Here is a 230,686-nt window from a genome sequence, read left to right on the forward strand (position 1 = left end):
CACGCACGACATGACTGCCGAATGCGCGGCCAAGCATAAGGGCGTCCCTGGCGTTGAGCGTGTCATCAACGATTCCGCGAATATCGTATTCACGCAGGACTGTCGGATGAAAATGATGTGCAGACATGGAATCCCCTTGAAGAACGCGGCATCGCCCGGCCAGCGTCAGTATTCTTTCTATGATGGCAGGAATAAGATGCTTTACCGCATCCGCCAAGAAAGAATGCCGGAAAGGCCGGAAACAGTTGGAAAACAAACTGGGGACAGTCAGTCCTGCGCCAGACTGGTCCGGGGCCGGTACTGATCAAACAGAGCTTCTTGCGCGCCGGAACACTCAAAAGCGCTGAGCGCGGTATCGAAAGTCCGCGCCAGTTCTTCCCGGTCGAAGATCAACCAGTGCGGTGTCGGTTCATAACGGTACAAAACCCTTAGCGGATGACCGGTCGCGGCCTTCATGGACTGATAAAAATGCCCCAGAGACCAGTAATCCCCCACATAGATGTCGATTCGCCCACGCGCCAGCAGCCGTGCCGCACGCTGGGAATTATCGATCACCATCGCTTGGGAAAGCATCCGCCTGTCCACGCCGCCTTCACCGTTCAGGACCTGATCCGCGCCGGGAAACGTACCTATGCGCAGAGTGTCGATCCCGTCCGTCCAGTCGGAGACGGATATGTTCATCTCACCGGACCGGGCGATAACGGCATTGCGCCAGTAGCTGTAAGGCCGTGTCTGATGATAATGACGGCCGCCATCGGCAAGGGTGCTGACATGTGAAAACGATATGAAGCCATCCACAAGACCGTTGTCCAAAAGCAAAGGCAACCGGACCAGAGGCGCGTGGACAAAAACAACCTTGATGTAGGCCCAGTCAAAGACGCCGCGGATAACCTGCACGTCCAGGCCGTCGGAAGGGTTTTCATAGATATAGGGCGGGCTTTCCAGGGGCATGCCGATGCGCACCGGCGGATGTGCCGCATCCCCATCCGACAGGGCACCGTCCACGGGAACACTGGCGGCCACCGCAGCCTGCGCCAGCATCAGCCAGACGCAGAAACAAGCGAGCGAAAGCGGCAAAAAATGCTGAAAACTTTCCAAACGGCCAACGGGCCCACCAAACGCGGGGACAAACAAACCAGATACCTTCAAATGTCCAATAATACGCGCTTTGCCTCATTGACCTTTGCGGCCAGCCAGTCGCTCCCCCCGTGATCAGGGTGCGCTTTGGCAATCATCCGGCGATAGGCTGCGCGAATCTCATCTTCATCAGCGCCGTCCCGCAATCCTAGTATTTCAAGCGCTTCCTGTCTGGTCATTTGTGCCCCGCAAGGCGCTTTTCGGTCACTGTCATTATCATTTTGCGATGCATCGCCATGGTGTCGGCCATACCCATTGCCCAGCCCCGTCCCCTGCAGGAAACGCCACGCGGCAAAACCCATGGGCAGGACGGCGAAAAATCCCCGCCCGGCAGCGAGCAACAGCCCCCCCAGCGCCAGCGCGATGACGATAGCCGCCCAGAACAGGGTCCGCCGTGCCGCTCCCACGCTGGCGTTGGACCACCACCCCAGAACCAGGAGCAGCATGACCGCGAGCAGAAGACCGATAGCAAGCGAGGCAATCACCGCCTTATTCCTGTTCCAGATCGGAAAAAACAGCCTGCGCGGCATGGGACCCTTGCGGTGCGGACCGTTGGCGGACAGGCAGGTTCAGCGCATCCATCAGGGCCCGCAATTCCTGCCGGGCCGCCACATGGGACAGGGTCAGGCCACGGCCGTCCAGACCGCCCGTATCCTTCAGGTCCAGCAGCGTCAAACCGCGCAGGAAAAGCTCGCGGTAAATCACTCTCTCGCCCAGCCCGGATACGAAACGCATACCGATACGCCGTGACAATTCCGCCAGAACACGCTGCACGCGGCCCTTGTTCTTCGCATGCAGGGCACCGACACGGTTGCGCAGAACCACCCAGTCAATATGACCGCCATCGGCGAGCGACCGGCGCTGCCGGGCTTTCCATACCATTTCGGCATACAGGCTTGGCCCGCTGACCGTGTGGGACTTTGCATCGACCCGTGCCAGCAAATCCAGATCGACGAAGCTGTCATTGACAGGGGTCACCAGCGTATCTGCGGCCGTGTGGGCCAGTCGGGACAGAAACGTGTCGCTCCCCGGGCAGTCGACCACAATCACGGCCACATCGCCCGCCAGGCGTTCATAAGCCTCTTCAAAGCGGCGCTTTTCCTCGGCCTCGGCCTGATCGGCATTTCTCAAAGCGGATCGCTGTACGACCTCGACGCTCGGCATGGGCATGTCAAGCCCCTGCCGGGCCATGTAGGCTGTGCGGTTTTCCAGATACCGGGTCAGGCTTTTCTGGCGCGAATCAAGGTCGATCGTACCGACAGGTATCCCTTCCCTCAGCAGTGATACAACAATATGCATGGCGGTCGTGGACTTGCCGGACCCGCCTTTTTCATTGCCCAGCACGATGACATGCGGTCGTGCCCCCACGGTTCGGCCGGCGCTGCTTTTGGCAGAAGTCTGGCTTTCGGCTCCACCGGCATGCACCGGCGGATGAGGGGACGCTGTCACTGACTGTTTACTCCTTCGTCTCCGCACCTTGATAGCATCAAATCAACAGATGATGCGGATTACCGGCGTTTATTGGTGAGACCCGACCACTCCGTCAAGTCGCACCGCAGACCCCATGCGGCATTAACGGCATTCTGCAACCCATAAGACACACCTTGCATACGGGTTGAAATACCGGGCACGGCACCACGCAGCCCCGTGTCCGATTGTGGGGCTGGGCCATTTGCGCGGGAAAAATGATGCCTGAACCGCCCAAGGGATTACCCTGCCTTGTTTTTTACCGGCCTTTCGTCTTCCTTAGAAAGGACCACGGACCGCAGGCAAGGCCTGTATGTCTTTTGCGCCGCCCATTGAAACCGGTATAAATGCGGCACCAAAACCGCTGTAACGTCATCATACGGTGCGGACGGCGGTAAAACAGGGACGGGATATACCATGGCGGCAAACGCGGCACGGATCGCGCTGGTGTTGACTTTGGCCGGATCACTGATTGTGCTGCCGGTGGTACTGGCACGTCATATGCTGGCCACCGCGCGAACAGCCGTTTTGAGCAAAGAGCCCAACTATCTGTCCCATACACGGCCATCGGACGACTCAAAAGACCCGCTGCCAAGCCGGTTGAAACGCCTTCTGCGCGACGATATGCGGTCGACCCAGGCCGTACCGCGCATTTTCATGACGCGCCTTCCCGACATTCTGCCGACCGAACGTGACGTCCAGACGAAAAAACGGCTTTTCACCTCGACCCTGCTGCCGATTATCCTGCGGGCCAATGAAATGCTGCTGACGGACCGCGCACGGCTGCAAAGTTTCAAAACACGGCTTATGGACGGCGGCCGCCTGCTTGCCAGTGAACGGGACTGGCTGGATGGTCTGGCGGCGCGCTACCGGGTCCCTTTGGGCGACACCCCCCTGCCGGCTGTCATTGATCGGCTGCTTGTCCGTGTGGACATCATTCCGCCTTCGCTGGCGCTGGCCCAGGCCGCCATGGAATCAGGCTGGGGAACCAGCTATTTCAGTCAGAAGGGAAATGCGCTTTTCGGGGAATGGGTCTGGAATGACGACACCGGCCTGCTGCCACGAAACCGCGATGAAGGCAAAACCCACCGGATCAAGCGCTTTGACTATCTGCTCGACAGCGTTCTCAGCTATATGACCAACCTGAACCGCCACAGGGTATATCACGACCTGCGTCTGCGCCGGGCGGAACTGCGCACCCACAATCTGCCGGTCACCGGCCGGGCCCTCGCCCCAGCGCTCGGCAGCTATTCCGAACGGGGCAGCGACTATGTCAGCGAAGTGCTGTCCATTATCAATTACAACCAGCTGGACAGGCTGGACTATGCCCAGCTTGCCACAGGATAGGAAATCATGAGCATTCCCGCCGCCATTGTCCGCGACAGAACCGGACTGCAAACCCTTGTGGACTCATGGAAAGCAGACGGCGCCACAGTGGGAATCGTGCCGACAATGGGTGCGCTGCACAAAGGGCACCTGTCCCTCGTCGACACCATGGGCCGGCATGCGGACAAAACACTTGTATCCATTTTCGTAAATCCGACCCAGTTCGGCCCGAATGAAGATTTCGACGCCTATCCGCGCGACGAAGCCGGCGACCTCGCCGCTCTGGCGGACACCCCGGCGGATGCCGTGTATATACCGGACCGTCGGGACATGTATCCGGACGGGTTTGATACCGCCATCCGCGTCGGCGCCATTGCCGACCGACTGGAGGGGGCGTCCCGTCCCGGCCATTTTGACGGGGTGGCCACCATTGTGGCGAAACTGATCCTGACGGCACGCGCCGATTACGCCATTTTCGGCGAAAAGGACTATCAGCAATTGTGCGTCATTCGCCATATGGCGGCGGACCTGAACCTGCCCGTCACGATTCTCGGCGGTACCACAGTGCGGGAAGACGACGGTCTCGCCTCATCGTCCCGCAATCGCTATTTCGACACCGAAAGCCGCCCAAAGGCCGCCGGCCTGAACCGGGCATTGAGAGACCTGACCGTCGATATCCGGAACGGCCTTGATGTGACCGCTGCCTGCGCGAAAGCCGAACAAAGCATCCTGTCCGCAGGGTTCGCATCGGTGGATTATGTCGCTGTGGCGGACGCCGAAACGCTGGCCCCCCTGACGACACCGGGCGCACGGCCCGGCCGGGTGCTGGCGGCCGCCCGGTTGCACGGTGTGAGGCTTATTGACAATCTGCCGCTCTGATCCGGCCTGCACTGCAGGCGGCGGCCCGGCCTTTACAACAGCCCCAGGCCTTCAAGCTCGCGGCGCATGTCATCCGGCAGACTGTCCGCGCCTGCAACCTCTTTGGCATCGGGCGGTGCGTCTTCCGGCCTCAGATAACGCCAGCCTTGAAATGCCCGTTTGGGGCGCGCCTCCACGGCGACCGGGCCCGGCGCCACACAGATATGACAAAATCGTCTGCCGTCCGTCTCGACCGTCCGGATGTCCAGGATGGGCGACCGTCCCGCAACCCGCCCCCGGATAACCCAATACAGGGATCCGCCCTGCAGCAGCTCATCCATGCGTTTGGGCGTCATCCGGGTACGAATGCGAACCATCGGACCGATATCCGGATCCTGTTCCACCCGGCCATGCAATACGGACCTGAGATGGTCCAGCGTGTCCACACCCACGGCAAGTTTGATCAGATGCAGGCTCACAGCACGTCCATTGAATCTTCAAACCAGTCATATGCGGCAAAGGGTTTCAGTGTCTCAACCCCTGCCAGGACAAAACGCTCATCCAGTGCCCATTCGTCAAAACACCGCAGCAAGGGCCAGACATCCTTGGCCCAGGGCCGGTTCAACCCCCTCAGCAGCGCGGTGACATAGTCGGGAAACCGCAGATAATCGCCAACGTGAACACTTGCATCGATCACCAGTTTCGAGATGCGCGCCAATATGAACAGGCGTTCGATCAGACGCTCGCCATACCCGGACGACACCTCTGCCAGTTCACCGGTAATTCGCGATGTCACCATGTCCAGAATATCCTGGCGTATGATCAGCATATCATGGAGACCGCATGTACTGTCCCCTTTCATCCTGTTTGCCTGAACGAGGGCACGGCGGCGCAGATCTTGCGGCAATCCTGAAAAGCCGCTTGCCATCCAGAAAGAAATACGACTTTTGAGGTGTTCGACCCCCGCGCCCTTGATAAGAAAATCATCCCCGCCCGAGCGCAGCCCCCCGCGCAGAATATCCAGATCGTCATATCCGGTGAAATAAAGAAAGGGCTGGGTTTTAAGCCCCGCCTCCCGCAGCCTGACGGCCAGATCAAAACCACCCTGTCCCGGCATCTGCACATCGGAAATGATCAGAGCCGGCGGGGTGCGCCCGGCAAGGGCAACGGCATCGTCCGCCGTGGCGGCCACGGCAGCCTCAAGTCCCAGGCCGTGCACGGCCAGTGCGTTCAGTTTCAACAGAACGGGGTCGTCATCGACCAGCAAAACAGGCCCGGCCTCCATATCCACCTCAAAACAGCCAGAGCGCCGCCAGGCCGAGAAAGGCGAAGAAGCCGATAACGTCGGTTATGGTGGTCACGAACACGCTGGAGGCGATCGCCGGATCGATACCAACACGGGCAAGCCCCATCGGCACCAGAAGGCCGAACATACCGGCAACCAGAAGATTGAAAATCATGGCGGCGGCAAACACGCCGCCCAAACCCGGACTGCCGAACCAGAGCCAGGCCAGCAGGCCTGAAATCACGGCCAGCAAAACGCCGTTGCCAAGGGCGATCATAAGCTCGCGCTTCAGGATTCGGGCGGCGTTGGTGGCACTCAACTCCTTTGTAGCCAGGCCACGGACCGCCACCGTCATGGTCTGTGTGCCGGCATTGCCCCCCATGGAGGCAACAATGGGCATCAGCACGGCAAGGGCGACCATCTGCTCAATGGCGGCATCGAACAGACCGATCACGACAGACGCCAGAACCGCTGTCGCCAGGTTGACCAGAAGCCAGGTAAAACGTCCGCGCGTCACCTCAAACAGGGATTCATTCACACTGGCGGATTCTCCCACCCCGGCAAGGGCAAGAATATCCTCCTGGGCCTCTTCCTCGATCACCTCGACAATATCGTCCACCGTCACGACACCGACAAGCCGTTGGCTCTCGTCGACCACCGCCGCCGAAATCAGGTGATATTTGGTAAAGGCATAGGCCACCTCTTCCTGATCCGCCGTCGCCTCGATGACATGGGGCTTTTTTTCCATGATATGGCCAAGGGCGACACCCCGCTGATTACGCATCACCCGCGACAAGGGTACGGTACCGACCGGTTTGTGTGCCGGATCGACCACGAAAATATCGTAGAAATCGTCAGGAATGTCGGCATCGTCGGACCGCAACAGATCGATTGTCTGACCGACGGTCCAGAATTCCGGCAGGGCGATCAGATCCCGCTGCATCAAACGCCCGGCGGAATCCTCCGGGTAGCTCAGGCTCTCCTCGATAGCGACACGGTCATCCGCCGAGAGGGCGCGCAGCACCTCCTCACGGTCCTCGTCCCGCAGGTCTTCAAGAACATAGACGGCCTCATCCGTTTCCAGTTCGGTAACGGCATCGGCGATCTGGGTATTGGGCGTGATCTCGTAAAGGTCCCCGCGCGCCTCGCCTTCAATCTCATGAAAGAGTTCGGGGTCGATATCGGACTGGATCAGGTTGAGAAGCTTGCGCCGTTCCCGCGCCGGCAACACCTGTAGCAGATCGGCCATGTCGGCCGCATGGAGGTCATCGCAAATCTGGCGGGCGCCGGCTGCGTCCTCTGCGCGCACAGCCTCCAGAAGTTTGTCGACGAATTCCCGACTGAGGTGGACATCCTTGGCCACGGTCGCATCATCGGCTGCGGGGGATGTCATCTGGTCATGCGTTTTTTCGGGGCCGGGCCCATCCGGCCTCAACTGCGTTTCCGACATGCCCCTTCTCCCTTATCCGTATGATGCGGTTTCCCGCATGACCGGACTTTCGTGCCGCCCCGTCACGCTGTAATGTACGTCATGCTGTAATGACAGTCATTTTCACAAGCCGGCAGACCGGTGCCCCGCACAACCTTCCTGCCGCAATACGGCATAGTCTCACACTTTGGCAAGAGGCGGCGAGATGGAAGTGAATAACACGCTGAACAATAAGCGCGACCGCCACGGTGCGGCGCGCTTTTCGGCGTCTTTCCAAATGCTCTCAGGTCCGCTCCAGCAGACCCTGGTCATGGTCGGGGACGGTTCCGTCCGCATCGCAGGACAGGGGACAGGTAATCTTGAAGCAAGTACCGTGACCCGCCGTGCTTTCACAGAGAATACGGCCCTTGAGAAGCTGGACCGTCAGATTGTAAACGATATTCAGGCCAAGGCCGGTTCCACCACTCTCCCGGCTGGTGGTGAAAAAAGGGTCGAAAATCCGGTTGATATTGTCCTCTGGGATACCCTTGCCATCGTCGCGGAACTCGATGGTAAAAACCGCATCGTCGCTTGTTGTGTCAATCGTCATGCATCCGGCCTGACGGTCGCCATAGGCATGGCGGACGGCATTGACAACCAGATTGGTGATAATCTGGGAAATCGCACCGGGATATGAATCGATCTCGATCCCCGGATCTCCGGTCACGGTCACCTCATGCCGCTTTCCGCGCAGCACCGGGGCAAGACTGACAACCAGTTCCGCGATATAATCCTTCAGATTGAAGAGACGCCTTTCCTGATTGGTCCTGTCGACGGCAACCTGTTTGAAACTGCTGATCAGCGCGGAAGCACGGTTGAGATTGTGCAGGATAATTTCACTGGCCTGCATGCTGGTGTCCATATAGGCTTGCAAATCCTCCTTGCCCGCTGTGCCGCCTGCCATGGCTCCGTTGAAATCCGCCGTTTCTTCCTGAAGATACGATGCCGCCGTCAAGCCGACGCCGACGGGGGTGTTGATCTCGTGCGCGACACCGGCAACCAGCCTGCCGAGCGAAGCCAGTTTTTCCTGTTCGATCAACTGGTCACGCGTCTCCCTGAGGGCAGCAATCGTCTTCTTCAGGTGCCGGTTGGCCAGATCCGACTGGTGTGTCCGCGCTGCAACTTTCTTTTCGAGATTTTCATACAGGTCCTTCAGATCACTGGACATTCTGTTCATGACCGAGGCCGTGGTGCCCAATTCGTCCCGCGACAGGATGTCAATCTGATAGCCCAGTTCTCCATGCGCCAGTTTGTTGGCGCCGTCCTTCAGCAAAGTCAGCTGGCGCGTCAGGACCCGCCCGATCAACAGAGCGAAAACAGCGACCAAAGCGAGATTGGCGAGAGCGATAAGGGACATACGTGTCAGGGCATCCGACTGTGCCTTGGCAACCGAGTACCGCGACAGGGAGACATCCACGCGTCCGAAAACGGCCCCGGCCACGACAACCGGTTGCGACACCGCGATGACACCGTCTCTGACAGTATGGTCCAGGAAACCGATGCCCCAGCTTTGCGCCGGGGTCAGTCCAATGGCCGCACCGTTCTCGGTACCTTGCCTCGAACCGGTCTCGCCATCGGCCCCCGCGCTGATGGCCTGTGCCAGCAAATCGCCACGATCATCCACGAAACGGGCGAAAACGATATCCCGGTCCCGGACCGCTTCATCAAGAATAGCCGACAGGGTTGCCAGGTCTTCGGCGATGATCGCTTCGTGTCCGGCCGTGGCCAGCAGGCGCGCGGTGGCACGCGCACGTTTTTCCAGTTGTATACCGGCGGACTCCGTCAGGGCTTCCAGCCCGCTGAACACAAGGGCGCCGAGCAGAAGGACCTCGATAAGTGCAATGCCCAGGAGGATTTTCAGACGAAAAGACATTGTCCCGGTCCTCTCAGGGCTGGTTCAGAATGCGATCAAGGTTGAGGGCGCGCACATCGTCCCAGTCGGCATCCCCGGCCTCCTCGAACCCCGGGAAACGGTTCAGGGCAAGCAGCTGCCGCCCTTCCACGGAAGCATCCAATGCCAGCAGCGCCTGTAGCAATGCCCGTCTGACATCCGAGCCAATGCGGGGATGCGTGGCAATCGCATGGGCCGTATAATCGGGCGTCTCATGCAGAATTCTCAATTGATCGGTGATTTCGTCGGGCATGGCGCGGAATGTCCGGGGTACACCGCCACCCGCCGGCAGTCGACCCACCGCCACCAGTTGGTAAACCGAGTCCTGAAACCCGACAAACTGCGCCGAAATATCGATCCCTCTGCGCCGGAACTCGGCCCTGTTCAACAGTGTTGCCGCAAAGGCACCCCCGGTCGAAAAAGCCACGGTGTGGCCAGCCAAGTCATCCAGCGTTTTGAATGCGCTGTCATGCCGGACGATGATCAGGCCACGGATACGCTTGTTCTTCTGCCGGGCAAGGGCCCGGTATCCGGGATGCTCGTTGGACACCGTAAATGTATACGGGTTCATATAAGCGATATCATATAGACCCTGCCCGAGCCGTTCCTCGAAGATCGCCACGGTCTTTGCCGTTCTCAAACGGATGACGAAGCCGGTCTCGGCTCCCAGCCGTTGGATAAAAGGCACCCATGCCGCCGCCAGACGCGCCGGCGACACCTGCGGCACAACACCAAATGTCAGATCTTTGCGTTCGCCCTCTGCCGCAGCCACGCCCGCTGAATGATACAGCAGGACAAATCCGGCGATAAGACAGGAAGCCCGCCACCACGGACCCGATCGCCCAAAGTATTTATCAATTTTTTTCATACACTTGGCCGGCGGCCAGCAATGCCTGAAAATCCTCGCTGGGCATTGGGCGGCCGAACAAATAGCCCTGACCTTCCTGACACCCCTTTTCAGCGAGAAAAGCGGCCTGGTCGGGCTTTTCGATCCCTTCCGCCACCAGCTTCAAATTCAAGCTGTGACCAAGGGAAATGATCGCATTCGCCACTACGCTTGCATCCTGATTTTCCAGAATGTCCGTCACAAAGGACCTGTCGATTTTGATCTTGGTCAGCGGCAGACGCCGTAAATATGCGAGCGACGAATACCCGGTGCCGAAATCATCGATTGCCACGCCGACACCCAGCTTTTTCAGGGAAGCGAGCATTTCGACAATGATGTCCATCTCCTGCATCACCGTCGTCTCCGTGATCTCCAACTCCAGAATTTCAGGTTCCAGCCCGGTGGATTGCAGAATCCGGTCTATAATGTCGCCCAGATCGCCGTTACGGAACTGGGCCGCCGAGACGTTCACCGCTATATTGTCAAGGCCCAGGCCCGCCTGGCGCCATCTCTGGGCCTGGGCACAGGCGGTCTCCAGCACCCATTCGCCTATGCGGGATATCAGACCGCAACGCTCGGCGATCGGGATAAATTCCATTGGCGGGATCATTCCGCGATCCGGATGGTGCCAGCGGATCAGTGCTTCCGCCCCGACAATCCGGCCACTCTCGAATGAAATTTTCGGCTGGTAGTAAAGATCCAGCTTGTCATTATCCAGGGCATGACGGATTTCATTCTCAAGAAAACGCCGTTCCAGTATCCTTTCATGCATGACGGCATCATAGAAATGGTATGTATTCCGGCCATCGTCCTTGGCCTGATACATGGCCAGATCAGCATTTTTCTGCAATTCCGTCGGATCAAGGGAATCATCGGGAAATGTGGTGATCCCGATCGAACAGCCGACCTGCAACACCGTCTTGTCGTACCGGAAATGCGCGGCCATACAGTCGACAATCCGCTGCGCAAGAATCGCCGCTGAGTCAAGTTCCCCCAGATCCGGCGCGATGACGGCGAATTCATCGCCCCCCAGCCGCACAACGGTATCGCAGGACCGTACCGTTTCCTTCAGCCGCGTGGACACATCTTTCAGCAGCAGATCGCCGACATCGTGGCCGTATACGTCATTGACTTCCTTGAACATGTCCAGGTCGATCTGCAACAGGGCTACTTTCTTGCCGCTGCGTCTGGCCGCTTCAAGCTCACGTGGAAGCCGTTCCTGAAAATAGAAGCGGTTCGGCAGGTGGGTCAGGGCATCGTGATGCGCCATGTATTCGACCCGTTCCTGGGCACGTTTGGACTCCGTGATATCTCGGCCGTAAATATTGACATAATCGGCCTCGACCACGGGTGCCATGGTCAGCTCGAAAATCCTGTCATCACAGGTCACTTCTATTTCCGACTGCCGCCCGCTTTTGAAAACGTATTTCAAACGGTGTCGCCATACGGGGGGAATTTTCTGGCCGACACCAGCACCCCAAACGTCCAACAGGGGACTGGAGCGCCCATTGGCGTAAAGAATGACCCCGTCGGATGAAATCCGCAGCACCGGATTTGGCGCTTCGGCAGGCAGACGCGCAAGGATTTCGGCCGCTTTTTCGGCTTCTTCGCGGACAGTGATTTCGGTCAGAAGATTATCCTGCAAATGCAGGTTTTCGAAGGCGATCGAAACATTCCGGCAAAACAGGTCGAGCAATTCATGCGTCTTGCCCTGCTCCTGCATATCCCCCTTCACACAGAGAATATTTTCCGAGCCGCTTTCCGTGCGGAAATAGGCGATATAGATTTTTCCGGGCTCAAAGCGATGAGACCGGTTCCGGCGCGCATTCTCGATCGCCTCAAGGATATCGGGATCAAGCACATTTTTCCCGTCCCGCCCGACAAAGGGCGCAAACCGCCCTGTCGCGGCAACGATTTCAACCTTCGCATCATTGGGGACAGCCGCCAGCCCGTCAGCATGGCAATATACCGCTTCGGGTTCGAGAAACAGCAGGGAAGTCAATTGCTCCAGAACGCCCTGGGCAAAATTGCTCAGAGCCCGTGTTTTGAAAATAGCGGCAGACGCCTCGATAACGGATTTCAGGCCCATGCGGTTTATATCCAGCGCCCTGATATCGCGATATGCCCTGAGAGCGGCATACATGGCCGTAAACAGTTTCTGGGCCGTCAGCTCGGTTTTTTCCTTGTAGTCATTGATGTCATATTCGGCGATCACACTGCGCTCCGGCGCCTGTCCCGGCTGCCCGGTCCGCAGAATGATCCGGATGTTGCCATTGCCCATTTCATTCCGGATCTGTTCGACCAGGCGCAGGCCCGCATCGTCCGTTTCCATGACGACATCGATGATCGCGACTGCGATATCGGGATTCGCCTCGATCATCGCGGCCGCCTCGGCCGCCGAATAGGCGTTCAGGAAACTCAGCCTTTTTCCGCCGAACTGGAAACGGGCAAGCGCCATCTGGGTGACGGTGTGGATCTCGGGTTCATCGTCGACAATCAGCAGTTTCCACGTATCGGACGCTCTTCCGGTCGCGGTGTTTTCAGACCCGCCCTTCTGCGTGTCACCGGACGATGAGACGCCTGAAAGCCTTAAATTCACCGACTGTCTCCCGTGTGGATAGACACAGGAAAATGGCTGCGGCAAAGGTCGTTACGATATGGTAATGAGATGAACAACCTAAGGAAGCAGTAAATATACTGAATCAAAAGTCCGGTGCTCTCATGCAAGAAGGCGCGTATAAGATGACCATGCCAAATATTTTCTTTATATGTATGCAGCATGTTTTTCACCGAAATCACGTCAATTCATGGGGCTTACATAAACCTTCCACAAATCGCCCCAAAAGCATTCAACTCCCTTGAAATACTTTTTGTTATTACTGAAATATCTCAATTCACGTTAAAGCCGGCGTCAAGGCCGTGACAGTCCGGCATTCGCGAAGCGACCCATTTCGTTCGAAAGTGCAAAAAGCGCCCGGCCGGAAATCAGCCCCAGGTATCATTTTTCAGCCATGAGGGGCGTACCCTCATAAAAGGGCAGAACATGGGATGCGTTCGGGGCATGACGGGGCCGTTTACGGACCCGATCCCTATTTCAGCGCCAGACGGACCTTCGGCATAACCCGGCGGCTCACGGGCACGGATATCCCGCTGGCCAGCATCAGCCGTCCCGTACCGGTCGGTTCCCTTTCAAGAGTTCTGACATAGGCTGTATTGACCAGATGCGATCTGTGAACCCTGAGAAACGTTGCCGGCAGACTTTCTTCCAGTTCTGCAAGACTGGCCGAATGGAGCAGCGACCGTCCGTCCGCCAATCTGATCTCCACATACCCGCCGACACCATGGCAATCGGTGATCTGATCGGCCGGCACCCTGTCGATTTTTCCGGCGCCGTTGATGGTAATTTGCGGGACATCGGTACGCGCCCGTGCCTGCTCCAAAGCCATTTCCAGCTTGTTTGCGCGGGCCTCTCCATGCCTGCGGCGATCTTCTTCCCGTGCGAATGCAAGCGCCTGTTCAGCGAACAGAAACGCCAGAAACGCGGCAACGCTGTAAAAGAATACGGTGTCGAGGAAATGATCGGGAAACGACAGAGTGATCAGGATAAATGCCATGAAAGCCAGAAGATGCCGCAGGGCCCCCTGCCGGCGTTTCAAAGTCCAGAACACCAGTACCGGCACACATGTGAGGATCGGCATCAACATCGCTGCGGCCGCCTTTTGGTCAAAGCCGTCCGGCTGCAAGATGCCGGCAACACTGACAACGGCAAGGCCAAGCCCCAATAGCATGACTGGCGTGTGCTCCCTGGACGGACGCGCCATAAATTTACCGAGGGCATGCCCCGCCACGCAGACACCGAACCCCATCGAAAAGAGTACAATCAAAATCAGGCGGATATCGTGAAAGGGATAAAGATAGGGCACAAGTCCGCGTGAAACTTCCGTCAGCAACTGGCCGGCCGCGAACAGTGACATCAGGCACAGCATCAGGGCATTGCCGCGGTCCCGGCCCCTGATCGCGGTTATACCGAAATACAGCCCGCCGACGACAAAAGCGCCGAAAGTGATCAGCGACGGCCAGTAATGCCTTAGGAAAGGAGCCATCGGCGGCCCCGCCGGCCCGATTGCGACCCTGTGTATCGGATGCGACAATCCGAGATATCCGTGGTGGGAAGACAGCCGCAGGACGATATCATTCCGTCCGGTCCGGAACAGGGACTGCGGCGCATGGAAAACGGCATCCATCACCCCGGGCGCTTCATCCGTCTTGCCATATCCGGGAAGGCCGTTGCGGCCGATATACGTCCCGTTCAGATAGACTTCGCTGGACATCTTGGCGGATATGAAAACTGCAAGCGGTGCGCCCTTCCCGTCTTCTATCCTGTCCAGCATCAACGCCGTCTTGACCCATACCATACGGCCTTGGGGATCTATTTCTGCCATGCTGACCGTCCGGCAGTCCGGCGCGTCAAAATCCGGCACACCGGTATTATCTCCGCCGGCGTCCCCCGGACAGATGGTGACGGCATCGCCGTACCGGAGAAAGGCCTCAGCCATCACGGGGTGCTGCCCGGCCAACACCATCCAGAAAAGGGCATAAAAGCAAAAAACACGGTGTGTCATGGCAGCACCGTATACAGGTTTTGCCGCGACCGGACAGTGCCGTTCATCAGGTATTCGATACCGTTCGGAATTTTACCGGGGATACGGCCGCGACAATTGCCGCATGGTCCTGCCGGATAACACCGAAAACAGGACAGCCCTTCAATGACCATGCATCTTCTGACCGCTTCCATCCTTTTACTCGGTTCCGCCCTCACGGATATGCAGGCGCCCCGCATACAGGCGCGTGATACACAGACGTCCGATACACAGACGTCCGATACACAGGCATTCGGGCATCCGGACAGTCCCGCACATGAAACGGCCTTCACTTTCACGGCGGCCAGTGGGGACAGTGTGGAGGCATATCGCGGTCAGTTTCAGGTTCCGGAAAATCGCGGCAACGACCGCTCACGCCTGTTAAACCTTCAATATGTGCGTTTCCCGGCGATCGGCGATAAGACCGGTGTTCCCATCGTCTATCTGGCGGGCGGGCCGGGCGGTTCAGGCATTGCAACGGCGAAGCGCAACCGCTTTCCCCTCTTTATGGCCATGCGGGCCTACGGCGATGTCATTGCCCTGGATCAGCGGGGTACAGGCGCCTCCAACGACATTCCGGACTGTCGGTCATCGACCGTTCTCCCGGAAAATCAGGCGATTTCAGATGAACGCCACGCGGAACTGCATCGACAGGCCCTGCGTTACTGTCTGACCGTCTGGCATGACAGCGGTATCGATATCACAGGATACACAACACCGGAAAGCGTCGCGGATCTGGAAGCGCTGCGCCGCCATCTCGGCGTGGCCAAAATATCGCTTTGGGGAATTTCCTACGGCAGTCATCTTGCCCTGGCCGCCCTGAAAGAGATGGATGACCGTATCGACCGTGTGATCCTGGCCAGCGCGGAAGGCCTGGATCAAACCATCAAATATCCGGCCAGAACCGATGCCTATTTCAAACGTCTTCAAACGGCGATCAACCGCAATGCAGAAGACAGGGCGGACTTTCCCGATATTCTGACACTGATACGCCGGGTCCATGACCAGCTTGAGAAAACGCCTCTTACACTGTCCCTGCCCCAACAAAATGGCCCGACCGTGGATATGGTGTTCCAGCGGCGGGACATGCAGCGGATCGCATCCGGCATGATTTCCGACCCGGTACGGGCGGTAAGGCTTCTGCATCTCTATGCCGCACTGGATGCGGGCGAGACCGGCCCGCTTGTCCGCCTTCTCCAACGCTGGTACAATTCGGGAGAACCGATTTCCTTTAATGCCATGTCCATTGCCATGGATCTTGCCTCGGGCATTGGCGGCAAACGCCGCGCCCTTGTGGAACATCAGGCTGAAACGGCCCTGCTCGGCCCCTATCTGAATTTCACTCTTCTGTTGACCGATGCGGCCCCCGCGTTCGATCTCGGCGATACATTTCGCCAGGCCCCGGTGTCGGCTGTACCGACACTGCTGTTCAGCGGTACGCTTGATGGACGAACATATCTGGAAAGTCAGCGTGAAGCGGTCTCAGGATTATCGAACCGCACTGAAATCACGGTCAGAAATGCCGGGCACAATCTGTTCATGTCCTCTCCCCGTGTCGGTGAAATCATGGCTCGTTTCATGGCAGGGTCTCCCATCACCGAAACAGAGATCGTCATCCCCCTGCCCCGCTTCGGCCTTCCGGCCCGCTGACGCGGCACTGGGCGCGCTCACCCCGAACGACACGCCCCGACACACACAATTCTCTATGTATTGAGTTCAGCAGACATAAAACCACCGGGATACTCACATCCGGTCTTTGGTATCATCATGCCGTGAAACCAATTTTATTGTGAGATTTCAGCCGACGGTTTTCGTAGGGTTTTCTTTCCTTCATCAATGGAAAAGGTCAATGCGGACATCCCATATACGTCTTTGCCTGGCGGCCCTGCTCGCCACCGGTCTTACGGTCTGCTTCGCGGCCCTGAGCGACGACAGCCACGACGGGAAACCCCCCTTTGATTTCGTCGCCCTGATGACAAGGGTGTCCGAGGGGTGGACGGCCCATGACACCGATCTTGCTCTCAGCGCTTTCGCAGATGACGCGCTTTACACGGAACCGCCGAACTTTCAGATATACCGGGGTATCGACGAACTCCGTATTTTCTTCGACCGCATTACACCCGGTGCCACCATGAAATGGCACAATCTGTGGTTTGACGACGCCACGGGGTTCGGTGCCGGCGAATATTCCTTCAAAAACGGCGGACGGACAACAGCGGTTCACGGTGTGGCCGTCGTAAAGGTGGAAAATGGAAAAATCCGCATCTGGCGCGAATACCAGCGTCGCGGGGACATAGAATTTGATGATTTCCACAATCCGGATGGCAAGGCGTGGGAAACAACGGTTGACGATCTGTGATTGTCTAAGGCCGCAATCGGCTTTACATATATAGAGCGCAAATTATGCTAATCACATATATGCAATAGATAATCATAATTGCGCGTTTTGGGTAGCGTGAGTTTCGATGTTACATATAGAATACAGTTCCTTTTAGCCTTTAAATGATCTAAATTGTGGGCAGTGGTGTATTCGTTAAAAAACATATGAGTGTATCAAATGAAAAGATTTGGAATGTTAAAATATATTCTACCAATTTTTCTGATAATATTTGGATGCTCAACAATTAGCCCATGGCTGCGCGTCACAATCGAACCACAAGGCAATGGTGTTTACATGGCAAACATCATGGTCGATAGAATGAAAAACATTGAGAATCAAAAGAAAGAATTAGAAAGACTGGGTTGGATTCGACAGAGAGTGGAAAAGAACGAAATATGCCCAAAAGGATATGAAATTATAGATCGCGAAGTAATCCCCATCAAAACTGGACCAATACAAGTTTTCAGTAATTATTATATATATTATAAATTATCATGTTTAAAAATTGGATAAATTCAATGTTAAATTTTGAAATAAATTATTAATCGAAAAAATTTATTATCATGGAACAAAGGAATAAATAAATCACAGAAAACTTTGCACATTAGTCTATGATAATTACTCGATTAGAAGATTGAATTCACAAACAGGTGTAGAGGGCAAATATCAATTCGTATTGACGCTAAGGAAATCTCATTCAACCTTGTTCATAGACAATTACCAAGACCCAAGTACAATTGAATTTATATAGATAGACACACCGAGCCAGTGCTTCCCATTCATATAAATATGCTCACAACTTATCCCTCTTGGTGCAAATTTGGTGCACAGAGCATAGAAACATATGGCCACATATGGCAACATTTGAGAATTACGACCGAGAGGAAACCACCAAAATCACGCTTTTAATCAATGATTTAGCCACATATGGCCACATATGACAAAAAGGGTTTTGGTGCGGACGAGAAGACTCGAACTTCCACGGGCTCATCGCCCACAGCGACCTCAACGCTGCGCGTCTACCAATTCCGCCACGTCCGCCTGATCGTGGCGTGGGGATAGCAAATTCGTATTTGCCCTGCAAGGGGATTATGGCGCATTCGGTACAGGGCTGTCGCAAAGATGGAACGGCGCAATAAATACATCCGCCGAAACAGGGGCAGGATCGCCAGGCCTTAAACCTGCAACTGGCTCATCATCCGGGTGATGGACACACCCACTTTGTCACCGACGATCATCACTTCGCCCCGGGCGATCAGTTCGCCGTTTGCATAGACCCAGCATTCGTCCTCATGACGGGCATCCAGGTCAATCACGGCGCCCCGGCCCATCTTCAGCAACTGGCGGATCGGCATATGGGACCGGCCCAGCACAACTGTGATTTCAACGGTAACTCGATTGACGGCTTCCACAATGTCCCTCTTTTCCGGGCTCTTATGGTTTTCCCCACATGTCCCTGCATAGAACAATCGCGGGGGTCTGTCCAAAAAAAGCCTGCGCGGTTCCGGTTTCCTTGATGATTTGCACCGGTTTTTCTTGGGTTTGCGGTCGGACGGCATTATATGCCGTGGCATGACCGTGCATGAAAACAGCCTGGAATGGCGGATCAGCGATAGCCTCGTGTCTTATCCGGATGCGCTGGAAACAATGGAACGCCGCGTCGCGGCCATTCGGGCGGACGAGGCCAGCGAGCTTGTCTGGTTGCTGGAACACCCCCCCCTTTACACCGCAGGCACCAGTGCCCGGCCCTCGGACCTGAAAGACCCGCACCGGTTTCCCGTTTATGACGCCGGTCGCGGCGGACAATATACCTATCACGGCCCCGGTCAGCGTGTCGGGTATTTCATGCTGGATCTGCGCCGACGCGGTAAGGATGTACGCTGTTTCGTTCATCATCTGGAAGAAGTGATGATCAGAACCGTCGGTGCTTTCGGTGTTACGGCGGAACGGCGCGCCGGCCGTGTGGGCGTGTGGGTCACACGCCCCGGCGGTGTGGAAGAGAAAATCGGCGCGATCGGCGTGCGCGTGCGCAAGTGGGTGACCTTTCACGGGCTGGCGCTGAATGTGGACCCGGATCTCAGCCATTTTGGCGGCATTGTCCCATGCGGCATCGCCGACCACGGGGTCACCAGCCTGGCGGCTTTGGGATTGCCCGTCACGATGGATGATGTGGATGTGGTGCTGCGCCAGACTTTTGACGATATTTTCGGTATCGAGGCGCGGCCCATGCCGGAAGTCTGCGCGCAGGATGCCGCCCCGGACCCCTCACCGGAAACAACGCATCCTGTCTTTCAGATCTGACTGTACAGGACTTGCCGGATTGGGCTGTCAGACTGTCGGTTTGATATCGAAACGGGCAGCCGTCAGGCCTTTGGCCGGTTCTGCCGTTACCGTGTCGACCGCGGCCAACGTAGGCCCGTTGTGGCAGGCGGCGATCATCTTATCGACATCATCGCGGGAACCGACGAACAGGGCCTCGACACTGCTGTCCTGCCGATTGCGCACCCATCCGTGCAGATCGCGGGATTTTGCCTGAGACGCCACCCAGGCACGATAACTGACCCCTTGAACCCGCCCGGTGATGCACACCCGTACCGCTGTCCTTTCCCCCATGTCCGCTGTCCTATTCCTTGCCGCCCGACAGGGCCCGACCAACCCGTTTCATAAAGTGGCAGCATGCCGCCAGCTGATCGAGCGTGACATATTCGTCCGGTTTGTGGGCCTGGGCAATATCGCCGGGACCGCAGACAACCGTCGGGCAATCCACAGCCTGAAAATGGCCGGCCTCGGTCCCGAAGGCGACAACGGTGGTCTCATTGCGCTGCGCCAGCCACAATGCAAGTGATTGGCCGTCCGTGCCCGGTTCCGCCATCAATGGCGGTAAATAGGCCCAGCGCTGCGTTTGCACACCCTCGGATATCCCCTGTGCCGCCATCCCCGGCAGCACGGCCGCCGTGACATGGGCGGTAAAAGCGTTCAACACGCGCGATCCGTCCTCACCGGGCAGAACTCTCTGGTCCCAGTCGAACCAGCAGTTTTCGGGAACAATATTGAAGGCGAGCCCCCCTTCGACGCGCCCCACATTGATGGTGGTATATGGTGGGTCGAACATGTCGTTCCGGGGGCCATGATCCGCCTCCCACGTCGCCATATCGGTCAATTTGCCGATCAGGCCGGCGGCAATCGCCACCGCATTGACGCCGTCCGGTGTTCGGCTGGAATGCGCGGCCCGTCCGGTAACAGTGGTCCGGTAGACATGCTGCCCCTTGTGCGCGGCGGCCACCTGCATCGATGTCGGCTCCCCCACGATCACAAGGCGCGGCGCGGCAACATGGTCCTTCAGAACCGGCGCCAGCGACTGAATGCCCAGACACCCCACTTCCTCGTCATGGGTCAGGACCAGATGCACCGGTGCATTCAGGGCCAGTTTGGCAAAATACGGCACAAATGCCAGCGCCACGGCAAGGAATCCTTTCATGTCCGCCGTGCCCCGGCCATAAAGACGGCCGTCCCGTTCGCTCAGAATGAACGGGTCGCTGGACCAGTCCTGCCCGGTCACCGGTACGACATCGGTATGACCGGACAAAACGATGCCGCCGGCCGCATCCGGACCGATTGAAGCCGTCAGGTTGGCTTTCGTGGCCTCGGCATTGAACTGAAGGCGCGCGCTGACGCCGTGGGCGTCCAGATAGGTCTCGACAAAACGGATCAGGTCCAGATTTGACAGATGGCTGGTGGTATCGAAGGCCACCAGCCGGCCCAAGAGACCGCGGGCAGCGGTCATATAACCGGCGATGTCGCCGGCTACGCCGCCTGCATCCCCCTCCAGTGTCACGCGGCCTCGCTCTCAAACTCCAGGATCACCGCATCCACCGCCAGACTGTCACCGGGCGCGGCCCGCACTTCCTTGACCACGGCATCCTTTTCGGCCTTGAGAATATTTTCCATCTTCATCGCCTCGATCACGGCCAGCGCCTGACCGGCCTTGACCTCATCCCCGGCTTTCACCGAGACCGAGACAACAAGCCCCGGCATAGGACACAGCAGATACCGGCTGGTGTCGATGGCGGCCTTTTCAGGCATCATGGCGTTCAATTCCGCCGCGCGCTCACTCAAGACCCTGACGCAGCGGGTCACACCGTCGGTCGACAATGTGAAACCAAGCGTTTCCCGTTCCACCTCGATCGCATGCGATATACCGTCTATCTCCGCCCGTAATATGGGTTCGCCGGGACGCCAGTCCGTCTTGAGGATGTGCCTGACGTCATTCAACATCACGACGGCATGATCCTCATAGGGGAACACTTCGGACCGGGTCGCTTCCTCTCCATCCAGTGACACACACCAGATGCGGGCCTGCGGGCCGCTGCGGTCACTGATTTTGCCTTCAATCTGTGTCGCCCTGGAAACATGCACCGCGTTCACAAAGACGGCTGAGGCCAGCATGGCGGTCCGTACCTCATCGCTGACGGGCCCGCCATTGAAGCCATCCGGATATTCCTCGGCGATAAAGGCGGTGGTCATATCCCCGCTCTGGAAACGGGGGTGCGCCATCAGCGCGGACAGGAACGGAATATTATGGGCGATACCGCGTATAAAATACTCATCCAGCACCTGGCGCTGTGCCGCGATGGCCTCATCCCGGGTGGCGCCCGTGGTCACCAGCTTGGCGATCATGGGATCATAAAACATGGAAATTTCGGCGCCTTCATAAACACCTGTATCCACGCGGACATGCGCATTTTCCTGCGGGGGCCGATACCGGGTCAGTCGCCCGATGGAGGGCAGGAACCCCCGGAACGGATCCTCCGCATAGACGCGGGTCTCGATCGACCATCCGTTTAGGCGCACATCCTTCTGGGCCAGTTCCAGTTTTTCGCCCGCCGCGATCCTCAGCATCTGTTCCACCAGGTCGATACCCGTGACCTGCTCCGTCACGGGATGCTCCACCTGAAGGCGGGTGTTCATTTCCAGAAAGTAGAAATTCTTGTGCTTGTCGACGATGAACTCGACCGTGCCGGCACTGGTATAGCCGACCGCCTTCGACAGGGCGACAGCCTGCTCGCCCATGGCCTTGCGCGTGGCCTCATCCAGAAACGGGCTGGGCGCCTCTTCCACCACCTTCTGGTGACGGCGTTGGATGGAGCATTCGCGTTCTCCCAGATACAGGGCCGTCCCGTGGGCATCCGCCAGGACCTGTATTTCGATGTGGCGCGGCTCCTCGACAAATTTTTCGACGAACACACGGTCATCGGCAAAGGAAGAGCGGGCTTCATTCTGCGCGGACACGAAGCCTTCCTTGGCTTCCTGGACCGTGTAGGCAATCCGCATGCCCTTGCCGCCGCCCCCGGCGGATGCTTTCAGCATCACGGGAAAGCCGATGCTTTCGGCAATTTTCGCCGCTTCCTCCGCGTCTGCGATGATGCCCATATGCCCCGGCACGGTGGAGACACCGGCATCGGCCGCGATCTTCTTGGATGTGATCTTGTCGCCCATGGCCTCGATCGCCTTGGCCGGCGGACCGATAAAGGCGACGCCTTCCTTGGACAGGCGCTCGACAAATTCCGCCTTTTCCGACAGGAAACCATATCCCGGATGGACGGCTTCGGCCCCGGTCTCCTTGCAGGCCGCGACAATCTTGTCGATCACCAGATAACTTTCCGCCGCCGCCGGAGCCCCGATGAAAACAGCCTCGTCCGCCATGTCCACATGCAGGGCATCGGCATCCGCCTCGGAATACACCGCCACGGTCCTGATTCCCATACGCCGTGCCGTCTTGATAACCCGGCAGGCGATTTCCCCCCTATTGGCGATCAGGATTTTCTTGAACATCCTCGTCCTCCTCCCGGTCTCTATACTGATAACTGCGCTGTTCCTGTTTGTGGCGGGCCCGAACCCCGGCAAGAACCCAGACCATCCCCAGAACAAAGACCAGCACCCAGAAAATAATACGATGCACGCCCTCGGCCGCGACAAACATCATCGCCAGTCCCAGCCCGACGGCGGACCCCAGAACGAAGCCGTTCAAAAAAGCGGCCTTGCGGCCCTCGCTCGCGGCGGGGCCGACCTGCTTTTCCAAATCCTTCGGCAGCGGCGGGGCCATTGCTTCCCTTACCGTTTCGTTTTGAAACAATGCGTTAAAGCGGGATATTGTCGTGTTTTTTCCACGGGTTGGAGAGCGTCTTGTTCTCCAGCATCTTCAACCCGCGAATGATGCGCTTGCGCGTATTGTGGGGCAGGATCACCTCATCCAGAAAACCGCGCTGGGCCGCCACAAACGGGTTGGCGAAAAGATCCTCATAGCGCTTGGTATGTTCGGCCAGCTTATCCGGATCGTCCCGGTCCTTGCGATACAGGATCTCCACCGCGCCCTTGGCGCCCATCACGGCGATTTCGGCGCTCGGCCACGCATAGTTCAGATCGCCGCGCAGATGCTTGGACGCCATCACGTCATAGGCCCCGCCGTAAGCCTTGCGGGTGATGACGGTGATTTTGGGCACCGTCGCCTCCCCATAGGCAAACAGCAGCTTTGCGCCATGCTTGATAATGCCGCCATATTCCTGCGCCGTACCGGGCAGAAAGCCGGGCACATCGACCAGCGTGATGATGGGAATGTTGAAACAGTCGCAAAACCGCACGAACCGGGCGGCTTTCTTGGAGCTGTTGATGTCCAGACAGCCGGCCAGAACCATGGGCTGGTTGGCGATGATACCCACCGGCGCACCGTCCATACGTGCCAGACCGGTGATAATGTTCTGGGCGTGATTGGGCTTCAGCTCGAAGAAGTCCCCCTCGTCCACCAGTTTCTCGATGACCTCGTGCATGTCATACGGCTTGTTCGGGTTGGACGGCACGACAGTGTCGAGGGACATTTCCACCCGCTCCGCACTGTCGAAACTGGGACGTTTCGGCGCCTGTTCACGATTGTTCAGCGGCAGGAAATCGAAAAACCGCCGCAGTTCGGCAAGCGCCACGACGTCATTCTCAAAGGATTTGTCGGCCACGCCGGACTTTGTGGTGTGGGTGATGGCGCCGCCCAGCTCTTCCTGCGTCACCACCTCGTTCGTCACGGTTTTCACCACATCCGGCCCGGTGACGAACATGTAGGATGTATCCTCGACCATGAAGATGAAGTCCGTCATCGCAGGCGAATAAACAGCCCCGCCCGCGCACGGTCCCATGATCATGGAAATCTGGGGAATCACGCCGGAGGCCAGAACATTCTGCTGAAACACGTCGGCATAACCGCCCAGGGCCGCCACCCCTTCCTGAATGCGGGCGCCGCCGCTGTCGTTCAGGCCGATGACGGGCGCGCCTGTTTTCATCGCCATATCCATGATCTTCAAAATCTTGTTGGCATGCGTCTCTGACAGGGATCCGCCGAAAACGGTAAAATCCTGGGAAAAGACATAGACCAGACGCCCGTTGATCGTGCCTGAGCCCACCACGACACCGTCGCCGGGAAACTTGGTTTTTCCCATGTCGAAGTCGGTGCAGCGGTGTTCGACGAAGGTGTCGTATTCCTCGAAACTGTCATCGTCGAGCAGAAGGTCGATCCGTTCTCGCGCGGTCAGCTTGCCCCGGGCATGCTGGGCCTCGATACGCTTTTCACCGCCGCCCAGACGCGCCTTCGCGCGTCGGCGTTCCAACTCTTCCAACACTTCTTTCACCTGGGGTCCCTCCCGAAGAGCCATATATGCGTTCGCGAAAGGGCCGGCTGTCACAGCCGGTGAAGTGCTTTGTTGCCCTCACCCCTCTGCGTGCAAACTGTCCCTTCATATCGGGAAATCCCGTCGAGGAAAAGACGTTCGTTCCTAAGGGTTTTGATTGCCTTCGGCGATCACCAGCCGGTCGAAGCGAAAAGCGGCCTCCACATCGGCCCGCCGGTGTGCCTCCACCGTTTCGGACTCGGCATCGCGGCCCCAGCTGTCCGCCTGAAAATCCTCGTCCACGCGGCTGGCGTCCCATATGGCGGCCATATCGCGGAAACCGGCCTGTGCCGCAAGGCCAAGCACCAGGGACCCAAGGCCGGACGTCAACCCGTGCAGCGCGGTCAGACGGAAAGAATCCAGCGCATCCACATGGCCGTATAATGCCGCCAGCGCATCCTCATTCTGGGTGACAGGCATGATCCCGTGCGTGATGACGAGCCGCGCCGACAATGCATCCGCCGCCCATTTCAGATACGGGTCCCACTGCCTGGATTGCAGCGCCACGAGACTGTCGGGTTCTTCCGCGCGGTAACACAGCAGGTCGCTGGCACCGAATGCCGCAACCTCTGCCACCACATCATCGCGGTTGGGCGCCACACGGTCCAGCACCGTATAGGCCAGACTGGTCAGCGGCATGGTGGCGGGTTCTATCCGCTCGCGCTGGGCGGCCCATTCCCCGGCCAGTGCACGTGCCAATGCGGAGGATGGCACACGCAGCGTTTCACCCGCAGGTGTCCGCACCACCCGCCCGTCCAGGGTCAGTTCAAAACCCCTATCCGAGCCCCGGGCCGCCACTTCCTTGTAAAAACGCTTCATGACAGGCTTTCACTTCCCAAGGCAGGTCAGGCCGTTCGGTCACGGTCCTCACTGCTTTTATCCCCGGCTCCCGAATTCGGGAGTGACATGTCCGTGCCTGAAGCACCGCCTTTTTGTTTTTCCGCCTGCATCTGACGGGTCGCCTGCGCCAGTTGGCGGCGTGTGGCACGGGCCTGTTTGCGCCGGCTGTTCTGGCGTTTGGTGTCCGCTGCGGTATCGACCTTGAAACTGCCGGTAAAATGATACCCCTCATTCATATCCCGACCGTCATCCGGTTTCAGAACGACGTCATGTCCCAGAAGGCGATTGCCGAGGCGGGGCACCCGGTAGCACAACAGCAGGGCAAGGGCAATCAGCACCAGGCTGACAATCAAAATGGCAAAAGGGGTCTGAGAGCCCATCGGCGACAGGCCAAGAATGGCATCCTCGTACAGATAGGCGGCCACCGCCAGGGCCGCAACCGCCGATGCCGCCACAAGAAACCCCCTGCGCGGTGTCAGCGCCTGATCGATGGGCCGATCTTTTGGCGTTTTAGAAATCATCCCCTCAATATCTCCGCCACCAGGTCGGGCACTATATCATAGCTGTCCGCCACATGGGACGCCCCGGCCGCGACGAGGTCTCCAGCCGGATGATAGCCCCACGACACACCGAGAGCCTTGCTGCCGGCCGCCTGTGCCATGGCCATATCATAACTCGTATCGCCGACCACCACGGCTTTGCCCGCATCCGTGCCCGCATCCATCAGCGCCTGCTGCACCATGGAGGGGTGCGGCTTTGACGGGTGCGCGTCCGCCGTTTGCAGCGAAATAAAATAATGGTGGATACCGTGACTGTGCAGCACCCGCACCAGCCCGCGCATGGATTTGCCCGTGGCAATGGCAAGTTGGTATCCTGCGTCATCCAAGGCAGCCAGCGCCTCCAGCGTGCCGGGGAAAAGCGGTTCGACCGTATGGTCGTCCGACACTGTCATGGCGCGAAACTGCGACTTGTAGCGCTCGGCAAGATGCACATGCTGCCGTCCGTCGCCGTCCGGCATCAGCGCCGCCATCGCATCGACGAGGGACAGGCCGATGATCGACCGTACCTCTGCCGCCGAGGGCGGGGTCAGCCCTTCCTGTGTGAAGGTATCGACCATCACGCTGACGATATGATGCTGGCTGTCCACCAGCGTACCGTCACAGTCGAAAATTACCAGTCTGTCAGCCTGCATGGCGGTCACATATCCACAAATGGGTCTTCATGATCAGCCGGATTGAAGCCGAGCGCCTCAAAGCTTGCCTTTATGTGCGGCGGCATGGGCGCGGCGATGCGCAGCCGCCCGCCGTCCGGATGGGTAAAAGCGATGCTCTCGGCGTGCAGATGCAGCTTTTTCGAGATGACGCCACCCAGATAGGCATCCTCGCCGCCGTATTTGCCGTCACCGACAATCGGATGACCAATTTCCGCCGTGTGCAGGCGCAGTTGGTGTGTACGTCCGGTGTGCGGCTTCAGCGCGAGCCAGGCGGCGCGCTTGCCCGCCCTGTCCATGATGGCGTAATCGGTCAGTGACGGTTTGCCGTCCGGGCTGACCACCATGCGTTCCGCGCCGCGCACGGCCACCTTGTCCATGGTCAGGCGGATACGGCCCATGGGCTCTTTCGGGACACCGGTGACCAGTGCCCAGTAGCGCTTGTCCGTGTCCTTGGACGCGAAATTTTTGGCGAGCGCGGCGGCCGCATTCGCCGTGCGCCCCAAAAGCAGCACGCCCGAGGTATCCTTGTCCAACCGGTGGACAAGACGCGGCCGCTCCGGTGCGTCATATTTCAGGGCATCCAGCAGGCCGTCCAGATGGCGCTTCTGTCCGGTGCCGCCCTGCGTCGGCAGACCCGGCGGCTTGTTCAGGGCGATGACCTTGTCATCCTTGTAGATGACCCAGCCGCGCACTTCCGCCACCGTGGCGTCGTCCAGTGCGGGGCATGGGGCGGTCTTGTTTTTTTGCAGCCCAGCCTCGCCGGCGAAGGGCGGTACGCGGATATCCTGCCCCGTCTCCAGCCGTTCATTGCCCTTGACCCGCCTGCCGTCGAGCCGCACGGCCCCCTTGCGCATCGCTTTCTGTACCGCGCCGAAACCGGCCTCGGGTACATGGCGGCGAAACCAGCGGTCCAGCCGAAGCCCGGCATCCTCGGGCGTCACCTTCATATGGCGGACGCCACTCATAGTGCGGCCTTGCCCATCTGCATGCCGAGATAGGCGCCGGACACCGTCAGCAGAACCGACCCGACCACATAGGCCAGGACCTGTGCCCATTCACCGCGTTCGATCAGCAACATGGTCTCCATGGAAAAGGCGGAAAATGTGGTGAAACTGCCCAGCAGGCCCACAGTCAAAAAGCCACGCAATGCCATATTCCCCGGAAAGCCGGGCGCCAACAGGCTGATGGCCAGACCGATCGCGAAACTACCGGCAACATTGATCGCCAGCGTACCATAGGGAAAATCCCCTCCGAACAGACGGAAAGCCGCGCTGCCGGCAAAATGCCGCAGGACGGCACCAAGCGCGCCACCAAGCGCTATGGCTGTAACCAAATGCATGAAATGCCCGTTATAACCCTGATACATCTCTGGTTTCATACTTATCTGATACCGAAGACCCAGCCTTCGGTGCGCGCGACTTTAGGCGAAAGACCGGGCGGATTCCAGTAGCCCGGATCGCCTGCTGCCTGCATCATGCCGGCGGCGCTAATCAGTGCGTCTGCCGCATTATCGTTCTTGTCAACCGGTCCCATACCATCCGCCAGCCGGGCACCGTAGGACTCCACCAGCCGGGACAGGGTGCGATGGTCGCGCACTTTGCCCTTGTGACCGTCTGTTTGCACAAAAACCGTGCAGAATATTTCAACAATGGCGATCCGGGCACCGTCCAGAGCGTCAAACGGCCATATGGCGATGTCTTCATGATCCGCAAGCATGTTCAACACTCTCATCAGAGAAAGAGATGCTTTGCCGACCTGACTTGCACCAACAAGGTGAAAAACGGTTTCCGCACCGAATTTTTGCTGTTTGCATAATATCTCCGTCTTACGGAAACGACGGTAATCGGCATTCACACGCCCGATATCACCCTGAAAAAAATTCGACGCATATCTGTCCACGAAACCGCCGCCAAACAGGTCGGCGTCATCCTGACAGACACGCTCCACCTCTTTCCATAAAGCGTGCGGCGTATCGGCCATGGGCAGTTCGGTCAGATACCTGCCGTGATCCAGAAAGGGAAAAGAGAACGCACCGTCAAATCCGATCAGGGCCCGTGCCCCTTTTGGCAGCCAGTCGCCATGAACCATCCAGTCCAGCACACGTTGCCTTGACCATGAACCATTTGGCGGGTCCATGAGTTTGACCTGACGCGTGTGCGCTTCCGCGACAGCCACGGCGATCGCGTTTCGCCCCACTTTCCGGGCACCGGACCAGTCAATGCCGACGAAATGGGTGAAGTCCCCCATCAATCCCGTATCCCGTCGGCTTCGCTGGACTCATCGGCTGTCAGGCTCGCGCGCAATTTGTTGAAATAGGCGAGACGCTTGGCCATTTCCCGCTCGAACCCACGCTCAACCGGGCTGTAATAGCCTTCGCGCGGCATGTCGTCCGGAAAATAATTCTGCCCGGAAAAGCCGTGCGCGGTATCATGGTCATACGCGTAGTTTTTGCCGTAACCCTCATCCTTCATCAATCGGGTCGGCGCGTTCAGGATATGTTTGGGCGGCATCAGGCTGCCGGTGGCTTTGGCGGCTTTTTTCGCCGCCTTTTCGGCCCGGTAAGCAGCGTTCGACTTCGGCGCAAGCGCCAGATAGATCACCCCTTGCGCAATGGCCAGTTCGCCTTCGGGACTGCCAAGGAATTCATAGGCATCGCGCGCGGCGATCAGCTGCGGCAGGGCCTGCGGGTCGGCCAGTCCCACATCTTCGCTGGCAAAACGCACCAGCCGCCGCAACAGATAGAGCGGATCTTCGCCGGCCACCAGCATACGGGCAAGCCAGTACAGCCCGGCATCCACGTCCGAGCCACGCAGGGACTTATGCAGGGCGGAGATGAGATTATAATGCCCGTCCCGATCCTTGTCATAGCATGGCGCGCGCCGCTGCAACAGCCGTGTCATCTCCTCGGTGGTGAGTGTATCGTCAGCCACCAGATCGAAGAGCGTCTCGACACAGTTGAGCAGATAGCGGCCATCCCCGTCCGCCATGGCGATCAGGCTGGCCCGCGCCGGTCCGTCCAGCGGCAGGGGACGTTGCATCAAGGCCTCCGCCCGTTCGATCAGGGTGTTCAGCGCCGCCGTGTCCAGACGGTTCAGCACCAGCACCTGCATGCGCGAGAGCAGCGCGGCATTGATTTCAAATGACGGATTTTCCGTCGTTGCACCGATCAGCGTGACGGTGCCGTCCTCCACCACGGGCAGAAAACTGTCCTGCTGGGCCCGGTTGAAGCGATGGATCTCGTCCACGAACAGCAGGGTGCCCTGCCCCGTTCCGCGACGCCCGCGCGCGGCCTCAAACACTTTTTTCAGTTCGCCCACGCCTGAGAAAATGGCCGAAACCTGCTCAAACGCCAGATCGGCCTTGTCCGCCAGAAGACGGGCGATGGTGGTTTTGCCGCTGCCGGGCGGCCCCCACAGGATGAGGGAGGCACGCTTGCCGCTGTCCACCAGCCGGCGAAGCGGACCGTCAGGCCCCAACAGATGGTCCTGACCGACCACATCGTCCAGCGCGGCGGGGCGCAACCTGTCGGCCAGCGGCCGGGGAGCGTCCGCATCCAGACCGCCAGCGGTAAACAGATCGCTCACCCGCGCTCCTTTCCTGGTGCCAGTGCGCTCAACGCAGCTGATTGCAGCGGAAAGACCGGTTGGGCACGATGACGCATTCCTGCGCACGGCCACGGCGGCGGAATTGATAGACATAACGGTCTTCCGGGTTTTCTAGCGCGAAGACCACGTCCGCCACACTCTCAATACCGATACCGTTGATGCTCAGCACCACATCGCCGGGGTTGAAAAACTGATAGCGCCCGGCGGCCGTGCGTCGCTCCACCTTCAAGACCGCCACACCGGTCAGGAAGGGGTCGACCTGCAATTCTTCGTTAAAGCGGGGGCTGAGATTGGCCACCGTTACCCCTTGAAAGGGATGCGCACCGTCCAGTTTGGTCACCTCGCGCGGCGGATTTTCCGGCGGCAGGGCCAGACCGACCTCGACCTCGGCAAGCGCGCCGTTCTGCAGAACGGCCAGCGTCGCGGCCTCGCCCTCGCGCAGCGTCGCGACGCGGTAGTTCAGCCCCTGCTCGTCAATGATTTCGCGTCCGTTCAGGCTCAAAATCACATCGCCGGGGTTCAGGCCCGCCTGCGCCGCCGGACCGCCGGGGAACAACGCATCCACAAGGACACCGCCGGGGCGGTCCAGTCCCAGCGTACCGGCCACGTCATTGTTGATGTTCTGTCCTTTGATGCCCAGCCAGGGCCGCGCGATCTGCCCTTCGTCCAGCGCCGCGCGCAGGACCGACTGCACCATGTTGGCGGGCACGGCAAAGCCGATACCGTTGGACCCGCCGGACCGGCTGTAGATCGCCGTGTTGATGCCCAGCAGCGCGCCGCGCATGTCCAACAGCGCACCGCCGGAATTGCCCGGATTGACCGCCGCGTCCGTCTGAATGAAAAAGCCGAAATCGGAGATGCCCTGCTGCGTGCGCGCGGTGGCGGAAACGATACCGGAGGTCACCGTCTGGCCGATGCCGAAGGGATTGCCGATGGCCAGCACGATATCCCCCACCAGCACATCGTCCGAATCCGCCATTTCAAGGCTGGTCAGACGCTCGCCGCCGGTATCGATCTGCAAAATCGCCAAATCGGTGCGCGGGTCCGTCAGCACCAGTTCGGCGTCAAATTCGCGCCGGTCGGACAGCACGACACGGATTTCGTCCGCACCTTCGATCACATGGTTGTTGGTGACGATCACACCGCTGGCCCGGACGATTACACCTGAACCCAGCGAGCCGCGCACGCGTTCCCGCGGCATGCCGAAGGAAAAGCTGTCCCCGAAAAAACGCCGGAAGATCGGGTCGTCAAACAGGGCGGAACGGCGGCTGCGCACCACCTTGCGGGTGTAGATATTGACGACGGCCGGCCCTGCCTCGGACACAAGCGGTGCATAGGACAGTTGCACCTCCTGGCGGCTCTCCGGCAAACGTCTGGTATCCAGGGCCACATCCTGCGCGAGCGAGGCATTTTCAACCCCGGCAAGGGGCGCCAGAACGCCCAGTGTCATGACACTGGCAACAACGGTACGGCACAGGGAAAACAAAGCCGGAAACTTGCAGGCCACGGAAGACGCTCCTTACATTTATGATCTTGTTGTCTGTCCCATATGGACAAGGCTGCCCTTAAAGACAAGGTTTGGCCAAAATAAGGTTTATCAGGCAAAGAGTGCGCAAGAATACGGCCATACGGCCCTGACTGTAAATGTACTGACTGTAAATGTACTGGGACACGGGCACGCCGTCGTATCGGGCCACCTGGGCCGCAAAGGAGGTTTATGCACGGATTTTGGGGAGAATGGGCCTTGCTTGCCGCCGTCATGGCAACGGCGGCGGCCTCGCCGGGGCCGGACTTCGTCATCGCGGTGCGCAACAGCGTGCTGCATGCCCGACGTGCGGGGCTGATGACGGCACTTGGCTTCGCGCTCGGCGTCGGGGTGCATGCGGGTTACAGTCTGGCCGGCATCGGTGCGGTGATCGCCGGCTCCGAGATGCTGTTCACCGCCGTCCGTTTCGGCGGGGCGGTCTATCTGGCGTGGCTGGGCCTGCGCGGGCTGATGTCCAAGGGGGCTGGCGCCGACTCCATTCAGGCCGACGGCCTGCTGCAAAGCCGGCTCAGCGACGGCCGTGCGGTGTGGATGGGGTTTCTGACCAACCTGCTCAATCCCAAGGCCGTGCTGTTTTTCATTGCCGTTTTCACACAGGTGGTTCGCCCGGACGTGCCTGTCACCGTGCAAAGTGTCTATGCCCTGACCTGTATGATTATTGTCGGCGGCTGGTTCGCCTTTGTCGCGCTGGTACTGACCAGCCCGGCCGTCCGCGCGCCATTCTTCCGCGCCTCCATCTGGATCGACCGGCTTTGCGGCGCGCTCTTGATCGTCTTCAGTCTGCGGCTGATTATGGCTTGACCTCCCCTTCCGGCAGGTCGAATTTGGCACGCAGACTAGGCGGCAAGGCTGAACGATCCCCCTTGAGGCAGGTTTTCAGCAGGCCTTCAAGTTCATCATCCCATGGAATGCCGTATTCATTGCGAATATCGACAAGCATGCCGTTCGCTTCCGCCAAGTGACTACGCGCAACCCACTCTAGGCAATCGACGCACTCCTGATACGCTTCGTCGCTGAGGGTCGTCAGCGTGCGATAGGCCACCCAGAGCGTCTGCTTGAACACCATCGTCATGCGGATTTTCAAAGCCACCGGATGCTCCACCAGGGCCTGCGCCACCTGTTTCGGGAAATGGCGCACGCGGCATTGGCGGTGAAGTTCATTATAGGGTTTTGCTCTGGGGTCGCCGGTCCAGCGCTGGCCGTAGTAACGGTTATATCGATAAATAGGGATGTCCGCGACGACGATGGTTTCCGCACGCGCAAGGCTCTTGATCAGAAAACTTAAATCCTCGGCAAAACGCATATGCGCAGGAAAACGGATGTCCGCTTCCTTGAGAAAGACGCGTCGATAGAGGTTGGTGTAAAACCCGTGCAGCTTGACGAGTACCGGCTCTAGGGCCAGCGTCGTGCGGCGAGGCATGGGCAATGCGGCCAAACGTGGGGCCACGGTGCGGTCAGCAAACTGGCCATGTACCATATCCACGGGACCGGTTTTCACACCACCTGCCGTCTCGATGGCGTTCAGAAAAGCTACGGGATCGGCTGTGATCACATCGTCACTGTCGAGGAAGAAAATATAGTCACCGGTCGCCGCTTCCAGTCCCAGATTGCGGGCGCCACCGGGGCCCATATTCACGTCTGACAGAATGACCCGCACATCATCGCCCAGTTGGTCGATATAGCTGCGGTCGCGGCTGGCATCGTCCACCACGATCATCTCATAGCTCGGACCGCAGTGGCGGCGTACAGAATCAAGCGCGGCCCCCAGATAGTCATGGCTATTAAAAAAGGGCGTGATGAAGGATATGTCCATACTGCCTGTCCTACCGTGTCACGGGGAAGGATACCAGTGTACGGTTGACCGCGGCGGCACAAAAAATGGCCGGCAAAACCGGCCATTCTTCACATCTCAAGGGAACCGGCTCTGCCGCTTAGGCCGCCGTCTGTTCCTCAACCGCATCAACGGTTTCAGCGGTCGGGCCGCTGTCCTGGCCTTTGGCGCTTTCGTCACGGTCGACCAGTTCGATCACGGCCATCGGTGCATTGTCACCGTGGCGGAAACCGGCTTTCAAAACGCGGGCGTAACCGCCCTGGCGCTCTTTGTAGCGCTCGGCGAGCGTGTCGAACACTTTGGACACAAGGTCCTTGTCCTGTAGGCGGGCAATCGCCAGGCGGCGGTTGGCCAGACCACCCTTTTTCCCAAGGGTGATAAGCTTTTCCACAATCGGGCGCAGCTCTTTCGCCTTGGGCAGGGTGGTGACAATCTGCTCATGCTTGATCAGCGCTTGGGCCAGGTTCATGAACAGGGCCTTGCGGTGGCTTGCCGTCCTGTTCAGCTTGCGGCCGGCTTTTCTATGGCGCATCGGGTGTCTCCTTCACATGTCCAGTGGCCGGGGCTCGCGCGCTTGGCCAACAGACGGGCTTGGTATGGGTCAATAATCCTGTTCGAGCTTTTTCGCCAGCTCTTCGATATTCTCAGGCGGCCATGCGGGCAGTTCCATGCCCAGCTTCAGGCCCATGGAGGACAGAACCTCCTTGATTTCGTTCAGCGACTTGCGGCCGAAGTTCGGCGTGCGCAGCATTTCCGCCTCGGTTTTCTGAACCAGATCGCCGATATAGACGATATTGTCGTTCTTCAGGCAGTTGGCGGAACGGACGGACAGTTCCAGTTCGTCCACCTTGCGCAGCAGTTGACGGTTGACTTCCGGCTCGTCGTCTTCCTCGTGGCGGACATGCTCTTCCGGCTCATCGAAGTTGATGAAGATGGCCAGCTGGTCCTGCAGAATGCGGGCGGCATACGCCACGGCGTCTTCGGGCGTGATGGTGCCGTCCGTCTCGATCTGCATGGTCAGCTTGTCATAGTCGAGAACCTGTCCCTCACGGGTGTTTTCCACCTTGTAGGACACTTTCTTGACCGGGCTGTACAGCGCATCCACGGGGATCAGACCGATGGGGGCATCCTCCGGACGATTGCGTTCAGCCGGGACATAACCCTTGCCGGACGCCACTGTCAGTTCCATGTTCAGCGTGGCGCCGTCATCCAGGTGACACAGCACCAGATCCTTGTCGAGAACGTCGACATCGGCCACTTCGGAAATCTGCCCGGCCGTCACTTCACCTGGACCGGAAGCCGTCAGATGCAGACGCTTGACACCGTCGCTGGTCACCCGGACAGGCAGTTGCTTGATGTTGAGAACGATATCCGTCACATCCTCGCGCACACCCGGCACGCTGGAAAATTCGTGCAGAACGCCTTCGATCTGGATGCTGGTGACAGCGCCACCCTGCAGCGAGGACAAGAGGACACGGCGCAGGCTGTTGCCCAGCGTCATGCCATAGCCACGCTCCAGCGGCTCGACAACCAGCTTGGCACGGCGCAGCGGGTCCGCGCCCGGCTCAATGCTGACGCCGTTCGGTTTGATCAGTTCCTGCCAGTTTTTCTGGATCACGATGAACCCCTCGCTTCTGTGTCGGGAGCGAACCGCCCCCACAAGGCTATTGCCAAAAGCCGAAAATACGAAAGAAACCGGCCCTCAGCCTGGGCCGGGTTACAATCCTTAAACGCGGCGACGTTTCGGAGGACGCACACCATTGTGCGGGATCGGCGTCACATCGCGGATCGACGTGATGGTGAACCCGATGGCCTGCAGGGCCCGCAGCGCGGACTCGCGGCCCGCGCCCGGACCTTTGACCTCAACCTCAAGGGAGGACATGCCATGTTCCTTGGCTTTCTTGCCGGCGTCTTCGGCAGCCACCTGGGCGGCATACGGCGTGGATTTTCGCGAGCCTTTAAAACCCATCATCCCGGCGGACGACCAGGAAATGGCATTGCCCTGGACATCCGTGATGGTGATCATGGTGTTGTTGAACGTCGCGTTCACATGCGCGACACCATTGGTGATGTTCTTCCGTTCGCGCCGCTTCACGCGGCTCGTTTCCTTAGCCATCTCAATCAGACCCTATGTTTAAAGGGAGGCCCTAAACGGCGTGTTCCCAGATTGTCAGTACAAGATTAAGGTATTTGCTTACTTCTTCTTGCCGGCGATCGGCACAGCCTTACCCTTGCGGGTGCGCGCATTGGTATGCGTGCGCTGGCCACGGACCGGCAGTTTGTTACGGTGACGCAGACCGCGATAGGTCTTGAGGTCCATCAGCCGTTTGATGTTCATGGCCACTTCACGGCGAAGGTCGCCCTCAACCGTGAAATCGCTGTCAATCAGTTCGCGGATCTGGATCACTTCCGAATCCGTAAGTTCCGACACGCGACGCTCCGCCGGAAAGCCGAGACGTTCGCAAATTTTGCCTGCGGTGGTCGAACCGATCCCATGAATATAGGTCAGTGCGACTTCCACCCGCTTGTTGGTCGGAATGTTAACGCCTGCAATACGCGCCACAACCGTTTCTCCTGAATACCTAAATTACGTCCAAAAACCGTCATTCAACAGCGGACGCGTCGAAGCCGGGGATTATATGAATAAAGCCCCCAAGGTCAAGCCCAACATCGTCCGTTTTACACGTCTTTTTTGCGTTTATCCTCGCGCATCCAAGATCGCGTCAATTTCCGCAGCGACAGAAGCAATCTCGCTCATGCCATCCACACGTTTCAGCACACCTTTTTCACGGTAGTGCGTGATTGCCGGCCCGGTTTCCGCATAGTAGGAAGCCAGACGTTTGGCGACCGTTTCCTTGTTGTCGTCAGGGCGGCGCTTGAAATCGGTGCTGCCGCAGATATCACAGACACCGGCCACTTTCGGCTTTTTCGCCGTATCGTGGTAGCCCTCGCCGCATTTTGCACAGGCATAACGGCCGGCAATACGATCAACAAGCGCGGCATCGTCAACCGCAATCTCGATGATCTCATCGGGGCAAAGATCATTGGCGTCCAGCATGGTATCCAGCGCCCTGGCCTGGGCAAGGGTGCGCGGAAACCCGTCAAGCAGAAAACCGTTGGCGCAGTCATCCTCGCGGATCCGCTCCCGCACGATGCCGACCACGATATCGTCGGATACCAGCGCACCGGCATCCATCTTTTCCTTGGCCTTCAGGCCCATTTCGGTTCCGGCGGCGACCGCGGCGCGCAACATGTCACCGGTGGACAGCTGTACAAGACCGCGGTCCCGCTCCAGCCTCTGCGCCTGGGTTCCCTTACCCGCACCCGGCGGGCCGAACAGAATGACGATCATCGGCGGCTTCCCTTCAGACGGGCTTTCTTCAACAAGCCCTCATATTGCTGTGCCATCAGATGGCTGTGAATTTGGGATACCGTATCCATCGTCACATTGACAACGATCAACAGGCTGGTGCCGCCAAGATAGAAAGGCAGCGCCGCCTGACCGATCAGAAGCTCCGGAATTGCACAGACCAGCGACAGATAGCCGGAACCGATCACCGTCAGGCGGGTCAACACATAGTCCAGATATTCCGCCGTCCGTTTTCCGGGACGGATACCGGGGATGAAACCGCTGTGCTTTTTCAGGTTTTCCGACGTTTCTTCCGGATTGAAAACAATGGCCGTGTAGAAAAAACAGAAGAAAACGATCAGCCCCACATACAGCGCGATATAAATCGGTCGCCCCGGTGCCAGCGTCGCCGTCACCGTGGTCAGCCATTCCGGCCCGCCGGTGGCATAAAATCCGGCAACCGTGAGCGGCATCAACAGCAGGGAACTGGCGAAAATCGGCGGGATCACCCCGGCCACATTGATTTTCAGCGGCAGATGAGACTTATCGCCCTGATACATCTTGTTACCGACCTGGCGTTTGGGATACTGCACCACCACCCGGCGCTGGGCGCGTTCGCACAGCACGATGAACCAGATCAGTCCCGCCGCGCCGATCAGCAGCGCCAGCAGAACCGTCAGCGACATGGACCCCGCGCGGTTCAGCTCAAACGCCTGCGCCAGCGTGCCCGGCAGTTCGGCGACGATGCCGGCGAAAATAATCAGCGAAATGCCGTTGCCGATACCCCGCTGGGTGATCTGCTCGCCCAGCCACATCAGGAACATGGTCCCGCCAACCAGTGTGACCACAGTGGTAAAGCGGAAGAACCAGCCCGGATCCGTCACCACGCCCGGCTGGCTTTCCAGCCCGACGGAAAGGCCGTAGCCCTGAACCACGGTCAGCAGCACGGTGCCGTAACGGGTATACTGGTTGATTTTCTTGCGGCCCTGCTCGCCCTCTTTCTTCAACTGCGCCAGATGCGAGTTCATCGAGGTCAGCAGCTGCATGATGATGGAGGCCGAGATATACGGCATGATGTTCAGCGAAATGATCGACATCCGCTGCAACGCACCACCGGAAAAGGTGTTCACCATGTCGAGGAAGCCGCCGCGCATATTGGCGAACATGTTGGCCAGTGCCTGGGCATCGATGCCCGGCAAAGGAATATATGTGCAGAGTCGATAGACGATCAGCGCCCCAAGCGCGAACCAGATCCGCTTTTGCAGCTCTTGCGCCTTGCCGAAAGACGACAGGCGCAGATTGGCCGCCATTTGTTCCGCGGCGGATGCCATTGGCTCTCCCTTCTCAGACCGATTGGCATGCCGGACAGGGTGCCGTTGTTATCGCAGGCGCTGGCCCGGCAGAGGCCCGACTTGAAATTCATGAAACGCGCGGGCGTTTCACAACCGGGCCGGGCCGCAGCCCGAACCGGACAGGGTCGCAAAAACCCCGCTTAAGCCAATGTGATCTTGCCGCCGGCTTTTTCAACCGCCTCGACGGCCGCTTTCGACGCGCCGGTGACGGTGATGTCGACCTTGGCCGTCAGATCGCCCTTGGCCAGAAGCCGCACACCGTCGACAATCTTGCCGACGAGACCGGCATCGGTCAGGGTTTCCGCCGTGATCGGCTTGGCTGCGTCAATCTTGCCGGCGTCAATCGCCTTTTGCAGGCGTCCGGTGTTGACCAGCTCATAGTCCTTCTTGTTGCGCGAGGTAAAGCCACGCTTCGGCAGACGCATATGGATCGGCATCTGGCCGCCTTCGAAGCCGTTGATCGCGACGCCGGAACGCGCTTTCTGACCCTTGTGGCCGGACCCTGCGGTCTTGCCCTTGCCGGACCCGATCCCGCGGCCAACGCGCATGCGCTCCTTGCGGGCGCCGGCATTATCCTTCAGTTCGTTGAGTTTCATCTCATCTCTCCGGTCATGGTGTCGAAGGCAATTCAGTCTTCGACACGGACCAAATGGTGCACCTTGTCGATCATGCCGCGCACTGAGGGGGTATCTTCCAGTTCCCGCGTGCGGTGCATCTTGTTCAGGCCAAGGCCGATCAGCGTCTCACGCTGGTCTTTCTGACGGCGGATCGGGCTTCCGATCTGCGTCACCTTGAGGGTTTTTTTCTTTGCAGCAGCCATCAGACCTTACTCCGCAGTTGCCGGCGCGGCGTCGGCGTTTTGCACGGCATCAACCGCCTCAGCCGCCGGAGCCGCTTTCACGTCACCGCGGCGCGCGACAATATCGGCCACCTTCAGCCCACGTTTCGCGGCAATCTGGCGCGGCGAGTTTTGGCGGCTCAGCGCATCCAGCGTCGCCCGGATCATATTATACGGGTTGGACGACCCCTGGCTTTTCGTCACCACATCCTGAACGCCGAGGCACTCGAAGACGGCACGCATCGGGCCGCCCGCGATGATACCGGTTCCGGCCTGGGCCGTGCGGATGAGCACGCGGCCCGCGCCGTGACGGCCGCGGATGTCATGGTGCAGGGTCCGGCCTTCCCGCAGGGGAATCCGGATCATGCTTTTCTTGGCGGCTTCGGTTGCCTTGCGAATCGCTTCCGGAACCTCGCGGGCCTTACCGCTGCCGAAACCGACGCGGCCGCGCTGGTCGCCGACCACGACAAGGGCCGCAAAGCCGAAGCGACGGCCCCCTTTCACCACCTTGGCCACACGGTTGATGTGGACCAGTTTTTCGACCAGTTCGCTTTCCTCGCGGCCCCGTTGCTCACGGCCACGGTCTGATCTGCTGTTACGCTCTGGGCGTGCCATGTTCTTCTCCTCAAGCCTTAGAAGTTCAAGCCGCCATCGCGCGCCGCATCGGCAAGCGCCTTGACCCGGCCGTGGTACAGGAACCCACCGCGATCAAACACCACCGTATCGACGCCCGCGGCTTTCGCCCGCTCGGCAATCAGTGTTCCGACCTTGGCCGCAGCCTCGATGTTCGAGGTCGCGGACCCGCGCAGGCCTTCATCCAGCGTGGACGCGGAGGCAAGCGTCGCCCCCTTCACGTCGTCGATGATCTGCGCATACATATGCTGGTTGGTGCGGTGCACCGAGAGACGGGGCCGAGCCGCGCCACGCTTGCGGAGCTGCGTGCGATTGCGCAGGCGACGCCGCTCAAACAGAGATTTAGACGCCATAATAGCCACCCATCACTTCTTCTTACCTTCCTTGCGGAAGATATATTCACCTTCATACTTGATGCCTTTGCCCTTGTAAGGCTCCGGCTTGCGGAATTCACGGATCTTGGCAGCGGTCTGACCGACCTTCTGCTTGTCGATTCCGGAAATGACGATCGTCGTCTGGTCCGGCGTTTCGATCTTGATGCCTTCCGGCACCGGGAAATCGATGTCATGGCTGTAGCCGAGCTGCAGGTTCAGGGACTTGCCCTTCATCTGTGCGCGGTAGCCGACGCCGTTGATCTCCAGCTTGCGGGAGAAACCGTTCGTCACGCCTTCAATCATGTTGGAAACCAGCGTGCGCTGCATCCCCCACATGGATTTGGCCTGCTTGGTCTCGCCCGACGGCGTGACCGTGATCGCGTTATCCGCATGTTCAACCGTGACGTCCGGAACGAACGACATGGCCAGTTCACCCTTGGGGCCTTTGACCGTCAGGTCCGTGCCGTTCAGGGTGACGGTGACACCTGATGGAATGTCCACAGGTTTTTTACCGATACGAGACATCTGTCTTACCCTTTCCCAACCCGGTTCCTAGAAGACGGTGCACAGAATTTCGCCGCCCACATTCTGTTCGCGCGCTTCCGCGTCGGACAGCACGCCGCGCGGCGTGGAGACGATGGAAATTCCAAGACCGTTGTGAACCCGCGGCAGATCGCGCACGGAGCTGTAAACACGGCGCCCCGGCTTGGATACCCGCGAAATGGTGCGGATCACCGGCGATCCTTCGTGATACTTCAGCTCAATGCTCAGTTCCGCCTTGTTGCTGTCCAGTTCCACCCGGCTATAGCCCTGGATGTAACCTTCACGCTGCAAAACGTCGAGAATACGCTGACGGGCTTTGGACGCAGGCGAACTGACGGAATTCTTGCCGGCCTGCAGGCCATTGCGGATACGGGTCAGCATATCGCCGATCGGATCAGTCATCGACATTGCGTTATCCCCTTACCAGCTTGACTTCACGACGCCCGGAACGCGACCGGCCGAGCCAAGCTCGCGCAGTGCAATCCGGGACATTTTGAACTTGCGATAAAACCCGCGCGGACGGCCGGACACTTCACAGCGGTTGCGCACACGGGACCTGGCGGAATTGCGCGGCAACTGGGCCAATTGCAGGGCCGCCATCCAGCGCTCGTCGTCGCCGAGGCTTTTATCGTAGATTTTCTCTTTCAGCGCGGCCCGCTTGGCGGCGTATTTGGCTACCAGCTTTTCGCGGCGCTTGTTCTTTTCAATGGCGCTTTTCTTAGCCATGATCTCAATCCTCCTGACGGCTGCCGTTACTTTTTGAACGGCATGTCGAAACCGCTGAGAAGCGCGCGCGCCTCATCGTCGGTATCGGCCGTGGTACAGATGATGATGTCCATGCCCCGCACTTCATCAACCTGGTCATAGTTGATTTCCGGGAACACGATTTGCTCTTTCAGGCCCATTGCATAATTGCCGCGACCATCGAAGGACTTGGGGTTCACACCCTGAAAGTCCCGCACACGCGGCAGCGCAATGGTGATCAGACGGTCGAGGAATTCATACATACGCTCGGCACGCAGCGTCACCTTGACGCCGATGGGCATGCCTTCGCGCAGCTTGAAACCGGCGATCGACTTGCGCGCCCGCGTGACCACGGGGCGCTGACCGGCGATCTTGCCGATCTCGGTCGCCACTTTTTCGACCTTCTTCTTGTCCTGAACGGCCTCACCCACACCGACATTGATCACGATCTTGTCGAGCTTGGGCACCTGCATCGGGTTTTGGTAGCCGAACTGCTCGCTCAGCGAGGTACGGACAGCATCCTCATAATGCTTGCGCAGTCGGGGCATTGCATTAGCCATCAATCATCTCCCCGGACTTCTTGGCGAAACGCATCTTCTTACCGTCTTGGATTTTGAACCCGACGCGGCTCGGCGCCCCGTCCTTGGGGTCCTCGATCATCAGGTTCGACAACTGGATCGGCGCTTCCTTGGTCTCAATGCCGCCGGCACCCTGCGCAGAGGGGCGGGTGTGGCGCTTGACCAGGTTGACACCCTGCACGAATGCCCGGCCTTCAGCCGGAACAACGCGCGTGATTTCGCCCCGCTTGCCCTTGTCACGGCCGGCGATAACGACAACCTTGTCGCCTTTTTTCAGCTTAGCGGCCATCAGAGCACCTCCGGAGCAAGCGAGATAATCTTCATGTGCTTTTTCGCGCGCAGTTCGCGGACAACCGGGCCAAAAATCCGCGTGCCGATGGGCTCGTGGCTTTTGTTGACCAGAACGGCCGCATTGCGGTCGAAACGGATCGCGGTGCCGTCCTGACGGCGCACTTCCTTGGCCGTCCGTACGATCACGGCGCGGTGCACATCACCTTTTTTCACACGACCCCGCGGGATCGCTTCCTTGACGGAGACAACGATAATGTCCCCGACTCCGGCTGTTTTGCGTTTCGATCCACCAAGGACCTTAATGCACTGCACCCTCTTGGCCCCGGAGTTATCGGCCACGTCGAGGTTGGTTTGCATTTGAATCATGGGGTTAACCCTTCTTTGTCGTCACACACTGACGGATGGCGTCTTGGCCTGTCAGGCCGCCTCGCCGATCACCCGCCAGGATTTCAGTTTCGAGATGGGACGGCATTCCTCGATACGGACTGTGTCCCCAACCTTGTACTGGTTGACCTCGTCGTGAGCGTGGTACTTCTTGGAGCGACGCACAATCTTGTCAAGCAGCGGGTGCTTGAAACGACGCTCGACACGGACGACAACGGTTTTATCCGTTTTGTCCGATACGACCACACCCTGCAGAATTCGCTTCGGCATGTTCGCTCTCCTTACGCCTCGGCCGTCTGGCCGAGGATGGTCTTGATACGCGCGATATCGCGCCGCACGGCACGCACGCGCGCCGTGTTTTCAAGCTGTCCGCTGGCGGCCTGGAAGCGCAGGTTGAACTGCTCCTTCTTCAGCGATACCAGCTCGTCGCGGAGTTCGTCCGCAGACTTTGCTCTCAGCTCGGCTGCTTTCATCATCTCTACTCCGCTCGTCCTTAATGCATCCGGGTCACGATGCGGGTCGAAATCGGCAGCTTGGCTGCGGCGCGCTCAAACGCGCCCCGTGCGATTTCTTCCGATACACCGTCAACCTCGAACATCACCCGGCCCGGCTTCACGCGGGCAGCCCAGTATTCAGGCGAGCCCTTACCTTTACCCATCCGCACCTCGGTCGGCTTGGACGACACGGGGACGTCCGGGAAAATCCGGATCCATACTTTCCCTGCCCGCTTCATGTGCCGGGTCATGGCACGACGGGCCGCCTCAATCTGACGCGCGGTCACACGGCCGGGACCGGTGGCCTTCAGGCCGAACTGGCCGAAATTCAGCGCCGTGCCGCCCTTGGCATTGCCATGGATACGGCCCTTGTGCGCGCGCCGGAACTTAGTCCGTTTCGGTTGCAACATTGCGTGTCGCTCCTATTGCTTCGCTGCCCGCGCCTTAGCGGCGTGACGGGCCGCCCGACTGCTGGGCCTCATTGGCCCGGCGCTCATGCGCCGTCGGGTCGTGTTCCATGATCTCGCCCTTGAAGACCCATACCTTCATACCGCAAACGCCGTATGCGGTGTGGGCTTCCGACGTGCCGTAATCGATATCGGCGCGCAGGGTGTGCAAGGGCACGCGACCTTCGCGGTACCATTCGGTCCGGGCGATTTCCGCCCCGCCGAGACGACCGGCGCAGTTGATGCGGATACCGAGGGCGCCGAGACGCATGGCGCTTTGCACGGCGCGCTTCATCGCACGGCGGAAAGCCACGCGGCGCTCCAGCTGCTGGGCGATGTTTTCGGCGATAAGCTTGGCATCGACTTCGGGCTTGCGCACCTCGACGATGTTCAGGCTCACCTCCGCATCGGTCATACCGGCCAGCTTGCGGCGCAGTTTTTCGATATCAGCGCCTTTCTTGCCGATGATGACACCCGGACGCGCCGAATAGACGGTCACGCGGCATTTTTTGGCCGGACGCTCGATCACCACCTTGGAAATGCCGGCTTGCGACAGCTCCTTTTCGATGAACTCGCGCAGCTTCAGGTCCTCATGCAACAGAGAGCCATAGGCGTCGCGGTCGGCGTACCAGCGCGAATCCCAGGTGCGGTTGACACCGAGGCGCAGACCGACGGGGCTGACTTTCTGACCCATTACGCAGTCTCCTCAACTTCGCGCACCACAATGCGCAGCCGGCTAAACGGCTTGATAATTTTACCGACACGGCCACGCGCACGCGGACGGTAGCGTTTCATGGTCAGGGCCTTGCCCACGGTGGCCTCGGCCACGACAAGACTGTCGACATCCAGATTGTGATTGTTTTCGGCGTTGGCGACGGCGGATTGCAGAACTTTCCGCACATCCTGCGCCGTCCGACGACGGTTAAAGGTGAGGGAGGTCAGCGCCTTCTCCACCTTCATGCCGCGAATGCTGGCGGCCACCAGATTCAGCTTCTGGGGCGAGCCGCGCAGAAGCGTTGCCGTGGCAACCGCCTCATTATCGCTTAAGCGGCGTTTCGCTGCTTGCTTACCCACGGTTACTTCCTCTTCGCTTTCTTGTCCGCCGCGTGGCCGTAATAGGTCCGCGTCGGCGAAAATTCACCAAGCTTGTGGCCCACCATGTCTTCCGACACATAGACGGGAATGAACTTCTGCCCGTTATAGACATTGAAGGTCAGTCCGACGAACTGCGGCAAAATGGTCGAACGACGGGACCAGGTCTGGATCGTCGCATTGCTTTTGCCGGATTCCAGGGCCGCTTCCACCTTTTTGACAAGGTGCATGTCCACGAAGGGGCCTTTCCAAACAGAACGTGCCATTTCCAGGCCTCCTTATCGCTTCTTGCGGTCGTGGCGGGACCGCAGGATGTACTTGTCGGTCTCTTTGTTGGACCGGGTGCGCTTGCCTTTGGTCGGCTTGCCCCACGGCGTCACCGGGTGGCGACCGCCGGAGGTCCGGCCCTCACCACCGCCATGCGGGTGATCGACCGGGTTCATGGCCACACCGCGGACGCTCGGACGCTTGCCCAGCCAGCGGTTGCGGCCGGCCTTGGCCAGCTTTTCGTTCTGGTTGTCCGGGTTGGACACCGCGCCAACGGTGGCCACACATTCGGCCCGAACGATGCGAACCTCACCGGAAGACAGGCGGATCTGCGCATAGCCGCGGTCACGGCCGATCAGCTGGGCGTATGTGCCAGCGGACCGGGCGATCTGACCGCCCTTGCCCGGCTTCATCTCCACATTGTGGATAATGGTACCGATCGGCATGTTCATCATCGGCATGGTGTTGCCCGGCTTGACGTCAACACGCTCGCCGGCGATCACCGTGTCGCCCGGTGCCAGACGTTGAGGCGCCAGAATATAGGCCTGCTCACCATCCTCATACTTGATGAGGGCGATGAACGCCGTCCGGTTCGGATCGTATTCCAGGCGCTCGACGGTTGCGGGGATATCCCATTTCGTCCGCTTGAAATCGATCTTGCGGTAGGACCGCTTGTGGCCGCCGCCGCGACGACGCGCCGTGATGCGGCCCATATTGTTGCGGCCGCCATTCTTGGTCAGGCCCTCGGTCAGCGCCTTGACGGGCTTGCCCTTGTGCAGACCTTCGCGGTCCACCAGGACGAGGCCGCGGCTTGCCGGGGTTACCGGTTTATATTGCTTCAGTGCCATCGGCCTATACCCCCGTCGTCACGTCGATGCTGTGACCCTCTTCAAGCGTGACCATCGCCTTTTTGTATTCGGCGCGGCGGCCCGTGACACCACGGAAACGCTTGATCTTTCCGGCCTGACGCAGGGTGTTGACCTTTTTGACCTTCACGTCAAACAGGGCTTCCACTGCATCCTTGATGGCCGGCTTGGTGGCGTCGATCGCCACCTTGAAGGTCACCTGGTTGTTTTCGGAGCCGAGCGTCGCCTTCTCGGTGATGACGGGCTCCTTGATCACGTCATAATGCTTGATCGCGGTCATTTGAGCCTCTCCTCGAGTTGGGCGACGGCCGCCTTGGTCAGCACCAGCGTGTCACGACGCAGAATGTCGTACACATTGGCGCCCTGGCTCGGCAGCACATCCACATTCGGCACATTCTGAACGGCCCGCTTGAACTGCGGGTTCACCTCGGCGCCATCGATGAACAGCGCGTTGGTCAGGTTCAGCTTGCCGAGCTTTTCGACCAGTTCCTTGGTCTTGCCCTCTTTCAGTTCAGCCGTATCGACAACGACCAGCTTGCCGTCGGCCTGCTTGGACGACAGCGCCGTTTTCAGGCCCAGCTTGCGGACCTTTTTCGGCAGATCGTGACCGTGATCGCGCGGGATCGGGCCAAAGGCGCGGCCGCCGCCGACAAAGATGTTCGACCGGCGGGAGCCGTGACGGGCACCGCCGCCGCCTTTCTGGCGACCGAACTTCTTGCTGGTGCGCGCGATGTCGGAGCGGAACTTGACCGCATGGGTCCCGGCGCGGCGCTTGGCCAGCTGCCAGTTGACAACCCGGTGCAGAATGTCACTGCGCGGCGTCACACCAAAGATGGTCTCGTCCAGCTCGATATCGCCGGCTTTTTTCGCGTCAAGTGTGAGAATATCGGCTTTCATGGCACTTACTCCTCACCCTTGTCGGCGTCAGTCGCCGGTGCGTCGGCCTGCGCAGCCTCAGCCGGGGCTTCGGCGGCTGCCTCGGCAGCAGCGTCATCAGCGGCCTGCTCAGGCGCGCCGGCTTTTTCCGGCATGCGGAAGGCCGCCGGGCTGGGCACGCTGTCAGGCAGAGCCTTTTTCACAGCGTCGGCGATCAGCACATAGGTCTCTTTCGCACCCGGTACACCGCCCTTGATCAGCAGCAGACCTTCCTCGGTGCGTGCCTCGACCACTTCCAGGCTCTGGATCGTGGTGCGGGCATCGCCCATGTGACCGGCCATTTTCTTGCCCTTGAAGACACGGCCCGGGTCCTGACACTGACCGGTGGAACCATGGCTCCGGTGCGAAATGGACACACCGTGCGAGGCCCGCAGACCGCCGAAATTGTGGCGCTTCATGCCACCGGCGAAGCCTTTACCCTTGCTGGTGCCGACCACGTCGACATACTGGCCGGGCACGAAATGGTCCGCCGTCAGCTCGGCGCCGACATCAACCAGCGCGTCTTCGCTCACACGGAATTCCGCCACCTTGCGCTTCGGCTCAACCTCGGCTTTGGCGAAATGGCCGCGCTCGGCCGCGCTGACCCGCTTGACCTTGGCCGTTCCGGCGCCCAGTTGCAGCGCCGTGTAGCCGTCCTTTTCAACCGTGCGCTGGGCGACAACCTGGCAGTTTTCCAGTTGCAGCACCGTCACGGGGACATGACGCCCGGCGTCGTTGAAGACGCGGGTCATGCCGAGTTTCTTTGCAATCAAACCTGTCCGCATGGCCTTACCCTTGCAGCTTGATCTCGACATCGACACCGGCCGCAAGGTCGAGCTTCATCAGCGCGTCGACGGTTTGCGGGGTCGGGTCAACGATGTCCAGTAGACGCTTGTGCGTCCGCATTTCGAACTGCTCACGGGACTTTTTATCTACGTGCGGCCCGCGCAGTACGGTGAACTTCTCAATCCGGGTCGGCATCGGGATCGGCCCACGCACCAGTGCGCCGGTGCGTTTGGCCGTATCGGCGATTTCACCGGTGGCCTGGTCCAGGACACGGTGATCAAAGGCCTTCAGCCGGATGCGAATATTTTGCGCTTCCATGGTCTTTTACCCAATCAAAAGGTGCCGTCTGAAACAGACGGCACCTGAAATTCCACTATTCGATGATTTTGGAGACGACGCCGGCGCCGACGGTGCGTCCGCCCTCGCGGATAGCGAAGCGCAGGCCCTCGTCCATGGCGATCGGAGCGATCAGCTCCACCTTCAGGTTCACATTGTCACCCGGCATCACCATCTCCGTGCCCGCCGGCAGCTCAACCGTCCCCGTCACGTCCGTCGTCCGGAAGTAAAACTGCGGACGGTAGTTGGCAAAGAACGGCGTGTGACGGCCACCCTCTTCCTTGGTCAGAATGTACGTCTCCGCCTCGAACTTCGTGTGCGGCGTGATCGTCCCAGGATGCGCCAGAACCTGGCCCCGCTCAACGTCCTCACGGCCAACACCGCGCAGCAGGGCGCCGATGTTGTCGCCCGCCTCGCCCTGGTCCAGAAGCTTGCGGAACATCTCGACACCCGTCACCGTCGTCTTCGACGTCTCGCGGATGCCGACAATCTCGACTTCCTCGCCCACCTTGACGATGCCGCGCTCAACACGGCCCGTGACAACCGTACCCCGGCCCGAAATCGAGAACACGTCCTCGACCGGCATCAGGAACGCACCGTCAACAGCCCGCTCCGGCTGCGGAATGTACTCGTCAACCGACGTCATCAGCTCAAGGATCTTCTCCTTGCCGATGGTGTCGTCACGGCCTTCCAGCGCCGCCAGGGCAGACCCCGCAATGATCGGAATGTCGTCGCCCGGGAATTCATACTCGCTCAGCAGCTCGCGCACTTCCAGCTCGACAAGCTCCAGAAGCTCCTCGTCGTCAACCTGGTCAACCTTGTTCAGGAAAACAACAATCGCCGGAACACCGACCTGACGCGCCAGAAGAATGTGCTCGCGCGTCTGCGGCATCGGCCCGTCAGCGGCGTTCACAACCAGAATGGCGCCGTCCATCTGCGCCGCGCCCGTGATCATGTTCTTCACATAATCCGCGTGACCGGGGCAGTCCACATGCGCATAGTGACGGTTGTCCGTCTCATACTCAACGTGCGCCGTCGAGATCGTGATCCCGCGCTCGCGCTCCTCGGGCGCCTTGTCAATGTTCGCATAATCCATGAAATCCGCGCCGCCCTTCTCGGCCAGCACTTTCGTGATCGCCGCCGTCAGCGTCGTCTTCCCATGGTCAACGTGACCAATCGTACCAATGTTGCAGTGCGGCTTCGTCCGCTCAAACTTTTCCTTCGACATCCGTCTTACCTTTCTATCGGCCCCCGGTTTGCGGGGGTGCCATAGCTTTTGATTTTATGGGGGGGGGCGATCCCCCCTCTTGGTTCTTGGCCGCCGGGCCTTGCCGTTTTGGCTTATCCGGCCAGCTTCTCCTTGATCTCAGCCGCCACATTGGCCGGCACTTCGGCATAATGGTCGAACTGCATGGTGAACTGCGCACGCCCCTGGCTGAAGGACCGCAGTTCGTTCACATAGCCGAACATGTTGGCCAGCGGCACAAAGGAGTCGACAACCTGCGCGGGGCCACGGGCTTCCGTGCCCTGAATCTGGCCGCGACGACTGTTCAGGTCACCGATCACATCGCCCATATATTCTTCCGGCGTCACCACCTCGACTTTCATGATCGGCTCCAGCAGTTTGATCCCCGCTTTCGCCGCCGCCTCGCGGGTTGCACCGCGACCGGCAATCTCAAAGGCGAGAACGCTGGAGTCCACATCGTGATAGGCACCGTCGATCAGACGCACCTGGAAGTCGATGATCGGGAAGCCGATCAGCGCGCCGGCCTCGGCCACATCCTTGATGCCCTTTTCGACACCCGGAATGTATTCGCGCGGAATGTTGCCACCCTTGATCTCGTCAAGGAACTCAAAGCCGGAACCACGTTCGCCCGGAGTGACAACCATTTTCACACGGCCGAACTGACCGGAACCGCCGGACTGTTTCTTGTGCGTGTAGTCGATTTCCACTTCGCGGGCGAAGCTCTCACGGTAGGCCACCTGCGGCGCACCCACGTTGCACTCCACCTTGAACTCGCGCTTCATGCGGTCGACAAGAATGTCCAGATGCAATTCACCCATACCGGCGATCACGGTCTGGCCGCTCTCCTCATCGGACGACACGCGGAAGGACGGATCCTCGGCAGCCAGGCGGTTGAGGGCAATGCCCATTTTTTCCTGGTCGGCTTTCGACTTCGGCTCGACAGCCACCTCGATCACCGGATCGGGGAATTCCATGCGCTCCAGAATGACCTGGGCGTTGTTGGCGGTCAGCGTGTCGCCGGTGGTGGTCATTTTCAGACCCGCCAGCGCGACGATATCACCCGCACGGGCCTCTTTCAGGTCTTCCCGGCTGTTGGCGTGCATTTCCAGCATCCGGCCGATTTTTTCTTTCTTGCCCTTCACCGTGTTGGTGACCTGCGTGCCGGTTTCCAGCACACCGGAATAAATCCGGCAGAAGGTCAGCGAACCAACGAACGGATCGTTCATGATCTTGAAGGCCAGCGCGGAAAACGGCTCTTCGTCCGAGGACTTGCGGACGATTTCCGTCTCGCCGTCCATGTCGACACCCTTGATGGCCTCGACGTCGGTCGGCGCGGGCATGAAATCGACAACGGCGTCGAGCAACGGCTGAACACCCTTATTCTTGAAGGCCGTCCCGTTCAGCACCGGCACGAACAGGCCTTCGATGGTGCCCTTGCGGATGGCGGACTTCAGCTCCTCTTCCGAGATGTCCTCGCCCTCAAGATAGCGCTCCATCAGCGCCTCGTCGGCCTCCACAGCCGTTTCGATCATTTCCTGACGCGCCACCTCGGCGGTATCGGCCAGATCGGCGCGAATATCGCGGTATTCGTAGGACGCACCCAGATCTTCCCCGGCCCAGATCACTTCCTTGTTTTTCACAAGGTCGATGACGCCTTCATACTCAGCCTCGGCACCAATGGGCAGCTGGATCACCAGCGACGTGGCACCCAGACGATCCTTGATCATATCGACACAGCGCTCGAAGTTGGCGCCCATGCGGTCCATCTTGTTGACGAAGCACATGCGCGGCACACCGTACTTGTCAGCCTGACGCCATACGGTTTCGGACTGCGGCTCCACACCGGCAACCGAGTCAAACACGGCAACCGCACCGTCAAGAACGCGCAAGGACCGCTCCACCTCAATCGTGAAGTCCACGTGGCCGGGCGTATCGATGATGTTGATGCGATGGTCGTTCCAGAAGCAGGTGGTGGCAGCCGATGTAATCGTGATGCCGCGCTCCTGCTCCTGCTCCATCCAGTCCATGGTGGCCGCGCCCTCATGCACCTCACCGATCTTGTGACTGCGGCCGGTATAATACAGGATGCGTTCCGTCGTGGTGGTCTTGCCGGCATCGATGTGCGCCATGATGCCGATGTTACGGTACCGATCTAGGGGTGTTTTGCGGGCCATGACCTGGATCCTCAAACTACAGCAATTACCAGCGATAATGCGAGAAGGCCTTGTTGGCCTCCGCCATACGGTGCGTGTCTTCACGCTTTTTCACGGCCGCGCCACGGTTGTTGGCAGCGTCCATCAGCTCACCCGACAGGCGGTCAACCATGGTGGTCTCATTCCGTTTGCGGGCAGCGGAAATCAGCCAGCGGATCGCCAGCGCCTGCGCGCGGGCGGAACGAACCTCAACCGGCACCTGATAGGTGGCGCCGCCCACACGGCGGGACCGAACCTCAATGGCCGGCTTCACATTGTCCAGCGCTTCATGGAACATCACCAGCGGGTCGCTCTTGGCACGACCCTGAATACGGTCAAACGCACCGTAAACGATGCGCTCCGCTACCGATTTCTTACCATCCAGCATCAGGCTGTTCATGAACTTGGTCAGCACGATGTCGCCGAATTTCGGATCCGGCAGGACTTCCCGTTTTTCTGCGCGATGACGACGAGACATGGGATTACCCTCTCTTCACACTTACTTCGGACGCTTCGCGCCGTATTTCGAACGACCCTGACGACGGTCGGACACGCCCTGCGTATCCAGAACACCGCGCAGGATGTGATACCGCACACCCGGCAAATCCTTCACACGGCCGCCACGGATCAGCACGACGGAGTGTTCCTGCAGGTTGTGCCCCTCACCGGGGATGTAGCTCGTAACCTCGAAGCCGTTTGACAGACGCACACGGGCAACCTTCCGCAGGGCCGAGTTCGGCTTCTTCGGGGTTGTCGTGTAGACGCGCGTGCAAACACCACGTTTTTGCGGGCAGGCCTCCAGGGCCGGCACCTTGTTGCGTGCGAGCTGCGGCTTGCGCGGCTTGCGAACCAACTGCTGAATGGTAGGCATTCTCTATTCCTTGCCGTTTTTCTCTTCCACCATTACCCGGAAGCACCGTTTTGCCGCGCCGGATGCCCATCCATGGGAATCACCGGCTTTGCATGCAGCAAAACCGCCACGTCCGGGGAAATAGCGCCCCGGCGAGGCTTTTGATACGTCCAAATGTGTTCTCTGTGCCGGTTACCGCGCTGCGTCTAGCTTGAACCCGCTACCACCAGCGCTTCCGGCGAGGTGCGCAATATATGGATGCGCCCCTGCCCCGTCAAGGCGAAAATCCGCCCTTTTCAGCCTGCGCAAGATTCAGTACGCCACAGGCAGCATGGCGCAATATTTCAAGTGTGTGACAGCGACTGATCGTATGAAGGTCAACTGAGACCAGCGTTAATTTCGCTACATATCTCAAAGGACAGTGGTCAAGCGCGGTTCTTGAAGCCTGTGGCCGATACCTGACCATGGACAAAGCAATCCGGGACGGCCACAACTCTACAATCATAACTTTTAGACACTTCAATCACCTAAGCCACTGCAAGGACATTTATGTCACATCGTACCGTTCTACATATCGGGATGCATAAGACCGGAACATCCGCAATCCAAAGGATATGTAACGATAACGCCCGCACACTTCTGGAAGCAGGCCTGTATTGGCCTGAAGAACGCCTGCCGGACAATCCTGATCAGCATAGCGATCTGGCGCGGTGGATACGTACCGGAAGCAGCGACCGGGCCATTGCATATTTTCAGCGCGCCAGAGACGCCGCCATGAATGCGAACGCCGAATGCCTGTTATTGTCCGGCGAGGGGTTCAGCAGGCTCAACAATGCACAAATTGCCCTTATCAAGGAAGCGCTAGAGGGCAGCGCCACTCAAATCGTCCTTTACGTCCGCAATGTCTATGACTTCCTGGCGAGTGTTATGAGCGAGCGGATGAAGCATGGGAATTTTTTCGGAAATGGCCGAAACGGGATGAAGCACATGCTCGGTTTGTTGAATTTTGATCGCATCATTACCGACTGGGAAAGTGTATTCGGCCAAGATAATGTCCGTGTATATCTTTACAAAGGCGGGAAGGAAAATATTGTCAGTCATTTCCTTTCAGAATTACACGTCCCGCCGTCCGTCATTCAGACTTTCAAAGACGTTCGCATCAATCTTTCCCTGCCATTTTCCCTGATCATTTATCTGCATATGACGGGCCTGTGCCCAGACACACAAAGCTTCCGCAAATGGGCACGCACATTTGCACAATCCGGTGCTGCAAAGGGCGGTTGGAGCCAGCAACAGATAAATTTCATCGACACTCTTGTTGATGCCAGTGACCTGTCTTTGGATCACCCGAAACTGGCGTCATTCAAAACGCATCTGCTTGAACTCCCCCAACCCACTTTGACGAATGAGGATATTGCATCACAAATCAATGTCCTATCCAGCATGGTTGGGCGGCAAGACATACCTCAAGAGAAAGACGCCAAATCCCCGGCACATGGCTGGCTGAAAAGAATTGGCGCATTCAATTCAAAATCAAGATGAACGCTGGTTTCGGCTTGCAAGCTCAACCCGGCACATGCTCGATATGCTGCGAGATAACAGCGCCATCCTGGTCATGCTCACAGGCCAGCGAGACGAGACTGCCGTCGGCAAACACCAGATTGGCGGATTGCAGAACCGGCACCCCTTCCTCCATTGAGGTACTGACCCGCGCCAGGTCTTTCAGCAAGTGGTCAACCAGCGCCTGCCGCTCCGGCGTGGCGCCCTCCAGACGCGAGATCAGATGAACGCACAGACGCAGTTCGACACTGGTGCCTTTTTTCACAGTGCTTACACTCATATTATGGAGTTCAAGACAACTTCACCAAGGACCATATATACAGTCTGAACCAGCCAATAAAACCATAAATTAAATAATACTACCTATAAAAATTATATGAAAAAGGCCCGCCTGAGCGGGCCTTTCTATTTCGATTGTCGAAACGTTTATAACTGTCGTTTTCAGGCGCTCGCAGCTGTGCTTTCTTCGCCGCCCTCGGTTGCGGCGGCGAATTCCGCCTCGGCGGTGGAAAGGGCATCGGTTTTGGCATCGGACTGTGCTTCGGCGGCAATGACGTCCCGGCGGTGTGCCTCATGGCGCAGTTTGTCCATGACGGACCCGGTCCCGGCGGGGATCAGGCGACCCACGATCACGTTTTCCTTCAGGCCGACCAGCTTGTCCTTTTTACCGGCAACGGCGGCTTCGGTCAGAACCCGCGTCGTCTCCTGGAAGGATGCCGCCGATATAAAGCTGCGGGTTTGCAGGCTGGCTTTGGTAATCCCCAACAGAACCGGATTACCGCGTGCCGGCTCGCGCCCTTCGGCGATCAGCTTTTCATTGACCTCATCATACTCTTCACGGTCCACCTGTTCACCCATCAGAAGGGTGCTGTCGCCGGAAGCGGTGACCTCAACTTTTTGCAGCATCTGGCGCACGATGACCTCGATGTGCTTGTCGTTGATCTTCACACCCTGCAGGCGGTAAACGTCCTGGATTTCCTGCACCAGATAAGCGGCCAGCGCTTCGACACCCATAACCTGAAGAATATCGTGCGGGGCCGGGTTGCCGTCGATGATGTAATCACCCTGGCGGACGAAATCGCCTTCCTGCACGGTGACGTGCTTGCCCTTGGGCACCAGATATTCAACCGGGTCACGCTCGGACCCGTCCGCGTCATGCTCGGTCGGGCGCAGGATGATGCGGCGTTTGTTCTTGTAGTCGCGGCCAAACTCAACAACACCGTCGATATCCGCGATCACCGCATGGTCCTTGGGACGGCGGGCCTCGAACAGTTCCGCCACCCGCGGCAGACCACCGGTGATGTCCTTGGTCTTGGCGGCTTCGCGCGGGATCCGGGCGATCACATCGCCGGCGGATACCTGATTGCCGTCCTCAACCGACAGAATGGCATCGACCGAAAGGTAATAGCGCGCCTCCGTCCCGTTGGCGAGCTGGACCACCTCGTCGCTGTCATCGCGGAGCGTGATGCGCGGCTTCAGGTCCGTGCCCTTCGGCGCGGCGCGCCAGTCGCTGACCACTTTCGAGGTGATGCCCGTCGCCTCGTCGATCACTTCCTTGACCGAAATGCCTTCGATCATGTCGACAAGACGCACGACACCGGATTGCTCGGTGATGATGGGGATGGTGTAAGGGTCCCATTCCGCCAGCTTCTCGCCCTTGACGACGGAATCGCCTTCATCCTTCATCAGATGCGCGCCGTAAGCCAGACGGTGCTTCGCCCGCTCGCGGCCCTCATCATCGACAACGACGACTTCCATGTTGCGGCTCATCACCACTTTGCGGCCCTTGGAATCTTCCACCACATTGCGGTTTTCGATTTTCACCTGCCCGTCGGCGGACGATTCAATCGCCGATTCCGCGTTCACCGTGGCCGCCCCGCCGATGTGAAAGGTCCGCATGGTCAGCTGCGTGCCCGGCTCACCGATCGACTGGGCGGCGATGACGCCGACAGCCTCACCCATGTTCACGGGCGTGCCGCGCGCAAGATCACGGCCATAGCATTTGCCGCAGACGCCGCCCTTGGTTTCACAGGTCAGCACGGACCGGATTTTCACCTCGGCGACACCCGCCGTCTCAATGGCGTCGGCTTCCACTTCATTGAGAAGCGTGCCGGCCTTGAACAGCACATCGCCGGTGATCGGATCTTTCAGGTCCACGGCAAGACAGCGACCGAGAATACGCTCGCTCAACGGTACCAGAACATCGCCGCCCTCGGACACTTCCGTGATGGTGATGCCCTCTTCCGTACCGCAGTCTTCCTCGATGATGACGCAGTCCTGGCTGACATCGACCAGACGGCGCGTCAGATAGCCGGAGTTTGCGGTTTTCAGCGCCGTGTCGGCCAGACCCTTCCGCGCCCCGTGGGACGAGTTGAAGTATTCAAGAACGCTCAAGCCTTCCTTGAAGTTGGAAATGATCGGCGTCTCGATGATCTCGCCGGACGGCTTGGCCATCAGACCGCGCATGCCCGCAAGCTGCTTCATTTGCGCGGCAGACCCCCGCGCGCCCGAATGCGCCATCATGTAAATGGAATTCAGGTCGGTTTCGCGGCCCGCGTCGTCCTTGGAGGTCGCGGCCATGTCCTTCATCATGGCGTCGGCCACCTTGTCGGTGCACTGGGCCCAGGCATCGACGACCTTGTTGTACTTCTCGCCCTGGGTGATCAGACCGTCCTGATACTGCTCTTCATATTCCTTGACGAGCGTGCGCGTCTCATCCACCAGCGTCACCTTGGCGTCGGGGATGATCATGTCGTCCTTGCCGAAGGAAATACCGGCGCTGCAGGCGCGGCGGAAGCCCTCGCCCATGATGCCGTCGGCGAACAGGACCGTCGTTTTCTGACCGCAGTGGCGATAGACCACGTCAATCACCTCGGTGATTTCCTTCTTGGTCAGCTGACGATTGATCAGGCTGAACGGCACATGCGGATGCTTCGGCAGATGCTGCGCCAGCATCATGCGGCCCGGCGTGGTTTCCACGCGCTGTTCAACCGGACGCCCGCTTTTGTCCACCGTCTCGATCCGCGCGTGGATCTTGCTGTGCAACGTGATCGCCTTGTTGTCCAGGGCGAACTGGATTTCCTCCAGATTGGCGAAGGCCTTGCCCTCGCCCACATCGCCCTCGCGCAGACTGGTCATGTAATACAGGCCAAGGACGATATCCTGGCTGGGCACGATGATCGGCTTGCCGTTCGCCGGGCTGAGGATGTTGTTGGTGGACATCATCAGCACGCGGGCTTCCAGCTGCGCCTCGATCGACAGCGGCACGTGGACGGCCATCTGGTCACCGTCAAAGTCGGCGTTGAAGGCGGCACAGACCAGCGGGTGAAGCTGAATGGCCTTGCCTTCGATCAGAACCGGCTCAAACGCCTGAATGCCGAGACGGTGCAGCGTCGGCGCCCGGTTCAGCATCACCGGATGCTCGCGGATCACCTCGTCCAGAATGTCCCAGACCTCCCGGCGCTCCTTCTCGACCAGTTTTTTCGCCGCCTTGATGGTGGTGGCGATGCCCTTCTTGTCGAGACGCGAATAGATGAACGGCTTGAACAGTTCCAGCGCCATCTTTTTCGGCAGGCCGCACTGATGCAGCTTCAGCTCGGGGCCGACCACGATGACCGAACGGCCGGAATAGTCGACGCGCTTGCCAAGCAGGTTCTGACGGAAGCGGCCCTGCTTGCCCTTCAGCATGTCGCTGAGGGATTTCAGCGGACGCTTGTTGGCGCCGGTGATGGTACGGCCGCGGCGGCCATTGTCGAACAGCGCGTCAACAGCCTCCTGCAGCATGCGCTTCTCGTTCCGGATGATGATGTCCGGCGCGCGCAGCTCGATCAGCCGCTTCAGGCGGTTGTTCCGGTTGATGACCCGGCGGTACAGATCGTTCAGGTCGGATGTGGCGAAACGGCCGCCGTCCAGCGGCACCAGCGGACGCAGATCCGGCGGAATGACAGGGATGACCGTCAGGATCATCCATTCCGGACGGTTGCCGGACTCAAGGAAGCTCTCAATCACCTTCAGGCGCTTGACGATCTTTTTCGGTTTCAGCTCGGACTTGGTCTCGGCCAGTTCCTTCAGCAGCTTCTCGCGCTCGTCCTCAAGGTCGATCTGCTCCATCAGCTTGCGGATCGCCTCGGCGCCGATGCCTGCGGTGAAGCTGTCTTCGCCGTATTCATCCTGGGCGCGGTAGAAATCCTCCTCCGAGAGCAGCTGCATCTGGTTAAGCGGGGTCAGACCCGGCTCGATCACCACATAGTTCTCGAAATAGAGAACGCGTTCCAGATCCTTCAGGGTCATGTCGAGCAGCAGACCGATACGGCTCGGCAGGGATTTCAGGAACCAGATGTGCGCGACCGGCGCGGCCAGATCGATATGGCCCATACGCTCGCGCCGCACCTTGGACAGCGTCACTTCCACACCGCATTTTTCGCAGATGACGCCCTTGTACTTCATCCGCTTGTATTTGCCGCACAGGCACTCATAGTCCTTCACCGGGCCGAAAATACGGGCGCAGAACAGGCCGTCCCGCTCCGGTTTGAAGGTGCGGTAGTTGATGGTCTCAGGCTTCTTGATCTCGCCAAAAGACCATGAGCGGATACGCTCCGGCGACGCGATCGAAATCTGAATCTGGTCGAAGGTCTCCGGCTTCTGGCTCGGGTTGAAATATTTGGCGACTTCCTGGTTCATGTCCGGCGTCTTCCTTGTCGGTGGCGGTCCGGCTCTCCGGCTCCGCCGTCAAAACTGTCTCAACTCAGCACATGCATGCTGTTGCGCGGTGCGCCGGTCTTTCAAGGCCGGCGCGGCGCAAAGGCAGCAGCGACGGTCAGTCGCTGCCCGTAATCAGTTCCACATTCAGGCCCAGCGAGCGCATTTCCTTCACAAGCACGTTGAAGCTTTCCGGAATGCCCGCCTCAAAGGTGTCGTCTCCCTTGACAATGGCTTCATAAACCTTGGTCCGGCCGGCCACATCATCGGATTTGACCGTCAGCATTTCCTGCAGCGTGTAGGCGGCGCCATAGGCTTGCAGGGCCCAGACCTCCATCTCACCGAAGCGCTGGCCGCCAAACTGCGCCTTACCGCCCAGCGGCTGCTGGGTGACAAGGCTATAGGGGCCGATCGACCGGGCGTGGATCTTGTCATCCACAAGGTGGTGCAGCTTCAGCATATAGATATAGCCCACCGTCACCTTGCGGTCGAATTGTTCGCCCGTCCGGCCGTCAAACAGGTTGACCTGGCCGGAACCGTCCAGCCCGGCCTCTTCCAGCATAGCACAGATATCGACTTCGGTCGCGCCGTCGAAAACCGGCGTGCCCATCGGAATACCATTTCGCAGGTTACCGGCCAGTTCGACAATCTGCCTGTCGTCCAGATCGGCCACCTCACGCTCATACTGATCGTCGCCGTAAACGATTTTCAGTTTGGAACGGATGCTGTCCAGCTGATCCTGACCATGGCGGTAGGCGTCCAGCATCTCGTCGATCTGACGGCCCAGGCCGCGCGAGGCCCAGCCCAGATGGGTTTCCAGAATCTGTCCCACATTCATGCGGCTCGGCACACCCAGCGGGTTCAGCACCACGTCAACCGGCGTGCCGTCCTCCAGGTGGGGCATATCCTCGATCGGCATGATGCGGGAGATCACCCCCTTGTTGCCGTGACGGCCGGCCATTTTATCGCCCGGCTGCAGCTTGCGCTTCACCGCGACGAAGACCTTGACCATCTTCAGAACGCCCGGCGGCAATTCATCACCGCGTTGCAGCTTCTCGATCTTTTCGTCGAACCGGCGCTGCAGGGACGCCCGGCTTTCATCGAATTGCTTGCGCAGCGCTTCGATGTCCGCCATGGCGGCATCGTCATCGACCGCCAGGTCCCACCACTGCAGCTTTTTCAGCTCGCCCAGGCCCTCATCGCTGATGACGGTACCTTTTTTCATCTCCTTGGTGCCGGCGGTGACGGTGCGGCCCATAAGCAGGGGCTGCAGGCGGCTGTAGATATTGCGCTCCAGAATGGTACGCTCATCCTCGCGGTCTTTCGTCAGGCGCTCGATTTCCTCGCGCTCGATGGTCAGCGCGCGCTCATCCTTGTCCACACCGTGGCGGTTGAACACACGCACTTCCACCACCGTGCCGACGACGCCCGGCGGCAGGCGCAGGCTGGTGTCACGCACGTCGGAGGCTTTCTCGCCGAAAATGGCGCGCAGAAGTTTTTCTTCCGGCGTCATCGGGCTTTCGCCCTTCGGCGTGATCTTGCCGACAAGGATATCGCCCGGATGCACCTCGGCACCGATATAGACGATCCCGGCTTCATCCAGATTGCGCAGGCCTTCCTCACCCACATTGGGAATGTCGCGGGTGATTTCCTCGGGGCCAAGCTTGGTATCGCGGGCCATCACCTCAAATTCTTCAATGTGGATCGAGGTGAAGACGTCCTCTTTCACGATCCGCTCGGAGATGAGGATGGAGTCCTCGAAATTATAGCCGTTCCAGGGCATGAAGGCGACGAGCGCATTCCGGCCGAGCGCCAGCTCGCCCAGATCGGTCGAGGGTCCGTCACAAATGATGTCCCCTTTCTGAATGGCATCGCCCACTTTCACCAGCGGGCGCTGGTTGATGCAGGTGTTCTGGTTGGAACGCTGGAATTTCTGCAGCGTGTAAATGTCCACACCCGACTTGCCGGGGTCCAGCTCTTCCGTTGCGCGGATCACGATCCGGGTGGCGTCCACCTGCTCCACCACGCCGGTCCGGCGGGCGGCGATGGCGGCACCGCTGTCGCTGGCAACCACTTTCTCCATGCCGGTCCCGACAAAGGGCGCTTCCGCTTTCACGAGCGGCACGGCCTGCCGTTGCATGTTGGAACCCATCAGTGCGCGGTTGGCGTCATCGTTCTCCAGGAAGGGGATCAGCGATGCGGCCACCGAGACAAGCTGTTTCGGCGAAACGTCCATCAGTTCGATATTGTCGCGGGTGGACATGACAAACTCGCCGGCCTGACGGCTGGACACCAGATCGTTCTGGAAAGCGTTTTCCTGCGTCAGCGGCGCATTGGCCTGCGCGACGGTGTATTTGCTTTCCTCCATTGCGGACAGATAAACGACATCGCCGCTTACCGTGCCGTCCAGCACCTTGCGATACGGGCTTTCGATAAAGCCGTATTTGTTGACCTGGGCATATGTGGCGAGCGAGTTGATCAGACCGATATTCGGGCCTTCCGGCGTCTCGATCGGACAGATACGGCCATAGTGGGTCGGGTGGACGTCGCGAACCTCGAAGCCCGCGCGCTCGCGCGTCAGACCGCCGGGGCCAAGCGCCGACAGGCGCCGCTTGTGCGTGATTTCCGACAGCGGGTTCGTCTGATCCATGAACTGGCTGAGCTGGCTGGACCCGAAAAACTCGCGCACGCTGGCCACAACCGGCTTGGCGTTGATCAGGTCATGCGGCATCACCGTATCGATATCGACGGACGACATACGCTCACGGATCGCCCGCTCCATGCGCAGCAGGCCGATGCGATACTGATTTTCCATCAGCTCGCCAACGGACCGCACCCGGCGGTTGCCAAGGTGGTCGATATCGTCGATTTCACCGCGGCCGTCCTTCAACTGGACGAGCGTCTTGACCGTCTGCAGAATGTCCTGCTTGCGCAGCACACCGACGCTGTCGTCGCAGTCCAGGTTCAGACGCATATTCATCTTCACCCGGCCCACGTCGGACAGGTCGTACCGCTCGGAATCAAAGAACAGACCGTAGAACAGGGCTTCCGCCGTTTCCTTCGTCGGCGGCTCACCGGGGCGCATCACCTTGTAGATTTCCGCCAGCGCACCGTCGGTACTTTCCACCTTGTCGGCCTTCAACGTGTCACGAACATAGGACCCGATGGTGACATCGTCGATTTCCAGCACCTTGATCTCGTCAAAGCCGACCTCGGACAGGGCGGTGATGACCTCTTCGGTGATTTCATCGCCGGCTTCCACATAAATGGCGCCGGTGGTCTCATTGATCATGTCCTCGGCGGCATATTTGCCGACCACCATCTCGTCCGGCAGCAACACGGCCTCAACACCGGACTTTTCCAGCTTGTTGGCAAGACGCGGAGTGATCTTTTTGCCCGCTTCCGAGACGACCTCGCCCGTATCGGCGTTGACCAGATCGAAGTCAGGGCGCTGACCGCGCCAGCTTTCCGCGCGGAAAGGCGCACGCCAACCGCCCGTGTCGCCCTGCGTGGCGCGGGTATAGGTCTGCGTATCGTAGAAATACTGCAGAATATCCTCGCCGCTCATCCCCAGCGCATACAGCATGGTGGTAGCGGGCAGTTTGCGGCGGCGGTCGATCCGCACATTGACGATATCCTTGGCGTCGAACTCGAAATCCAGCCAGGAGCCGCGATAGGGAATGACCCGCGCGGCAAAAAGGAACTTGCCCGAGGAATGGGTCTTGCCGCGGTCATGGTCGAAAAACACACCGGGCGAGCGGTGCATCTGGCTGACGATCACGCGCTCGGTCCCGTTGATGACGAAGGTCCCGTTGTCCGTCATCAGCGGCAGGTCGCCCATATAGACATCCTGCTCCTTGATATCGAGGACGGACTTGGCTTCCGTCTCCGGATCGACCTCGAAAACGATCAGGCGCAGCGTCACACGCAGCGGCGCGGCATAGGTCATGTCGCGCTGCTGGCATTCGTCCACGTCGAATTTCGGGTCTTCCAGCTCGTACTTCACATATTCAAGCGACGCGGTGCTGGAAAAGTCCTGGATCGGAAAAACCGATTTCAGCACCTTTTCAAGGCCGGAGTCGAGACGCTCTTCCTCGGTGGCCCCGGGCTTGAAAAACTGGTCATAGGACTGGCGCTGAACCTCGATCAGGTTCGGCATCCGGGTTACCTCCGAAATGCGCCCAAAATCCTTACGCACCCGTTTCCGACCGGTAAATGAAGTCGCCATGCTTCGCCCTCGTTTGTCTGTTGGCAGGCGCCAGCCAGGGTGTTCCCCGCCCCGGCGTCTTCTGCCGCGCTTAAAGACCTTGGGCACCACGCCCGAAAGGTCTGAAAATCTTATGTCCGGCACGCCTCGCGCCGGGGATGAACCGCCTTTTTACCGCCCCGCCGCTCCTAGGACGCCGAAAGGCCGGACGCGTATACACGCGTCCGACCCCACGGATAACGCTGGCTCAAGCAGATTACTTGAGCTCGACTTTCGCGCCGGCCTCTTCGAGCTTTTTCTTCAGCTCTTCGGCTTCGTCTTTCGAGACGGCTTCTTTAACCGGCTTCGGTGCGCCTTCGACCAGGTCCTTGGCTTCCTTCAGGCCCAGGCCGGTGATGGCGCGCACTTCTTTAATCACGTTGATTTTCTTGGCACCGGCTTCGGCGAGAATAACGTCGAATTCGGTTTTCTCTTCAGCCGCACCGGCATCGCCGCCGGCAGCGCCGCCAGCAGCCGCGACCGCAACCGGTGCAGCGGCGGACACGCCCCATTTTTCTTCCAGCAGTTTGGACAGTTCAGCAGCTTCCAGAACGGTCAGGCTGGACAGTTCGTCAACAAGCTTTTCAAGATCAGCCATTGGGTATACTCCAATCATTCAGTCGGTTTCCAAAACCCTGTCGGCGGGACGGCGGCACAGTCTTGTGTCACGCGGCTTGCCCCATATGCCTTCCGGGATCGTTTTCTGCCGGGGCGGCCATGGCCGCCCAAGCCTGCGCGCTTGGCCTTTTCAAAAGGCCTCAGGCTGCGTCCTTGGACCCATAGGCACCAAATACACGGGCCAGCTGACCGGCGGGGGCTTGTGTCACCGACGCCAGTTTCTGGGCCGGGGCCTGAATCAGGCCGACAAGCTTTCCGCGCAGTTCATCGAGCGACGGCAGTTCGGCCAGGGCTTTGACAGCGGCAATGTCCAACACCGTCTCGTCCATACCGCCGCCAAGGATACGAAGCTTCTCGTTTTCCTTGGCAAACTTGGAGAGGGCTTTCGGTGCCGAAATGGCGTCGTCCCCGTAACCGATGGCCGTCGGACCGCTGAACAGGTCCGAAATGCCTTCGTATTTGGTTCCTTTGAGTGCAAGACGAGTCAGCCGGTTCTTGGTCACTTTGAAGCCGGCGCCCGCCTCGCGGACACGCGTGCGCAGGTCGGTAATCTCGGCAACGCTCAAACCGTCATAGTGAACCACCACAACGGACGACGCGCCCGAGAACACCTCATGCAACGACGCAACCAGCTCCTGCTTCTCGGCTCTTTCCAATTCTCGTCTCCATTATGAAACGCGTCCGCCCTTAAGTATCAGGCATGGCGTTTCGCCTTGTTTGAGCCAGACGGCGCGGCGCTCAACACGGTCGAGTATGCTTTGCCGTCTCCCCTGTCCGGGGTCGCAGGACAGGCAGCGCCCATCCCTTGGAAACCGCGAGTTGGCCATACCGCACCATTTTGCGGCAAAACCTTTCCTTACCCCGTCTCATGCAGGCCCGGCGGGTCGCGACTTCCGCCTTCAGCTTAGGCACCGGCCTCTGTGGGGAATATCCCCTGTCATCCGGCACACCTGCAATCTTGGACAGTTCTCTTTACACATCCGGGCAAAACATCCGCCCGGATCCCCGGACCGCACACCGCCTTGCAGGCAACCTGCGGTCCAAAGCCTTCAATCCCTTAGCTGTCGCCCAGGCCCTTAGCTGTCGCCCAGGGTCGATGAGTCGATTTTCAGGCCCGGCCCCATCGACGACGACATGGCGACGCGCTTGACATAGGTGCCCTTGGCCCCGGTCGGCTTCGCCTTGATGATCGCACCGATAAAGGCCTGCGCATTTTCGATGATTTTTGCCTCGTCAAAGCTGGCCTTGCCGACACCGCCATGAACGATCCCGGCCTTTTCAACGCGGAATTCCACCTGGCCGGCCTTGGCTGCCTCGACAGCGCCCTTCACGTCCATCGTCACAGTGCCCAGTTTCGGGTTCGGCATCAGGCCCTTGGGACCCAACACCTTACCCAGACGACCGACAACACCCATCATGTCGGGCGTGGCGATGCAACGCTCAAAATTGATCTCGCCCTTCTGGATCGTCTCCATCAGGTCTTCCGCACCCACGATATCGGCGCCGGCTTCCTTCGCCTCATCGGCTTTCGGCCCCTTGGCAAACACAGCCACACGCACCGACTTGCCGCTACCATGCGGCAGGGCGACCACACCGCGCACCATCTGGTCGGCGTGGCGGGGGTCGACACCCAGGTTCATCGACACCTCAATGGTTTCGTCGAACTTGGTCGCCGAGCGGGTTTTCAGTTCCTTGACCGCCTCTGCAACCGTGTAGAGCTTTTCGCGGTCCAGGCCTTCCCAAGCCTTTTTCATCCGTTTGGTCATGCGTGCCACGGTCAACCCTCCACTGTCAGGCCCATCGAGCGGGCGGATCCTTCAATGATCCGCATGGCCGCTTCGATGTCGTTGGCGTTCAGGTCTTTCATTTTTGCCTCGGCGATCTCCTTGACCTGATCGCGCGTGACGGAACCGGCAACGCTGCGGCCCGGCTCTTTCGAGCCCGACTTCAGCTTGGCGGCCTTTTTGAGATAGAAGCTCGCCGGCGGCGTCTTGATCTCAAAGGTGAAAGACCGGTCGGCATAAACCGTAATAATCGTCGGGCACGGCATGCCCGCTTCCATACCCTGCGTCTTGGCGTTGAACGCCTTGCAGAATTCCATGATATTGATACCGCGCTGACCAAGCGCCGGCCCGATCGGGGGCGACGGGTTTGCCTGACCAGCCGGCACCTGAAGCTTCAGATAACCGTCAATCTTCTTTGCCATTTTCGTCCCTTTCAAACAGTGGCGAACCCTTTAACCCGGTTCGCAAGGGCGCGCGGTGCGGCCAATGGCGGGCCTCCCGCGCGGTTTTTCGGGGCACACCCCCGAAAGTCTCGTCCGCCCCGGACCGAAATCCGTCTGACCCGTGGTCAGCCGACCTTTTCGACCTGAGCGTATTCCAATTCCACCGGTGTGGCGCGGCCAAAGATGGACACGGACACTTTCAACCGCGCCTTGTCTTCGTCTACTTCCTCCACCGTGCCGTTGAAGGACGTGAACGGACCGTCGGTCACGCGCACTTCCTCGCCGATCTCGTACACCACATTGGGGCGCGGGCGCTCGACGCCTTCCTCAACCTGGTTGAGGATGCGGGCGGCTTCCGTCTCCGAGATCGGGCTCGGCTTGCCCTGGGGCCCCAGAAAACCGGTAACCTTCGGGTTGGCATTGACGAGGTGATAGGTATCGTCCGTCAACACCATCTTGATCAGCACATAGCCGGGGAAGAATTTCTTCTCGGCCTTGACTTTCTTGCCCTTGCGGACCTCGACAACCTCTTCTGTCGGCACGATCACCTGATCCACCAGCGCTTCGAGCCCCTGCTGCGTGGCCTGCTCCTCAATGGCGGCCGCAACCTTCTTCTCGAAGCCCGAATAGGCGTGAATGATGTACCAGCGTGGCGTGCTCACAATTCTTACTCTCCAGGCGTCTTATACTCATCGGGCCCGTTTTCGGACGCATTCGGGAGAACGATTTGCCCCTTCCCGCGCATCAACAAAAACCGCCCAGCCATATTCTCTCGGCTCCGGCTGACCCGGACCCGCGACCGATACGATACGTCAGGCCTCCAGGCCCAAAATCCATTGAACCCCTGCATTCAGAACGAAATCGACGCCAAGGAAAAACACAGCCATGATCATCACCATGATGAAAACCATGAGCGCCGTGGTCGATGTTTCCCGCGGTGTCGGCCACGTGACCTTTGCGCCTTCCTGACGCACTTGGCGTACAAATTCGCCCGGTGACACGCGCGATGAGGTCTTAGCCATGGCTGCCGTCCCTTACAGTCGTTCTTTATTATTATGGCCCGGCGCCAAACGCACGGCCCATACCGCCAAAAGCACTGCCGTCAGTGCCGAGTCGTCCCAATGCACCAGCCTGCCGGCCCGCCCCTGTGTCCCCAACACCATTCAGACAGCCCCGGTGGTCGGGGTGTCTCCATCGGGGCCTGCCGGTCCAAGGCACAGCCCTTCAGGTTCAAGACACGTGGCAGGGGTGGAGGGACTCGAACCCCCGGCACCCGGTTTTGGAGACCGGTGCTCTACCAACTGAGCTACACCCCTAGGCCGCTCACGCGCATTCGCTTTCATGGCATCGGCCTGTGGCGAAGGCAGGGGTTTAGCCTCAGCCAGCGATGCTTTCAAGCTTTTTTTGCACCGCAGTCACACACGGCCACCGGCCCTGCGCGTTACGGCACAAAAGGGTGGCGGACCCTAAAGCCCGCCACACAACACCCCGCTTCCGGGATTACTCGATGATTTTGGAGACGACGCCGGCGCCGACGGTGCGTCCGCCCTCGCGGATAGCGAAGCGCAGGCCCTCGTCCATGGCGATCGGAGCGATCAGCTCCACCTTCAGGTTCACATTGTCACCCGGCATCACCATCTCCGTGCCCGCCGGCAGCTCAACCGTCCCCGTCACGTCCGTCGTCCGGAAGTAAAACTGCGGACGGTAGTTGGCAAAGAACGGCGTGTGACGGCCACCCTCTTCCTTGGTCAGAATGTACGTCTCCGCCTCGAACTTCGTGTGCGGCGTGATCGTCCCCGGATGCGCCAGAACCTGGCCCCGCTCAACGTCCTCACGGCCAACACCGCGCAGCAGGGCGCCGATGTTGTCGCCCGCCTCGCCCTGGTCCAGAAGCTTGCGGAACATCTCGACACCCGTCACCGTCGTCTTCGACGTCTCGCGGATGCCGACAATCTCGACTTCCTCGCCCACCTTGACGATGCCGCGCTCAACACGGCCCGTGACAACCGTACCCCGGCCCGAAATCGAGAACACGTCCTCGACCGGCATCAGGAACGCACCGTCAACAGCCCGCTCCGGCTGCGGAATGTACTCGTCAACCGACGTCATCAGCTCAAGGATCTTCTCCTTGCCGATGGTGTCGTCACGGCCTTCCAGCGCCGCCAGGGCAGACCCCGCAATGATCGGAATGTCGTCGCCCGGGAATTCATACTCGCTCAGCAGCTCGCGCACTTCCAGCTCGACAAGCTCCAGAAGCTCCTCGTCGTCAACCTGGTCAACCTTGTTCAGGAAAACAACAATCGCCGGAACACCGACCTGACGCGCCAGAAGAATGTGCTCGCGCGTCTGCGGCATCGGCCCGTCAGCGGCGTTCACAACCAGAATGGCGCCGTCCATCTGCGCCGCGCCCGTGATCATGTTCTTCACATAATCCGCGTGACCGGGGCAGTCCACATGCGCATAGTGACGGTTGTCCGTCTCATACTCAACGTGCGCCGTCGAGATCGTGATCCCGCGCTCGCGCTCCTCGGGCGCCTTGTCAATGTTCGCATAATCCATGAAATCCGCGCCGCCCTTCTCGGCCAGCACTTTCGTGATCGCCGCCGTCAGCGTCGTCTTCCCATGGTCAACGTGACCAATCGTACCAATGTTGCAGTGCGGCTTCGTCCGCTCAAACTTTTCCTTCGACATCCGTCTTACCTTTGCAAAGCAACCACGCCCCGCCCTGAAGTCGACACGCCAGGGACAGGCGCCTTAAATGTGTTAAACCACCGGCGGCCGGAAACGGAATTCCGGACCCCCATGATGACGACGCCCGACGGGACGCGTATTTGGAGCGGGTGAAGGGAATCGAACCCTCATCTTAAGCTTGGAAGGCTTCTGCTCTACCATTGAGCTACACCCGCAGCACACTCAAACTCAACACCAAGCCGTTCCAACCGGACAGGCAATTTCACCGAGGCAAAGCTGCCCGGACAAAACCCCGAACATACATCAGCGAAGTATCAAGGTGGTGGAGGGGGCAGGATTCGAACCTGCGAAGCCGAAGGCGTCAGATTTACAGTCTGATGGGTTTGACCGCTCCCCAACCCCTCCACCTATGTAACCGTGCGGCTTCCAGCGACCGGGACGGCATCATGGCCCCAACATGAAAGCGACCGAGAGATACCTCCCGGTCCGCGCGGTGAAGCCGGAATATGCGCATATCATCGGACTTGTCAACAGTCCCGTCACACGGGTACAGCCTTTTTTACAGCGGCCCCGAACCGCGCAAAATCGGAAAGAGACGGACAGCCTGCGTATGAACATGACAGGCCTGGAGCAATAGTATGGAGAAGCCGGCATGAAGAAGCCTGGTGCAAAAGCGTCGTCACGCACCGGCAAGCCCCCTCAGCGCCGCGGCAAACGTCGTACCGCCGGCGGCGGCGGAGCAGGCGGAAAAAGGCACGGCCTGTCCCCAGCGGCGCTGTCCCCGGGCGCGCCGGGCGCCTTTTTCCTCTACGGCCGCCATGCGGTCACGGCGGCACTCGGCAATATGACCCGTCCGTGCCGGCGGTTGATCGCCCGGGACGCCGCAGCCCTACAGGATACACTGGTCCGCAACCGGCCCGGCCTGACGGTCGATATCATCAGCGATATGTCTGTGTTCGAGGCCACGGTCGGACCCGGCACCCCCCATCAGGGCCTGATGCTGGAAGTGCAGCCGCTTCCCCAAATGGACCTGGCCGACGGGGCGCCGTCCCCGGGCGGTGTCCGGGGTGGAGATACGGCATATCCTCCGCGTCTGTTGATACTGGATCAGGTAACGGACCCGCAAAATGTCGGCGCGGCCCTGCGGGTGGCCGCCGGCCTGGGGGCGGCGGCGCTGATCACACAGGACCGGCACAGCCCGAAGGAAAGCGGGGCATTGGCAAGGGCGGCCGCCGGCGCCCTGGACACCCTGCCCTGGATCCGCGTGACCAATGTGGCCGACAGCCTGAAAACACTGGGCGACATGGGCTATTGGTCCGTCGGCCTGACCGGCGCCGCCGATGCCGATATAGACACGCTGGACACCGGGCGACCGCTGGCCATTGTCATGGGCGCGGAAGGAACGGGACTGCGTCCCCGTGTCGCCGCATCCTGCGATTTTCTGGCCCGCATACCGATGAGCGGCAGGGTGGAAAGCCTGAATGTCAGCACCGCGGCAGCCATTGCCCTTTATGCCCTGCGCGCCGGCGACACGGCTTGATCATTTTTCATAAGAAGCTGTTGAAGACCGTGCTTTCATATGCCGCCTTTTCCTCGGCGATACCCGCTTGCAGGCTGCTTTCAAAGTCGGTCATTTTCAGATCCAGGCCAGACCGGTCCAACTTGAATGACGTAACCGTTCCCCCATGCCCGAAAAACTGACACGCATAATCCAGCATCTTCAAATCGGGGCAGGCCTCTTCAAGGAAGAGAAACTGCCCGGCTTCGTTGATTTCCAGAAACATATGCTCACCGGCGGGCGTCACGATAAAGTCGAAGCAGCCGAAGACCAGCGCCATACGCTCCAAGAAAGCAAGGCATTTTTTTGCGACATCTGCGGGCAGTTCATAAGGACTGACGGTAATGCCGTCATTCTGCACTGACCTCCAGTCAAGAACGGCAGAATTATGCCGCTCGATACGAGCGGAGACCAGGTTTCGACCGAAAGCAACGGTGCGAACATCGAAAGCATTCGGCACGCGCGTCTGAATGATCGCCGGGCTTGCCTTCATTGCGTCTTCATCCTCAAAGTCTTTGGCGGAAAAAGACGCCGTGTAAAACATTTTATGGTGATTTTCGTCAGTTTTCCAACGAAGCGGATAGAAACTCTTCATGATGAGGCCGCTGCTATGACGCGCCTCAAACGCCCTGATGGCGTCAATGTCGTTACTGATGATTGTTTCAGGGAAGGCAAGCCCAACCGCTCTCGCCTGCTGCAATTGCACGAGCTTGCTCAACGCGCGATAACGCGCGGCAGGTGGATTGACCCATTCGGAGGCACACTCACCAGCCAGACATAAAGCTTCGTAGAAACTACCCTGTTCTTTTTCGAACAGCTCTCGGCTGCGCGCGTCCGCAAAAGGAAGGTTGGGCGAAAACCTCGACCGGCGATACCAGATACGATCAAAGTCACCGATTTTGAAAGCAGAATCCTTGTTTGAAAGCGTCAGCGAAAGGTCCACAGAAGGGCCGATTTCAGCACTGGCCGGATGGGCAATAAACAATTCACTGGTCATCCAGCTTGTTACACTGTGGCCCAAGGTACGCATGGCCTGAGCCGTCATGATGGCATGTCCATCCTGCGGCGCTGTCAAAACAAGAAATTTTACCATATGGGTCGTTCAAATTGGGAAGCTGTGCCCGGTTAGGGCACAGCTCCAATCACTTGATTATTGATGAAGACAAATCAGACGTCATCCTGAAGGCAGCCGGGAAGGGTTGCCCCCGTCCCCATTCCACCTTGATTCTGTGAACAGCCACCCGTTACTTTTTCCTGCTCTTCAACCTTGAGCTCACGCGCCAGTTCGAACTGAGGCGGCTTTTTTTGCTGCTTTTTCATAATGGAATCTCCCAATTGAACAATGCCAACAACCATGGCAGGTTGATAATAAACCGTGGCCTTAATAAAGCAATCAGAAATATAAAAAATCTCTTTTAAATTGATAATTTGTTGTAACCGTCTTTACGGTTAAAGCCGTCTGGAGCGTGCCGGCCTTGGCTAGCGACCGGCACAGCCGCCCAGCGCAAAAACACCCTTTTGCAAGCCTGTCACGGCCATGCATTGACGGTAACCCTCAAAGTCGGGGGCCTCATGCTGCCCGGCGATAAACGGTTTTTAAAATGCTTTAGAAGGACGGTTCCAAGGCAATGTCCATGACGGCCGATGAAATCATCAGGAAACTGGACCTGACGCCCGACCCCGAGGGCGGCTATTATCGCCGGACCTTCTGCCACGGGGACACCCGGCCGGACGGACGGGGACTGGCGTCGTCCATTTATTATCTCCTGGCGGACGGCCAGCAGTCCCACTGGCATCTTCTGAAAGACTCGACGGAGCTGTGGCACTGGCATAGCGGCAGTCCGTTGCAACACCGTATCTCGGCAGACGGGAGAACCGTGGAAACATCCATTCTCGGCCCCGATATCCTGTTGGGCCAGATGCCGCAGATCATTGTTGCCCCCGGCATCTGGCAACAGGCGACCTCAACCGGCGCCTGGACATTGGTCAGCTGTACGGTCGTGCCGGAGTTCCGCTTTGACAGTTATATACTGGCACCACAGGACTGGCAGCCGGGCAAACCGTTGTAAGAACACTGCATCACAAAAAACGGGCCGCCAGCATGGCAGCCCGTCAAATCTTCGGATAGATCGCGATGCCTGTCAGACGGGCGGCGCGACCTCCTGTGTCGGGCGCGAACCGCCGTGACAGGCATAAGGGCTTTTCCGGGCCTGTCCGGCGTGGCGTAACAGTCCCACAGGGATATCGGAGGCACGGTCCAGACGGGCAAGCTGTTCCAGAATATCGGCCTTTTTCATCGTATTCATCGTCACACCCCTTATCTTATACGGACCGCTTGCGCAGTTCGACCGCACCGGCAAGGAACAGCGCGCCGATCAAAAGACCGACCCAGAAATCCATGTTAGTTAAGGCACCACCAAAGGCTCGGAAATAGCCACCTCCAAACAACAACGTGATAAGATCCCGTGGGCTATCAATATGGATATTTGCAAAAAAGTCGCCCATCCATCCGCCCAGGTGCCTTCCCAGAAAAGACAGAAGATTGCCGGTCTCGAAAAACACTGCCTCCACCACAACCACAACGGTAGGCGGCAGCATTGCATACACAAAAGGCATGCGCGGAGCGTAAGCCGACACCAGCAAAATCCATGCAAATACCGGCAATGCCCATAAGGTGTACAACAGGATAACAACAGCGGCGGTCACCCAACTGGTAACCATCAAGCCCAGCGGCCATAAGGCGCTTATCGGCCCCCCTTGAAGCAATACGATCAATGAAAGCAGGATCGCTGTCAAAAGCTGCATTGCTATCACTGCTCCGAGGAAAAGGAACAATGTCCCCAAAACCGGCACCAACAGCTTCGCCAGAACCTCCTGCCAGTCGCTGACCGGCATGGATTTCCAGAACAGAACAGACCGATCTCGCCGCTCTTCATAAAGAGCACCCAACAGTGAGAAAAACACTACAAAGGGAATAGTTACTGCGGCTGGTCCGGCCATAAGCCAGTACATAGCCGTGATGGCGGCCGGCAATTCGACAGGGTCTCGTTCCTGAGCACGCTCAAGAGCAGACCCCAGATTGTAGATATTTTTCACTTCCATCGAGCCGATCTCGATCACCGAGCCAAACCCGATGGCCATCAGGAAAAACAAGGTCAGCACGCCCCCCAGCAATATGACGGGAAGCCAGAAGTAATAGTTCTTTCCCTCCAGAAATTCGCGCTTCAGGAGGGCGGTGAAGGGACCGGAGAACCGGCCGGTCATAACGGCGGTGTTGTTCATTATTCTTCTCCCGCTTTTCCATGATCGTCTTCGGCAGTAACGCGTGACGCGGCCGGCCCGGCGGTGCCGTACCCCCCTCCGGCTTCCTCGACGGTCGCCACGAAAATATCGGCCAGCCCAAGCCGCCGCACCTCGCCAAGACCGGCCAGCACCTGCCGGTCGGCATCGCGGTAAACACAGACGGTCCGGCCCAGCGAGGACGTGCGGCGGATCGGATTACAGGCCAGGGCTTCGGCTTCCTTTCCGGGCGCGACCTGCAGTTCGGTAAAGCGTTCCGACAAGACGTCCATATCGTCCATCAGGACCACGCGGCCATCCTTGATGAACAGCACGTCGCTCAGGATATGTTCCACTTCCTCCACCTGGTGGGTGGTGATCAAAATGGTGCGCTCTTCGTCGAAATATTCTTCCAGAAGGGATTGGTAAAACTGTTTGCGGAACAGGATATCCAGACCCAGTGTCGGCTCGTCCAGCACCAGGAGACGGGCGTCGATCGCCATGACCACCGCCAGATGAACCTGAACGGTCATCCCCTTGGACAGGGCACGCACCTTCTTGTCCAGGGGTACGCTGGTGCGCCTCAGGAAGTCGAGTGCGATATCACGGTTGAAACGCGGATGGACACCGGCGACATAGTCCAGAACCTCGGACACCCGCATCCACTTCGGCAGGGTCGCCACATCGGCAATAAAGCAGACATCGCGCATCAGCGCGGCACGCTGGCGCAGCGGGTGGCACCCCATGACCGTCAGATCCCCGTCATAGGTACCAAGTCCCAGAATGGCATTCAGCATCGTCGTCTTACCGGCCCCGTTTGCACCGATAACACCGACAATGCGCCCACGCGGGATTGTGATGTCCGTGGGATAAAGCGCGGTAAAACCGCCATAATGCCTGGACAGGCCCTTCGCCTCGATCACCGGTGTGTCGTCGGCAGGCGCATACCCTGACGCTGCAGTATCCGTTCCATAAGCCCTTGCGGCTGTTTCAGGCCCGTTATTCATTGCCCCCTCCCTGATGTATCGCCGTTTTTATGGCCGTTGGCACCCTTTGCGGGTGTCTCAATGTCCGCCACCAGATCGGATGGCGCAAGCCCCAGACGACGAATGGTGTCGACGATACGGGGCCATTCCTCATTCAGGAAGCGGCGGCGTTCCGCCTCCAGCAGATTTTCACGGGCACCGTCGATCACGAACATGCCGAGACCCCGGCGCTTTTCTACCAAACCGTCCATTACCAGCTCCTGATAGGCTTTTGAGGCAGTCAAGGGGTTGATCTGCATGTCGACGGCGACTGAACGAACGGACGGCAGGGCCTGCCCTTCTCCCAGCGTTCCGTCCATAATGGCGGCCACCACCTTGTCCCTCAATTGCCGGTAGATCGGCTGATCGTCCGTCCATTCCGGCGTCATGGCATTTTCCTCTTTCTCAAGCGCGTTCTTTGCGCGGAATGTTCGGGGTCTCTTAGGCGGCCGCCTTCATGGATGCTGCGGCAAAATCGGTCAGGGTCTCGGCATGCAGCATATCTGCGGTCTGGCGGGCCAGGTCACCGGCCCGGCGACGGGCCCGGCGGTAGGCTTGCTTGGCATGGTATTTGGCGCGTTGGCTGCGGGTGGTCATCGGTCTTCTCCTCGGTCTGTCGCTGTCTGGTTTGTTTTTATCTTGGATCTATATGTGCGGCTCAGGCGGCCAGGGCGATGATCCCTGCGGCAAAGCCGGTCTGATCGTTCTGGCCATCCTGGCGGGCCAAGTCACCTGTCCGGCGGCGCGCCCGGCGATGGGCCTGTTTGGCATGGTATTTGGCGCGTTGGCTGCTCATGATCTTTATCCTTCTCTTCGCTGTCTTGTCTGTTTTGTCGTTATCGCGGGAAATAAAAAGGGCCGGCTGCCTCAGGCTGTTCTTGAATTATCACCGGCCCCTGTTCGTTTCCCCATTCACTCGCTGTCCGTTTTCAGGTCGGGTCTCCGGGTGATCGGTCACCTCTTCTCGACCCTGCTCGCTGTCATGACCCGGTTCGCTGTTTCTTTTTTTTGAGGGCGTTTCCGGTCTTGCCGCCGGCTGTTTGTCCTCGCTGTCGTCACCCGGGTCGGGCTTACCGGCGCTGTGTTTGTCTGTGTTATTGCGCCGGTGTATTAGTTATGTAGTACACTAGATGAGCAGACGCAAGCGCTTTCTTGTAATTCCGCGCAAGAAAAATCACAACCAATTGATTTTAAAGGGTTTTAATTTTAGAACCTGATCATATTCAGACTGCGTAGGTGTGTTAGGCAGTGTATTACACCCGGTAAAACACTATTATGCGGCCCGATCTCCAACAGGGATTCGCGCCTGCGCCTGTAATTCACCACACTGAAGAAGCATTACCATCGCGCTGAGCGCATGGCCGCATTCCCTGCAAAACCTTTGCGGTCGAGCGGCAGGGCATCTTTTCGGGTAAAAGGGCTGAACACGTTGGCGGTGCCTGCGGCGTACTTCTGGAAGCCGCACACACTGTCCCGGCAGGACAGGCTATAAATACCCGACCAGCACCACAGGCTTCGGCAAAAGGTCATGCATGGCCAGACACGGTCAATATTCGTAGATGATGTTCATCAGAAGACGGAAATCATCGGCCTCGCCCTGCACACCGATGGCCGCACCGACACCGATTTCCCAGCCGGATCCGAAGATATGTGTCAGGCCGGGGGTCAGAAACTGTTCTTCCTCGCTCCAGTTCCACTCAACCGACATGACGGTCCCGCCAAGCGGCATGATCATGCCGAGATTGAGAAACGGCTCGGTCTCGGCATTGCTCAGTTCAACGCCGCCATTGGCGGTCAGGTGCAGCCCGCCCAGTTCCTTAAAATCGGCGGCCAGGGTGGCATAGGGCGCGAAGCTGGCGCGGCTTTCCCCTTCATCGCCGCTGCCTGCGCCATCTTCGCCCTCCCCCGGAAGTATCAGCTGATCGCGGTGCACGGCGACCTCGAACTCACCGCCCAGGGCCGCGTGCATGTCACGGCCGCCGATATTCATCAGGGTATATTGCAGGCCGGCGCCAAACACCCCTTCCGCACCGTCCGGCACCCGGTCCAGCCGGTCGAAGGCGCGCCCTTCCTCCCATGCCAGTTCCACCTGCAGCCTGTCACTGATGCCATATTCAAATGACACGGGCAGCCCAAGCCCCCGCGCGTCGGGGTTTTGCGCGAAACTGGGCGCGAAGGTCCACTGGATTTCGCCCTTGGCCTGCGGATAGATGACGGTGGACTGAAACAGCTCGTTCAGCAACTGTCCGCTGTCCTCATCCGTGTCATCGTCATCCGCGCGAACCTGTGACGGCAAAGCGGCCTGAAAAGCCAGGACAACAGACAGTATCCATATTTTTCTGATCATGATCGGCATTCCGCTATGGTCCCGAAACCTGTGTGCAACAGAACACTTACTGGCGTTTGGGGTCGGCCCATTTTTTGTAAAGGGTTTCCATGTCGACAAAACTGATCGGCTTGGAGATATAGTCATCCATTCCGCTGTCGAGGCATCGCTTCCTGTCTTCCGCCATGGCATAGGCCGTCATGCCGATGATGACCGGACTGGATGTTTTGGTTTTCAGATCCCGGATCGCTTTGGTCGCGTCGAACCCGTTCATCACCGGCATACTGACGTCCATCAGAATAATGTCGGGCTTTTTGGCCTTGAAAAAATTGAGCGCCTCGAGGCCGTTGATCGCGACAATATGTTTCTGTCCGAGCAGGGACAGCATTTCGCTGGCCACCATGCGGTTCACTTCATTGTCGTCAACCAGCAGGGTCAACGGCCCGTCGTCAGCCGCTGTGGACGTGGGCGGCCCGGCAGGTGTGCCGTTGAGCGCAGGAGAAACCGCCGGGTCCGCCTGCCGGTCGGGACCGTCCGGTTTTTCCGTAGACAGGGCGGCCGCATCCTGTATGGCGTTAAACAATGACGTGCGCGAAATCGGGCGGTGCAGAACCTCGACCCGCTTCATGGACTGCCAGAAATGGCCTTCTCCCTGTAAATCGGGCGCTTTCAGGATGATAATATGACAGCCGTTCTCCTGTAGCGTCTCGATTTCCTTGACAAAAGCCTGGCCGGCAATTTTCAGAACGGCCTCGGATGCGACGAGAAACCTGCGACCTGTTCCGCCCGGTTTCCAGTCCAGAAGCGTGCCCAGACAGTCATCCACGTCCAAATGCGCGGTAACGGACAGGCCCCAGTTTTTCAAATAGTCCACGATCACACCGCAGGCGACCGCGCTGTTATCGATGACAAGACAGTGTGCGCCCCGCAGTTCGGCCGGCAGCCGACAGTTCACAGTGTCAGGGCTTGTGACAGGCAGGTCCAAATGCACCGAAAAGCGGGCTCCCATGCCGACCTCGCTGTCCACCTCTATGCTGCCGCCCATAAGCTCGACCAGGTGCTTGCATATGGACAGGCCAAGGCCCGCGCCTTCTTTCACGCTCCTGTCGCCGTCATCAATCTGGGTAAACCGGTCGAACAGGGTGGGCAGCGCGGCACTCGGAATACCCCGGCCGGTATCGCTCACCGAAATGGTTGCCGCCAGAAGACCGTCGCGCGCGTCGCCGGACAGTTCCACAAGAACATGGCCATAGTCGGTAAATTTCAGGGCATTGCCCACAAGATTGGTGATGATCTGACGCAACCGGCCGGGGTCGACCGCAACCCCCTTGGGCAGTCCGGGCTGTATTTTCGTCACAAGTTCGACGATGTTGGCGTTATCCCGCTGAAACGACAATACGGTCACGGTCTCTTCCAGCAGATCGGCGATATCCGCTTCCTCGGGGTGGAGGTCTATTTTCCGCGCCTCTATCCGGGAAAAGTCCAGAATATCATTGATGATCTGCAGCAGGGACGTCCCTGAATTGGACAGCATGCGAATCAGGTGCCGCTGTCCAGACGTCAGCTTGCTGCGGTCCAGCAACTGGGCCACGCCGAGAATGCCGTTGATCGGCGTCCTGATCTCATGGCTCATATTGGCGAGAAAGTTCGACTTGGCGCGGTCGGCGCTTTGGGCCTTGACCACCTGATCTTCCAGGTCGACTTGCGCGCGCACCAGTTTGTGGCGCATGGGCTGATAAATCAGCAAAACATTGAAGCCCTTGACGGCCAGAATAGCGATCCCGGCCGCGAAAAAGATGATCTGCAATGTCACAAGGGCATCCTGACGCGCATCGGCCAGAATATTCGTCGCGGTGTCGAGAGACGGCAGCAGGCGTTCCGTCGTCAGATGCCAGATCCGGTTGCTGACGGCCAGATCGCGGGCATCCGGCTCCGCACCCAAATTTGAGAGCTGAGCGGCCAGTGTCAGCAGTTCAAAATTCAGCGCTTCGATCTGGCCGGTGGATGCCTCTGTATCCGGGATACGCTCCTGCTCGCCAGGTGCTTTCGTTTCGGGCTCTTCGTCGCTGTCATCTTCCCAGATGTCTTCCAGACTCTCAGGGAACTCCAGGGCCACCTCGGCACGCAGCCTTTCCAATGCGGCCGACTTCGGCGAGCGGACAAGCTGAAACAGCCAGGGACTTTCCTCCCGCAAGGCCGCGACCCTTTGTTCGTCCCAGCCGTCCGGATCGCTTGCGGCAATTTCATTGAACTGGCTGGCAAATACGATCAGCGACGTCCGCAGGGTCTGTACGGCCTGCATACGCTGTGTCTGCGACGATGAAAAGGCCACCTGGTACGCCTGCACATTGACGACACTGACCGTATCGCGCAATTGATGGATCGCCAGATCGTACCAGGCACGGTTTTTCATCTGGCCCAGTTGAAAAAAGATCGCCGCGCCGCCAAGGATCACCGTCAAAGCAATGGTGGCCGCTGCAAATCGAATACGCGTGTTAAAAAATGCACCGGAGAATTTTGAAGTTATTCTCGCATTTTTCGTCATTACCGCATTATCCTAGAACAGCTCCATTTCTGATAGAGCTTTAAACACAACAGAAGAAAACAAATTAAAATCGCATCAGTGCAATTTTAGTAATTTTTTTCTTTCACAACCACTCAAACGAGGAGGGCTTCTGTTATGTTTTTGTATCGTCATAAAAAGTGAATATATGTTCAAAAGATATTGAACACGTGAAATCCTGTGGTTTCTTTTGCGTTTTGCACTATATGGAATGACTCCCAAGGCTACGGCATGGTGGCAACGTCCATAGCGGCCACAACAGGCCTGCTCCATGAGATACATATCTCCACAAGACAAACACCCCTGGGCTGAATTGCCTTGTCACAGAGGACGTGCCGAAGAATACACATGCACCGGCCGGGACACAGTCGGTAGCCATGCATGTCCGGTCAGGATACACCGCAGCAGACGGGGAAAGCATTGCGGACCATGACCTGTCACCGCTGAAAAGAGGCCCAATGGCACGCGCAGCCTGCAAGACGGGCCCATACCCCTGACATTTAAAACAAAAGCACGGATCAGGCCGAACCAACTCAGGACGGACCAGCGGCAACACGCCCCGCTTGATCCAGAGCAAAGGCCTGTATCTGGAAGCGTTCGGCGGCACCGATCAAAATACGGCGGGCGATCGCGGGCTTGGCACCGGGGCCGGCCAAACGGTACTGGGCCGGTAGGACGGGACCGTCCGTGACACATGCATGCAGCGGGTCACCGCGATCAAGGGCGGGCAGGACACCGAGGGCGCCGGCGATGGAATCCGCCAGGGCGACATAATCGCCGTGGGCAAATTGCGGTCGCGGCTTCCGCTCCCGGATGCCGCGTTCATACTGAATATTCTTGCGCGCCCTGCTGTCCGCGGGATGCGGCCTTTGGCCTGAAAAGACGGCGGCAATCCAGCGGGCCTGCAATTCCATCACACCAAAGAAAGGACTGCGATAAAACCCCACGAACCCCAGCCCCGGAAGGTCTGGGTGAAAGGTGCAACGGTCCAGAAGCAGCGGCTGCAATATGTCATCCGGATCATGGGCCAGAACATCCCGGACACGCTTGGAAAGACTGTCCAGCCGGCACTGAAGCCCTGTGCATAAAATCACCCTGTCGGCCGCGATATGGTCACCGGTTTCCAGCGCCAACCCCGTCAGCGGGACGGGTCTGTCCTCGGGGCACAGCCGGCCCGCCCGGCCGCGCCGCACAGTGATCGCCCCCGTCCTGACATGGTCGAGATACGTGTCCGAGAAGGTGACGAAAGGCGGCATCATGGCCATGACATCGATACGCAACGCATCGTCCGCATCGCCGGGATTGCCCGCCACGCGCTCGAACAGCGCATGGGTCTGCCGCAGCCTGTCAAGGGGCGTGGGCGCCTGACGGAAATTGTCCCGCCGGTACAGGATCATGTCATAGGGCGTCCTGGCCCCATCCTCGGACAGGGTGAAAAAACGCGGCACAACCCAGCAGGACCGGTTGACCACATGCACCACATCGACACCGGCCCCGGCAAGGGTTGCGGCGATTTCATACCCGGAAAAAGACGCCCCCACCACGGCCACCTTCTGACCGCGAAAACCATCCGCCGTGCGGAAGTCACGGCTGTGCAGGCAGCCGGACCGCGCCGGGTCCATGCCCGGAATACCGGGATAAACCGGGTGTGAGAAAACGCCCGTCGCCATGACCACATGGTCGAAACAGGCCGTGTCTTCGCGCCCGTCGCGGCGCCAGTGCACCCGCCAGCCGGCTTTCTCGCGGGCGATGCTGGTGACGGTGCAGCCGAACAGGATGTTTTTCGTCACGTCGAAGGACGCCGCATAGGCCGTCAGATAGGCTTCGACATCCTCCTTGACGGGGAAGTCCGGCACATCCGCCGGCCAGGCAAAATCGGAAAACGCACAAATATGTCTGGACAGATTGGTCCGCATTCGCGGCCACGCCGCCCCGTCCGGCGTGCGCCATACACCGCCCGGGCGGTTCGCCGCTTCAAAAACCACCGGCCGCTGGCCGGCCTCCGCCAGTTCCTTCGCGGCCACAAGACCGCCCGGCCCGGCCCCGATCACCGCCACCTGTCCAGTGCCGGAGACATCCATGATGTATTCCTTCAGTGATCCTGACCTTCAGGGATTTTGGCCTTCAGCGATTTTGGCCTACGGATTTTAGCCTTCAGCACATTGACCCCGGGCCGGGCCCGACCGGCAGCGGCAGGCCGCGATCCGGGGACACCCCCGGATCGCGGTTCAGGGCGTATGGTCCAAAATCATGGTCCTGGAACCATGGCCGGACATATGGGACGGGCCTCGCGAAACACAGGCACGAGACACGGCTCACCGGTAAAACACACCCAGACAGTCACAGATCATCGCGGGCTTTTCACTGCCTTCCACCTCAACCCGGTATTCCGTGGTCAGAAGAAGACTGCCGTCGTCACGGGCGTCCACCTTTTTCAGGGTTGTGCGGCACCGCACCCGCGCGCCCGCCAGAACGGGCGCCGGAAACCGGATATGCTCATAGCCGTAATTCACGCACATGGACGCATCCTCGGGCAGCGCACCGGTGTCCTTGGCAAATTTCACCGTCAGCCCCAGCGCCAGCAGGCCGTGCGCGACCGGCCCGCCAAAGGGGCCCGCGTCCGCCTGACTGCCGGCCTGATGGATCCACTGATGATCCTCCGTCGCATCGGCAAAGGCATCGATACGCCCCTGGTCGATGACCATCCACTCGGACAGGCCAAGCTCCTTGCCGACAAACTTGGGCGCGTTGTCCAGGGTGTATGCCAGACCGCTCATGACGGGAACAGCCACGAACCGGTGACGCGCTTGGCCGATCCGGTACCCTTTTCCGGTCCAAGACAGTCATAGCCATTGACGGTAAAGGTCATGCTGTCCCCGTCCAGCGTGTAGACATTTCTGTAATAGCCGGGGCATGACGGCGTCGTGTTGGTCCAGTCCATGACCACCTTGCCGTCGACGACCTTTCCGGTTCCGGTGCCGTAAACACCTGTTCCGGTTGCATAAGTGCCGGTGACCGTGCCATCTTCGGCCTGATAAAAGACGGCGGTGAATTTCACCGGGCCCGACACCTGTGTCACGGTGTAGGTTCCCCTCCATTCCCCGGAAATATTGACATCCGCGTGATCGGCGGCGTCCGCCGCCCAGAATGCCATACCAAGCGTCACGATGAAAATGGCGTGAATTGCGCGCTTTAACATCTGTTCCCCCTCAAAATCTGAAATACGAAAGTGCAGGGATATGTATATTTATAATTGAATATTTTACAATATAAATCTCTCATTAAGGGTATAATAAAGCCATAAATGCTGCTTTTGCGCGTGCCGTGACCGACACGGAAGTCGGCACAGTCCCCCCCTCATTCATTCCTGTTGCGTGACGGATTTGGGCCAACCGGCGCGGGCGCGGCGGCGGACAGGCGTAAAAGGGACGGCGCCTGGTATCGTACGGGCGCCACAAGACCGCCGCCGAAGGCGCGCTCAATACACCCAGCGCCAGCGGATACGGAAATTATTGTCGAAAAAGGTACCGAGCCGGGTGGCCAGGGACAGATTTTTGGTCAGATCCACCTCGATCCCGCCGGTCGCCTGCCCGGCCGCCGTGGTGCTGACCTCGACATAGATATTGTTGGTCAGATATTTCCCGCCGACAAGGGCGTTGTCCGCGTCGCCGCCCTGCACCCTGTCCACCGACAGACGGTCGAGACCGAGCCGGCGGCGCGTCCTGTCGAAGACGCTGGTCCCCCCCGTCGCCAGGGCCGACAGCGACGACGCCAGCTGCACCGCCTCCACCGCCGACAGTTCCGCGACGGATGTCCCGAACAGGATGCGGGACAGGATTTCATCCTCCGGCAGGCTTGGTTCGGATATCAGGCGGATATCGGGCCGGCTGGCACGCCCGCTCACCAGAATGGCGGCGGCAATGGCGCGCCCGGCATAATCGGCGCGGATGTCAAGACGGGGGTCGACCTCCTCACCGCCGTCAAAGGCCAGTGTCCCCTGCGTCAGGGTGAACTGCCGCCCGGCGAAATCGAACCGGCCGCGCACCAGGGACGCGGTGCCGGCGATGACCGGTGCCTCCGACGTGCCGGTTACGCTGAGCGCCCCGCGCCACTCGGCATCCAGGCCCCGGCCGCGCGTGAACAGACGGTTGGGGATGTCGACCGTCAGATCCAGCCGCAGCGGGTCCAGCCGCGCCGCGCCGCCCGCACCGTTGCCGCCGCCATTGCCGGCATCGTCGGGGGCGTTGATTTCGGTCACCTCGATCTGCACAAAGGACGTGTCCTCGCCGGAGTCGATCTTCACATCCAGCGCGTCCACCGTGACGGACCCGCGCAGGCTGGACAGGCCGTCCCTGCGGGTGAACCCGATCCGCGCCGAGGCCGCCGCCGCGATATCCGGGCGGCGCAGCACGGTCATTTCCGACAGGTCCGCCGTCATATCAACGACCGGGTCCTGCGTCTGATCGTCCAGGGCGATGTATCCCGCCGCCCGCACCGTGCCGCTGCCCCCATCGGTCGCGGTCAGACTGTCCACCGCGAGGCCCTGCCCCGTGAACCGCCCTGCAAGGGCGAGATCCTCCAGCACCAGTCCGGCCGGCAGCAGTTCATAACGCCCGTCCGTCAGGTTCAGGTGACCGTTGACCGTGGGCGCGGCAATGGTCCCGCCCACCCGCACATCCAGATCCGCGAGCCCCGTGGCGACATGGTCCGTCAATCGCAGCAGCCCTCCTAAGGGCGCCAGATCGCCGGACGCCCGCAGCCGCGCCCGCACCGGCATGCCCACGGGAACATCCACCGTCCCATCGGCCAGATTCAGGGCAAGAGGCACATCGGCCGTCAGGGACAGGCCCAAATGACCTTCACCTCCATTCAGAGTATCCCTGTTCGGACTGTCGTCATTCAGGCGGCCCCCATTCGCCCCCTTTTGGTCGGAGCCGTCTTCATCCCCCGTTCCCCCGGACAGCAGCAGGCGCCCACCGGCCAATGTCCCGTCAAGCGTCAGGGACAGGCTCTCCTGCGACGCACCCGCCCCGGTCAGGCGCAGATCCCGCAGCGCCAGACTGACGGCACCCTCGGGGGCGTCGAGCGGACCGGTCAGCGACACTGTGCCGCTGGCCCGTCCACGCAAAAGACCGGCATCGGGCACGAAAGGCGTCACATCGGCAAGGTCGAGCCCATCCACCCGCAGGCTGGCGGCAACACCGGACGGGCCGGTCTCAAGGCGGCCGTCAATGCGTCCGTCCCCCACCGACAGGCTGAAGGGTGCCACCGCGCCATAACCGCCGCCATAGATGATGGTGACCGGCTCGGCCATACGGAACATGCTGTCCCCGGCCCGCCCGGCCAGCGCCAGCGACACCGCGACACCGTCGCCGCCCGTCACAGAAGCGCTGCCGTCCGCTGTCAGATCAAAATCCTCCCGGTAGCGGCCGTTGGCCGACAGGGTGAAAGCGGTCGCCCCGTCCCGGGTTGTCGTCCCGGCCTCCAGCCGTGTCAGCAGCAGGTCTGCCACACGCACCCTGTCCCCCGACAGGGTGATATCGGCCCCCATACCCGCCCCCGCACCGTCACCGCCCCAGCGGATGGTGCCGGCGACGTCCGCCGCGTCCACCGAGACGCCGGGCCCAGAGGGGGGCGCGGCATGAAAATCCCGCGCCGTGGCCGTGACACGGGCCTCCTGCACCGGGCCGGATACGGTTTGCCGGCCCGCGACAGTGACCAGTGCCGAGAGCGTACCGTCCAAAACCCCGCCCCGGAAACCGCCTTGTTCCCGCTGCCGGTCCGGGAGGGTTTCAACCGCGATCCGGCCGCCCAGCAAGCCCCCGGTGCCGATGGTCAGTCCTCCATCCAGGGCCAGCGATGCCACACGCGCCGACAGGCCGTCCAGGATCACATCCCCCGCCCCCATGCTGACCCGCACCCCTGCGGCCAGCGGGCCGAAATCGGTACCGGCGGCCAGACGGACCGGCACCGCACGCAAATCGGTCAGATCGGGGGCGTCCAGTGTCAGGGCAATCTCCCGCAGGGCCACCTGTTCGATCCGCAACAGGTCCAGCGACGCCCGCGCCGTCAGGCCGGGACGCGCGAACGGTCCGGTCACACGGCCGTCAACGCGCAAGGCCGCCAGGCCGGACAGAAAGGGCTGGTCCAGAAGGCCGGCAAAATCATCCGCCACAAGGTTGTAGTCCAGGGCCAGCCCCGCCCGGCGGTCCACCCGGCCCGCCACATCGAACCGGACGCCCTGCCCCTCGAGACGGACGCTATCCAGCGTGGCCGCACCGTCAGGGGCAATGCGGGCTGCCGCCGTCAGCCGCGGCGCCGGACCGGCCGCGCGCCGCACGATGGCCGGCAGACCGTCGCCGGACAGACCGGCCGCGTCCGCCTGCACGGTCATCTCCAGTGCCGCCCCGGCCACCGCCCGCCGCACCCGGATTTCGCCGCGCACATCGCCGTCAAGCGGACGGTTCAGCCATGCGGACCCGAGACCGAGATCGAACCGGGTCACATCCACACCCGCCTCAAGGGCGCCGTCGCCGCGCCGCCACCATCCATGGCCGGTCACCGCCAGACCGGCACCTGCCAGAGCGTCGCTTGCTAGGCCGTCGCTTGCCAGACTGGCGTTTGTCAGACTGTCATTTGTCAGACTGGCGCTGTGCAGCGTGACGCGGTCTTCCGTCATGCCCACCGCAATCGCGCCGTTCAGCGAGCCAAGCGGCACGCCGCCATAGGCGGCATCGGCGATACGGATATCCGCCTCCACACCAGGACTGCGCGCGGTACCCGACAGGCGTGCGCGCGCTGTCGCGGCACCGGTGGAAAAGGACGCCCCCGCCAGATCGGTCACAACAGCCGGCAACGTCACCGTCACCTCCGCCCCGTCAAGGGCCAGCGGGGCGGCCAGGTCCACACCGTGACGGATGTGAAGACCGCGGCCGGCGTCGTCCACGGCGATGGTGAGCAAACCGTCGATACCATTCGCCGGTGCGTCTCCGTCGTGCCCGCGCCAGTCGACACTGATCCGCTGGCGGGCACTTTGCAGCACGCCGCGCAGGGCCGGATGCACCCTTTGCAGCGTCACCGTGCCGTCAAGGGCGGCGCCGTCCCGTCGCCCCGACAGATCGCCGGACAATACAGCATCCCCTGCCACATCAAGGCGGACATGACCGCGCCAGTCGTCCAGCGGACCGTCCACCGCCAGCCCCATGTCGAGCACCGGCAGATCCATACCGGCCAGATGGGCGGCCAGATGGGCGGCCAGACTGTTCGGCCCGGTCCCGGCGTCCATATCGGCGCGCACGCGGCCCGTGCCGGCGTCAAGCACCAGACGTACCGACACCCTGTCGGTATAGGGCACTGCGGCCGCGCCTTCGACGGTCAGGACCAGTCCCGTCTGCGCCCGGCCGTCCAGCATGGCGGACACCGACCCCTCCGCCTGGACCGCATCGAAAACAAGCCTGTCGATCACCAGCGCGGGGATATGGGGGGCAAAGGGCAGGTCCGTCAGCATGGACCCATCAATCGGCGTCTCTTCGGCCTCACCCGCTGTGCTGTTCGCTCCGTCTTCATCGCCCTGACCGTCGGGCAGGCGGAACACCGTTGCCGTGGCAACGGACAGCTCCCTGACCGACAGGACACCGGACAAAAGGGCGGCGGGCCTCCAGTCCAGCACGACCTGCTCCAGACGTAAGACCGGCTGGTCCTGGCTGTGAAGGGTCGCCCGGTCCAGCGTCAGCCGGCCCAAAAGCGACCCGGACGCCGCTTCGAACCGCCATTCCAGGCCGTCGCCGGACAGGCGCGCGGCCGCCAGCGCCAGCGCCCCGTCCCGCGTCCAGGGCATGGCCAGCGCGGACAGGGCCAGTACCGCCAGAACGGCCAGCGCGCCGCTGCCGGCCAGCAGCCGCTTCAGCCATGCGGTGGCCCGTCTGCCCGGCACGCTCCTTTTACGCCGCACCGCCATCAGAATGCCTGCCCTATGCCGATATAAACCTGCACCGCCGGATCGCCGCCCGCCGGGTCCAACGGGGTGGCGATGTCGAACCGCAGCGGTCCGAAACTGGTATAATAGCGCAGGCCCAGACCCGCCCCCCAGCGAAAGCCGCTCAGCCGCGGCGAGGCCGTGTCATAAACATTGCCGCCCTCGACAAAGGGCACGACCCCGACCGTATCCGACAGACGCCAGCGCAACTCCGCGCCGACTTCCAGAATGGACCGGCCGCCGCGCGGGGTGCCGTCGTCGCTGACCGGGCCGACCTCCTGAAAATTGAACCCCCGGATCGACCCGCCACCGCCGCCGAAAAACCGACGGTTGGCCGGGATCTCGTTTGTCTCGGCACCATATGTCGCACCGGCACGGGCCCTGAGCGCCACGGTCAGCGGCAGGCAGTCGGCGGGGGTGTAATAGGCGCTGGCCGTCATCTGCGCCCGATAAAATGTGGTGCTGTCGGTATCCCGGGCGATAAACGGCGTCGCCTTCACGCCGAGCCGCCAGCCCTTTTCCGGGTTGAGCAGATCGTCCGCCGTGTCCCACATGACCGACAGCGGCAGGGCCAGCAGTTCAAAGGACTGATCGCTTTCGCTGTCGCGGATGTCGTTGATATCCACCTCCAGCGCCACGGCGCCGGTCAGATCGCGGCCGATGGGCCGCTCCAGCCCTGCGCGCAGTTCCACACCCTCGGCGGTGAAGGCATCGGTGTCGTCACGGTTCAGACTGACCGTGGTGAAAAATATCTGGCCGAAGCGTTGAAAGTGCGGCAGCCGCAAGGCCGCCGTCACGCTCTGGCGGATTTCCGCCCCGCGCGCGGTCAGCGTCAGGGTCTCGCCGCGGCCGCGCCAGTTGCTGTGCTCCCACACCACATCGCCGCCGATCCCCTCGCTGGTGGCGAAGCCGGCGCTCAGCGACAGGGACCGGTGGCGCGTTTCCTCAAGGCGGGCCAGCAGCACCGGCGGGCCGTCCGCCGGTGGTTCCATGCTCACCGCGACCAGCCGGAACAGCCCGGTGCGCGACAGCCGCCGTTCGAACAGGTCCACCTTGTCCTGATCATATATCTCGCCGTCGCGCCAGGGGATCAGCCTGTCCAGATAGGATGCGCGTACACTGACCAGCCCGTCATAGCGCGGCCGGCCCAGCGTTACGGCCGCGCCCGGCTCGACCCGCAAGCGCACACTGGCGGTTTCCGTCGCATGGTCCACCACCACGTCCCGCACGCCCATGCGTGCATGCGGGAAGCCGTTGCGCATCAACACCCGCGGCACGCGCGCCTCGGCGGCGACAATGTCGCCGGCACGCGCCGGCATGCCGGCGGCAAGGCGCAGCCCGTCCAGGACCCGGTCCTGCACGGTGACATCCACGGTGCCGTCATAGGCCAGCGTGACATCGGCAATACGGTACACCGATCCGGGATCGACCGTGAACACCACCTGCCCCGGATGCCGCCCTGTTCCGGCCTGCACCGAGACGCTGGCCCTGTAATATCCCTCCGACCGCAGAAACCGGACAAACATGTCCCGGTCCCCCTCGGCGCGCAGGCTCAGCGCCGACCGGGAGACCACCGGCTCGCCGTCATCGCCCGACAGCGCCGACAGCGACAGAAGACGCGCCCGCAGCCCGTTCGGCAGGGTGCCGGCCAGAATGACCTCGATCCCGCCATCGTCCGCCCGCACCGGCACCGCCCACATCAGCAGCACCGCCACCAGCACCGGCAAAAGCAGCAGCACCGCCACACAGGCCGCCGGCACCGCAGGGCGGTACAGTCCCGTGGCGGCGCCTGCGGCAGGTGCCATGGACGGCCGGGACGGCGCAAACGGCCGGCGCCCGGTCCTGGCGAGAAAAAGGGGAATGCGTGCGGTCATGAAAAAGCGGTGGCCTCGATCCAATAACGGACCTCATCATACGGCAAATTCCGGCGAAATCATGCCCGGCCGGCCCCCGGTCCGACGGTCGGCATATCCCGAACGCCCCCCGGACGGCAACCGGCAAATACCGCGACCGGCCACGTGCATTTCCCCTTGCGGACCGCCGGGTCTTAAGGGTAAGAACGGCCCGCACACCGTGGCCACGGGCACGGACACCCTGTCGCGTCCCCGCCCCACGCCGTTGCCATGCCGGTATAGCTCAGTTGGTAGAGCAACTGATTTGTAATCAGTAGGTCCCGGGTTCAAATCCTGGTGCCGGCACCATTCGCCCCTCTGGCTCGACCTTAAAAAATTCCTTAAAATACTGCTTTTATTGAATTTTTTAGGAAACCCTCCATACGCGCCCATCAGAATTCCGCCGGTACGGCCAGGCGTATTTATGACCCCGCGATGCCCTCACGCGCACTGACCCCAACATACTACCGGCACCGCAGTAAACCGCACCTACCACCGGTTTTGGGGTACAACACCCTGCCGGCACGGCAAACAGCCACTCCAATAAAAGCAACGGAAATATGTATGCATCATGCATATTTCCAGCCCGCCATACGGGGGGCATAACAGAATAACAGTTCACAGGATGTATAGCTTCGTCGCCCCATCCCGACCGACATTCCAGGCGGCAGCTTTCCATCCAGGCACAGATATCCAATCCGGCATCGCGACCGAAAGTATTGCGGCTTGTGCCGACGGATATGGTCCAGTACCTTCGTCCGGTAAGGCGCGGCCCGCGCCTCCCCCCTCCGGCCGGGGAAGCATGTGACATGCGGGGCAGTCATTTCATCGAACCCACTCTGTTCGGGCACAGGCATAAGGAGGGATTGCAAGCGCTGCCTGAAAGAGGAGGGTCCAAATGAAACTGTCCGCACCGGTTTTCCGGTTGAAGCGACGTGCCAGAACACTGGCGCGTGAGGAAAAAATCCCTTTGCACCAGGCCCTTGACCGTCTCGCACGGCGGGAAGGTTTTCGCGATTAGGGGCATCTGTCCGCGTCGACGCCCGGCAACGGCCCGGCCACCGAAATGCTGGCGCGGCTTGATCCGGGCGATCTGGTCCTGCTGGGCGCGCGGCCCGGCCACGGCAAAACGCTGCTGGGTCTGGAACTGGCCGCGACTGCCGCGCGCGCGGGACGATCCGCCTTCGTCTTCACACTGGAAGACACCGAGGCTGACATATGCGATCGCCTTCAATCGCTTGGCGCCTGATACGACAATCCCTGACACTCGACACGTCCGACGACATATGCGCGGGGTACATTGTCGACCGCCTTGAACGCGCGCCGGGCGATGTTTTTGCCGTGATCGATTATCTGCAACTGCTGGACCAAATCCGCCGGCATCCCGAACTTGCCGTTCAGGTGATGCAATTGAAGGCGTTCGCGGATTCCACGGGCGCCATCATCGTCACGCTGTCGCAGATTGGCCGGTCCTTCAAGGCCGGAGGCAAACCATTGCCGGAGCTATCCGACATTCGCTTGCCAAATCCGGTCGATCTCTCGCTCTTCACCCGGACCTGTTTCATGCACGACGGCAAAATCCGGCTTGACCCCAGGCCCTAGGGCCAGCCTGTTCAGAGACATGGCCTGCCGGCTAAAGCCGGCAGTGCCCGCTCAGGCACTGTCGTCCTGCCCTGGGACGAGCGAGGATTTTGCATGGACAAGGCCGCCTGCGAAAAGACGCCGGATCGGCGGGACGGCCGAGAGCAGTTTGTAAAGCCGCGTGCGCTTTGGAAACGGATCGGCATAGCTTTGCACGGAGACAGGCTCAAGATACGGGATGGAGTCAATAAAAGCCGGCAGGCCGTCAACCGTGATCCCCCACGGCATGGGCGGAGCCGTATAGTGCCTGGTCACTTTCATTCCGTTTACTGTTTTCCGCGAAAAATAGGGTGTGATTGTATCGAAAAATATCTCGGCGCCGGGAAAACGCCGGGCGATCCGCGTCAGCAATGCGCGGACCTGATCTTCCTCGAAATACATCAAAAGACCGGAGGCACTGATGAAAAGCGGCGCGTCGTCGGGCACGGCATCCATCCAGGCCGGGTCGAGCGCCGAACACTCCACCAGCGAGGCGTGCGGATGCGACGGCAACAGGGTCCGGCGGATACCGATGGCCTCCGGCACATCGACGCTGATCCATCGCAAACGGGGGTGGTCAATCCGCCATAACTGGGTTTCCAGCCCCTCCCCCAGGGCAACGACGACCGGTGTGCCGGACGTGCGCGCGAGGAAAGTGTGAATAAGGTCGTCACAGACCCGGGCACGAATGGGATGAAACACCGTCGGTTTGCCGAAACTTGCGGCAAAGTCATAATCGATCCTGCGCGCCAGATCGGCCGACATCGGATCTTCGATCAGACGGTCCTGGCGCTGCATTTCAGCCGCGCGGTTCCAAAGCGGCCACAGCATCGTCTCCGGAACACCGGTGAGGTCGACGTGGCAGGCGGGTTCCGGCTTGTTCATGGTGCGTGCCTTTCCGGGAAGTGTCCCTATATCTGCCGGGCCGTTCCACAAGGATCGCTCAAGTAGGCGGGCCGGCCCTTGCTGGTCTGCGGCGCCGCGCTGCCGGCGCAGCCATATCCTGTCATGTCTCGGGCCGAAGCCTTGTTTTGTTCCGAGACCGAAAAATGAGCCGCCACATTTTAAAGACAGCCTTGCGGATACACTCTGATAACCCGTGCGGGCATTTCCGGTCTTTCCGCCGCCCTGCCGGCACGCTTCACGCGTTGAAACGGCGGGAACAGCTGATATCCTGTTATACCGCAAAAGCTAATCATTCGCAATTTCATATAAACCATATCAAAAAAGGATACACACCCGCCAGTCGGAAGATTTATGAGTGTAGCCGATTTCCATATGCGCGCGGCCCCTACCGGGTCATGGCATCACGCGGCGGCATCCCGAATTTACGGCGAAAGGCACTGGAAAAATTGCTTTGATGACGATAGCCGGCGAAATAAGCGGCCTCGGACACCGTCCACCCTTCCTGTTCAAGGCCTTGCCTGGCCCGGTACAGCCGCGCGTCCCTGAGAAAGGAGAACACCGACTGACCGAATGCGAGCGGGAATTTCGCCTTCAGCACACTGACACTGACGGCGGCCTCCCGGGCAAGATCGTCCAGCGTAAAGTTGTCACCCGGATTTGCCAGCATCCTGTCGCGCACCAGCAGCATTTTTGCATAATCGCGCCCCGACAGCTTGTCCTGCCGGGGCCAGGACCGTGCCTGTGTCGCCATAAGGGCACGGGCGAACAGTTCAAGCGCGCAGCTTTCGGCGAGAAGACGGCCGACACCGCCCTGTGCCGAGGGTGCGGCCAGTTCATCCGCCAAAAGCATTGACCGATGCGACATGGGCAAATGCGCCACCGATGTTGCCTTCAGCGAGGACTCAATCTGCTCGGCGATCGTCTCATCGGCAAAGTCTTCCGGCCGGGCGCGGACAAGCAGGCACCGGGCCCTCTGCCCGGCACGATACCGGCCGGCCATACGGGCGGCATCCGATACTGAAACAACCGAAGCCGTGTTGGCCTCGATAACAAGGCGCCCGTCCGCACCGAACTGGCAGTCGGTCGCCCCATCGCCGAACACCATGGCAATCGTCAAGGACCGTTCGACAACACCGTCATGCTGACTGTCGCAAAGGCTTTTCAGATCACTGACGCACAGGCTGATGCCACAGGGCAGCGACTGAAACCCGAGGCTGCCCTCGAACAGCGGCGTATCGTGATCGACGGCGGAGGGTGTGACGCTCAGATCGGTATATGTATAGCCGAACGTCTCAGCCGCATCGGAAAACGCTTTCTGTGAAAGAGTTCCATTCGCAAGCGCCACGCCATACTCCATCAACGAATAAAGAGACTTTCCCCGCCCTGCCTGCCACGGACCGGTCCCATTACCCTATCATGCCTGTGCCCCATTGCCTTCAGCATGATGCAGAGTTGAGGCAATATAAATTGATATTAAGTCTCATTATTTATTTTAACTGACAGAATATCCCACGCACTTGAGACGACATTCGTAAAATACCAGACAGTCTTTAGGGCGAACAATCTTTCAGTCAGTGAGGTTTCAACCGGGTGGCAGAGGCATTCCGCCTCTGACCGAAAAGATGTTTATGGCCGAAAGAATATTTATGGGCGAAAGAATATTTATGGCCCAAAAATATTCATGGAAAGCGTTTACTCTGCGGCAACCGGCGGCAGGTCGGGGTTGGGCTGTGGCTGGCGCGCCCTGCGTTCTTCCCGGGATACGCTGTCCGGGCGTCTGTCCGGCAGGCGGGATGCGGTTAAAAGCGTCAGCGCCCCAAGGCTCAACAAGGCAACATCCACATAGCCCGCCACCTTATGACCGCTTGTCAAAAGCTGCGGCAAGCCGCCGCCTGTGATCATCACATTCAAAACCGGCACCAGCATGAACACAAAACCGGTGGCGGCCATGATTTCCTTGGTGGCACGATAATCATTGCGCCGCAGGAAGGCGAAAATCACCGCCAGCCCAACCACACCGAAATAGGTGTAGGCGGTCCAGGCGAGACGCGTCGCCTCGGCACCGGTGTAAAGCTTATCCAATGCGAAAATGACCGCCGTGCCAAGCGGGAATCCCAGTGTCGTACCGGTCACCAGATGGCTGAGTCGCCGGTAAAAAGCCGGGCTTTTCCGGCCTGCATTGCCATAAAGACGGCGCTCGATCCACAGCATCAGACCAAAGGCCGTAATCACCGCCAGCGACAGACCAAGTATGAAATAGAGAAGCTTCAACGCAATCCCGCCAAAGGTGGCATAGTGCAGCGGCGACACCGCATTCGTAACCCGCTGGGCAGGCGTGACAGTGTCCATTCTGGAATTGGCCACACGGGCTCCCGTGACCCCGTTCAACTGGATGGCTTCCACATGTGCCAGTTCGGTGTCCGCCTCAAAATAAACGTCATAGCGCGCGTTGCTGTCCCCCCAGTTCTGGGCAAAGACGAAAGACGGCGCAAACCCGGACGTTTCCGCCCGCAGGGCTCCGACCGCCATCAGCGGATACATCGGTGCCTCAATGCCCGCGGGCTCCAGCGGTTTGCCGACCACGGCTTCGATCAGGGCTTCCTCATCCCCTTTGAATGTCAGGATGGCGACGATCGGCGCCAGGATCGCCACAACGCCCAGAAATGCCCCTGTCACCGCGATCATGCTGTAGAACGGCAATCCCCACAGGCCGAGAATTTTGTGCGTATCCTGCCATTTAAGACGGACGGACCGGAAAAACCGAAGGGTGAAAAGCTCCTGAAAAATCTTGGTATGAATCACCACGCCGGAAATGATGGACAGCATCAGAACAATGCCCGCAATACCAACCAGCGTGCGGCCGATACGACGCCCGCCAAGGCCTTCGGGCCACATCAGGTCCCGGTGGAAATCCAGCAACCATTCGGACAGCCCCGCCCCTCGTTCCGGCAACCGGGCACCTGTGGTCGTGTCCCAGCGGGCGGTAAAAAACTCGGCTTTTTCGCCTTCGGGATGCACACCGAACATTGTGGTGTAATAGGGTTCGGTTTCACTGGGGTAGGAAAGGCGCAAAAATTCAATCTCTTCGCCCGCAGCGGTCTCCTCGACCCAGGCTGTCAGGATCGGGTCGATATCAACCGGATTTTCCGCCAGTTCCAGCCGCCTTGCCGGATCCTCCCATGTCTGGATTTCGTGATAGAACAGCGCGAAGCAGCCCGTGAAACAGACGACGAAGACAAAAAGGCCGAGCACAATGCCCGACCACGAATGCAGTCCATAGATGCGGAGATGGCGCGGACGGTCCATTCATCGGCTCCTATATCATCGGCTCTGAGGTGAAGACGATCGCCGCCGACAGGGCTGTTAGTGCCATCAGGCCGATGGCAACACGCCAGGCTTTTCTGTCCCAATAGGTCCAGAACTGGAACGCAACCCATATGAACGGAACACTGAGCGCCACCCACAACGCTTTCTCCGCGAACGCTCCCGGAAATGTCATGAGAATGGCGGACGATGTGAAAATAGCCGCCAATAGGGCCCAGACGATAACACTGGTCAGTCGCGGAGCCTTCCATGTCGCCAGGCCCAGAGCGACAGCCAGGCTTCCCATGATCCCGTAGAGCATCACGCCACCCCCACCACGGAAACGGTCAGGACAGCACCCGTCAGAACAGCCACCGGTAAAGCGGTTTTCCGGTGGCTTTCCGGCCGCCAGGCTCCGAGAAACAGGCTTACCAGGCCAACCGCCATAAGCACGGCCAGCCAATAGACAACCCCGCGTTCGAACCCGTTGATGGAGGAGAACGCGACAAGGGACAAACCAGCCAGTCCCCACCCGCACATTCGCAGCCCGCGCTGCAACCGGGCTGAGGATCGGACCGCCGCATAGCCACTGCGGGCCGGATGCGCATGATAAAACGCGTAAACGGCAAGATAGAGCAGCAGCGTTGCCAAAAGAACGGTCATTTTCCCTATCCCCAAAGCCCGGCAGCCGCCGTGAACCAACAGCACGGTACAATGCGGGCCCATACAATCGATTTCAAAAGACGGCCCCGCCCATCCAATCATCTTTTATGGAAATACATATGAAAATGCAAATCATTCCTAGACCATATATCTAAGGAAGCCGGGCCGGCCAGGATCCCGCGCAGCATCACGCCCCGCCGGATCAACCTTCTGAAAACTATAAGAAAACCCTACCGTGCATGTCCCTTGAATCGCACCGGCACCATCCACGAAAGTGACTGACGGGCATGCCAGGTTACTGTATTTGGCAAAAGCCCATTACCTAAAAATGATTTTGATAATTGATTGCATATACAAGTTTGAAATGGTAACTGCATCCTCGGAAACACGGCCACATCAACGAAAGACGTAGCTCATAAAGGGTCAGGAAAATGCAGTTCAGGGGGACAGTTTTCTCTGGCGTCAGCACCATTGCCCTCATGCTTGGAGGGGCAGCGTCGGCACAGAACGGTACGGACACAGTCGCATTTGAGGACGACGGTCCCGATGTGGAAGAGATCGTCGTCCGCGGTGAAAAATTCGAACGGTCCCTCCAGGACACCACATCCAGCGTGGCCGTCTTCACCAACGAGATGATCGACCAGCAGAACTTCATCGATCTGTATGATCTGTTCGATCAGACCGCCAACGTAAGCGGCCTGTTCAACGATCAGGGCTTTACAATTCGCGGTCTGCGCAATACGGGCGCGGCACCCGGGGACCAGACCAGCGATGTCTCCACCATTTATCTGGACGGCGTCTTCATCCCCAGCAACCTGTTTCAGAATGGTGGCCTCAATCTGTGGGACATTCAAAGCGTCGAGATTTTTCGGGGGCCGCAGTCGACGATCCAGGGGCGCAATGCCCTGGCGGGGGCCGTCGTCGCCCGGACAATCGACCCCGATTATGAACTCAGCGGACGGGCGCAGGCCTCTTACGGGGAATTCAACAGCATTCGCGGATCGGCCGCTGTGTCCCTGCCCGTCGTCGAGGACCAGATCGCCGTCCGCTTTGCCGGGGACTACACCCGAACCGACGGCTTCAACGACAATCCGACATTGGGCACGGATGACGGAGACCGCAGGCGGTCGCTGACCCTGCGCGGCAAAATCCTGTTGGAACCGCAGGCCATTCCGGACCTGACGGTGCGCCTGAATTACAGCTATATCGACTCCGACGAAGGCGAAAACCGCATTGACGAGGATTTGTTCCCCGAAGAACGTATCACCACCGTCAATGTCAGGGGCTCCAACGCCGTTGAAGCCAATATTCTTTCGGCTGAAATGGAGTATGACATCAATGAGAATTGGGGCCTGACCAGCGTCACCGCCTATATCGACAACCAACTCGGGTTTCTGTTCGACGGCACCAATGACGAAACCGGGCCGGACAGTCCGGGATTTACCAACCGGGACAACCAGATTTTCAGTCAGGAACTGAGGGTCAGTTTCAGCAATGACAGTGTGGATACGATCCTGGGCGGGTATCTTTTCGACAGCAGTGAGGATTTCCTCAACGGCAGCACAAACATCATTTTAAGCGAATTTGCCTTCCCCGACCCGGCGACGCTGGCGGGCATTCTGTTTCAGACGCCGGCCCCCGACATGACGCAGATCGCAACGGCGGCGGCATTAAGGTCGGACATCGTTGCGACCTTTCCCTCCTTTCCTGTCAATTTTGACCGCAGTTCTTCCCAGGACATCCGCAATTACGCCGTGTTCGGCGAGGTGTCCTACCATGTGACGGACAGGCTGACACTGACGTTCGGCGCCCGCTACGACCATGAAGAGCTGGATCAGACCATTTTCGACAGCACCATCGTGCCCGCCTTTCCGCCCACCGGAAACCCGCTGATCGATCAGGTCGTCACTGCCGCGACGCAGCAGTTTTCAAATACGGCGGAGGTAACGGCACAGAACACGTTTTCCGCCTTTCTGCCGAAAGGGGTCGTCCGCTATCAATGGACGGATGATTTTTCCACCAGCGTCAGCATTCAGCGCGCTTACCGGGCCGGCGGACTGTCGATCAACCTGTTCAGGGCCGCTCTACAGCCATCGGAAGAAAGAGATCAGAACATTCTGGAATCTGCCGGCGTCGTCAATCGCTTCGACCCCGAATTTACCACCAATTACGAGCTGGCCATGCGGTCGCAGTGGTTTGACGGCCGCCTGACCCTGAACGCCAACCTGTTCTACGTCAGCTATGACGACCAGCAGGTCAATATACAATTGTCCAGCAATCCGCTCGATACCATCACCGACAATGTGGGCCAGTCGCGCATGGCCGGCTTTGAGATGGAAGCCTTCGCCAACCCGGTCGAGGGGCTTGACCTCTTCGCCAATGTGGGCTTCACCGACACGGAATTCACCGAAGGGGCCGACGTCATCGGCGGGGTCGATCTGACAGGCCTTGAATTTGCCTTCGCACCCACATGGACGGCGGGTGGCGGCGCCCGGTATACGCATGAAAGCGGGCTCTACGGCAACGCCCGTATCCGCTATACGGGAAACTCTTTTTCCGTCCCCGACAATGATCCGACCGCCCTCAACGACAGTTTCACCACCGTCGACCTGATCTTCGGCTATGAGACCGATATGTTCACGGCGGAAGTGTTCGCGACCAATATCCTTGATGACGCGTTTTTGACGCTGAACCCCGCCAATCCGACCCTTGGGGCCACGGCCGTGGCGGGCGACCCAAGGGTGATCGGTATCAGACTGGTGGCCGGGTTCTAGGGCGGCAATCCGCCGACTGTCGATGAACACGGTCGGGAACACGGCCGCGCCGGCCCCATATTCGCCCGATCGCCAGATAGGGTTCGTGCAGGACAGGCGATAGTGACCGGCGGCATGCAAGAACGTCCATCGCCCCCGACACACCTGTGTCCCTGCCCCGCAGAAACCCCGTTTACTCGGCCCTGGAATTCAGGACGGCGGTAAAGCCTTCAAACTCGGGAGGACCCAGATACAGCCCCGTATTGTCGCCGGCGTCCCGGTGAGCCTGCCTGAAGGCGTCCGATTTCGTCCACGCCAGAAAGGCGTCCTCGGTGTCCCACACCGTATGCGAGGCATAGAGCGTATAGTCGTCATGGCGCGGGCCGCGCACCAGTTGAAATTCCTGGAAACCCGGAACCGTGTGAAGGTGTGAGTCCCGCCTGGCCCAGACATCCTCGAAAGCGGTCTCGGACCCCGGCACAATTTTGAAGCGGTTCATGGCGATATACATTTTTCCAGCCTTTCCTGACATTGATGAAAACGAATACTGATGAAAAGCAAGATTGGCCTTTTGCCCAGAACCATACGGGAGACCATGCAGGGGTCCCGAAATCTCACCCTGCCCTTTTCTTCCCGCGTTCCCAAACCGGGTGGGGGGCCGCCTGTTTATCCACTCCGAGACGCCCTGCCATCCTGGCCGCGACCTTTTGCCCGGCATGGCGCTGCCCCTCCGTCCTCAGGCTCAGCACCACGCATGCCGAGGCAACGAGCGTTATGAAAAACACGGCCCCGACGGCAAAAACCGTCCCCGCGCTTTCCTCATGATGATGCACCAGAACAGCCGGTACGCCCAAAAGCGGGAGTGCACCGACATAAAGCGATTTAAGGGATCCCATAATCTGTCTCCGATACGGTGAAACGGTCGCGGCCCTACCCGACAAAGGCCTTTTCGACGACAAATTCGGCGGGCATCGCATTCGATCCTTCCGTCAGCCCCGCTGTGACAAGCAGCGCCCTGACATCCCGTATCATCGCGGTCGATCCGCAGATCATGGCGCGGTCCCCCTCGGCATCAAGGGGCGGCAGGCCCAGCGTTTCGAACAGCGTGCCGTTTTCGATGAATGTGGTGATCCGGCCGTTCCTGAAATAGGGTTCCCGGGTAACGCTCTCGAAATAATAGAGTTTTCCATCGGCAAGCTCGCCGAGGAATTCATGCTCCATCATTTTGCCGACCGTCCATTTGCTGTAGTCCAGCTCCGCCGCCTCGCGGCAGGTATGCGTGACGATCACCCGTTCGAATTTGTCATAGGTTTCCGGGTCACGGATCACGCTGGCAAAGGGGGCGAACCCTGTGCCCGTGGAAAACAGATAAAGATTTTTTCCGGGCTTCAGGGCGTCCAGAACCAGCGTGCCCACTGGCTTGCGTCCCAGAAGCACTTTGTCCCCCGGCTTGACCCCTTGAAGGCGTGAGGTCAAAGGCCCGTCAGGCACCTTGATCGAGAAAAACTCCAACTCCTCGTCCCAGTTCGGACTGGCGATGGAATAGGCACGCATCAACGGCTTGCCGTCCACCTCCAGGCCCAACATGACAAACTCGCCGGAGCGGAAGCGGAACCCCGCCGGCCGGCTCAGACGGAAGGAAAACAGAAAATCGGTATAATGGGTCACGGCCAGGACGGTCTCTTCCGTCGGCCCGCTGGCAGGCCGCGACAGAATTTTGCGATCAATGGTGACATTCATATTCATGGGGGTACTCAACCTTTCCAATCACGGTTGGTGATCAGGCTGCCTTACTTCCGGTGTCTAGCTGCGGTGCGGAAAATCGGGTGGCGGTTCATGATGTATTATTTTTAGGAATGATTATCAATATTAAAATATGCTCCGGCAAGATATTCGCTGGACATAATTCACTGACACCTTCAGGCCCGGTCTTTCAGGCGACGCCCGGAAACGCCCTCCCGCCCAAAGCAGGCGCACCATGCCGGACAGCGACCCCGGCATGGACGACAGCGGAAATATGTATGCATCATGCATATTTCCGGCCCCTTCCATGGCGAGTCCGTGAAGGAACGGCATCCCGCCGGGCACGGGGCCGCCCCCATCATCCGGAAAACGTTCCGATCTGCCTCATCATCTCGGCAGGCCATGCGGCCTTATGTCATCATGGCCTCGATCTGTTTGAGAATGTCGTGATAATCGGGCGTGTCCTCGGCGGCATAGTTGAAATTTTTGAACAGGCCGGTCAGACGGGTGAAATAGTCCCGCACCGCGTCCTTGTCGACAAAGGACCGTCGGCTGGTGGCGATCTGGTACAGCGTGTCGAACGTCATTTTCTGCCGTTCGAGCGGTACGGAATTGTCCACCGGGTCGAACGCGTCCTGTTGCAGATAGACCATATCGAGAAACAGTGCCTTCTGCTGGGTGACGAAATCGTCCAGCGTCACCCCGGCCTCGCCGGTCACCTGCATCATCTGCTGGACCGCGTCCCCCTGCTCCAGAAGCCGCTGCATCTCCTGTACGCGGGGGCCCCAGTCCGCGCCCAGATGTGCCTCGAACCAGGGCAGCAGTTGCTCATTGTAACGTGACCAGGACAAAAGCGGATCCACCGCCGGGTAAAACCGCTTGTACGCCCGGTCGGCCGACAGGCCGAGGAAGCATTTCACCGTCGACAGGGTTGACTGGGTGACAGGTTCGGCGAAATTGCCGCCGGCGGGCGACACCGTGCCGATCATGGTCAGGCTGCCGGTGCTGCCATCATTGGTCTCGATCACGCCGGCGCGTTCATAAACGCTTTTGATCGAGGATTCCAGATAAGCCGGGAAGCCCTCCTCGCCGGGGATTTCCTCCAGCCGGCCGGACGTCTCGCGCATGGCCTGCGCCCAGCGTGAGGTGGAATCCGCGATCAGCAGCACGTTATAGCCCATCTGCCGGTAATATTCGCCAAGCGTGATACCGGTATAGATGGACGCCTCGCGGGCCGCCACCGGCATGGACGAGGTGTTGCAGACGATCACGGTGCGGTCCATCAGCGACCCGCCGCTCCTGGGATCGGTGATCTGCGGAAACTCGTTGATGGTCTCGACCACCTCGCCCGCGCGTTCGCCGCAGGCGACGACGATCACCACATCGACGGACGAATGCCGGGAAATCAGGTTCTGCAAAACCGTCTTGCCCGCCCCGAAGGGGCCGGGGATACAGGCGGTTCCGCCCAGTGCGACGGGGAAAAACGTGTCGATCAGCCGCTGGGTGGTGATCATCGGCTCGCTGGGATACAGGCGGCGGGCATGGCCCTGTTTCAACAGGTTGCCGCTCAGCGGCCGCCGCACCGGCCAGCGCTGCGACAGGGTGACGGAGCGCTGGCGGCCCGTCCCGTCCTCCAGCCGGGCGACGACCTCGGCGGTGTGGAAACTGCCCTCCTGTATCCAGGCGACGCGAAAGGTACCGCGCCAGCCGAACGGCACCATGATCTTGTGGGTGAACCGCCCTTCCTGCACCGTGCCGAGCACATCGCCGGCCACCACGTCCGCCCCGCTTTTGACCTTGGGCACGAAGGACCATTTCTTCACCGTGTCCAGCGGTGCGACCCGCGCCCCGCGCGGCAAAAACGTGCCGTAGCGCTCCGCCACCTTCGGCAGGGGCGCCTGAAGCCCGTCATAGACCTGACCCAAAAGGCCCGGTCCCAGTTCCACGGACAGCATTTCGCCGCTCTGTTCGACCGCATCGCCCACCGCGAGGCCGCGCGTGCTCTCGAACACCTGGGCATCCGCCGTGCGCCCCCGCACCCGCAGCACCTCGGCTTTCAGATATTCCCGCTCGCCGCGCTCGTTCAGGCCGTGCGGGCATATGTGGATGACTTCATTCTTGACCAGCGAGGGGACCTGGCCGTCCGGCCCCGGCACGGCCTCGATTTCCACCAGATCGTCCTGCACGGCGACCACGCGGGCGGCCACCTGGACTGCCTCGGATGTCACGGCCATCATGTCTCTCCTTCAAATGCGATATGCGTGTAGGCGTCCAGCCCGGCATGCACCAATCCCTCGAAACGCTCCGTCGCCCGGGTCCCGTCATAACGGGCCCAACGGTCCAGAATGTCCCATTTCAGCACATAGATAACGACGGCCTCAAAATCGAAGATATGAAACCCGCCGTGGCGGTCCAGATCGCGGTAAGCCTGTTCCAGCAGCAGCCGTTCAAGCGGCAGGGCATTGTCCCGCCCGATCAGCTTGGCCGCCTGGGGCAACCACGGATATACGGTCTCCAGCCCGAAGGCCGGGCGGGTCCAGGCACGGCGGATACGGGTCAGCAGGGTGCCGAACCCCCACACAGCCCCTTTGCGCGGTGCCTCCTCGCCGCGCGCGCGCCGCCGCAGCGCCGCCACACAGGTCCGCATGTCGAGCCGGCTGCGGATAATGGACCGCAGTGTCGCGCTGTCCAGCCGGGCCAGCGCCGCCTCGCCGCGGGCGATCACATCGCCGTCGGTGGCCGCGATGGGCAACCGGCTCCAGCTTAACGCATCCTCGATCATCGCCAGCATCGCGGTATGCTCGGGCGTCAGCACCTTAAGACGGCGGTCCAGCCGCAACCGCGACAGGGGCGGCCGTTTCGCCACGAACAGCGGCCCCGGGCGCGGCAGGCCCGACAGCAGCATGACATAGGCATCGGGATCGGATGTCATGGTCCTTGGCCCTCTTTGACCTTGCTTAACAGTTTGACCCTATTTGACGATGCCTTCGAGAATGGCGCGAAAGCGCGGCTGTAGATGATCCAGCAGCAGGCCGGCTATGGCGGTGTCCGTCAGGTCGATTTCAATGGTATTGTCGGCAAGCTGAACGCTGAGACCCGCCTCCGTCTCCGGCGAGACGGAAAAGGTCACGCCCTCGCGCAGCATGTCCCGCGTCAGCTCCAGCGTCAGGCCGGCAATCGGGCCTTCGGCCAACTGGTCCGGATTGTTGCGCAGATCGGCCAGACCGACGACTTTCTCCGGCAGTACCAGTCTCACCGCGTCCTCGCCGTCCAGACCGGTGTCCCGCCGCACGCGGCCCACCAGCTCCAGGATCATCCGGGTCAGCACATCCTTGTCCTGAAGCCGTGTTTCCACAAGACGCGCCAGATCGGTGCTGAACTGGCCGACCAGATGGGCCTTCATGTCCAGAACCGTGTCCCGCATGGCGGTCTTCAGCGCCTCCTCGCCCGCCAGCCGGTAGGATTGCGCGTCCTTGCGTGCCTTGGACCGCATGCTCTCCGCATCCGCCTCGGCCTTGTCGAGGATCTGCCGGGCCTCGGCCCGCGCGCCTGCGACCAGCCGCTCGGCCTCGGCACGGCCGGCGGACACACCCTCGTCCCGCAATTTGGCGATCAGGGCATCGACACCGCTGGAGACGGGAACGGTCGGGCCTGTATCCTCTGCCATCACGCGCCTCCGGCGATGCCGGCGCTGACCACCAGCGCGAAGACAAAGGCGAACACGCCGAAACCCTCGACAATGGCCGCGGGCGCCAGCGACAAGCCGAAGATTTCAGGTTTTTCCTTCGAGGCATTGATCGCCGACGCACAGGCCCGGCCCTGCTGCACCCCGCAGTAAAGAAACGCCACGCCCGCCAGCACGCCGACGCTGAACAGCCCGGCGGCGTTTTCGGGCGTCACCGGTCGGTTCAGCGTGAACATGACGACAATGCCGTAAATCACGAATGTGGAGGGAAACGCCGATATGCCGATATAGCGGCCATACCCGCTTTCCGTATCCAGAAGGGCGCCGATGCCCGCCTGGCCCGCGATAGTACAGCCGATGGCACTGGCAATGGCGCCAAGGGCCATGGGGGCATAGATTCCCGCCCAACCAAGGGCGATCATAATCTCGGTCATAATTCAGGCTCCTTTCGGGCAAACTTGCGAAAGGCCTTTCCTTCCTCCGGAAGGCCCCATTTGTAAAATTCAATGAAATTCAGTCTCAGCCCATGCACCACGCCGCTGACGATCGACAGACCCAGGTTCAGCAGGTGACCGGCCGCCAGGATCAGGAACGCCGCCAGAACCCCCACACCGGGCAGCGATTCATGGACGCCCTTCGCCAGATCGTTGAAGGTGATCGCCAGCGATGCCCCGGCCAAGCCCAGCGCGAACAGGCGCATATAGCTCAGAACATCGCCGAACGCCCCCATCAGACCGGTCAGCGACATCAGGCCGTCCACCGCTCTGAGCACATAATCGAGCGGTTTTCTGACCACCCGCTCACTGCTGAAGAAAAACACCAGCAGCAATCCCGAAACGATCAGCCCCAGCCCGGCGGTATGACGCGCGCTGTCCGGCGCGGCCAGCCACAGCACCATCCCGCCCGCAAGAACACCGATCCAACCCAAACCGGCCAGGGCCACCGGCCGCCGCCGGTTGGCATAGGCATTCATGGCGTTGGCGATCCCGATATGCAGCACCCCGCAGACGATCGACACCCGCATCATGGTATCGAAATCATCGATCCGCAGGACGCTCAACCGGTCCAGGACCGAGCCCTCCGGCGGGCCCACGCCGAAATAACTGCCGATCAGCACGCCGTACAGGACCGAGCACCCCGCCATCATCAGGCCGAGCAGACGGTACGCCCCGCCCTTCGCCCCCCGGCCCAAACGGCGCCAGAACATCAGCAGACCGGCCAGCAGCACCAGACCATAGCCGCCATCGGCCAGGATCATGGCGAAAAAAATCGAGAAGGACGGGATCAGCAGCCGTGTCGGGTCCCAGCCTCGATAACCCGGCACCTGATAGAACATCGCCAGATCCACACCCGCCTGCATGTCATCCGGCTGGTCCAGAAGGGTCGGCGGGGTTTCCTGCGCGCCGGGGTCCTCGATCAGGCAGGCCAGCTGCATCTTCTCCGCATAGGCCCGCACATCGTCCACCGAACCCTCCGGCACCCATCCCTGCAACGTCACCAGGGCGTCACTGTCATAGGTCTGCTGTTCGGCACTGGCGAGCGAGGCGTGATTTTCCGCCTCCGCCAGATTGGCACTGAGAAGGTGGATATACCGCGTCAGCGCCTGACGCTGCGCCCGCAGGTCCTCGATTTCGATCTCGACTTCTTCCAGCTGGCGGCACAGTTCACTCAGCGGCAGGGCGCCCGTGTGGGTGCGCGGCACCGGCAAAACGTCATCGGGCGGTTCCATCTCGGACACCAGCACCACATAGGCAGCGCGGTGGCTTTTGCCGACAATCTGCCACGGATAGTCGACCGTCTTCAGCGCCGCCAGTTTGCGCAGGGGCAGGATGTAAAACCACAGGCGGTACCCGGCCAGCGTCTGGCGCGGCGGAAACAGGATATCGCCCCACGGTTCAATGGCCGCGATGCGGTGCTTCAGGAAATCGCGTCGGTCCGAGGCATCGCGCAGCGCCTGCCGCAACGCCGCCACCTCGGCGACAAAACGGTCGACGTCGAAATCGGGCGCCCGCATCACCTGACGGCGCTTGTCCGGCACCGCCGCCAGAAACCGCAGGGCCTTGTAGGCGGCATCCGCGTGCGGGGAGACCACCTTTTCAATCTCGACCGGTGTAATCCTGAGCGGCAGCAGATGCATGCAGCCCAGGGCCTGAAGCCCTTCCAGAATCGCCTTCTTTTCCGGAAAATGGCCGCACAGCGTCACCTTCTTCAGCGGAACGATCGTCATGCCCGCGCCTCCGCATGCTTGCGTTTGGCCAGTTTGGACCGCACCACCGCCGCCATATCCTGTTCCGACAGGTAAATCCGGATGCGGCGGATATTGTCCTCCGCCCTCGGGATCAGCACTTTTTCAAACAGGTTGACCCGCTGGGTGATGGTCTTGACCGCCTGCGACAACAGATCGACGCGCCGGGCTTCCACCTGCGCGCGGACCTTCAGGCGGACCACCCGCTCCAGGGCCGTCGCCACATCGTCAACCCAGTGCGGCTGCGCCATCAGCGCGTAGGCGCGGACCGCCACCTCCACCCGTTCCAGTGTCGGCAGGGTCGTGCCCACCAGATTTTCCTCGCCCAGGACCACATGTTCCACCCGCACAAGGCCGCTCAGGTCGACCCGGTCATTGGCCAGCATGGGCAACGTTGCGCCGACCGACCGGGTCACCGCCTCCACCTCGGCTTGCGTTGAGGCCAGCGCCCGCCGCGCCGCCGCGCTCAGCGCCATCAGCTGCTGGCGCTTCAGGTCCAGCGACGGCAGAAACCGCCGGTAAATGTCCAGATTTTTCGCCTCCCGCGCCAGGGAGGACTTGTTAAGCTGCAACCTCGCCATCGGCGCCCTCCCCGGCTGTCACGGGGTCGGCCGCGCCCTTCGACCCGGGACTGACATCGGACTGCGCATCCCGGGTCGGCATCAGATCCTTGGGGAAATATTTGTCGATCAGGTCCTGCTTCATCAACAGCTGATCGGGTCGGAAACACTCCGCCAGGGTCCGCCATCCCAGGTCCAGCGCCTGTTCCAGCCCCATCGAGACATTGATGTCCATGAACCGTTCCATGAACAGATCGCCGAAGCGGATCAGTTGTTCGTCAAACTCCGACAGGTCGAAGGCCATCGCCTGCTTCTGCTTGGCGTCGCGCGCGCCGGAATAAAAGCGCACCATGGTGTTCATGATCTGGCCGTGATCCTCGCGCGTGACCTTGCCGATGACATTCTGTTTCAGCCGCGACAGGGACCCGAAGGGGTCGATCACGCCGCTGTGCAGGTAAAACTGCCCTTCCGTGATATAGCCGGTGTTGTCGGGCACCGGATGGGTGACGTCATCGCCGGGCATGGTGGTCACGCTCAAAATGGTGACGGACCCGCCCTTCTCGAAATCGCATGCCTTTTCATAACGACGGGCCAATTGGGAATACAGGTCGCCCATATAGCCCCGGTTGGACGGCACCCGTTCCATCGAGATACCGATTTCCTTCAGTGCGTCGGCATAGGCCGTCATGTCCGTCAGCAGCACCAGCACACGCTTGCCCTCGTCCACGGCAAAGCGCTCCGCCACGGCCAGCGCCATATCCGGCACCAGAAGCCGCTCGACGATGGGATCGGACGCCTGATTGATGAACATCACCGTGCGCGAAAACACGCCGGCATCCTCGAACGCCTTCCGGAACACGTGATAATCGTCGAAAATCAGCCCCAGGCCGCCAAAGATGACGATATCGGCATCCGCCTGCACACCGATGCGCGCCAGAAACCGGTTATACGGCTCGCCCGAGACGGAAAAAATCGGGATTTTCTGACTTTCCACCAGGCTGTTGAACACGTCGATCATCGGCACATCGGTGCGGATCATCCGCTTCGGTACAATCCGTTCGCACGGATTGACCGACGCGCCGGCAATATCGATGTCCGGTTCCATCGACAGGCCGGGACCGCCGTCAATGGGCGTGCCGGTGCCGTCAAACACGCGCCCCATGATATTGGGGGAATATTTGACCTGCATGGGATGGCCGAGAAAGGTCACCGTCGCATCGGTGGAGACCCCCTTCGTCCCGGTATAAATCTGTAGGGAAACGATGGTGCGGTTGATATTGATCACCTGCGCCAGCGATGTCTCGCCGTCCGCATGCTCCAGCACGGCCAGATCGCCCAGACTGACGACAGGGGCGTCGTCATCGGCCGGCGGCACCGCCACCTTCAGAATATCGCCGACAATCTCCGTAATATTCGAGTAGCGCACCAAGCTGAGAACCATCGTTCTCTCCTCAAAAACCGTTCAGGGTCGGACCGTATCCGTCAAAAGCGGATCGTTATGTGACAGCCTTCTGAAAAACAGGCGGAATTTTCCGGCACCGGAACACGCTGGAAGGGCTCTTGCGCATAAAACATCCGCAAGGGACCGCCCCCTGTTCCGCCCGGATCAAGGCTCATGGGCTTTACGGCACTGTCTGCTTCCCCGAAATCAATCCTCGATATATCCACAAAATCATAACTGCGGGGCCCGGGCGGCCCGGTCGCATCGCACAATGACGACCGCGATAAGCCCAAGCGAATCCTGAGACGCATTCTCAGGCGAATCTCCGCGACACAGTCTTACGACCGGCCCGGCACCGCATTCATTGATTTATCTCTATTCTTTTCAAAATCATGCCGCCCTGCTGATGGAAACGGCCGGAACAGTGGCGTCACACGGCGCGGACACCGCGAAAAACAAGCAGGCTATCCGCCGGCACGGCAGGTCGCGGATTATCCCGCACCGTCCCCCGGCTGACCGGCCGCGGCCGAAAGCGGTGCGTCCGTCTTGATGGCCCGCATGGCAACGGATGTGGCAAACCGCTGGACGCCCGGCAGATGCGGCAGGTCACGCCGCAACAGCGTATCAAGCGCACCGATGCTCTGCGCCGCCACGTGCAACAGATAATCGGCATCGCCCGTTGTCGCGTGACAGGCCAGAATCGATGGATGGGCCAGAACCCCCCGTTCAAAGTCCGCCGATTTGCCGAAATCCACCGTGACATGAACGAACGCCTGAACCCCGAGGCCGATCCGGGCCGGGTCGACAAGGGCCTTGTAACCGGTGATGACACCGGTCTCCTCCATATCCCGGACCCGGTTCCAGCAGGGCGTTTTGCTCAATCCGGCACGGCCGGCCAACTCGGCAAAAGACATGCGTCCGTCCGCCTCCAGGGCGGCGACAATTCTCTTGTTAACGGCATCCATCCTTTATCATTCCTATACTTATGAAATTTCAGGACAATATTCCTTTATATAGCCCGAAAATAGGCAATAAAGAACAATGTTCGCAGAAAGAGAGGCTAATGTCCGTGGACATCTGTTGACGGAGCCGCTCCATGGACAAAAAAGACTATCACGCCCTGATCGAGGCACCCGAAATGCTGGATTACGGCGTTTATCTGCAATGCGACCGCCTGCTGTCCTGCCAGAAACCCTTGGCGGAACTCAGCACCGCCGACGAACTGCAATTTCAGATCGTCCACCAGGTGGAGGAATTGTGGATGAAGCTGATGGCCTTTACGCTGGCCGACGTCATCGCCTATCTGCGGGACGGCGAAACCCACCGTGTTCTCACACTGATGGACCGGGTCCACCGTATCCAGCGTCTGATGATCCAGCAGTTGGACCTGCTGGAAACCATGTCCCCCCGCGATTATCAGGACATCCGTCTGCAACTCGGAAATGGCAGCGGTCAGGAATCCCCCGGTTTCCGCACATTGCTGAAAATGCCGCAGGATATCTGGACGGCCTTCACCAAAACCTATCTGGAGGATCGCGGCCTGACCGTTGACGCCATTTATGACGGTGCCTACCAACACGATGCCAGCTATGCCGTGGCCGAGGCCCTGATCGAATTCGACGAACTGTTCCAGAAATTCCGCTGGCATCATGTGTTTCTGATCCAGCGCTCCATCGGGCTGGGCGCGAAATCCCTGAAGGGCCGCTCCGTCGACCTGTTGCAGGCCGGGGCCAAACACCGCTTTTTTCCGGCCCTCTGGGATATTCGCTGCGCCATGACCGACAGATGGGGCGGCGATCACGGTCTCGTCCGGGACTCCATCAGCGGTGGCAAGAAAGCGGCATCGTGAGCCCGGCCGATCAGTTTCATGTCCCGGACGGTATCTATCTGCTCAGCCATTCCGTGGGCTGCATGCCTTTGGCCGCTGCGCAAACACTCAACGAAACCTATCTGTCCGCATGGCGGGAAAAGGGCGGCGATGCGTGGCCGGCATGGCTCGGCCTGATCGATGATTTCTGCGGCGAAGCGGCCCGGCTTCTTGGCGGCCGGGCGGATGACTACTGCCCGCAGGCGAACCTGTCCTCCGCCCTTGTCAAATATCTGGGCACCCTGCCCGGGGACGGCACACGCAAAAAAGTGGTGATGCATGCGGACGCCTTTCCCTCCCTTGGATTTGCCGTACACGCCCTGTCCCCGGACGGTTTCGATCTGCATCTGATCGGCGCCGGACAGGATGCGGCCGACCCCGCCGTCTGGGAGGACGCGCTGGACGGTGACACGGTCGCGGCGGTCATCACCCATGTTCATTCGAACACGGGCGTTATGGCACCGGTCAGGGACATCGCAGCCCTCTGCCGCGCCAGAGGTGTCGCCGCCATTGTCGATATCGCCCAGTCTGCGGGGATCGTACCGGTGGATGTGGCGTCATGGGATGCGGATGCCGTTCTCGGCTCCTGTGTGAAATGGCTTTGCGGCGGTCCCGGCGCCGGCTTCATGTGGGTCAGCCCGGATACCGTTTCCACACTCCGCCCCCGCGATGTGGGCTGGTTTTCCCACGAGGATCCTTTTGAATTCGATATCAAGGATTTCCGCTACGCCCCAGGGGCAAAGCGCTTCTGGGGCGGCACACCGTCCATTGCGCCCTTTGCCTGCGCGCTCGGCGCTCTGCGGGTCCTCAACACTATCGGCATCCCCCATATTCGTACCCATAACCGCGCACTTTCGGCACATGTGCTGGATGCCGTGGCGAACCGTCTGCCCCACGGGCCGGACCCGGACAAAACCGGCGGGACCCTGTGCCTGACCTTCGACCGCGACACGGCGGACAGGGCCGCCGACCGCCTCGGTGCACGCGGGTGCCGGTTCGACCGCAGGGGCGACACCCTGCGCCTGTCCTTTCACATCTATAACACGGAAGAAGACGCCCTTCTGATCGGCGACACGCTCAGCCGGGCCGTCCGCCAGCCGGAATAAGGGGCCGGACGGACAGTTCTGCCCTATTCATCCCATGTCTGGTAATGGGCGCGCATATGGGCAAGGCCGTCCAGGATGATATCCTCCAGTACCGCCATGTCCACATCCGCCAGTTTGTTGATGTACAGACAGCTTTTGCCCAGCTTGTGTTTGCCGAGACGGGCCAGTTTATCGGACATGTCGCGGTATCCCGGCAGGACATAGATGCTCAGCGCGGTTTTGCGCGGGCTGAAACCGGTCAGCATGAAATCGCCTTCCCGCCCGCTGTCATATTTATAGTGATAGCGGCCATATCCGACGATACCGGGTCCCCACATCCGAGGCTTCAGGCCCGTGACCCGTTGGAAAAACTCCAACAAGGTCAGACCGTCCTCACGCCGTTGCGGATGCGCAACAGATGCCACGAAATCCGCCGGGTCGACAGCCGTGGGTTTGGTTTTATTCTCTGTTTTGGCCATGCATGGCGCCCTCTTCACACACCGGCTTGTGGAAAAAGTTTAGCACGGCCACACGTAAAAAGCTTTCCCTCCGCCTTGCCGCTGCCCGGCCCTGCACACCCTCCCAGCAGGGGACATCGGGGGTTTGGTGCGGAACCATCAATGAAAACACACTTTATAGGGGAATTTTAAAGCAGATCCGGAACCGGTTTATAAACCCAGGAAATATTATTTAATCAATTAAATCAATAATTTAGATCATTAATAATTTTTTAACTCACGCCATAATCCGGCCTTTTTTCATTCACGTAATGCCTGCACCGATCATTTTCCATGAAAGGGAATATCTCTATGACTATTGGCAAATTCATGGCAGGGGGCCTGATGGCTCTCTGTCTTGGTGCGGGTGCGGCCCCCAGCGTCCTCGCACAACAACAGCAGCAGCAGTCGCATAAATCCGGCTGGTATGGATCGCTTGGCGGGTCTCTCGGTTTCCGGTCTGATTCCAACAATTCCGGCGCTTTGACCGGGGATTTCACCACCGGTGCCGGCACCAACATTCCGGCCGGCACCGTTCTGGACAGCGGCACGGCGCTTGGCTGGAACACCGAATATGACACCGGGTTCGGCCTGAACGGCGCTGTCGGCTACCGCCTGGGCAACGGCTTCCGGGTTGAGGCGGAACTGGCCTATTTCGACAATGACGTGGATCTCCACAACGGCCTGACGGCCGGGGCCAACGCTCTGGACGGCGAAGATGCCGGCGTTCTGACAACGGGATCCGCCAATGTCGGCGCGACGGTTGGCAGCGTCATTGCCGACGGACGCGGGTCCACCAGTATTCTCGCCCCCATGCTGAATGCTTACTATGATTTCAATCTGGACAGCCCGCTCAAGCCCTATCTTGGCGGCGGTATCGGCTGGGCCATGACGGATGTGGAATTCAACCCGTCCGGCGTGGATATCGCGGATGATGACGATGACAGTTTCGCCTGGCAGCTTAAAGGCGGCCTGACATTCGACGTCAGCAACCGTGTCGAGCTGTTTGCCGAATACCGTTATTTCAACGGTGGCGACGCCAACGTCGACCTGAACCTGCTGCCGGCATCGCTGGACGTTGAAAACGAAATCCACTCCGTCGGCGTTGGATTGCGCTTTAACCTGTACTGAAACACGGACAGTTTAATTTTTTCTTGAATGATTCCGCTGCCCACTGCCGGCCGGTTCCCACTCAGTCCTTTTCCGGGGGCCTGCCGGCTCTTTTATCACGTGTTTCTGCCTGTTCACCCAGCCTCATATCTCTTGTGCATGCATGAATGCCCCGCCTCTATTCCGGCGGCATGGGCAGAATAGCATAGCGCGTGCGCCGGTCCGGATGCGTCAGCCAGCGCTCTATGGCGGCATTCAGCGCCGGCAAATGCCGGGTACACGGCCCGTCGCGCTTCATCATCATCACCACCGGGGTGACGATACGCGTCTCCGGCACCTCCCTGAAATTGCGTGCCGCGTCCATGGTATCGGCCACGACCCAGAAACTGCTCACGGGTGCGATCGTGACATCCGCACGGCGGGCCAGCAGGACACGGATCAACTGATACGGCTTGTCGACAAACAGAATCTGTTCGGGCGACCATTTCAGTTCCGGACGGGTATCCAGCACGGGCAATCCACGATACGCCGTCACGGTAAATCCGGGCTCACGGATCATCCGGGCTGTGATATCCTGCCGGCTCACCAGGGCGAAAAAAGCGTAGAGTTCACTCATGAACGGCCGTGACAGCAGAAACCGTTCTTCCCGCGCCCGGCTTTTCAGGGCGGAAAAAATCATATCGACACTGCCGGTTTCCAGCCCGGCAAGGGTACGCACCCAGGGTGTCTGTTCCAGATACTCGTAGGCAAAACCGGTATCGGCGAATATGTCGGAAACCGCATCGATCATCGGCCCGTACCGGTTGTCGCCATCGCTGAAAATATAGGGCGGCCATAAAACCGCACCGCCGACGCGGACTGTGTCGCACCGCTCATCCGCCATGGCGGGCCATCCATACGGGATCACGGCCGCCAAAGCGGCAAGCGTCGTGAAAAACAGCCGAACTATTCTACGGATCCGCCACATAATGCCACTCATTATGACGACACGGCTCCGCGCGGGCCAGCGGCTAGACCATCCGGGCGGCAATATCGCTGCAAAATGGCATGGACGGCTGGGCACCGGCCCCCATACAGGCCAGCGCTCCGGCCGTGACCGCGAACTCCAGGGCATGCCCGGGTGCATCGCCGCGCGCCAGGGCAACGGTCAGTGCGGCGGAAAACGCGTCCCCGGCCCCGGTGGTGTCAACCACATCGACCTTCGGCGGCCTGGCACGGGCCAGCTCAACGCCCCCCTTGCTTAACACGGCCCCTTCCACGCCATAGGTCGTCGCCAGCAATCCTCTGTACCCGTCCAGCTGGCTGCCATAGGCCGCGCGCTCATGCTCATTGACGATCAGAAGGTTGGTCGCCGCCAACAGCGCATCCGGCACCGGCAGGGCCGGGGCGGCGTTCAGGGCAAACAGGCTGGCGGCCCGGCCGCGCACCTGTTCGGCCACCACCATCACCGTATCCACCGGAATTTCCAGTTGGCACAACACCGCGTCGGCATGCGGCACCACGACATAGTCATCGCTGAAGGCACCGTTTGCACCCGAAGCCACCGTGATCAGGTTTTCCCCGTCCGCGCCCACCATGATCAGTGCAACGGCGGTCGGCACATCGCTGAACGTGTTGATAACGCTAAGGTCGACACCCTCTGTCCGCATAAGGGACAGCGCCTCATCGGCGAACGCATCATTACCCAGGCACCCGACAAAGGCGACTTCCGCCCCCAGACGCTTGGCGGCGATGGCCTGATTGGCCCCCTTGCCGCCCGGATGGCGGGTCAGTGTCGCACCGGTCACCGTTTCACCGGGTCTCGGCAGTGTTTCGGCATATGTGAACAGGTCGAGGTTGACGGAACCGATCACTGCGATACGAGGGGTGTTGTCGGCCATGGCGTATCCTCAAGGCTGGAATGTGGGGCGGCGCAACGGGTAGCGCGCCAGATGGTCTGTCAACAAGGTATAAAATCCGTCCGCATCGACACTGTGCACCCAGTCGCAATTGGGGTCGCGGCCGGACACATGCCAAAAATCAACGGCCGTATGTCCCATGGTCAGGGGCGATCCGGTCTCAACCGCCACATTGACATGTTTGGACGCGAACAAATCGGGTGCCAGCAGCCAGGCGATGGTACAGGGATCGTGCAGGGGCGCACCGCCAAAGCCGTATTTCAGACTGTCATGACGGTTGAAAAAACCAAGCATGCCATGCACCGCCGCCGATGCCGGCGTCCCCAACGCCTCGATCGCCTCCAGGCGCGGGCGCGTGGTCACCACCTGATGGCTGGCATCCAGACCAATGGCGGTGATGGGCCGCCCACAGTCGAACACCACATGGGCGGCATGGGGATCGACAAGAATGTTGAACTCGGCGGACGGAGAAAAATTGCCCCCCTCCCGCATGGCACCCCCCATCATGACGATCCGCTCGATCTTGGGCAGGATGGACGGGTCTTTGACAATGGCCATGGCGATATTGGTCAGCGGCCCGGTCGGCACCAGCGTCACGCTCGCGTCCGCCTGCGCCCTCAGGGTGTCGATGATGAAATCAACCCCGTGGGCAGCCCCCAGCGGCATGGCGGGATCATGGATATCCATGCCGTCGATGCCGGTGGGGCCATGCACGCTTTCCGCCGTCATCGGCGGCCTGACCATGGGCCGGCGGCATCCGGCATGGACAGGGATGTCCGTGCGGCCGGCCAGCTCGCGGATAATCCGGATATTGCGCTGCGTCAGGTCCAGCGGCACATTGCCCGCGACCGCCGTCACCCCGAGGATTTCCAGATCGCGCGATGCCATGGCCAGCAACAGCATGACGGCATCGTCCTGGCCGGGATCGCAATCAATCAGGATTTTTTTCATGGCGGACTTGCCTTCACGAAAGACACCGGCGCGGCAGCGCATCAGGGCACCAAATGAATGACCAAAGTGAAAACCATATTGGCAGGCGCCGCAAGCATTAGGCGCCACTAGGACGTCCGGACTGTTCAGTCTGCCAAATTGGGCCGCAGATAACGCTCGGCCAGCGTCACCGGCAGGCCCGCGCGGGCGGCGTAATCGGCCAGTTGATCCTGTCCTATCTTGCCGGCACCGAAATAATGGCTGTCCGGATGGGCAAAATAAAAACCCGAAACACTGGCGGTCGGCAACATGGCAAAACTTTCCGTCAGGACGATACCGGCCCCGGCCTCGGCCCCCAGAAGGCGGAACAGGTCCGGTTTCATGCTGTGGTCGGGACAGGCCGGATATCCGGGCGCCGGGCGGATACCGCGATACCGCTCGCGGATCAGGGCATCGTTTTCCAGGTCCTCGTCCGGGGCATAGGCCCAGAATTCCCTGCGCACACGCTCATGCAGACGCTCGGCGAAGGCCTCTGCCAGGCGGTCGGCAAGCGCCTTCAGCAGAATATCGTGGTAATCGTCATGGGCGGCCTTGAACCGCTCCAGATGCGGCTCGATCCCATGCCCGGCCGTCACGGCGAATCCGCCGATCCAGTCCGGCGCGCCGCCGGCCGGCGCGATGAAGTCCGCCAGACAGTCATTGGCCCGCCCGTCCCGTTTCATCACCTGTTGCCGCAGGAAATGGAACCGGTGCAGTTCGTCGCTGCGGCTCTCATCGCTGTACAGCACGATATCATCGCCGTCCGAGGCAGCGGGCCAGAAACCGAACGCCGCCTTCGCCGACAGCCATTTCTCATCGACGATATGCTTCAGCATGGCCTGCGCATCGTCGAACAGGCTTTGCGCGCTTTCGCCCACCACCGGGTCCTTCAGGATTTTCGGGTAGGTTCCCGCCAGCTCCCAGGTCCGGAAAAAGGGGGTCCAGTCAATGCGCGGCACCAGATCGGCCAGGTCATAGTCTTCCAGCACGCGGACGCCCGTAAACGACGGCGCGACCGGCCGGGCATCGCCGTCAAAGGACAATGCCGCACGGTTGGCGCGGGCATCCACCAGGCTCGACAGCCGGTCCGCCTTTGGCTTGGCGGCCCGTTTTTCGCGGATATCCGCGTATGTTTCCTTGGTGTCCGCCGCAAAGGCCTTGCAGCCGGTGCCCACCAGCGTCCCGGCCACCCCGACGGCGCGCGAGGCATCCAGAACATGGATCACGGGGCCGGTATAGGCCGGGTCGATCTTCACCGCCGTATGCGGACGGCTGGTGGTGGCCCCCCCGATCAGAAGCGGCATGTCCATGCCGGCCCGCTGCATCTCTTCGGCCACGGTCACCATTTCATCCAGCGACGGCGTGATCAGACCCGAAAGACCGATCATATCGGCGCCGTTTTCGTTTGCAGCCTTCAGAATATCCGTCCACGGGACCATGACGCCCAGGTCGATCACCTCGAAATTGTTACACTGCAACACGACGCCGACGATATTCTTGCCGATATCGTGCACATCGCCCTTGACCGTCGCCATGACGATCTTGCCCTTGGCACTGGCTTCGGTCTTCTCCTCCTCGATAAAGGGCTGAAGATAAGCGACCGATTTCTTCATCACACGGGCAGACTTGACGACCTGCGGCAGAAACATTTCGCCCGCGCCGAACAGATCGCCGACCACATTCATGCCATCCATCAGCGGCCCTTCGATGACATCCAGCGGCTTGACCGCCTGTAGGCGAGCCTCTTCCGTGTCGGCAATGATGAAGTCGTCAATCCCCTTGACCAGCGCATGTTCAAGCCGTTTTTCCACCGGGGCCTCGCGCCAGCCCAGATCCTCCTCGCGCTTTTTACCGCTGCCCTTGTAGGTGTCCGCGACCTCCAGCAACCGGTCGGTCGCATCCGCGCGGCGATTGAGAATGACGTCCTCGACCCGTTCACGTAGGTCCTCGGGCATGTCGGAATAAACGGTCAACTGGCCGGCATTGACGATCCCCATATCCATGCCGGCGCGGATGGCATGATACAGAAAGGCACTGTGCATCGCTTCGCGCACCGGATTGTTGCCCCGGAAGGAAAAGGAAATATTGGACACCCCGCCCGACACACGGGCATGGGGCAGCGTTTCCTTGATGCGGCGCGTCGCCTCGATGAAATGGACACCGTAAGGGTTATGGTCCTCGATCCCCGTCGCCACGGCGAAAATATTGGGGTCGAAAATAATATCCTCCGGCGCGAAACCGGCCCGCTCCACCAGCAGGTGGTAACTGCGGGTGCAGATATCGACCTTGCGCTCCACCGTGTCGGCCTGGCCGTCTTCGTCAAACGCCATGACCACCACGGCCGCCCCGTACCGCTGAATGCGCCGGGCCTGGTCCAGGAACGGCTTTTCCCCTTCCTTCAGGCTGATGGAATTGACGATGGCCTTGCCCTGCACGCATTTCAGGCCGGCCTCGATCACCGACCATTTGGAACTGTCGATCATGACGGGAACACGGGCGATGTCGGGCTCGGCCGCGATCATCTGGAGAAACCGCGCCATCGCCACCTCGGCGTCCAGCATGGCGTCATCCATGTTCACATCGATGATCTGGGCGCCGCCCTCCACCTGCCCGCGCGCAATGGCGACGGCCTCTTCATAGCGTTCCTCGAAGATCAGTTTCTTGAACTTGGCCGAACCGGCCACATTGGTACGCTCGCCGATATTGATGAACTGCTGTGCCGCCGAGGGCTGCTGTACTGCGCTTTGTGTCGTCATGGGGCAATACTCGAAACCGGGGTTTTCATTGTGCCGCGAGCGTCAGCGGGTCGAGACCGGACAGCCGCATGGCCACCTCGGTATTTGGCAGTGCGCGCGGCGGCACACCGGCCACCGCGTCGGCAATGGCACGGATATGGTCCGGTGTGGTGCCGCAGCATCCGCCAACCAGATTGATCAGGCCATCACGGGCCCAGCCGCCCAGATGCCCGGCCGTCACGTCCGGGGTTTCGTCATATTCGCCCATTTCATTGGGCAGGCCGGCATTGGGGTAAACGCAGACATATGTGTCGGCAATGCCCGCCAACGTCGCCGCATGCGGACGCAGCATGTCGGCCCCGAAGGCACAGTTGAGACCCACGGTAAACGGCTTTGCGTGCCGCACCGAATGCCAGAAGGCCTCAATGGTCTGACCGGACAGATTGCGCCCCGACATATCGGTGATGGTGCAGGACAGCATCAGCGGCAACTTGCGGCCCGCCGCCTCGAACGCATCCTCGGCGGCAAAGATCGCCGCTTTCGCATTCAGCGTGTCGAATACCGTCTCGATCAGGATCAGGTCGACCCCGCCCCGGATCAGGGCGTCGATCTGCTCGCGGTAGGCGGCGACCACTTCGTCAAACGTGACCTCGCGGAAGCCGGGATTGTTGACATCCGGCGATACGGACAGGGTCTTGTTCGTCGGACCGACGGCGCCGGCGACAAAACGCGGCTTGTCGGGGGTCTGATGACTCCACCGGTCGGCGGCACGCCGCGCGATGCGGGCGCCCTCCTCGTTGATCTCGGCGGCAAGCGACTCCATCGCATAATCCGCCATGGAAATACGGGTGCCGTTAAAGGTGTTGGTCTCGATCACATCGGCGCCGGCATCGAGGAATGTATCGTGAATTCCCTCGATCACATGCGGCTGGGTCAGGTTCAGCAGATCGTTATTGCCCTTCAGGTCCCGGTTCCAGGTGGCAAACCGTTCGCCCCGGAAATCGGCCTCGCCCAGCCTGTGGGTCTGGATCATCGTCCCCATGGCCCCGTCCAGGACGAGGATGCGGTCCTTGACCAGCGCGCGAAGTTTTTGTTCGGTATCACCGGTCATGCGGCACTCTCCCCTTTGGCATGATCCCCCGCACCGGTCGGCACGGCACGGTGGCCCAGCATGTGGCAAATGGCAAACGCCAGTTCAGCCCGGTTCAGGGTATAGAAATGAAAGGCGCGGACCCCGCCCGCGTGCAGACGCCGGCACATTTCCCCCGCCACCGTCGCGGCCACCAGATTGCGCGTGGCCGGGCGCTCGTCCAGGCCGTCGAACAGACGCGCCAGCCAGTCCGGGACACTAGCCCCGCAGCGGGCGGCAAACCCGGTCAGCGTCCTGAAATTGGTCACCGGCAGAATGCCCGGCACGATCGGCACATCGATCCCGCCTTTTTCCACGCGGTCGAGAAACCGGAAATAGCTCTCCGTTTCAAAAAAGAACTGGGTGATCGCCCGCGTGGCGCCCGCATCGATCTTGCGTTTCAGATTGTCCAGATCGGCATCCCAGTCGGCGCTGTCGGGGTGCTTTTCCGGATAGGCCGCAACCGAAATCTCGAAATCGCCAATGTCGCGGATGCCGGACACCAGCGCGGCGGCATTTTCATACCCTTGCGGATGCGGCGCATACCCGTCAGCCCCATCCGGCGCATCGCCGCGCAGTGCCACCAGATGCCGCACCCCGGCGGACCAGTATTCGCGGATCACGTCATCCACCGCGCCGCAGGGCGCACCGACACAGGTCAGATGGGCGGCCGGTTTCAACGCGGTTTCGTCCAGAATACGCCGCACCGTGCGGTGCGTCCGCTCCCGCGTCGACCCGCCGGCACCATAGGTGACGGAGACAAAATCCGGCTCCAGCGGCGCCAGTGCCTGCACGGCGGACCACAGATTTTCCTCCATCTTCGGCGTTTTCGGGGGGAAAAACTCGAACGAAATTTTCACGTCCCGGACATCCTCGGCAAACAGCGACGCGTTGCCGCCCCGGCCAAAGGCGCGGGCCTCATGGGGCCCGCCGGGGGACCGGGCCAGGGACTGCGGGGGTTCGGCGGTCATGCGGCTTCTCCTACCTTGCTGTCGGCACCGCGCATGTCGGGCATGCCGGCCTTGTCAAAACGCCACAGGGTGACACGCAGGCGCCCGCCGTCCAGATGGCGGACGGCTCTGCTTTTCAGCCCGGCCTCTGCGGCCCAGCGGATTACTTCATCCGTGTCAAACCCCAGACGGCGGTGGGCATGCTGTTCTCTCAGCATTTCCTCGTCATGGGGGGCAAAATCGGCGATCAGCAAACGGCCCGCCGGCGCCAGCACCCGCGCCGCCTCCCTCAGGGCGTCCTCCGGGTGCTCGGCGAAGTGCAGAACCTGATGGAACACCACAAGATCCTGCGACCCGTCATCGACAGGCAGGCCGTACATGTCCGCCTGGCGCACCTGGCAATGATCCAGGGACAGACGGCTCAGCTCACCGCGGGCCACCGCCAGCATCTCCCGTGACAGGTCGATCCCCAGCCCCGTGTGCGACCGGTCCGCGAACAGTTGCAGCATCCGGCCCGTGCCCGTGCCCACATCCAGGAGGTGGCCGATGGCCCGGCTACCGGCAAGGTCGAGCAGGGCGGCTTCCACCTCCGCTTCCGGCACGTAAAGGGAGCGAATCTCATCCCATTTTTCGGCATTGGCCCGGAAATAAGCCTGGGACCGCGCAACCCTGGCATGTCTGATCGCCTTCAGAGCGTCTCTATCGGCCAGAATTTGCGGATCCGCCTCATCCATGAAGGACAGGATGCTGTCGCGCAATTGCTGGCCCAGTCCGGTGTCCGACAGGCGGTAAAAAATCAGCGTGCCTTCGCGAAACCGGTCAAGAAGACCGGCATCGCACAACAGCTTCAGATGCCGTGAAACGCGCGGCTGGCTTTGCCCCAGAACGTCGACGATCTCATTCACGGCAAGCGCGCCGCGCCTCAGCAGCGCCAGAATGCGCAGCCGCGTCAGCTCGCCGGCAGCCCGTAATATGGTTAAAACCGCATCCATCTCGTCATTTCCATTGCCCGGACAGGAATATAAAGATTTCTTTATATAAGTAAAGTGTGAATGACAGAGGGCAGAAAACTTTGCAATGAAAACGGCAGAACAAAAAGGCTGACGAATACGCTTGGGAAAAACGCTGGCGATTCTGCAAATCCGCTCCATATCAGATTGCCGCACCATAAACACACCCGCGAGGGCCGGACATCACGACGCAGCGTGGCGGCCTGACGCGGACCCAGACGACCGAGGGTTGACTATGACATCGATGCACTCCCGCCTTTCACTGGCCGGCCTTGCCTGCGCGCTGTTCCTGCAGGCCTGCGCCACCGTTCCGGAAGACAGCGTCCAGGCCGGGGTTCCCGACCCGTATGAAGGGTTCAACCGCGCCATGTTCAGCGTCAACCAGACGCTGGACCAGAATGTTTTCCGCCCCGGCATCAAAGGCTACCGCGCCGTCGTGCCCGAGCCGGTGCGCGACGGCATCTCCAATGTCGCCCGAAACCTGACGGAACCCTGGACCTTCGTGAACGATCTGCTACAGGGCAAACCGGGCCGGGCCGGCACGACGCTGGGCCGGTTTCTTCTGAACACCGTTTTCGGCCTGGGCGGTATTTTCAAGGCGACCGATTCCATGGGGATTGAATATCACCGGGAGGATTTCGGCCAGACGCTCGCCGTCTGGGGGGTGGATCAGGGGCCGTATCTGGTTCTGCCGCTGTTGGGTCCATCCAGCATCCGTGACCTGACAGGCTTCACCGCCAGCGTCTTCGGCGACCCGGCCCTCATTGCCATAGACCGGGCCGATGTGGAGGGCCTGCAACTGGGCTGGTTCGGCGTCAACGCCCTCGTCACCCGCAACAACATCCACGACGCCCTCAACCAGCTGTATCTGGAAGACGACCCGTACGTCTTTGCCCGCTCCGCCTACCGGCAGCGCCGCGCCTTCCTGATCCGCGACGGCAAACCCATCGTGGACGAGGACGCCGAGGACATTTTCGACGACCTGGACGACGAAGACTGGGAGGACCCGCCCGCACCGGCGGAAGAGGACGGCAGCAATCCCCTTCCGTCGGAATAAACGGTCTCACTTTCTCCGGGCCGTAAGCCTGCTAGCCGGGTCCGCGACGCCTGACTGAAAAAAACGGCCGCCCCGCTCCCTTGCCGGAACCTTAAGACCGGAAGGGATGCGGGGCGGCCGGATTTTTAGACACACGCAGCGCCTACGAAACGGCAGGGCCGTTCACAGGAAGCTCACGGGTGCCACATAGCTCATAGCTGCCAGAACTCAAAGCTGTCAGAGCTCACAAGTGCCAGGCGCGGCTTCTAACGCTCGAACTTGCGGAACTTGATGCGATGCGGCTGGTCCGCATCGGCACCGAGACGGCGCTTCTTGTCTTCCTCATAGGCTTCGAAATTGCCTTCGAACCATTCCACATGGCTGTCGCCCTCAAAGGCCAGGATATGGGTCGCCAGACGGTCGAGGAAAAAGCGGTCGTGGCTGATGACCACGGCGCAGCCGGCGAAACTTTCCAGCGCTTCCTCGAGCGCGGACAGGGTTTCCACGTCCAGATCGTTGGTCGGTTCGTCCAACAGCAGCACATTGCCGCCTTCCTTCAGCATCTTGGCCAGATGGACCCGGTTGCGTTCCCCGCCCGACAGCAGGCCGACCTTTTTCTGCTGGTCGCCCCCCTTGAAATTGAACGCCCCCACATAAGCGCGCGTGTTGATCTCGGTCTTGCCGAAATAGAAAACATCGTTGCCGCCCGACACTTCCTCCCAGACGGTCTTGTTGCCCTCCAGCGCGTCGCGCGACTGGTCCACATAGCCGAGCTGAACGGTGTCGCCGACCGTGATGCTGCCGTTATCCGCCGTTTCCTGTCCCGTGATCAGCTTGAACAGGGTCGACTTGCCGGCGCCGTTGGGACCGATCACGCCGACGATACCGCCCGGCGGCAGGGAAAAGCTGAGATTGTCGAACAGCAACTTGTCGCCGAAGGCCTTGGTCAGGCCCTCGGCCTCGATCACCTTGCCGCCCAGGCGTTCGGGCGGCTGGATCTTGATCTGGGCGGTGCCGGCCGCGCGTTCGCGGTTTTCATTGACCAGTTCGTCATAGGCCTTGATCCGGGCCTTGGACTTGGCCTGCCGGGCTTTCGGGCTTTGCCGGATCCAGTCCAGTTCACTCTCGATCGCCTTCTGGCGCGATTTCTCGGACCGTTCCTCCTGCGCCATGCGCTTGGCCTTGGCTTCGAGCCAGGCGGAATAATTCCCCTCGAACGGGATGCCCTGCCCCCGGTCCAGTTCCAGAACCCAGCCGACCACATTGTCGAGGAAATAGCGGTCGTGGGTCACCAGTATGACGCATCCGCCATAACTCTGGAGAAAGCGTTCCAGCCAGGCGACGGTCTCCGCGTCCAGATGGTTGGTCGGCTCGTCCAGCAGCAGCAGATTGGGCTTTTCCAGAAGCAGCTTGCACAAGGCCACGCGCCGCCGTTCCCCGCCCGACAGCTTATCCACGGACCAGTCCCCGGGCGGGCAGCGCAGCGCGTCCATCGCCACTTCGGCCTGGGATTGCAGATCCCAGGCGTCCGCCGCGTCGATTTCCTCCTGCAATTCGCCCATGCGGGTCAACAGGTCGGTATTGTCCGGGTCCATCCCGTAATCCGTGGCCACCTGGTTGAACTCATCCAGCTTGGCCTGTAATGGGGCCAGGCCTTCCATGGCATTGCCCAGGACATCCTTGGACGGGTCCAGCTGCGGTTCCTGCGGCAGATAGCCGACGCGCGCGCCCTCGGCCGCCCAGGCCTCGCCGCCATATTCGGTGTCCAGCCCGGCCATGATTTTCATCAACGTCGATTTGCCCGCACCGTTCGGGCCGATGATGGCGATTTTCGCATCCGGCATGAAATTGAGGGAAATGCCTTTCAGAACCTCCTTGCCGCCGGGGTAGGTTTTGGTCAGCTTCTGCATCTGGAAGACATATTCGTAAGCGGCCATGGGACCTCGTATCCTTTGACTGAAATCGTTGAACACACAGACTGTTTGCGGCTTCTGTTAGCCTGTTTGCGCCCGCCTCACAAGCGGCAGTGAAAAAGCGTTTCCGTCATCGCGGCTTGGGCGTGTCGAGCAGCTCGTGAACCGGCAGGTCATCGCGCGTTTCCGCCCACGGCAAACGGGTCGAGACATAGCTGTGCGACTGCGGCTGAAAGGCGACGGGGTCGTCAAACAGCCCGATATGCAAATGGATTTCACCGGACCAGACCTCGCCTTCGAAGGCGACCGGGCTGCCGCACTCGCCGCAGAAACTGCGCGTCACCCCGGGGCTGGAGCGGAAAGCCCGCGGCCGCCCTTGAGTAAAGCGCACCTGCCCCACGGCAAACCCGACATAGGTGGCAAAGGCCGCGCTGGTCGCCTTGCGGCAGGACGGGCAGTGGCAGTGGGCGACCCATTTGGGCTCCCCCACCGCCTCAAAGGCGATGGTGCCGCACAGGCACCGTCCCCTGTGCACCACCCTGCCCTCGGTCCCATGCTCTGACATGACCGGGTGCCTTCTGGGGGTCAGGACGCCTGCTGGGCGCGCAGCATTTCCAGCCCCTTTTGCGCCCGCACGCGACTTTCCGCGGCCACATCCCCACGGCCCACGGTATCCATCCACGCTTTCAGCCTGGGACGGTCGCCCACGCCGGCGTCACCGAAATGGCTGGTGAACATGTCCAGATGGAACAGAAAGGGGATCAGCGCGCAGTCCGCCAGCGTCAGACCGTCGCCGACGGCATACCCGCCGTCGTCCATGAAGCGTTCCAGATAGTCCCACGCCTTGGGCAGGTCTTCATTGACGGCCTTCAGTTTTTCGTCCTGGGTGAAGCCCCGGTTCGGCCATGTCCGTTCCACCACAGGCAGGGCGAGATACAGGTCCACCAGTCGGCAGAACAGCTTGACCCGCGCCGCCGCCATGGGGTCGGCCGGCAGCAGGGACGGCCCGTCCAGAACCGTGTCAAGATATTCGGCGATGATCTGGCTTTCGATCAGGCTGGACCCGTCGTCCAGGATCAGAAACGGGATTTTACCCACCGGGTTGTAGCCGAAATGCTCTTCCGACTTCATGTCGCACGGCATACCGCCCAGTTTGATCTGCGAAGCCGCGTCCTTCAGGTAAACCGTCAGCGCCGCACGCTCATAAAACGGGGACAGGCTGGAACCGCATAAATGCATCATTGTGTCATCTCCTTGAGTGTAAAGATTTATCCTCGGCTGGCCTTCAGCATGGCCAGTGTCCGCCCCATGCGCTCCAGCGCGCGTGCGGCGATATCGGTTTTTCCGACGGCCTCCGCCCATGCGGCCAGTTTGGGCCGCCCGGCAAAGGCATCGACACCGTACCCCTTGACGAAGGTATCATACTGGAACAGGAAGGGGATCAGCGCCGCGTCCGCGATCGTCCAGCGGTCGCCGACCGCCCGGCTGCACCCGCCGGGCAGAAAATGCTCCAGCTCATCCAGCGCCCTGGGAATGGCGGTCTTGACCGCGTCGTCAATGGCGGCCTCGTCCCGGCGGCCGAAAACCTCCGCCATCAGAACCGGCGAAAACGCCCGCACCACATACAGGTCATAGAGACGCGCCGCCATATGGGCTTTCGCGGCCTCGACCGGGTCTTCCGGCGTCAGGGACGGGCCGTCGAACACGCGGTCGAAATATTCCGCGATCACCTGCCCCTCGATCAGCACCGTGCCGTCGTCCAGCATCAGATAGGGGATTTTTCCGGTCGGCGTATGTGCCAGATGGTCGGTCGAGCCCAGGCCGCCGGGCGGCATTTCCAGCCGCACCTTGTCCAGCGCGCCCTTGATATCCAGGACAATGACGGCCCGCTCGTAAAATGGTGACAGATGTGCGCCGAACAACTTCATGGGATCTCCCTCTCTCCTGACAATCAAACCCGTTCAATACCCAAGTTGATGACGGGCAAGCGCAATGGCAACCCCGGCCATGATCATAAAAATGAAAAGATCAAGCAAACGCCAGACAATGCGCCGGCGGAACAGGGGGGCGGCCCTGGCGGCACCGAAGGCCAGCCCGTAAAACCACAGGGCCGAGGCCGCGCCCGCACCGGCGACAAAGGCCAGCCTGTCCATATCCTGGGTGAATTTCACGCTGACCCCGCCGATCAGGACCAGCGTGTCCAGATAGACATGCGGGTTCAGCCAGGTGAAGGCCAGTGCGTGCAGCAGTACGGTGCGCCGCCCGCCGCCACGGGCCGGACCGGCGGCGGCCTCCATCGTCGCGGAATCGATGACGCCGGGCCTCAGCGCGTTTGACAGCGTATGCAGCGCGAACCAGGTCAGAAAGGCGACGCCGCCCCACCCGACAATCTGCGACAGCAGGCCGTTCTCGGCGACAAAGCGCCCGACCCCCATGACCCCCAGCGTGATCAGTGTGAAATCGGACAGAAAGCACACCGTGGCCACCTGTGCGACGAAGCGGCGCTTCAGCCCCTGGCGCAGGACATAGGCATTCTGCGGCCCGATCGCGACGATCAGCCCGAAAGACACCAGAAACCCTTCGACCAGGACGGACACGCTCACGCGGGTCTATCCGGTGATTTCATCGGCCAGCCAGTCCAGAAGGGCGTCATTGACCTCGGTCGCGCGTTCCTGCTGGCTCCAGTGGCCGCACCCGGCCAGATCGATACGGCGATAGGAATGGCAGCGTTCCTCCATGCCGTCGGCAAGATGCGGCGGGCAGGCGCGGTCCAGTTCCGCCGTGATCATGAGACAGGGCCGGGGCACACGCGGCAAGTGCCCGTCCGCGTCGACAAAGCGCGCCTGTTTCCGCCAGTTTTCCGTCAGATTGCGGTACCAGTGCAGCGGCGCGGTAAAGCCCCCTGCGCCAAACGCATCGGCATAGACGCGCAGGTCGTCGTCCTCCATCAGCGGGGCGCCGCCCCAGCGGCTGTCATCCAGTTTCAGCAAGCCGATCAGGTCAAGGCTTTCCTCCTCGAAAGGCACGTCTTCCTTTTCCGCCCTGGCCGCTTCCTTGTCGATGGTCGCCTTGTTCGGGCGACGCATGAAAAACCGCATGGTCCGCATCGGGTCCGCGCCCAGCACCGGTTCGCAGCGTCCCTCTTCCTGAAACTGGACGATATAGTTGTGCGCGCCCCGGCTTTGGCGAATCAGGGTCACCGGGTCCATGGGATAGTGCGGCAGCAACGGCAGGTTCAGGCCGGCATAGCCGAGAAAACGGTCGCCCGCGTAAAAAGGCAGGGCCCAAAGAACGATGGCGCCCCAGTCATGACCGACGGCGACAGCCCTTTCGATCCCGTAATGGTCCAGGATACCCGTGACATCAGCCGTCAGCACATCCATGCCGTAGGCATCGCGACCTTCCGGCTTGTCGGACGCGCCGTACCCCCGCATGTCCGGCGCCAGACAGGGATATCCCTCGGCGCCGAGAGCCGCCATCTGCGCCCGCCAGGAATAGGCCAGTTCCGGAAACCCGTGCAGGAAAATCACCGCCGGCTTGTCCGTCGCCGCCGGCGCCGGTCCGCTTTTGTAAACCGCCAGGGTGATACCGTTCGCGCTGATTCTGTCAGGGGTCTGCCACCCGGTCGCCCACTGATCCGACATGCCGTCCTCCCCCTGCCGCGGTCCGTGATGAATGGTGGCACAGCATGGCGTCAGGGAACCAAGGCTGCAAGGAAAAGAAGACCGGTCACGACCGGCACGAGATAACGCAGCGTTCCGTACCAGACCCGGAAACGCCACCCCTCCGCCATCGGCAGGCTTTGCCGCACCCGCAGGGCCGGCATGGCCCAGCCGACGATCAGGGCAAAGGACAGCCCGCCGAAGGGCAGAACGAAATTATTCACCCCCTCCCGGATCAGATCGAAAAACGTCATACCGTCAAAGCCCAGACCGGCCAGCGGATACACCGTCCGCCAGCCGGCAAAGGACAGCATGGTCAAGAAAGACAAGCCGAAAACCGTAAGGCCGAGAAGGACGGCCCCGGTGGGACGCTTAAGGCCCGCTTCCTGCAACCGGGCGACCCCCGGCGCCATCAGTGCAATGGCACTGGTCAGGGCCGCCACACCGAGCAGAACGAAAAACAGCGCCGCCACCGCCGAGCCCATGGGCAACCGCGCGAACAGGGTCGGCAGCGTGATATAGACAAGGCCGGGTCCGGCCGCCGGGTCGATATCCGGTGCCGCGAAAACCAGTGGAAAAATCGCCAGGCCGGCCAGAATGGCGACAGCCAGATCCATCAGCACGATCCACAACGTCGCATTGGGCAACCTGACCTCGTCCCCCATATAGGCCCCGAAAATCATAATGCCGCCGATGCCGACGGAAACGGTGAAAAAGGCCTGTCCGACCGCCTCGAACAGCATATGGGCGGTCCAGTCAGCGGTCCGCACCCCGAACAGGAAATCGACGGCGGCGCTGAAGTCTCCGACCGTGCCGGCATAAACCGCCAGCACCGCCAGCAGCACGAACAGCAGCGGCATGAGGACCTTGGCCGTCCGCTCCAGACCGGCACGGATATCGGCGGCAATGATGACAACGCTCAGCCCGGTAAACAGCCCCGTCCACAGCGCCATGCGCCCCACATCGGCCTTGAACGCGGCCTCATACGCCACCACCCTGTCCGGCGCCCAGCCGGAAAAGGCCCCACCGACAGCGGCCAGCGCATAGGCCAGCGCCTGCCCGGCAATGACGCTGTAATAGCTGAGGATCAGCACCGTCGCCGCGATACCGACCCAGCCGACAATGGCCCAGCGCGGGCCGCCGGTGCCCAGATGAGCCTGCAGACGGGCCAGCGCCATCGGCGGACTGCCGCGCCCTGCCCGGCCCAGCAGCAGTTCGGCCATGAAAATGGGCGCGGCTACAAAACCCAGCGCCAGAAGATAGACGAACACAAAGCCGGCACCGCCGTTTTTACCGGCAATATAGGGAAAACCCCACACATTGCCGAGGCCGACAGCCGCCCCTGCGGTCACCAGCACAAAAGCCAGCCGGCTGGAAAAACGGTCGGGTCGTTGGCTCAAGGGGTCTCCATGACTGCGTTGGCGATGCGATTTTTCAGGCCCTGGCCCGGAACCTTGGCAGATTTCTCCACCCTTGTCAGCCGCGCGGCCCTACCGCACACTGCGCGCAATATTTGAACGAGATTTCGCAACACTCGGACTTCGCAATACTGGGGGGACACGATGCTGAAAACCGTTTTACGGACCACGGGCCTTGCCGTGGCCGCCAGCCTGGCGGCGGGTCTGGTCATCGTCCCAGCCGCCGGCGCACAGGACATGCGCCCCGGCGACGAAGGCATGGCGAACATCCGGCGCCTTGGCCTTGACTTCCCGCGCGAGGCCGCCCCCCGCAGCTCGGCCGAAAGCCGGGGGCCGTACAAACGTCTGATCATCCGTGGGGCCACATTGATCGACGGCACCGGCGCGCCCCCCGCCGGCCCCGCCGACATCGTGATCGAAGGCAACCGCATCGCCGAGGTCCGTCTTGTCGGCAACCCCGGCGCCCCCATAGACGACCGCCTGCGCCCAGTGCCCGGCGATCATGAGATCGACGCCCACGGTTCCTATGTCCTGCCCGGTTTTGTCGACGCGCACGCCCATATCGGCAATGCCCTGTGGGGACTGACGGGCGAAATGCCGCCGATGGACTATATCTTCAAATTGTGGATGGGCCATGGCATCACCTCCAGCCGCGAAGTCTCCTGCGGTCTGGGGGCGGACTACACCATCCGCCATGCCCGCAAGTCCGCGGCCAATGAGATCACGGCCCCGCGTCTGTATCCTTACTGCGCCTTTCCCACCAGCATGAAAACAGCCGATGATGCCCGCAAATGGGTACGCGGCCTGAAAAAACGCGGCGCCGACGGCATCAAGTTTTTCGGCGGCAAACCAGTGGTCCTGGAAGCCGCCTTCGACGAGGCAAAGGCACAGGGTCTGAGAACCGCCTTTCACCATGCCCAACTGTCGGTCACGCGGGTCAACGTCCTGACCAGTGCCCGCTGGGGCCTCAACTCCATGGAACACTGGTACGGCCTGCCCGAAGCCCTGTTCGAGGACCGTCAGGTTCAGGACTATCCCGACGATTACAATTACCAGAACGAGCAGGACCGTTTCGGCGAAGCCGGGCGGCTGTGGCGCCAGGCGGCACAGCCGGGGTCGGAAAAATGGAATGCGGTGATGGACGAGCTGCTAGCCCTGGATTTCACCATCGATCCCACCTTCACCATTTATGAAGCCAACCGCGACGTCATGCGGGCCCGCCGCGCCGACTGGCACGACGACTACACCTATCCCTCCATGTGGCGCTTTTTCCAGCCGAACAGGATCCTCCACGGCTCCTACCATTTCAACTGGACAACCCGGCACGAGATTGACTGGAAATACAATTACAGACGCTGGATGGAATTCGTGAACGACTACAAGAACCGTGGCGGACGGGTCACCGCGGGCTCTGATTCAGGCTTTATCTTCAAGCTCTTCGGTTTCGGCTATATCCGCGAGCTGGAGCTGCTGCAGGAAGCCGGTTTCCATCCGCTTGAAGTGATAAAATCGGCCACCCTGAACGGCGCGGAACTGATCGGCCGGGACCGCGACCTCGGGTCGGTCGAACCAGGCAAGATTGCCGATCTGGTCATTGTGGACGAAAACCCGATTGCCAACTTCAAGGTCCTGTACGGCACCGGCCACATGTATCTGAACCCCGAAACCAACACGGTGGAGCGGATCGGCGGCGTCCGCTACACCGTCAAGGACGGCATTGTCTATGACGCGGTGAAATTGCGCGACGACGTCCGCAAAATGGTGCGCGACTCCCGCGCGGCCGAGGCCGAAGCCGCCGGGCAAAACACGGACTGAAGTCCATCCCCGTTTCTTAGCGGCGGCCCGGCCCGCCGCTACAAAAGCGCTTCGATATGACTGCGGATTTTCTCGGGCGTGTCATTGGGACCGAAACGGTCAACAACACTGCCCTCGCGGTCAACCAGAAACTTGGTGAAATTCCATTTGATCGCCTTGGTCCCCAGCACACCGGACTTTTCCGATTTCAGGAACCTGTAAAGCGGCGCCGCCCCGTCGCCATTGACCTCGATCTTGGAGAACATCGGGAAACTGACGCCGTAATTCAACTGACAGAACTCGCCGATTTCCTCATCGGATTTTGGGTCCTGCTTGCCGAACTGGTTGCAGGGAAAGCCCAGGATTTCCAGCCCCTTGTCATGCAGGTCACGGTACAGGGCTTCCAGCCCTTCGAATTGGGGCGTAAACCCGCAGAAGGAAGCCGTGTTGACAATCAGCAGAACTTTACCCCGATAATCGGCAAGCGGCTGCTCGGCACCGTTCAGGCGCGGCATGGTAAAATCGTAAACGGACCCTGCTGTATCATTCATCGCTGGCTCTCCAATACCGGGATTTACTGGACTGGTCAGTCTTGATCCACTGTAGAGGCCGCTTCAAGAATGGCAAGCTCCAACCGTTTCACTTCCCGCATGACCGAGGCACGGCTCGCCTCCATGTAAAACCACAATTTCTGGACCGCCAGCGCCAGGGCGGACAGCAACATCCATGCTCCCCAGAAAATACGCCCCTCCGGTCCCGCGACGCAAAATTCATACGCCGTCCAGAAAAACACGATGCTGACAACCAGCATCTCCACCCAGACCAGCATGGCCCAGGGCCGCATGCCGCTGCGGAACGCGCTGAGCAGCATGGATATCATGCTGGCCTCGCCCGGCAATTGCGCCCGCAGGGTTTCAGCGTCGGTATCCAGGGCGCTGCGCATACGCGCCGACAGCCCGCTCATGTGCCCGTTGGTCATTGATCCGTCCCCCCTCATCTGCGTCAAACCGCATCACTATACCCTGAACCATACCCTGGCACCGGCCGGAAACCACGGCCCGTAGATATGACAGATCATACCCGGGAACCGGTCTTGAACATCGGGACAGGGGCACCGCAAGGCAGCAGCCGGTACGCTCTCAGGCAATATGGGGCAGCATCAGGCTGCCCCGCATGACCTCCAGCGCCTGGCCTTTGATGATCAGCCGCTCAGACCCCACCTCAAGCCACAGGTCGCCGCCACGGGCTGACAGCTGACGTGCCTTCATGGCCCGCTTTCCAAGCCTTGCGGCCCAATAGGGCGCTGCGACACAATAGGCCGAACCGGTCACGGGGTCCTCGTGAATACCGTGATTGGGGTAGAAACAGCGGGTCACGAAATCCGTTTCACCGTCACTGCCCGGTGCCGTGCAGATAAACCCCCACGGCGCGGCTTTGCACAATGCCGCCATGTCGGGCGCCAGTGTCTCGATGACCCGCTGTTCCGGAAACACAATCAACAGGTCGCGCAAACCCGCCAGCACCGTGTCGGGCGGATGGTCGAAAGCATGCGTCAAACTCTCGGGCGGCGTGACCTCCTGCGGCGTCACCATCGGGAAATCCATCGCCAGCATGTCGCCGTCACGTGTCACGGTCAGCAGGCCCGACCGGGTGCTGAAGCGGATGACCTCAAGATCGGGTCGGATATGGCTGAAAATGACCTTGGCCGCCGCCAGGGTGGCATGACCGCACAGGTCGACTTCCACCGTCGGGGTAAACCAGCGCAGGTCGAAATCCGCTTCTCCTTGCGCCGTGGGAACGACATAGGCGGTTTCCGACAGGTTATTTTCCCGCGCGATCGCCTGCATGATGTCGTCCTGAAGGAAATACGGCAATGGGCAGACCGCCGCCGGATTGCCGCCGAACGCGTGGCCTGTGAAGGCATCGATCTGAAAAAGCGCGATTTCCACCAAGATACCGTTCCGCTACCCATTCGGAAGGCGGGTCTTCCCGTCACTCCGCCGTGTTGAGCCACCCGGCAAGAGCGTCACGGTCCTTTGCCGCGAAGCCCAGCCTGTAATCCCCGTCTTTTTCCCACACCGGACGTTTGATCAGCGCCACATGCGCCAGCATCAATGCTGCCGCCCGCGCCGGATCAAGACCGGATTTATCCTCGTCATCGAGCTGCCGCCACGTCGTCCCCCTTTTATTCAGGAGGACTTCCCATCCAAGTGCCGTCATAAAAGCGTCAAACTTCTCCGCGCTCAAGCCCTCTTTTCGGTAATCATGAAATCTGTGCGCGATATTTCGTTCCTTCAGCCAGGCACGCGCGGCCCGCACCGTGTCGCAATTGGCAATGCCGTAAATGGTCAGCATGGACCTTTATCCTTCCTCATATCCAGCTCCCGGGCCGTCAGTATATCCGATTGCGCCCGCAAGGGGTCCACATGGATGATAACGTCGGCGCCGGGAAACGCTTCACTTAAGGTTGCTTCAATTTCTTCCGCGATCAGATGGGCCGCATCCAGGCTGAGCCCGCCGTCCACTTCGATATGCATCTCGATAAAGCGGTCGCGCCCGGCAGCGCGCGTGCGCAGCTTGTGCAGCCCCGCGACATCGCGGTTGCCCATGACAAGGTTGAAAATCCGTTCCCTCTCGTCGTCCGGCAGTTCCCGGTCCATGATCTGATCAATGGCCGGCCGCCCCGCTCTCCAGGCACCGCGCAAAATATAGGCCGTGATCCCAAGACCGGCCAGACCGTCCGCCGTGGCAAGGCCCGCCGTGCTGGCAAGTGCTGCCGCGATCACACCCAGATTCAGTGCCAGGTCCCCCTTGTAATGCAACGCATCGCCCTTGATGGCGAGAGAACGGGTCTTGGCGACCACATGGTTCTGAAAGCTCACAAGGCCGAGTGTGAGAGCAATCGCCGTTGCCGAAACCGCCAGGACCAGGGCCGACCGGACAATGGGTTCTGGCGCCATCAGATGGCGCACCGCCTCCAGCAACAGAAACAGGGCGGACCCCGTCATCAGCGTTGCCTGAAACAGGGCCGCCAGCGCTTCCGCCTTGCCATGTCCGAAGCGGTGGGTCCTGTCAGCCGGCCTGATGGCCGCCCGGACGGCGAACAAAGTGACCAGCGAAGCCGCCAGGTCAAGTCCGGAATCCGCCACGGACCCCAGCATGGAAACCGATCCGGACAGCCACCATACGGCGGCCTTCGCCGACAGCAGCGATAGGGCGACACCAACCGACGCGGCGGTCGCCAGCCGCACAAGTCTGTCGTCTGCCTCTCTTGCCATATCTCAGCCCCGAATTTCATGTGGAAACGGCCCTGTCTTGGTGCAGCGGCTTGTTTCACAAGGCAGTCTAGAAAACAAAAGGCGCGCGGCTCAAGTTTTCCGCGCGCCCTTCGATCAAGACGGTCTTCAATACACCGGCGGGATTGCCGTTAATGCAGCTTACCTTCAACATCCCCGATGGATTTGGTGATAAGGGCCGACCCGTCGCGGCCTTTCAATTTGTCGCTCAGGACACTCTCGGCCGCGCTGACCGCCACATCGACGGCGGCTGCCCGAACCTGCTTCAGGGCATGGGCCTCGGCCTGGGCGATCTTGTCCTCGGCCGCTTTGGTGCGGCGCTCGATCAGGGACGCGATCTGCTCCTTGGTCGCGGCCACCATAAGGTCGGCGTCTTCCTTCGCCTGGGCGACGATATTGTCCGCTTCCCGCTGGGTCTCGCGTTGGCGGGCCTGGGCATCGCTCAGGGACTTCTCCGCCTCCTCGCGCAGGGACCGGGCTTCCGTCAATTGTTTGGAAATCGCTTCCGCACGGGCATCCAGCATGGCCGCGATATTTTTGTGAACGCGTTGCCACAAACCGATCCCGACGAATGCGGCAAAGGACCCGGCCACCCAGAATGTGGGGTCCATGTAAAAGGGTTCGCCGCCACTGGCCATAATTCAGGCTCCCTCGGTTTTGTTGCGGGCTTGCGTGACCGCCTTGGTGACAGCGGCTTCATCCACTTGCAGACCGGCCAGATGATCGACCATGGCGGTCGCAACGTCCCGCGCCATGTCATCCAGTCCGGCAAGGGCACTGTCCTGTGCCTTTGCGATTCGCTTCTCGGCATCGGCCGCCTGGGCGTTCAGCTTTTCGTCCAGATCGCCCTGCGCCTTTTCAAATTGCTGACGGGCACGATCCTTGGCGCCTTGCAAAAGATTCTGCGCTTCTATCCGTGCGTCGGTCAGTGTTTTTTCATACGCCGCACGCACGGACTCCGCTTCACCGCCCAGACGCTCCGCCGTGTCCAGATCGTCGGCGATACGTTCCTCGCGGTCGGACAGAACCCGGTTGAGACCCGGCAGCACCATCCGGGATACGATCAGATACAGCAGCACGAAACTGATCAGAAGCCAGACAAGCTGCGGCTCGAATGTCGTCGCATCGAACTGCGGCAATCCGCCTGACTGTTCAGCAGGGTGGCTTACCTCGCTGTATAAGGTTTCTTGCGTATCGGCCATGGAACCGCGCCTCGCCTTTACCAAATCTCAGATTTTTCCGCCACCGCACCGGCCGGCATATGGGCCGGGCCGGACACAGGACGGAAAGCAATCGGCTGATCCGGCATGGCGAACCGCCGCCGGATCAGCATGCGCAATCGGCCCCGTCCGTCTTAAACGACGAACAGCAGCAGGATTGCGATCAGCAGGGCAAAAATGCCGAGGGCTTCGGTCAGGGCAAAGCCCAGCAGCAGGTTGCCGAACACTTTCGGCGCGGCTGACGGGTTGCGCAGGGCACCGGCCAGAAAGTTGCCGAAGATATGGCCAAGACCGATACCCACACCGGCCAGCGCCAGAGTGGCAATACCGGCACCGATCATTTTTGCAGCTTCAACGTCCATTTTTCATTCCTTTAACTGAAGTGTAAGCAAAGAGTGGTTTTCAAAGCGGCATCGCCTGCCCGCATGAACAGGCGATCAGATTTCCCTAGTGCGCAGGATGTAACGCATCATGCAGGTAGATACAGGACAGGATCGCGAATACATAAGCCTGCAGGAAGGCCACCAGAAGTTCGAGAGCGGTCAAAAAGATATTGAAGGCAAACGGCAAAACAGCCATCGGCGCGATAATACCGCCCGCAAGACCGAGAGAGACGACAAAACCGGCAAAAACCTTCAGCATGATATGCCCTGCCATCATATTGGCGAACAGACGCACTGACAGACTGACAGGCCGGGTGAAATAGCTGATCACCTCGATCGGCACGATGATGATGTACAGCGGCACGGGCACGCCCGACGGCACGAACAGCTTCAGAAAGCCAAAGCCGTGCTTGACAATGCCCAGCAATGTCACGCCAATGAAAACGACCAGCGCCATGGCCAGTGTCACGGCGATATGACTTGTCACCGTGAAGCTGTAAGGGATCATGCCGGCGATATTGGCACCCAGCACAAACATGAAAAGGGTAAAGATAAAGGGGAAATAAGCCTTGCCGTCCTTGCCCACATTGTCGCGGACCATACCGGCGACGAACTCATAGGCCATCTCCACCGCTGTCTGCCAGCGACCCGGCACAAGCGCCGCGCGGCGCATACCGCCGATCATGAAGAAGGACATCGCCCCCACAACGATCAGCATCCACAGGGCGCTGTTGGTGAAAGAGGCGTCTATACCGGCAATATCGATCGGTGCCAGGGTTTTGATCTCGAACTGCTCAAGGGGGCTGTGCTGCTCTGCCACGACGTTGGCCTCTTCCCGAAATTCCACCGCCCCGTCACAGGCCGGTTCACATTATGAAACCATCCGGGCAGGCCCGGTCATGGCGTCTTGTCTTGTTCGCCTTTGGTATCGTCAAGATCGGCCTGCATGCTCTGCGCCGTACGGACCACATTGCGTATACCGGCCCCGAAACCAAGGAAGAGAAGCAGGATCAGCAGGAAAGGACGCGTACCGAACAGATCGTCGGCCATGTACCCGAAAAGACCGCCAACGGCAACACCGACGACCAGATCCAGCCCCATGCGCATCGCCTGACCAAGCGGCGACGGCGTCGCATGCTCACTGTCAGGCTTATGGACTTTCGCCCGTGCCGCGGCCAGACGCTGATCGAAATCGCGGCGATCTTCCTGATTATCGCCGGTCATATGCGGCAGCGCTTGCCAAGCCCTTTCTCATCCCTGCAGATATCCCACTCAACCCCATGGGCTCCGCCAAAAGGCGGTTGCACCATAGAGACTGCCCCAAACAGTGTCAAGACGCTTTAGAAACAGTCTAAGCTATTGATTTTATTATATATTATTCAAGTGCAACAGCCATTAACTCGCTTCCCGCAATTGTGCCGCCCGCTCCAGGTCGACCGAGACCAGGCTGGAAACGCCGCGCTCGGCCATGGTCACCCCGAAAAGGCGACGCATCCGCGACATGGTCACCGCATTGTGTGTCACGATCAGAAAGCGGGTTTCCGTCCGGGTGGTCATGGCATCCAGTAGATTGCAGAAGCGTTCCACATTGGCGTCATCAAGGGGGGCATCCACCTCATCCAGAACACAGATGGGGGCCGGGTTCGTCATGAAGACGGCAAAAATCAGCGACAGGGCCGTCAGAGCCTGCTCGCCGCCGGACAACAGCGACAACACCTGAAGCCGTTTACCCGGAGGGCTGGCGAAAATCTCCAGCCCGGCTTCAAGCGGGTCGTCGGACTCGGTCAGTTTCAGATGCGCCTCGCCGCCACCGAACAGCGTCCGGAACAAATCCCCGAAATGCGCGTTGACGGCATCGAAGGCGGCCAGAAGCCGCTCGCGCCCTTCGCGATTCAGACTGCCGATGGCACCGCGCAGACGGTGGATCGCCGCTTCCAGGTCTTCCCGCTCGCTTTGCAGATGCTCCATCTGGGTTTCGATTTCGCTCAGTTCTTCCTCGGCCCGCAGGTTGACGGCCCCCAGCCGGTCCCGTTCGCGCTTCAGCTTCTCCAGCCGGCTTTCGAACACGCTGACATCGGGCAGGCTATCGTCATCGGTCCCGGTCGGCGGAAGACCGACAGCCTCCAGCACCTGCGTGGGGGCACAGGAAAACCGCTCGCCGATCCGCGCGGCCAGATCCTTGCGGCGCGCGGTCGCGGTCTCCACCGCGGCCTCGGCCCGGATTTGCGCTTCCCGCACACCGCTATGGGCGGTTTCGGCCTCCTTCAGCTGTCTGTCGGCCTGCCGGACCGTTTCTTCCGCGCGGGCCAGCTTGTCGGCACTGTCCTTCTGACGGTCTTCCGCCTCGGCCAGTGCGGTCAACAGCGCATCGCGGCGTGCCGTCATATCGGCCGGTCCCTGCGTCAGGGTCTTGATTCCCGCCTCGGCCTGATCGCGGCGTTCGTCAAGGGCGGCAAGCTGCGTTTCACTCTGGCTGCGGCGGCGCTCCCAGGCCCGCTGCTCTTCGGTAATCGCTTTCAGGCGGTCTTGTCGGGTCACGCTTTCCCGGCGCAATCCGTCATAAGCCGCCCGTGCCGCCGCCAGATCCCTCCGCGCTGCCTCCACCCGGCCGCGCACCTCCTCAAGGGTGGCTTCCAGAGCGTCACGCGGTGGCAGGGCGGCAATTTTCCCGTCAATCTCGGACAGGCGCGCCCCGGTCTCCGCCGCGTCCGCCTCAAGGCGGGCAATACCGTCCCGCAACGTCGTCACACGGCTTTCCCGTCTGGCGGCTTCCTGCTCGGCCTCAGCCAAAAAACGGCGGGCCGTACTCAGCGCGCTTTCGGCGTCACGGCGGGCGGTCCGCTGGGCCGTTTCCGCCTGCCGCGCATGGGACAGCCCGTCTTCGGCCATAGTCATGGCTTTCTTGCTGTCTTCCACCTGGGACGACAGTGTTTCCGCATCGCGTTTCAGGCCGTCCAGCCGGTTACGCTGTTCCATGCGGACCGTCGCGGCGGACGGGGCGCCGGCCTGCCGGACATAACCGTCCCAACGCCACAAGGCACCCTGTTTGGAAACCAGTTGCGCGCCCGGCGGCAGGGCGGCAACAATGTCCGCACCGTCACCGTTTTTCACCAGGCCGCAGAACGCTAAGCGGCGGCTCAACGCCTTTGGGACAGTGACATGACCGGACAGGGGAACAACCGTCCCGGGCCATTCGGGCGCCGGCAGGCTGTCCAGGATCTGCCAGAAATGGTCGCCGTCCACCGTCAGACCGGCATCGAGATCCTCACCGAATGCGGCGCCGGCGGCCCGCTCATATCCGGGTTCGGCATGCACATCCTTGCCCACGGCGTCATCGGCCCCGCCGGTATCCCGGCCAAGCAGACCGTCCAGGGACCCGATTTCCGACTGCAACGACCGCAGACGGCCAGCCAGGTCGGCATGGCGGGCCGCCGCACTCTCCTGGGTGCGGCGCGCCTGTTCCGTGGCGGCTTCAGCCGCCTCAAGGGCACGGGACAGACTGTCCAGCCCCTGCTCGGCCGCGCTCACGTCGGCCTGTGCCCGGGCAACGGCGGACTGGGCGGCATCACCGGCCACCAGCGCGGACAGGGTCTCGCCCGCCTTGGCAAGTTCAAGACCGATCTGTTCCGCGCGCCTGTTAACCGCCAGGCGGTCACTGTCCAGGCTGGACCGCCGGGCGCGTGCCTTGGCCGCCTGTTCCGCGGCACCGTCATAAGACTGCTCGGCCGCGTTCGCGGCCTCGGCAACCGTTTCCAGGGCCTGACGGGCTTCTTCTTCATGAACTGACTGTTCAGCGTCCGCCCTGGTCAGTCTGTCGTGTTCATTGCCAAGCCGCGTCAGGGCGCCCCTTGCATCCTCTGCGGCGTCCGCTTCGCGAACGCGGTCGGCGGCAATCTGCTCCAAGCCGGCTTTCAGGTCATCCAGCCGCTCCTGTCTGCGGCGCTCTTCCGTTTCAAGGGTTTCCTTCTCATGAGCCAGACGCTGACGCGCCGCCGCGGTCTGCGCCGCCGCCTCCCGCAGGGCCGGAATGGCGGCGGCGGCATCGGCCTGATGACGGCTGGCCGATGCCACCAGGCCGGCGGCATCGCCGACACGCGCGGTCGCCTCTTTCAGGGTGCGTTCCAGCAGGACCACTTCATCGGCCGCGACTTTCCAGCGTATGAAGAACAGCCCGGCTTCGGCCTGGCGGATATCGCCGCTGATCTCACGATAGCGTATGGCCTGCTTGGCCTGGCGCTTCAGACTGGCGGCCTGTGTCGCCATGGCCTGTATCACATCCTGCAAACGCGCAAGATTGCCCTCCGCGCCGCGCAGGCGGTTTTCCGCCTCCCGCCTTCTGGAATGAAGGCCGGTGATACCGGCGGCCTCTTCAAGCACGGCGCGGCGGTCCTGCGGCTTGGCATTGATCAGCGTCCCGATACGGCCCTGACTGACCAGTGCGGGGGAATGGGCGCCCGTGGCCGCGTCCGCGAAAAGAAGCTGGACGTCTTTTTGCCGCACATCGCGTCCGTTGATGCGATAGGCCGAACCGGAGTCCCGCTCGATCCGCCGCGTGACCTCGATCAGATCCTCGTCATTCCAGCCGGCGGGGGCATCGCGGGTGATATTGTCGAGGACAAGCGTCACTTCCGCCAGTCCCCGGGCACCCCGCCGGTCGGTACCGGCGAAGATGACATCCTCCATCCCCGTACCGCGCAGGGATTTCGCCCGGTTTTCCCCCATGACCCACCGCAGCGCTTCCAGAAGATTGGATTTACCGCAGCCGTTCGGGCCGACAACGCCGGTCAGTCCCGGCTCGATCAGCAACTCGGTCGGATCGACAAAGGATTTAAAGCCTGAAAGTCTTAGGCGCGCGAAATGCATGCCTGCCCTTACCCCTCCCCACTCCGGAGGCCCTGAGGCCTCCTTGAGCCGGGCGGCGCGCCTTTTCGGTTACACCTTCGCAATGGGCGAACCGCCCCGGTTTTCCTGCAATGGTCTTCTTTTATCTGCAATGCGCTTTCCCGTACCGGCACCGTGCGGCGGCGCAGTCATGGGACAGGCACGGCTTATAGTTTACCGTCGACCACATCGATCAGTTCACGGTAATCATTCAGTGTCTTCCCGTCGACGATCAGGGTCGGCGTACCGGTGATGTCAAACTCTTCCTGACCACGTTGCGTCATGTCGACCAGATGCTGGTGCATATCCGTGTTGGAAACACAACGGTCAAACTGGGTCCGGCTGATCCCGGCACGCCGGGCAATACCGGCCAGCGCCCCCATGGGATCTTCCGAGCGCATCCATTCATCCTGACGCGCGAAATAGCTTTTCAGCAACTGCTTGCCCACATCCATCGTGCTGCACCGCATCGCCGTCGACGCCGCCAGATCGTAGCGGTTCATGACAAAATTGCGGAAAATGAACCGGACCTTGCCGGTGGCGATGTAATCGCTTTCCAGCTGGGGAAACACAGTCGCGGCAAATGTCGCGCAGTGCGGACAGGTCAGGGATGCATATTCGATGATTTCCACCGGTGCATCCGCAGACCCGTAGACGAGATCGCCCCACAACCCCTCGCCGCTGCCGGCTTCATTGGACTCTGCGCCGGCATCCTGCGCGCTTGCGGATACGGCCACGACGGAATCCGTCCCAGCCGCGACAGGCCCGGCTTCATCGGTACCGCCGTCGGCCTGGCCGCACGCAGCCGCCAGCAGTGTCAGGGCCGCCAACAGAGAAAGTCTGCCATTTGCGAATTTGTTGTGGATCATATCGCACCATCTACCATATCTAGTGTTTATCCTGCGCCACGCATAGGTAAGAGTCAATCGCCGCGCTGCTCATCGCCGTGCCATGAATGGCATTTTCGTATTGAACCGTTCACACAGGACAACCTGTCCTGTCTGCCGCTTCATTGTTCCGTGTCCGTCCGGCTATCGGCATAAACCGCCCGCCCCAGCCGCTCAAGCACATCGCGCAATGCTTTTCTGTTTTCATCGGCACCGGATTTGTTCTTATCGTCAAAAGGCGCTTCACCGTCACCCGCCCCGCCGCCGCCCAGAAGGCGGTCCAGGCGGGCGGCCGCCTGCGGGGACAGTGGTGGGATTTCACGGACCTGCGCGCGGGGCCGTCCCGCCACTCGCCCCTGCACGAGGGACAGTTTTTCCACCGCCCCATAGCCGAAATAGCGATTCACCTGCTCGATGATGAAAGGGCTCCGGTGTTGCAGCAAAGGGGCGAAAGCAGGCTCCACCCGCACCGTCAGCGTAGCGCCTCGCCGTTCGCCCCGTGGAAAGGTCAAACGGTTCGGTACCGTAACGAGGGCCAGTTCCGTGCCGACGATATGAGACCAGCGGCGCACCACTTCATTATGGATGAAACCACGCCTGCGCAGCGCCCGGTCAATCAACGGGGCGGCAACACGCCCGGCCCTGACCGACGCCCGGCGGCGCTTGCCTGTGATGGACGGTTTTGCCTTGTTGCCCGCCACAAACATCCCTTTTGCGCACAGTGTCCAATCTTTTGTCCCAGGCACGGCATTGCCATATGCCGGCAAACTGCTATGTCCTGAAACCCGTCTTGCCACTCTCTCACAGACACCAGCCGGAGGCCAAGCAGCATTATGACAGACAGGCCAACAAAACAGGGGCGCGGCCGCGCGGCAAAAGCCCGTGACACTGTGGACTGGACGCTGCCCGTGGACCCCGACGCCCTGCGGACGACCTTGCTGGACTGGTACGACCGGCACCGGCGTACCCTGCCCTGGCGGGCGTCTCCCGGCGAACACAGCGACCCTTACGCCGTCTGGCTTTCGGAAATCATGCTTCAGCAAACCACCGTCGCCGCCGTCAAGGGGTATTTCGAACGGTTTCTGAAACGGTGGCCCACGGTCGGGGATCTGGCCGCCGCCGACCGTGACGACGTGCTGAACGCCTGGGCCGGTCTCGGCTATTATGCACGGGCCCGCAATCTGCACCGCTGTGCCGCCGTGGTTGCGGATGACCATGACGGACACTTTCCATCGGCTGTCCCCGATCTCAAGGCCCTGCCGGGGGTCGGCGATTACACGTCCGCCGCCATCGCCGCCATCGCCTTCGACACTCCGGCCACGGTGGTGGACGGCAATGTGGAACGGGTGATCACCCGCCTGTTCGCTCTGGAGACCCCGCTGCCGGACGCCAAGCCAGACATTCGCATCCGGACCGGTCGGATCGCGCCGGATACGGCGGCAAGACGCCCCGGCGATTTCGCCCAGGCCATGATGGACCTTGGCGCCACCGTCTGTACGCCGCGTGCGCCGAAATGCCTTTTATGCCCATGGCGGGACGCCTGCCGCGCCCATGCAATGGGCGAGGAAGAGCGCTTCCCCCTGAAAAAGCCCAAAAAACCCAAACCGTCACGCCAATGCACAGCCTTCTGGGTGACAAGCGGGGACCATGTTCTTCTGGAACGACGGCCGGCGAAAGGACTTCTCGGCGGCATGCCCGGCCTGTTTTCAACGCCGTGGATCGATACGGACACGCAGGACATGGCGGATGACTGGCAATCCCATCTGCCGCTGTCAGGCAACACACGGACCCTGCCGGGTACCACCCGCCACACCTTCACCCATTTTCATCTGGAAACACGGGTGATCGTCGTATCCGTCAAAGTCGTCACCGATATCGAGAACGGCTTCTGGATACCGCTCCATCATGTTGAAGAGGCCGGATTGCCAACTGTTTTCAAGAAAATGGCGGTTCACGCTGTCAGCAAAGGGTCCGGAACGTAAAAGACCGAGAAGGTTGAAGGGGAAGACCAACCCTAAAAAACGTCAGGGGCCTACCCTACCCCTTCAAAGGGTTTCCTTGGGCAGTGTGAAAAACATGACCGGCCCGCGTGCCGACGAAACTCCACGGGGAGCAAACAGTGCGGCAATCCGGTTGGGAAGCAGGCGTGCCCGCCTCCCCGGCCCCTATCGGGTTCAGTGAATCTCGCCGCGCAGTTGCTGGCGGAAAACATCGATGGGCATCAATTCGCCGCGCTTCTCCACATGCCAGAACGTCCAGCCGTTGCAGGCCGGCGCTCCCTGCACCGCTGCCCCGACCTGATGAATGGACCCCTTTGTCCGGTCGGCGATGAGCGAACCGTCCGAACGCACCTTGGCGGTATAGCGGCGACGGCCATCGACCAGCACCTCACCCGGACGGATCAGCCCGCGTTCAACCAGCTGGCCGAAGGGAACGCGCGGGGCTTCACGCTTGCCTGTGGTATAGCTCAAGACGTCCGCGTCCAGGGGCTCCACCCCGGCAATGCGTTTCTGCGCCGCCTTGATATAGGCCGTTTCCCGTTCGATCCCGACGAAATGCCGGCCCAGCATTTTCGCAACGGCCCCGGTCGTGCCCGTCCCGAAGAACGGATCGAGCACCACATCGCCCGGCTTGGTGGAGGCCATCAGAACCCGGTATAACAGCGCTTCCGGCTTTTGCGTGGCATGGGTCTTCTTGTCGCCGTCCTTCAGGCGTTCTTTGCCCGCGCAGATGGGGATCAGCCAGTCGCTGCGCATCTGCACATCGTCATTCATCGTCTTCAGCGCGTGGTAATTGAAGGTATACCCCCGTGCGTCCGCCGATTTTGCCGCCCAGATCATGGTTTCATGGGCGTTGGTGAAACGCGTGCCGCGAAAATTCGGCATGGGATTGCTTTTTCGCCAGATCACGTCGTTCAAAATCCAGAAGTCCAGATTCTGCAAGGCATGGCCGACACGGAAAATATTGTGATAACTGCCGATAACCCACAGCGTACCCGTATCCTTCAGCACACGGCGAACCGCGTCCAGCCAGTCCTGCGTGAAACGGTCATAGGCCTGAAAACTGGAAAACTGGTCCCAGGCATCGTCCACACCGTCCACCTTGCTGTTGTCAGGCCGGTGCAATGTGTCCTTCAGTTGCAGATTGTAAGGCGGATCGGCAAAAACCACATCCACCGACTTTTCCGGCAAACGGTTCAAAACCGATATGCAGTCACCCTGTAAAATGCGGTCCACCGGCAGGTTTTTCAGCCGGTTGGACGCATCGCCGGCCGCACCCGCGGCCTTGCTGCGCGCTTTGCTCATTGTCTGGCTCCGTCCCTGTGAGGCTTTATTTGTAAGTGGCTTTTGCCAGCCTCTCCAATGACTCGACTATGAGTCTAACTCGATTCGCAGTCAACAGATTCTATATGAGAGTCATATGTTTATGGCGAATCGTGAAAGCTAATCTTCATGCAAAACCGCCCTGACCGGCGCAAAGGAGCGGCGATGATGCGGGCTTGCGCCCACCAGCCTTAGTGCCGCCATATGTTTGGGCACCCCATATCCTGCGTTTCTCTCCCAGCCATACTGGGGATGGTCCCGCGACAGCCGAGCCATCAGACGGTCACGAAAAACTTTCGCGACGATACTCGCGGCGGCAATGGACAGGGACCGGCTGTCGCCCTTAACGAGAAGCCGCGTCGGCATATCCAGCCCGGGGTCCTGATTGCCGTCCACCAGGGCCGCCGCCGGGGCAACCGGCAGACCCGCGACGGCCCGGCGCATGGCAAGCAGACTGGCGGCCAGGATATTCAGGCGGTCGATTTCGGCAACGCTGGCTTCGGCCACCGATACGGCGACAGCCTGGGCATACAGGGCATCATACAGCCGTTCCCGCCGCTTCGCGGTCAGCTTTTTGCTGTCATCCAACCCGTCCGGAATGGCGCCGGGGTCAAGAATGACCGCCGCCGCAACCACGGGACCTGCAATCGGGCCGCGCCCCACCTCATCCACGCCGCAGACGGGACCGGTTCCTGTGACGGTCAGGGCCTCCTCTGCCCGCCAGTCCGGCCCGGTGTGCCCCGACGGTCCCTTTTTGTCGAAAAGATCCTTCATACAAACGCGCTTATACCCCCTTCCCATACGGGCAGAAAGGGGCTTGGACATGCAGAAGGGGGCAACTGGAAGACTGCCCGGATCAGGCAGCCGGCATTAAGGGCAAAAGCGCCGGGCCGGGATGCCGCCATGGCCATGCGGGGGATGGTGATAAACCAGGCGGCACACCCGGCCCGTCTGCGAACCCCGAGACAGCAACCGGTGCGAAAATCTACCGGAGCGCCGGACGGGACCCGGCCTGCCGGGGTTCGGCAGACACGGGGTTCGCATGTATGGCTAAGAGGTGTGTTTTTGTGCCGTCACACCGGCGTTCAGGCGGCGGCCAGGCGAACCAGACGGGCCTGACGGCGGTGACGCCGCCAGCTCCGGGTCTTGGCCGGCTGAAACACGGCCGCCGAACCGGCGCCGATATCGGACGTCACACTTTTGACCAGGGTCACAATCATTGTCTTTCTCCTCGCTGTCATATGCCCGGCACCATGCCGGCCAGGTCGCTTGCTGTCTGCCGCCGGTCTGTCAGATCCTTCGTCCGGTCTGACGCGCTGTTTTCAGCTTTGTCCCTGCGACACCTTGAAGATGTGGGAAAACGGCAAAATCCGCAAGACGGCTTCATCGCGGAAACGGAACCGTTGATCGCATTTACGCGCGCCAACAGGGGAAAAGAGCCGCCGACCTGCCCCGGTCTGTCGATCCATGGGCACGGCTTTAAGCTATATTCCCCGCCATGGCGGGTGTATGCTTGGGTATATATTTCACAACGATAGAGCGGCCTACGCGCGGGGGGAACGATGAGCCGGGTCACGATTATTATTGGACACCCCGATCCCTCACCGGAACGCTTCTGCCGGGCCCTGTCGCTGGCGTATGAAAACGGCGCAAAGGAGACAGGGCATGATGTGCGCATACTGGATGTCGCCGCGCTTGGCCTGCCGCCTTTGATGAATGCCGCACAATGGCGGACGGACCCCGGTCCGGACATAACCGGTGCCCAGACGGCCATCGAATGGGCGGATCATCTGGTCATTGTCTATCCCCTTTGGCTGGGAACCATGCCGGCGGCCTTGAAGGCCTTTTTCGAACAGGTCATGCGTCCCGGCTTTGCCCTGTCCTCCGGTGATAGCGGGTATCCGAAAGGCCTGCTGAAAGGACGCTCGGCACGCATTGTCGTCACCATGGGCATGCCCGCCCTTGCCTACCGGCTGTTCTACCGGGCACACAGCCTGAAAAGCCTCGAACGCAATATCCTGAAATTCTGCGGTATCGGACCGGTACGCGAAAGCCTGGTCGGCATGGTCGAGGGCAGCGCCGCCTCCCGCAGCCGGTGGCTCGCCAAAATGCACCGCCACGGGACCAAAGCGTCCTGAGCGTCCGCATCAAAAAAGGGATAAAACCAAATTGATGTATTCGCGCCGGATATGACGGCCATAATAGGTCTGTCGTTATAGGGTAGCGGAGCGCCTGCGGACCGAAGCCGTCAGGCCCGTCAAACCGCCGATACGGAGGCACAAGGCATGGAAATGACAATCCTGTTCATCGCCGTTGTTTTCGTCATCGCCGGCGCGGTCAAGGGTGCCATCGGTCTTGGGCTGCCCCCGATCACGATGGGGCTGCTGGTGATGGTCATGCCCCCGGTCGAGGCTGCGGCGCTGACAGTGGCGCCGGCTTTCGTCACCAATGTCTGGCAGATGGTCGACGGCCCCCATTTGCGCCGCCTGGTGCGGCGTCTGTGGCCGCTGATGCTGTGTGCCGTGGCCGGTACGCTGGCGGGCGCCGGCTGGCTGAGGCGGAAAACGCCCGGACCGGCACTGCAATTCTCGGTGCGGTTCTGGCTCTCTACGCCCTCAGCGGTCTGGTGTCCGTGCAATATACGGCTGGCAAGCGCACGCAAAAATGGCTCGGCCCGGTCACCGGCGGACTGACCGGTCTGGTCACTGCGGCAACGGGCGTGTCCTCCATGCCGGTGGTGCCGTATTTCCAAAGCATCGGGCTTGAAAAGGATGCGCTTGTCCAAGCCATGGGACTGTCCTTCACGGTGTCCACACTGGCACTCAGCGCCAATCTGGCCGCCGTCAATGCCTTGTCCTGGTCCCTGGGTCAGGCGGCCGGCATCGCGCTCGCGGCGGTGCTGACGGGGTTATGGCTTGGCCAGACCTTCCGCAAAAGGCTGAACCCCGCCGCATTCCGCCTGTGGTTTCTCAGCGGCCTGCTGGTCCTGGGTTTTTATCTGTTTGTGCGGTCCGTGATTTAAGACGCGGGGCAGACGGAACAGCGGCGGGGGGAACACGCCGTCCCGCATCGCTGGCACCGCAGCTTCAACCATCGTCCTTGTGATCGCCATTATGGCCGTCCGTGTCATCGTCCCTGTCGTCCTCATTGGCACGGTTTTCAAGCAGGCGGTCGGCGTCGCCTTCGCTGACGCTCTCCACCCCTTTCAGGGCCCTCAGCATGGCACGCTTGCGGGTCTCCAGCTTGTCCACATGGTTCTGCACGGCGGACAATGACTTGCCCATCTGTTCAATCTGCCTGCCGTATTTCTCAAATTCCTTCTTCACGGCGCCGAGAACGGTCCACACCTCGCCCGCGCGCTCCGCCAGGGCCGCCTGACGGAACCCGAGACGGATCGTCGACAAAAGGGCCTGAAAATTGGTCGGCCCCGCCACCGTGACCCGGAAATCCCGTTGCAAAGCCTCGAACAGACCGGGCCGCCGCAGAATTTCGGCATACAGCCCTTCTGTCGGGACGAACAGAATGGCCGTATCCGCTGTCGCCGGTGGATTGATGTATTTGTCGGCAATGTCCTTGGCGAATTTGCGGATACGGATCTCAAGCGCCTTGGCCGCCGCGTCGATGCCGGCCGCGTCGCCCAGTTCGACCGCCCCCAGCAGACGTTCATAATCCTCGGTCGGGAATTTTGCGTCCACGGGCAGGAAAACCGGCTCTTCCGTGCCCGGCAGGCGAATGCCGAATTCAACCCGTTCGCCCGTGGTGCGGCCGCAGTCATAATTGGCGATATACTGGTCCGATGTCAGAATATCCTGAATCAGCAGTTCCAGCTGCACCTCGCCAAACGTGCCGCGCGATTTCACATTGGTCAGAACACGCTTCAGATCGCCCACGCCGGTGGCCAGCGTCTGCATTTCGCCCAGTCCTTTTTGAACGGATTCCAGACGCTCTGCGACCGTTTTGAAACTTTCCGTCAGGCGGCGTTCCAGGGTTGTCTGCAGCTTTTCGTCCACCGTCTTGCGCATATCGTCAAGCTTGGCGGCGTTTTCGGCTCTCAGCTCCCGCATTTTCTCATCCAGCTTGTCACGGAACTGCTGCTGCTGAGCCGTCTGGTCGGCGCCAAGGCGGCGCACAGTGTCGGACAGGGCGGTGAGCGCCTTGCTGATCTCCTCCCGGTTCCGGGCAAATTCCAGGCGCAGCGCCTGCTCGCGCGTGTCCGACGCCCCCACCAGATCGCCCATGCGGGTTTCCAGCCGGACAAGCCCCTCACGCAGGGCCTCTTGCTGTCGGCTCTGCTCCTGACCCGGTACAAGGGCACCTGTGCGCCGCAACAGCAAAAGGCCGATCACCACCATCAGGCCGATCAGGCCGAGCGTGATAAGATCGGGCAGGGAAATCTGGTCAATCATGGGCGCCATGTCCTCGGAAAACATTTCGGGTCCACAAAACCGTCCGGGCCAATGATACACCGGAACGACCAGTGACACGCCGGAACAAACAGTCTGATACCCGTATCTCATGCAGGCTTACGACACGCGCCGCACCTTCGGCAAGGCCGTCTCAGTGCTTGAGACACGCTGCGCGGGCCGATATGATCCGCCCTGCGAGGGGAACACGGTATGCAGCAGACAGTGGTGGATGATCACACCCTGCCCCGTTTTGAGGCAGGCGATTTCACGGGCGTCAGCGAACGAATGCGGCAGGCTTTCGAGCGCGACGGCGTCCTTGTGCTCGACAATATGGTGGCGCCTGACGATTGCGACGCCCTGAAAGCCCGCATGCACGACATGCTCGACACCTTTGACTGGCAGGAACACCGCACGGTATTTTCCACCACCTCCAAGGCCCATGCCCAGGAAGAATATTTTCTCTCATCCGGCCATACCACCCGCTTCTTTTTTGAAGAAGGCGCCGTCGACGGCAACGGCAATCTGACCTGCGCCCCGGATCAGGCGCTGAACAAACTCGGCCATGCCATGCATGATCTGGATCCGGTATTCGACCGGTTTTCCAGGCAGCCGCGTTTCCGCGCCCTGGCGGACGGTCTGGGCATGATCCGGCCGCTGCTGCTGCAATCCATGTATATCTACAAACAGCCGCGCATCGGCGGCGAGGTGGTCTGCCATCAGGACGCCACCTATCTGTGGACGGAACCCCAGACCTGCCTGGCCTTCTGGATCGCTCTCGAAGACGCAACCCTGGAAAACGGCTGCCTGTGGGGCATACCGGGCGCCCACAGGCTGGGCACCGCCCCGAAACTGCGGTTCCGCCGTACCGGCGATGATCGCGGCACCGTCACGGACACTCTGGACGACACCCCCTTCGATGAAGCGACCAAAGTCCCGCTGGAAGCGCCGAAAGGCACGCTCATCGCCTTTAACGGTCTTTTTCCGCATCTGTCCGGCCCCAATCGCTCGGACAAGTCACGACATGCCTACACACTGCACATGATTGACGGCACCGCCAGTTATCCGGCAGATAACTGGTTGCGGCGGCCGGCAAACCTGCCACTGAAAGGGTTCTGACAGACCGGGGCGGGGCAACACGTCAAATGGGATCATCATTCATGGAGCCAATCGTCATCGTTGGCGGCGGCCATGCCGCTGCACAGCTTGTCACCAGTCTGCGGCAAAAGGGCCTGGCGGACGGCAGCGTCCTCATCAGCGACGAAGACATGCTGCCCTATCAGCGCCCGCACCTGTCGAAGGCCTATCTCGCCGGCGACCTGCCGGCGGAGCGGCTGCCCATACAGCGGCAAAAATCCTATGACGATGCCGGTGTCCGCCTTCATCTGGGTCAAAAGGCCACGGCTCTCGATACCGCGGCCCGGCAGGTGACACTGGCGGACGGCACGGCGGTGTCCTATGGCGCGCTGATCCTGGCCACCGGCGGCCGGGCGCGGCGGATGACCTGCCCGGGCAGCGACCTGCCGGGCATTCACTATGTCCGGACGAAACAGGACATCGACAGCATGCGCGACGCTTTTACGGGCGCGCAGAACATCGCCATTATCGGCGGCGGCTATATCGGGCTGGAGGTTGCCGCCGTCGCGTCCAAGGCCGGTAAGACCGTCACCATCATCGAGGCGGAGAACCGCGTGCTTGCCCGTGTGGTCGCGCCGGAGGTATCGGCCTTCTACACGCACCTGCATGAAGATGCCGGTGTTACCATCCGCACCGGCACCATGGTCACGGGCCTGGAAGGCACCGCCCGCGCCGAAACCCTGGTGCTGTCCGATGGCAGCCGGCTTGACACCGATCTGGTGGTGGCCGGCATTGGCCTTATCCCCAATACGGATCTGGCGGAAACCGCCGGCCTGTCGCTGGCACACGGGGGCATCGCGGTGGATGCCCGGTGCCGGACCAGCGACCCGCACATCTATGCCGTCGGCGATGTGGCGTGGTTTCACCATCCGCTCTATGGGCGACATATGCGGCTTGAATCCGTGCAGAATGCTGTCGACCAGGCGAAAACGGCGGTCGCGGCCATTGCCGGCGACCCTGCCGTCTATGAGGCGCTGCCCTGGTTCTGGTCGGATCAGTATGACCTGAAACTTCAGATCGCCGGGCTCAGCCAGGGCTATGACACCATCGTCACGCGCGGCGACCCGGACGGACGGTCTGTCGCCTTTTTCTATCTGCGGGACGGACGGCTGATCGCTGCCGACTGTATCGCAAGAATGCCGGAATTTCTGGCGGCGAAAAAACTGATCGCCGCCGGCATACGCATCCCGGCGGAAACCCTGTCCGACGAAAACCGTCCTTTCAAGGAGATCGCCACTGAGCTCCTCGCCTGAAGGCCTTCCGGCCTGAGGATAACGGGCGGCACGCAGGGACACGGTATAAAAAACTCCCGGCGCAAAGCGCCGGGAGCTTCATGATTGGTCATGGAAGGGCAATATTGCCGGGCACTCATGTCCGGCAAAACCGTCCGTCACCCCATTGGAAACCCCAAGAAACCCAGGGCCGTCAGCGTCCGCTGTCGGGGGCGGGCAGCACAGCCTCGATGGCCGCGCGCAGTTCTTCCGATTGCGGCGTCACCGGGCTTGGGAAATAGGCAACCGGCTCGCCGTCCGGGGAAATCAGATATTTGTGGAAATTCCATTTCGGGCGCGACTCGTCACCCAGCTTCCCGGCGATGAAGTCATAGATAGGGGCCGTGCCATCGCCGCCCTTGACCTTCATTTTCTTGGTCATGGGGAAGTCAATATCGAAATTGATGGTGCAGAAATCCTTGATATTGTCTTCCGAGCCCGGCTCCTGGTCGCCGAAATCGTTGGACGGCACACCGATCACCACCAGCCCGCGCTCCTGATAGTCCTCCCAAAGGGCCTGCAGCCCCTCATATTGCGGCGTGAACCCGCAGTAGGACGCGGTGTTGACCATCAGAACGGCCTTGCCGGCATAGCTCTGCATGGGCATATCCGTCCGCTCGATCGACGTCAGCATGAAATCATGGACGTTTTTTTCGTCCCCCGCGGACACCGCCAGGCTTCCCGCCAGACCCACGGCACCCATCAGATACAGTGCAAACACAGCAACTTTTTTGAACATTCGTGATCGCTCCCTTAACACGCCATATGCGCGTGATACGACGGGGCCAGCCTAATCGGATGACACGGGGCCCGCAAGCTCGCCGACCTCACAACTGTGCGAGACAGCGCCCTGCCGGCGGGGTGCGGTACGGGCGGGTCGGCACGCCCGCGCGGCGCATGCACGCAACCACTTCCCCCGCGATGCATTTGGCGGTATGGGAGGCGATAAGGGAGCACCGCCGCACCCGCAACCGGGCGTGGAGTCACAAGCGGCGGCGATGAGTGGAGTCTGACAGATCATGACCAATGTGCAGCCAACAGCAGCAGCAACGAACGCGGCGGACGCAAACGGCACTCCGAACGGCACCCCGGACGGCACTCTGGCCGCCGCGCGGGCGGCGGTGCGCGCCGCCATTTACGGCGACGAGGAACAGGTTGTCGCCGATCTGCTGGAAGCCTTCCCCCTGACGGAAAAAATCCGGCGCGCGGTTCAGGACCGGGCCGGCGATATCGTCAGGCGGTCCCGCGCCATGAAGGAGGAACAGGGCACGCTGGACGCCTTTCTGGCGGAATTCGGCCTGTCCAATCAGGAAGGCGTGGCGCTGATGTGCCTGGCCGAGGCCCTGCTGCGCGTGCCCGACAGCGGCACCCAGGACGCCCTGATCGCCGAAAAGATCCGCTCCGGCGACTGGGCGGCGCACAAGGGCCAGTCGGACAGTCTTTTCGTCAATGCCTCCACATGGGCCCTGATGCTGACCGGCGAGGTGGTGCAGCTGGAAAGCGGCATCGTCAAGAAGCCGGGCGCCTGGGTGAAATCCCTGGTTTCACGCCTGGGCGAACCGGTGATCCGCACGGCGGTCAAGCAGGCGATGCGGATCATGGGCCGCCAGTTCGTCTTCGGGCGCACCATTGACGAGGCGCTGGAGCGCTGCGCCAAACAGCCGGACGGCCAGCGGCTGATGAGCTTCGACATGCTGGGCGAAGGGGCCCGCACCATGGCCATGGCGGAGCGTTACGCCGCTCTCTACGGCGCCGCGATCGAGACCGTCGGCCGGGCGGACGGCGCATCCGGCGCCACGCCGCACGACCGGTCCAGCGTATCGATCAAGCTGTCGGCCCTGCACCCGCGTTATGAAGACACCAAGGCCGAGCGGATCCTGCGCGATCTGCTACCCGTGCTGAAAGACCTTGCGTTGAAGGCGAAACAGCACGGCATCCAGCTGACCATAGACGCGGAGGAGGCCGACCGTCTCGACCTGTCCCTCACCCTGATCGAGGCGCTCGCCCGCGACCCGGAGCTTGCCGGCTGGGACGGCCTGGGACTGGCGGTGCAGGCCTATCAGAAGCGCAGCGCCCATGTGATCGACTGGGTGGTCGCGCTGGCCCGCGAGACCGGGCGCCGCATCCCCGTGCGCCTGGTCAAGGGCGCCTACTGGGACACCGAAATCAAGCATGCCCAGGAAATGGGCCTGCCCGATTATCCGGTCTTCACCCGCAAGGCGGGCACGGATGTGAATTATCTCTACACGGCGGCCCGCATGCTGGAGGCGACGGACGTCCTGTATCCCCAGTTCGCCACCCACAACGCCCACACCATTGCCGCCATCGCCCATATGGGCACGGACCGGCGGTATGAATTCCAGCGCCTGCACGGCATGGGCGCGCTGTTGTACAAGGCCAGCAGCGCCGCGCTGGGCGAGACGATCAAGACCCGTATCTATGCCCCCGTCGGCCTGCATGAGGACCTTCTGCCCTATCTGGTGCGGCGGCTGCTGGAAAACGGCGCCAATTCCAGTTTCGTCAACCGCTTCATGGATGCCGATGTCCCGGTCGAGGCGGTGTCCGGCGACCCGGTGACCGCGCTGGCCGCCGCATCGCCGCGCCGCCACCCGGCCATTCCGGTGCCCGCCGCGCTGTACGGGGACAGGCGCCGCAATTCCGCCGGCTGCAATCTGATGGACCCGGTGCAGCGCGCATCGGTCTTGAGCGTGCTGGACCGCCAGTCGGACGAGCGGATCGAAGCCGCCTGCCTGGTCGCTGGTCAGGCCGTGGGCGCCGCGCCGCAGCCCGTCGTCAGCCCGGTCGACACCCGGCAGACCGCCGGCACCATCCGCCCGGCCCGGCCGGAGGATCTGGAGGCCGCCGTGACCGCCGCAGCAGCAGCCCAACCCGATTGGGATGCACGGGGCGGGGCCGCCCGCGCGGCCGTTCTGCGGGCCATTGCCGACCGTCTGGAAGACAACCGGGACCGGTTCCTGTCCATCCTCGCCCGCGAGGCCGGCAAGACCCTGGAGGACGGCATCGCCGAGGTACGCGAGGCCGTCGATTTCTGTCGCTACTATGCCGGTCTCGCCGAAGACCAGTTTGAAGGCAACCGGACATTGCCGGGCCCGACGGGCGAACGGAATGAGCTGAGCCTCGGCGGGCGCGGGGTTTTCCTGTGCATTTCGCCGTGGAACTTCCCGCTGGCCATCTTCACCGGGCAGGTGGCGGCGGCACTGGCCGCCGGCAACGCCGTCCTCGCCAAACCGGCGGAGCAGACGCCGCTGGTCGCGCACATGGCGGTCACACTGATGCACGCGGCCGGCGTGCCCGGGGATGTGCTGCACCTGCTGGCCGGCGACGGCGCCGGTGTCGGCGGTGCCCTGGTCGGCGATCCGCGCGTTGCCGGCGTCGCCTTCACCGGGTCGACCGTCACCGCGCAGACCATCAACCGCGCCCTGGCCGCGCGTAAGGGTGCCATTGTCCCGCTGATCGCCGAGACCGGCGGACAGAATGCGATGATTGTTGATTCCACCGCCCTGCTGGAGCAGGTCAGCGACGATGTGATGATGTCGGCGTTCGGGTCGGCGGGACAGCGCTGTTCGGCCCTGCGGGTCCTGTTCGTCCAGGACGATGTGGCCGATGCCCTGATCGACATGCTGAAGGGCGCGCTGGCCGAACGCCGGGCCGGCGACCCCGCGGACCCGGCGACCGATATCGGCCCGATCATCGACGATGCGGCCCGGCAGCGGCTGGCCGATCACTGCGCCTGGCTGGCCAGTGAAGGCCGTCTTGTCGCCCAGGGGACCCTGCCGGACGAAACCGCGCACGGCACCTATCTGGCGCCGCATATCTTCACGCTGGATCGGCTGGACCAGCTGGAGGGCGAGGTGTTCGGACCGGTCCTGCACATCATCCGCTACAAGGCGGACGACATTGACGATGTGCTGGCCCAGATCGGCGACACCGGTTTCGGCCTGACCTTCGGGGTGCATACGCGCCTGGAATCCCGCTGGCGGCGCCTGTTCGCGCGCGCGCGGGTCGGCAACACCTATATCAACCGGAACATGATCGGCGCCGTCGTCGGCGTGCAGCCCTTCGGCGGCGAGGGCCTGTCCGGCACCGGACCGAAGGCGGGCGGCCCGCATTATCTGCTGCGGTTCGCGGTGGAACGCACACTGACCGTCAACACGGCGGCCATCGGCGGCAACGCCGACCTGTTCAGTCTGAGCGACGCGTAAGCGCCGCCGTCAAAACAGCGAAAGCTGCCGCCTGTCCCGCCCGGTGGCAGATTTTCCGGACCCGCCCGACCTTCCAGACCTAGCAGAGCCGCCCCCGCCCCCGGGCGGCACGGCGGGCGGCACGAACAGGTCGGTTCTGAGTTTGCTGGACAGGCGGTTCAGCCCGAGACGCCGGACCGTTTTCTCAAAGCGCTGCTTCATCAGATCGGCCTCGAACCCCTTGCCACGCATGCGGTGGACGAACCGGGGGTCGTTCAGCCGGCCGCCGCGCAGGGCCGCCAGACGCGACAGAACGCGGGACGCGCGGTCGGGGAAATGCGTCTCCAGCCATTCCCGGAACAGGCCCGCCACCTCGCCCGGCAGCCGCAACAGGATATAGCCGGTCTCCCCAGCGCCGGCATGGGCGGCGGCGGCCAGGATGGTTTCAATCTGTTCATCATTGATGGCCGGGATCACCGGCGCCACCATGACCCCGGTCGGGACGCCCGCCTCGCTCAAAAGGCGTATGGCGTCCAGACGGCGCTGCGGTGTGCTGGCGCGCGGTTCCATGATACGGGCCAGGCCCCGGTCGAGCGTGGTGACGGACAGCGCCACCTTGACCAGCCCGCGCGCCGCCATGGCGGCGAGGATATCGAGATCGCGCACGATCAGATGCGACTTGGTGACGATGGTTGCCGGGTGCCCGGTCTCAAGCAGCAGCCGCAAAAGGTCGCGGGTGATGGCATAGCGTTTTTCAATCGGCTGATACGGGTCGGTGTTGGTGCCGAAGGCAATGGGCGCGCAGTCATATCCCGGCCGCGACAGTTCCCACCGCAGCAGGACCGCCGCGTCCGGCTTGGCGAAAAGGCGGCTTTCGAAATCCAGCCCCGCCGACAGGCCCATATAGGCATGCGCCGGCCGGGCATAGCAGTAAACGCAGCCATGCTCGCAGCCCCGGTACGGGTTGATGGAGCGGTCGAAGGGGATATCCGGGCTTTGATTGCGGGTCAGAATCCGCTTCGGCCGTTCATGGGTGACCGTGGTGCGCAGGGGAGGAACGCCTCCATCCCCGGATATCCCGCCATCCGGCATCCCATCGCCGGGCGCCCAGTCACGCACCCGGTCACGCGTCCAGTCGCGCACCCCGTGTGGTATGGCGGGCTCGCGGCTGAACCGTTCAAAACGGCCGCTGCGGTTGCTGAGCGTCCCCCGCCCCTTGGTGGGCGCGCGCGGTCCGGCTGCGTATGCACTGTTCTGTTCCATGGGCCGATCATAGCAAAAGAACAAAACAGGAACAAATAAAATATGAAGCTGCCCCCGCCCGTGAGGGGGAGCCGCCCGCCCGGCGTCAGCGGAGCCAGTCGCGGGGCGGCATGCCGCCGATGTCCACCCTGCCCGCCTCCCAGTCGTCGGCCCAGCGGGTCAGGTGATCGCCGTCCATGGGCTTGGCCACATGGTAGCCCTGGACCGTATCGGCCCCGATGGCGGCGACGATGGCAAGCTGGTCGGTGCTCTCGATCCCCTCGCAGGTACAGCTCATATCCAGCCGGTGCGCGAGCGAAATCGCCTCTTCCAGAACGATGCGGGCGCGTTTGTCGGCCGCCGCCCGGCGGGCGAACCGGCGGTCGACGATCATCTCGTCGAACGGAATATCCTTGAGCGCGATCAGCGGCGCATACCCTGCGGCAAAATCATCCAGCCCCAGCCGCACCCCCCGGCCGGACAGATATTTCAGCACCTCGATCGGGCCGTCGGCATCGATGTCGAGATCGGCTTCGCTCAACTCCAGCCGCATGAGGTGCGGCGGCAGCGACCATTGTTCGATGACACCGACCACGGTCTCGGCGAAATCGTCCTTGCGCAGATTGTCGATGGTGACATTGACGGCCATTTCGATCTGCCGCCCCTCCGCGACCCAGCGGGCCTGCACCTCGGCCGCCAGTTCCAGCATGCGGTAGGTCAGGATATCCATATAGCCGCGCTCACGCGCCAGCCGCAGGATCGCGCCGGCCCCCAGCATGCCGCCCTGGGGCGATTTCCACCGGGCGAACACCTCGACCCCGGCAAGCGTCCCGTCACGCAGGCGCACCTTCGGCTGGAAAATCGGCGCCAGCCCGTCGGCCATGAGACCGCGCACAAATTCGGCCTCGGCCAGGACGGCATTGCCCCCTTCGCCCCGCGCCCCCTGCACATTGGCGACACCGTCCAACAGCGCCAGAAGCGCGTGCCCCTCGACCGGGCGGCGCAGCACGCCGAGCAGATTGATGCTGTAGGCAAGCGCCAGCGCCCGCGCGGTGTCCAGCGCATGCTCGTCCGCGCCCGAGACCAGCACCAGCGCCGGCTCATAGGCCAGATCGGCGACCACCCGCATCAGATCGTACAGATTGCCGGGCGAGACCTGCGCCGCGCTGACGATGATGTCGAAACTTTCCGTGCCCAGAATGTCCGCTGCCTGCTGGCCGCTTTCGGCCACCGCCACATGGTATCCGGCCTGGCGGAGCTGCTGCCCCAGAATATCCCGTACAGAGACCGACGTATCGACGACGAGAATCCGCTTATTCACTACACTTCTGCCCCAGCGGTTAACAATCGGGCCACCCTACAGGATGACACTGCCATGTTAAAGGGCAGCCATACAAAGCCCTGCGTGCATCGCCGCAAATCGCGTCAGTCCGGGCGGCGGTACCTCAAAACCGGCTGCCGGGCGGCGCGGGTTTCATCCAGCCGGCCCATGGGCGCGTGGTAAGGCGCGCCGCTAAACCGGTCCGTCTCGCCGGCCTTGGCCGCATCCGCCAGTCCTTTCAGCGCGCCGATAAACTGGTCCAGGCCCGCCTTGGATTCCGTCTCCGTCGGCTCCACCAGCATGGCCCCGTGCACCACGAGCGGGAAATACATGGTCATCGGGTGATAGCCCTCGTCGATCATGGCCTTGGCGAAATCCAGCGTCGACACGCCGGTTCCTTTCAGGAAACGGTCGTCGAACAGCGCCTCATGCATGCACGGCCCCTCGAAGGACGGCGTCATGTGCCCGTCCAGTTCGGCCATGATGTAATTGGCATTCAGCACGGCATCCTCGGCCGCCTGCCGCAGGCCGTCGGCGCCGTGGCTCAGCATATAGGTCAGCGCCCGCACGAACATGCCCATCTGCCCCTGAAAGGCCACAAGCCGGCCGAAACTGGCGTCATCGTCCCCTTGCGGCCATTCCTTCAGCGCAAACCCGTCCGCGCCCTGAGACACATAGGGCAGCGGCACGAAATCCTTCAGCGCGTCGGAAAACACCACCGGCCCCGAGCCCGGACCGCCGCCCCCGTGCGGGGTGGAAAAGGTCTTGTGCAGGTTGATATGCATGGCGTCGACCCCGAGGTCGCCGGGCCGCACCTTGCCGACGATGGCGTTGAAATTCGCCCCGTCGCAGTAGAAGAAAGCCCCCGCCGCATGAATGGCGTCGGCGATCTCGCGGATATCGCTTTCAAACAGGCCGCAGGTGTTCGGGTTGGTCAGCATCACGGCGGCGACCGTGTCGTCAAGCGCGGCGGTCAACGCCCCCACATCCACGCGGCCGTTGGCCTTGGCCGGGATCGGCTTGACCTTGTAGCCGCAAAAGGCCGCCGTCGCCGGGTTGGTGCCATGGGCGCTTTCCGGGCACAGCACCACGGACCGGGCATCGCCGCGTGCCTCAAGGGCGGCGCGGATCGCCATCATCCCGCACAATTCGCCGTGCGCGCCCGCTTTCGGGCTCAGCGCCACCGACGGCATGCCCGTCAGTGTCTTCAGCCAGTGCGCCAGGTCGTCCATCAGCGCCAAAGCCCCCTGCACGGTGGACACCGGCTGCATGGGGTGGATATCGGCAAAGCCCGGCAGACGCGCCATCTTCTCGTTCAGGCGCGGGTTATGCTTCATCGTGCACGAGCCGAGCGGAAACAGCCCCATGTCGATGCCGTAATTCAGCCGCGACAGGCGGGTGAAATGGCGCACCACTTCCGGTTCCGCCAGGCCCGGCAGGTCGGCTTCCGCCTCGCGGGCAAGACCGCCGAGCCGGTCGTCGAACGCGCCCGGACCCTCCAGGTCGACACCGGTTTCGCCCTCCCGGCCAAGCTCGAAAATCAGCGGCTCCTTGAGGCGCAGGCCCCTGTGTCCGGAAAAGGAGACAAATTCTTCATCCCCCGTGGCGGCATTGTTTTCATTGGCCGGTGCGGTCGGCCGTCCGACGGCGTTCATGCTCATTGCAGGGCCTCCTTCAATGCCGCGCCCAGGGCGGCGATATCCTCATCCGGCACCGTCTCGGTCGCGGCCAGGATCAAAAGCGTGTCCAGACCCGCCGCCGGGAACAGCCGGCTGGCCGGCACGCCGGCCAGAATGCCCTGTGCCGCCAGCCTGTCGGCGACCTCCGCGGCCGGCCTGTCGAGACGCACGGTCACCTCATTGAAGAAGGCCGTATTCAGCACCGTCACACCCGGCACGCCGGCAAGCGTGTCGGCCATCCGGCAGGCCTTGGCATGGTTGAGCCGCGCCAGGCGTTTCAGCCCGGCCCCGCCCAGCAGGGCCATATGCACCGTGAACGCCAGCGCGCACAGGCCGGAATTGGTGCAGATATTCGATGTCGCCTTTTCCCGGCGGATATGCTGTTCCCGCGTCGACAATGTCAGGACATAGCCCCGCTTGCCGTGCGAATCCACGGTTTCACCACACAGCCGTCCCGGCATCTGGCGCAGATATTTGTCACGCGTGGCGAACAGGCCAAGATACGGCCCGCCGTAATTCAGCCCGTTGCCGATGGACTGCCCCTCGCCCACCACGATATCGGCCCCCATGGCACCGGGGCTTGTCAAGGCGCCGAAGGAAACGGCCTCGGTCACCACCACGATCACCAGCGCGCCTTTTTCATGGGCCGCCTCGGACAGGGCCGTCAGGTCATGCAGATGACCGAAAACATCGGGCGTCTGCACCACGACGCAGCTGGTCCGGTCGTCTATGGCGTCTTTCGCGGCTGCCAGCATGGCCGCCGGATTTTCCGCGTCCGGGTCCAGCAGCACCAGTTCGTCATCGGTGAACCGGGTCATGGTTTCCGCGACCGCGCGGTAGTGACCGTGCAGATTGCCGGACAGGACGGCCCGCTTGCGCCGGGTCACGCGGCGGGCCATCAGAATCGCCTCGCCGCACGCGGTGGAGCCGTCATACAGGCTGGCATTGGCCACATCCATGCCGGTCAGGGCCGCCACCTGTGTCTGAAACTCGAACAGATACTGCAATGTCCCTTGCGCGATTTCAGGCTGATACGGGGTATAGGCCGTCAGAAACTCGCCGCGCTGGATCAGATGGTCGACCGTTGCCGGCACATGGTGGCGGTAGGCCCCCGCCCCCAGAAAGAACGGCCCGTCACCGGCCGCGTGATTGCGGCGGGCCAGCGCGCCCAGATGGCGTTCCACCGCCAGTTCGCTCTGATGGTCCGGCAGGTCGATGGCCGGATTGAGCAGGCCGTCCGGCACATCGCGAAACAGGTCATCGATATGACTGACACCGATGGACGTCAGCATGGCTGAGCGGTCGGCATCCTTCAGCGGCAAATAGCGCATGGGCAGTCCTCTCTCTTGAACGGCACACCGAAATCGGCGCACCCGGCCAAAATCCGTCTGACCGGTGAGACGTCTCTGTCAGGCCGGACCGGCTCAGTCCAGACCGTCGACAAAGGCCTTGTAGGCCGCCTCATCCATCAAACCGTCCAGTTCACCGGCGTCGGACAGGGTCAGCTTGAAAAACCAGCCCTCGCCCTTCGGCGCGGAATTCACCAGCGCCGGTTCCCCCTCCAGCGCGCCGTTGACCTCGGCAATGGTGCCGGAGACAGGGGCGTACACCTCGCTCGCCGCTTTGACCGATTCGACCACGGCGGCCTCATCGCCCTTGGAAAAGGCGGCGCCGACTTCCGGCAGTTCGACAAAAACCACATCGCCCAGCGCGTTCTGGGCATAATCGGTAATACCGACCGTGGCGACATCACCGTCAATGTCGATCCATTCATGGTCTTCCGTGTATTTCGTCATGGGTATCAGCCTCCTCAAAAAACGGTCTAGGGCCGTCTTGTCCTGTTAACGCACATAAGTGTGGGGCACGAAGGGCATCGCGCAAACGGTCGCATCCAGCGCCTTGCCGCGCACCATCAGTGCCACCGCCGTCCCGTCGCCGGCAAAGGCGGGCGGCACGAACCCCATGGCGATGGGCGCGCCAAGCGTCGGGGCAAAACCGCCGGACGTCACGACACCGATCTCATTGCCGTCCCGGTCGGCGATCACGGCGCCCTCGCGGGCCGGCGCACGGCCTGCCAGGCGCAGGCCGACAAGCCTCCGCTCCGCTCCGCCGGCCAGTTCCCGCAGGATACGCCCGTCACCGGCGAAGCCGCCGTCCTCACGGCGTTTCTTGCCGATGGCAAAACTCAGGCCCGCTTCAACCGGGCTGACCGCCGCGTTGAAATCGTGCCCCGACAGGCAAAGGCCCGCTTCAAGACGCAGACTGTCCCGCGCGCCAAGGCCGATGGGCAGCACGCGGTCATCGGCCAGCAATCTGCGGGCAAGACCGTCGGCGGCATGGGCCGGGACCGAGATTTCAAAGCCGTCCTCACCCGTATAGCCGGACCGGGACACCCAGCAGACCGCCCCTTCCAGCGTGACCATGGTGGCCTGCATGAATTTCAGGTCGGACACATCCGCGGCGATTTCAGAAAGCACCGCGACCGCCGCCGGCCCCTGAAGGGCGAGAAGCGCGTGATCTTCCATCGGTTCCAGCGTGATACGGTCCCCCAGACGCTCTTCCAGCAGGTCGTAATCCTTGTCCTTGCACGCGGCGTTGACCACCACGTAAAGACTGCCTTCGGCGTCCAGCATGCGGGTGACCATCAGGTCGTCCTCAATACCGCCCTCGTCATTCAGAAGCAGGCTGTAACGCATGCGACCGGGCTTCAGCACCCGCAGGGCACCGGGCATCAGCGTCTCCAGCGCGGCGGCCGGGTCGCCGCCGTCACGGGCGCGGATTTTCGCCTGGCCCATGTGACTGACATCGAAAAGCCCGGCATGGCTGCGGGTATGCTGATGTTCCGTTAGGATGCCGGTGGGATACTGCACCGGCATGGCATAGCCGGCGAACGGCACCATCTTGCCGCCAAGCTCGCTGTGCAGATCGAAAAGCGGCGTTTTGTCTAAGGACTGAATGTCGGCCATAATCCCCTGTCCATCCGGTGTGTATCAGCAGGACAGCCGGCGGAATCCGCCGGTCCGGTCCGTGTTTCAACACCCCCTCTGTCATGGGACCTGAGAGATTTGACCGGTACGGCATCGCCTGTATGCATGCAATGGCTCGGTATGCATGCACAGCCAGCCGGGCGGCTTACCCCTTCGGTGAGACGGGCCTGTCAGGCCTGCCTGCTTTCCAGAGTGTCCAATCCGATGCGGTCCTTTTGCCTGAGAGTTTCCGGGGCGGTTGCTCCTTCGGCGCCGCACACGAACCGGACAGGCCGGACCGGGCGCGGTCTCTCCCGCATCTGACCCGGCAGGACGGTCGTGGAACGCCGACCGGGTGACGGTGTCATTCCATGGAATGACGGCGCGATCATAAGGGCACAGCCGGTCCTGTCAATGACGCGGATGACGCAGGCCCGGTCCTGCACGCGGGACCGGGCGGATTGGGCCGGAAAATACCGCCCGCCGCCTTAACGTCGCATATTGAAAACGACTTCGTCCGGGGTCAGCTGGAAGCCCAGCAGAACCTCGTAATTGTAGCGGCGGGCCTGTTCGATGGTGGGAATCACCTGTGCCAGCGTTTCGGTCACGCTGGCCGTGCCGTCCGCGCCGAACTCAAGCCGGGCATCGAACCGCTTTTTCGAAACAATGGCATTGTTGTCCTTCAGGACGGCGACGAAATAGGGCACGGTCACGACCCTGTTGCGCAGCGCCGGGCCGGCCTGCGCCGCGATCACGAAGGACATCTCGCCGACCACGCTGTTGCCCTCGGTGCAGCCGGACCGCACATCCGTGATGGCGGCGGTGAAATCCACATCGTCCTGCGACTGTCCGTCACCGGCAAACCGCGTCATGGTACCGATATCGCCGACAACCGCGACGGCCGGACAGCGCGACACCACCACCTCAAGGGGGTTGCGGTTACAGGCGGCCAGCAGCAAAACCAGACCCAGAAACAAAAACGTGCGCATCGGCATGGAATTTCCCTGATCTTCAAAGGCGTGTTTTTAGTGCCTTCCCACCCGCGAGTGTTCCGGACGGATGTTCCGGGCGGATGTTCAACGGCGCGGGGATCATAGGGTGACCCCCGCCACATCGCAAGCGCGGGCCGCCCCTGTAAAAAACTCAGTAAAAAACTCAGTAAAAACTCGGTGAAGAACCCGCCCCGGCAGGCCCGACAGGCTTGACAAAGTTTGAAGGCTTGCCGCATCCCTTGCAAGCCCCGTGGCAAGTGCGCGATACTGGCGCCCCTCCCCTTAAGAGCTGGGCAGGAACCGGGCACAAACCGGCAGGGACTGAGCAGGCACCGGGCCGGACCCGGGCATGAAAGCAGGCGGAACGGATGATGGCACCAAGACCCGACAGCGCGACGCAAAAACCGACCCTGACCATATTGCTTGCCAACCCGCGCGGCTTCTGTGCCGGGGTGGACAGGGCCATCAAGGTTGTCGAACTGGCCATAGAAAAATATGGCGCGCCGGTCTATGTGCGGCACGAAATCGTCCATAACCGCTATGTGGTTGAAAGCCTGGAAGCCAAGGGCGCCATCTTCGTCGATGAACTGGACGCGGTGCCCGACGATGTGCCCGTGGTTTTTTCCGCCCACGGGGTGCCCAAATCCGTACCCCAGGAGGCCCGGCGCAGAAGCATGATCTATGTCGATGCGACCTGCCCCCTCGTCTCCAAGGTCCACCGCGAGGTCGAGTATCATTTTTCCGCCGGCCGGCATATTCTGATGATCGGCCATGCCGGACATCCCGAGGTGATCGGCACGATGGGACAGGTGGAAGACGGCGCCATGACCCTGATCGAAACGGTGGAAGACGCCGAAAATCTCCACCCCGCCGACCCGGACAATCTGGCCTTTGCCACACAGACAACCCTGTCCGTCGACGATACGGCGGATATCGTCGCCACATTGCAGCGCCGGTTCCCGAACATCGCCGGACCGAAAAAGGAAGACATCTGCTACGCCACCACCAACAGGCAGGATGCCGTCAAGGCCATCGCGGCGGACGCCGATAGGGTGATCGTCATCGGTGCCCCGAACAGCTCCAACAGCCGCCGCCTTGTCGAGGTCAGTGAAAAAGCCGGCTGCCGGGCCATACTGATCCAGCGCGCCGCCGACCTTGACTGGGACTGGCTGTCCGGTGCGCGCACGATCGGCATCACCGCCGGTGCCAGCGCGCCCGAGATTCTCGTGACGGAACTGATCGACGCGCTCAAGACGCGCTATGACGCCCGCGTGGAACTGCGCATGACGGCGGAAGAGGATGTCATCTTCAAGGTCCCGCCCATTCTGCGGGACGTGGCGTGACGCCGCCTGCCCGCCTGCGCCCCTGACCCCGTCCCATGGCCGTCTATACCCATATCGATGACCGTATGCTCGGCGACCTTCTGGCCGGGTTCGATATAGGCCGTGCCCTCAGTTTCAAGGGCATTGCCGAGGGGGTGGAAAACTCCAACTATTTTCTTGAAACCGAAACCGGCCGTTTCATCCTGACACTGTATGAAAAACGGGTCAGCGCCGGGGACCTGCCCTATTTCCTGGGCCTGATGGACCATCTGTCGGCCAGGGGTCTGCCGGTGCCGAAACCGGTCGCGGACAGGGGCGGCAGGGTCCTGCGGGAACTGGCCGGCCGGCCGGCGGCGATCATCGGCTTTCTCGACGGTATCAGCATTGCCGAAACCACGCCCCCGCATTGCACGGCGGTGGGCGCATCGCTTGCCCGCCTGCACAGGTCCGGCGCCGATTTCACCCTCCGGCGGACCAATGACCTGTCCCTGGACGGCTGGCACGACATGGCGGAAAAAACGCTGACCCGCGCCGACGAGGTTGAACCCGGCCTCGCCCGCTTCATCGAGGAAGAACTGCGCTTTCTGCACGATCACTGGCCGGACGGCCTGCCGGTGGGCACCATTCATGCCGACCTGTTTCCGGACAATGTTCTCTTCACCGGAAACACGGTCACCGGTTTGATCGATTTTTATTTCGCCTGCACGGACATGCTGGCCTATGACGTCGCCGTGACCATGAATGCCTGGTGTTTCGATGCCGGCCACCGCTTTGTGCCTGCGCGCGCCAAGGCCCTGATCGAACAGTATGACATGCTGCGCGGGCTGGAACCGGCGGAACTGGACGCCCTGCCGGTGCTGGCACGCGGCGGCGCGTTGCGGTTTTTGCTGACCCGCCTGCACGACTGGCTGTTTCCCGTCACGGGGGCCCTGGTCCGCCCGAAGGACCCGCGCGAGTATCTGGCGCGCATCCGATATCACCGCACCGTCAGGGATGCCGCCGATTATGTCGTCTGATACAGGCAAAACGCCGCACCGGGCTGGGCTTGGGCGCCGCCACCGGTTCCCATGGCCGCGCCCCGGGATCATGTCATGAGCACCCTTGTCGAGATTTACACGGACGGCGCCTGTTCGGGCAATCCCGGCCCCGGCGGATGGGGCGCGCTGCTGTTGTACGGCACGCATGAAAAGGAACTGAAAGGCGGCGTGGCCGACACGACGAACAACCGCATGGAACTGACGGCCGTGATCGAAGCGCTCAACGCGCTCAAACGGTCCTGCACCGTGCGTGTGATGACCGATTCCACCTATGTCCGGGACGGAATCACACGCTGGCTTCCCGCCTGGAAAGACCGCGGCTGGAAAACAGCGGCCAAAAAACCGGTCAAAAACGCCGATCTGTGGCAATCCCTCGACCGGGCGGTCAGCCGTCACACGGTTGACTGGCGCTGGGTCAAGGGCCATGCCGGCAACCCCGGCAATGAACGCGCCGACCGTCTCGCCAATGAAGGCATGGCGCCGTACCGCCGATAAGAGCCGCCCCCGCGAAAACTTGGCAAAATGCTAATCATATGTATGCAACATACATATATCCCTTGATCTTTTAGGGAACAGGCCAGATCACACTTTAAAGTCGCATAATTTGTAAACAGTCTGCGAGAAGTTTCATGCCACTTTTTGGCGATCGTCCTTTGACTGAAGACAATTGGGTCGATAATGCGGAAATGGCGGATCGTTTGCCCTTTCCTCTGTTGAAAACCCTGTATTCATTATGGGCGGACAAGAAAGCCGCGCTCGGCCACATTCCGTCATGGGGCGACTTCAGCCCGTCGGAAATCAGCGAAATCATACCCTCCCTGGCGGTATTCCAGCACGACGACGACAATGGCAGGCTGCGCATTCGTTTTATCGGCACCCGCTTCGTCGACGTCAGCGGCACGGACAATACCGGCCTGTTCGTCGACGAACTTCCCCACAGCGACAATATCGTCGAACGCGCCCGGTCGGTGATGGAGGGGGGCCGTCCGCGCTTTTTCAGCGGACGGCGCATGACCTGGGCGGACAGGGAACACAAAATCTACTGCACCCTGTGCGTGCCCCTGCAAAACAAGGACACGCAAAAGGTGGATCATCTCGCCTACGTGGCGGAATTTTCCTGACAGGCCTGATCGTTCTGACAGACACGCGTTTCCTGACGGATACGATTTTCCCGACAGGCCTGTATCGGCCTCACCACTTCAGGCCGTCTCAAGGGGCCGCTTGCGCCGGCGCCATCGGTCCGCTGAACGCCTGCCCGAAAAAGTCGCCCCTGTTCCACACCGGTATTCCATCCGCATTGGCCACATCCGTCAGGATCAGCCAGTTCACATACGCGAATTTGGCGCCCGCCTGATAATTGATCGGCAATGACACATCGTCGCGCGGCGTGTGATAGGTCTTCGACAGGAACTCCCGGAACAGGGCGCCGCCATCCTCGCCGTCAGGGCTCTCGCCCCATCCCGTCATCAGGAAAACCGACGGCACGCCCTGCTGGACAAACCGGTAATGGTCGCTGCGGGTAAAAATACCCTCTTCCGGAATGGGGTCGGGGCTCAAGGTGACACCGGCCTTGTCCAGCGCCTGTGCCGCCATCGGGCCAAGGGTGCTGCGGTCCGCCCCAAAAGCGACGACATCGACAAAATCATACAGCAGCACGGGCATGTCGACATTGACATTCGCCACGACCCGCAGGTCCGGGCGCGTCGGAAAACGGGCCAGGTAATCGGCGCCGAGCAGGCCTTTTTCCTCCGCCGTGACCGCCGCGAACAGGATGGACCGGCGGGGGCGGATGCCGGTTTCCGCATAGACACGCGCCACCTCCATCAGGATGGACACCCCGGTGGCATTGTCCATCGCGCCATTGTTGATCTTGTCCGGCCCTTTCAGGGTTTCATTCGTGCCGATATGGTCCAGATGCGCCGTCATCACGACCACTTCGCCGGCAAGCTCCGGGTCCGTCCCTTCCAGAAGGGCAACCACATTGGGACTTGTAAATGTGTCCGAGCGGCGGCTTTTCCGGCTCAGGCTTGCCCGGACATCGAGGGGACGGGCTTTGGGGCTCCCGGCATCGGCTTCCGCCAGAACCGCATCGAAATCGCCGCCGCCGGCCGCGAACATGCGCCGCGCCACGCCGTGGGAAACAGTGGCCGTCACCCGAACGCCGTTTTCACCCGCGTCCGGACCGTCCGGGGCGATCCAGTTGAAACTCTTGCGGCCCAGAAACCGGCGGGACCGGGCGAACGGACGGCGTTTTTCATCAATGGCGGAATTGACGGTGATATATCCGACCGCGCCGCGCGCGCCGAGCGCCCTGGTTTTGGTCCGCCCCGATCCATGATGGGCACGGATTTCCGTCTGAAAGGACTTCGGCGCACCGCTGATCACCAGGGCGATCTTGCCGGTCAGGTCCACGCCGGCCAGATCGTCATGCCCCAGGTCGGGGGCATGGATGCCGTACCCGACAAAAACCACATCCCCTTCAACCGTGGCATCCGCCGTGCGGACACTGCCGCTCATCAGATACTCATCGCCCACCGTCAGATCCGTCGTCTCGCCGCCCATGGTCAGCGACAGGGCCACGTCGTCCGGAGTGATGTGCGCGGTCTGGAAGGGAACATTCTGGAAATAACCGCCATCGTCCCCGGCCGGCACCAGCCCAAGCCGGGTAAACTGCGCCGCCACATAATTGGCGGCGATCTCATGGCCGGCACTGCCGGTGTCCCGGCCGCCCAGCCTGTCATCCGCCAGAAAGGCGACGTCCGCCTTGATGCGGTCCGCCTTGAAACTGGTGCGATCCACACCCTCGTCACCGGTGTGGATCGTAACGGTGCAGCCGCCAAGCGCCAGCAGGGCCGCCAGTGCCAAACAGGCTGTTTTCATCGTGCCGCGTGTCATGATTTTTTCCTCCCCACAGTCAACATCAGGGGGCCCGGCAAGGACCTGCCCCAATCGTTTTTATTCTTCAGCGTTTTCATACGCCCAAAGCCCGACAATATGGACTTGTGGCACACAGTCAATCCGGAGTCATGCCAGCCATGTCATGCTGCCGGCCCTGCACATAACGGTGCTACACTGACCGGATGGGACGGATGGTTGCGGATCGTCGGCCCCACGCTCCCTGTCCTCATGCCGCACCCATGGCACGGACGACGGGGTTTCAGGGCCGACCCCGTGCACTTATGATGCCCGGTGTGCCGCAGGAAGCAGCAGTTTTCCGCCGAAAGCGGACGGGCGCACTGTAGTCGGGCGCACTGTAGCGAATTGCGGTAACCCGCTTAAACCCACATATATGGCCTGCATGCTAACGAGGGGGTTGCGATGACGGCAAAAGACATTGTCGAGGAATGGGTCAGGCGCTTCAACGCCGGGGACGCGGACGGCCTCGCCGAACTCTACAGCGAAGACGCGGTTAATCATCAGGTTACGCAAGACCCGGTTGAAGGGCGCGCAGCAATCAGGTCAATGTTCCAACAGGAATTTTCGTCTGCCGACATGACCTGCCTGGTCGAGGCGATCCACGACGCCGGCGACGTCGCGGCGCTCGAATGGCGTGACCCTTTGGGCTTGCGCGGATGCGGTTTCTTCACCATGCGCAATGGAAAAATCACCTTCCAGCGCGGGTATTGGGACAAGCTCTCATTTCTGAAAATGCACGGACTGCCGATCGAGTAGCAAACGTCCGCTGAAGGCCCCGACCCTGCCGCCGCGAAAGGGGACGACCGCTCCTTCATAGCGTCCGAAATGAAACCCGTGTCAATGCGTCACCGGCGGTTGCTGCAAGGCATCCAGCGCCGCCCAGATGCGGTCCTGTCCCCACAGGGTTTCACCGCCCGCGCTCAGCGTCGGCACGCCCCAGCTGCCCCGGCGCATCATGTCCTGAAGATTTTCATGGGCGCGGACACGCCACACATCGTCCGGCAGCGCGCGGACGATCGCGGCACGGGAAATGCCCGCCATTTCCAGGGCACGGGCCAGACCGGCATCGCTGGCGCCCTCACGGCCTTCGGCCCAGACCTGACACATGAACGCATGAAAAAAATCAAAATCCTGGCCGCCCTGCCCCAGGGCCATGCCGACCGCCATCGCCCGTTCCGTCGCACGGCCGACGGGGTCGGCGATATGCCCGAACGGCAGATTTTCCAGCCGGGCCTCGCGGCCCGCGTCGAACAGGATATAGCGCCCCTTCATCGGCGGCACCGGCAATCCCCGCATGACCATGGGCAGGACCGGTTTCAGGCGGATCTGTACGGCGGTGGCCCGCATCAGGTCGCGCATCAGCGACAGGGCGAGATAGCTGTACGGGCTGCGCACGGAAAAGAACAGGTCGATTGTACGGCCGGCAATCAGCCGGTCCATCCTTTGCAGGCCATGGCGCCACAGCCGGTGCAGTTCAAAATGCACCTCTCCGTCACCGAGGTCCATGGCGTTCAACCGCCGTTCCAGATGATCCAGCCGTTCCAGGCCGGGGTAAAATTCTCCACCGCAATAAACGGTCGCGCTGGCATAATGGCCAAGGCGGCCCAGCAGTTTTTCATTGGCCCTCAGGGCCGCTCCGTCCATATCCGCCGGCCCGCAGATCGACCGGATGGCCGCCCCGTCGCGCCGCCACAGCTTGGCGCCGATCTCCTCGGCGATGGAAAAAAAGGCCGGATCGTCCTGGCGGGACGCCAGATACCGGTTCGCCATGGACACCGACAGCCGGTCCGGCACCATCGCCGTGACCGGGAACCCGATGCCGTACAGCCGCGCCATGCGGGCGGCGTCCAGGATGCTCAGGGCTTCATAGCGTGCCGGGTCGGGATACATCGCCGCCGGCAACCGCTCAATCACGCGCGGTTCGACCGTGACGTCAAACCGCTCCGCCAGTTCCGGCAGGGCCTGTACCATCAACTGGCAATACGGGTCGTCCGAGCGGTGAAAATAGATCAGGCGCACAGGCTGGAACCGCGCACGCCGCACCGCTTCATGACCGAACCGCATGAGGGACTGTCTTGTCCCGCTTGCCAGCCATCGCATCAGGGTCGGCCTTACCAGTTCCGCTACATTCATATGCCCCGCCTACCGTCCTGACCGCCACGGCCCGGACCATGACACCCTGCATCAAAGCCGTTCATGGCATGGCCGTGCGGGTGTCCCCCCTTTGTTCCTGTCGCCCCAGTTTGCCCGCCGACCGGCGGGAATGGCAATCAGGAAAAAGGGCGGCCCCGAAAGGACCACCCTTTTCCGCAATTCCGAAACCGGTTCCGGTCTCTTCAGGCCGGGTTTAAAGATGCGCCAGCATATGTTCGGCGCTGGACACCTGAAAGGCACCCGGTTCTTCGATATACAGGGCCGTGACCTTGCCGTCGTCCACCAGCATGGAAAAACGCTGCGACCGCGTTCCCATGCCGAACCCGCTGGCGTCCATTTCAAGACCCAGCGCCTTGGCGAAATCGCCGTTGCCGTCCGCCAGCATGGTCACCTTGCCGTCGGCGCTGCTGCCTTTGCCCCACGCATCCATGACAAAGACATCATTGACGCTGAAACAGGCGATTTCGTCGACTCCCTTGGCTTTAAGGGCATCGGCCTGATCGACAAAACCGGGCAGGTGCTTGGCCGAACAGGTCGGTGTAAACGCACCGGGCACCGAGAAAACGGCCACCTTGCGGCCCTTGAAATACCCGTCCGTATCCACCGGGCCCGGCCCATCGGCGGTCATGGTCATCAGCTTGGCCGAAGGAATGGTCTCACCAACTTGAATCGTCATCGCTGTCTCCTGAAAGCAAGGGGATGGACCGGCGGGGTTCCACGGAACACCCCGGTCCTGTTGAAAATCAGGTAAAGATCACGGGCGGACTCTATCGCGCTGTCCCTTACAGGCAAGGAAAAAGGAGGCAGGCGGGGGAAAAGGACACCGGCTTAATTCCGCCCCCGCATCATCAGGCCGGTCATCCCGTATCACCGGCCCACATGACCGGCCAGTATGACAGGCAGTATGACAGGCCAGTATGACCGAATAGTGCGGCTGCCGGTGGTCTCCTTTGCGGTCGCCCGTATCAGTCGTTCAGGCGCACCAGACGGTCAATGGCGTGGCCGCGTCCGTCGGTGAATGTCAGCCGGGCCTGACGGCCGCGCAGATCGCTGCTTTTATCCATGACCATGGCCGGCACGACAAAACGGATCCGACGGCCATCATCCAGCAGGCGCGTGTCCGGGCGGCCGAAATGAACGCCCTCGCCCGCCTCCGCCATCAGGTCGGCAAAGACCAGCGGCGCCCCGGCAGCGGCATCGACGACAAGACGCTGACGGCCCGGCGGGCCGGTCACGGCGGCGGAAATAACGGTCAGGCCCGCCCCGCCGTCGCCGGTTCTGTCCGGCACCCGGGCCAGGGCCTGCTCCAGAAGAATGCCGTGCGTAACCGGGGTCCCGCCCTGCCCTGTAGCGCGCGGTATCTCATACCGGGCGTCAAACGGCACGCATATATCCTTGCAGACCATGAAGGATACGGAAATTTCAGCCCCGCCCACATCGTTCCCAGGCGCGAAAGGCAGCAGGACACGCTTGGAATAGCCATATGTCTCAAGGCCGAACAGCTCGAAACGCTCCGGCAGGGTGTAAAACACCTCAACCGGTTCACCCTCACGCGATATGACAACGGGCAGACCCGCCTCTCCGGGGGACCGCCAGTAGGTTTTCCAGCCCGGGGAAAGCCGTGCCTCCCAACCGTAAACCCAGCGGCCATCCTCGCCGCCACCCTCGCCGACACCCTCGCCGACAGGGGCACCGACAAGACGCGTTTCCACCATGTCCTGATGGTTCTGCCACGGGGTCTCGACGCCGCGCGCCAGCGGCGCCAGCCACAGGACGGCGAAAACCGCCATCAGGGGGGGCAGCATGCCCCTGGCGATCCGGCCTCCCGGTTTTTGGCGAAACGCCTGTCGGATACGCATCCGCACACTCCTGAAAACATCATTAAGACTTACACACGGCCGGACCACTGCCATGCCTCGGGCCTTGCCCGCTATTCATACCCCGGCTTACCAAGAGCCGGCACCGGACGCCACCCACGGCGCTTCACAATGGCGTCAAAGCGCCCATATCGGAATATGACATATTCTGTTGCATTCTTGCCTTAAACAGTCCGCGCGGACAGGCCGTAATTGAACACATGCCACTGAAACGCTAGGCTGTAGTCTCAGGAAAGGACGCCATTGATGACCACGTCGCCCTATTTGACCGGCTCATTGCTTCTGGCCATGCCGGGGATGACCGATCCGCGATTCGACCATGCCGTGATCTATCTCTGCTCCCATGACGAATCCGGTGCCATGGGGCTGATCATCAATTATCCGCTGGAGGAACTGACATTTGCCAGCCTGATGGAACAGCTTGACGTTCCCGTGGGCGACGATGCCCCCGATGTGCCGATCCACAGCGGCGGCCCCGTGGAACCGGGGCGCGGTTTCGTGCTGCATTCCGCCGATTATGTGCAGGAAAGCACGCTGATCGTCAGCCAGACACTGGCCTTGAGTGCCACGGTGGATATTCTGGCCGCCATTGCCGAAAGCGAAGGCCCGCGCAACCATCTGCTGGCTCTTGGCTATACCGGGTGGGGGCCGGGCCAGCTGGAACAGGAAATCCAGCAGAACGCCTGGCTGACGGCCGAAGCGGACGAGGAAATCATCTTCCACACCGAATTGTATCAGAAATGGCCGCGCACCATGGCCATGCTCGGCATCGATGCCGCCATGCTGTCCGTCGAAGCCGGCCACGCCTGAGGCGAACCTGACTCACACTGCTTGGAGCCGGTCGCCGTCACCGGGACCGGCTTTACAGGCGACTCAGGCCGCTTTCAGCAGATCCTCGACCGGGCCGCCGCCAACCGCCGCCAGCGCACGGGTGCCGCTTTCCGCCATACGGACGGCAACGGCCGCCACATCGTCCGGCGTGACCGCGTCCAGCGACATCAGAATTTCCTCCGTCGGGATCACGCGTCCGTAAATCAGCATCTGCCGGCCCAATTGCTCCATGCGGGAGCCGGTCGCTTCCAGCGCCATCATCAGACCGGCTTTCAACTGGGCCTTCGCACTGGCCAGCTCGGCCAGTGTCGCACCGGCGGCAAGGCCCTGCACATCCTCCTCGATCAGGCTCAGCACCGTCTCCGCCTGATCCGGGCTGGTCCCGGCATAAACGCCGAGCAGGCCGGTATCCGCGTGCGAGGCGGAAAAGCTGTAAATGCTGTACGCCAGACCGCGCTCCTCGCGGATCTTCTGGAACAGACGGGACGACATGCCCCCGCCAAGAATGGTCGAATAGATCTGGGTGGCGTAATACTCCGGCGCCTTATGGGCCACGCCCGGCCAGGCAAGCGCCAGATGCACCTGTTCCAGGGGGCGTTGCTCGACCATGCAGCCCGGTGCGTAGCGGGCCGTTGCATCCGCTTCGCGGCGGCCTGACGGCAGTCCGGAAAAACGGCTCCGGGCCATGTCCACCAGCCGGTCATGATCCAGATTGCCGACCGCCGCGACGATGATCGACCCGGCACGGTATTTGTCCGCCATGAAGGAAAACAGGGCGTCGCGGTTGAAGGACCGCACCGTATCCGGCGTTCCCAGAATACTCCAGCCCAGGGACTGATCGGGATAGGCAACGCTTTGCAGATGGTCGAAGACGATATCGTCAGGGGTATCCTGCGCCTGTCCGATTTCCTGAAGGATCACATCCTTCTCGCGGGTCAGTTCCCCCTCATCGAACACGCTGTTCATCAGGATGTCGGCCAGAATATCCACCGCCAGCGGCAGGTCGTCCTTCAGGGTCCGCGCGTAATAGGTGGTATGATCGCGCGAGGTATAGGCGTTGATATGGCCGCCGACGGATTCAATCTCCAGGACGATATCCTGCGCCGTGCGGCGCTCGGTGCCCTTGAACAGCATATGCTCCAGACAGTGGGTGACACCGTTCAGGGGCGCGGGCTCGTGCCGGCTGCCCACATCGACCCACAGGCCGACGGATACGGTCTCCAGCATGGGACGGGCCTCGCTGACGATGCGCAGGCCGTTGTCCAGGGTGGTCAGTCGGATGGTCATGTCTCTACTCCGGACAGGTGATCGAGCATGCGGCGCTTCAACGCGGCAAGATCATTGGGCAATGTTTCAAAACGTTCCTCGGCCTGCATCAGGTCCCCCATATGGGACGGCAGGGCCGGCGTCACGCCGGTGGCCGCCGCCACCGCATCGGGAAATTTTGCCGGGTGGGCGGTCGCCAGGGTCACGCGGGGCGGGCCGTCCTCGTCCAGGCAGGCCCGCGCCGCGCCCAGGCCGACGGCGGTGTGCGGGTCGGCCAAATAGCCGCTGCGGCCATATGTGTCGGCCATGATCCGCGACGTTTGCCCGTCGTCCAGCCGCTCGGCCGCGAACAGGGCCGCAAGGGCCCCCCGCTCATCCGGGCTCAGCGCGAAACCGCCCTGTGTCGCCAGGTCCTCCATCGCGGCACTGACGGCGTTGCCGGACCGTCCTTTCAAGTCGAACAGCAGGCGTTCGAAATTGCTGGCGACCTGAATATCCATGCTGGGCGACAGGGTCTTGTGCACCCCGGCCCTGTCATAGCGGCCGGTTTTCAATGTGCGGGCCAGAATGTCGTTGCTGTTGGTGGCGATCACCAGGCGCGCGACCGGCAATCCCATGGCCCGGGCGATATAGCCCGCGAAAATATCGCCGAAATTGCCCGTGGGCACACTGAAACTGACGGGGCGGTCCGGCGCCCCGAGACTGACGGCGGCACTGACATAATAGACCACCTGTGCCAGCACCCGCGCCCAGTTGATGGAATTGACCGCCGTCAGCGACACGCCGTCGCGAAAGTCCAGATCGTTGAAAGCCGCCTTCACCAGGGCCTGACAATCGTCGAACGTCCCGTCAATGGCGATATTCACCACATTGGGCTCCAGCACCGTCGTCATCTGGCGGCGCTGCACCTCCGACACGCGGCCATGCGGGTGCAGCATGAAAATGGTCACGGCGTCGCGCCCCCGGCAGCCGGCAATGGCCGCCGAACCGGTATCGCCGCTGGTCGCGCCCAATATGGTCAGCCGCCCGCCCCGGCGCGCGGTAAAGGCATCGAACAAACGCCCCAGCAGTTGCAGGGCAAAATCCTTGAAGGCCAGTGTCGGCCCGTGAAACAATTCAAGAATCCAGTCATTGCGGTCAACCTGGACAAGGGGCGCCACCGCCGGATGGTGAAAGGCGTCGCCATATGTGGCGTCCACCATGCCGCGCAACTCCGCAGCCGTCAGGCTGTCACCGACAAAGGGCTGCAAAACCGCGAAAGCCACATCGGCATAGGGGCGCCCCCTCAGCCGCCGAAACGTCTCGGCATCCAGGGTGGGAATGGCGGCCGGCACATACAGGCCGCCGTCCCGTGCCAGCCCGGTCAGGGTGACACCCTCGAAATTCAGCTCGTCCGCGACGCCGCGGGTGGAAACATACTGCACGCTCAGATACCCCAGATGAATGACAGGCGGTCCGTCCGGCGGTTACTTTAAGGGCCGTGAAAAACCATACGCAAGGTAAACGGCTATCAGCGCCAGGGCGATCCCGTACCATGTCAGCGCATATTCAAAATGGTCGTTCGGAATATCGACACGCACCTGCCCGCCGACCGGCAGGGCCTCCGGGTCCGTATCCTCCAAAAGAACACGCAAAGGATGGACATCCGTCAGCCCGAAATGACGCGCCATTTCCCGGACATCGGCCAGATACCAGTTTCCGCGCGCCGGGTCGTTCGCCGGGGTGAAAGGGCCGGGCCGGGCGCTCAGCATGGTGGCACCGGTCACGGTTACGGTCTTCTCGCCGGCGATCGGCGGAAGGGTCTTCTCATGGGCCGGCACCCAGCCGGGGGACACCATGACCGGCACCTGCCCCGCGCGCAGAAACGGCAGATACAGGTGATATCCCGCCTTGCCGGCGGTGCTGGTACCGTAAACCCGCACCGGCGCCGCATCGGCGAAACGGCCCGTCATCTCCACACGGCGGTAAGGGGCGGGCGTCCCCACGGTTTCAAGCGGAACGGGCGCCTGATGTAGAAAGGCCGACACCTTTTCGACCAGGGCGGTTTTCGGCCCCACCTTCAACGCCTGCCAGGTGCCAAGCGATATCAGGATGCCAAGGGCCAGCAGCGCCGACACCGTCACCCCCCAACCGGGGCGAAACCCCTTTCTAAAGGGCATCGCCGTCATCCCGCACACGCCCCTCATGGGCATCATGATGGAATTGCAGTGCGATCAGCGTCGCCTTGAAAATTCTCAGCAGCCACAGCCCCATACCGGAAATGAAAACCGGCCACAGGATCAGATGAACCCATCTCGGCGGCGCGATCAGTCCTTCAACGGCAAAGGCGGCAATGGCCGTCACCGCCCCCAGAATCAGGATCACGAAAACAGCCGGCCCGTCACCCGGGTCCGCCGCCTGCAAATCAAAACCGCATACCGCGCACACGGGACGGACCGTCAGGATACCGTCAAACAGCGGGCCTTCGCCGCAATGGGGACAGCGGCACTGCACCCCCGCCCTGAACGGCGACACCGGCCGGGCATCCGCCCGGCCGGTGTCGCTTGTCTTCTGACGATCCGGGTCCGGCACGGCCGTTATTGACCGCCCCAGATATAAACGGCGAAAAACAGGAACAACCACACCACATCGACAAAATGCCAGTACCAGGCCGCCGCCTCGAAACCGAAATGATGGTCCGTCTTGAAATGGCCGGCATAGGACCGGAACAGACAGACAATCAGGAAAATCGTCCCGATCAGAACGTGAAACCCGTGAAAACCCGTCGCCATGAAGAAGGTGGCGCCGTAAATGCTGCCGGAAAAGGCAAAAGCGGCATGGTCGTACTCATAGACCTGCACGCAGGTAAAGGCGACCCCCAGAAGAACCGTCGCCCACAGCCCCTTTTTCAGGCCGTCGCGGTTGCCTTCCAGCAGCGCATGGTGCGCCCAGGTCACCGTGGTGCCGGACAGAAGCAGGATCAGCGTGTTCATGAACGGCAGGTGCCAGGGATCGAATACCTCGATCCCTTCCGGCGGCCAGGGGGCATCGGTGGTCACCAGGTCCCAGAAATCGCCGAAATTGGGGATCGGCGCCGCCGGGTACAGCGACGCGTTGAAAAACGCCCAGAACCACGCCACAAAGAACATCACCTCGGACGCGATGAAAAGGATCATGCCGTAGCGCAGGCCGATCTGCACGACGGGCGTATGATCGCCCTGTTCGGCCTCCTTGATCACATCCTTCCACCACGCATACATGGTGTAGAGAACGCCGAGAAACCCGACAACCAGCAGATAACTGCCGAAATTGGCGCCTTCCACACCGAACAGCGTCGCGTCCGGCTTCATGGAAAAGACCGCGCCAATGGCCAGAAACAGAACCGCGATGGAGCCCACAATGGGCCATGGGCTCGGGTCCACCAGGTGATAATCGTGCTTAACGTCGCCCGCCATTTCTCAAGTCTCCTCACAAGGGATCAGGGACCTTATACGCCCTGCATACCTTATCCCCAACAATTTTGGCCTCGCACGGCCATGCCGCGACCATGTCTGATGCACTGCCTGTGCCTCAGGGCACGGTCGCCGCCGCCAGTTCATTCGCACCCGCCTCCTCAGTGGAGCGCAGGAAAAACGTGTAGGACAGGGTGATTTCCGTCACATCGTCCATGTCCGGATCGTCCGCGATGGCCGGATCAATATAATAGACAACCGGCATGTCAACCTTCTGGCCCGGTTGCAGCGTCTGTTCGGTAAAACAGAAACATTCGATCTTGGCGAAATAGGGCCCGGCCTTGTGCGGCGTCACATTATAGGTGGCCGTGCCGACAATGGGCGTGCCCGTCGGATTTTCCGCCTCGTAAAAGGCGATGGCCTGCTCGCCCACATTCAGGGCCTGATCATTCTGCACCGGGTCGAAACGCCACGGCATGTCGCGGTGCGTATTGGCCGCGAACCGCACCCGGATGGTCCGGTCGAGAACCGCGACATCGCCGGCATCGACCTGCTGCGTGGTGCCGCCATACCCGGTGACACGGCAGAACACCTCATACAGCGGCACGGCCGCATAGGCCATGCCCACCATGCCGGCAACCACCCCCAGCACAATGGCCGCCACGCGGCCATTCCTGGCGGCGGCGACGCCGTTTTCAGCCGGCGCCGTCACGGCGTCAGCCCCTTGATACGGAAATAACTGACCACAATCAGCAGAATCACAAAAACACCCAGCGAGCCGCCAAGCAGGCGGTTGCGCTTTTGCATCTGCCGGTGCCGATCGGAAAACTCATCCATCACAGCCACCCGCCGACAAGGGTCTCACCCAACAGGGTCGCGAACAACAGAAACAGATACAGGATCGAAAAGCGGAACAGCCTGCGCTCGGCCCCCTCATGCTCGCGCCAGACCCGGAACGCCCACCACAGAAAGCGCAGGCCCAATGCGGCGGAAACCGCGCCATAGACAACGCCGCCCAGCCCCAGGACAAAGGGCAGCACGCCGACCGGCACCAGAACCAGGCTGTAGGCCATGATATGGTTGCGCGTGACACGGCGACCGGCCACCACCGGCAGCATCGGCACCTTCACCCGCGCATAGTCATTCTCGATAAACAAGGACAGGGCCCAGAAATGCGGCGGCGTCCACAGGAAGATAATCGCGAACAGAACCAGGGATTCCACGGTCACGCTGTTGGTGACGGCAGCCCAGCCGATCATGGGCGGGAAAGCACCGGCGGCACCCCCGATAACGATATTCTGCGGTGTGCGCCGTTTCAGCCACATGGTGTACACCACCGCGTAGAAAAAGATCGTCAGCGCCAACAGCGCCGCCGCCGTTATCCCGGCAATCAGGCCCAGCAGCACAACCGCCATCACCGACAGCGCCAGCCCGAAGCCGAGCGCATCGCCCGCCGCGATACGGCCCGACGGCACGGGACGGGCCTTGGTCCGCTCCATCAGCGCGTCAATATCGGCATCATACCACATATTCAGCGCACCCGACGCCCCCGCGCCGACCGCGATCAGCGCCAGCGAGGCCATCGCCAGCACCGGATGCAGGCCGCCCGGCGCGGCCATCATGCCGACAAACGCGGTAAAGATGACAAGCGACATGACGCGCGGCTTCAACAGCTCGATAAAGGCCCGCGCGTCGGCGACGGATACGGCATCGGCCACGGAAATGGTGTCGCGCCCCGGCCTTGCGGTCGGGGCGGCAATGGTCTGGCCGGTCATGGTCGTGGCACTGTCGCTCACTCAAAACACTCCAATCGGCGGTCTGGTCTGCGGCATGGGACGCTGACGCTGCGGCGGCCCATGCCCTGTGCTGCCTTTGCTACCTCCGTGCTGCCCGGTTTACTTGATACGCGGCAGCTCGTTGAACTGGTGGAACGGCGGCGGTGAGCTCAACGTCCACTCCAAGGTGGTCGCGCCCTCGCCCCACTGATTGTCGGCCACGCGCTTCTTCGAGAAGAACAGCGTGTAGGCCATCACCAGGATAAAGATCACCACACCCAGCAGCGTGATCTGATAGCCAAGGCTGGAAATCTTGTTCCAATAGGCAAAGGCGTCCGGATAATCCACATAGCGGCGCGGCATGCCCTGGAGGCCCAGGAAATGCTGCGGGAAGAAGATCAGGTTCACACCGATAAAGGTGATCCAGAATTGCACCTTGCCGGCCCACTCGGGATATTCACGGCCGGACATCTTGCCGACCCAGTAATACAGCCCGGCAAAAATCGCGAACACGGCCCCCAGCGACAGCACATAGTGGAAGTGCGCCACCACATAATAGGTGTCGTGCAGCGCAATGTCGGCGCCGGCATTGGCCAGCACCACACCGGTCACGCCGCCCACCGTGAACAGCAGGATAAAGGCGATGGCGTAAAGCATCGGCGTGGTAAAGCGGATGGACCCGCCCCACATCGTCGCGATCCAGGAAAAGATCTTCACGCCCGTCGGCACGGCAATGACCATGGTGGCGGCCACGAAATAGGCTTTCGTATCCACATCAAGACCCACCGTGTACATGTGGTGCGCCCACACGACAAAACCGATGAAACCGATCGCCGCCATGGCATAGGCCATGCCCAGATACCCGAAAATCGGCTTTTTCGAGAAGGTCGAGACAATGTGGCTGACAATGCCGAAAGCCGGCAGGATCATGATGTACACTTCCGGGTGACCGAAGAACCAGAACAGGTGCTGGAACAGGATCGGGTCCCCGCCGCCGGCCGGATCAAAGAAGGTGGTGCCGAAATTCCGGTCGGTCAGCAGCATGGTGATGGCGCCCGCCAGAACCGGCAGCGACAGCACCAGAAGGAACGCGGTGATCAGGATGGACCAGCTGAACAGCGGCATCTTGTGAATGGTCATGCCCGGTGCGCGCATGTTGAAAATGGTGGTGATATAGTTGATCGCCCCCATGATCGACGACGCGCCGGCCACGTGCAGTGACAGAATGGCCAGGTCCATGGACGGCCCGGTGTGGCCGTATGTGGACAGGGGCGCATAAGCGGTCCAGCCACCGCCGAAGCCCGGCATGCCCGCCGTCCCTTCGACAAAGGTGGACAGCAGCAGCAGGATGAAGGCCGGCGGCATCAGCCAGAAGCTGATGTTGTTCATACGCGGGAAGGCCATATCCGGCGCGCCGATCATCAGCGGCACGAAATAGTTCCCGAACCCGCCGATCAGCGCCGGCATGACCATGAAGAAAACCATGATCAGGCCGTGCCCGGTGGTCAGCACGTTGAACATGTGGCGGGCCTGGTCTTCCGTCATGCCGAACAGGTCGGGCAGATACTGGATACCGGGTTCCGCCAGTTCCATGCGCATCAGGCCCGACATGCCAAAGCCGATAAGGCCGGCGAAAAAGGCGAACCACAGATACATCACACCGATGTCTTTATGGTTCGTGGAAAACGCCCAGCGCTTCCAGCCTGTGGGGTTATCGTGCGCCATTTGGCCTATCCTTTCGCTTGTCTGTCTCTTAACCGGCGCCGCTCAGCGGCCCATCAGCGGCCCAGGGCCGTGCTGCGCGCATCGGCGAACTCAAGTTTGGCGCGCTCGACCCATTCGGCGAATTGTTCCTTCGACACCGCCTCGACCGCAATCGGCATGAAGGCATGATCCTTGCCGCACAGCTCCGAGCACTGGCCGTAATAAACGCCGGGATCGCGAACCTCGAACCAGGTTTCGTTCAGGCGTCCGGGCACGGCATCCATCTTCACGCCGAAGGCCGGCACCGTCCAGCTGTGCAGCACGTCGGACGCCGTGATCTGCAACTTGATCTTGGTGTCGACCGGCACCACCACCCGCAGGTCCGTGTCCAGAAGGCGCGCATTCAGCTTGCCCGGCCAGCCGAGGAAATTCGTCAGATCATTCTCATAGACCTGGCGCTCCGCCGGGTTGGTAAAGGCACTGTCGGGCACGATGGCCGCCGTGAACTCGATACCGTCATGATCGGGGTAGGAATAGGTCCAGTTCCACTGGTTGCCGGTGGCACGGATGGCAAATTCAGTCTCGGGAATCACTTCCTGATAATACAGAAGCGGGATGGACCAGAAGCCGATCCCCACCAGGATGAAAATCGGCACCACGGTCCAGACAAACTCGATGAATGTGTTGTGGCTGGTTTTCGACGGTGTGGGGTTGGCCTTTTCCCGGTACCGAATCATCGTCCAGAACATCAGGACAAAGACGAAAACCGCAATCACCAGAATGATGTAAAGCAGCATTTCGTTGAAATCGGCGACACGCTGCGCCTGGTCATTGGCGGCGGCCTGCAGCCACACACCCTTTTCCGTCGGCATGCCGATGCGGTCCTGGGCCGCGCTCGTGCCCGTCAACCCCATCAGGGCCATTCCACTCAACGCCGCGCCTGCGAGCAGCCTTTTGACCTTCATCCCCGAATCCTCATAATTTCCACATGTCCGGCAAGCGGACTTTGTACTTATACAGCCGGTTTATCCGTTTTGCCAAAAAGGCCGGAACCGCAAGATCTTGCGGCTTTCCAGCCTGTTCAGCGACGTTTTGGCACAACCGGCCAGCCTGCCTGTCCCCGGCCGGCCCCAAACGCTCACGGCCAAACCGGTTCCAGTGAATTTGCGGCACGTTATACCAAAGCCTGCGGCACGCTCAAGCCTTGTACGCGGCTTTTTCGCCAGCGGGCCGTGCGCGTGGCCGTGGCCGCTTTCACTGTGCAAGGCGGCAGCGCCACCATGGCACGGGACAATGGCTATCGGGCAGCGGCCTGTGTAACATGCCCTTTGCACTGTCCATGCGCACCTTGAATGCGGCTTTTCTCAACGGTCTTGAGTTTAGGGTGTTATCATGGCGTTTCGATGCGTCATAAGGCCGCAAGATCGGCAGGTCACAGGTCGTGCCCTGCCCCGGCTTTGACCATTGTTATCAAGGGGGCCTATCCTGTATGGCAGTCGCATGGTGCCGGGAATACCGGCATCAAACGCTTAAACGCTTGGCAAAGGCGCCAAAAACGCCATCTTAGTCCGAACGTACCATTAGTCCGACGTATCAATTGAGTCTGACGTAACCCAGTGTCAGTTCTGTCCGGAGATCCGCATGCCCGCACAATCCCTGCCCCAAGACGCGTCCGCCCTGTTCGATCCGTTCAAGGAGGGCGATCTGGATATTCAAACCGCCGAACGCATTGTCGATACGGCCCTGACCGGCATGGATGACGGCGAGCTTTTTGTCGAAACCTCGCGCTCGGAAGCGTTCAGTTTCGATGACGGGCGTCTCAAATCGGCCAGTTTTGATTCAGCGCAGGGCTTCGGCCTCAGGGCGGTGACGGGCGAATCCACCGGTTATGCGCACGCGACCGACCTGTCCGAACCCGCCCTCAAGCGGGCGGCCGACACGGTTCAGGCGGTCCGCACCGGCGAGGACGGCGCCATGAGCCTGGCGCCCGCCCGCACGAACGAGAAATTCTACAGCGACGCCGATCCTCTCGGCGGCATCCCCTTTGCCGACAAGGTCGCCCTGCTGGAAGAGGTGGACGCCTATGCCCGCGCCGCCGATCCGCGCGTGCGCCAGGTCAGCGCGTCGCTGCTCGGCAGCTGGCGAGCGGTGGACATTCTGCGCGCCGGCGGCGAACGCATGCGCGACATCCGGCCGCTGACGCGGCTCAACGTGTCCGTGGTCATGGGCGAAGGCGACCGTCAGGAAACCGGCTATGAGGGCGACGGCGCCCGGCGCGACTACGGCTTCCTGTTCGACCCCGCCCAGTGGCGCTCCCAGGTGGACGAGGCCGTGCGTCTCGCCACCGTCAATCTGGAAAGCGTCGCGGCGCCGGCGGGCGAGATGACCGTGGTCATCGGTCCGGGCTGGCCCGGCGTGCTCCTGCACGAGGCGGTCGGCCACGGCCTCGAGGGCGATTTCAACCGCAAGAAGACCTCCGCCTTCGCCGGCCTGATGGGCGAGCGTGTCGCCGCCCCCGGCGTCACCGTCATCGATGACGGCACCATGCCGGAGGAACGCGGCTCGCTCACCATCGACGATGAGGGCACGCCCACGGGCGAAACCGTGCTGATCGAGGACGGCATCCTCAAGGGCTATATGCAGGACAGGCTGAACGCCCGCCTGATGGGGCAGAGCGCCACCGGCAACGGCCGCCGGCAAAGCTTCGCCCACGCGCCGATGCCGCGCATGACCAACACCTACATGCTGGCCGGCAGCCACGACCCGGCGGAAATTCTCGCCAGCGTCGAGGACGGCCTCTTCGCCGTCAGCTTCGGCGGCGGTCAGGTGGACATCACCTCGGGCAAATTCGTTTTCACCTGCACCGAGGCCTACCGCATTCGCGGCGGCCGGGTGGCCGAACCGGTCAAGGGCGCGACCCTGATCGGCAACGGCCCCGACGTGCTCACCCGCGTCAGCATGATCGGCAACGACCTGAAAATGGGCAGCGGCGTCGGCACCTGCGGCAAGAACGGCCAGCAGGTGCCCGTGGGCATCGGCCAGCCGACACTGCGCATCGACGGACTGACGGTGGGCGGCACGGCCGCCTGAGACGCAAAGGTCCTTACACCCCCCGCGCGCGCTCCCTCTCCCGCAGGCGCAGGCGCGGGCTAAACATACGCGCCCGGCACACAGGTACGGCGGTTCCGGCACGGTCGTTGCCGTCCACCGCATGCCGCCATCCGCCCACGCATTCCCTGGACACCTTGTCCGGCGCACCCTGCCTGTCCCGCGCGCACTGCTTGTCTTGACGGGCGATGCGGGTGTTATCTCCGGCACCGGGTTCCTGAAAACGACTATTCCGCCGGTCGGGCGGGCGGCTTGTCGAGACGGGCGGCCGGCAGGCGCGGGGCGGCAGCGCGTGTGCGCAGGAGGGGGAGGAGGAACAGGACGGCCGCGACCGCGAAAACGGCGGTGACGGGCAGGCCGGCGGGCGCGGCGGCGGCGGCGCCGTGGGTGAGGGTGTGGCCGGCGAGTGCGACGGAAAGCGACACGCCGGTGAACGCGCGCAAAAAGCGCGACAGGCGGGCGGGGTCGGCGGAAACGGCGGCGGCGATGAGCACGGCCACCGCGAGAAACCCCCAGAAAACCGCGACCAGGACGCCCGGCGGCAGCGTGCCGGCCGGAGGAAGAGAATCGGTCAGGGAGCCGGTTTGAGAGGCGACCTGAGAAGCGGCCTGAGAGCCAGCTTGGGAGGCGGCCTGAGAACCAGCCTGCTTGGAGGCGGTCTGGGAGCCGGTTTGGGAGGCGGCCTGAGAACCAGCCTGCCGGGAGGCGGTCTGGGAGACGGTCTGGGAGGCGGACGGGGAATCGGGCAGAGGGCCGGCCTGGGAGGCGAGCTGAGAGACGGCCAGTGGGCCGGTCAGGGCGGTGGCCATGGTGAGGGCGAGGGCGGCGGGGGTGCCCCAGACGATGGCGGACCAGACGGCGGCGAGGCGCGCGGTGGCGAGGCGCGCGGCCGGGCGGCCCCTGGACCGGCGGCGCACGAGATAGACGGCGACGCCGGAGGCGATGACGACGGCGAGCGCGGTGCCGAACACACCATAGGCGATCTTGACCCAGAGGCCGCCGAAGGAGCCGAAATGGACCTGATAGGCCGAGGCGGCGATCTGCTGGCCGAGGGTGCCGGCGGCGAGGCCGGCGGGGGCCAGCGGCGTGCCGTCGGCGGCAAAGGCGTAATAATCGCCGAAGATCAGGCGGCGCGGGTGCTCGGCGAGGATTTGCAGATGCTGGCCGGCGGTCGCGGGCTCGTGCAGGATGACATAGGTGGGCAGGAGGTCGCCGTGCGCCGCGCGCATATGGGTGAGCGCGGCGCCGATGGCGGCGAGCGGCGCCGGCGCCGCGTCGGGCGCCGGTTCATCCCCGAAAATGGGGGCATAGACGGCCTCGACATCGCCGTCATACCAGAGGGCGGCAATGCCGAAGGCCATGACCGAGGCGAGCCCGAGCATGGCGCCGGTAAGCGCGCTGGAAATGTGAAAGGGCGCGGTCCACACGGCCAGGCGGTTGTGCAGGTCGGCGAAGGCGAGGCGCGGGCTGCCGCCGAGACGGACGGCGAAGGCGTCGCGGAAAATGCGCGGATGGGCGAGCAGCCCGGACAGCGACAGGCCGAGCAGCATGGCCCCGAGGGCGCCGACCAGCGTCAGCCCGGCCACATGGGGCAGATGCAGATAATAGTGCAGATCGAGGATGAACTGGGTCCAGGGATGGGCCTCCGCCCCGGCGATGGTGCCGTCGGGGCGGATGAACACGGCCCTGTTGTCGGTGGTCACCACCACGCGCGGCATGTCGGGCGTGGGCAGCTGAACGAAGAAATGGTCGGTCGGCGCGGGCTCGCCCGCCATCACGGCGGCGGCGGCGCGGTCGACCGTGGCGGGGTCGATGGCGGCCATTTCCGGCGCGCCGGGCTGCTCCCAGCGCTGAAGCTCGTGATTGAAGACGGAGAGCACGCCGCTGAGACTGAGGATGTAGAGGAGTGCCGCCACGGTGAGGCCGATGGCCGAATGGGCGGACAGGGCGGCGCCGACCCGTCTGGCCGACGCTTTGCCGCCCCCCGCGCCGCCCCCCGCGCCGCCGGCCGGACGGCGCGGGGCGTTGGGGCCGGGCCTGTGATCAGGGCTGTGATCAGGGCTGGGGCCGGGCCTGTGGTCGGTCCTGTGCTCGGCGTTTTGATCGGGGCGCGCGGCGGGTCCGGCGGTGGCGGCTGACGCCGGGCCGGCAACCGGGTCCGGGCGGGCGGGCGGCACGGCCGCAGACACCGGAGCGGATGAAGGCCCCGAAACGGATGAAAGACCCGAAGCGGATGAAAGACCCGGAGCGGATGGGGCGCCCGATGCGGGCCTGCCGGTGCCGGTGGAGTGTGTCATACGTCTTTCCCCTTTACGCGCCGGCCGCGAGCACGGCGGCGGCCGCGGCGGATATGCCGGCGAGCAGCCCGGCCCGCCGCCACCGGCGCCCGTCCATCAGCACGAGAACGGCGAGCGCGGCCCAGACGATCTGCACCAGGAAAAAGGCGGTGACGAGCCGGTCGGGTTCGGCGACGCCGAGACGAGTCAGGCCATGCAGCACCGCCAGCGTCACCAGAAGGGCGGCGGCGCCGGCCCCCGGCCCCGCCAGCAGGAACGCCGTGACAAAGGCACCGGACCGCCCCAGCGCCGGTAGAACCGCCAGTGAAATCGCCGGTACAATCGCCGGTGAAACAGCCGTGCCCGCCGCAGAACCGGATGCGCCCGACGCGCCGGCCCCTGCCCCACCGGGCACAGGGCGCCCCGCATCGGAGCGGCCACGGGTGCGGCTGGCGGTGCGACTGGCGGTACGACCCGCGTTACGATTGGCGGCACGGGCCGGGGTGGCGGCGCCACCGCGCAAGGCGTCACGGGCGCGGACGGCCAACAGGCCGCCGGCGAGCGCGATGGCCACGGCGATGCCGGCGGCCACGCCCCGGTCGCCATTGGCAAAACCCCACAGTGTCAGACCGGCGACGAGCAGACCCCAGCCGGCCACGGTCCAGCGCCGGGGGCTGCCCGGATGATCCCGGCCCTGATGTTCCTGATTTTGGCGGTGCCGACCCTGATGACCGTGGTTTTGGCGCGCCTGCCACGCCCGGTACAGGGCGGCGACGCCGGCCGCGAGGGCCATGGTGCCGATGACATAGAGAAAAACGGTCATGTCCGCCTGTATCCGCCCATGGTCAATCCATCCGTGTCGCGCCGGTTTCCGCATTGCGCCGGTATTTTCGGGCCGCCGGCATGGTCGCGCCCGTCGCCGACCGGCATCCATCCGGGGCGAAAGCGCCCGCCCCGCAAGGGGCATGCCGGGCCCGACAGCTTTAGGCACGGAGCGCTTGTATGCCAAGCCCTTAAGGCGAGGCACTACCTGTGCACGGGTTATGCACAAGTAAGATCGATAATGCAAATAAATCTTATTTACAGAATGTGTTTTCTCTGGCACGAGAGGGGCGCCGGCCGCACTGGTAACCGCACCGGCAGTGGTCACCGCACTTGTACTGGCGACCGCACTGGTACCCGCACCTGGACATGGGGCCGTGACGCAGCCGGGGCCGCGCAGGCATGGCCGGGCCTGTCCGGCCGGGCTGCCTGGCCTGCGGAGAGGGGCCTGTGTCGGGATGTGTTTCGGCGGCATGTGTTTCGGCGGCATGTGTTTCGGCGGCGTGTGAGGCAGCGCTGGGGTGACCCGTCCGGGCACGGGCGGCGGCGCAGGCGCGGACAAGGAGACACGGGGGCCGGAACGCTCGGATGGTCAGGACACCCGAGGGTTCGGAACGCGTGCCGGTTCAGGACACCGAGGGGGTCAGGACCGCTTAGGGATTCGAGCCCTTAGGGGTTGGGAACGCTCACGGGGCACGGACGGCGGAGGCATACGGGCCGTCAGAGGTATGCGGGCAGCCCGCAAGAGGCAGGGCCTGCGGGGCGGGACACGGGTTTTGCATCGCGGGCGGCGCTTGCGTGTTTACGGGGCGCGGTGTCGCCGGGTTCCCGTATCCGGAAAGGCCGGTGGCCGAGCGTTTCCGTGTGGCGGGCTGTCCGGGCCCCCATGGCCGGCATCGCACTGATTTGGCACTGATATTCAGCACTGGGTTCAAGAACGATCAAAAAGGGTGGAAACAATGATTCATGAGAGAAACACGGCCACGCCGCGAAGAAAGCCGCTGGAGCAAAAACCGGGGGGGAACCGCTTGCGGGCCGGCGTGTCGCCGCTGGCGCTGATGGCGGCGACGCTGACGGTCGGCATGGCGGCCGGCGCGGTGTCGGGACGCGCGGCGGCGCAGGCGCAGCCGGTGGTGACACAGGACACGTCGGGCATCATCGAGGAAATCGTCGTCACCTCGGTCAACCGGGTGGAGACGCCGATTTCCGACGTGACGCGCTCAATCTCGGTGGTGACGGCGGCGGACCTGGAGCTTCAGGGCATCTTCAACCGGTCCGCCGGGTCGATCCTGGCGCAAAAGGTGCCGGGTTTCAGCCCGTCGACCGAGGCCCTGACCGATTTCGGCCAGCAGCTGCGCGGGCGCAATTTCCAGACCCTGATCGACGGCGTGCCGCAGGGCACGACGCTGCGGAACGGCCAGCGGTCGCTGCAATCCATCGACATCGACGCGATCGAGCAGATCGAGGTGATTCGCGGCGGGTCGGCGGTCTACGGCTTCGGCGCCGACGGCGGCCTGATCAATTACATCACCAAGAAACCGGAAGACGGCGAGCTGAACGTGGTCGCCCGCGCGGGCATGAGCTTTTCCACCAACCAGTTCGACGGCTCGGTCGCCTGGGACACGCATGTGATGGTGTCCGGCGCCGAGGACAAGTTCGACTATGTGGTCAGCGGCACCTATGTGCGCCGCGAAAACACCTTTGACGCGGACGGCAACCGGCGCCCGGTGGACCCGGTGGGCGCGCAAGGGGGCCTGGACGAATCGGATGAATACAATGCCTTCGTCAAACTGGGCTACGATCTGGACGAGAACCAGCGCCTGGAGGGCAGTTTCAACCGTTTCAGCATCCGCCAGGACGCGGATTTCGGCCTGCGGTCGACGGAAGGGGTCGAGCAGTTTCTGCCGCCCTTCCGGCCGGAGGTGGCGGTGCGCGGCAACAATCAGGACGCCGACCCCGGCAATGTGTCGACCAATGTCAACCTGTCCTACGCCAACAAGGACATTCTGGGCAGCAGCCTGAACGTCCAGGGCTTTTATCAGGAGATCGACAATGTCTTCACCCTGTTCCCCGGTTTCGAGCAGACCGAGATCACATCGGAAAAAGTCGGCCTGCGCACCACGGTGGACACGCCGGTGCGGCTGGACGGCCTGACCTTCGACGTGACCTGGGGGGTGGATTATCTGAACGACGAAACCCGCCAGTTCGAGGTGACCGGCGCGGGCAGGAGCGCCACCGGCGACCAGGACGCCGTCGCCGGCTTCGCGCAGGTTGAAGTCCCGGTCGGGTCCATCGGCATCATCACCGGCGGCCTGCGCTATGAGGATGTGACCATCGACATCACCGAGATTGAGCCGAGCGGCGAGGTGTCGGGTTCGGAAGCGCTGGTGAACCTGTCGGCGAGCGCCTTTCTGAGCGAGGGGCTGACCCTGTTCGGCGGGTTTTCCCAGTCGTTTTCGCCGGGCGATATTCTGCGCGTCGTCACCGACGGCACCTTCGACACGCTGGAGGAGATCGAGCTGGAGTTCGTGCGCACGGACAATTACGAGCTGGGCCTGCGCGGACAGTATGGCATGGTCGATTTCACCCTGGCCGGTTTTTACAGCGAATCCGACAACGGCGCCTCGTTCGATCAGGACCTGAACATCCTGACCCTGCCGGAGGAAATCTGGGGGTTCGAGGCCGCCGTCAACGTCAGCCCGGCGGACAATCTGCGCCTGGGCGGCACCCTGTCGCTGATCGACGGCAGGACAGACCTGGACAATGACGGCAATTTTGACGAGGACCTGCCGACCACCCGCGTCCCGCCGGAGAAAATCACCGGGTATGTGGACTATGCGCCGAAAGACTGGTGGCGCGTTTTCGCCCAGATTTTCTATTCGGGCACCCAGTCCAACAATTCCACCGCGTTCGGCGGCGGCAGCGAGATTGACGATTATGTCCTGGTGGACCTGTACAACAATTTCGACATCGGGCCGGGCGAGTTGAGCGTGGGTGTGACCAACCTGTTCGACACTGCCTATCTGCCGGTGATCAACCAGGCGTTCAATTCGCAATTCTCCAATGTGCAGGGGCCGGGGCGGCGCGTGTCGCTGACATACCGAATCCGGTACTGAACAGCCACTGAGCGTTCGGTGACCTGACGCGGGGCGCCCCCGAAGCAGGGCGCCCCCGAAGCGGAGTGTCCCCCGAAGCGGAGTGTTCCTGAGTCGGCACAGGCAGCGGGCGGGTCCGGGGCGCCCTGCCCCCTTTTGGGACGGCCGCGCGGCGGAACGGCCGCCCTGAAACCGGTCAATCCGGGATGGGGGCAAAAAATATTCCGGAAAATATCCGACGGGTTTTGTCGGATTTTCGGCGCCCCCGCCCTATATCCATCCCATCACAGCAGCCTGTCCCACTGGTGGTCCCACTGGAAAACCCGCGCCACTCCTCACTTATGAGGGGTGGCTTTAAACTTTATAGGTGCATATTGGATGCATCCATAAAGTTTACTTCAAAATAAATTTCCCTCTTTACGATAGTTATAAACCATTGTTAGGGTGCCGGCCCACTAGCAATGGAACCGGGCGTGGATATGCCCAAAACGGGGAAGGGTTATGATCAGAAAGACGTTTTACAGCATCGCTTTAATGGCTTTTTGTGTGGCATCGGCGGGGTCGGCGACGGCCCAGCAGCCCATGTCGGCACAGGATATCGAAGCGGTCCGCGACAGTTACATATTCGTCTTTAAGGACACTATGGAACGCGGAAAAGTAGCAAATGAAGTTTCGAAAATCATCAGCGAAAACCGGGCGGGTGCCAGCCTGGTGATGCAACGGCATGTCTACAACACCGCGATCAAGGGCTTTTCCGGCCGCATGCCGGCGGCGGTGGCCGCCAAGATTGCCGCCAGCAATCCCAACATCGCCTATTATGAGGCCGACCGGATCGTCCATGCCTATCAGGCCGCCGGCGGCGTCAACAGCGCCAACCAGCCGGCCCAGCAGACGCCTTACGGCATCACCCGCGTCAATGGCGGCACCAGCGGCGTCGGCAGGACGGTGTGGGTGCTGGACACCGGCATCGACACCGACCATCCGGACCTGAACATCGACCTGGCCCGGTCGGCCAATTTCATCACGTCCGGCCCCAACACGGTTGAGGACGGCACCGGTCACGGCACCCATGTGGCCGGCACCATCGCGGCACTGGACAACGGCATCGGCGTTGTCGGCGTGGCGCCGGGGGCGACCGTGGTCGCCATCCGCGTACTGGACAATCGCGGCTCCGGCACCCTGTCGGGCGTGATCGCCGGCGTTGACTATGTGGCGGCCAATGCCGCACCCGGCGAGGTGGCCAATATGAGCCTGGGCGGCGGGGCCTCCAGCGCGCTGGACAATGCGGTGATTTCCGCCGCCAGCCGTGGCATCCTGTTCGCATTGGCCGCCGGCAATGAGAGCACGGACGCGGCGACCCGGTCGCCCGCGCGCGCCAACCACCCCAATATCTGGACCGTGTCGGCGATTGATTCGAACGATGTCTTTGCCTGGTTCTCCAATTTCGGCAACCCGCCGGTCGACTGCGCGGCGCCGGGCGTGGGCGTGCTGTCCACCCATCTGAACGGCGGCTATGCCACCCTGTCGGGCACGTCCATGGCGGCGCCGCACGTGGCCGGTATCCTGCTGTTCGGCAGCCCGAATTTTTCCGGGTCGGCGATCAACGATCCGGACGGCAGCCCGGACCCGATCTGCGTGTTCTAAACACGCAGGCCTGACCACCCACGAGGAAAGGCCCGGCGGCACCGCCGGGCCTTTTCCATGACGGGTCAGCGACCGAGCCGACCAACAGGCCGGCCCGCAAGGGCGGGCGCACCGCCCCCGCCTGAGTCCATACCGCCTGAATCCACACTGCCTGAGTCCACACTGCCTGAATCCACACTGTCCGCGTGCATGCCGACCAGGCGCGGTCCGGATGGTCAGCTTTCCAGCTCGCGGCCCGGATGCCCGGCGCCGATATCGATATAACGGAACATGTCGGTCAGGCGGAGAACACCGGGTTCGGGCGCGCGTTCGATCAGGATGTCGTCGTCCAGCACCGCCATGACCTCGAAGACGAAGGGCGGGCGGCAGGGTTCGGTCGGCAGAAGCGGCAGCGCCAGACCGACAAAGCGGGGGGTGTCCATGGGAAGAGTCTCGTCACAGATCGTCCAGACACAGGCACAGGGTTTGTTGACAAGGGTCATCATGCGGCGGCTGCGCAGGGCACGGATGCCCGGATCGCTGTATTCGAGAAAATTCAGCCCGGTATAGTCATGACCGGTGACACGCTGGAACATGGACCCCATGAAAACAAAGACCATTTCCGTGGGCGAGCGCATTTCCAGCATGAAACACCGGTCGAACACACCGTCCAGGTCTTTCAGGCGCATCTGGTCGCGGCGCGGCAGCAAGGCACCGCGGCGCCATGCGTTCCACGCATCGGCGACCTGCCGGATTTCCCGCACATTCGCCACACTTGGTAATTTCAAAGGCGGCACCTCGACCCCAATCTCAAGTACGCCCAGTATCCCGGCACTACACAATCAGGTAATAATGGTGAACATTATAGTACTCAAGACTCATAGCCTGATATATCGGTTAAAAAATATATTAATACTAATGTAAATAGTGCTTCCTTTAATTGCATAAGTACCTGTCATACTCGTTATTTGTATATTTTTTTAACAAAGAACTCAATTTTTTTAAAGATTTATCGTTTTTTGACCGAATACCATACATTAATTCGGAACATTGTCCGGAGATCCGGACCGCACCCGGCGCGACACGACACACGGATATCCGTACATAAGCGTCCGTGGCATAGGCGTCCGTACAGAGGCATCCGTGACATGGGCCTTACACAGGGCACAGCCTTGAAACTACCATAGATTGCCCCTTTTCATGCCATAATTTTACACAAAGCCTTTCCGGTGGTTTTGCGCGATCTAATTACCCCTTTTACGGGAAAAAAAGAAACGTCCGTGGCACGACCACACCTGATAGGGGCATTTTCTGACCGATAAGAGGAGATCGGAATGTCTGTAAAATCCACTTTCAAAGCCGGCGTCCTGGCGGCGGGCCTGTGCATGGCGGCACCGGCGTCCGCGCAGGCGCCCCTGTCCGCCCAGAGCATCGAGGCGGTGCGCGACAGTTATATCTTCGTTTTCAGGGACGATGTGGGCGAGGACCGGGTCCGGGCGGCCGTCAGCCGCATCCTGCAAGCCCACGGCCTGACACAGCGCCATGTCTACACGGCGGCGCTGCGCGGATTTTCCGCCCGCATGCCGGCGGCCATCGCGGCGGCCATCGCGGCCGCCAACCCGGATATCGCCTATTATGAGGCGGACAAGCCCGTCTATGCCTTTACCGGGGGGGGCCGGAACGGCGTGATCGGGGGGCTGATCGGCGGCATCATCGGCGGACCGCAGCCGGCCCAGCAGACGCCTTACGGCATCACGCGGGTCAATGGCGGCACGGGCACCGCCGGCGGCACCGCCTGGGTCATCGACACGGGCATCGATTCGGACCATCCCGACCTGAATGTGGACGTGGCCCGGTCGGCCAATTTCGTCACGCTGGACCTGAACACGATCGAGGATTTCAACGGGCACGGCACCCATGTGGCCGGCACCATTGCCGCGCTGGACAATGACATCGGCGTTGTCGGCGTGGCACCGGGCGCCCCGGTGGCCGGTATCCGCGTGCTGGGCACGCTGGGTTTCGGGTCCACGTCGGACGTGATCGCGGGTGTCGACCATGTGGCGGCCAACGCCGCCCCCGGCGATGTGGCCAATATGAGCCTGGGCGGCGGGGCCTCGGACGCGCTGGACAGTGCGGTGCGCGCGGCGGCGGACCGGGGCATTCTGTTCGTGCTGGCCGCCGGCAATGAAAGCGCCGATGCCAACACCACATCGCCCGCCCGGGTCGAGCATCCCAATGTGTGGACGGTGTCGGCGACCGACGAGACGGACGGTTTCGCCAGCTTTTCCAATTTCGGCAATCCGCCGGTGGACTGCGCGGCGCCGGGTGTGGGGGTGCTGTCCACCTATCTGAACGGCGGGTATGAGACCCTGTCGGGCACGTCCATGGCGGCCCCGCATGTGGCCGGCATTCTGCTTCTGGGCGCGGTGCGCTTTGACGGCGTGGCCATCGGCGACCCCGACGGCAGCCCGGACCCGATCTGCGTGTTCTAGGGCGTCCCCCGACCGACACGCCACGGACCCGGCCATGGCCGGGTCCGCAGCCGGACAGCATTTATCCTTGTCCGGCCTTGTCCGGGCGTGTCCGGGCGGGCGTGTGTTCCCGATTCCGTCCTTGGCGTCCGGTTCAGGCGCCGGTTCGGATGACTGTTCAGGCGATTGTTCAGGCGCCGGTTTTAAGCGACAATGGCCGCCTGGGTCTGGCTGCGGACATCGTCCGCCGTGACCCCGGGCGCCAGTTCGACGATGCGGAGACCGCCGTCGGCCACGTCGAACACCCCGAGATTGGTGATCACCCGGTCCACCACGCCCTGGCCGGTCAGCGGCAGGGTGCAGTCCTTCAAAAGCTTGGGCTCGCCCTTTTTGTTGGTGTGATCCATGATGACGACGACCCGCTTGACGCCGGCGACCAGATCCATGGCGCCGCCCATGCCCTTGACCATCTTGCCGGGGATCATCCAGTTGGCGAGGTCGCCGTTTTCAGCCACTTCCATCGCGCCGAGGATGGACAGGTCGATATGGCCGCCCCGGATCATGGCGAAACTGTCGGCGCTGGAAAAATAGCTGGATGTGGGCAGTTCGGTGATGGTCTGCTTGCCGGCATTGATCAGGTCGGGGTCTTCCTCGCCCTCATACGGGAAGGGACCCATGCCGAGCATGCCGTTTTCCGACTGAAGGGTGACGGTCATGCCGTCGGGGATGTAGTTGGCGACAAGCGTCGGGATACCGATGCCGAGATTGACGTAAAATCCGTCCTGAAGTTCGCGGGCCGCGCGGGCGGCCATGTCGTTACGGTCCCAGGGCATGTCTATACCTCCTCGCCGGTGGCGGCACCGGCCATGTCGCGGGCGCTTTCCCGCGTGCGGGTGGTGCGCTGTTCAATGCGTTTTTCGTGGGTGCCCAGAATGATGCGCTGGACGAAGATACCGGGGGTGTGGATGTGGTCGGCGTCCAGTTCGCCGGGCTCGACCAGTTCCTCGACCTCGGCCACGGTGACCTGTCCGGCGGTGGCCATCATCGGGTTGAAGTTGCGCGCGGTCTTGCGGAAGGTCAGGTTGCCCTCGGTGTCGGCCTTCCACGCCTTGATAATCGACAGGTCGGCGGTCAGGCCGGTTTCCATGATATGGGTGCGGCCGTCGAAATCCTTGTGCTCCTTACCCTCGGCGATGACGGTGCCGACGCCGGTGCGGGTGTAGAAGCCGGGGATACCGGCGCCGCCGGCGCGGATGCGTTCGGCCAGGGTGCCCTGGGGGTTGAATTCCAGTTCCAGCTCGCCGTCGAGATACTGGCGCTCGAACTCCTTGTTTTCCCCCACATAGGAGGAGAGCATTTTTTTGATTCGGCGGGCGTCCAGCAGAAGGCCGAGGCCGAAGCCGTCGACGCCGCAATTGTTGGAAATGACGGTCAGACCCGATGTGCCGGCCCGGTGCAGGGCGGCGATCAGGTTTTCCGGTATGCCGCACAGGCCGAAGCCGCCGGCCATGACGGTCATGCCGTCAAACAGCAGGCCGTCGAGGGCGGCATCCGCCGTGTCGTAGACTTTTCTCACGTCCGTGTCCTCCACTCGGATGGGCGGTGTCCCGCCTGGGGCGTGTCCCGCGCCGCAGAGACGGGCGGCGGGCTTTTCAAAACCTGTTGAAGGCGTTCCCCGCTTAGCGCGTCGCGGGCCGGGGCGCAAGGCCGTGTGGCGGGGGCAACGCTTGTCTATGGACTGCAAAGCCTTACGTGTTATGCTATGGGGGTCCGGCGTGCGTGCCCACGGCCCTCTCTATCCGGAGACTCGGCCCAAGGCGCGGGCACGGCGAGCGACCGGAGCGAAGACCGGACCTAAAGAGCAAAAACGACGACAAAAAAGACGGCAAAAAAACAATGAACACGACACACAGCGAGGATATTTTGTCATGAAACGCATGATCTGCCGGGTGATCGGCACGGCCCTTGTCCTGATGGGCACGCTGGCGATGCTGACGCCCATTCCCTTCGGACTGATCCTGTTCCTGATCGGGCTGATGTTCCTGATCCCGTCGACGCCGGCGGCGGCGCGGCCGGTGCGCTGGATACGCGCCCGCGTGCGCCCGTTCGACACCGCCCTGTCGGCGATGACGGTGCGCCTGCCGGTGCCCTATCGCCGGGTGCTGCGCCAGACCGAGGTGGGCGCGCCGGATTATTTCTAGGCCGGACTGTTTTTAAACCGGACTGTTTTTAAATCGGACTGTTTTTAAATCGGACTGTTTTTAAATCTGGGGGTCATGTCCGGTCGGAGCGTTTCCCGGCCGGATTTTTTACCGGTTTCAGAGTTTTTTCAGTTTTCGAGTTTGACCAATTTCCGAATTTGGTCAGGTTCCGAGTGTGTCCGGAGTGCGTTCACGGGTCGGTCCGGTCTGACCGGACCCCTGTTTCCGCCGGGCAAGGATGCGGCGATGCGGGTGGCGTGCGGGGTTTGGCCCATGCCGCCGGGGACATTGATCGGGGAGGCCCTTGATCCGGGGGGCCCTTGATCCGGGGGGCCCTTGATCCGGGGGGCCGGCATAATGACGGCCGACACTTTTCATAAAAACACGACCACAAGGGGGGATTTCATCATGAGCGATACGGCAAGCGCGGACGGCACGCAGGCCGCGCCGCTGGGCGAGACGGCCGTCGCGGACACCGGCGGCACCGCCCCGACCACGGGGGCGGAGCGCATCGCCAGCCTGGACATCGTGCGCGGTGTCGCGGTGCTGGGCATTCTGATCCTGAATTCCGTGGTGATGGGGCTGTCCTACAGCTTTGCCATCAATCCGGGCTTTTTCGGCCCGCCGGAGAGCGGCGACTACTGGGCCTGGTTCATCTCCAGCCTGCTGTTCGAGGGTACGTTCCGCGCCATATTCGGCATGCTGTTCGGGGCCGGCGTCTATCTGTTCATGAGCCGGGTCGAGGCGCGGTTCGGACCGGGGCGGGCGCGCGGCCTGCACCTGCGGCGCAGCGGCTGGCTGATCGTACTGGGGCTGGTGGATACCTATATCCTGCTGTGGTACGGCGACATCCTGTTTCTGTACGGGGTGATGGGGCTGGTGCTGTGGCTGTTCCGGCGGCTGTCGGTGCGGGCGCTGGTGATCTGGGCCGTCGTGTTCGCCGCGATCAGCGCCCTGTTGAGCCTGGGCAATGGCTATCAGACCGAGGTGGGTCTTGGCGAGCTGGCGGCTTATGAGGCGCGGGTGGAAAGCGGCGAAACCCCGAGCGCGGAGGACACCCTTGCCTATGAGGGCCTGCGCGAGGCCATGGCCTTTGCCATGCCGTCGCCCGAAGGGATCGCATCCCAGGCCGAAAGCGTGCGCGGCAGTTACAGCGGCGCGGCGGCGGCCTATTGGGCCATCGCGGTGATGATGCAGACGGTGTATCTGGGCTTTTTCGGGTTCTGGGACAGCGCGATCACCATGCTGCTGGGCATGGCGTTGTTCAAGACCGGCTTTCTGAAGGGCGCGGCATCGACGCGCGGCTATATGACGGCGCTGCTGGTGGGCTACGGCGTGGCCGTGCCCCTGCGCCTGTGGCATCTGGGGGATTACGCCGCCAGCGATTTCGACATGGTGGTCTTCACCTGGAACAGCGTCTGGTACGATGTTGAGCGCATCGCCATGGCGTTCGGGCATCTGGGCCTGCTGTTCCTGCTGATCCGGTCGGGCCGGTTGCCGCTGACGCGGGCGCTGGCCGCCACCGGGCGCATGGCATTGACCAATTATCTGATGCAGTCCGTTATCGGGCTGGCGGTGTTTGTCGGCCTGGGCGGGTATCTGGCGGTCAGCCGGGTGGACATTCTGGCGGGTATGGTGGCCGTGTGGGCCTTTCAGCTGTGGTTCAGCCTGTTCTGGCTGGCGCGCTACCGGTTCGGCCCGGCGGAATGGCTGTGGCGCAGCCTGACCTACTGGCGGGTGCAGCCGCTGCGCCGCCAGACGTTACAAACATAAGTCATATGAAAGTATAAATGCCATATCGCCCTAAAGGCGCTAGTGGTCAGAGTTTATACTAGGGTTTACCAAGTGCCACATTACTATGATGCAAAGAAATGAGTCATTTCAGGCACTTAGTAAACCCTTGATTATTCATGGTCATTTTTTTAGCCTGACTATGGCGGGCAAGCGCTGGAGTTACCCCGAGTTGTCTTAGCGACAGCAGCGTCCCAAGCGGCGTGCATCAGGGGTCCAGGGGCCCGCTTTTTCTTTCCAGGCCAGTCAGAATTGCACCGCACATATCCCGAAAAACAAAAATGCCACCGTCTCCAATTATTGGAAACGGCGGCATTTTATTAACAGCCCTGTTGAGGCCGGCGTCAGTCCCGATAGGCGTCAATGGCGGCCTGGATGAGGGCGGCTGCCTTTTCCGGGCCGTCCCAGCCGGTGACCTTGACCCATTTGCCGTCTTCCAGATCCTTGTAGTGTTCGAAAAAGTGGGCGATCTGGCGCAGGAAGATGTCCGGCAGTTCGGTATAGCTTTGCACGCCCTGATAGGAGGGGTGCAGCTTGTCCACCGGCACCATGAGGAGTTTTTCGTCCTGGCCGGCCTCGTCCTCCATCAGCAGGACGCCGAGCGGGCGGCAGCGGACGACGGAGCCGGGCATGAAGGGGGTGTGATTGGCGAGCAGCGCGTCCACCGGATCGCCGTCATCGGCCAGCGTATGCGGGATAAAGCCGTAATTGCACGGATAGCGCATGGCGGTGTGCATGATGCGGTCGACGAACAGGGCGCCGGAATCCTTGTCCAGTTCGTATTTCACCGGCTCGGTGCCGGCGGGCACCTCGATGATCACATTGACGTCGTGGGGCGGGTTGGCGCCGATGGAAATCTTGCTCAGATCCATGCTCTTGTCCTTGTTTGGGCAGATACTGAAGTTACACAGACAGGTCGGGGCGGCCCGGAGTATGTGGCCCCAAGTGCGGCCGGGGGCCGGGCCGGTCGTCAGCCAAGCGGCAGCAGCCCCGAGACAATGGCGGCAAGCACAATCCACCCGAACCGGATATTGGCGCGGAAGACCGCCAGGCAGTGCCCGGCGTCATCCAGGCGGACCGTGCGCACCTGCCAGATTAGGTGCAGTGCAGCAAAGCCAAGGCCGATGTAATGCAAGACCGGCAGATTTGCAAGCCATCCGGCGGCCGCGAGGCCGAGAAAAAACAGGCCGTAAAAAACGGCGAGCGCCCTTTTGGTGTGCGCGCCGAGACGCAGGGCGGTCGACTTGATGCCGGCCATGGCGTCGTCTTCCTTGTCCTGATGGGCGTAAATGGTGTCATAGCCCAGCGTCCAGAACACGCACGCCGCATAGAGCACCGCCGCCGGCCAGCCGAGACCGCCGGTGAGCGCCGTCCAGCCCATGAGCGCGCCCCAGTTGAAGGTCAGCCCCAGCCATGCCTGCGGCCAGTAGGTGATGCGTTTCATGAAGGGATAGGCCGCCACCAGCAGCAGCGAGGCAAGCCCGAGGGCAATGGCCGCCGGACCCAGTTGCAGCAGGACGACCAGCCCGACCAGACACTGGACGGCGAGAAACGCCCAGGCGCCGCGCGCACTGACCTCGCCCGCCGGCAGGGGCCGGGTGCGCGTGCGCGCGACCCGCGCGTCGAGATCGCGGTCGACAATGTCGTTATAGGTACAGCCGGCCCCGCGCATGGCGAGCGCGCCGACGGCGAACAGAACGGCCAGCCAGGCCGCACGCGGCCAGTCCACCATGTGACCGGCCATATGGCCGGCCATGCCCGCCAGCGCCAGCGACCACAGGCACGGCCACAACAGCAGCCACGTGCCCACGGGACGGTCCATGCGCGCCAGTTTCAGATAGGGACGGGCCCGGACGGGCGCATGGCGGTGGACCCAGCTTCCCGCCACGGCGTCGGCCGTTTCCACGATACGGCTGTTGCTGTCGGTCATGACATGGCTCGCTAACCGGTCGGGGGCACTTGTGTCAAGCGGGTGTCTTGTGGCCAGTGTCTTGGCATGTGTCCTGGCATGTGTCTTGGCATGTGTCTTGGCATGTGTCTTGGCATGTGTCTTGGCATGTGTCTGGGCGGGTGGCTTGACAGGCCGGCCCGGTTTCCGGCAAGCGGGGGGGCATGAGCGAGACAGCCCCCATCCGCCTGTTCGTGGACACCCCCCTGCCCGGCCCCGGCACGCATGGCCTGACCGGCGACCAGGCCCATTATGTCATCCATGTGATGCGCCGCGGGACGGGCGACCGGCTGGCCCTGTTCAACGGGCGCGACGGCGAATGGCTGGCGGAGATCACGGCGACGGCGAAACGCGCGGTGACGCTGGCGGTGACACGGCGGACCCGCCCGCAAAAGGCGGAGCCGGATGTGTGGATCGCCTTTGCCCCGATCAAGAAGGCGCGCACCGATTTCATCGCGCAAAAGGTGACGGAGCTGGGCGCCGCCCGGCTGATGCCGGTGATGACACGCCGCACCGTGGCCGACCGGGTGAATACGGCGCGCATGCACGCCAACGCGGTGGAGGCCGCCGAACAGTGCGAGCGCCTGACCGTGCCACGGGTGGACGCGCCGGTGAAGCTGGACGCCCTGCTGGCGGCATGGCCGCGAGACCGGCGCCTGCTGTTCTGCGACGAGGACCTGACCGGCACGCCCATCCTGACGGCCCTGATGGCCCCGAAAGCCACGGCGCTCCCGGCAGTGACGGATGACGGCGGGGACGCGGGCGAGAGTGCTTCCGTGACCACCTCCCTGACCTCTTCCGTGACCTCTTCCATGACCTCTTCCTGGGGGCTGCTGATCGGCCCCGAGGGCGGGTTTGACGACACGGAGCGCGCGCGCATCCGCGCCGTGGCCGGGGCGATCCCGGTCACGCTGGGCCCGCGCCTGTTGCGCGCGGACACGGCGGCGCTGGCGGCGCTGGCCATATGGCAGGCGGCCCTGGGCGACTGGGCGGCAGATAATTAGAAAATAATTTTACAAACCCTTTGAAAAGCTACCATTCATAGAAAAATATTTTAATCTCTCGTGCGCCTCACAAGTCCTTGATTGCACAAAGAAAATCTTTCCTTTTCCGAAACCATTCCTAGGTTGGGGGAAAGCCACGGGCTGCCGTAAGACGACGGCAGAGTATATCCGGCCGGCCGGCGACGGTGCGCGCCGATCCTGGAGACGGAACAGACCGTTTATGTCCGAGACAGAGACACACATTCACTCGAAAGCCGAGCTGGTCGCCCATCTGGAGGACGGCCGCGCCCCGGATCGCGGCACATGGCGCATCGGGTCCGAGCATGAGAAATTCGTCTATCACCGGGCGGACAACAGCCCCCTGACCTATGCCGGCGGCGACGGGCGGCCCGGTATCCGCGATGTGCTGAACGCCTTTGCCGCGCGCGGCTGGACCCCGGTCACGGAAGACGGCAACATCATCGCGGCGGTGCAGAACGGCGCGTCGATCACGCTGGAGCCGGGCGGGCAGTTCGAGCTGTCGGGCGCGCCGCTGGAAAACATCCACCAGACCTGCGACGAAACGTCGAGCCATCTGCGCATGGCCCGCGAGATCGGCGAAGACCTGAATATCGGCTTTCTGGGCCTGGGCTTTCACCCGACGCTGAAACGCGAGGACGTGCCGGTGATGCCCAAGGCGCGCTATGACATCATGCGGGCCTATATGCCGACGCGCGGCACGCTGGGCCTGGACATGATGCTGCGCACCTGCACCGTGCAGGTCAATCTGGACTTCGCGGACGAGGCCGACATGGTGGAAAAATTCCGTGTCAGTCTGGCGCTGCAACCCTTTGCCACGGCGCTGTTCGCCAATTCCCCGTTCAGGGAGGGGCGGCCGTCGGGCTTCAAGTCGCTGCGCTCGCATGTGTGGACGGACACGGACCCGGACCGCACCGGCATGCTGGGCTTCGTGTTCGAGGACGGCATGGGCTTTGAGCGTTATGTGGACCATGTGCTGGACGTGCCGATGTATTTCGTCCGCCGGGGGGGCCGCTATATCGACGCGGCCGGCCAGTCCTTCCGCGATTTTCTCGACGGGCGCCTGCCGGCCCTGCCGGGTGAAAAACCCACCATGGAGGACTGGAAGGACCATATGACCACCCTGTTCCCGGAAGTGCGCCTGAAGACGTTTCTGGAAATGCGCGGGGCGGACGGGGGGCCGTGGTCGCGCCTGTGCGCCCTGCCGGCGCTGTGGGTCGGCCTGCTGTATGACGCGGACGCGCAACGGGCGGCGTGGGATCTGGTCAGGGACTGGCCCCTGGGGGAGATTTCGGCCCTGCGCGACGCGGTGCCGAAGGGCGGCATGGCAACGCCGTTCCGGGGCCGCGCGGTCATCGACTGGGCGCGCGACATTCTGGACATCGCCGACCGGGGCCTGAAGGCGCGCGGGCGCCTGTCGGCCAGCGGCGACAGCGAACAGGGCTATCTGAAACCGCTGTGGGACACGGTGGAAAACGGCGAAAGCCCGGCCAAGCGGCTGCTGCGCCTGTATGACACCGAATGGGCCGGCGACGCCGCCCGCGTGTTCGAGGCCGAGCGCTACTGACGGCGCCCCAAGGCCCCGATCGTCCACCCGTGGTTCGGCGTTTCGGGGTTTCGTCAAACGAGCGGGCCGGCCCCGACACGCGTTTTCCCGCGCGACACAAACCCCTATGCATGTGTTTTGGTTAAATATCTGACATCGCCCGGCTGCGCAAACCGCGTTTATGTCTAAAAAATAGACATTCGTAAAAACTGGCGGGCTGGCCGGCGGGTGCGGGCCGGGCCCCGTGCGCGGGGCCGGGATGCCCCGAGGGCACGGCCCTTCCGGCCCTGCCGGGCGCCCATGCTTAAGCGCCAATCCGCGGGACACGCGCGGGGGGGAGCAGAACCGGAAGGGCCGGCGGACGGGCGGGCGGTCTTGGGGACGGACGGGCGGCCAATGGTCGACCCAAGGGGGGTGGCGGAAGACCGGGCCGTGTCCGTCAGCGCTGCCCGCCGTCGTCGGGAATGAACTGGATGAAATAGCCGTCGCCGGGAAAGAACAGGGACCCGAAGAAATAATCGCCATAGTCATTGGCCTCGATGCTGGCGGGCTGTTCCTTGCCGCCGCCCATCCATTTGCGGTATTTCGAGATGGCATCGAACAGTTTTTCGCCGCGATCGCTTTCCATGCTGGTGGCGGCGTCGAACACATCCAGCGGCAGGTTGGCGACATAGGTGCCGGCGCCGGTGGACAGGGATTTCGGCACCACGTCCACGGTGCGCTTGCCGTTGCCGATGGTGTCCACCTGATGGTGGGACAGGGTGTCGTCGGCGGTCATATAGGCGAATTTCGGCGCGGCGAAGGTATAGAAATCGTTCCAGTCGACCTTGACCGGCTTGCCTTCCTTGCCGGGGTCGATGAGGTTGATTTCCCAGCGGTCCTCAAGCTGGGGGTTCATGGGCGTGGGGTCCAGCGTGTAGAGGGCCTCGGACACGCCGTCGGCGGTGAAACCGGCGCCGTTCAGGGCCGCGACGGATTCGATGGTCTGGGTGATGGCGGTGTCGATCCTGCCCACATTGGGCGCGCGCCGGCGCAGGCTGCCCTTGGCCTCGGCGATCATGGTGTTGTCGATGAAGACATTGCCGGCAACGTCGCGGGTGAACATGAGCCAGACATAATCGGCGCGGTTGGCGTTCTGGTTGATGTTGAAATGACGGCGCACCTGATCATAGTCGGCCAGCACCGGCACGGTGTTGGCGTCGCGGAACAGGTTGTTGACGATCCGGCGCGACACCGCGATGGTGATGGAGGTGCCGGCCAGTTCGGCGATGATGCGGCGGTAGGCTTCGCCGAAGGCATGGGCCACCCCTTCCAGATGGGCCCAACTGCCGGGAAAATTGGTCACTTCCAGATAAACATCGTCGAACAGGGCGAGGAAATTGCCGTAGCGCACGGCGTTCAGGTTCATGGCGCCGTTCATGATCAGGCCGGTGTCGAAATTGTGCATGCGGTACTGGGCGATATTGCCGAAGGCCATGGTGGGGCAGTTGCCGAAATAGACCGGCAGGCTGGGATTGCCGGTGCCGTCGAGATAGGCGGTGATGGCGGCCTGCGGCGCCTTCTGGATATTGCCCGGATTGACATTGGGCTGGGTCAGCAGTTCCGGCGGCGGGTTCAGCTGGTTGGCGCCGTTATCGCGGATTTTGAAATAGATCGGCATGACATGTGGTCCTCGCATGTGATCACCGCGTGTGATCATCTTAAGGGGGGTCCGGCGGGCCGGACGGAAAAGCCTTCCCCTTGAGGACGGGCGGGGGCGGGATTTGTGAATATGACGGGCGGGACAGGCGCGAAAGGCGGGACGGTCCCCGAAACGCGATCCTGACCGGGCCCGGCCGAAAATTGCAATCGATTGCAGTTTTTCCGGACAGTATGAGATTTTCAAATTTTTTTCATTGAAAATCAGTCTGTTATGGAACCATTGAAAGACTGCAATCGATTGCAGACTAATTTTTTGCACAGATGCATTTTTTGGACACGTCAGGAGGCCGGAGCCCTTTCAGCCCGTTGGGCAAGCCGGGTTGGGGATCCGCCAGGTTGGCCAGGTCGGCCAGGTTGGGTCGAGGGTGGCCGGGTCCGCCGTCAGACAAAGCGCGTCGGGCCGCTGTGCGGAACGAGGCCGATGAAATAGCCGTCGCCGGGGAAGAACAGGGACCCGAAGAAATAGTCGCCATAGTCATCGGCCTCGATGATGGGCGGTGCCTTGCCGTCGCCCATCCACCGGCGGTATTTCAGGATGGCGTCGAACAGATCCTTGCCCGGGTTGCCGGTCATTTCGTTGGCGGCTTCGAACACATCCACCGGCAGGTTGGCGGTATAGGTGCCGGCACTGGTGGCCAGGGTTTTCGAGACCACTTCGACGGTGCGCTCGCCGTTGCCGATTTGGGGGAAAGTGGTGGGGCCGGGCCGTTGGAAGACGTCCTTCATATAGGCGAATTTCGGCGCGGCGAAGGTATGGAAAGTATGCCAGTCGACCGTGATCGGCCCGCCCTTCTCGCCGGGGTCGATGAGGTTGATTTCCCAGCGGTTCTCAAGCTGGGGGTCCATGGGCGTCCCGTCCAGTGTGTAGAGGGCCTCGGACACGCCGTCGGCGTTGAAACCGGCGTCGTTCAGGGCTTCGATGGTGGCGATGGTCTGGGTGACGGCGGTGTTGATCCGGGCCTGATTGGGCGCGCGCCGGCGCAGACTGCCCTTGGCCTCGGCGACCAGGGTGTTGACGATATCGACGGTGCCGTCAGCGTTGGGGGTGAACATCAGCCAGACATAGTCGGCGCGGTTGACATTCTGGTCGATGTCGAAATGACGGCGCACCTGATCATAGTCGGCCAGCACCGGCACGGTGTTGGCGTCACGGAACAGGCCGTTGACGATCCGGCGCGCCACCGCGGTGGTGATGGAGGTGCCGGCCAGTTCGGCGATGATCCGGCGGTAGGCTTCGCCGAAGGCCTGGGCCACGTCTTTGACATGGGCCCATTGGTGCGGAAAGTGGCTTGCGTTCAGATAGATGTCGTCGAACAGGCGGAGGAAATGCCCGTACTCCACATCGTTCAGGTCGACGGCGCCGTTCATGATCAGGGCGGTGTCGAAATTGTGCATGCGATACTGGGCGAGATTGCCGAACGCCATGGTCGGCAGGTTGCCATGATAGACCGGCAGGCTGGGATTGCCGGTGCCGTCGAGATAGGCGGTGATGTCTTCCTGCGGCGGCTTCTCCAGACCGGCGGGACCCACGGTGGGCCGGGTCAGCAGGTCCGGCAGCGGCTGTCCCGGGGGCGCGCCGGTGTCGCGGATTTTGAAATAGATCGGCATGGCGTGTGGTCCTCGCATGTGATCACCGCGTGTGATCATCTTAAAGGGGTCCGGCGGGCCGGACGGACAAACCTTCCCTGTGAGGACAGACGGGAACGGGATTTGTGAATGCGGGACACCCGGCCCCGGCGGCGCCATACGCGGCATATATCCTGTAAACTTTTGATTTATATAAAAAATTTTCGACGAAACGTGCCCGTCATGCGCCCGGCCGCGCGGACAGGGCGCGCGATTTGGCGTATTCTTGGACCGGTTGCAAAGGCGCGCGCGGCACACGCCGGACACGCGGGAGCGATCTTGACCGGGGCCAGAGGAACACGGGGCCAGAGGAACACGGGGCCAGAGGAACACGGGGCCAGAGGAACACGGGGCCAGAGGAACACGGGGCACAAAGAGCCAGGGGGAGACGACAATGACCACCGTCACATTCACATTGAACGGAACGGCGCGGCGGTTCACCGGCGACGGGGACATGCCGCTTTTGTGGTATCTGCGCGAGGACGCCGGGCTGAAGGGGACGAAATTCGGCTGCGGCATCGGGTCCTGCGGGGCCTGTACCGTGCATATGGACGGCATGGCGGTGCGCAGTTGCGGCCTGACCATGGACGGCCTGGACGGCACCCGCATCACCACCATCGAAGGGCTGGCCGGGGGCGCGCCCGACGGGCCGGAGCGCCTGCACCCGGTGCAGCGCGCCTGGCTGGAAGAGGATGTGGCCCAGTGCGGATATTGCCAGACCGGGCAGATCATGGCGGCGGCGGCGCTGCTGGCCGAAACGCCGGAGCCGACGGACCGGGATATCGAGACCGGCATGACCAATCTGTGCCGCTGCGGCACCTATCTGCGTATCCGCAAGGCGGTCAAGCGTGCCGCCGCGCTGATGCGCGCGCAGGAAGGCGTGTGAGCCATGGCCGCCCCATCCCGCCGCGCTTTCCTGAAATCCGGCGCCGGGCTCGGCGTGCTGGCCGTCACCCTGTCGGTACACCCGGCCCTGATAGTGACCGCCACGACAGAGGCCGCCGCCCAGGACGGCCCGGACAATACGGGCCATGTGACACCCTGCCTGAAAGTGGACGAAACCGGCCACATCACCCTGTGCGTGCCGGTGCCGGACATGGGACAGGGCATGATCACCACCGCCGCGCAGATGATCGCCGAGGAACTGGATGTGGACCTGGACGCCGTCAGCGTGGAGCTGATGCCCTTTCTCGGCCGTTTTCAGGGGGCGGAGCGCCCGGTTTTCGATCGGTTTTATCAGGGCGCCGGCGGATCGGGGTCGACCATGCGCATCTGGCATGCCCTACGCCGTACCGCCGCCCATGCCCGCGCCCTGCTGGTGCAGGCGGCGGCCAAACGCTGGGGCGTGCCGGCGGGCAGCCTGACCACAGCGGACGGCCATGTGATCGCAAGGGACGCGCGCGGGGGACCCGGCGACGCCGACGGTGGGGAGCCCGGTGGCGGGCCGGGCCGGCGCCTGCCCTATGGGGCGCTGGTGGCGGCGGCGCGGGCAAGCGGCACCTCGTATGAGGTCATTCCCGACAGCCGGGCGCCGAAAGCGCGGTCCGACTGGTCGGTCATCGGCCGGGACACCGCCAATGTGGACGGCCGCGCCATCGTCACCGGCCGGGCCCTGTTCGGCCTGGATGTGGAGGTGCCGGGCATGCTGCACGCGGTGATCCGGCGTTGTCCCCACCTGAAGGGGGAAGTGACGCGGTATGACGACACGCGGGCAAGGGCCCTGCCCGGCGTGCGCGCCGTGGTGCCGATGAAACGCCTGCCCGAGGATGTGGCGGCCTACCGGCAGGTGGCCGCCGGGGTCGCCGTGGTGGCCGACAGCCTGTGGCAGGCGAAAAAGGCGGCCGCCGCGCTGGACATCGTCTGGGACGGCAGCCGCGCGGTGGAGGACGACACCGTCCTGATGACGGAAAAAGCCCGCGCCGCGCTGGACGACGCCGAGATGACCGTGGCCGCCGAGGCCGGCGACCTGGAGGCCGCCTTTGCCGCCGCCGCCGACACCCATACCGCCACCTATGACCATCCGCACTGGGCCCATACCTGCATGGAACCGATGAACTGCATCGCCCATGTCACCGGTGGCGGCGATACACAAGAGCGGGCGGAAATCTGGGTCGGCCACCAGTTCATGAACACGGCGCTGAAAGCGGTGACCATGGCCACCGGCATCCTGCCGGAGCATGTCACCGCGCATTTTTACCGCATGGGCACGGGCTTCGGCCGCCGGTTCGAGGAGGATTTCATCATGGAGGCGGCGATCCTGTCGCGGGCGGTGGGCGCCCCGGTCAAGGTGACATGGTCGCGCGAGGACGAGATCGAGCAGGATTACTGCAATCCGCTTGCCGCCTACCGGGTGCGGGCGGCGCTGGACGCGCGCGGGGATATCACCGCCTGGCATATGCGCGTTGCCTCCGACACGCGGGCGGTGGTGGCGGCGCGGGAGTTTCCGGTGGGGCTGGTGGATACCTATCGCGGGGAATGGTTTCAACTGCCGAACCATGTTTCGCGCGGGGCCTGGCGCGGCCCGCACCACAATGTCTGCGCCTGGGTGATCCAGAGCTTTCTCAACGAACTGGCGGTCAAGGCGGGGCGGGACCCGCTGGAATACCTGACCGCGCTGTATGGCCGCAAAGCGGTGCTGAAGTCGCGCAACTGGCCGTACCGGGACGTGGCGTTCGCGCGCCATATCGCCGTGCTGGAAGCGGCGGCGGACGCGGCGGGCCACGGCCCCGCGCCGGAGGCCGGGCGGGGACGGGGCATCGCCGTGCACCAGACCTTCGTCAGCGTCTGCGCCCATGTGGTGGAGGTGGAGATGACATCGGACACCGACTACCGCGTGACCAGGGTGACCAGCGCCATCGACTGCGGCCTCGCCGTCAATCCGAACGGGGTGCGCGCCCAGGTGGAAAGCGGCATCATGGACGGCCTGTGCGCGGCCAGATACGGCAAGCTGGTGTTCGAGCGCGGGGTGCCGGTGACGAACAATTTCGACACCTACCGCAAACTGCGCATGGACGAGACGCCGCCGGTGGTGGATGTGCATATCCTGGACATGGGGGACAGTGAGCCGCGCGGCACCGGCGAGATTTCGCTGCCACCGGTCATCCCGGCCCTGACCAACGCGCTGTATCAGGCCAGCGGCCGGCGCATCCGCAGCCTGCCGCTGGCCGATCAGGTCTAAGGCGGACCGGACACTCGGGGAAAGCTGTGTGGGAAGGCCGTGTGGGAAGGCTGTTGGGGAAGGCCGTGTGGGCGCACCGGCTCCGGACAGAGGGCCCTGGCACGGGACTCTGACACGGGGCCTTGGCAGGGGGCTCTGGCACGGGACCCTGGCAAGGGGGGCCTGGCCGGGTCCCGCCGGGGCCGGCGATGGCGCGCGGGGTGTTTTTACGCAGGCCCTTTTTTGGGTGCGTCAGGCGGCTAGAGCCATTTCAGCCAGTTGATCAGCCAGATCAGCCCCAGGGTGGCCGAGCCCAGGGTCGCCGCCCAGATGAGCGCCAGCGGCAGGGCGGAAAAGCGGGTGCGCGGCCGGTCGCTGAACAGGCTGGCGCATTGCAGGCACTGGAACCAGCCGTCGGCCGGGCCGGCGCTGCCGCGCAGACCCGGCAGCGGGGTCGGTACCGGGCCGGCATAGACACGCAAGTGTTCCGACCCGCAGGTGGGACAGGCGCGGGGCTCGCCGTCCTCGTCCATGAGCGGCTTCGGGCGCGGCATGGTGGCGACGCGGGCGAGAATGTCCCGGGCGCGGGTTTCGTCGCCGGCGCGCACCAGAAGGTCGGTGGCGACCACATAGTGCAGCGAGCCCATATTCTCGTTGGCAAGCGCGGCATGGATGCCGGCGGCCTCCAACACGCCGCGCAGCATCTGGGCATCGCTGACGCCGAGGTCGCGGCGGATGGGGACCAGACGGTCGAAGTCGGGACGGCCGGAGCCAGAATGGACAGAGCCAGGGTGTCCGGCACCGGCGGCGCGGCCCCTGAGGCGGGCGGCGAATTTCATGCCTCCTCCAGCCCGGTCTCGAAACCGTCGATGGACACGGCGTTGTTGTCACGGCGATAGGTTTTCAGCCCGTCCGCGCCCTTTTTCTCGGCCCAGGCCTCAAGGACGTGACGCTCGGATTTCAGCTCCATCTCCGGCACGGCGTAGCCGCAGCTTGTCTGCACGCTGTCCACCGTCATCAGGATGATCTGGCGGGCGCCGGGCAAATCGGGGAAGGACGGGATCAGGCCGGCGAAATCCCCGTCATCGGGGCGGACCACCCGGCCGCCGCCATACAGTCTGAGAATAAGGGCGTTGCGGGTGAAACTGTTGAACATGATGGTCATGCGGCCGTCATGGCGGATGTGGGCGGCGGTTTCGTTGCCGCTGCCGGTCAGGTCGAGATAGCCGCAGGATGTGGGCGACAGCACCCGGAAGGTGTCGAGCCCCTTGGGGCTGAGATTGATGCGGCCGGTGGCGCAGGCGGTGGCGACGAAAAACATCGGCTGCGCCTCGATAAAGGTTTTCAGCCTGTCGGGGATATGATCGAAAAAATCGGCCATGACGAAGGTCCCTTTCCCATGCCGGCGGATGGATACCGGCCCTGCCTGCTTTTGCCTGCGTGCCGCGCCTGTTTTTGCCCATAGGCCCGTGCCGGGGTGTCCGGGTCAGGCGATCAGGGCGAACACCAGTTTCGCGTACAGCCCGATCAGAACGGGACAACTGGCCGCGAAGGCGGCGAAACGGTGTTCGATTTTGTTATAGCCGCACTGGACGACGGAATGAAGCACCCTGAGCGCCACATAGGCCCAGGCCAGCATGACGGCGGCGGCGAGTGCCGTCATGATCGGACGCAGCGGGTAAAACCGCAAGGCACAAGAAACATCGGGGCGATACCGATCCGGGCTTCGTCACGGCAGGGATTCGGGATGCTTTTCCTGCGCCGATTTTAGAACGCTGGAAATGTGCCGCCAATTTCCCTGCATGCGCCGCGCGCGTTGTAAGGGGGTGTCATAGCGGCGAAAGCCAATATAAATATCAGGCTGTATTCCGTCGAGCTCATTGTCGCCGTTGGCCCGGAAACGCGCGCAATTCGGAAGGCTCAGAATACCGCCGGAATGCTCCAGAAGAATATCTTTTCGCGGCATGCTCCACCCGCAGGATGCACCGGCGGTGGGACTGCCGATCACAAGTGCGGCGTCGCCATCCTGCAACATGGCCGTAAAAAGTTCGGACGAAGACCCCGTTCCCTGATCGACCAGAATTGCAAGTCCACCCCGCCAGAGTTCGGCTTCATACTCAAACCCGGCTAACGAGGATACACCGACCGCCCAGTCCTTAACCGCCATGGATTTCGGAAGGTCCACCGCCACCAGCCCGCCCGCAAAAAACGGCCCCGTGATCGTCGAGGCGCACTGGGGCAACTCGCCCGACCAGACGCGCATTCTGTCGCAGTCTTTTTGAATATCGGCCAATGCGTCTTGCAGACTGACAATAAGACGATTGAGCAGGGTCCCTTCATCTTGCGTCGCGTCGGCCAATGCATTTTCCAGAAAAGCGATCTTTTCCCGCAAGTCCTCCATGCGTTCGGGCGTGCGATCAACTCCGAGCGCGGGCGTTGGAATATGTTTCGGCGCCAGCATGCGCGCGACGGCGAGAGACAAGTCGCTGCCTCCGCCATTGCCCGCGAGATCGACGATAATCGATCCGGCGCCGCGCTCCTGAATCAATCCGATGCCATCGGCGATTTCGCGCAGATACAAGACATCGGCACGACGACGAACCCGATCCTTGCACGCATCGTCGCATGGTGCATAGGCATCGATCGACAGCTCAGCCAACGCCCGTTCGCAAAGGGTTGCATTCGGCGCAAACAACGGAATCCGGAGCACGCCGATCGGTCCGCTTTCCGATTGTATAACCCCAGCGACATTCCACGATCCGTCTTGACTTAACCGTTCATATCCGTCCAGACGCGCCAACAGGGCCGAACGATCGGCATCGCGCCAATACCCGCTTGCCTCACAGATACGCACGGGCTCCGCCGAGGGGGAAGCGGCTTGATGCATTTCGGGGCCTGACCATGAAAGCCGCATATGTCCGTCAGCGAAACGGCGCATGGCGTACTCTAGCGTATCGCGCGCCGCACCGTCATCCGGTGCGGCGCGCAGCTCCCGTTCAATTTCGCTGGCCAGCGCTTCCAGTTTCAACCCCCGTTCAATTTGCCAATCGAGATTTGGAGATCGCTCGGCAATGGCTGTTTTCATCCGTTGAAAATCAGCGATCCATGGCTCCGGCCGGTAGGCCCGCTCCTGCCTGTCGCCAGAATCGCACGCAGCGATCACCGTAAACACAAAGCCGTACAGCAAAAATCTACACTTCAGCATTGATTCCCCCATGGCGTCGGCAGCCGCCGGAAGCCCTTGCCATTTTTCCTAAACACCGGAAAGCCCGGTATGGAAGGTTCCGTTCGTTCCACATCGATTGACGCATATGACAAACCGTTCATAGGCCAGATCCCGCCTCGCAAGCCACCGGGGCGCATCATTTTATGCCTTTGCCGCTGGGGTCAAGCATTGACCGCAAACGAATCAACCGACAGGATTTCCCTCTATTGCATGGGGTGCCTAGACCGTGGACTTTCCCGGTTCCGCGAACCGTCGTCCACGGTCGCGGTCTGCCCAAGCTCCGGGACAAATTTTCACGACGAATGTTCGGCTATGACAGGGTGATTTCCGCATTCCGTCCGCATTCCGTACGGGGCATCCCCGCCGCGGTGCGCGAATTTTCCCGGCCTGCCCCGTGCAATGTGCCCGCATATTTTCACATTTGTGTGCAAACTGTCGCAAAAGCCTGCGACAAGGCTTGCTGGTCGGGCCGTTCGGCCCTACCTGAGGCAGACAAGCGCGCGCCTTGGCCGTATGCCGGCAACGGATATGGGCACGGCCGCGGACCGGCAGACGGGAGCGAGGATACATCGTGGCGAAGACCGTGATGAGATGGGTGGCCCTGCCCGCCGGGGTCGTGATTTTCCTGCTGGGGGCGGTGCTGCTGCCGCTGCCGATCCCGCTCGGCCTGATTTTCATGGTGGTGGGGCTGGCGGTCGCCACCTACAACCCGCTGATGCTGCGCTATATGAAAAAATTCCGCCGCCGCCATCCGCAGACCAACCGGCAATTGCGGCGGATCGCGCCGCACATGCCGTCCTTCGTACAGCGTTTCCTGCGCCGCACCGACACGGTGAAAAAGAAACGGGAGACCGTGGGCAAGACCGTGGCCAAAGGCGCCGACGCCCAGGGTATGGCGGAATAGGCGAAAGGACGCTGCCGGACGCTGCCGGACGCCGCCGTCCCGCACCCTTCAGCCCCCCAGGGCACGACCGTGCCCCGGCCGGCCAGGCCGCCCTCGCGGAGCGGGCCGCGATGAGCGGCCCCGGCGTGAGCGAAAAATCAACCCCGGCCAGGCCGCCCTCGCGGAGCGGGCCGCGATGAGCGGCCCCGGCGTGAGCGAAAAATCAACCCCGGCCAGGCCGCCCTCGCGGAGCGGGCCGCGATGAGCGGCCCCGGCGTGAGCGAAAAATCAACCCCGGCCAGGCCGCCCTCGCGGAGCGGGCCGCGACACGCGGCCCCGGCGTGAGCGCAAAAACCCAACACCCCCACAAAACCCAGCAAACCCAACACCCCAGGGCGCGACCGCGCCCCGGCCGGTCAGGCCGCCCCAGCGGAGCGGGCCGCGACACGCGGCCCCGGCGTGAGCGCAAAAATCCCAACACCCCCACAAAACCCAGCAATCCCGACACCCCAGGGCACGACCGTGCCCCGGCCGGTCAGGCCGCCCCAGCGGAGCGGGCCGCGACACGCGGCCCTAGCGTGAGCGCAAAAATCCCCTCAAGCCTCCTGATCTTCAGGCCTCCTGGGGCCCCGGCCGGCCGGCCTCGATGATGAAGGTCTTGGAGGTTGTCGCCTCCAGCTCGGGCCGTCTGACGTCGTTGACGATGCGCAGGTCGGTGCGCCAGCTGTCTTTCGTCACGTCGCACAGGGTGTAGCCGCGGTGGCGGCCGTCATAGAGCTTGATGTGCGGGTTGTCGACCATGCTGGCGACATTGGCGTCATGCCAGCCGTTGGGCGAGGTGATGGAGGTGGTGACGAACTCGCTGGCCAGGGTCGGCGAGGCCGGATCGTTGAAATCCTTTTTCACGTCGCAGACATAGGTGGCGTGGACATCGCCGCCGATGATGACCGTATTGGTCAGGCCGCGCGTCTCGATCAGGTCGAGCACGCGCCGGCGCGAGCCGCGATAGCCGTCCCAGTATTCGCTGCCGATCATCTGCCCCTCGCCGACCTGATAGTCGTGCTGGGAAAACAGCATGCCCTGCGCCATCACGGTCCATTTGGCGCCGGCATCGCCCATCCAGCGCAGCCAGCGTTCCTGCCGGGCGCCGAGAATGGTGCGCGCGGGGTCGTCGATATCGGGGCAGTCGACGGAAATGCGCTGAAAACCGCCTTCTTCCGGCGTCTGGCAGGGGTGGTCGCTGCGGTACTGGCGGGTGTCCAGCATGTTGATTTCCATCAGGTCGCCGATCCACAGGCGCTGATACAGCCGCATGTCGGGGCCGTCGGGGCGGGCGGACATGCGCAGGGGCAGATGCTCGTAATAGGCCTTGTAGGCGGCGGCGCGGCGCTTGAGGAAGGTGTCGACCGGCTCGTAATGCTCGTCATGTTCGGCGGCGTAGTCATTGGCGACCTCGTGGTCGTCCCAGGTGAACATCCAGCTGGTGTGGGCATGGGCGGCCTGAAGGTCGCGGTCCAGCTTGTAGGCCGCGTGCAGGCGGCGGTATTCGTCCAGGCCGCGGGCGTCGTCCACCGGCACGCGGCGCACCGGGGCGTTCCAGCTGCTCTCGTAAATATAGTCGCCGAGATGGATGATCAGCTCCACATCTTGGGCGATCATGTCGCGGTAGGCCTTGAAATAGCCGACCTCATACTGCTGGCAGGAGGCAAAGGCGAAGCGGAAGCGGTCCACCGGGCTCATGGCGGCGGGGGCGGTGCGGGCGCGGCCGACCGGGCTGACCTCGTCGCCGGCGAAAAACCGGTACCAGTAGGGGCGGCCGGGGCTCAGGCCCTCGACCTCCACATGGACGGCGTGGGCGTTTTCCGGGTGGGCGACGGCGGCCCCCTTCAGCACCACATTGCGAAAGCGCGGATCGGCGGCGACTTCATAGCCGACGGGCACGGGGTCGCCGCCGACGGCCTCACGGTCGAAGGGGTCGGGCGCCAGCCGCGTCCACAGCACGAAACCACCCGGCAGCGGATCGCCCGAGGCAACGCCAAGGGTGAAGGGATAGCTGATAAAACGCGGCGTGCCGGTGATCCAGGCGGGCGTGGCGAAGGCCGGGCGGGCAATCGCCGCCGCCGCCATGCCGCCGGCCAGCCGCATCAGGCCGCGCCGCGACATTCCTTTTTTGGCGTCAAAGATCCTCGTCATGTCGGGCTCCCCCCCCTGTCTTTCGGCACAAAACGCCCCCTGTCTGCACAAAGCACCCCTTGGCGGCACAAAGGCCACGCGATACGAAACCACGCCCCACCCGGCGGCGCCGGGATTTCAGGGGCCTATCACCTTTGTCATACGGCGCCTGTCTGACAAGCCTGTGACAGTGGCGTCAAGCAGAATGGGTACAGGCCGGGAAACAGAGGCGGGAAACAGAGGCCGGAAACTGTCCGGGTTTGGCGATGCGGCGGTTCGCGGATAGGATCATCCGGCGGATATGATTCGCCCAAAACCCCGGATCGTCCAGAACCTCGGACAGTTCAGAACCTCGGCAGTTCAGAACCTCGGCAGTTCGGAACCTCGGACAGTTCGGAACCCCGGCAGTTCAGCCACACGCAAGGGAGTGCCCCCCATGAGCAACGGCCCCGCCCCCGGTTTCAAGACCCGCCCCGACCACACCGTCACCGTCACGCCTTTCACCGGGCGGGTGCGGGTGTCGGCCGGCGACACCCCGGTCGCCGACACCACGCGGGCGCTCGCGGTGCGCGAGAACGGCTATCCGCCGGTGCTGTACATCCCGCTCGCGGACGTGCGGGCCGGCGTGCTGGCGAAAACCGACCACCACACGCGCTGCCCGTTCAAGGGCACGGCCGACTACTGGTCGGTCACCGCCGGCGACACCGTTCTGGAAAATGCCGTGTGGGGCTACCCCGCGCCCTATGACGAGGTGGCCGCCCTAGCCGGCCATGTGGCCTTTTACAGCGACCGGGTGGACATCCATACCGGGTGACGGACGGCGGGCGGTTGACCAGTGGGCGGTTGGCGGCGGCCCTGCCGCAAGACGGGCGCCGGGTGTCCCAGCCGCCAAACGCCTGTTCATCAGATGCCTATTCACCCTGGCGCGCGTCTTGCGGCAGGGCGCGCACGGCCGTGGCCTGAAGGGCGACGAAGCTGTCGAAACGGTCGCGGGCCTGGGTGTCGCAATAGTCCTTCAGCGTTGTCGTGCCGGCCTCGATGGCGGCCATCTCGCGGGCGGTGGCGAAGCCCTGCTCAAAGGCGAAGACACGCCGCCCCAGCTCGGCGGTGAAGGCGGCCTGCATCCCGCGCGGCAGGGCGTCATAGCGCTCCAGCGCCTCGCCCTCGAACTGCGAGGCCAGGATCACCTCCAGATACTGGCGGGCCAACCTGTCGATGGGCAGGGTGTTGACCTCGACCCGGTGTTTCGGACAGATCGCCAGATAGGCCTTCAGCGCCGCCGCGTCGCGGACATAGGCGTAAAACCGCTGCTGGGTCCGGCGCAGGCCGATCCAGTTGTGGGTGGACAGCGACAACAGCGCCTGCATGACCTCGTCGTCCGAGCGCGCGGCGGCCAGCGCCTGCCCCTTCGTCAGACTGTCGATGGGACGGCGGCCGAAGGGGTCGCGGGCCGGGGGGCGGCCGGGCCCAGATGACGGGTCGGACTGTTGAGAGGGCTGCCGCAGGAGCGTCCCGTCCGGTGATGGCGTCTCACGTGACGGATTTTCCGGGGGCGGGGTTTGTTGTGGCGTGTCCTGTTGCCCCGTATCCTGTGAGCCCGTATCCTGTTCCTGTGGAGCCGTGTCTTCGGCGGCCAGAACCCCGCCGGCCGGCCCCACACCGGCGGCCAGGACCAGCGCGGCCAACACCACAACACCTTTCAAACCGACATTCAACATGACCTCTTCCCCCCCCCCTTTGGATACAAAACCACACGCAGGCGCCTTGCCGCTCTCCACAGATGCGCTTTGCAACTCTCTGACAGACGCGCTTTGCAACTCTCCGACAGACGCGCTTTGCAACTCTCCGACAGACGCGCTTTGCGCGGGCGCCCCGTCTCAGGTCTGTACGGCCCCTTCGCCCGCATGCTAGCGTTTTCATGAGCGGCCTCAATCCCATAGGCAAAAATAATGAACCTGATTTCATCTTTGCGGACATACCGGCAAACGGCCGGCACCGCGCGGCGCCACACGGTGTTCGCGCTCGCGGCCCTGCTGGCTCCGGTCACGGCTTTGGCGGTGGGGGAGACGCACGCCGCCGGCCGGTTCGCACAGCCCCCCGCGACCGGCGGGGGTAACAGCGGGGACAAGCGGGACAGCGGCACGGACGGGCCGCTGCCGCCGTGCCGCCCGGTGACCATCGAGATCACGGGGGATTCCCTTCAGGGCGTGGTGTTTTCCGGCGAACGCCTGACGGTGTCGTCGATCGGCTGCGGGGCCCCTGCCCTCGACGATCTGGTGGTGTTCCGGACCGAGGACGGGCGCTTCGTGGTCAAACAGGTGTGGGGGCGGCCCGGCGACACGCTGCGGGTGGCCGACGACGGCCGGATGTATGTTGACGGGCGCCTGGCCGAAACGCCGTTCGGGCGGCCCTATATCGTGCGGCGCGCGGCCTACCGGCTGATGAAAGGCCATGAGGGACGGCTGGACGGCTATCTCGCCCTCGGCCATCCGGGCAGCGTGGACTCAGCCATGCTGGGCCCCATCGCGCGCGCCGACATCGTCGGCTTCGCCCCGTCGCCGCGCCGCGACGGGGCGGCCAGGACACCCTGAAACCAGCGTCCGGCCCGAACGCCGCATACCCCGGACAGCGGATGCCTCGGACACACCGCAAAAGGGCGCCCCCTTGCGGACATGCCCTTTTGCGGGCGGGTCCAATATTTCGGGTGGAGCGGACTGTCTTGTGGATCAGACTTTCGGGCGGATCGGGCGTCTCAGGCGGGGTCAGTCCTCCCCGACCGCCAGGGCAATCTCGGCCCTGAAGGCAGCGACATCGAAGGCTGCGGACTCGCCGCCGCCGGCCAGATGCCGTTCCACCCTGGTCAGCATGTAGCGCACCAGCTTGCGATAGGCTTTCGGCGGTATGGCATGGACACCCATGCCGTCCAGCACCGCGTCAAGATCGGCGAGAACCCGTGCCACCACGTCCGGCGACAAAGCGCCGCCGAACACAAGGGCATCCTCACGGTCGTGCGGCCCCGGATCGGCCTGAGAAGGGCGGGGTTTGGGAGAGCGGGGTTGGGAAGGATGGGGCGCGGCGGTGAAACCGGGGGCCGGCGGTTCGGCCATGATGCCCGGCTGCGGGCGATCCCCATATGTATAATTCCGATGGGCCTCGCCGGGCTGGTGGAACTGATCGGGCTGATGGAACTGGTCTGGTCGGTGAAACTGGTCTGGCATCGGCGGCCCGCCGTCCCCATGAAGAAACTCCGGCGGCAGCAGCCGTTCCAGCGGCCAGCCCGCCTGCCGGCACAACAGCGCCGCCGCCCACAAGGGAATGGACGACGCCCCGCCCGACCAGTTGGACATGGTGCTGAGCTGCCTGCCCGTCAGCCGGGCCGCCGTCTCGCGGCCGCCAAGCGCCGCGATCAGCGCCTTGGTCTTTTTCGACAGCGCGTGGCGCAGGGACAGAATGGCGGCTTTCCGGTCCGCATCCCCGCCCGCGCCGCGATCCGTATTGGGACCTGTATCCCCGCTGCGATCCCGGTTCCCGTTTCGATTCTCTGGTCGGTTCTCTGGCCGGCTCTCTGGTCGGCTCTCTGGCTCCGGGGTCGCCAGGGCGGTGTCGGTGGCTGTGGCGGTGGCGGTGCCGGCCGGTTTTTCCCCGCGCGTCCGTCCGGTCATGACGACAGCCCCGTCGCGGATACGCCAATCACGCTTCCGCACAGTGTACGGAATATTTTTTTGGTTTTTGCAGTCATTTCAACACCCCTTCGCGCCTTGAGGTTATTTTTTTGGTTGCCATACATCAAAAAAACCGTCACTGTGCCTTCGTCACGTGGTTACATATGTAACCCCTGTGGGCGAAAAAAAAGCCGGGGCCCGATTGCCCCAGAACGACCGATTGTCCCCGGACGACCGATTGCCCGCAGACGACATGGGCGGCGACATGGGCGGCGGCAGGGATACGGACATGGCAGTTCAGTATCTGGCCAGCACCTGACAAATACCTGGGCAAATACCTGACCTGACATCTGGCTAGCATCTGGTCAGTATCTGGCCGGCACCGGTCAGCAGCCCTGACCGTCGCGGCCCTGTCGGGTGTGGTCCCTCGGTCCGATCCGCTTTGCCCGATCTCGCTTTGTCCGATCTCGCTTTGTCCGGCCCCGCTTTCCGGCATCGTTCCTTCGCGGGGCAGTGCAGAACCACGTTTCTTTATGGTACCGCGTTTCCTGATGTCATCGTGTCTCCATCTTTCATGGCGGGCATGGTCCGTCATGTCCATCACATCACGGCCATACCCCCGCGCTTGCCAATGCCCTGCTTGCCGATGCCTTTGCCGCCCGCAGCGGCAGGCGGAACACAGGGCGAACCGTATACACCTGAGCTGCCGCAACGGCGCCTTTTACGCACGCGATGCGATTATATCCATTTTTTTGTTCTTTTGGCAAGACCGACACGGCAACACGGCCGGTCAGGCCGCCCTCGCGGAGGCGATTGCCGAGCAATCCGCCGTGAGCGCAAAAGACAAGCCCGGACGAGGCATCCCAAAGTAATCCCCCCAGGCCGCGACCGCGCCCCGGCCGGTCAGGCCGCCCTCGCGGAGGCGATTGCGCAGCAATCTGTCGTGAGCGCAAAAGACAAGCCCGGACGAGACATCCCAAAGTAATCCCCCCAGGGCGCGACGGCGCCCCGGCCGGTCAGGCCGCCCTCGCGGAGGCGATTGCCTAGCAATCTGTCGTGAGCGCAAAAGACAAGCCCGGCGAGGCATCCCAAAGTAATCTCCCCAGGGCGCGACCGCGCCCCGGCCGGTCAGGCCGCCCTCGCGGAGGCGGTTGCCTAGCAATCTGGCGTGAGCGCAAAAGACAAGCCCGGCGAGGCATCCCAAAGTAATCCCCCCAGGGCGCGACCGCGCCCCGGCCGGTCAGGCCGCCCTCGCGGAGGCGATTGCGCGGCAATCTGGCGTGAGCGCAAAAGGCACCGACACCTTCTCAGATAGGCGCCGTATTCTTGAGGAGATGAAGAGGTGGGGGGTCAGTCCTTGCCGATGGCGAGGGCCACTTCGGGCCGGAAATCCGCCGCCGTGATCGCCGACGGGTCTTCGCCGGCCGACAGGCGTGCCAGCACCCGGTGCTGGACATAGCGCGCCAGGCGCCGGTAGGTGCGCGGTGGCAGGGCGGTGACGCCCATATCGTCCATCAGGGTGTCGAGACCGGTGAGAACCCGCTCGGTCACGTCCTGGCGCACCTCGGCCGGGGGTGGGGTCTTGCCGCCGGTGGCGGTCCCGCCGCCCTGGCCGCGCGCATCTTCGGGCCGGTGATGGAAGTCCGGAAAACCGGTCTCCCTCAGGCCCGAGGTTGAGCCGTCCGTATCCGCACGGTCTGTTCCAAGCGATGAGACGGCGAGCCGGTCCAGCGGCCAGCCCGCTTCCCGGCACAGCAGTATGGCGGCCCATAAGGGGATCGGGGAATGACCGCCGGACCAGTTGGACAGGGTGCTGAGCTGTTTGCCGGTCAGGGCGGAGGCCCGTTCGCGTCCGCCGGCCGCCGCGATCAGGGCTTTTGTCGTCCCGGCCAGGTCCTGGCGCAGGGCACTGACGATGTCGGCTTGCTTTTTCTGGTCTTTCGGTGTGATCATAAGTGCAATAAAAAGAACGATTTTTCGCCTTTTCTGGCTTTTCGCTCTACCCCAGTGATAAAAAATCCGCTTTTATGGTTGAAACAAGACAAAAAAGCGGACATAAATTTCTCCAACGTGCGGTTATATCCGTAACCGCCTGAACGCGAAAAAAGGGGGCGCAGGCCCCAGCCGGAGCAGGTGTGAAGAATGACACGCCCCGATTGGTCATGGCCGCGCGTGAAATACATGCTGAAGATCAGGCGGGACCTGACCCTCAGCGACCTTGCACGCGCCCATGGCCTCAGCCACGCGCTGTTCTCGTCCATCCCGCGCCGGCAGCGACCACGGGCGCAGGCGATCATCGCCGCCGCCCTGGACCGCAAGCCCTGGGATATCTGGCCCAGCCGCTATCACAGGCGGGGCCAGCCGATCCGGGGGTGGAAACCTTTTCCAACGCGGAAATCTAGCAAAGCAAACACGCCGCGTCTCGCGCAAAAGGAGGATTCGTCATGAGCACTCGCCTTTCCCGACAGATACGGCCGCAGCCCCAGCCAAGCCGTTCCACCAAGCGGCCCGACGAGCGGCCAGAAGACCGGCCAGAAGACCGGTCGGCGGGAAACGAACACCAGCCAGAGCGGGGCGGGCATAGGTCAGAGCGGCGCGGGCAGTGGCCAGAACGGAGCGGGCACAGCTCAGAGCAGAGCGAGCACAGGCCAGAGCAGAGCGAAAACCGGGCGCAGCGGAGCGGACACCGGTCGCGGCGGGCGGGAAGCGGCACGGAAGCAGCCGCAGGTCTACCGGACCGGGACGGGGCGCAAGCAACGCCGATCGAAAGGCATTCAGAGCCCCGCCCGGCGCCCTTGCGAGACCCTGAGCGGCCTTCCTTACGGGAAAGAGCGGACAGGAGGGACGAGATGGCCAGGGCGGACTGGGCCAACAGGATGGATGGCGCGGACTGGCATCCGCCGGCCCCGAACCCGGTGGACCGGATGATCGGCCAGCGCCTGCGCACCCTGCGCATTGCCTGCGGGCTGAGCCAGTCGGCGCTGGCCGGGGCGGCGGGCGTGTCCTTTCAGCAGGTGCAGAAATACGAGACAGGCGCCAACAAGATCGCGCCGTCGAAACTGTTGCGTCTGGCGCTGGCACTCGGCATTCAGCCGGCCGATTTTTTCAACGGCCTGGACGACGGCATGAACGCCCTGGAGACGGCAGCGGCGGACCCGAGCGGCGATTGCGCGCGGCTGCTGTATGCCTTCGCCCGCATCCCGGAGCCGCATATCCGCGAAAGTTTCGTCGCCTTCGTCAAGGCCATGGCCGAGCGGGAGGGTGTTTAAGCGGTCCCTCCCGCCGCCCCTCTGGAAGTAACCCCGGATGGATATGCATGGGGGAGACATATGGGGGAAAACACATGAAGGAGTCGCAGATGGAAACCCGGCCGAAACACGGATAGACCCGCAGCGGCAACGCTGGCGGACGCCGGGAAAACGCCGGACACCGACCCTGCCCGCGCAAGCAGTTGAGGGCCGGCAGGCCCGGCCCATGGGCGCGGTTGTCTTGTCTGACCCGTGCGTCTGGCCGTGTGTTTGGCCCTGCATTTGGCCGGGTGTTTGGGTCGGGCGTTTGGCCATATGCCCGGGATGGACGAGGCCGTGTCCCGCGCCCTGGGACACCGAGCCGTCAGGCCATGTGTTTGGGTCAGATCATGGGTTTGGCACGGTGGGGCATCAGGCCATGCGCTTGGGGCGGCCCTTGCTTTTATAGGTGCGGGTGCCGGGCTTGCCGCCGGCGGAGCGGCCCTTTGGGCGGCCCATGGGCCGGCCGGTCGGGCGTTTGGTGGGGTCCTGGAGGCCCAGCTCGCCCTCTTCCAGGCGCTTGATCTCGTCGCGCAGGCGGGCGGCTTCCTCGAATTCGAGATTTTCGGCGGCCTCGCGCATTTTCGTTTGCAGGGCGTCGAGATGGGATTTCAGGTTGGAGCCAACCAGATGTTCGGCATCCTCGCCGATATCGACGGTGACGTAATCGCCGGACGACACATGCGCCAACAGGTCGCCGACCTGTTTTTTCACCGTGCGCGGGGTGATGCCGTGCTCGGCATTGTAGGCGAGCTGCTTGGCGCGGCGGCGCTCGGTCTCGTCGATCGCGGCCTTGAGCGAGCCGGTGATGGTGTCGACATAGAGGACGACGCGGCCGTCGGCGTTGCGGGCGGCGCGGCCGATCGTCTGCACCAGTGAGCGCTCGGAGCGCAGGAAACCCTCCTTGTCGGCGTCGAGAATGGCGACCAGCCCGCATTCGGGGATATCGAGCCCCTCGCGCAGGAGGTTGATGCCGACGAGCACGTCGAAGGTGCCGAGCCTGAGATCGCGGATGATCTCGATCCGTTCCAGCGTGTCGATGTCGGAGTGCATGTAGCGCACGCGCACGCCGTTTTCGTGCAGATATTCGGTCAGATCCTCGGCCATGCGCTTGGTCAGCGTGGTGACGAGGACGCGCAGGCCCTTGGCCGCCATGGCGCGGGCCTCGTTCATCAGGTCGTCGACCTGGGTCTCCACCGGGCGCACGTCGATCAGCGGGTCGGTCAGGCCGGTCGGACGGATCACCTGTTCGACGAAGACGCCGCCGGTGCGCTCCAGCTCCCAGTCGCCGGGCGTGGCCGAGACATAGACGGTCTGCGGGCGCATGGCGTCCCATTCCTCGAACTTCAGCGGGCGGTTGTCGCGGCAGGACGGCAGGCGGAAGCCGAAATCGGCCAGCGTGTCCTTGCGCTTGGCGTCGCCGCGCGACATACCGCCGATCTGGCCGACGGAAACATGGCTTTCATCCACGAACAGGAGGGCATTGTCGGGCAGATATTCAAACAGGGTCGGCGGCGGATCGCCCGGCGCGCGGCCGGTGAGATAGCGGGAGTAGTTTTCGATCCCGGCGCAGGAGCCGGTGGCCTCCATCATTTCCATGTCGAAGGTGGTGCGCTGTTCCAGCCGCTGCGCCTCCAGGAGGCGGCCGTCCTTTTCATACTGGGCGAGGCGGGCTTTCAGTTCCGCCTTGATGCCCTTGACCGCCTGATCCAGCGTCGGACGCGGGGTGACATAGTGGCTGTTGGCGTAGACCTTGACGGAGTCCAGGGTTTTGGTCTTTTCCCCGGTGAGGGGATCGAATTCGACAATCTCCTCGACCTCCTCGCCGAAGAGCATCAGCCGCCAGGCGCGGTCCTCATAGTGGCTGGGGAAAATGTCGACCACATCACCGCGAATGCGGAAGGTGCCGCGCTGAAACGCCTGATCGTTGCGCTTGTACTGCAATGAGACCAGACGCCGCGCCAAAGCCTTCACATCCACCGCGTCGCCGGTTTTGATGCCGAAGGTCATGGCGGTGTAGGTTTCGACCGAGCCGATGCCGTAAATGCAGGACACGGAGGCGACGATGATCACATCGTCCCGTTCCAGCACCGCGCGGGTGGCGGAGTGGCGCATGCGGTCGATCTGTTCGTTGATGGAGGCTTCCTTTTCCACATAGGTGTCGGTGCGCGGAACGTACGCCTCGGGCTGGTAATAATCGTAATAGCTGACGAAATATTCGACGGCATTGTCGGGGAAGAAGGTCTTGAATTCGCCGTACAGCTGCGCCGCCAGCGTCTTGTTGGGGGCAAGGATCAGCGCCGGGCGCTGGGTTTCGGCGATGATTTTCGCCATGGTGAAGGTCTTGCCGGAGCCGGTGACGCCGAGCAGCACCTGATCCCGGTCGCCGCCGACTATACCGGCGCTGAGTTCGCGGATCGCCGCCGGCTGGTCGCCGGCGGGCTGAAACTCGGACACCAGGCCGAGGGCGATGCCGCCTTCGGATTTTTCCGGGCGGTCGGGACGGTGGGGCACGAAAGGCAGGGGGGCATCAGACGTCATCGGCAGGGTCCGCAGTGGTCCTTGAAGGAATTGAAGGGCGGTTAAAGTGCCCCTTTACGCCCCGGCCTTCAAGAGGGGGCTTGGGGCCCCCTGACAGACCCCTGACAGAGACTGGCGGATAGTGGCAGACACTGGCAGACACTGGCAGACACTGGCAGACACTGGCAGACACTGGCAGACACTGGCAGATCCCCGCACGGTCCGGCGTCGCCGGGAAAAGGCGCCCCCCGCACTCGGGCTTGAGAGGACAAAGGCGCCGGCGCGTCACAGTCCGCCGGCAAGGCGGTCCGCGCGCCGGCGGAGGCCGCGCCCTATTGCCCGGTTCGAACGGGACCGATCCCAAGGTTTGGGCTTTGGGTCTGATCCTGGGGTTTGATCTTTGGATTTGATCACTGGGATTGATTTCGGTCAAAGCCCCTGGAGGCCGCGCCACCTATTGAGGCAGCATGGAATCGCTTGAACATCTGACCATCATCTGGCTGGGCGTGCTGGTGGCCGCCTTTGCCGCGCGCAAAACACGGCTGACGCCGGTCTTGTACTATCTGGCCGCAGGCGCCGTGATGGTCAATCTGGGCTTTCTGCCCGCCGAGCCGGACCCGTTTATCCGCGGGTTTTCGGAAATCGGCATCATCCTGATCATGTTCGCGCTGGGGTTCGAGGAAAACACCAGCCATTTCCTGACCAGTGTCAAACGCACCTGGGGCATCGCCTTTTTCGGCGGGCTGGCACCGTTTCTCACGGCTTACGCCGTGGCCGACATGTTCTGGGGCGACGCAAAGGTTTCGCTGATGGTGGGGCTGGCGATGACGGCAACCGCCGTATCGCTGACCATGGTGTCGCTGAAAAGCGAAGGGCTGTCCCGCTCCAAGGCGGCGACGGGCATCATGACATCCGCCGTGCTGGACGACATCGCCTCGCTGGCGCTGGTGGCCATTCTGGTGCCCATCGCCACCGGCGGTGCCAGTGCCGACATTGCCAGCATCGGCCTGATCCTGGGCAAGGTGGTGCTGTTCTTCGTTATTGTGGTGATCCTTGCCGCGTGGATCCTGCCGGGCGACTCCGCCATGCTGCAACGCTATGTCCCCTTTCTGCGCCGTTTCGGCTTCCGCCGTCTGCTGGCCTTCGCGGAAGGGGAAATGGCGGTGCTGGTCCTGTTCCTGTTTGCCATGGCGGTCGGCATCGTCGCCCATCTGGAAGGGTTTCACCCCGCCGTCGGGGCCTATATGGCGGGCCTGATCATCAAGGAGGAATATTTCGACAGCGACAGCGACGAGGATGTGGCGAAGCGCGAGGCGGCCTACGAATCAACAAAGCGTATCGTCGAGAATGTGGCCTTTACCTGGATCGGGCCGGTCTTCTTCGTCGAGCTGGGAACGAAAATCCTGTTCGATGTGGATCTGTTCGTCTCGGTCATTCCGCAGGTGCTGACCATGACCGGCGCGCTGTTCGTGGCGCAGATCGTCTCGGCCAGTCTGGCGGCGCGCTATACCGGCGGCTTTTCATCCGCCGAAAGCCTGATGATCGGCTTCGGCATGCTGGGCCGGGCGGAACTGTGTTTCGTGGTGCTGGATATCGCCTATGTGCAGAACAACATCCTGACAGAGACGGCCTTTTACACGCTGATGCTGACCGCCTTCATGCTGAATGTGGCGGTGCCGGTGACAATCCGGCTGTGGAAGCCGTATTTCGTCCGCGCCGTGGGCGCGCAAGAGAATGCAGGCGGCAACACCGGCAATACCATGGCCAAGAGCGCCGATACCGTCTGACCCGGCGCCCGTATGCCGCAGGCATGGTCATAGCCCACGGCCCGCCCATCATACCGCCAAGGCACAGCCCTGATTTTAATGGCTTTGCCTCTTGCCCGGCGGGTGGGGGCGTGCCTATTCTGCGCTGCCAAACGGGCCATGCCGACCGACACCGGCCCGTATCCCGCCGCCATGTTCAGGAGCCATAGCCATGTCCTTTCTTGCCGACAGCCTGTCCCGGATCAAGCCATCGCCCACCATGGCGGTGACGGCCAAGGCGGCCGAGTTGCGCGCGGCCGGCAAGGACGTGATCGGCTTGGGCGCGGGCGAGCCCGATTTCGACACCCCGGACCATATCAAGGAAGCGGCGATCAAGGCCATCCGGGCGGGCGAGACCAAATACACCAAGGTGGACGGCACGCCGGCCGTGAAAGCCGCCGTGATCGAAAAATTCGCACGGGAAAACGGCCTGACCTTCACACCGGACCAGATCACCGTGAATTCCGGCGGCAAGCACACCATCTACAATGCCATGATGGCGACCCTGAACCCCGGCGACGAGGTGATCGTGCCGGCGCCTTACTGGGTGTCCTACCCCGATATCGTGCTGCTGGCGGGCGGTACGCCGGTGATCGTCGAGGCCGGCATCGACACCGGTTTCAAGATGACGCCGGACGCCCTGGACGCCGCCATCACGCCGAAGACGAAATGGCTGATCTTCAACAGCCCGTCCAATCCGACTGGCGCGGCCTACACGGAGGATGAGGTCAAGGCCCTTGGCGCGGTGCTGGAAAAACACCCCCATGTCTGGGTGTTCGCCGACGATATTTACGAGCATGTCATCTATGAGGGGTTCACCTTCAAGACCATGGCCGAGGCGGTGCCGGCGATCGCCAAGCGGGTTCTGACCATGAACGGCGTGGCCAAGGCCTATGCCATGACGGGCTGGCGGATCGGGTATGCGGGCGGCGACGCCGCGCTGATCAAGGCCATGGCCAAGGTGCAGTCGCAGTCCACATCCAACCCCTGTTCGATCAGCCAGGCCGCGACGGTCGCCGCGCTGACCGGCCCACAGGATTTTCTGGCCGAGCGCGCCGCGGTGTTTCAGGGCCGCCGCGATCTGGTGGTGGATATGCTGAACGCGGCGGAGGGCATCACCTGCCCCACCCCGGAAGGCGCGTTTTACGTCTACCCCAGTGTGGCGGGCTGTGTGGGCAAAACAACGCCGGGCGGCACGCGGATCGCCAGCGATCTGGATTTCGTCACCTATCTTCTGGAGGATTTCGGCGTGGCGGCCGTGCACGGCGAGGCCTTCGGCCTGAGCCCGCATTTCCGCGTGTCCTACGCCACATCGACGCAAGCCCTGACCGAAGCCTGCACCCGCATTCAGGAGGCCTGCGCCAAACTGCGGTAGGCCAAACCACGGCAGGAAGGCCGACGGTCATATGACACCCGAAACGTGAAAACCGTAACACTTTCTAAACGGATAGGATGTCATAAAACACACGTTTAAGTACGCAATGCTTTGGGTGTGAACACGTGTTAAGCGCCATTTCCGCCGTCAGGCCGCCGAAAATCCTTGCCCGCATTCTTGTGGCCACAGCCGTGTTGTGCGCGCCCGCACAGGCCGATCCCGCCGGCGACAAAACACTGCTGCTGCTAACCAACCCGGATTCTCCGCCTTACGTCGAAAAAGAGGCGGATGGGCGCCTGGGCGGTCTGTTCACGGACCTTGTCAGCGCCAGCTTGGCGGCCGGGGGCGTTTCCTTTGAAATTCATGCCATGCCGTGGAAACGGATTTACCGTGAACTGGCCGCAGGCAATGCGGACGGCAGTTTTGCCTGGGCGGGCAACCCGCGCCATCATGACAGATTCATTGTCTCGCGCCCTTTTTACCACAACAGCTGGTCCATGTTCACCTGGCGGACCGATATCGACACATTCGGCGATCTGAAGCGC

Annotated in this window: 217 protein-coding genes, 5 tRNA genes, 2 pseudogenes and 2 riboswitches (2 of these 226 only partly in view); of the genes and pseudogenes, 50 read left to right on the forward strand and 174 right to left on the reverse strand. The window is 61.9% G+C overall.

Annotation, left to right across the window (positions count from 1 at the left end; genetic code table 11):
• The 4 genes from pgmG to BXY39_RS13550 form a co-directional block, all read right to left on the reverse strand.
• A protein-coding gene (pgmG, locus tag BXY39_RS13535; protein ID WP_121939424.1) for a phosphoglucomutase/phosphomannomutase PgmG crosses the window boundary here: on the reverse strand, positions 1 to 127 show its 5' portion. The gene continues 1,253 nt to the left of window position 1, outside the view; the window shows 127 of its 1,380 coding nt (coding positions 1-127); the start codon lies at positions 125 to 127; its stop codon lies off the left edge, out of view.
• Between the two features lie 140 nt (positions 128 to 267).
• On the reverse strand, positions 268 to 1,098 hold the full coding sequence (locus BXY39_RS13540; RefSeq protein ID WP_147453585.1) for a substrate-binding periplasmic protein: 831 nt from the start codon (positions 1,096 to 1,098) through the stop codon (positions 268 to 270).
• 47 nt (positions 1,099 to 1,145) lie between these two features.
• Positions 1,146 to 1,622 carry a DnaJ domain-containing protein gene (locus BXY39_RS13545; protein ID WP_211332251.1) on the reverse strand — a complete coding sequence of 159 codons (477 nt, stop codon included), beginning with the start codon at positions 1,620 to 1,622 and terminating at the stop codon, positions 1,146 to 1,148.
• Between the two features lie 4 nt (positions 1,623 to 1,626).
• Positions 1,627 to 2,586 carry a division plane positioning ATPase MipZ gene (locus BXY39_RS13550; RefSeq protein WP_245999207.1) on the reverse strand — a complete coding sequence of 320 codons (960 nt, stop codon included), beginning with the start codon at positions 2,584 to 2,586 and terminating at the stop codon, positions 1,627 to 1,629.
• A 435-nt stretch (positions 2,587 to 3,021) separates the two neighbouring features.
• On the opposite strand from BXY39_RS13550, the gene BXY39_RS13555 reads away from it, so the two are divergent.
• Positions 3,022 to 3,951, forward strand: a complete 930-nt coding sequence (locus tag BXY39_RS13555; protein ID WP_121939427.1) for a glucosaminidase domain-containing protein — start codon at positions 3,022 to 3,024, stop codon at positions 3,949 to 3,951.
• Positions 3,952 to 3,957: 6 nt separating this feature from the next.
• Positions 3,958 to 4,809, forward strand: a complete 852-nt coding sequence (panC, locus tag BXY39_RS13560; protein WP_121939428.1) for a pantoate--beta-alanine ligase — start codon at positions 3,958 to 3,960, stop codon at positions 4,807 to 4,809.
• 32 nt (positions 4,810 to 4,841) lie between these two features.
• Here panC and BXY39_RS13565 read toward each other — a convergent pair whose 3' ends face one another.
• The 7 genes from BXY39_RS13565 to BXY39_RS13595 form a co-directional block, all read right to left on the reverse strand.
• A complete protein-coding gene (locus BXY39_RS13565; RefSeq protein ID WP_121939429.1) occupies positions 4,842 to 5,267 on the reverse strand; it encodes a DUF1489 family protein in 426 nt (141 codons plus the stop codon).
• Positions 5,264 to 6,073, reverse strand: coding sequence for a response regulator (locus BXY39_RS13570; RefSeq protein WP_121939430.1), 810 nt, complete (start codon positions 6,071 to 6,073; stop codon positions 5,264 to 5,266). The genes BXY39_RS13565 and BXY39_RS13570 overlap by 4 nt, the downstream gene beginning before the upstream one ends.
• 7 nt (positions 6,074 to 6,080) lie before the next feature.
• On the reverse strand, positions 6,081 to 7,523 hold the full coding sequence (gene mgtE / locus BXY39_RS13575; RefSeq protein ID WP_121939431.1) for a magnesium transporter: 1,443 nt from the start codon (positions 7,521 to 7,523) through the stop codon (positions 6,081 to 6,083).
• Positions 7,524 to 7,785: 262 nt separating this feature from the next.
• Positions 7,786 to 9,414: a sensor histidine kinase gene (locus tag BXY39_RS13580; RefSeq protein WP_121939432.1), complete on the reverse strand. Its 1,629-nt coding sequence runs from the start codon at positions 9,412 to 9,414 to the stop codon at positions 7,786 to 7,788.
• Between the two features lie 13 nt (positions 9,415 to 9,427).
• Positions 9,428 to 10,204 (reverse strand): phosphate/phosphite/phosphonate ABC transporter substrate-binding protein, encoded by a 777-nt coding sequence (locus BXY39_RS13585; protein ID WP_211332252.1) that lies wholly within the window; start codon positions 10,202 to 10,204, stop codon positions 9,428 to 9,430.
• A gap of 82 nt (positions 10,205 to 10,286) precedes the next feature.
• The gene (locus BXY39_RS13590) at positions 10,287 to 12,917 is read right to left on the reverse strand and encodes a bifunctional diguanylate cyclase/phosphodiesterase (protein ID WP_121939434.1); all 2,631 of its coding nucleotides are present in this window, start codon (positions 12,915 to 12,917) and stop codon (positions 10,287 to 10,289) included.
• A gap of 490 nt (positions 12,918 to 13,407) precedes the next feature.
• Complete coding sequence (locus BXY39_RS13595; protein ID WP_170163844.1) at positions 13,408 to 14,874, reverse strand: LytR/AlgR family response regulator transcription factor; 1,467 nt, start codon at positions 14,872 to 14,874, stop codon at positions 13,408 to 13,410.
• Between the two features lie 210 nt (positions 14,875 to 15,084).
• Here BXY39_RS13595 and BXY39_RS13600 point away from each other — a divergent pair, with 210 nt between their 5' ends.
• Both BXY39_RS13600 and BXY39_RS13605 read left to right on the forward strand, forming a co-directional pair.
• The gene (locus BXY39_RS13600; RefSeq protein ID WP_211332253.1) at positions 15,085 to 16,608 is read left to right on the forward strand and encodes an alpha/beta fold hydrolase; all 1,524 of its coding nucleotides are present in this window, start codon (positions 15,085 to 15,087) and stop codon (positions 16,606 to 16,608) included.
• Positions 16,609 to 16,807: 199 nt separating this feature from the next.
• Positions 16,808 to 17,317: a nuclear transport factor 2 family protein gene (locus BXY39_RS13605; protein WP_121939436.1), complete on the forward strand. Its 510-nt coding sequence runs from the start codon at positions 16,808 to 16,810 to the stop codon at positions 17,315 to 17,317.
• A gap of 974 nt (positions 17,318 to 18,291) precedes the next feature.
• On the opposite strand, the gene BXY39_RS13610 is transcribed toward BXY39_RS13605, so the two are convergent.
• Positions 18,292 to 18,379 (reverse strand) — tRNA-Leu (locus BXY39_RS13610).
• Positions 18,380 to 18,513: 134 nt separating this feature from the next.
• Positions 18,514 to 18,750, reverse strand: coding sequence for a FliM/FliN family flagellar motor switch protein (locus BXY39_RS19745; protein WP_245999216.1), 237 nt, complete (start codon positions 18,748 to 18,750; stop codon positions 18,514 to 18,516).
• A 160-nt stretch (positions 18,751 to 18,910) separates the two neighbouring features.
• On the opposite strand from BXY39_RS19745, the gene lipB reads away from it, so the two are divergent.
• A complete protein-coding gene (gene lipB / locus BXY39_RS13620; protein WP_121939438.1) occupies positions 18,911 to 19,639 on the forward strand; it encodes a lipoyl(octanoyl) transferase LipB in 729 nt (242 codons plus the stop codon).
• Between the two features lie 27 nt (positions 19,640 to 19,666).
• On the opposite strand, the gene BXY39_RS13625 is transcribed toward lipB, so the two are convergent.
• The 13 genes from BXY39_RS13625 to BXY39_RS13685 all read right to left on the reverse strand — a co-directional run bounded on the left by BXY39_RS13625 (position 19,667) and on the right by BXY39_RS13685 (position 32,212).
• Positions 19,667 to 19,951, reverse strand: a complete 285-nt coding sequence (locus tag BXY39_RS13625; protein WP_121939439.1) for an acylphosphatase — start codon at positions 19,949 to 19,951, stop codon at positions 19,667 to 19,669.
• 10 nt (positions 19,952 to 19,961) lie between these two features.
• Positions 19,962 to 21,173: an acetylornithine deacetylase gene (gene argE / locus BXY39_RS13630; RefSeq protein ID WP_211332254.1), complete on the reverse strand. Its 1,212-nt coding sequence runs from the start codon at positions 21,171 to 21,173 to the stop codon at positions 19,962 to 19,964.
• Positions 21,170 to 23,170: an acetyl-CoA carboxylase biotin carboxylase subunit gene (locus BXY39_RS13635; protein WP_121939440.1), complete on the reverse strand. Its 2,001-nt coding sequence runs from the start codon at positions 23,168 to 23,170 to the stop codon at positions 21,170 to 21,172. The genes argE and BXY39_RS13635 overlap by 4 nt, the downstream gene beginning before the upstream one ends.
• Positions 23,142 to 23,441: a hypothetical protein gene (locus tag BXY39_RS13640; RefSeq protein ID WP_121939441.1), complete on the reverse strand. Its 300-nt coding sequence runs from the start codon at positions 23,439 to 23,441 to the stop codon at positions 23,142 to 23,144. Before BXY39_RS13640 ends, BXY39_RS13635 begins: the two co-directional genes overlap by 29 nt.
• Positions 23,442 to 23,475: 34 nt before the next feature.
• The gene (locus BXY39_RS13645) at positions 23,476 to 25,008 is read right to left on the reverse strand and encodes an acyl-CoA carboxylase subunit beta (protein ID WP_121939624.1); all 1,533 of its coding nucleotides are present in this window, start codon (positions 25,006 to 25,008) and stop codon (positions 23,476 to 23,478) included.
• A gap of 144 nt (positions 25,009 to 25,152) precedes the next feature.
• Entirely contained in the window at positions 25,153 to 25,866 is a 714-nt protein-coding gene (locus BXY39_RS13650; protein ID WP_121939442.1) for an ATP12 family chaperone protein, read from the reverse strand.
• A gap of 26 nt (positions 25,867 to 25,892) precedes the next feature.
• Positions 25,893 to 26,408: a hypothetical protein gene (locus BXY39_RS13655; protein ID WP_121939443.1), complete on the reverse strand. Its 516-nt coding sequence runs from the start codon at positions 26,406 to 26,408 to the stop codon at positions 25,893 to 25,895.
• A complete protein-coding gene (locus tag BXY39_RS13660) occupies positions 26,405 to 27,079 on the reverse strand; it encodes an HAD-IA family hydrolase (RefSeq protein ID WP_121939625.1) in 675 nt (224 codons plus the stop codon). Before BXY39_RS13660 ends, BXY39_RS13655 begins: the two co-directional genes overlap by 4 nt.
• Positions 27,080 to 27,084: 5 nt before the next feature.
• On the reverse strand, positions 27,085 to 28,047 hold the full coding sequence (locus tag BXY39_RS13665) for an RluA family pseudouridine synthase (RefSeq protein ID WP_245999218.1): 963 nt from the start codon (positions 28,045 to 28,047) through the stop codon (positions 27,085 to 27,087).
• Between the two features lie 14 nt (positions 28,048 to 28,061).
• Complete coding sequence (crcB, locus tag BXY39_RS13670) at positions 28,062 to 28,439, reverse strand: fluoride efflux transporter CrcB (protein WP_121939626.1); 378 nt, start codon at positions 28,437 to 28,439, stop codon at positions 28,062 to 28,064.
• A 41-nt stretch (positions 28,440 to 28,480) separates the two neighbouring features.
• Positions 28,481 to 29,347 (reverse strand): hypothetical protein, encoded by an 867-nt coding sequence (locus BXY39_RS13675; RefSeq protein WP_121939445.1) that lies wholly within the window; start codon positions 29,345 to 29,347, stop codon positions 28,481 to 28,483.
• The gene (locus tag BXY39_RS13680) at positions 29,347 to 30,684 is read right to left on the reverse strand and encodes a replication-associated recombination protein A (protein ID WP_245999220.1); all 1,338 of its coding nucleotides are present in this window, start codon (positions 30,682 to 30,684) and stop codon (positions 29,347 to 29,349) included. Before BXY39_RS13680 ends, BXY39_RS13675 begins: the two co-directional genes overlap by 1 nt.
• Positions 30,685 to 30,712: 28 nt before the next feature.
• Entirely contained in the window at positions 30,713 to 32,212 is a 1,500-nt protein-coding gene (locus tag BXY39_RS13685) for a Do family serine endopeptidase (protein ID WP_245999228.1), read from the reverse strand.
• 210 nt (positions 32,213 to 32,422) lie between these two features.
• On the opposite strand from BXY39_RS13685, the gene BXY39_RS13690 reads away from it, so the two are divergent.
• Positions 32,423 to 33,052 carry a LysE family transporter gene (locus BXY39_RS13690; RefSeq protein ID WP_121939447.1) on the forward strand — a complete coding sequence of 210 codons (630 nt, stop codon included), beginning with the start codon at positions 32,423 to 32,425 and terminating at the stop codon, positions 33,050 to 33,052.
• On the opposite strand, the gene BXY39_RS13695 is transcribed toward BXY39_RS13690, so the two are convergent.
• The 32 genes from BXY39_RS13695 to rpsL all read right to left on the reverse strand — a co-directional run bounded on the left by BXY39_RS13695 (position 33,042) and on the right by rpsL (position 52,679).
• A complete protein-coding gene (locus BXY39_RS13695) occupies positions 33,042 to 34,064 on the reverse strand; it encodes a glycosyltransferase family 2 protein (protein WP_121939448.1) in 1,023 nt (340 codons plus the stop codon). The genes BXY39_RS13690 and BXY39_RS13695 overlap by 11 nt on opposite strands.
• Before the next feature lie 118 nt (positions 34,065 to 34,182).
• Entirely contained in the window at positions 34,183 to 34,614 is a 432-nt protein-coding gene (gene rplQ, locus BXY39_RS13700) for a 50S ribosomal protein L17 (RefSeq protein WP_121939449.1), read from the reverse strand.
• 69 nt (positions 34,615 to 34,683) lie between these two features.
• The gene (locus tag BXY39_RS13705; protein WP_121939450.1) at positions 34,684 to 35,700 is read right to left on the reverse strand and encodes a DNA-directed RNA polymerase subunit alpha; all 1,017 of its coding nucleotides are present in this window, start codon (positions 35,698 to 35,700) and stop codon (positions 34,684 to 34,686) included.
• Between the two features lie 108 nt (positions 35,701 to 35,808).
• Positions 35,809 to 36,198 (reverse strand): 30S ribosomal protein S11, encoded by a 390-nt coding sequence (gene rpsK / locus BXY39_RS13710; protein WP_121939451.1) that lies wholly within the window; start codon positions 36,196 to 36,198, stop codon positions 35,809 to 35,811.
• Positions 36,199 to 36,276: 78 nt separating this feature from the next.
• Positions 36,277 to 36,645 (reverse strand): 30S ribosomal protein S13, encoded by a 369-nt coding sequence (rpsM, locus tag BXY39_RS13715; RefSeq protein ID WP_121939452.1) that lies wholly within the window; start codon positions 36,643 to 36,645, stop codon positions 36,277 to 36,279.
• Positions 36,646 to 36,780: 135 nt separating this feature from the next.
• Positions 36,781 to 37,434, reverse strand: a complete 654-nt coding sequence (locus BXY39_RS13720; protein WP_121939453.1) for an adenylate kinase — start codon at positions 37,432 to 37,434, stop codon at positions 36,781 to 36,783.
• Complete coding sequence (secY, locus tag BXY39_RS13725; RefSeq protein ID WP_121939454.1) at positions 37,431 to 38,762, reverse strand: preprotein translocase subunit SecY; 1,332 nt, start codon at positions 38,760 to 38,762, stop codon at positions 37,431 to 37,433. Before secY ends, BXY39_RS13720 begins: the two co-directional genes overlap by 4 nt.
• A gap of 161 nt (positions 38,763 to 38,923) precedes the next feature.
• Positions 38,924 to 39,379: a 50S ribosomal protein L15 gene (gene rplO, locus BXY39_RS13730; RefSeq protein ID WP_121939455.1), complete on the reverse strand. Its 456-nt coding sequence runs from the start codon at positions 39,377 to 39,379 to the stop codon at positions 38,924 to 38,926.
• Positions 39,380 to 39,411: 32 nt separating this feature from the next.
• Positions 39,412 to 39,603, reverse strand: coding sequence for a 50S ribosomal protein L30 (gene rpmD, locus BXY39_RS13735; protein WP_121939456.1), 192 nt, complete (start codon positions 39,601 to 39,603; stop codon positions 39,412 to 39,414).
• 6 nt (positions 39,604 to 39,609) lie between these two features.
• Positions 39,610 to 40,236 carry a 30S ribosomal protein S5 gene (rpsE, locus tag BXY39_RS13740; RefSeq protein ID WP_121939457.1) on the reverse strand — a complete coding sequence of 209 codons (627 nt, stop codon included), beginning with the start codon at positions 40,234 to 40,236 and terminating at the stop codon, positions 39,610 to 39,612.
• Positions 40,237 to 40,253: 17 nt separating this feature from the next.
• A complete protein-coding gene (gene rplR / locus BXY39_RS13745; RefSeq protein ID WP_121939458.1) occupies positions 40,254 to 40,607 on the reverse strand; it encodes a 50S ribosomal protein L18 in 354 nt (117 codons plus the stop codon).
• Positions 40,608 to 40,619: 12 nt separating this feature from the next.
• Positions 40,620 to 41,153, reverse strand: coding sequence for a 50S ribosomal protein L6 (gene rplF, locus BXY39_RS13750; RefSeq protein WP_121939459.1), 534 nt, complete (start codon positions 41,151 to 41,153; stop codon positions 40,620 to 40,622).
• 27 nt (positions 41,154 to 41,180) lie between these two features.
• The gene (gene rpsH / locus BXY39_RS13755; RefSeq protein WP_121939460.1) at positions 41,181 to 41,579 is read right to left on the reverse strand and encodes a 30S ribosomal protein S8; all 399 of its coding nucleotides are present in this window, start codon (positions 41,577 to 41,579) and stop codon (positions 41,181 to 41,183) included.
• Between the two features lie 12 nt (positions 41,580 to 41,591).
• A complete protein-coding gene (rpsN, locus tag BXY39_RS13760) occupies positions 41,592 to 41,897 on the reverse strand; it encodes a 30S ribosomal protein S14 (protein ID WP_121939461.1) in 306 nt (101 codons plus the stop codon).
• A 26-nt stretch (positions 41,898 to 41,923) separates the two neighbouring features.
• The gene (gene rplE, locus BXY39_RS13765; RefSeq protein WP_121939462.1) at positions 41,924 to 42,475 is read right to left on the reverse strand and encodes a 50S ribosomal protein L5; all 552 of its coding nucleotides are present in this window, start codon (positions 42,473 to 42,475) and stop codon (positions 41,924 to 41,926) included.
• The gene (rplX, locus tag BXY39_RS13770) at positions 42,468 to 42,785 is read right to left on the reverse strand and encodes a 50S ribosomal protein L24 (protein WP_342779466.1); all 318 of its coding nucleotides are present in this window, start codon (positions 42,783 to 42,785) and stop codon (positions 42,468 to 42,470) included. The genes rplE and rplX overlap by 8 nt, the downstream gene beginning before the upstream one ends.
• On the reverse strand, positions 42,782 to 43,150 hold the full coding sequence (gene rplN / locus BXY39_RS13775) for a 50S ribosomal protein L14 (RefSeq protein ID WP_121939464.1): 369 nt from the start codon (positions 43,148 to 43,150) through the stop codon (positions 42,782 to 42,784). Before rplN ends, rplX begins: the two co-directional genes overlap by 4 nt.
• A gap of 51 nt (positions 43,151 to 43,201) precedes the next feature.
• Positions 43,202 to 43,438, reverse strand: coding sequence for a 30S ribosomal protein S17 (gene rpsQ / locus BXY39_RS13780; protein WP_121939465.1), 237 nt, complete (start codon positions 43,436 to 43,438; stop codon positions 43,202 to 43,204).
• Positions 43,439 to 43,449: 11 nt separating this feature from the next.
• A complete protein-coding gene (rpmC, locus tag BXY39_RS13785) occupies positions 43,450 to 43,641 on the reverse strand; it encodes a 50S ribosomal protein L29 (RefSeq protein ID WP_121939628.1) in 192 nt (63 codons plus the stop codon).
• Between the two features lie 20 nt (positions 43,642 to 43,661).
• A complete protein-coding gene (rplP, locus tag BXY39_RS13790) occupies positions 43,662 to 44,072 on the reverse strand; it encodes a 50S ribosomal protein L16 (RefSeq protein ID WP_121939466.1) in 411 nt (136 codons plus the stop codon).
• Positions 44,073 to 44,106: 34 nt separating this feature from the next.
• On the reverse strand, positions 44,107 to 44,802 hold the full coding sequence (gene rpsC, locus BXY39_RS13795) for a 30S ribosomal protein S3 (protein WP_121939467.1): 696 nt from the start codon (positions 44,800 to 44,802) through the stop codon (positions 44,107 to 44,109).
• Positions 44,802 to 45,182 carry a 50S ribosomal protein L22 gene (gene rplV / locus BXY39_RS13800; protein WP_121939468.1) on the reverse strand — a complete coding sequence of 127 codons (381 nt, stop codon included), beginning with the start codon at positions 45,180 to 45,182 and terminating at the stop codon, positions 44,802 to 44,804. Before rplV ends, rpsC begins: the two co-directional genes overlap by 1 nt.
• Positions 45,183 to 45,184: 2 nt before the next feature.
• Entirely contained in the window at positions 45,185 to 45,466 is a 282-nt protein-coding gene (rpsS, locus tag BXY39_RS13805) for a 30S ribosomal protein S19 (protein WP_121939469.1), read from the reverse strand.
• A 12-nt stretch (positions 45,467 to 45,478) separates the two neighbouring features.
• The gene (rplB, locus tag BXY39_RS13810; protein ID WP_121939470.1) at positions 45,479 to 46,315 is read right to left on the reverse strand and encodes a 50S ribosomal protein L2; all 837 of its coding nucleotides are present in this window, start codon (positions 46,313 to 46,315) and stop codon (positions 45,479 to 45,481) included.
• 4 nt (positions 46,316 to 46,319) lie between these two features.
• On the reverse strand, positions 46,320 to 46,613 hold the full coding sequence (locus tag BXY39_RS13815) for a 50S ribosomal protein L23 (RefSeq protein WP_121939471.1): 294 nt from the start codon (positions 46,611 to 46,613) through the stop codon (positions 46,320 to 46,322).
• The gene (gene rplD, locus BXY39_RS13820; protein ID WP_121939472.1) at positions 46,610 to 47,230 is read right to left on the reverse strand and encodes a 50S ribosomal protein L4; all 621 of its coding nucleotides are present in this window, start codon (positions 47,228 to 47,230) and stop codon (positions 46,610 to 46,612) included. Before rplD ends, BXY39_RS13815 begins: the two co-directional genes overlap by 4 nt.
• A gap of 5 nt (positions 47,231 to 47,235) precedes the next feature.
• Positions 47,236 to 48,033: a 50S ribosomal protein L3 gene (gene rplC, locus BXY39_RS13825; protein ID WP_121939473.1), complete on the reverse strand. Its 798-nt coding sequence runs from the start codon at positions 48,031 to 48,033 to the stop codon at positions 47,236 to 47,238.
• A 4-nt stretch (positions 48,034 to 48,037) separates the two neighbouring features.
• Positions 48,038 to 48,352, reverse strand: a complete 315-nt coding sequence (rpsJ, locus tag BXY39_RS13830) for a 30S ribosomal protein S10 (protein ID WP_121939474.1) — start codon at positions 48,350 to 48,352, stop codon at positions 48,038 to 48,040.
• 55 nt (positions 48,353 to 48,407) lie between these two features.
• Positions 48,408 to 49,598 carry an elongation factor Tu gene (gene tuf / locus BXY39_RS13835; protein WP_121939475.1) on the reverse strand — a complete coding sequence of 397 codons (1,191 nt, stop codon included), beginning with the start codon at positions 49,596 to 49,598 and terminating at the stop codon, positions 48,408 to 48,410.
• Positions 49,599 to 49,711: 113 nt separating this feature from the next.
• Positions 49,712 to 51,790 carry an elongation factor G gene (gene fusA, locus BXY39_RS13840; RefSeq protein WP_121939476.1) on the reverse strand — a complete coding sequence of 693 codons (2,079 nt, stop codon included), beginning with the start codon at positions 51,788 to 51,790 and terminating at the stop codon, positions 49,712 to 49,714.
• Between the two features lie 25 nt (positions 51,791 to 51,815).
• A complete protein-coding gene (gene rpsG, locus BXY39_RS13845) occupies positions 51,816 to 52,286 on the reverse strand; it encodes a 30S ribosomal protein S7 (RefSeq protein WP_121939477.1) in 471 nt (156 codons plus the stop codon).
• A 21-nt stretch (positions 52,287 to 52,307) separates the two neighbouring features.
• Positions 52,308 to 52,679, reverse strand: coding sequence for a 30S ribosomal protein S12 (gene rpsL, locus BXY39_RS13850; protein ID WP_121939478.1), 372 nt, complete (start codon positions 52,677 to 52,679; stop codon positions 52,308 to 52,310).
• 528 nt (positions 52,680 to 53,207) lie between these two features.
• Between rpsL and BXY39_RS13855 the strand changes: the two genes are divergently transcribed.
• Positions 53,208 to 54,200 (forward strand): hypothetical protein, encoded by a 993-nt coding sequence (locus tag BXY39_RS13855; RefSeq protein WP_147453586.1) that lies wholly within the window; start codon positions 53,208 to 53,210, stop codon positions 54,198 to 54,200.
• A gap of 22 nt (positions 54,201 to 54,222) precedes the next feature.
• Here the strand turns inward: BXY39_RS13855 and BXY39_RS13860 are convergent, their stop codons facing one another.
• The 13 genes from BXY39_RS13860 to BXY39_RS13920 form a co-directional block, all read right to left on the reverse strand.
• Positions 54,223 to 54,498, reverse strand: a complete 276-nt coding sequence (locus tag BXY39_RS13860) for a hypothetical protein (protein ID WP_121939480.1) — start codon at positions 54,496 to 54,498, stop codon at positions 54,223 to 54,225.
• Between the two features lie 161 nt (positions 54,499 to 54,659).
• Positions 54,660 to 58,898 carry a DNA-directed RNA polymerase subunit beta' gene (gene rpoC / locus BXY39_RS13865; protein WP_121939481.1) on the reverse strand — a complete coding sequence of 1,413 codons (4,239 nt, stop codon included), beginning with the start codon at positions 58,896 to 58,898 and terminating at the stop codon, positions 54,660 to 54,662.
• A 136-nt stretch (positions 58,899 to 59,034) separates the two neighbouring features.
• Positions 59,035 to 63,144 (reverse strand): DNA-directed RNA polymerase subunit beta, encoded by a 4,110-nt coding sequence (gene rpoB / locus BXY39_RS13870; protein WP_121939482.1) that lies wholly within the window; start codon positions 63,142 to 63,144, stop codon positions 59,035 to 59,037.
• A 235-nt stretch (positions 63,145 to 63,379) separates the two neighbouring features.
• The gene (gene rplL, locus BXY39_RS13875; protein WP_121939483.1) at positions 63,380 to 63,760 is read right to left on the reverse strand and encodes a 50S ribosomal protein L7/L12; all 381 of its coding nucleotides are present in this window, start codon (positions 63,758 to 63,760) and stop codon (positions 63,380 to 63,382) included.
• A 160-nt stretch (positions 63,761 to 63,920) separates the two neighbouring features.
• Complete coding sequence (gene rplJ / locus BXY39_RS13880) at positions 63,921 to 64,436, reverse strand: 50S ribosomal protein L10 (RefSeq protein WP_121939484.1); 516 nt, start codon at positions 64,434 to 64,436, stop codon at positions 63,921 to 63,923.
• Positions 64,437 to 64,856: 420 nt separating this feature from the next.
• Positions 64,857 to 65,555: a 50S ribosomal protein L1 gene (gene rplA, locus BXY39_RS13885; RefSeq protein WP_121939485.1), complete on the reverse strand. Its 699-nt coding sequence runs from the start codon at positions 65,553 to 65,555 to the stop codon at positions 64,857 to 64,859.
• A 2-nt stretch (positions 65,556 to 65,557) separates the two neighbouring features.
• Positions 65,558 to 65,986: a 50S ribosomal protein L11 gene (rplK, locus tag BXY39_RS13890; RefSeq protein ID WP_121939486.1), complete on the reverse strand. Its 429-nt coding sequence runs from the start codon at positions 65,984 to 65,986 to the stop codon at positions 65,558 to 65,560.
• A gap of 146 nt (positions 65,987 to 66,132) precedes the next feature.
• Positions 66,133 to 66,669, reverse strand: a complete 537-nt coding sequence (nusG, locus tag BXY39_RS13895) for a transcription termination/antitermination protein NusG (protein ID WP_121939487.1) — start codon at positions 66,667 to 66,669, stop codon at positions 66,133 to 66,135.
• 150 nt (positions 66,670 to 66,819) lie between these two features.
• Positions 66,820 to 67,029, reverse strand: a complete 210-nt coding sequence (secE, locus tag BXY39_RS13900) for a preprotein translocase subunit SecE (RefSeq protein ID WP_121939488.1) — start codon at positions 67,027 to 67,029, stop codon at positions 66,820 to 66,822.
• A gap of 218 nt (positions 67,030 to 67,247) precedes the next feature.
• Positions 67,248 to 67,323, reverse strand: a tRNA-Trp gene (locus BXY39_RS13905).
• Between the two features lie 184 nt (positions 67,324 to 67,507).
• A complete protein-coding gene (gene tuf / locus BXY39_RS13910; protein ID WP_121939475.1) occupies positions 67,508 to 68,698 on the reverse strand; it encodes an elongation factor Tu in 1,191 nt (396 codons plus the stop codon).
• A 141-nt stretch (positions 68,699 to 68,839) separates the two neighbouring features.
• Positions 68,840 to 68,913 (reverse strand) — tRNA-Gly (locus tag BXY39_RS13915).
• A 105-nt stretch (positions 68,914 to 69,018) separates the two neighbouring features.
• Positions 69,019 to 69,103: transfer RNA gene (locus tag BXY39_RS13920), tRNA-Tyr, on the reverse strand.
• 247 nt (positions 69,104 to 69,350) lie between these two features.
• Between BXY39_RS13920 and BXY39_RS13925 the strand changes: the two genes are divergently transcribed.
• Entirely contained in the window at positions 69,351 to 70,238 is an 888-nt protein-coding gene (locus BXY39_RS13925; protein ID WP_121939489.1) for a TrmH family RNA methyltransferase, read from the forward strand.
• A gap of 7 nt (positions 70,239 to 70,245) precedes the next feature.
• Here the strand turns inward: BXY39_RS13925 and BXY39_RS13930 are convergent, their stop codons facing one another.
• Both BXY39_RS13930 and BXY39_RS19360 read right to left on the reverse strand, forming a co-directional pair.
• Complete coding sequence (locus BXY39_RS13930) at positions 70,246 to 71,301, reverse strand: MvdC/MvdD family ATP grasp protein (protein ID WP_147453587.1); 1,056 nt, start codon at positions 71,299 to 71,301, stop codon at positions 70,246 to 70,248.
• Positions 71,302 to 71,423: 122 nt separating this feature from the next.
• A complete protein-coding gene (locus tag BXY39_RS19360) occupies positions 71,424 to 71,576 on the reverse strand; it encodes a hypothetical protein (protein ID WP_170163845.1) in 153 nt (50 codons plus the stop codon).
• A gap of 314 nt (positions 71,577 to 71,890) precedes the next feature.
• On the opposite strand from BXY39_RS19360, the gene BXY39_RS13935 reads away from it, so the two are divergent.
• A complete protein-coding gene (locus BXY39_RS13935) occupies positions 71,891 to 72,325 on the forward strand; it encodes a cupin domain-containing protein (protein WP_121939629.1) in 435 nt (144 codons plus the stop codon).
• 72 nt (positions 72,326 to 72,397) lie between these two features.
• Here BXY39_RS13935 and BXY39_RS19365 read toward each other — a convergent pair whose 3' ends face one another.
• The 13 genes and pseudogenes from BXY39_RS19365 to BXY39_RS13985 all read right to left on the reverse strand — a co-directional run bounded on the left by BXY39_RS19365 (position 72,398) and on the right by BXY39_RS13985 (position 89,298).
• Entirely contained in the window at positions 72,398 to 72,562 is a 165-nt protein-coding gene (locus tag BXY39_RS19365; protein WP_170163846.1) for a hypothetical protein, read from the reverse strand.
• 16 nt (positions 72,563 to 72,578) lie between these two features.
• A complete protein-coding gene (locus tag BXY39_RS13940) occupies positions 72,579 to 73,538 on the reverse strand; it encodes an ABC transporter permease (RefSeq protein ID WP_121939491.1) in 960 nt (319 codons plus the stop codon).
• An 86-nt stretch (positions 73,539 to 73,624) separates the two neighbouring features.
• Positions 73,625 to 74,542: pseudogene (locus tag BXY39_RS13945) on the reverse strand (ABC transporter ATP-binding protein); the annotation flags it as partial.
• Positions 74,539 to 74,949 carry a GntR family transcriptional regulator gene (locus BXY39_RS13950; RefSeq protein ID WP_121939493.1) on the reverse strand — a complete coding sequence of 137 codons (411 nt, stop codon included), beginning with the start codon at positions 74,947 to 74,949 and terminating at the stop codon, positions 74,539 to 74,541. The gene BXY39_RS13950 and the pseudogene BXY39_RS13945, both read right to left, overlap by 4 nt.
• 52 nt (positions 74,950 to 75,001) lie before the next feature.
• Positions 75,002 to 75,157: a hypothetical protein gene (locus tag BXY39_RS19370; protein ID WP_170163847.1), complete on the reverse strand. Its 156-nt coding sequence runs from the start codon at positions 75,155 to 75,157 to the stop codon at positions 75,002 to 75,004.
• Between the two features lie 61 nt (positions 75,158 to 75,218).
• Positions 75,219 to 75,356, reverse strand: coding sequence for a hypothetical protein (locus BXY39_RS19375; RefSeq protein WP_170163848.1), 138 nt, complete (start codon positions 75,354 to 75,356; stop codon positions 75,219 to 75,221).
• A 750-nt stretch (positions 75,357 to 76,106) separates the two neighbouring features.
• Complete coding sequence (locus BXY39_RS13955) at positions 76,107 to 76,907, reverse strand: hypothetical protein (protein ID WP_147453588.1); 801 nt, start codon at positions 76,905 to 76,907, stop codon at positions 76,107 to 76,109.
• Between the two features lie 46 nt (positions 76,908 to 76,953).
• Complete coding sequence (locus BXY39_RS13960; RefSeq protein WP_121939495.1) at positions 76,954 to 79,431, reverse strand: hybrid sensor histidine kinase/response regulator; 2,478 nt, start codon at positions 79,429 to 79,431, stop codon at positions 76,954 to 76,956.
• 551 nt (positions 79,432 to 79,982) lie between these two features.
• Positions 79,983 to 81,530, reverse strand: coding sequence for a flavin-containing monooxygenase (locus tag BXY39_RS13965; protein WP_121939496.1), 1,548 nt, complete (start codon positions 81,528 to 81,530; stop codon positions 79,983 to 79,985).
• A 234-nt stretch (positions 81,531 to 81,764) separates the two neighbouring features.
• Positions 81,765 to 82,226 (reverse strand): MaoC family dehydratase, encoded by a 462-nt coding sequence (locus tag BXY39_RS13970; RefSeq protein ID WP_121939630.1) that lies wholly within the window; start codon positions 82,224 to 82,226, stop codon positions 81,765 to 81,767.
• Positions 82,223 to 82,648, reverse strand: coding sequence for a hypothetical protein (locus BXY39_RS13975; RefSeq protein WP_121939497.1), 426 nt, complete (start codon positions 82,646 to 82,648; stop codon positions 82,223 to 82,225). The genes BXY39_RS13970 and BXY39_RS13975 overlap by 4 nt, the downstream gene beginning before the upstream one ends.
• Before the next feature lie 279 nt (positions 82,649 to 82,927).
• A complete protein-coding gene (locus BXY39_RS13980; RefSeq protein ID WP_121939498.1) occupies positions 82,928 to 87,406 on the reverse strand; it encodes a translocation/assembly module TamB domain-containing protein in 4,479 nt (1,492 codons plus the stop codon).
• A complete protein-coding gene (locus BXY39_RS13985; RefSeq protein WP_121939499.1) occupies positions 87,406 to 89,298 on the reverse strand; it encodes an autotransporter assembly complex protein TamA in 1,893 nt (630 codons plus the stop codon). The genes BXY39_RS13980 and BXY39_RS13985 overlap by 1 nt, the downstream gene beginning before the upstream one ends.
• Before the next feature lie 251 nt (positions 89,299 to 89,549).
• Between BXY39_RS13985 and BXY39_RS13990 the strand changes: the two genes are divergently transcribed.
• The 4 genes from BXY39_RS13990 to BXY39_RS19530 all read left to right on the forward strand — a co-directional run bounded on the left by BXY39_RS13990 (position 89,550) and on the right by BXY39_RS19530 (position 90,918).
• Positions 89,550 to 89,625 (forward strand) — tRNA-Thr (locus BXY39_RS13990).
• Between the two features lie 589 nt (positions 89,626 to 90,214).
• Positions 90,215 to 90,337, forward strand: coding sequence for a hypothetical protein (locus tag BXY39_RS19930; protein ID WP_281270016.1), 123 nt, complete (start codon positions 90,215 to 90,217; stop codon positions 90,335 to 90,337).
• A 45-nt stretch (positions 90,338 to 90,382) separates the two neighbouring features.
• The gene (locus tag BXY39_RS19525; RefSeq protein WP_211332256.1) at positions 90,383 to 90,565 is read left to right on the forward strand and encodes a DnaB-like helicase C-terminal domain-containing protein; all 183 of its coding nucleotides are present in this window, start codon (positions 90,383 to 90,385) and stop codon (positions 90,563 to 90,565) included.
• Entirely contained in the window at positions 90,535 to 90,918 is a 384-nt protein-coding gene (locus tag BXY39_RS19530) for a DnaB-like helicase C-terminal domain-containing protein (protein ID WP_211332257.1), read from the forward strand. Before BXY39_RS19525 ends, BXY39_RS19530 begins: the two co-directional genes overlap by 31 nt.
• Before the next feature lie 51 nt (positions 90,919 to 90,969).
• Here the strand turns inward: BXY39_RS19530 and BXY39_RS14000 are convergent, their stop codons facing one another.
• The 5 genes from BXY39_RS14000 to BXY39_RS14020 all read right to left on the reverse strand — a co-directional run bounded on the left by BXY39_RS14000 (position 90,970) and on the right by BXY39_RS14020 (position 95,808).
• Positions 90,970 to 91,821, reverse strand: coding sequence for a class I SAM-dependent methyltransferase (locus BXY39_RS14000; protein WP_121939500.1), 852 nt, complete (start codon positions 91,819 to 91,821; stop codon positions 90,970 to 90,972).
• A gap of 406 nt (positions 91,822 to 92,227) precedes the next feature.
• Positions 92,228 to 93,187 carry a helix-turn-helix transcriptional regulator gene (locus BXY39_RS14005; RefSeq protein WP_170163849.1) on the reverse strand — a complete coding sequence of 320 codons (960 nt, stop codon included), beginning with the start codon at positions 93,185 to 93,187 and terminating at the stop codon, positions 92,228 to 92,230.
• Between the two features lie 347 nt (positions 93,188 to 93,534).
• Positions 93,535 to 95,148 carry a PepSY-associated TM helix domain-containing protein gene (locus BXY39_RS14010; RefSeq protein ID WP_121939502.1) on the reverse strand — a complete coding sequence of 538 codons (1,614 nt, stop codon included), beginning with the start codon at positions 95,146 to 95,148 and terminating at the stop codon, positions 93,535 to 93,537.
• Positions 95,149 to 95,158: 10 nt separating this feature from the next.
• Positions 95,159 to 95,467, reverse strand: coding sequence for a hypothetical protein (locus BXY39_RS14015; RefSeq protein WP_121939503.1), 309 nt, complete (start codon positions 95,465 to 95,467; stop codon positions 95,159 to 95,161).
• On the reverse strand, positions 95,467 to 95,808 hold the full coding sequence (locus tag BXY39_RS14020; protein WP_170163850.1) for a DUF3325 family protein: 342 nt from the start codon (positions 95,806 to 95,808) through the stop codon (positions 95,467 to 95,469). The genes BXY39_RS14015 and BXY39_RS14020 overlap by 1 nt, the downstream gene beginning before the upstream one ends.
• Positions 95,809 to 96,287: 479 nt before the next feature.
• Here BXY39_RS14020 and BXY39_RS14025 point away from each other — a divergent pair, with 479 nt between their 5' ends.
• Positions 96,288 to 98,582: a TonB-dependent receptor gene (locus BXY39_RS14025; protein ID WP_170163851.1), complete on the forward strand. Its 2,295-nt coding sequence runs from the start codon at positions 96,288 to 96,290 to the stop codon at positions 98,580 to 98,582.
• A 172-nt stretch (positions 98,583 to 98,754) separates the two neighbouring features.
• Here BXY39_RS14025 and hmuQ read toward each other — a convergent pair whose 3' ends face one another.
• The 11 genes from hmuQ to BXY39_RS14090 all read right to left on the reverse strand — a co-directional run bounded on the left by hmuQ (position 98,755) and on the right by BXY39_RS14090 (position 109,200).
• Positions 98,755 to 99,072, reverse strand: coding sequence for a heme-degrading protein HmuQ (hmuQ, locus tag BXY39_RS14030; protein ID WP_121939506.1), 318 nt, complete (start codon positions 99,070 to 99,072; stop codon positions 98,755 to 98,757).
• Positions 99,073 to 99,175: 103 nt separating this feature from the next.
• A complete protein-coding gene (locus BXY39_RS14035; RefSeq protein WP_121939507.1) occupies positions 99,176 to 99,457 on the reverse strand; it encodes a hypothetical protein in 282 nt (93 codons plus the stop codon).
• A gap of 34 nt (positions 99,458 to 99,491) precedes the next feature.
• Entirely contained in the window at positions 99,492 to 100,301 is an 810-nt protein-coding gene (locus BXY39_RS14040) for a ferredoxin--NADP reductase (RefSeq protein ID WP_342779467.1), read from the reverse strand.
• A gap of 413 nt (positions 100,302 to 100,714) precedes the next feature.
• On the reverse strand, positions 100,715 to 102,538 hold the full coding sequence (locus BXY39_RS14050; protein WP_121939510.1) for a V-type ATP synthase subunit A: 1,824 nt from the start codon (positions 102,536 to 102,538) through the stop codon (positions 100,715 to 100,717).
• On the reverse strand, positions 102,538 to 103,236 hold the full coding sequence (locus tag BXY39_RS14055) for a DUF2764 family protein (RefSeq protein ID WP_121939511.1): 699 nt from the start codon (positions 103,234 to 103,236) through the stop codon (positions 102,538 to 102,540). Before BXY39_RS14055 ends, BXY39_RS14050 begins: the two co-directional genes overlap by 1 nt.
• A gap of 39 nt (positions 103,237 to 103,275) precedes the next feature.
• Positions 103,276 to 103,971, reverse strand: coding sequence for a hypothetical protein (locus BXY39_RS14060; protein ID WP_121939512.1), 696 nt, complete (start codon positions 103,969 to 103,971; stop codon positions 103,276 to 103,278).
• Complete coding sequence (locus tag BXY39_RS14065; protein WP_121939513.1) at positions 103,971 to 104,423, reverse strand: ATP synthase subunit C; 453 nt, start codon at positions 104,421 to 104,423, stop codon at positions 103,971 to 103,973. The genes BXY39_RS14060 and BXY39_RS14065 overlap by 1 nt, the downstream gene beginning before the upstream one ends.
• Positions 104,420 to 106,216 carry a V-type ATP synthase subunit I gene (locus tag BXY39_RS14070; protein ID WP_121939514.1) on the reverse strand — a complete coding sequence of 599 codons (1,797 nt, stop codon included), beginning with the start codon at positions 106,214 to 106,216 and terminating at the stop codon, positions 104,420 to 104,422. Before BXY39_RS14070 ends, BXY39_RS14065 begins: the two co-directional genes overlap by 4 nt.
• Positions 106,213 to 106,815: a V-type ATP synthase subunit D gene (locus BXY39_RS14075; RefSeq protein WP_121939515.1), complete on the reverse strand. Its 603-nt coding sequence runs from the start codon at positions 106,813 to 106,815 to the stop codon at positions 106,213 to 106,215. Before BXY39_RS14075 ends, BXY39_RS14070 begins: the two co-directional genes overlap by 4 nt.
• Positions 106,796 to 108,235, reverse strand: a complete 1,440-nt coding sequence (locus BXY39_RS14080; RefSeq protein WP_121939516.1) for a V-type ATP synthase subunit B — start codon at positions 108,233 to 108,235, stop codon at positions 106,796 to 106,798. The genes BXY39_RS14075 and BXY39_RS14080 overlap by 20 nt, the downstream gene beginning before the upstream one ends.
• A 491-nt stretch (positions 108,236 to 108,726) precedes the next feature.
• The gene (locus tag BXY39_RS14090) at positions 108,727 to 109,200 is read right to left on the reverse strand and encodes an Lrp/AsnC family transcriptional regulator (protein WP_121939518.1); all 474 of its coding nucleotides are present in this window, start codon (positions 109,198 to 109,200) and stop codon (positions 108,727 to 108,729) included.
• Positions 109,201 to 109,331: 131 nt separating this feature from the next.
• Here BXY39_RS14090 and BXY39_RS14095 point away from each other — a divergent pair, with 131 nt between their 5' ends.
• Together BXY39_RS14095 and BXY39_RS14100 are read left to right on the forward strand one after the other, a co-directional pair.
• The gene (locus BXY39_RS14095; protein WP_121939519.1) at positions 109,332 to 110,084 is read left to right on the forward strand and encodes a tryptophan 2,3-dioxygenase family protein; all 753 of its coding nucleotides are present in this window, start codon (positions 109,332 to 109,334) and stop codon (positions 110,082 to 110,084) included.
• The gene (locus BXY39_RS14100) at positions 110,081 to 111,208 is read left to right on the forward strand and encodes an aminotransferase class V-fold PLP-dependent enzyme (protein ID WP_211332258.1); all 1,128 of its coding nucleotides are present in this window, start codon (positions 110,081 to 110,083) and stop codon (positions 111,206 to 111,208) included. Before BXY39_RS14095 ends, BXY39_RS14100 begins: the two co-directional genes overlap by 4 nt.
• A gap of 23 nt (positions 111,209 to 111,231) precedes the next feature.
• On the opposite strand, the gene BXY39_RS14105 is transcribed toward BXY39_RS14100, so the two are convergent.
• Positions 111,232 to 111,666, reverse strand: a complete 435-nt coding sequence (locus BXY39_RS14105) for a DUF1801 domain-containing protein (RefSeq protein ID WP_121939521.1) — start codon at positions 111,664 to 111,666, stop codon at positions 111,232 to 111,234.
• Between the two features lie 330 nt (positions 111,667 to 111,996).
• On the opposite strand from BXY39_RS14105, the gene BXY39_RS14110 reads away from it, so the two are divergent.
• A complete protein-coding gene (locus BXY39_RS14110; RefSeq protein ID WP_170163852.1) occupies positions 111,997 to 112,815 on the forward strand; it encodes an outer membrane protein in 819 nt (272 codons plus the stop codon).
• Positions 112,816 to 112,972: 157 nt separating this feature from the next.
• Here the strand turns inward: BXY39_RS14110 and BXY39_RS14115 are convergent, their stop codons facing one another.
• The 7 genes from BXY39_RS14115 to BXY39_RS14145 all read right to left on the reverse strand — a co-directional run bounded on the left by BXY39_RS14115 (position 112,973) and on the right by BXY39_RS14145 (position 121,467).
• Entirely contained in the window at positions 112,973 to 113,761 is a 789-nt protein-coding gene (locus tag BXY39_RS14115) for a substrate-binding periplasmic protein (RefSeq protein ID WP_170163853.1), read from the reverse strand.
• Positions 113,762 to 113,804: 43 nt separating this feature from the next.
• Entirely contained in the window at positions 113,805 to 114,674 is an 870-nt protein-coding gene (locus tag BXY39_RS14120; protein ID WP_121939524.1) for a ribokinase, read from the reverse strand.
• 9 nt (positions 114,675 to 114,683) lie between these two features.
• Entirely contained in the window at positions 114,684 to 115,643 is a 960-nt protein-coding gene (locus BXY39_RS14125; RefSeq protein ID WP_211332259.1) for a nucleoside hydrolase, read from the reverse strand.
• A 125-nt stretch (positions 115,644 to 115,768) separates the two neighbouring features.
• Complete coding sequence (gene metH / locus BXY39_RS14130) at positions 115,769 to 118,417, reverse strand: methionine synthase (protein WP_121939526.1); 2,649 nt, start codon at positions 118,415 to 118,417, stop codon at positions 115,769 to 115,771.
• Between the two features lie 25 nt (positions 118,418 to 118,442).
• Positions 118,443 to 119,507, reverse strand: coding sequence for a homocysteine S-methyltransferase family protein (locus tag BXY39_RS14135; RefSeq protein ID WP_121939527.1), 1,065 nt, complete (start codon positions 119,505 to 119,507; stop codon positions 118,443 to 118,445).
• Entirely contained in the window at positions 119,504 to 120,496 is a 993-nt protein-coding gene (gene metF, locus BXY39_RS14140) for a methylenetetrahydrofolate reductase [NAD(P)H] (RefSeq protein ID WP_121939528.1), read from the reverse strand. The genes BXY39_RS14135 and metF overlap by 4 nt, the downstream gene beginning before the upstream one ends.
• Positions 120,493 to 121,467, reverse strand: a complete 975-nt coding sequence (locus BXY39_RS14145; RefSeq protein WP_121939529.1) for an ArsR/SmtB family transcription factor — start codon at positions 121,465 to 121,467, stop codon at positions 120,493 to 120,495. The genes metF and BXY39_RS14145 overlap by 4 nt, the downstream gene beginning before the upstream one ends.
• A gap of 253 nt (positions 121,468 to 121,720) precedes the next feature.
• On the opposite strand from BXY39_RS14145, the gene BXY39_RS14150 reads away from it, so the two are divergent.
• On the forward strand, positions 121,721 to 122,542 hold the full coding sequence (locus tag BXY39_RS14150; RefSeq protein ID WP_121939530.1) for an MlaA family lipoprotein: 822 nt from the start codon (positions 121,721 to 121,723) through the stop codon (positions 122,540 to 122,542).
• Positions 122,543 to 122,787: 245 nt separating this feature from the next.
• Here BXY39_RS14150 and ettA read toward each other — a convergent pair whose 3' ends face one another.
• From ettA to BXY39_RS14185, 7 genes are all read right to left on the reverse strand, one after another.
• Positions 122,788 to 124,458 carry an energy-dependent translational throttle protein EttA gene (gene ettA / locus BXY39_RS14155; protein WP_121939531.1) on the reverse strand — a complete coding sequence of 557 codons (1,671 nt, stop codon included), beginning with the start codon at positions 124,456 to 124,458 and terminating at the stop codon, positions 122,788 to 122,790.
• A 106-nt stretch (positions 124,459 to 124,564) separates the two neighbouring features.
• Complete coding sequence (locus tag BXY39_RS14160; protein WP_121939532.1) at positions 124,565 to 124,999, reverse strand: GFA family protein; 435 nt, start codon at positions 124,997 to 124,999, stop codon at positions 124,565 to 124,567.
• Positions 125,000 to 125,019: 20 nt separating this feature from the next.
• Entirely contained in the window at positions 125,020 to 125,676 is a 657-nt protein-coding gene (locus BXY39_RS14165) for a glutathione S-transferase family protein (protein WP_170163854.1), read from the reverse strand.
• Between the two features lie 26 nt (positions 125,677 to 125,702).
• Entirely contained in the window at positions 125,703 to 126,362 is a 660-nt protein-coding gene (locus BXY39_RS14170) for a glutathione S-transferase family protein (protein ID WP_121939534.1), read from the reverse strand.
• A 33-nt stretch (positions 126,363 to 126,395) separates the two neighbouring features.
• Positions 126,396 to 127,037, reverse strand: a complete 642-nt coding sequence (locus tag BXY39_RS14175) for a LysE/ArgO family amino acid transporter (RefSeq protein ID WP_211332260.1) — start codon at positions 127,035 to 127,037, stop codon at positions 126,396 to 126,398.
• A gap of 6 nt (positions 127,038 to 127,043) precedes the next feature.
• Positions 127,044 to 128,078 (reverse strand): alpha/beta fold hydrolase, encoded by a 1,035-nt coding sequence (locus BXY39_RS14180; protein ID WP_121939535.1) that lies wholly within the window; start codon positions 128,076 to 128,078, stop codon positions 127,044 to 127,046.
• Between the two features lie 50 nt (positions 128,079 to 128,128).
• Complete coding sequence (locus BXY39_RS14185; protein WP_121939536.1) at positions 128,129 to 129,496, reverse strand: sodium-dependent transporter; 1,368 nt, start codon at positions 129,494 to 129,496, stop codon at positions 128,129 to 128,131.
• Between the two features lie 276 nt (positions 129,497 to 129,772).
• Here BXY39_RS14185 and BXY39_RS14190 point away from each other — a divergent pair, with 276 nt between their 5' ends.
• The gene (locus BXY39_RS14190; protein ID WP_425458912.1) at positions 129,773 to 131,329 is read left to right on the forward strand and encodes an amidohydrolase family protein; all 1,557 of its coding nucleotides are present in this window, start codon (positions 129,773 to 129,775) and stop codon (positions 131,327 to 131,329) included.
• 38 nt (positions 131,330 to 131,367) lie between these two features.
• Here the strand turns inward: BXY39_RS14190 and BXY39_RS14195 are convergent, their stop codons facing one another.
• From BXY39_RS14195 to BXY39_RS14255, 13 genes are all read right to left on the reverse strand, one after another.
• Positions 131,368 to 131,859 (reverse strand): glutathione peroxidase, encoded by a 492-nt coding sequence (locus BXY39_RS14195; RefSeq protein ID WP_147453590.1) that lies wholly within the window; start codon positions 131,857 to 131,859, stop codon positions 131,368 to 131,370.
• A 35-nt stretch (positions 131,860 to 131,894) separates the two neighbouring features.
• Positions 131,895 to 132,287, reverse strand: coding sequence for a DUF6768 family protein (locus BXY39_RS14200; RefSeq protein WP_121939537.1), 393 nt, complete (start codon positions 132,285 to 132,287; stop codon positions 131,895 to 131,897).
• A 160-nt stretch (positions 132,288 to 132,447) separates the two neighbouring features.
• Positions 132,448 to 133,257 carry a PhzF family phenazine biosynthesis protein gene (locus BXY39_RS14205; RefSeq protein WP_121939634.1) on the reverse strand — a complete coding sequence of 270 codons (810 nt, stop codon included), beginning with the start codon at positions 133,255 to 133,257 and terminating at the stop codon, positions 132,448 to 132,450.
• Between the two features lie 43 nt (positions 133,258 to 133,300).
• Positions 133,301 to 133,663, reverse strand: coding sequence for an ArsC family reductase (locus BXY39_RS14210; protein WP_121939538.1), 363 nt, complete (start codon positions 133,661 to 133,663; stop codon positions 133,301 to 133,303).
• On the reverse strand, positions 133,657 to 134,586 hold the full coding sequence (locus BXY39_RS14215; protein ID WP_121939539.1) for a cation diffusion facilitator family transporter: 930 nt from the start codon (positions 134,584 to 134,586) through the stop codon (positions 133,657 to 133,659). Before BXY39_RS14215 ends, BXY39_RS14210 begins: the two co-directional genes overlap by 7 nt.
• A gap of 149 nt (positions 134,587 to 134,735) precedes the next feature.
• The gene (locus BXY39_RS14220) at positions 134,736 to 135,242 is read right to left on the reverse strand and encodes a F0F1 ATP synthase subunit B family protein (RefSeq protein WP_121939540.1); all 507 of its coding nucleotides are present in this window, start codon (positions 135,240 to 135,242) and stop codon (positions 134,736 to 134,738) included.
• Between the two features lie 3 nt (positions 135,243 to 135,245).
• A complete protein-coding gene (locus tag BXY39_RS14225) occupies positions 135,246 to 135,806 on the reverse strand; it encodes a F0F1 ATP synthase subunit B family protein (protein WP_121939541.1) in 561 nt (186 codons plus the stop codon).
• Between the two features lie 152 nt (positions 135,807 to 135,958).
• Positions 135,959 to 136,186, reverse strand: coding sequence for a F0F1 ATP synthase subunit C (locus BXY39_RS14230; RefSeq protein ID WP_121939542.1), 228 nt, complete (start codon positions 136,184 to 136,186; stop codon positions 135,959 to 135,961).
• An 85-nt stretch (positions 136,187 to 136,271) separates the two neighbouring features.
• Complete coding sequence (locus BXY39_RS14235) at positions 136,272 to 137,027, reverse strand: F0F1 ATP synthase subunit A (protein WP_121939635.1); 756 nt, start codon at positions 137,025 to 137,027, stop codon at positions 136,272 to 136,274.
• A 77-nt stretch (positions 137,028 to 137,104) separates the two neighbouring features.
• Positions 137,105 to 137,431 (reverse strand): AtpZ/AtpI family protein, encoded by a 327-nt coding sequence (locus BXY39_RS14240; RefSeq protein WP_121939543.1) that lies wholly within the window; start codon positions 137,429 to 137,431, stop codon positions 137,105 to 137,107.
• A 171-nt stretch (positions 137,432 to 137,602) separates the two neighbouring features.
• A complete protein-coding gene (gene smc, locus BXY39_RS14245) occupies positions 137,603 to 141,070 on the reverse strand; it encodes a chromosome segregation protein SMC (RefSeq protein ID WP_121939544.1) in 3,468 nt (1,155 codons plus the stop codon).
• A gap of 185 nt (positions 141,071 to 141,255) precedes the next feature.
• Positions 141,256 to 141,957: a thioredoxin domain-containing protein gene (locus tag BXY39_RS14250; RefSeq protein ID WP_121939545.1), complete on the reverse strand. Its 702-nt coding sequence runs from the start codon at positions 141,955 to 141,957 to the stop codon at positions 141,256 to 141,258.
• Between the two features lie 140 nt (positions 141,958 to 142,097).
• Positions 142,098 to 142,676, reverse strand: coding sequence for a DUF721 domain-containing protein (locus BXY39_RS14255; protein ID WP_170163855.1), 579 nt, complete (start codon positions 142,674 to 142,676; stop codon positions 142,098 to 142,100).
• Positions 142,677 to 142,808: 132 nt separating this feature from the next.
• Between BXY39_RS14255 and mutY the strand changes: the two genes are divergently transcribed.
• Entirely contained in the window at positions 142,809 to 143,957 is a 1,149-nt protein-coding gene (gene mutY / locus BXY39_RS14260; RefSeq protein ID WP_121939547.1) for an A/G-specific adenine glycosylase, read from the forward strand.
• Between the two features lie 192 nt (positions 143,958 to 144,149).
• On the opposite strand, the gene BXY39_RS14265 is transcribed toward mutY, so the two are convergent.
• The 3 genes from BXY39_RS14265 to BXY39_RS19935 all read right to left on the reverse strand — a co-directional run bounded on the left by BXY39_RS14265 (position 144,150) and on the right by BXY39_RS19935 (position 146,518).
• A complete protein-coding gene (locus tag BXY39_RS14265) occupies positions 144,150 to 145,280 on the reverse strand; it encodes a site-specific DNA-methyltransferase (protein WP_121939548.1) in 1,131 nt (376 codons plus the stop codon).
• A gap of 138 nt (positions 145,281 to 145,418) precedes the next feature.
• The gene (locus BXY39_RS14270; protein WP_121939549.1) at positions 145,419 to 146,072 is read right to left on the reverse strand and encodes a ribonuclease HII; all 654 of its coding nucleotides are present in this window, start codon (positions 146,070 to 146,072) and stop codon (positions 145,419 to 145,421) included.
• A 311-nt stretch (positions 146,073 to 146,383) separates the two neighbouring features.
• Positions 146,384 to 146,518 carry a hypothetical protein gene (locus BXY39_RS19935; protein WP_281270018.1) on the reverse strand — a complete coding sequence of 45 codons (135 nt, stop codon included), beginning with the start codon at positions 146,516 to 146,518 and terminating at the stop codon, positions 146,384 to 146,386.
• 342 nt (positions 146,519 to 146,860) lie between these two features.
• On the opposite strand from BXY39_RS19935, the gene BXY39_RS14275 reads away from it, so the two are divergent.
• A complete protein-coding gene (locus tag BXY39_RS14275; RefSeq protein ID WP_121939550.1) occupies positions 146,861 to 147,436 on the forward strand; it encodes an NAD(P)H-dependent oxidoreductase in 576 nt (191 codons plus the stop codon).
• A 153-nt stretch (positions 147,437 to 147,589) separates the two neighbouring features.
• Positions 147,590 to 148,320 (forward strand): annotated as a pseudogene (locus tag BXY39_RS19750) (sulfite exporter TauE/SafE family protein).
• A gap of 64 nt (positions 148,321 to 148,384) precedes the next feature.
• Here the strand turns inward: BXY39_RS19750 and BXY39_RS14285 are convergent.
• Positions 148,385 to 149,704 (reverse strand): DNA recombination protein RmuC, encoded by a 1,320-nt coding sequence (locus tag BXY39_RS14285; protein ID WP_121939636.1) that lies wholly within the window; start codon positions 149,702 to 149,704, stop codon positions 148,385 to 148,387.
• 210 nt (positions 149,705 to 149,914) lie between these two features.
• Between BXY39_RS14285 and BXY39_RS14290 the strand changes: the two genes are divergently transcribed.
• Entirely contained in the window at positions 149,915 to 150,820 is a 906-nt protein-coding gene (locus BXY39_RS14290; protein ID WP_211332263.1) for a phytanoyl-CoA dioxygenase family protein, read from the forward strand.
• A gap of 41 nt (positions 150,821 to 150,861) precedes the next feature.
• Positions 150,862 to 152,091, forward strand: coding sequence for an NAD(P)/FAD-dependent oxidoreductase (locus BXY39_RS14295; RefSeq protein ID WP_121939638.1), 1,230 nt, complete (start codon positions 150,862 to 150,864; stop codon positions 152,089 to 152,091).
• 172 nt (positions 152,092 to 152,263) lie between these two features.
• On the opposite strand, the gene BXY39_RS14300 is transcribed toward BXY39_RS14295, so the two are convergent.
• A complete protein-coding gene (locus tag BXY39_RS14300; protein WP_121939551.1) occupies positions 152,264 to 152,848 on the reverse strand; it encodes a glutathione peroxidase in 585 nt (194 codons plus the stop codon).
• A 280-nt stretch (positions 152,849 to 153,128) separates the two neighbouring features.
• On the opposite strand from BXY39_RS14300, the gene putA reads away from it, so the two are divergent.
• The gene (putA, locus tag BXY39_RS14305) at positions 153,129 to 156,332 is read left to right on the forward strand and encodes a bifunctional proline dehydrogenase/L-glutamate gamma-semialdehyde dehydrogenase PutA (protein WP_121939552.1); all 3,204 of its coding nucleotides are present in this window, start codon (positions 153,129 to 153,131) and stop codon (positions 156,330 to 156,332) included.
• Between the two features lie 9 nt (positions 156,333 to 156,341).
• Here putA and BXY39_RS14310 read toward each other — a convergent pair whose 3' ends face one another.
• The 7 genes from BXY39_RS14310 to BXY39_RS14340 form a co-directional block, all read right to left on the reverse strand.
• Positions 156,342 to 157,574, reverse strand: a complete 1,233-nt coding sequence (locus tag BXY39_RS14310; protein WP_121939553.1) for a PA0069 family radical SAM protein — start codon at positions 157,572 to 157,574, stop codon at positions 156,342 to 156,344.
• 85 nt (positions 157,575 to 157,659) lie between these two features.
• Entirely contained in the window at positions 157,660 to 158,874 is a 1,215-nt protein-coding gene (locus BXY39_RS14315) for an EAL domain-containing response regulator (protein ID WP_121939554.1), read from the reverse strand.
• 104 nt (positions 158,875 to 158,978) lie between these two features.
• Complete coding sequence (gcvPB, locus tag BXY39_RS14320) at positions 158,979 to 160,535, reverse strand: aminomethyl-transferring glycine dehydrogenase subunit GcvPB (RefSeq protein WP_121939555.1); 1,557 nt, start codon at positions 160,533 to 160,535, stop codon at positions 158,979 to 158,981.
• The gene (gcvPA, locus tag BXY39_RS14325) at positions 160,532 to 161,884 is read right to left on the reverse strand and encodes an aminomethyl-transferring glycine dehydrogenase subunit GcvPA (protein WP_121939556.1); all 1,353 of its coding nucleotides are present in this window, start codon (positions 161,882 to 161,884) and stop codon (positions 160,532 to 160,534) included. The genes gcvPB and gcvPA overlap by 4 nt, the downstream gene beginning before the upstream one ends.
• A 93-nt stretch (positions 161,885 to 161,977) precedes the next feature.
• Positions 161,978 to 162,349 (reverse strand): glycine cleavage system protein GcvH, encoded by a 372-nt coding sequence (gene gcvH, locus BXY39_RS14330; RefSeq protein ID WP_121939557.1) that lies wholly within the window; start codon positions 162,347 to 162,349, stop codon positions 161,978 to 161,980.
• A 45-nt stretch (positions 162,350 to 162,394) separates the two neighbouring features.
• The gene (gene gcvT, locus BXY39_RS14335; RefSeq protein WP_121939558.1) at positions 162,395 to 163,519 is read right to left on the reverse strand and encodes a glycine cleavage system aminomethyltransferase GcvT; all 1,125 of its coding nucleotides are present in this window, start codon (positions 163,517 to 163,519) and stop codon (positions 162,395 to 162,397) included.
• Between the two features lie 68 nt (positions 163,520 to 163,587).
• A riboswitch (glycine riboswitch) is annotated at positions 163,588 to 163,737 on the reverse strand.
• Positions 163,738 to 163,846, reverse strand: a riboswitch (glycine riboswitch). It lies immediately after the preceding riboswitch.
• 161 nt (positions 163,847 to 164,007) lie between these two features.
• Positions 164,008 to 164,514, reverse strand: a complete 507-nt coding sequence (locus BXY39_RS14340; protein ID WP_121939559.1) for a hypothetical protein — start codon at positions 164,512 to 164,514, stop codon at positions 164,008 to 164,010.
• 368 nt (positions 164,515 to 164,882) lie between these two features.
• On the opposite strand from BXY39_RS14340, the gene ispH reads away from it, so the two are divergent.
• The 4 genes from ispH (at position 164,883) to BXY39_RS14360 (ending at position 167,991) form a co-directional block, all read left to right on the forward strand.
• Complete coding sequence (gene ispH, locus BXY39_RS14345; protein WP_121939639.1) at positions 164,883 to 165,854, forward strand: 4-hydroxy-3-methylbut-2-enyl diphosphate reductase; 972 nt, start codon at positions 164,883 to 164,885, stop codon at positions 165,852 to 165,854.
• A gap of 35 nt (positions 165,855 to 165,889) precedes the next feature.
• Positions 165,890 to 166,849 (forward strand): homoserine kinase, encoded by a 960-nt coding sequence (gene thrB, locus BXY39_RS14350; protein WP_121939560.1) that lies wholly within the window; start codon positions 165,890 to 165,892, stop codon positions 166,847 to 166,849.
• Between the two features lie 75 nt (positions 166,850 to 166,924).
• Complete coding sequence (gene rnhA, locus BXY39_RS14355; protein WP_121939640.1) at positions 166,925 to 167,365, forward strand: ribonuclease HI; 441 nt, start codon at positions 166,925 to 166,927, stop codon at positions 167,363 to 167,365.
• 134 nt (positions 167,366 to 167,499) lie between these two features.
• The gene (locus tag BXY39_RS14360) at positions 167,500 to 167,991 is read left to right on the forward strand and encodes a PAS domain-containing protein (protein ID WP_121939561.1); all 492 of its coding nucleotides are present in this window, start codon (positions 167,500 to 167,502) and stop codon (positions 167,989 to 167,991) included.
• A gap of 88 nt (positions 167,992 to 168,079) precedes the next feature.
• Here the strand turns inward: BXY39_RS14360 and BXY39_RS14365 are convergent, their stop codons facing one another.
• A complete protein-coding gene (locus BXY39_RS14365) occupies positions 168,080 to 169,765 on the reverse strand; it encodes a M28 family metallopeptidase (protein WP_147453591.1) in 1,686 nt (561 codons plus the stop codon).
• A 423-nt stretch (positions 169,766 to 170,188) separates the two neighbouring features.
• Here BXY39_RS14365 and BXY39_RS14370 point away from each other — a divergent pair, with 423 nt between their 5' ends.
• Positions 170,189 to 170,542 carry a nuclear transport factor 2 family protein gene (locus BXY39_RS14370; protein ID WP_121939563.1) on the forward strand — a complete coding sequence of 118 codons (354 nt, stop codon included), beginning with the start codon at positions 170,189 to 170,191 and terminating at the stop codon, positions 170,540 to 170,542.
• 81 nt (positions 170,543 to 170,623) lie between these two features.
• Here BXY39_RS14370 and BXY39_RS14375 read toward each other — a convergent pair whose 3' ends face one another.
• From BXY39_RS14375 to BXY39_RS14385, 3 genes are all read right to left on the reverse strand, one after another.
• Positions 170,624 to 171,919 (reverse strand): DsbA family protein, encoded by a 1,296-nt coding sequence (locus BXY39_RS14375; RefSeq protein WP_121939564.1) that lies wholly within the window; start codon positions 171,917 to 171,919, stop codon positions 170,624 to 170,626.
• A 214-nt stretch (positions 171,920 to 172,133) separates the two neighbouring features.
• Entirely contained in the window at positions 172,134 to 172,616 is a 483-nt protein-coding gene (locus tag BXY39_RS14380) for a peroxiredoxin (protein ID WP_121939565.1), read from the reverse strand.
• A 289-nt stretch (positions 172,617 to 172,905) separates the two neighbouring features.
• Complete coding sequence (locus tag BXY39_RS14385) at positions 172,906 to 173,799, reverse strand: protein-disulfide reductase DsbD domain-containing protein (protein ID WP_170163857.1); 894 nt, start codon at positions 173,797 to 173,799, stop codon at positions 172,906 to 172,908.
• Positions 173,800 to 174,063: 264 nt separating this feature from the next.
• Here BXY39_RS14385 and BXY39_RS14390 point away from each other — a divergent pair, with 264 nt between their 5' ends.
• Positions 174,064 to 174,627, forward strand: coding sequence for a YqgE/AlgH family protein (locus tag BXY39_RS14390; protein ID WP_121939567.1), 564 nt, complete (start codon positions 174,064 to 174,066; stop codon positions 174,625 to 174,627).
• A gap of 63 nt (positions 174,628 to 174,690) precedes the next feature.
• Here BXY39_RS14390 and BXY39_RS14395 read toward each other — a convergent pair whose 3' ends face one another.
• From BXY39_RS14395 to coxB, 10 genes are all read right to left on the reverse strand, one after another.
• Entirely contained in the window at positions 174,691 to 175,935 is a 1,245-nt protein-coding gene (locus tag BXY39_RS14395) for a M16 family metallopeptidase (RefSeq protein ID WP_121939568.1), read from the reverse strand.
• Entirely contained in the window at positions 175,932 to 177,338 is a 1,407-nt protein-coding gene (thrC, locus tag BXY39_RS14400; protein WP_121939569.1) for a threonine synthase, read from the reverse strand. Before thrC ends, BXY39_RS14395 begins: the two co-directional genes overlap by 4 nt.
• 42 nt (positions 177,339 to 177,380) lie before the next feature.
• A complete protein-coding gene (locus tag BXY39_RS14405) occupies positions 177,381 to 178,073 on the reverse strand; it encodes an SURF1 family protein (protein WP_170163858.1) in 693 nt (230 codons plus the stop codon).
• The gene (locus tag BXY39_RS14410) at positions 178,063 to 178,485 is read right to left on the reverse strand and encodes a DUF983 domain-containing protein (RefSeq protein WP_211332264.1); all 423 of its coding nucleotides are present in this window, start codon (positions 178,483 to 178,485) and stop codon (positions 178,063 to 178,065) included. Before BXY39_RS14410 ends, BXY39_RS14405 begins: the two co-directional genes overlap by 11 nt.
• Before the next feature lie 5 nt (positions 178,486 to 178,490).
• Positions 178,491 to 179,348, reverse strand: coding sequence for a cytochrome c oxidase subunit 3 (locus BXY39_RS14415; protein ID WP_121939571.1), 858 nt, complete (start codon positions 179,346 to 179,348; stop codon positions 178,491 to 178,493).
• A 115-nt stretch (positions 179,349 to 179,463) separates the two neighbouring features.
• Positions 179,464 to 180,057: a cytochrome c oxidase assembly protein gene (locus tag BXY39_RS14420; protein ID WP_121939572.1), complete on the reverse strand. Its 594-nt coding sequence runs from the start codon at positions 180,055 to 180,057 to the stop codon at positions 179,464 to 179,466.
• Positions 180,054 to 180,182 carry a hypothetical protein gene (locus BXY39_RS19940; protein ID WP_281270019.1) on the reverse strand — a complete coding sequence of 43 codons (129 nt, stop codon included), beginning with the start codon at positions 180,180 to 180,182 and terminating at the stop codon, positions 180,054 to 180,056. Before BXY39_RS19940 ends, BXY39_RS14420 begins: the two co-directional genes overlap by 4 nt.
• Positions 180,182 to 181,141, reverse strand: a complete 960-nt coding sequence (cyoE, locus tag BXY39_RS14425; protein WP_245999249.1) for a heme o synthase — start codon at positions 181,139 to 181,141, stop codon at positions 180,182 to 180,184. The genes BXY39_RS19940 and cyoE overlap by 1 nt, the downstream gene beginning before the upstream one ends.
• A gap of 99 nt (positions 181,142 to 181,240) precedes the next feature.
• Complete coding sequence (gene ctaD, locus BXY39_RS14430; protein ID WP_121939573.1) at positions 181,241 to 182,845, reverse strand: cytochrome c oxidase subunit I; 1,605 nt, start codon at positions 182,843 to 182,845, stop codon at positions 181,241 to 181,243.
• A gap of 53 nt (positions 182,846 to 182,898) precedes the next feature.
• Complete coding sequence (gene coxB / locus BXY39_RS14435) at positions 182,899 to 183,789, reverse strand: cytochrome c oxidase subunit II (RefSeq protein WP_121939574.1); 891 nt, start codon at positions 183,787 to 183,789, stop codon at positions 182,899 to 182,901.
• A 676-nt stretch (positions 183,790 to 184,465) separates the two neighbouring features.
• Here coxB and tldD point away from each other — a divergent pair.
• Complete coding sequence (gene tldD / locus BXY39_RS14440; RefSeq protein WP_121939575.1) at positions 184,466 to 185,914, forward strand: metalloprotease TldD; 1,449 nt, start codon at positions 184,466 to 184,468, stop codon at positions 185,912 to 185,914.
• A 245-nt stretch (positions 185,915 to 186,159) separates the two neighbouring features.
• On the opposite strand, the gene BXY39_RS19945 is transcribed toward tldD, so the two are convergent.
• Together BXY39_RS19945 and BXY39_RS14450 are read right to left on the reverse strand one after the other, a co-directional pair.
• Complete coding sequence (locus BXY39_RS19945) at positions 186,160 to 187,848, reverse strand: PepSY-associated TM helix domain-containing protein (protein ID WP_170163859.1); 1,689 nt, start codon at positions 187,846 to 187,848, stop codon at positions 186,160 to 186,162.
• Between the two features lie 394 nt (positions 187,849 to 188,242).
• Positions 188,243 to 189,031 carry a hypothetical protein gene (locus tag BXY39_RS14450; protein ID WP_121939577.1) on the reverse strand — a complete coding sequence of 263 codons (789 nt, stop codon included), beginning with the start codon at positions 189,029 to 189,031 and terminating at the stop codon, positions 188,243 to 188,245.
• A gap of 958 nt (positions 189,032 to 189,989) precedes the next feature.
• On the opposite strand from BXY39_RS14450, the gene BXY39_RS14455 reads away from it, so the two are divergent.
• Both BXY39_RS14455 and BXY39_RS14460 read left to right on the forward strand, forming a co-directional pair.
• Complete coding sequence (locus BXY39_RS14455) at positions 189,990 to 192,146, forward strand: TonB-dependent receptor (protein WP_121939578.1); 2,157 nt, start codon at positions 189,990 to 189,992, stop codon at positions 192,144 to 192,146.
• 480 nt (positions 192,147 to 192,626) lie between these two features.
• Positions 192,627 to 193,769: a S8 family serine peptidase gene (locus tag BXY39_RS14460; RefSeq protein ID WP_121939579.1), complete on the forward strand. Its 1,143-nt coding sequence runs from the start codon at positions 192,627 to 192,629 to the stop codon at positions 193,767 to 193,769.
• 215 nt (positions 193,770 to 193,984) lie between these two features.
• Here BXY39_RS14460 and BXY39_RS14465 read toward each other — a convergent pair whose 3' ends face one another.
• Positions 193,985 to 194,536: a PAS domain-containing protein gene (locus BXY39_RS14465; protein WP_170163860.1), complete on the reverse strand. Its 552-nt coding sequence runs from the start codon at positions 194,534 to 194,536 to the stop codon at positions 193,985 to 193,987.
• A gap of 546 nt (positions 194,537 to 195,082) precedes the next feature.
• Between BXY39_RS14465 and BXY39_RS14470 the strand changes: the two genes are divergently transcribed.
• Positions 195,083 to 196,240: a S8 family peptidase gene (locus BXY39_RS14470; protein ID WP_121939581.1), complete on the forward strand. Its 1,158-nt coding sequence runs from the start codon at positions 195,083 to 195,085 to the stop codon at positions 196,238 to 196,240.
• A gap of 182 nt (positions 196,241 to 196,422) precedes the next feature.
• Here BXY39_RS14470 and BXY39_RS14475 read toward each other — a convergent pair whose 3' ends face one another.
• Positions 196,423 to 197,052, reverse strand: a complete 630-nt coding sequence (locus BXY39_RS14475) for a CoA transferase subunit B (RefSeq protein WP_121939582.1) — start codon at positions 197,050 to 197,052, stop codon at positions 196,423 to 196,425.
• Between the two features lie 2 nt (positions 197,053 to 197,054).
• Complete coding sequence (locus tag BXY39_RS14480) at positions 197,055 to 197,795, reverse strand: CoA transferase subunit A (RefSeq protein ID WP_121939643.1); 741 nt, start codon at positions 197,793 to 197,795, stop codon at positions 197,055 to 197,057.
• A gap of 352 nt (positions 197,796 to 198,147) precedes the next feature.
• On the opposite strand from BXY39_RS14480, the gene BXY39_RS14485 reads away from it, so the two are divergent.
• Entirely contained in the window at positions 198,148 to 198,420 is a 273-nt protein-coding gene (locus BXY39_RS14485) for a hypothetical protein (RefSeq protein ID WP_121939583.1), read from the forward strand.
• Positions 198,421 to 198,828: 408 nt separating this feature from the next.
• Positions 198,829 to 200,193: a DUF418 domain-containing protein gene (locus BXY39_RS14495; protein WP_170163861.1), complete on the forward strand. Its 1,365-nt coding sequence runs from the start codon at positions 198,829 to 198,831 to the stop codon at positions 200,191 to 200,193.
• 362 nt (positions 200,194 to 200,555) lie between these two features.
• Here the strand turns inward: BXY39_RS14495 and ppa are convergent, their stop codons facing one another.
• Together ppa and ubiA are read right to left on the reverse strand one after the other, a co-directional pair.
• A complete protein-coding gene (ppa, locus tag BXY39_RS14500) occupies positions 200,556 to 201,083 on the reverse strand; it encodes an inorganic diphosphatase (protein ID WP_121939586.1) in 528 nt (175 codons plus the stop codon).
• A gap of 98 nt (positions 201,084 to 201,181) precedes the next feature.
• A complete protein-coding gene (gene ubiA / locus BXY39_RS14505) occupies positions 201,182 to 202,141 on the reverse strand; it encodes a 4-hydroxybenzoate octaprenyltransferase (RefSeq protein WP_121939587.1) in 960 nt (319 codons plus the stop codon).
• Positions 202,142 to 202,323: 182 nt separating this feature from the next.
• Between ubiA and BXY39_RS14510 the strand changes: the two genes are divergently transcribed.
• Both BXY39_RS14510 and BXY39_RS14515 read left to right on the forward strand, forming a co-directional pair.
• Positions 202,324 to 203,163 (forward strand): 16S rRNA (uracil(1498)-N(3))-methyltransferase, encoded by an 840-nt coding sequence (locus tag BXY39_RS14510; protein ID WP_121939588.1) that lies wholly within the window; start codon positions 202,324 to 202,326, stop codon positions 203,161 to 203,163.
• 220 nt (positions 203,164 to 203,383) lie between these two features.
• Complete coding sequence (locus tag BXY39_RS14515) at positions 203,384 to 204,748, forward strand: glutamate--cysteine ligase (RefSeq protein WP_121939589.1); 1,365 nt, start codon at positions 203,384 to 203,386, stop codon at positions 204,746 to 204,748.
• A 418-nt stretch (positions 204,749 to 205,166) separates the two neighbouring features.
• Here the strand turns inward: BXY39_RS14515 and BXY39_RS14520 are convergent, their stop codons facing one another.
• On the reverse strand, positions 205,167 to 206,387 hold the full coding sequence (locus BXY39_RS14520; protein WP_147453592.1) for a hypothetical protein: 1,221 nt from the start codon (positions 206,385 to 206,387) through the stop codon (positions 205,167 to 205,169).
• 422 nt (positions 206,388 to 206,809) lie between these two features.
• Positions 206,810 to 208,036, reverse strand: a complete 1,227-nt coding sequence (locus tag BXY39_RS14525) for a hypothetical protein (RefSeq protein ID WP_147453593.1) — start codon at positions 208,034 to 208,036, stop codon at positions 206,810 to 206,812.
• A gap of 412 nt (positions 208,037 to 208,448) precedes the next feature.
• Between BXY39_RS14525 and BXY39_RS14530 the strand changes: the two genes are divergently transcribed.
• Positions 208,449 to 208,940 carry a (2Fe-2S)-binding protein gene (locus BXY39_RS14530; protein ID WP_121939592.1) on the forward strand — a complete coding sequence of 164 codons (492 nt, stop codon included), beginning with the start codon at positions 208,449 to 208,451 and terminating at the stop codon, positions 208,938 to 208,940.
• Positions 208,941 to 208,943: 3 nt separating this feature from the next.
• Complete coding sequence (locus tag BXY39_RS14535; RefSeq protein ID WP_121939593.1) at positions 208,944 to 211,232, forward strand: xanthine dehydrogenase family protein molybdopterin-binding subunit; 2,289 nt, start codon at positions 208,944 to 208,946, stop codon at positions 211,230 to 211,232.
• Positions 211,233 to 211,471: 239 nt separating this feature from the next.
• Here the strand turns inward: BXY39_RS14535 and BXY39_RS14540 are convergent, their stop codons facing one another.
• The 4 genes from BXY39_RS14540 to BXY39_RS14555 all read right to left on the reverse strand — a co-directional run bounded on the left by BXY39_RS14540 (position 211,472) and on the right by BXY39_RS14555 (position 214,416).
• Complete coding sequence (locus BXY39_RS14540; RefSeq protein WP_121939594.1) at positions 211,472 to 212,050, reverse strand: putative signal transducing protein; 579 nt, start codon at positions 212,048 to 212,050, stop codon at positions 211,472 to 211,474.
• A complete protein-coding gene (locus tag BXY39_RS14545) occupies positions 212,047 to 212,592 on the reverse strand; it encodes a pyridoxamine 5'-phosphate oxidase family protein (RefSeq protein ID WP_121939595.1) in 546 nt (181 codons plus the stop codon). Before BXY39_RS14545 ends, BXY39_RS14540 begins: the two co-directional genes overlap by 4 nt.
• Positions 212,593 to 212,697: 105 nt before the next feature.
• Positions 212,698 to 212,874: an MAPEG family protein gene (locus BXY39_RS14550; RefSeq protein ID WP_121939644.1), complete on the reverse strand. Its 177-nt coding sequence runs from the start codon at positions 212,872 to 212,874 to the stop codon at positions 212,698 to 212,700.
• Between the two features lie 66 nt (positions 212,875 to 212,940).
• A complete protein-coding gene (locus BXY39_RS14555; RefSeq protein WP_170163862.1) occupies positions 212,941 to 214,416 on the reverse strand; it encodes a S41 family peptidase in 1,476 nt (491 codons plus the stop codon).
• Positions 214,417 to 215,008: 592 nt separating this feature from the next.
• Between BXY39_RS14555 and BXY39_RS14560 the strand changes: the two genes are divergently transcribed.
• Complete coding sequence (locus tag BXY39_RS14560; RefSeq protein ID WP_147453594.1) at positions 215,009 to 215,341, forward strand: hypothetical protein; 333 nt, start codon at positions 215,009 to 215,011, stop codon at positions 215,339 to 215,341.
• 591 nt (positions 215,342 to 215,932) lie between these two features.
• Here the strand turns inward: BXY39_RS14560 and BXY39_RS14565 are convergent.
• The gene (locus BXY39_RS14565) at positions 215,933 to 217,513 is read right to left on the reverse strand and encodes an alkaline phosphatase D family protein (protein WP_121939598.1); all 1,581 of its coding nucleotides are present in this window, start codon (positions 217,511 to 217,513) and stop codon (positions 215,933 to 215,935) included.
• A gap of 415 nt (positions 217,514 to 217,928) precedes the next feature.
• Here BXY39_RS14565 and BXY39_RS14570 point away from each other — a divergent pair, with 415 nt between their 5' ends.
• A complete protein-coding gene (locus tag BXY39_RS14570; RefSeq protein ID WP_121939599.1) occupies positions 217,929 to 218,306 on the forward strand; it encodes a DUF427 domain-containing protein in 378 nt (125 codons plus the stop codon).
• A gap of 97 nt (positions 218,307 to 218,403) precedes the next feature.
• Here BXY39_RS14570 and BXY39_RS14575 read toward each other — a convergent pair whose 3' ends face one another.
• Positions 218,404 to 219,210, reverse strand: coding sequence for a hypothetical protein (locus tag BXY39_RS14575; RefSeq protein WP_121939600.1), 807 nt, complete (start codon positions 219,208 to 219,210; stop codon positions 218,404 to 218,406).
• 231 nt (positions 219,211 to 219,441) lie between these two features.
• Here BXY39_RS14575 and BXY39_RS14580 point away from each other — a divergent pair, with 231 nt between their 5' ends.
• Positions 219,442 to 220,083 (forward strand): S26 family signal peptidase, encoded by a 642-nt coding sequence (locus BXY39_RS14580; RefSeq protein WP_121939601.1) that lies wholly within the window; start codon positions 219,442 to 219,444, stop codon positions 220,081 to 220,083.
• Positions 220,084 to 220,254: 171 nt separating this feature from the next.
• Here BXY39_RS14580 and BXY39_RS14585 read toward each other — a convergent pair whose 3' ends face one another.
• The gene (locus BXY39_RS14585; RefSeq protein WP_147453595.1) at positions 220,255 to 221,154 is read right to left on the reverse strand and encodes a hypothetical protein; all 900 of its coding nucleotides are present in this window, start codon (positions 221,152 to 221,154) and stop codon (positions 220,255 to 220,257) included.
• A gap of 175 nt (positions 221,155 to 221,329) precedes the next feature.
• Here BXY39_RS14585 and BXY39_RS19380 point away from each other — a divergent pair, with 175 nt between their 5' ends.
• The gene (locus tag BXY39_RS19380; RefSeq protein WP_170163863.1) at positions 221,330 to 221,473 is read left to right on the forward strand and encodes a hypothetical protein; all 144 of its coding nucleotides are present in this window, start codon (positions 221,330 to 221,332) and stop codon (positions 221,471 to 221,473) included.
• A 1,031-nt stretch (positions 221,474 to 222,504) separates the two neighbouring features.
• Here the strand turns inward: BXY39_RS19380 and BXY39_RS14590 are convergent.
• Entirely contained in the window at positions 222,505 to 223,107 is a 603-nt protein-coding gene (locus BXY39_RS14590; RefSeq protein WP_121939603.1) for a hypothetical protein, read from the reverse strand.
• Positions 223,108 to 223,296: 189 nt separating this feature from the next.
• Between BXY39_RS14590 and BXY39_RS14595 the strand changes: the two genes are divergently transcribed.
• Positions 223,297 to 223,602, forward strand: coding sequence for a helix-turn-helix domain-containing protein (locus BXY39_RS14595; RefSeq protein WP_121939604.1), 306 nt, complete (start codon positions 223,297 to 223,299; stop codon positions 223,600 to 223,602).
• A 401-nt stretch (positions 223,603 to 224,003) separates the two neighbouring features.
• Positions 224,004 to 224,423, forward strand: coding sequence for a helix-turn-helix domain-containing protein (locus tag BXY39_RS19385; RefSeq protein ID WP_170163864.1), 420 nt, complete (start codon positions 224,004 to 224,006; stop codon positions 224,421 to 224,423).
• Positions 224,424 to 224,813: 390 nt separating this feature from the next.
• Here the strand turns inward: BXY39_RS19385 and uvrB are convergent, their stop codons facing one another.
• Entirely contained in the window at positions 224,814 to 226,982 is a 2,169-nt protein-coding gene (gene uvrB / locus BXY39_RS14605) for an excinuclease ABC subunit UvrB (protein WP_121939606.1), read from the reverse strand.
• 446 nt (positions 226,983 to 227,428) lie between these two features.
• On the opposite strand from uvrB, the gene BXY39_RS14610 reads away from it, so the two are divergent.
• The 3 genes from BXY39_RS14610 to BXY39_RS14620 form a co-directional block, all read left to right on the forward strand.
• Positions 227,429 to 228,748, forward strand: coding sequence for a cation:proton antiporter (locus BXY39_RS14610; protein ID WP_121939607.1), 1,320 nt, complete (start codon positions 227,429 to 227,431; stop codon positions 228,746 to 228,748).
• A gap of 190 nt (positions 228,749 to 228,938) precedes the next feature.
• Positions 228,939 to 230,141, forward strand: coding sequence for a pyridoxal phosphate-dependent aminotransferase (locus tag BXY39_RS14615; RefSeq protein ID WP_121939608.1), 1,203 nt, complete (start codon positions 228,939 to 228,941; stop codon positions 230,139 to 230,141).
• Positions 230,142 to 230,266: 125 nt separating this feature from the next.
• Positions 230,267 to 230,686 carry the beginning of a substrate-binding periplasmic protein gene (locus BXY39_RS14620; RefSeq protein WP_121939609.1) on the forward strand. Its footprint extends 510 nt past the window's final position, so only the first 420 of its 930 coding nucleotides appear in the window; the start codon lies at positions 230,267 to 230,269; its stop codon lies off the right edge, out of view.

Origin of the sequence: Eilatimonas milleporae (genome assembly GCF_003688555.1) — a bacterium.
Lineage (GTDB): Bacteria > Pseudomonadota > Alphaproteobacteria > Sphingomonadales > Kordiimonadaceae > Eilatimonas > Eilatimonas milleporae.

Coding starts and splice junctions, on each gene's coding strand:
- rplQ (WP_121939449.1), bottom strand. CDS start 34,614: ATGCGCCATAGAAAAGCCGGCCGCAAGCTGAACAGGACGGCAAGCCAC.
- BXY39_RS14170 (WP_121939534.1), bottom strand. CDS start 126,362: ATGAAGTTGTTCGGCGCACATCTGTCACCATTTTACGAGCGGGCCGTC.
- rpsJ (WP_121939474.1), bottom strand. CDS start 48,352: ATGGAAGCGCAAAATATTCGCATCCGGCTGAAGGCCTTTGATCACCGT.
- BXY39_RS14535 (WP_121939593.1), top strand. CDS start 208,944: ATGGCCGCCCCATCCCGCCGCGCTTTCCTGAAATCCGGCGCCGGGCTC.
- BXY39_RS13555 (WP_121939427.1), top strand. CDS start 3,022: ATGGCGGCAAACGCGGCACGGATCGCGCTGGTGTTGACTTTGGCCGGA.
- BXY39_RS19935 (WP_281270018.1), bottom strand. CDS start 146,518: ATGATTGTGACCCTGGTCAAAAGTGTGACGTCCGATATCGGCGCCGGT.
- rplK (WP_121939486.1), bottom strand. CDS start 65,986: ATGGCAAAGAAGATTGACGGTTATCTGAAGCTTCAGGTGCCGGCTGGT.
- putA (WP_121939552.1), top strand. CDS start 153,129: ATGACCAATGTGCAGCCAACAGCAGCAGCAACGAACGCGGCGGACGCA.
- mgtE (WP_121939431.1), bottom strand. CDS start 7,523: ATGTCGGAAACGCAGTTGAGGCCGGATGGGCCCGGCCCCGAAAAAACG.
- BXY39_RS14020 (WP_170163850.1), bottom strand. CDS start 95,808: ATGACCGTTCTTTTGGCAACGCTGCTGCTCTATCTTGCCGTTTACGCG.
- BXY39_RS13965 (WP_121939496.1), bottom strand. CDS start 81,530: ATGGATGTCTCCGGCACTGGACAGGTGGCGGTGATCGGGGCCGGGCCG.
- BXY39_RS13595 (WP_170163844.1), bottom strand. CDS start 14,874: ATGGCTGAGGCCTTTCTCCGGTACGGCGATGCCGTCACCATCTGTCCG.
- BXY39_RS13940 (WP_121939491.1), bottom strand. CDS start 73,538: ATGAACAACACCGCCGTTATGACCGGCCGGTTCTCCGGTCCCTTCACC.
- BXY39_RS19940 (WP_281270019.1), bottom strand. CDS start 180,182: ATGGATGAGTTTTCCGATCGGCACCGGCAGATGCAAAAGCGCAACCGC.
- BXY39_RS14080 (WP_121939516.1), bottom strand. CDS start 108,235: ATGGTTCTCAGCTTGGTGCGCTACTCGAATATTACGGAGATTGTCGGC.
- BXY39_RS13660 (WP_121939625.1), bottom strand. CDS start 27,079: ATGCAGGCTGACAGACTGGTAATTTTCGACTGTGACGGTACGCTGGTG.
- BXY39_RS14595 (WP_121939604.1), top strand. CDS start 223,297: ATGACACGCCCCGATTGGTCATGGCCGCGCGTGAAATACATGCTGAAG.
- rplR (WP_121939458.1), bottom strand. CDS start 40,607: ATGGCGTCTAAATCTCTGTTTGAGCGGCGTCGCCTGCGCAATCGCACG.
- BXY39_RS13855 (WP_147453586.1), top strand. CDS start 53,208: ATGTCACATCGTACCGTTCTACATATCGGGATGCATAAGACCGGAACA.
- ctaD (WP_121939573.1), bottom strand. CDS start 182,845: ATGGCGCACGATAACCCCACAGGCTGGAAGCGCTGGGCGTTTTCCACG.
- BXY39_RS14485 (WP_121939583.1), top strand. CDS start 198,148: ATGAAACGCATGATCTGCCGGGTGATCGGCACGGCCCTTGTCCTGATG.
- BXY39_RS19530 (WP_211332257.1), top strand. CDS start 90,535: ATGCGATCGCCTTCAATCGCTTGGCGCCTGATACGACAATCCCTGACA.
- BXY39_RS13665 (WP_245999218.1), bottom strand. CDS start 28,047: ATGAAGGTGACGCCCGAGGATGCCGGGCTTCGGCTGGACCGCTGGTTT.
- BXY39_RS14575 (WP_121939600.1), bottom strand. CDS start 219,210: ATGTTGAATGTCGGTTTGAAAGGTGTTGTGGTGTTGGCCGCGCTGGTC.
- rpsH (WP_121939460.1), bottom strand. CDS start 41,579: ATGTCGATGACTGATCCGATCGGCGATATGCTGACCCGTATCCGCAAT.
- hmuQ (WP_121939506.1), bottom strand. CDS start 99,072: ATGTATATCGCCATGAACCGCTTCAAAATTGTGCCGGGGTCCGAGACC.
- BXY39_RS14285 (WP_121939636.1), bottom strand. CDS start 149,704: ATGATTGACCAGATTTCCCTGCCCGATCTTATCACGCTCGGCCTGATC.
- BXY39_RS14075 (WP_121939515.1), bottom strand. CDS start 106,815: ATGGCGAGGTTGCAGCTTAACAAGTCCTCCCTGGCGCGGGAGGCGAAA.
- BXY39_RS14610 (WP_121939607.1), top strand. CDS start 227,429: ATGGAATCGCTTGAACATCTGACCATCATCTGGCTGGGCGTGCTGGTG.
- BXY39_RS14055 (WP_121939511.1), bottom strand. CDS start 103,236: ATGACATCCGATCCCGATGCCTATGTCATGCTGCTGTCGGGCCTGCCG.
- BXY39_RS14530 (WP_121939592.1), top strand. CDS start 208,449: ATGACCACCGTCACATTCACATTGAACGGAACGGCGCGGCGGTTCACC.
- BXY39_RS14585 (WP_147453595.1), bottom strand. CDS start 221,154: ATGACCGGACGGACGCGCGGGGAAAAACCGGCCGGCACCGCCACCGCC.
- BXY39_RS14540 (WP_121939594.1), bottom strand. CDS start 212,050: ATGAAATTCGCCGCCCGCCTCAGGGGCCGCGCCGCCGGTGCCGGACAC.
- BXY39_RS14090 (WP_121939518.1), bottom strand. CDS start 109,200: ATGGATGCCGTTAACAAGAGAATTGTCGCCGCCCTGGAGGCGGACGGA.
- rplB (WP_121939470.1), bottom strand. CDS start 46,315: ATGGCACTGAAGCAATATAAACCGGTAACCCCGGCAAGCCGCGGCCTC.
- BXY39_RS14390 (WP_121939567.1), top strand. CDS start 174,064: ATGACCACGTCGCCCTATTTGACCGGCTCATTGCTTCTGGCCATGCCG.
- BXY39_RS14265 (WP_121939548.1), bottom strand. CDS start 145,280: ATGAGCAAAGCGCGCAGCAAGGCCGCGGGTGCGGCCGGCGATGCGTCC.
- BXY39_RS14550 (WP_121939644.1), bottom strand. CDS start 212,874: ATGACGGCACTCGCCGCCGCCGTCATGCTGGCCTGGGCCTATGTGGCG.
- tuf (WP_121939475.1), bottom strand. CDS start 49,598: ATGTCGAAGGAAAAGTTTGAGCGGACGAAGCCGCACTGCAACATTGGT.
- BXY39_RS13570 (WP_121939430.1), bottom strand. CDS start 6,073: ATGGAGGCCGGGCCTGTTTTGCTGGTCGATGACGACCCCGTTCTGTTG.
- BXY39_RS14180 (WP_121939535.1), bottom strand. CDS start 128,078: ATGTCGGATCAGTGGGCGACCGGGTGGCAGACCCCTGACAGAATCAGC.
- rplC (WP_121939473.1), bottom strand. CDS start 48,033: ATGCGGACAGGTTTGATTGCAAAGAAACTCGGCATGACCCGCGTCTTC.
- BXY39_RS13675 (WP_121939445.1), bottom strand. CDS start 29,347: ATGGGGGACTTCACCCATTTCGTCGGCATTGACTGGTCCGGTGCCCGG.
- BXY39_RS14475 (WP_121939582.1), bottom strand. CDS start 197,052: ATGCCCTGGGACCGTAACGACATGGCCGCCCGCGCGGCCCGCGAACTT.
- BXY39_RS14460 (WP_121939579.1), top strand. CDS start 192,627: ATGATCAGAAAGACGTTTTACAGCATCGCTTTAATGGCTTTTTGTGTG.
- lipB (WP_121939438.1), top strand. CDS start 18,911: ATGACCGTGCATGAAAACAGCCTGGAATGGCGGATCAGCGATAGCCTC.
- rplP (WP_121939466.1), bottom strand. CDS start 44,072: ATGTTGCAACCGAAACGGACTAAGTTCCGGCGCGCGCACAAGGGCCGT.
- mutY (WP_121939547.1), top strand. CDS start 142,809: ATGACAGACAGGCCAACAAAACAGGGGCGCGGCCGCGCGGCAAAAGCC.
- BXY39_RS13970 (WP_121939630.1), bottom strand. CDS start 82,226: ATGAGCGGTCTGGCATACACCCTGGACAACGCGCCCAAGTTTGTCGGC.
- BXY39_RS14190 (WP_425458912.1), top strand. CDS start 129,773: ATGGCGAACATCCGGCGCCTTGGCCTTGACTTCCCGCGCGAGGCCGCC.
- BXY39_RS14050 (WP_121939510.1), bottom strand. CDS start 102,538: ATGGCCGTGACATCCGAGGCAGTCCAGGTGGCCGCCCGCGTGGTCGCC.
- BXY39_RS14200 (WP_121939537.1), bottom strand. CDS start 132,287: ATGACCAACGGGCACATGAGCGGGCTGTCGGCGCGTATGCGCAGCGCC.
- secE (WP_121939488.1), bottom strand. CDS start 67,029: ATGGCTAAGACCTCATCGCGCGTGTCACCGGGCGAATTTGTACGCCAA.
- BXY39_RS14590 (WP_121939603.1), bottom strand. CDS start 223,107: ATGATCACACCGAAAGACCAGAAAAAGCAAGCCGACATCGTCAGTGCC.
- BXY39_RS14125 (WP_211332259.1), bottom strand. CDS start 115,643: ATGAAAAAAATCCTGATTGATTGCGATCCCGGCCAGGACGATGCCGTC.
- rpsC (WP_121939467.1), bottom strand. CDS start 44,802: ATGGGTCAGAAAGTCAGCCCCGTCGGTCTGCGCCTCGGTGTCAACCGC.
- BXY39_RS14275 (WP_121939550.1), top strand. CDS start 146,861: ATGAGCCGGGTCACGATTATTATTGGACACCCCGATCCCTCACCGGAA.
- BXY39_RS13930 (WP_147453587.1), bottom strand. CDS start 71,301: ATGACGGCTCAGGCCATGCGTACCTTGGGCCACAGTGTAACAAGCTGG.
- rplF (WP_121939459.1), bottom strand. CDS start 41,153: ATGTCTCGTATCGGTAAAAAACCTGTGGACATTCCATCAGGTGTCACC.
- BXY39_RS14195 (WP_147453590.1), bottom strand. CDS start 131,859: ATGAATGATACAGCAGGGTCCGTTTACGATTTTACCATGCCGCGCCTG.
- BXY39_RS14555 (WP_170163862.1), bottom strand. CDS start 214,416: ATGCTGAAGTGTAGATTTTTGCTGTACGGCTTTGTGTTTACGGTGATC.
- rpsK (WP_121939451.1), bottom strand. CDS start 36,198: ATGGCTAAGGAAACGAGCCGCGTGAAGCGGCGCGAACGGAAGAACATC.
- rpoC (WP_121939481.1), bottom strand. CDS start 58,898: ATGAACCAGGAAGTCGCCAAATATTTCAACCCGAGCCAGAAGCCGGAG.
- BXY39_RS14070 (WP_121939514.1), bottom strand. CDS start 106,216: ATGACGATCGTTCCGCTGAAGAAGGTGACGCTGTGCGGCCATTTTCCG.
- BXY39_RS14415 (WP_121939571.1), bottom strand. CDS start 179,348: ATGGCGGGCGACGTTAAGCACGATTATCACCTGGTGGACCCGAGCCCA.
- rpsS (WP_121939469.1), bottom strand. CDS start 45,466: ATGGCACGTTCTGTTTGGAAAGGCCCCTTCGTGGACATGCACCTTGTC.
- BXY39_RS14450 (WP_121939577.1), bottom strand. CDS start 189,031: ATGACCGTTTTTCTCTATGTCATCGGCACCATGGCCCTCGCGGCCGGC.
- BXY39_RS14215 (WP_121939539.1), bottom strand. CDS start 134,586: ATGGCAAGAGAGGCAGACGACAGACTTGTGCGGCTGGCGACCGCCGCG.
- BXY39_RS13690 (WP_121939447.1), top strand. CDS start 32,423: ATGCACGGATTTTGGGGAGAATGGGCCTTGCTTGCCGCCGTCATGGCA.
- rplE (WP_121939462.1), bottom strand. CDS start 42,475: ATGGCTAATGCAATGCCCCGACTGCGCAAGCATTATGAGGATGCTGTC.
- rpmD (WP_121939456.1), bottom strand. CDS start 39,603: ATGGCTGCTGCAAAGAAAAAAACCCTCAAGGTGACGCAGATCGGAAGC.
- BXY39_RS14040 (WP_342779467.1), bottom strand. CDS start 100,301: ATGAATGTCACCATTGATCGCAAAATTCTGTCGCGGCCTGCCAGCGGG.
- BXY39_RS14225 (WP_121939541.1), bottom strand. CDS start 135,806: ATGGCCGATACGCAAGAAACCTTATACAGCGAGGTAAGCCACCCTGCT.
- rplO (WP_121939455.1), bottom strand. CDS start 39,379: ATGAAACTCAACGAACTGAAGGATAATGCCGGCGCCCGCAAGGAGCGC.
- gcvPB (WP_121939555.1), bottom strand. CDS start 160,535: ATGAGCATGAACGCCGTCGGACGGCCGACCGCACCGGCCAATGAAAAC.
- rplN (WP_121939464.1), bottom strand. CDS start 43,150: ATGATTCAAATGCAAACCAACCTCGACGTGGCCGATAACTCCGGGGCC.
- gcvT (WP_121939558.1), bottom strand. CDS start 163,519: ATGGCCGACATTCAGTCCTTAGACAAAACGCCGCTTTTCGATCTGCAC.
- BXY39_RS13860 (WP_121939480.1), bottom strand. CDS start 54,498: ATGAGTGTAAGCACTGTGAAAAAAGGCACCAGTGTCGAACTGCGTCTG.
- BXY39_RS13955 (WP_147453588.1), bottom strand. CDS start 76,907: ATGATCAGAAAAATATGGATACTGTCTGTTGTCCTGGCTTTTCAGGCC.
- BXY39_RS14160 (WP_121939532.1), bottom strand. CDS start 124,999: ATGTCAGAGCATGGGACCGAGGGCAGGGTGGTGCACAGGGGACGGTGC.
- BXY39_RS13640 (WP_121939441.1), bottom strand. CDS start 23,441: ATGGCCCCGCCGCTGCCGAAGGATTTGGAAAAGCAGGTCGGCCCCGCC.
- BXY39_RS14380 (WP_121939565.1), bottom strand. CDS start 172,616: ATGACGATTCAAGTTGGTGAGACCATTCCTTCGGCCAAGCTGATGACC.
- ubiA (WP_121939587.1), bottom strand. CDS start 202,141: ATGACCGACAGCAACAGCCGTATCGTGGAAACGGCCGACGCCGTGGCG.
- BXY39_RS19930 (WP_281270016.1), top strand. CDS start 90,215: ATGAAACTGTCCGCACCGGTTTTCCGGTTGAAGCGACGTGCCAGAACA.
- panC (WP_121939428.1), top strand. CDS start 3,958: ATGAGCATTCCCGCCGCCATTGTCCGCGACAGAACCGGACTGCAAACC.
- BXY39_RS13975 (WP_121939497.1), bottom strand. CDS start 82,648: ATGTTAAAGCGCGCAATTCACGCCATTTTCATCGTGACGCTTGGTATG.
- rpsE (WP_121939457.1), bottom strand. CDS start 40,236: ATGGCACGCCCAGAGCGTAACAGCAGATCAGACCGTGGCCGTGAGCAA.
- BXY39_RS14340 (WP_121939559.1), bottom strand. CDS start 164,514: ATGCCGATGCGCACGTTTTTGTTTCTGGGTCTGGTTTTGCTGCTGGCC.
- BXY39_RS14570 (WP_121939599.1), top strand. CDS start 217,929: ATGAGCAACGGCCCCGCCCCCGGTTTCAAGACCCGCCCCGACCACACC.
- secY (WP_121939454.1), bottom strand. CDS start 38,762: ATGGCATCCGCCGCGGAACAAATGGCGGCCAATCTGCGCCTGTCGTCT.
- rpoB (WP_121939482.1), bottom strand. CDS start 63,144: ATGGCGACTTCATTTACCGGTCGGAAACGGGTGCGTAAGGATTTTGGG.
- BXY39_RS14065 (WP_121939513.1), bottom strand. CDS start 104,423: ATGACCGAGATTATGATCGCCCTTGGTTGGGCGGGAATCTATGCCCCC.
- BXY39_RS14300 (WP_121939551.1), bottom strand. CDS start 152,848: ATGTTCAAAAAAGTTGCTGTGTTTGCACTGTATCTGATGGGTGCCGTG.
- BXY39_RS14105 (WP_121939521.1), bottom strand. CDS start 111,666: ATGGCCAAAACAGAGAATAAAACCAAACCCACGGCTGTCGACCCGGCG.
- BXY39_RS13695 (WP_121939448.1), bottom strand. CDS start 34,064: ATGGACATATCCTTCATCACGCCCTTTTTTAATAGCCATGACTATCTG.
- BXY39_RS14365 (WP_147453591.1), bottom strand. CDS start 169,765: ATGACACGCGGCACGATGAAAACAGCCTGTTTGGCACTGGCGGCCCTG.
- BXY39_RS13980 (WP_121939498.1), bottom strand. CDS start 87,406: ATGGCGGTGCGGCGTAAAAGGAGCGTGCCGGGCAGACGGGCCACCGCA.
- BXY39_RS14615 (WP_121939608.1), top strand. CDS start 228,939: ATGTCCTTTCTTGCCGACAGCCTGTCCCGGATCAAGCCATCGCCCACC.
- BXY39_RS14150 (WP_121939530.1), top strand. CDS start 121,721: ATGACATCGATGCACTCCCGCCTTTCACTGGCCGGCCTTGCCTGCGCG.
- BXY39_RS19385 (WP_170163864.1), top strand. CDS start 224,004: ATGGCCAGGGCGGACTGGGCCAACAGGATGGATGGCGCGGACTGGCAT.
- ispH (WP_121939639.1), top strand. CDS start 164,883: ATGGCACCAAGACCCGACAGCGCGACGCAAAAACCGACCCTGACCATA.
- BXY39_RS14015 (WP_121939503.1), bottom strand. CDS start 95,467: ATGCTCTACGGGATCATGGGAAGCCTGGCTGTCGCTCTGGGCCTGGCG.
- BXY39_RS14385 (WP_170163857.1), bottom strand. CDS start 173,799: ATGCGTATCCGACAGGCGTTTCGCCAAAAACCGGGAGGCCGGATCGCC.
- BXY39_RS19525 (WP_211332256.1), top strand. CDS start 90,383: ATGCTGGCGCGGCTTGATCCGGGCGATCTGGTCCTGCTGGGCGCGCGG.
- BXY39_RS14455 (WP_121939578.1), top strand. CDS start 189,990: ATGATTCATGAGAGAAACACGGCCACGCCGCGAAGAAAGCCGCTGGAG.
- BXY39_RS13815 (WP_121939471.1), bottom strand. CDS start 46,613: ATGACCGCGATCAAGCATTATGACGTGATCAAGGAGCCCGTCATCACC.
- BXY39_RS14025 (WP_170163851.1), top strand. CDS start 96,288: ATGCTTGGAGGGGCAGCGTCGGCACAGAACGGTACGGACACAGTCGCA.
- uvrB (WP_121939606.1), bottom strand. CDS start 226,982: ATGACGTCTGATGCCCCCCTGCCTTTCGTGCCCCACCGTCCCGACCGC.
- ettA (WP_121939531.1), bottom strand. CDS start 124,458: ATGGCCGCTTACGAATATGTCTTCCAGATGCAGAAGCTGACCAAAACC.
- BXY39_RS19375 (WP_170163848.1), bottom strand. CDS start 75,356: ATGAGCAGCCAACGCGCCAAATACCATGCCAAACAGGCCCATCGCCGG.
- BXY39_RS14250 (WP_121939545.1), bottom strand. CDS start 141,957: ATGATCCACAACAAATTCGCAAATGGCAGACTTTCTCTGTTGGCGGCC.
- gcvH (WP_121939557.1), bottom strand. CDS start 162,349: ATGACGAAATACACGGAAGACCATGAATGGATCGACATTGACGGTGAT.
- rplD (WP_121939472.1), bottom strand. CDS start 47,230: ATGAAAGCCGATATTCTCACACTTGACGCGAAAAAAGCCGGCGATATC.
- tuf (WP_121939475.1), bottom strand. CDS start 68,698: ATGTCGAAGGAAAAGTTTGAGCGGACGAAGCCGCACTGCAACATTGGT.
- BXY39_RS14470 (WP_121939581.1), top strand. CDS start 195,083: ATGTCTGTAAAATCCACTTTCAAAGCCGGCGTCCTGGCGGCGGGCCTG.
- BXY39_RS14545 (WP_121939595.1), bottom strand. CDS start 212,592: ATGGCCGATTTTTTCGATCATATCCCCGACAGGCTGAAAACCTTTATC.
- BXY39_RS13960 (WP_121939495.1), bottom strand. CDS start 79,431: ATGACGAAAAATGCGAGAATAACTTCAAAATTCTCCGGTGCATTTTTT.
- BXY39_RS14370 (WP_121939563.1), top strand. CDS start 170,189: ATGACGGCAAAAGACATTGTCGAGGAATGGGTCAGGCGCTTCAACGCC.
- fusA (WP_121939476.1), bottom strand. CDS start 51,790: ATGGCCCGCAAAACACCCCTAGATCGGTACCGTAACATCGGCATCATG.
- BXY39_RS19370 (WP_170163847.1), bottom strand. CDS start 75,157: ATGACCACCCGCAGCCAACGCGCCAAATACCATGCCAAGCAAGCCTAC.
- BXY39_RS13635 (WP_121939440.1), bottom strand. CDS start 23,170: ATGTTCAAGAAAATCCTGATCGCCAATAGGGGGGAAATCGCCTGCCGG.
- metF (WP_121939528.1), bottom strand. CDS start 120,496: ATGACCGCCGAACCCCCGCAGTCCCTGGCCCGGTCCCCCGGCGGGCCC.
- BXY39_RS14035 (WP_121939507.1), bottom strand. CDS start 99,457: ATGGGATCCCTTAAATCGCTTTATGTCGGTGCACTCCCGCTTTTGGGC.
- BXY39_RS14220 (WP_121939540.1), bottom strand. CDS start 135,242: ATGGCCAGTGGCGGCGAACCCTTTTACATGGACCCCACATTCTGGGTG.
- BXY39_RS14360 (WP_121939561.1), top strand. CDS start 167,500: ATGCCACTTTTTGGCGATCGTCCTTTGACTGAAGACAATTGGGTCGAT.
- ppa (WP_121939586.1), bottom strand. CDS start 201,083: ATGGATCTGAGCAAGATTTCCATCGGCGCCAACCCGCCCCACGACGTC.
- BXY39_RS14525 (WP_147453593.1), bottom strand. CDS start 208,036: ATGCCGATCTATTTCAAAATCCGCGACACCGGCGCGCCCCCGGGACAG.
- tldD (WP_121939575.1), top strand. CDS start 184,466: ATGCCCGCACAATCCCTGCCCCAAGACGCGTCCGCCCTGTTCGATCCG.
- BXY39_RS13985 (WP_121939499.1), bottom strand. CDS start 89,298: ATGACCGCACGCATTCCCCTTTTTCTCGCCAGGACCGGGCGCCGGCCG.
- BXY39_RS14000 (WP_121939500.1), bottom strand. CDS start 91,821: ATGAACAAGCCGGAACCCGCCTGCCACGTCGACCTCACCGGTGTTCCG.
- BXY39_RS14115 (WP_170163853.1), bottom strand. CDS start 113,761: ATGTGGCGGATCCGTAGAATAGTTCGGCTGTTTTTCACGACGCTTGCC.
- BXY39_RS19365 (WP_170163846.1), bottom strand. CDS start 72,562: ATGAATACGATGAAAAAGGCCGATATTCTGGAACAGCTTGCCCGTCTG.
- BXY39_RS14010 (WP_121939502.1), bottom strand. CDS start 95,148: ATGGACCGTCCGCGCCATCTCCGCATCTATGGACTGCATTCGTGGTCG.
- BXY39_RS14495 (WP_170163861.1), top strand. CDS start 198,829: ATGAGCGATACGGCAAGCGCGGACGGCACGCAGGCCGCGCCGCTGGGC.
- BXY39_RS13650 (WP_121939442.1), bottom strand. CDS start 25,866: ATGAAGCGTTTTTACAAGGAAGTGGCGGCCCGGGGCTCGGATAGGGGT.
- BXY39_RS14580 (WP_121939601.1), top strand. CDS start 219,442: ATGAACCTGATTTCATCTTTGCGGACATACCGGCAAACGGCCGGCACC.
- BXY39_RS14395 (WP_121939568.1), bottom strand. CDS start 175,935: ATGACCATCCGACTGACCACCCTGGACAACGGCCTGCGCATCGTCAGC.
- BXY39_RS14120 (WP_121939524.1), bottom strand. CDS start 114,674: ATGGCCGACAACACCCCTCGTATCGCAGTGATCGGTTCCGTCAACCTC.
- BXY39_RS13625 (WP_121939439.1), bottom strand. CDS start 19,951: ATGGGGGAAAGGACAGCGGTACGGGTGTGCATCACCGGGCGGGTTCAA.
- rpsG (WP_121939477.1), bottom strand. CDS start 52,286: ATGTCTCGTCGTCATCGCGCAGAAAAACGGGAAGTCCTGCCGGATCCG.
- BXY39_RS14165 (WP_170163854.1), bottom strand. CDS start 125,676: ATGATGCATTTATGCGGTTCCAGCCTGTCCCCGTTTTATGAGCGTGCG.
- BXY39_RS14515 (WP_121939589.1), top strand. CDS start 203,384: ATGTCCGAGACAGAGACACACATTCACTCGAAAGCCGAGCTGGTCGCC.
- BXY39_RS14520 (WP_147453592.1), bottom strand. CDS start 206,387: ATGCCGATCTATTTCAAAATCCGCGATAACGGCGCCAACCAGCTGAAC.
- BXY39_RS14405 (WP_170163858.1), bottom strand. CDS start 178,073: ATGCCCTTTAGAAAGGGGTTTCGCCCCGGTTGGGGGGTGACGGTGTCG.
- BXY39_RS14565 (WP_121939598.1), bottom strand. CDS start 217,513: ATGACGAGGATCTTTGACGCCAAAAAAGGAATGTCGCGGCGCGGCCTG.
- rpsQ (WP_121939465.1), bottom strand. CDS start 43,438: ATGCCGAAGCGAATTCTGCAGGGTGTGGTCGTATCGGACAAAACGGAT.
- BXY39_RS14375 (WP_121939564.1), bottom strand. CDS start 171,919: ATGAATGTAGCGGAACTGGTAAGGCCGACCCTGATGCGATGGCTGGCA.
- BXY39_RS14270 (WP_121939549.1), bottom strand. CDS start 146,072: ATGAAGGATCTTTTCGACAAAAAGGGACCGTCGGGGCACACCGGGCCG.
- BXY39_RS14210 (WP_121939538.1), bottom strand. CDS start 133,663: ATGCTGACCATTTACGGCATTGCCAATTGCGACACGGTGCGGGCCGCG.
- BXY39_RS13580 (WP_121939432.1), bottom strand. CDS start 9,414: ATGTCTTTTCGTCTGAAAATCCTCCTGGGCATTGCACTTATCGAGGTC.
- BXY39_RS14230 (WP_121939542.1), bottom strand. CDS start 136,186: ATGGACGTTGAAGCTGCAAAAATGATCGGTGCCGGTATTGCCACTCTG.
- BXY39_RS14135 (WP_121939527.1), bottom strand. CDS start 119,507: ATGACCGGTGATACCGAACAAAAACTTCGCGCGCTGGTCAAGGACCGC.
- gcvPA (WP_121939556.1), bottom strand. CDS start 161,884: ATGCGCTATTTGCCGCTGAAGGATGCCGACCGCTCAGCCATGCTGACG.
- BXY39_RS14145 (WP_121939529.1), bottom strand. CDS start 121,467: ATGGATGCGGTTTTAACCATATTACGGGCTGCCGGCGAGCTGACGCGG.
- BXY39_RS13605 (WP_121939436.1), top strand. CDS start 16,808: ATGCGGACATCCCATATACGTCTTTGCCTGGCGGCCCTGCTCGCCACC.
- rnhA (WP_121939640.1), top strand. CDS start 166,925: ATGAGCACCCTTGTCGAGATTTACACGGACGGCGCCTGTTCGGGCAAT.
- BXY39_RS14240 (WP_121939543.1), bottom strand. CDS start 137,431: ATGACCGGCGATAATCAGGAAGATCGCCGCGATTTCGATCAGCGTCTG.
- BXY39_RS14095 (WP_121939519.1), top strand. CDS start 109,332: ATGGACAAAAAAGACTATCACGCCCTGATCGAGGCACCCGAAATGCTG.
- BXY39_RS13600 (WP_211332253.1), top strand. CDS start 15,085: ATGACCATGCATCTTCTGACCGCTTCCATCCTTTTACTCGGTTCCGCC.
- BXY39_RS13655 (WP_121939443.1), bottom strand. CDS start 26,408: ATGATTTCTAAAACGCCAAAAGATCGGCCCATCGATCAGGCGCTGACA.
- smc (WP_121939544.1), bottom strand. CDS start 141,070: ATGCATTTCGCGCGCCTAAGACTTTCAGGCTTTAAATCCTTTGTCGAT.
- BXY39_RS14310 (WP_121939553.1), bottom strand. CDS start 157,574: ATGGAACAGAACAGTGCATACGCAGCCGGACCGCGCGCGCCCACCAAG.
- thrB (WP_121939560.1), top strand. CDS start 165,890: ATGGCCGTCTATACCCATATCGATGACCGTATGCTCGGCGACCTTCTG.
- BXY39_RS13925 (WP_121939489.1), top strand. CDS start 69,351: ATGAAGAAGCCTGGTGCAAAAGCGTCGTCACGCACCGGCAAGCCCCCT.
- rpsN (WP_121939461.1), bottom strand. CDS start 41,897: ATGGCTAAGAAAAGCGCCATTGAAAAGAACAAGCGCCGCGAAAAGCTG.
- rplL (WP_121939483.1), bottom strand. CDS start 63,760: ATGGCTGATCTTGAAAAGCTTGTTGACGAACTGTCCAGCCTGACCGTT.
- BXY39_RS13935 (WP_121939629.1), top strand. CDS start 71,891: ATGACGGCCGATGAAATCATCAGGAAACTGGACCTGACGCCCGACCCC.
- BXY39_RS13950 (WP_121939493.1), bottom strand. CDS start 74,949: ATGACGCCGGAATGGACGGACGATCAGCCGATCTACCGGCAATTGAGG.
- coxB (WP_121939574.1), bottom strand. CDS start 183,789: ATGAAGGTCAAAAGGCTGCTCGCAGGCGCGGCGTTGAGTGGAATGGCC.
- rpmC (WP_121939628.1), bottom strand. CDS start 43,641: ATGAAAGCAGCCGAGCTGAGAGCAAAGTCTGCGGACGAACTCCGCGAC.
- BXY39_RS13720 (WP_121939453.1), bottom strand. CDS start 37,434: ATGATCGTCATTCTGTTCGGCCCGCCGGGTGCGGGTAAGGGAACCCAG.
- BXY39_RS19360 (WP_170163845.1), bottom strand. CDS start 71,576: ATGAAAAAGCAGCAAAAAAAGCCGCCTCAGTTCGAACTGGCGCGTGAG.
- BXY39_RS14290 (WP_211332263.1), top strand. CDS start 149,915: ATGCAGCAGACAGTGGTGGATGATCACACCCTGCCCCGTTTTGAGGCA.
- metH (WP_121939526.1), bottom strand. CDS start 118,417: ATGACGACACAAAGCGCAGTACAGCAGCCCTCGGCGGCACAGCAGTTC.
- crcB (WP_121939626.1), bottom strand. CDS start 28,439: ATGCATTTGGTTACAGCCATAGCGCTTGGTGGCGCGCTTGGTGCCGTC.
- rpsL (WP_121939478.1), bottom strand. CDS start 52,679: ATGCCTACCATTCAGCAGTTGGTTCGCAAGCCGCGCAAGCCGCAGCTC.
- BXY39_RS14510 (WP_121939588.1), top strand. CDS start 202,324: ATGAGCGAGACAGCCCCCATCCGCCTGTTCGTGGACACCCCCCTGCCC.
- BXY39_RS14295 (WP_121939638.1), top strand. CDS start 150,862: ATGGAGCCAATCGTCATCGTTGGCGGCGGCCATGCCGCTGCACAGCTT.
- BXY39_RS14060 (WP_121939512.1), bottom strand. CDS start 103,971: ATGGCAGAGGATACAGGCCCGACCGTTCCCGTCTCCAGCGGTGTCGAT.
- BXY39_RS14110 (WP_170163852.1), top strand. CDS start 111,997: ATGACTATTGGCAAATTCATGGCAGGGGGCCTGATGGCTCTCTGTCTT.